Source organism: Saccharospirillum sp. MSK14-1 (assembly GCF_003054965.1).
Classification (GTDB): domain Bacteria; phylum Pseudomonadota; class Gammaproteobacteria; order Pseudomonadales; family Natronospirillaceae; genus Saccharospirillum.
In genome coordinates, this window is record NZ_MIES01000026.1 from 284,183 (window position 1) to 510,683 (window position 226,501).

The following is a 226,501-nucleotide window of genomic DNA, read 5'->3' on the forward strand; positions in this document are numbered from 1 at the left end:
GGAACCCTGATGATGGGCGTCGGCGTCTGGTTGGCGTTGGGTTAAACGCCGTTAAGAATTCAGCATCGCTCTGAGGTTGGCGATGGAGCGGCTGCCCTGTTCGCGGGTGGCCGCCGGGTCGGCGTCTTCACGGCCGTCCCACTGCAAATCATCGGGCGGCAGTTCATCGAGGAAACGGCTCGGTGTGCAGTCGACGACTTCCCCAAACTGTTTGCGCTTGGCCGCGTAAGTGAGCGTTAACGTCCGCTGAGCGCGGGTGATGCCCACGTACATCAGGCGGCGTTCTTCTTCGATGTCGCCGCTTTCAATCGAATTGCGGTGCGGCAGCAACTCTTCTTCCAGCCCCATGACAAAGACGTGTGGAAACTCCAGCCCTTTGGAGGCGTGCAGCGTCATCAGCTGCACGGCGTCGGTGTCATCCTCTTCTTCCTGACGGTCCATGATGTCGCGCAGCACCAGCTTGCCGATAGCGTCCTGCACCTGGATGTCGGAATCGTCGTCTTCGTCACCGCGCTCGAGCATGGCCTGCAGGCTGTCGATCAGGATGTGCACGTTGGCCAGACGTTTTTCCGCCTGTCGGTCGGTGTCGCTGTCTTGTCGCAGCCAGGCTTCGTAATTGATGTCGGTGATCAATTCGCGGATCACCATCACCGGGTCGTCTTCGGTGTGCAGTTTTTTAATGGTGCGATCGAGCCAGGTGCTGAACCGCTCCAGTCGTTCGCCCGCCTTGGCGGGCAGGTGTTCATGCAAGCCCATTTCCTGACAGGCTGCGCTTAAACTGACGCCACGCTGACCGGCGTATTCGTTGAGTTTTTCCAGCGTCGCCGGACCAATTTCGCGGCGCGGCGTGTTGATGATGCGCAGGAAGGCGGCGTCGTCATCCGGGTTCACCAGCAAGCGCAGATAACTCATGACGTCCTTAATTTCCGCCTTGGCGAAGAAAGAGGTGCCGCCGGTCATCTTGTAGGGAATGCGGTTCTGCTGCAGTTTGATTTCCAGTACCCGCGCCTGGAAGTTGCCGCGATAGAGCACGGCAAAATCTTTGTACTGGCCACGCCGCACCAGATGCTGATGCAGAATTTCGTTGGCGATGCGTTCGGCTTCGGCTTCATCGTTGGGCGTGCGGATGATACGGATGGGGTCGCCAAAACCCATTTCACTCCACAGCGTCTTGGTGAAGACGTGCGGGTTGTTGTCGATGACGGTGTTGGCGGCTTTCAAAATCAGGCCGGTGGAGCGGTAGTTCTGCTCCAGCTTGACGATCTTCAGGCCGGGAAAGTCGTCTTGCAGCTGCACCAGGTTTTCCGGCCGCGCGCCGCGCCAGGAATAGATCGACTGGTCGTCGTCGCCCACCACAGTAAAGCGCGGCTGATCGCCGACCAGCATTTTCACCAGCTGATACTGGGAGATGTTGGTGTCCTGATATTCGTCTACCAGCAGATAGCGAATGCGTCGGTTCCAACGCGCCAGCACTTCCGGGTGATCGCGGAACAGCACGGTGGGCAGACGGATTAAATCGTCGAAATCGGTGGCGTTGTAGGCGCTGAGCATGCGCAGGTATTGATCGTAGATTTCCACTGCCAGGGAGTGACGCGCGTCTTCCATCTTGCCGCGCAGATCGTCCGGTTCGGCCAGGTCGTTCTTCCACAGGCTGATCATGTGGCGGAAGAAATCGACGTCGTCGACCGCATTGGGCACTTCGCGCAGCACGATGTCTTTAATCAGCGCTTTGGTGTCGTGGTCGTCAAACAGCGTGAAGCCGGGTTTCAGACCCAGATGCGAACCGTCGCGGCGCAGAATGTTCAGGCCCAGGGTATGGAAGGTTGAAACGATTAAGCCATGACCGGCCTTGCCCTTGACCAGCTTGCTGACCCGCGATTTCATTTCCCGAGCCGCCTTATTGGTGAAAGTCACCGCGGCAATGTTGTGTGCTTTGTAGCCACACTCGTTGATCAGGTAGGCAATTTTCTGGGTGATCACCGACGTCTTGCCACTGCCGGCCCCGGCCAATACCAGCATCGGGCCACTGATGTAGTGCACCGATTCGCTTTGTCGGGGGTTCAATTGGGCCATGCGGCGGAGATCCTGTGGGGGCGGTATGAGAGTGCGCTAGTCTACCAGTGCACCGGAGTCGCCCCAAGCACAAAGCGGGGTTCGGTCCCGGCGAACGGTGGGCGAGTCTATTGTTTTTTAACCGCTAAGTCGTTTCAATCGGACGCACGTCTCGTTGCAGCCGTTTAGCCACGATAATAAAGGATCGAGCATGGATCGTTATGCGGTACTGGGTCACCCCATCAAGCACAGTTTGTCACCCGATATTCACGCCGCTTTTGCTCGACAAACCGGGCAGGACATTAACTACCAGGCCATTGAGCTGCCGGTCACCAGTTTTGAAACCCGCGTCTGGCAGTTGTTCAAAGACGGCTACAAAGGGTTCAACATTACGGTCCCGTTTAAAACCGACGCGCACGACTTTGCCGATGTTCTGACCGAACGCGCCAAACGCGCTGGTGCTGTCAATACTTTGACACTCACCGAGGACGGCCGTATTCTGGGCGACACCTCAGATGGCGCGGGCCTGGTGTTCGATCTGGTCGAGCAACTGGGCTGGTCACTGGCCGGTAAGAATCTGCTGATTCTTGGTGCCGGTGGGGCCGTTCGGGGTGTTCTGGAGCCGCTGTTAAGTTGTGGTCCGGCGCAGTTGGTTCTGGCGAACCGAACCCTGGCCAAAGCCGAAGCGCTGACCGACGACTTCCCGGAAATTTCGCCCACAACCTTTGAAGAGATCGGCGGTCAGTTCGATCTGGTGATTAATGGAACCTCGGCGAGTCTGTCGGGCCATCTGCCACCCATACCGGACGGCCTGCTGAATGCCGAAACCCGCTGCTACGACATGATGTACGGCAAGGATGAAACCGTCTTCAATCGTTGGGCGCGCTCGCAAGGCGTGACGCACTGTGCCGATGGACTGGGCATGCTGGTTGGGCAGGCAGCGGTAAGTTTTGAAATATGGCGTGGGATCCGTCCTGACCCGGCGCCGGTGCTGCAAGGATTGCGTGAGCAACTCTAATTACATGAAGCCATTTTTCGTTTTTGTCAGTCTCGCCATGGCGTCTTTGTCGGTTCAGGCCGAGGACACCTTTTTCTCCATTGCCGGCACCACGCCCATTCAGCAGTTTGAACGAGCGGGCGCGCGCGCCTATGTGCATCGCGATCTGGGTCGGCATCTGGCCATTGCCGGGGGGTATGCTCAGTCGGAGCCGCAGCGCGGTGTCAGCCAGGGCAGTGTGATTGCCCGCTTTTCCATGCCGTTTCAAACATCTTTAAACGAGCGCGTTTATCCCTTTGCCGGCATCGACCAGCAGATCGAAGCCGGTGCCATTGAACCCGCGGTGTTTTTGGGCGCGGGTATTGAGCAGCAGTGGATTGATCAGTGGGGCGGTTTTATCGAAACGCGTTACCAGCTTGATCGTGAGCAAGACTGGCATTTGCAGGTGGGCGTTCGTTTCTGGCCCGGCCGAGCCAAGCGTCTCGATGCGCGCGTGCGCAGCAGCGATCCCGATCAGGCTCGCCAGGACGATGACTTTAACGAGCGCATTGAGTTATCGGACGTTGAGCAGCGCCAGGCACAACCACAACCGGAGCCAGAGCCAGAGCCAGAGCCAGAGCCTCAGCCAGAACCGGAACCCGTCGTTCAGGCGGAACCCGAACCCGAGCCGGAACCCGTCCGAAGCGACTCGGAAACCGATCGCTTCCTGGCCAGCATCATGGAACAAGCCAAACGCGATTTACCCGACGGTGTTTATGTTCACCTCGGGTTTTTCCGTCAGGTTCAGTCCATACAGCGCTACCGCAATCTGGTCACCGATTACGTCTGGGGCGATGAATTACTGGTGCATTACGACGAGCCATTAAACGGCTTTCGGGTGTTGATCGGCCCGTACACCGAACCCGATGCGCGGGCTCGCCGGCAGGACATTCGCGAGCACGATATGGATGCGTTTATCTACTGGGTGCCGCAGCGCGACCGATAACAAACCAATAAACGACATGGCCGCGATACCGGAACAGTCCGGTATCGCGGCCATTTTTTTGCGGCTGTTTTTTAGGCGATCTGTTTAGGCCGCAATGCCCGAATGACGCAGCAAGGCATCGACACTCGGTTCGCGGCCACGAAACGCCTTGAACAAATCACCGGCAGGCTGAGTGCCACCGTTGGCCAGAATGGTGTCGCGGAAGGCGCGGCCGGTGTCGGTGTTGAACACGCCTTCTTCTTCAAAGCGGCTGAACGCATCGGCGCTCAACACTTCGGCCCATTTGTAGCTGTAGTAACCGGCGGAATAACCGCCTGCGAAAATGTGGCCAAAGCCGTTCTGGAAACGATTTTCGGCAACGACCGGCACCACGCTGACTTCGTTGCGCACCTGATCAATCACCGACTGAATGTCGGCGGCGCTGAAGCCATTGGTACGGCTGTGCAATTCCATATCGAATAAAGCGAACTCCAACTGACGCACCGTGCCCATGGCCGAATGGAAATTCTTCGCGGCGAGCATTTTATCGAGCAGCGCTTGTGGCAGCGGTTCACCACTGTCGACGTGGCCGGAAATAAACGCCAGCGCTTCCGGTTCCCAGCACCAGTTTTCTAAAAACTGGCTGGGCAATTCGACGGCATCCCAGGCGACCCCATTAATGCCGCTGACTTCGGCCACGTCGATCTTGGTCAGCATGTGATGGAGGCTGTGGCCGAATTCGTGGAACAGGGTGGTCACTTCATCGTGCGTCAGCAGGCTGGGCTTGTCGCCGACGGGCGGCGTGAAGTTGCAGGTCAGATAGGCGACCGGTTTTTGCAACAGGCCACCGAGCTCGGCGCGACGACGGCATTCGTCCATCCAGGCGCCACCGCGTTTGCCTTCGCGGGCGTAGATGTCCATATAAACGCGGGCGATGACGTCGCCGTTTTCCAGGACGTTATAGAGCTGCACATCCGGATGGTAGCTCTCAAACGATTCGACCGGCTCGAAGCTGACGCCGAACAAACGGTGAGCGGTTTCGAACAAACCGTTGATCACGCGCGGCACCGGGAAATAGGGTTTCAGTTCTTCCTGCGAGACCGAATATTGCTGCTCTTTCAGTTTTTCGCTGGCGTAACCGACGTCCCAGGGTTGCAGGTCATCCAGGCCTAACTCGTCGCGTGCGAAGGTTTTTAATGCATCGAATTCGCGCTTGGCTTGCGGCACGGCTTTGTCGGCCAGGTCGCGTAAAAAGGCGAGCACACCGTCCGGACTGTCGGCCATCTTGGTCGCCAGTGACACTTCGGCGTGGTTAGCAAAGCCGAGCAATTTGGCCGCCGCCTGACGTTTTTCCAAAATGGCAGACATCACCGGGCCATTATCGAACTGGCCGCCTTGCGGGCCAATCTCTGAGGCTTTGGTGACGTTGGCGAAATAGGTTTCGCGGCGCAGCTCGCGATCATCGGCGTAGGTCATCACCGGAATCACCGCGGGCATTTCCAGCGTGACCAGCCAGCCGTCTTTGCCTTTTTGCTCGGCGTACTGACGCAAGGTAGCGCGCGCCGATTCCGGCAAACCCGCCAGGCGGTTTTCGTCAGTGATGTGCAGGCTCCAGGCCTGGGTGGCGTCGAGCAATTGCTCGCTGTATTTCTGACTCAGCTGCGCCAGCTCCGCTTGCAGATCGGCGAAGGCTTTTTTGTCAGCGTCGTTTAAGTCGACACCGGCCAGACGGAAATCGCGCAGCGATTGTTCAATGGCGGCTTGCTGGGCGCGGCTGAGTTCGGCGAAATCGTCACGCTCGGCAATGGCCTGATAGGCCTCGAACAAACCGCGATGCTGGCCCAGCCAGCTTTGGTATTCGGTCAGCAGGTTCAGCGCCTGGCTGTAGGCATCGCGCAATTCCGGGGAATCTTTCACACCGGTCAGGTGGCCGAACAGCGCCCAGGCCTGATCGAAGTTTTCATGGCTGCGGTTAATCGGCTCAATCAAATTGTCCCAACGCGGTTCGCCCACCTGGGCGAGCAACATCTCGATGGTGTCGCGGTTGCGCTGGAGCAACGTTTCGACAGCAGGCACCACCTGGTCGGGCTGGAACTGTGCAAAGGGCGGCAGTTCGTGTTGTTCGAGTAAGGGATTGGCCATTGTGCCCTCCGTTTTCCTATGGCGATGCTAGGGTTCGTTAAAGCGTCATCGAACGGCAGTATAACGAGCCCATGCTGAGACCGCTGTACCGTTTTGCTCACCGTCGTCGCCATCCGTTGGCAGCCGCTTTATTGATTTGGCTGCTGTGGTCGGTATTGGCGCGCGAAGATGCGCCGTCATCCTGGGTGCTGAATTGGGGGCTCGAACAGGGCGAGACAAGTCCGGCGTTCATCGGTGTCGCCATCGATGCCGCCATGCTCACCGGCGGAGAATGGTGGGCTGGTGAAGGGCCGCCGCGACCGGTCGATCTGGCCGACGAAGAACTGCTGCACTGGGCGCAGCTGTTACAGCCAGCCTGGGTGCGATTGGGCGGTACCGAGGCCGACCGGTTGTGGTGGCGCCTGGACGATGAAGATGAGATCGACCCTAGCTTAAGCCGCGCCGATATCATCCGGTTTCTTGCCTTCGTGGAAGCCTTACAAGCCAAGCCGATGCTGACCGTCAGCACCGGGCCGCGGGTGCGCGACGACAACGACGACTGGCAGCCCGACCAACTGCAACGCCTGCTCGACTGGCTGCCGATGGACTACAACGGCATCCTCGAATTCGGCAACGAACCGGGCGCGCACTGGCTGATGTTTGGCCCCAGCCATCAAATTGGCTTCGAACAATACAGCCGTGAATTCGATCGGGCGCGGCGCTACACCGGCGACATTCCCCTGGCCGGCCCGGCGAACGCCTTCTGGCCGGAAGTGGGCGAACCTTTGAGCACACTGGTTGGCTCGTCGCGCGAATTTCTCGAAAGCGGTGTCGAACCGGCCATCTTCACCTGGCACTACTACCCGACTCAGTCGCGTCGCTGCACGGTGCGCACCGAAGGCGCCGAGTGGGAATCGCTGCTCGATGTCGAAGCGGTGACCGAATTTGCCCAGCAATCGCGCACAGTGAAAAGCTGGATCGAGCGCTATTCACCCGACACCCGATTGTGGCTGGGCGAAACCGGCCCGGCGCAATGCGGCGGTGTCGACCAACTGACCAACCGCTTCGGCGCCAGTCTGTGGTGGTTAACGCAGCTGGGGTTGGCCGCCAAAACCGGTCAGGAAACGGTGATTCGGCAAAGCCTGATGGGTGGCGACTACGCCTTGCTTGCCTACCGCAACCACTACAGCCCCAACCCGGATTACTGGGCGCAGCTGTTGTGGCAACGCTTGATGGGCCCGCGCTGGCTGTCAGTCACCGGCGCCGATGGCGTAGTGCAAGCCTTTGCGCATTGCGCGCCGGGTCACCGTGGCGGCATGACGTTATTAACGGTGAACCTCACAGACCAACCGATGAACATTCGCCTGCCCTTCGACTCAGAACCGGCGCAGGCATTAACGGTGACCAGCACCGCGCTCGACAGTCGCTTGGTGCAAATCAACGGCCACCTGCCGGAAACGCTCGACTGGCAAACCGACGCGCCGTTGCCCTGGCAGCCGCTTGAGGTGCAAAGCGTGCAACCCGGGCACAGTTATCGCTTCAGCCGCATTGCCGACCACCCCTATTGTTCCGGCGCGCCGACCGGGCTGCGGTAGGCATCGTCAGACGCAATCCCTATACTGAGCGCCTTCATTCTCTGCCAGAAGGCACTGCCGTATGCGTCCCAGTGGCCGCCAGCCCGACCAATTGCGCCCCGTCTCCATTCAACGCCGTTTCACCAAGCACGCCGAAGGCAGTGTGCTGGTCAGTTTCGGTGACACCCAGGTGATTGTGACCGCCAGCGTTGAAACCGGCGTACCGCGCTTCCTGAAAGGCCAGGGTCAGGGTTGGGTGACTGCCGAATACGGCATGTTGCCGCGTGCCACCGGATCGCGGAACCAGCGCGAAGCGGCCCGTGGTAAACAGGGCGGTCGCACCGTTGAAATCGGTCGACTGATCGGCCGCTCGCTGCGCGCCGCCATCGACTTAAAAGCCCTGGGCGAACATTCCATCACCATCGATTGCGATGTCATTCAGGCCGACGGTGGCACTCGCACCGCCTCCATCACCGGCGCCTATGTGGCGCTGTGCGATGCCATCAACGGCATGCTGGAAAAAGGTCAGATCAAGAAAAACCCGATCAAACATCCCATCGCCGCTGTCTCGGTTGGCGTCTGGAATGGCGAGGCCGTGCTCGATCTGGATTACGCCGAAGACAGCACCGCCGAAACCGACCTCAACGTTATCATGACCGCCAGCGGTGGCTTCGTGGAAATTCAGGGCACCGCCGAAGGCGAACCCTTTGCGCCCGACGAACTGACCGCCATGCTCGCCCTGGCGCAAAAAGGCGTCGCGGAACTGTGCGACATCCAAAACGCTGCACTGAACGAGGCCTGATGCCATGCCGCTGTCGATGACCGCCTTCGCCCGTCGCGAACACAGCCTCGCCAGCGGCCAGCTTTCGGTTGAGCTGCGCTCGGTGAATCACCGCTATCTGGAAGCCAGTTTCAAACTGCCCGACAGTTTAAAACCGGTGGAAATGCCGCTGCGCGAGCAACTGAAAAAACGCGTCGCGCGCGGCAAGGTGGAAGTGAACCTGCGCTTCTACCCAGCCCAGGGCGGCGATAGCCTGGCAGTAAACACCGAACGCCTCGAAGCGTTGGGCCAGGCACTCGATCAGGTGCGCGCCACTCTCCTCGACAGCGCCGCGCCCAACGCTATGGACCTGCTGCAATGGCCCGGCGTATTGGCCGAAGCCGACACCGATATGGACGCCGTTTTCGAGTCGATGAAAGCGCTGTTCGCGGATGCCCTGGATGACCTCATCGCCCACCGCGAACGCGAAGGCAAGGAACTGGCCGGCTTGCTGCGCCAGCGCCTGGATGCCATTGAAGTCATCGTCACCGACGTGCGTAAAAACGCCCCAGCCTTAGTCGAAGCCTTCCGCGACAATTTAAAAGCCAAAGCCGCCCAACTCTCAGTCGACCTAGACCCGGAACGTCTGGAACAGGAAGTGGTATTACTGGCCCAAAAAGCCGACGTCGCCGAAGAACTCGACCGCCTCGACACCCACTGCCAGGAAGCCCGCCACGTGCTGACGCAAAAAGGCGCCATCGGCCGCCGGCTGGATTTTCTGATGCAGGAATTCAATCGCGAAGCCAATACGCTGGGTTCAAAAGCGACCAACACCGATACCACCCAGGCCGCGGTGGATCTGAAAGTGTTGATCGAGCAGATGCGCGAGCAGGTGCAGAATTTGGAGTGAGGGTCACTCAAGAATTGATTGATCAGGCGATGCATTCATCAATGCATCGATTGCCGCCAGAAGAGACTCTGATGCATCAAACAGCCGAAGTTTGGAAAATTCTATAAGATATTGTGCTTTGTATGGATTCGCCGTGTCTTTCGGGTCGTACCAGCTTTGATGGGAAATCTGGATCAACCATCCAATGGTGCCAAAAATAACCGCTTGGGTGATTCGGGTAAGCCTTTCCAGCCTAAGGCAATAAAAACAGGCATCCCTCGCTCGGCCGAAAATGCCTGATAACGCTCGGCCGCATAGGCACTGGACCAGGAAACCTGATCGGTTTGCTGACCTTCGATAGTTCGAAAATGAGTGCCTCTGAATTTGCATTCAATGGCAAATTGCTGACCGTTCTTGTTTTGTACAACCAAGTCGGGATTGCCGTTTGATTTAACTCGTATCGAAGAATCAAAGCCTTTGTCTGGTGTCCATTCAAGAATTTCATGCGTTCGGTTTTCCACCAAATTTCTAGCCAGATATATCTCGAATTTTCGACCCTTGATGATGGACTCGTAGCTGCTTGAATCGAAATTAATGTCGAAGATTTTGCTGTCGTTTTTTAGCTTTTTATAACGCTCTGACACCTCAGCGTATTCTTTTTCCAAGGCGTCGTATTCATACTGCATGTCTGGAACAGTAACGCCAGCTCTGCTGTGAGTTTGATGGATAACGTCAAAGAGTCGTTGTTCTCGGCGAATAAAGTCTTCTTTTTCTTGATTGATTCGGGAGATTTTCTGTGTGAGCCGGTAGTTTTCCTGTCTCAACCAGCGGTTTTCATGATTGGGAGTGGGGCTGGGTTTTTGTTCCGAGACAGTTGGATAAATCCGTTTATTTCGTGAGTATCGACTTGGGTATTGTGTGTTGGATGATTTGGAATAGCACCTGTAGCTGAATATTAACAACAATAAGAACAGGGTTAAGGCGCTGAAGAATTTCCAGGTTTCAGAGATGGGGAAACGCCGCCCATAGAGTACAAAGGCGACGAGCCGATCCTGATTTTTCAGGAAAACTGAGCGGTTGTTTTTCAGGCCGTACAGCCATTGCCCGGTATCGCCAGCATAAAACAGACGAAAGCCATCGTTGGGTTGCAGCAACGATATTGCCGGGGCGCGGATATTATTGGCATCGTAAAGCAGTAATGGTTTTTTCTGAGTATTGATGACGTACACCGGTAATCGCTGCAGTAAAAAAGGCGAGTAATGAGCGTCAATGATCCAGGCAGTTAAGGCAGATGATAACGAAGCAGTGACGAGCGCCAACAGAAATTTTCTCATGATGTATGCGCCATCAATCGCTGGTTTGGTTCAACATGCCTTACTCCCTCAGGCGGGCGATTCAAATTTTGACAGACGGTTAAGTTATCGACTTTAGCGTCATGCTGAAAGGCTTATGTCCTTGCTCCGCCTAGGCATCTCTAACAGATCCCCGCACCACCGCCTCCATCTCCACCAACTGAGCCCCCGCATCGGCTTTGGCATCCAACAACATCCGCACCGCCTCGCGTCCCATGGTTTCGTGGGGCAACGCTATGGTGGTGAGGCCGGGACGTAAGTAGGAGGCGAGTTCGTCGTTGTCGAAGGAGACGATGGAGGTGTCGTCGGGGATGCTCAGGCCCGCTTCGGCCAATGCCTGATAAGCGCCGAAGGCGAGGCGGTCGTTTAAACACAACAATGCCTTGGGCCGCTCGTGTTTGAGGTATTTCTTCACCAGTTTGTAGCCGTTTTCTGGCTCCCAGTTCCAGCTACTTAACTCATCGTCAAAGCTCAGGCTGCGTTCGGCCATTTCGGTGCGAATGCCATCGAGTCGGCGGATCACCGTTTCGGAGCGGAATAAGCCTTCTTCCACATCGGCGTTGTGGCCGACCAGTACCAAGCCTTCGCTGAATCCTGCCTCGGCCAGCAGTCGTACCGCTGCGCGCCCGCCGTTGAATTCGTCTGGCAGGATGGCCGTCGGGCACTGCTTGCTGGTGCCGTTGAGCATCACCATCGGCATGTTGGCGGAGATTTCCGGCAAGAACACTTCGCGTGAGCGCATGGCGGCGAAGATGATGCCGTCCACCTGGCGGTCGATGGCTTCGTCGATCGCCCGGGTTTCCAGCGCCGGGTCGCCGTGCGTTTCCAGCACCAGCATCACCTGTTTAGCGGCTTCGGATTCGGCCAGAGCGCCGCGAATCAAACCGCTGGCGAAACGCGTCGTGGCGATGTGGTCGGAAATAAACGCCAGGGTTTGGGTTTTATCGGTACGCAGGGCGCGGGCGGCGGCGTTGGGTCGGTAGCCCAATGTGGCGGCTGCTTCGTGCACCCGGGCATGGGCTTCGGGCGACAGCCGGGTGTCCGGGCGGCCGGTCAGAATCATCGAGGCGGCCGAGGTCGAAAGGCCCGCCAGTCGGGCCACATCGGCGAGCGTTACGCGCTTTTTCTTGCTCAAAATACAATCCGTGCTGGGTGTCTGGTCGCAGAGCATACCCTGAAAGCTGAAAATCGCGCAGCCTTGACAATGTGCTAAATCGTTTTATCTTTGTGCCATCCGGTTCGGCGAGCCCTACAAAAACCAACGCTCGCCAACCCTTCAGCATCATCATTGAGGACACAGCATGGGCACAGAGGTAGTGGGCCACATTCAGCCGGGCTTTGAGGCCGTACGCGACGCCTTTCGCGCTGGTTTCGAGGAAACCGATGGCTGGGGCGCGGCGCTCAGTATTTGGCAGGACGGCGAGGAAGTGGTGCATCTGCACGGTGGTTCGGCCGACCCGCGTCAACACAAGCCCTGGACTGATGAAACCGCCGCCGTGGTGTTTAGCTGCACCAAAGGTTTGATGGCTATTATCGCCGCTCAACTGGTGCAGGAAGGCAAGCTCGACTATCAGCAAAAAGTCGCCCACTACTGGCCCGAATTTGACGCTCATGGCAAAGCCAACATTACCGTTGCCGAAGCGCTGTCACACCGCGCCGGCCTTAGCGCGCCGCGCCAGCCATGGTCATTTGAAGACCTGCTCGACTGGTCCAAACCGGTCAATGCCCTGGCTGAGCAAGAGCCGCTGTGGCCGCCGGGCAGTGGTCATGCCTACCACGCCATTACCCATGGCTGGCTGGTCGGTGAAATTCTGCACCGTGCCAGCGGCACCCGGGTGCGTGACCTGGTGCAGCAGCGGCTGGCGCAGCCGTTGAATGCCGATCTCTGGGTGGGTTTGCCGGAAGACAAACAAGACCGCGTTGCCCACATCGGCTGCAGCCAGGCGCTCTACGATCTGTGGGATGCCGAGGCCGCCAAAGACAGCCCGGAACAACCCTATTGGCCTTACCGTGCCATGACCTTAGGCAATGCCTTGCCCGCTGCCTTGGTTACCGATACCGAAGGTTTTAACGACCCGCGTTTGCAGGCCGTCGAAGCGCCGGGCGCCGGTGGCATCGCTACCGCCCAGGCATTGGCATCGATCTGGTCGGCTGTGGTGACGCCTACTCAGGGCGTGCGTTTACTGCAAGACGATACGTTGAGCGTTGCTACCGAGGTGATGAGCCAGGGACCGCAGATTTATCCAGCACCAGGTCCGTATCCGGCTTGGGGCAGGGGGTTTCAACTGGATTCAGAAGTACGTCGTTATCTGAGTTCAGACAGTTTTGGTCACGACGGTGCCGGCGGTCAGGTGACCTTTGCCGACCCCGAGCGTCGTCTCGGCTTTGCCTTCGTGACCAACTGGATGTATGGCGAGGGCGACCCGCGTGCCACCCGTATCATCCAGGCGCTCAAGGAGATGTTCTGAGCGCACCAAAGAGGGCGGTGTGATGCCGCTTACAGTGTAAGAAGTGCCGGGTTTGCTTTACAGAGTGTGCCCGGTCACCGATGATATGCTAAAACCTTTTAGCAAGATCCGTTCAGCAATACCGCTGAATGGACGCCCTTGAGGAGGTCGTCATGATAAAAACAACATCCAAGGCCTTGCGCTTGTCGCTGCTGGCCTGCGCCGCCACCCTGTCCGCTCCGAGTTTTGCTGCCTTAAGTTGTGGCGCCGAGCCGGTCACCATGAAAGCCTATTTTGAAACCGGCTTCCCGCTGCCTTCGCAATTGGCCGAGGAATTCAGCAACCAATTCCCGAACGTCAGCTTCGACATTCGTGAAGACCAGTTCGCCAACCTGATGGAAAACAGCCCGCGCCTGCTGTCGCAAGACAACGCGCCGGACCTGATCCGTCTGCCCAGCATCAGCGATCTGGTCGCCAACGATCTGCTGCAAAATCTCGATCCATATTTCGATGAGTTCGGTTGGGACAGCTTCCCGGCGTCGCAACTGGTGCAGCTGCGTCTGCACGAAAGCGGTCGTCCGCGTGGCATCGGCTCTTTATACGCCCTGGGTTTGAACTACAGCACCACCGGTGTGTTCTACAACAAAGATCTGGCGGCTGAGCTGGGCATGACCGAGGTGCCGAAAACGCTGGCCGAACTCGATGATCTGCTGGCGCGCGCCAAGGCCGCCGATTTGCAGCCAATCATGCAGTGGAACAAAGACACCGCCGGCATCAACTTCCCGCTGCAGAACCTCATGGGTTCCTATGGTGATCCAGAGCCGATCAACGAATGGATCTTCCAGCAGGAAGGCGCCAGCATTGTTACCCCGGAAAACCTGGCCGCTACTGAGCATTTACAGCAGTGGATCGAAGCCGGTTACTTCCCGCGCAACGCCAACTCCATCGACTATTTCAACATGATGAGCCGCTTCACTCAGGGTCAGGGTCTGTTGATGTTCAATGGCGATTGGGAATCGGCCAACCTGCAACAGCAGATGGGCGACAGCGTTGGTTTCTTCCTGATGCCGCCGCTGGAAGAAGGCGGTCGCTACGCCACCATGTCATCGCCACTGACGTTCGGTATTGGCGCGAATTCCAATAACCCGGATTGCGCCGCCTTCTTCCTGAACTGGGTCGCGACCAACGAAACCGCACGTCAGATCAACGTTGAAGTCGGCGGCTCCAACCCTGGCGGTCCGGCCTATCTGCCGTTGCCGGAAGTTGATCCGAACTCCTTGATTGCGTCGACGCTGGCGGCCAGCCAGGTCATTGCTGCGAACAACGGTGCGATGGACTTCACCGCCAACGCCACCGGTGCGATTTTCGCCGCGGCCTGGACGCCGGAACTGCAAAAAATGGTCGGTGGACGTCAGGATGCCGAAGGTCTGCTTGAAACCGTGCAAGAAGAATACGAGAAGCAGCTGTCGCGCTGAGCTTAGTCGTTAATTGGATGTGATTCATGACCGTCACTGAGACTGTCCAAAACCCCCAGGCGCCGGCGCGGAAACGTATCGCTGCCGCCTGGGGGTTTATTTTGCCGGCGTTCGCCATCTATGCCGCCTTTGTGCTGCTGCCAATGGCGATCTCGGTCTACTACTCGCTGCTGAACTGGGATGGTATTGGCCAAGCCAGTTTTGCCGGCCTGTCGAATTATTGGGAAGTGATGACCGACAGTGATCTGCTGCAGATCATCGGCAACGCCTTCCAACTGATCATCTACTTCACCGCCGTGCCGGTGGTGCTGGGTTTGCTGATTGCCTCGGTTATTCGCAACCAGATGTCCGGTCGTTTTGGCACTGTCACCCGCACCATCCTGTTTATTCCGCAGGTGATTCCGTTGGTGGCCGCTGGCATCGCCTGGAGTTGGATGTACGACTTCGACGGCGTGGTGAACCAGTTCCTCAACCTGATCGGTCTGGAAAGCTGGACCCGCGGTTGGCTTGGTGACTTCGATTACGCCCTGCCAGCGGTGGGCTTGATCGGCACCTGGGTGTTGTTGGGTTTGTGCTTGCTGTTGCTGGTGACTGGCATCGCCAAGATCGACCCGGCCTTGTACGAAGCCGCCAAGCTCGATGGCGCCACGCCCTGGCAGGAATTTCGCCACGTGACGCTGCCGAGTCTGCGCCCGGAAATTGGCGTCTGCATCACCGTTACCATCATCCAGGCGCTGTCGAGTTTCGATGTGGTTTACGTCTCCACTGGCGGTGGTCCGGGCATTGAAACCACTGTGCCGGGGCTGGAAATTTATCGCCTGGCGTTTGCGCATCGTGAAGTCGGTCTGGCGTCGGCGCTCGGCGTGGTACTGATGATTCTGGTACTGGTGTGCATCCTGCCGGTGCAGTGGCTGACGCGGGAGAAATCATGAATCACTGGTTACGTAATCCGTGGATCGGCCGTGGCCTGATCGTCTTGTTGATGGCGATCACGCTGCTGCCGTTTCTGAGCATGTTGTCGGCCGCTCTGGCACCGTCGGGCACTTATCCGGTTGGGCTGTCGTGGCCGTCCGATCCGCAGTGGGGCAATTTCGCGCGCGCTTTTGAAGTCGCCAATATGGGGCAGATGATGCTCTCCAGCCTGTTGATTGTTGCCGGTGTCGTTCCGCTGGCGGTGATTATGGCGTGTCTGGCGGGCTTTGGTTTGTCGAAGCTGGTGACCGGGCGGCGCAAATGGTTGTATTTGGTGTTTGTGCTGGGTTTGACGCTGCCGTTCGAGTCGATCATCACGCCGCTGTATTACGAAGTGCGGGCGCTGGGTCTGCTTAACACCCGCTTTGCGATCATCCTGCCGCTGCTCGGTTTGTATATGCCGTTCTCGGTCTACTGGATGCGCGCCCACTTTATCGGTGTGCCCAAAGATTTGAGCGAAGCAGCGCAACTGGACGGCGCCGACAGCTGGCGCGAATTCTGGAAAATTCAGATGCCGCTGGCGCGACCGTCGGTCATGTCGCTGTCGATCCTGCTGTTTCTGTGGACCTGGAATCAGTTCCTGCTGCCGGTGGTTTTGGTGCAAGACCCGACCAAACGCACCGTCGCCGGGGCTTTGGGAGCTTTCCAGGGCCAGTGGGGTACCGACGTGCCGCTGCTCTGCGCCGGCTCACTGATCATTTTGGCGCCCACCGTTATTTTGTTTTTGATCTTTCAACGCCAGTTTGTCTCGGCCTTGTTGCAGGGCGCGGTCAAAGGCTGACTGCACCGCATCGTTGTTTCGTCTGTCCTGCAAGTGCAATGGTTTTCCCGGCTGCGGCCGGGTTTTTTATGCTTGTCCAAAATGAGCGGCATATAACTCACTCACCCAATCGACAAAGACTCGTACCCGCGGCGCCAGATGCCGCTGCGACGGATACAGCACCGATACCGGAATGCCGGGGCTGGGGTAGTCGGCCAGTACTTCAACGAGTGCGCCGCTGTCGAGGTGTTTTTGGGTATCGAGTCGCGGTAGCTGAATGAGGCCACAGCCGGCGAGCGCGCTGGCGATGTAGGTTTGGGCGTCGTTGACGCTGATCCAATTGGGCAGATCGTACTCTTTGACCTCGCCGTTCAGGCGGCATTCGAACGGATAGCTGGAATCGTAACCGCGCGAGAAGAAGCCCACGGCGTGGTGGTGGCGCAGGTCGTCGGGGTGTTTGGGTGTGCCGTGCTGGTGCAGATAGGCGGGGCTGGCGCACATCACTTCGGGAATGACCGCCAGCCGCTTGATGACTAATGAAGAATCGCGCGGGTGGCCGGAGCGGATGACACAGTCGATGCCTTCGGCTACCAAGTCGACCAGCCGGTCACCACTGCTCAGCCGAATGTCGATGCGCGGGTAGCGGCGGTGAAAGTCGTCGATGTTGGGCAGCACGATGTTGGTGGCGTGCGAGCCGTGCAGGTCGAGTCGCAAGACGCCGCCGGGGTCGGTGGTGCTTTGGCGCAGTGAGGCTTCGGCGTCGTCCAGTTCGGCAAGAATGCTCAGGCAATGACGATAAAAGTGGTCGCCATCGGGCGTCGGTTTTACCTGGCGGGTGGTGCGTTCCAGCAGGCGTGCACCGAGCCGGGTTTCCAGGTCTTTGATGGCCTGGGTGGCGGTGGCGCGGGGCACGTTCAGCGCTTCAGCGGCTTGAGTGAAGCTGCCCAGTTCGACGATGCGGCAGAACAGAGCGAAGGCGTCGAGTCGATCCATTGTTTATTTTTTCTGAATAGTTAAGCCAGAATATCGGTCATTATCCGAAACCAATCAACAACGATACTGGCGGTGTCCATTCAAAAACCCGGAGGTTTTACATGACTGCATCCACTCAAGTGGCCATCGTGACCGGTGGCTCACGCGGTATTGGCAAAGCAACGGCGCTGCGTCTGGCGCGCGATGGTTTTACCGTGGTGGTGAATTACGCGGGCAATGCGCAGGCGGCGGCCGACACGGTGGCAGACATCAGCCAGGCCGGCGGCAAAGCGTTGGCCGTGCAGGCCGACGTGGCCGACGAAGCCGCGGTGCAAGCGCTCTATGCCAAAACCATCGAGTCCTTTGGCCGCGTCGATGTGGTGGTCAACATGGCGGGCATTCTGGGCATGCACGCCATTGAGCCCGCGAGCCTCGCTGACTACCGCCGCCACATTGCCACCAACCTGGACGGCACCTTTTTAATGATGGCCTACGGCAAGGAACACCTGCCCGACGGCGGCCGTTTTATTGCGGTGTCGTCCACGGTACTGGCGCTGAATTACCCGAACTATGGGCCTTATATTGCCTCGAAAGCGGGTGTTGAAGGCTTGGTAAAAGTGTTCGCCAATGAGTTGCGCGGTCGCAACATCACGGTGAATGCCGTCGCGCCGGGCGCGGTCGCAACCGAGCTGTTCTTTAACGGCAAAAGCGACGAACTGATTGAGCGGCTGTCCAAGTTGCCGCCGTTGGAACGGCTGGGCGAGCCGGATGATATTTCCGGCGTGGTGTCGTTTTTGGCGGGCCCGGATGGCCGCTGGATCAACGGTCAGGTGGTGCGCGCCAACGGCGGCGTGGCCTAAACCAATGCCCAACGTGCCCTAAACCAATGTCCAACGCGCCCTGGGTTCAGGCCCAGCGGCGCGTTTTATTTTTGGCTTCCTTGGCGCGAAAGGCGTCTTCCAGATTCACCGCGTAGCGGTTGGCGATGGAGTACAGGTAAATCAGCACGTCAGCCAGTTCGTCGGCGATCTCGCTGTTCACCGCGTTCACATCCATGGGCATGCCTTCGGCCTGCCGCACGGCTTTGAACAATTCACCCACTTCTTCACCCAGCAGCAGGCATTTATCGCGCGCGTTTTGTTGCGCAAAGCCGCGCTCGGTTTCCAGTGCTTCTACGTAACGTTGCAAGGCGGTGAGGTCGGCTTGAGGGGTTAGGTTGGGCATTGTTTGAATCCTGAATAGCGATGGCAGGTGTGGTTATTGTGCCGTACCAGCGGCGTTCTCGGCCGCTTCAATCAGCAATTCACAGACTTCGGCCACGCGCATGTGCGAATCCATGGCGCGTTTTTGAATGCGGTGGTAGGCGTCGTCTTCGCTCAGTTTTAAGTTTTTCATCAGCAGCGCTTTGGCGCGTTCGAGCAGTTTGCGTTCGTTCAGCGCTTCGCGGGTTTCGCACAGTTCATCGCTGACCTGGCGCAGGTGCTCGGCCTGTGCTTTGAGCAAATCGTAAAGCGTGCGGCCGATGGCCGGTTCCGAGCTGGGGTCGTGCTGGACCGCCAAACCGGCGGGCACCAAGGGCGCGTCGAGATCGAGCAACAGCGATGGCGGTTCGGCGTAGTTGTCCTGACTGTCGGAGAGCACCGACAGCAGTTGGTATTCATGGTCGCGCAACTGTTGCTTGGCGCGGCTTAACTGGGCTTGGCTGAGCGTGAGCAGGTGGTTGGCGAGGTCGCGTTCGAGTTCGTGCATCAGGTCGATGCGCTGGGTGGCGAGGTCGTACCAGACTTCGCCGAGATCGGCCGGAACGCAGTCGTCGTCACTGAGTGCGTCGATCACTTCGCGCAGTTTGTTGAAGTGAGCGACCACCTCGGCGTTTTCAATCGATTGCCATTGCCACTGTTGTTCGGCGGTGGCGAAGCTGTGGAATTGATCGAAACAGCGCTGCTGAGCAAAGCGCAAGCCGGCGAGGCGTTCGCGGCTGTCGTCGTTGACTTCGCTGGTGGTAAAACCAAACGCCGCCCAGGCGCGTTCCTGACCGGCGTACTCCTTGCCCTGCATAAAATTGAACAGCGCCAGCAAGGCGCGGGTGGTGCTGGGGTCGCCCGCGCCGTCGGCGGCTTCGAACACGATGCTCAACAAACCGGCCATCAACCGACTGAACGCCTGGGTGCTGAGCCGGGCGTCGATCTGTTGTTGGTCGATGCGCTGGCGCAGGGTGTCGACTTCATCGAGCGCCTGCATCACCAGGGCGGTGCGCGTTAATACCCGGGTGGACGGCGAGTGCCGGCGCGATTCCAAATAGCGTTGTTGCAGCAAGCGACGCAACTGAGTTTCCTGCTCTCGGCTGCGTTCAATTTGGGCCTCGCGTTGAGCGCTCAGCCGCTGGCCCTGACTGCCCAGATAGACGTTTGATAAACCGCGTTCGCGCTGCAATTGGTGAATCAATTCACTGACGCCGGTGACCACTTCACAGGTGTCGGCCAGCTCTGCCAGGCTGGTCGTTTCCGACTGTTTGGCAGCCAACAGGAATTGTTCGGTGGCGCGCGGTCTGGGGCTCATGCGGGTGCGATCTCACGATGGATGCGATTGTTAAGGCAAGGATTGCTCCATAACGCCAATTCGCGAATACCCGCTCAATCTGCGGCGATTTCGTGACTGTTTAAGAGGCACAACGAGACCGCAACGCACCAAGTCGGAACATCGGTGCGCGCGGTAATGTCGTCGACTGAGTGGCGAACAATCCGCTAACTGTTTGATTTGGCGTGCAATTAACCGCGGGTCTCAGAAATTGGCCCCGTCTTTGCTCTGGCGAACTCAGCAAGGGTGAAAACCCGCTGACAATGTGTGCACTCGGATAATGGCGTCCACCTCGACCGTCTCTTTGGAGTTCGGTTGGGTGGGCGCTTTTTTTGTGCCTGTCGTTTAGTGCGCAGGCGAATGCCCGAGCACGGTTGGCGGTTACCAACAAACGTCCAGACGTTCACTACGACTGCAAGAGGGGAATGCCATGTCTTACTTACTGCCGAACGAGTTCGTGACCAAGATGGTCGATGCGGGCGAATCGAAAATTTATATGTCCACGCGCGATACCTTAATTCGCGCTTTTATGGCCGGTGCCATTCTGGCGTTGGCCGCCGTATTTGCGGTGTCGGTGGCGGTTGCCACCGGCAGTCCGTTGCTGGGTGCTGTGCTGTTCCCGGTCGGGTTCTGCATGCTCTATTTGATGGGCTTCGATCTGCTCACCGGCGTTTTTATGCTCACCCCCCTGGCGCTGCTTGACCGCCGCGCGGGTGTGACCGTGCCGCAGGTATTGCGCAACTGGGGGCTGGTGTTTGTGGGTAACTTCGCCGGTGCGCTGACCGTGGCGTTTATGATGTCGTTCATCTTCACCTACGGCTATAACACCGACGGCGGTGCCATTGCCGCCAAGGTGGCGAGCATTGGCGAAAGCCGCACCGTCGGTTACGCCGAATTTGGCGCCGCCGGTTGGTTCACGATTTTTATTCGCGGCATGTTGTGCAACTGGATGGTGTCGCTCGGTGTGGTCGGTGCCATGGTCTCCACCAGCGTGTCCGGCAAGGTGATCGCCATGTGGATGCCGATCATGCTGTTCTTCTTTATGGGCTTTGAGCACTCAGTGGTGAACATGTTTTTGTTCCCCTTCTCGCTGATCATGGGCGGTAATTTCTCGGTCGGCGATTACTTCGTGTGGAACGAAATTCCGACCGCGCTGGGCAACCTGGTTGGCGGTTTGGCCTTCACCGGTTTGACCCTGTTCAGCACGCACTACAAAACCGCGCCCAAGCGTCAGTTGGCGAGTCGCGCGCCGTTGAACACTGCCGACGCGAAAACCGCCTGAACGCATGAACCTTTGCTGCACACCAACCCGGCTTTGGCCGGGTTGTCTGCGTTGAGGCAGATCGATGCTCAGTTTTACGGAAGCGGCGCTGAGCCAGGCGGGGCGTAAACGTGAGAATCAGGATTATTGCGCCAGTCACCGCACCCACACCGGCGCGGTGTTTGCGCTGGCCGATGGTATCAGCAGCAGTGCCGTCAGTGCGGCGGCGGCCGAACACGCGGTGAACGAGTTCATTGCCGACATGCGCCGCCTGGGTGATGCCATGACGGCACGCACTGCCGGCGTGCACTCGTTGCAGGCCATTAACGAACGGTTGCGCCAGGAAAGTCTGGCGCAGGGTTTGAGTGACGATCGCGATAAAGGCTACGTCTGTGCGTTCACGGCTTTGGTGCTGAAAGGTCGGCAAGCGCATCTGTTTCATGTCGGCGATACGCGCTTGTACCGCTGGCGCACACAGCGGCTGGAATGCCTCACCCAGGATCACCGCGCCTGGCGTGATGACGGTGGTTCCTGTTTGGCGCGTGCGCTGGGTGCGGACGAGCAGGTCACCGTGGATTACCGGGTGCTGGACATGGCGGTGGGCGATGTGTTCGTGCTCAGCAGCGATGGCGTGCACGATCATCTCGACGAACGCGACTGGGCCCGGGCGTTGGCCGAGCCGAACAGCCAGGTCACCGACGTGGTCGAGCAACTCCTGCAACTGGCGCTGGCACGCGGCAGTGACGACAACCTCAGCTTGCAGCTGGTACGACTGAATGCCTTGGACGACAGTGATGTCGATTGGGTAGATACCGAATTAAACCAGCGGCCGTTGGCGCCGGACGACCTCGATGTCGGCAACCGAATCGACGGCTTAACGCTGCTCAATCTTATCCACTCGAGCCCCCGCAGTCGGGTGTTTAAAGCCATCGATAATGCCAGCGGAACGACGCTGTTGCTGAAGCTGCCGTCACGCGAAGGCCGAGATGACCGCGACTATTTACGGCGGTTTTTGCTAGAAGAATGGGTCGGTCGCCAACTCGACAGCCCGCACATGGTGCGCGTGGCGTTGCCCGATCGGCCGCGTCGGTGGCTCTATACCTTGCTGGAATGGGTCGATGGACAGACGTTGGCCGATTGGCGCCGAGCTCACCCCAGCCCGTCGGTTGAAACCGTACGCGCTGTTATTGACCAAACCGCCACAGCCTTGCAGGCGATGCATCGCCGCGACTTGCTGCATCAAGACATCAAGCCCGACAACGTGATGATCGATGGGGATGGCCGGGTGACCTTGATCGACTTCGGTTCGGCGCGCAGTGCCGCGCTGGCGGAATTAACAAATGACGACGAGCCGGCCTTGTTGGGCACGGCGTTGTACGCCGCGCCGGAGTATTTTCTCGGCGAATTCGGCGATGAACGCGCCGATCAGTTTTCGCTGGCGGTGCTCGGTTATTGGTTGCTCAGCGGCGAACATCCCTATGGCACCTCGGTGGCAAAAGCACGCAGTGCGGGTGCGCAAAGCCGATTGCGCTATCGGCCGCTGCATCACTCACTCAGCGAGTTGCCGGCCTGGTTTGAAGCGGCGTTGGAAAAAGCGTTGTCGATTCAGCCCGACCAACGTTACCCCGAGCTGTCGGAATTTCTCTACGATCTGCACCACCCCAACCCGGCGTTAAAAACCCGCCACTGGCAGCCGTTGCTGGAGCGTCATCCGGTGCGTGTCTGGCAAGGTATTTCGGCCTTGTTGGCGCTGGCCTTGCTCGGGCAGTGGTGGCTTTTGCACTGATCAATTTTATTCAATATCTGCCCGGACGAAGCGCGCAGACTGCCGCCTGTTGAATCAGGAGGGCAGTGTGATGTTGGCTTTGTTATGGCCGATGGCGGCGTTTGCGTTGGCGGCGTCGATTTCGCCGGGGCCGGTGAATCTGGTGGGGTTAAGCAGCGGCAGTCGCTATCCGTTGCGCGTTGGCCTGGTGTTTGTGACCGGCGCGACGCTGGGGTTTATTGGGCTGTTTCTGGCGGTAGGTTTGGGGCTGCATTCGTTGCTGCGTGATTGGTCGCTGGTGCTCAGCGCCTTGCGCTGGGGCGGCATCGCCTTTTTGTTGTATCTCGCCTGGCAGTTGCTGCGCGATGACGGTCACCTGGGTGACGCCGATGCACAACGTGCGCCCAGCGTGGTTACCGGTGCCTTGATGCAATGGCTGAATCCCAAAGCCTGGCTGGCATCGTTGGCGGGCATCGCGGCTTACACCGATGGCAGTCTGGTGCAGCTTGGGTGGTTTGCCGGTCTGTATTTACCGATTTGCTGGGTGTCGTTATCGGTCTGGGTCTTAGCTGGGGCGTTCTTGCGGCGTTGGTTGCAGCGTCCGGCGTTGCTGGTGGCGGTGAATCGCACGCTGGCGGGGTTGTTGATCGCCAGTTGTCTGGTGTTAGTTCTCGACTGAGCGACGGTACTGATTGGGCGTGGCAGCAACCAGTTTTTTGAAGGTGCGCTGAAAATGAGCCTGGTCACTGAAGCCGGTATCGAGCGCCGCCTCGGCGATGGGTGTGCCCGCCTTTAACGCCTGCTGACCCAGCTGGATGCGACGGTTCACCACATAGGCGTGCGGCGTTAAGCCAAAGTGCTGTTTAAAGGCGCGAATCAGATAGCCCGCGCTGTAGCCGCTCAGAGCGCATAGCTCGTCGAGCGACAGATCGCTGGCGGCGTGCTCATCCAGATAATCGGCCAGTTGGCGTAACTGGTCAGGCACCAGCGTTGGCTGGAGCAGCGGTTGCTGGGCCAGGTGCTGCATCAGTTCGGTGAGGTAGAGCACCGCCTGACTTTGTTTTTCCAGCAGATCACGCTGCGGGTCGATCAGGCATTGCGCCAGCGCGCAATAGCCGTCGTACCAGCGCGGCTCGTTGAGCATGGGCGTGGCGATATCTTGCCAGACGGGCGTGGGCAGCAAACCGGCCTGATGGCGCAATTCAGTCAGCCAATCGGTATCGACGTAAAGCATCCAATACGCCCAGGGCTGGTTATCCACCGGGTTGCAGGCGTGCACCCAGCCGGGGTTCATCAGTACCAGCGTGCCGGCTTGAATCGGGTAGCGGTTGTCGCGGTAAAGAAAGGTGCTGTGACCGTCGGTGATGGCGCCGAGTGACCACTGTTGATGGCTGTGCGGTGCGTAACACACCGTGCGACCGTCTTCGACGCGGCGCAGTTCCAGCTGCGGCAGGCGGTCATCGCGCCAGAATTGTGGGGATTGAGCGGTCATCGGAAGCTCCGTCGCAGTCAGACGACTCAGCATAGTGAGCCAGGAGACGCTCGGCCAGCAAAGTTTGAATTCACACACTAAGGGTGACTTTCAGCCTACTAGACGACCGGTCTATTACGAGTATGATGCGCCACCAGTAACCGAGGTGGCGTGCCATGACTGTGACTGTTAAATCCGAACAAACCCGTCAGCGAATTTTGCAAACCGGCCGGGATCTGGTGCTGTCCGGTGGGTTTGTGGGGGTTGGCCTGAAACAGATTCTCACCGACAGCGGTGTGCCCAAGGGCTCCTTCTACTACTACTTCGACTCCAAAGAAGCCTTCGGCTGCGCCTTGCTGCAAGACTACGTGGACGAATACCTGGCCCGGCTCGATACCATTGTTGCGTTACCCTACAGCGCTGCCGACCGACTGATGCGCTATTTGCAACCCGCCCAAGACGCCAGTGCCTGCATTGCGGAGCGCTGCCTGATCGTCAAGCTGGCGGCGGAAATTTCCGATCTGTACGAATCGATGCGACTGATTCTGGATGCCGGTGTGGCGGGCATCGTGGCGCGGCTGACGCAGTTGCTGGAAGCCGGTCAGGCTGATGGCTCGCTGCAATCGGATCACCCGCACAACGACGCTGCCAGTCTGTACAGCCAATGGCTCGGCGCTGCTGTGCTGACCAAGTTGTCGCAACAGCCGTCGTTTCTGCAAAACGCCGTGGCGGATACCCAACGCCGTTTCGTGACCCATTAATCCAACATTCCCTGTTACCGGCCGCGCGCCGGACTGTCTTTGAGGTGATTCCATGAAAGCCATTACTTACACCACCTTCGGCACACCGGTTGATGTGCTGAGCGTGACCGACACCGCCACACCCGAACCTGCGGCGGGCGCTGTGCGCGTGCGCATGACCGCATCGCCGATTCACAACCACGATTTGTGGACCATTCGTGGCAGCTACGGCTACAAACCCGAACTGCCTGCTACCGCCGGCTCTGAAGCCGCGGGCGTGGTTGAAGCCGTGGGCGCGGGTGTCGATGACACACTGATCGGCCAGCGCGTGGCGGTGGCGGGCGTTGCCGGTGCCTGGGCGGAACAGTTTGTCGCGCCGGCGGTCGGTTTGGTGCCACTGCCCGACGCGGTGTCTGATGACGTCGGTTCGCAATTGCTGGCGATGCCGCTGTCGGCGTTGGCGCTGCTTGAACAGTTGCCATTACAGGCAGGCGATTGGCTGGTGCAGACCGCCGCCAATGGCACCGTCGGTAAACTGATGATCGGCATGGCGCGCGAGCGTGGCATTAAGGTGTTGAATCTGGTGCGCCGAGTTGAGGCCAAGACGGAGCTGGAGGCCTTTGGTGTCGATGCGGTGTTAAGCACCGAAGAGGACGATTGGAAAACCCAGGCCGAAGCCATTGTCGGCGAAGCCGGTGCGCGTGCTGCCATCGATTCTGTTGGCGGTCCGATTGTTGCCGATGTTGCCGATCTGTTGGGCCGCGATGGTGAACTGATTGTCTTTGGCACCGCCGCCGGTGTGCCGCTGGCGTTGAATGCGGGCAACATGATCAGCCGCCACTTAACGGTAAAAGGTTTCTGGGGCGCGCGGGTGATGGCCGAGATGTCGACCGAAGACAAAGTCCGTTTAATTGGCGAGCTGGTGCAACTGGCGGTGGCGGGCAAACTGCATTTGCCGTCCGGCGGTGATTTCAGACTGGATCAGTATCAGGCGGCCATTGATGCGTCGTTGACGGCCGGTCGTTCCGGCAAGATTTTGTTCAAGCCGTAAGCTTTCTTGTTGGCAGCGGGTGCAAGGCCCGCTGCCTTAGTCGTGGTCGTCACCAAAGACGGTTTGCAAATCGACACTGCGCGTTTCCCAGAAATCCAGATTCAGATGCTGCTCCAAATCGTTCAGGTGATGGCGCATGCATTGAATGGCCGGCAGTGGGTCGCGTCCTTCAATAGCGGCGATGATGTCGCCGTGCTCATCGCACCCGCATTGCGGATCGCTGTGTCGCTGGTACAGCGAAATGATCAGCGAACTGCGGGTGATTAAATCTTTGAGAACGTCTTCTAACACCGGGTTGCCCGCCAACCGCGCCAGCAATAAATGAAACTGACCCGACTCACGAATGATGGCTTCGCGCTGTCCACGTTCAATGGCGGCCTGTTCCTGGTCGCGTTGTTTGCGCAGCAGCGCGAGGTTTAACGCACCGCGCTGACTGACCAGAATTTCAATAATGCCGCGCTCAATAACAGAACGCGCAGCGAACACCGCACGCGCTTCTTCCACCGACGGCTGCGCAATGCTGGCGCCTTTATTGGGTTCAATGGTGACGATGCGTTTTAACGCCAAGCGTTGCAGCGCAACCCGGACGTGGTTGCGGTTGGCGTTGAGGCTTTCCACCAACTGCGCTTCCACCAAACGCGTGCCCGGCGGCAGACGTTGCTCGGCCACCGCCCGGTCGATGGTGGCAACAATGCGATCAATCTCACTGGCTTTGTTGGCTGGTTTCATACGCGAACCTGAACCGATTCCCCAAGAAGGTGCATGAATAATTGTTAACAATTTTTGAGGCGTTTTGGCACCGAAAGTGGGCAGTGCGCCCAATCTTGGCCCAAAAAGGCAGCATGGCTGTGCGCCTCAAACCACCGCATCCACGGCACGCTAGAGCGCTGTAGTGTCAGGGTTTCATCGAAAAACCCAGTGAACTCAGGCGCTTAGCTCAATGCGCGGTGGCTGGCATTGCAGTTGCAATAAATCTGCCATTGATTGCTAACAATTTATTCGAGGCGCATTGAAATGGCAGGATCGGTCGAGCTGGTAAAACTGACCAAGGCGTATGACGGCCAAACGGCTGTCGACGGCATTAATTTGCGCATTCCCGATGGCAGTTATTGCTGTTTGCTCGGTCCCAGCGGCTGCGGAAAAAGCACCACGTTGCGCATGATCGCCGGCCATGAAGGGGTGACTGACGGCGACATCTTGTTGAACAACCGCAACGTCACCGATCGTTCTCCGCGCCAGCGCGGTACGGCGATGATGTTTCAGAATTACGCGCTGTTTCCGCACCTGTCGTGCCGCGACAACGTGGCCTACGGATTAAAAATTGCCGGTCAGTCAAAAGCCGAACGCCATCGCGCCGCCGACGAAATGCTGGAACTGGTCAATATGAGTCAGCACGCCGATAAATTGCCGACGCAACTGTCCGGTGGCCAGCAACAGCGTATCGCGTTGGCGCGCGCGCTGATTTGTCGTCCGGAAGTAGTGTTACTCGATGAACCTTTGTCGGCGCTTGATCCGTTTTTGCGCATTCAAATGCGTAAGGAATTGAAGCAGCTGCAGCGCGATTTGGGGCTGACCTTTATTCACGTCACGCACTCCCAGGAAGAAGCCTTTGCTCTGGCCGATCTGGCGGTGGTAATGAACGACGGCGTGATCGAACAAAGCGGTCATCCGCGGCGCATTTTTGAAGCGCCGGCGTCGCCTTTCGTGGCGCATTTTATTGGCGGTCACAACGTGCTCACACCGAACGCCGACACGCTTGCCGGAGAAGCCAGCCGCTTCTCCATTCGTGCCGACCGACTCGGTATTGCCGCTGCGCAAACCGACCTTCCTGAATCCAGCGCCCGTGTGGAAGCCATCATCGTCGATGTGGAATTCCAGGCGCAATTTTACTTCGTCGAAGCCCGCCTGGACGACGGCCAGGCGGTGATGTGCTACTTGCCCGAAGCGCAGTTGGATGCGGCGGTGGTAGCACCAGAACAACGCGTGGCCCTGTATTGGGACCGCGCGGCCGTCAATCGTTTCGAAGCTCCCCAATAAGTGAACCTGATAAGAACCCTGACCCGAGGATCCAACCGATGAACGATCAAGACCCAACCAAGCTCGACAGCACGCCGGACGACAGCGGCGTTAACCCAACAGAAACCGACAGCGTTACCCCGAAAGCCAGCAGTGGCGTTTCGCGTCGTTCGGTGTTGAAAGGTGCCGCCGGTGCCGGTGTTGCTGCCATCTCCGGCTTTCCGATGATTTGGGCGCAAAATATCCAGAACGTCACCCTGCGTCAGTTCGGTACCGGTGTATCGAACCTCAACGCCATCGCCGAAAAATGTAAGGAAGATTTGGGCTTTAACCTGCAACTGACCTCGCTCGATTCCGACAGCGTGACTCAGCGTGCGGTCACTCAGCCGAACTCTTACGACATTGCCGACATCGAATACTGGATCTGCAAAAAGGTCTATCCGTCGGGCGTGATGCAGCCATTGGATGTCAGCCGTCTGAGCAATTACGACAAGATTTCCCAGCTGTTCATCACCGGTCGTCTGACCGACGATGCGGAAATCGCTCAGGGTACGGCGCCGCACACGGTTGGTTTTGTGCCGACCAAAGAGTCCACCGAATTCGCCAGCGCGCCGACCAACTGGATGACGTTGATTCCGACCATCTACAACGCCGATACGCTGGGCATTCGCCCGGACCTGATTGATCGCCCGATCACCTCCTGGGCCGACATCATGGACCCGGCGTTCCGCGGTCAGACGTCGCTGATCAACGTGCCGTCGATCGGCATCATGGATGCGGCGATGATCTGCGAAGCCATGGGTGAAATCACCTACGGCGACAAGGGCAACATGACCCGTGCGGAAATCGATCAGACCATCGACATTCTGAAAGCCGCCAAGCGCGACGGTCAGTTCCGTGCCTTCTGGAAGACCTTCGATGAGTCGGTCAACCTCATGGCCTCCGGTGAAGTGGTGATTCAGAGCATGTGGTCACCGGCCGTTGCTGCGGTGCGCAGCCAGGGCATTGCTTGCCGTTATCAGCCGCTGCAGGAAGGTTACCGTGCCTGGGGTGGTGGTTTGGGCATCGCTTCTCACCTGTCCGGTCTGGAACTGGATGCCGCCTACGAATACATCGACTGGTACCTGTCTGGCTGGGTCGGTGCTTACCTGAATCGTCAGGGTTACTACAGCGCCGCTCCGGAAACCTCCAAGCAGTTCATGAGCGACGACGAGTGGGGTTACTGGATGGAAGGCGAAGCCGCCCAAGGCGACATTCTGAGCCCGAGCGGCGATGTGATGGAAACCGCGGGTGCCGTGCGTGACGGTGGTTCCTATGAAGAGCGCATGGGCAGTGTGGCCTGCTGGAACTCAGTGATGGACGAGAACCAGTACATGGTGCGCAAGTGGAACGAATTTATCGTTTCCTAAGGCGATGACTTACGAGGGGCTGGCGCTTCACTGGTCGGCGTCGGCACCCTCTTTTTTGATACCCATTGATGACGTTTTTTGATTCAGGAAATTGCTATGTCAGCGAGTAAAAACCGGCACGCCTATTGGCAGGCTTCACCACTGACACTGGTGCTGCTGGCCTTTCTGGTGTTCCCCATCATCGTCATCGGTATTGTCAGTTTCTGGAACTACAATTCCTACTCGTTGATTCCCGATTTTATTTTTGATAACTACGCCTATCTGCTGACGTCGCCGGTCACCTTGAAGGCTTATATCAATACCTTTCAGTTTGCGTTTTTAGCCTGGTTTTTCACGCTGGCGATTGGCTTTACCGTGGCGTATTTCCTCGCCTTTCACATTCATTCGGTGAAGGCGCAGACGATCTGTTTTCTGATCTGCACGGTGCCGTTTTTCACCTCCAATATTATCCGTATGATTTCCTGGATTCCGTTGCTCGGGCGCAATGGTCTGGTGAATTCATCGCTGCTGTCGGCGGGCATTATCGATCAGCCGCTGACCTTTTTGTTGTACAGCGATTTCGCAGTGGTCTTGGCCTACGTGCATCTGTACAGCCTCTTTATGGTGGTGCCGATTTTTAATTCGATGATGCGCATTGATCGCTCTCTGGTCGAGGCGGCGGTCGATGCCGGTGCCAATGCCTTTCAGGTGTTGCGCGATGTGATCGTGCCGTTGTCGAAGTCCGGCATCATCGTCGGCAGTATTTTTGTGATGACGCTGGTGATGGGCGATTTCGTCACGGTAAAAATTATGGGCGGCGGCATTACCGCCAATGTCGGCATGATGATCTACAACGAGATTTCGCTGCTGCAATATCCGGCCGCAGCCGCCGGTGCCGTGGTGTTGCTGGCGACGGTACTGATGATGTTGGTGATCCTCTTCCGCCTGGTCGATATTCGTAAGGAGCTGTGACATGAAACGATCATTCAGCTTTTATGCGCTCGCGGCTTTTTTCGGACTCTTCGTGCTGTTTTTGTACGGCCCGACACTGACCATTGCGATTCTATCTTTCCAGGGCCCGGACGGCGGTCTGACCTTCCCGATGCGCGGTGTCTCCCTGCACTGGTTTGGGCAATTATTCCAGGCGCAGGCGGTGGGCAATTTTGGCGCGGCGTTAAGGCGCTCGCTGTTGCTCGGTTTGGCGGTGATGATTTGCACGGTGGTGTTTTCGTTGCTCGCCGGTCTGGCGTTTCGTAAGCGCTTTAAAGGCAGCTCGGTGCTGTTTTATTTAACCCTGGCGAGTCTGATCATTCCCTCCATTCTGATCAGCCTGGGCATCGGTTTGATGTTCGACCGGCTGGCATGGACACCGGCCTGGTTCAGTTCCGGTTTCGGTTCGCACCTGACTTGGACGCTGCCTTTTGGTCTGCTGATTATGTTTGCGGTGTTCAATCGGTTTGATGCCAGTTATGAAATGGCGTCGGCCGATCTGGGGGCGTCGCACTGGCAAACCTTCCGCTATATTTTGCTGCCGTTGCTGGCGCCCAGTTTGCTCGGGGTGGCGCTGTTTGGTTTCACCCTCAGCTACGACGAATTCGCGCGCACGCTGATGACCTCAGGCAGTTTTAATACGCTGCCGCTGGAACTCTTTGCCATGACCACCAACGTCACCAGCCCGGTGCTGTATGCGCTGGGTACGTTAACGACGGTGATTTCGCTGTCGGCGATTGGTCTTATTCTGCTGGTGATGCGATTGGCGCAGCGCCGGCCTAAAGCGACGTCCGAATCATGACCATCGCGGTTATTAATCCCAATGCCTCGGTTGCCATGACCGAACTGATTGAGCGTGAATGCCGTGGCTTGGAAGGCTTAAGCCAACCGCTGAGCATTCACCGGTGTGAACAATCGCCGCCGAGTATTGAAGGCTACAGCGATGGCGCGCAGGCGGCCTATTGGGTTGCTGAAACCGTGCGCCAGCTGGAGGCGCTGGCTGAACCGCCGTCGGCTTATGTGCTTGCCTGTTTCGATGACACCGGTCTGGATGCCGCCCGTGAACTGACGCGCGCGCCCGTGCTCGGTATTGGTGAGGCGGCTATGCAGGCGGCGAATCTGGTGGGTAATCGGTTCACCGTACTCACCAGCCTGGAGCGCTCCATTCCGATTCTCAGCCGAAACCTGCGCCATTATGGTTATGGCGAACGGTGCGCCGGTGTTTATGCCTCAAACGTCTCGGTGCTGGCGCTGGAAGCCGACCCGGCCAGTTACGACCAGGTGCTCGAACGCGCCTGGTTCGCGCTCGAACAAAGTCGCGGTGAAACGCTGGTGCTGGGCTGTGCGGGCATGAGCGGCTGGGTGGCGCGGTTGCAAAAAGACGTCGGCGTGCCGGTGATCGACGGTGTGCGCGTGGCGGTGGCGGTGGCCGATGCACTGACCCGTTTGGGATTGCAGACCAGTAAGGCGCTGGGTTATGCCTTTCCTGAAACCAAGTCGTAAAATGCATCGACCATCGGTTTCGGCCTGTTACTGAGTGGCAAAGCTTCTATAATGCCCGCCATTCTTGCCAAGCCGACCAGGGTACTTCGATGACACTCAGCATGCCGCCGCAACTCGTTCCTAAAACTGCCAGTGGCACGCTTTATATTGTGTCGGCGCCGTCCGGCGCGGGCAAAAGCAGCCTGGTTAATGCGCTGATCAAACGCCTGCCCTTTGTTTATCTGTCGATTTCGCACACCACGCGCGGAATGCGTCCGGGTGAAACCGATGGCGAGCACTATCATTTTGTGTCGACCGAGGAGTTTCTCGCCATGGTTGAGCGCGGTGAGTTTTTGGAACACGCCCAGGTGTTCGACAACTACTACGGCACCAGCCAGGTTTGGGTGCAGCAGCAGTTGGACGATGGCCACGATGTGATTCTGGAAATTGACTGGCAGGGCGCGCAACAGATTCGCAAACAGATGCCCAAGACAAAGGGCATTTTTATCATGCCGCCGTCGCGCGATGCGTTGCAGGAGCGCTTGGAAAAACGCGCACAAGACAGCGCGGAAGTGATCGCCCGGCGCATGCGCGATGCTACCAACGAAATGTCGCACTACCACGAATACGATTACGTGGCGGTGAACGACGACTTCTACAAAGCGCTGGATGAACTCTGCGCTATTTTTATCGCCAATCGCCAGACGCTGGAAAAACAGCAGGAATCACACGGCGACTTGTTCAAGCATTTGCTTAATGACTGAGGCGGCCGATCAGGCGTAGTACAGGCCGATTGGCCGTCCTTTAAAGCGCTCGATGGTCATGTCGATGTCGTACAGCGCTTTCATCTTGTCGGCGGTGATCAGCGCTTCCGGATGCCCCTGAAACGCCAGCTTGCCGTTCTGCAGCGCGACGATGTCGTCGGCGTAGCAGGCGGCAAAGTTGATGTCGTGCAGCACGATGATCACCTTTTTTCCCATCGCCTGACTCGCGCGTTGCATCAGTTGCATGATGTCGACGGCGTGTTTCATATCGAGATTATTCAGCGGTTCGTCGAGCAGCACGTAGTCGGTGTCCTGACACAGCACCATGGCGATGTAGGCGCGCTGACGCTGGCCGCCGGACAGCGTATCGAGAAACCGCTGCGCCAGATCGTCCAGGTTCAGAAATGCCAGTGCGCGTTGCACCTGCTCCAGGTCTTCCGGCCCCGGTCTGCCTTTGCAATACGGATAACGCCCGAAGGTGACCAGATCGATCACCCGCAGCCGGGTGCTGATCTGGTTTTCCTGACGCAGAATGGCCAGCTTGCGCGCCAAGGTCATTGAGGGGGTGGCGGTGATGTCGAGACCATCGATATGCACGGTGCCCGCATCGATCGATTGCAACCGGCTGATCATACCCAGCAAGGTCGATTTTCCCGCGCCATTAGGACCGATGATGGCGGTGATGCCGGCGTCGGCGAGATCGAGACTGACGTTATCGATGACGGTGCTGTCGCCGTAGCGTTTGCTCAGGTTGCGGATTTCGATCATGAACGTCGCCCCTGTCGGATGACCAGAAGAATGAAAAACAGCCCGCCGCCGAATTCGATCAGAATGCTCAGGCCGGTGCCAAAATGCAGCAGGTGTTCGAGTATCGCCTGGCCGCCGATCAAAATGGCGGTGGCCAGCAAGCCCGCCAACGGCAGCACGTAGCGATGTTGGTGTGTTCCGGCGAGCGCATAAGCCAGATTGGCCACCAGCAAACCGAAGAAGGTAACCGGACCGACCAGCGCGGTGGCAATCGATACCAGAATGGCGATGCCAACCAGAGTGCGCATCACCAGTGTGCGCTGATCCAGCCCCAGGGTGATGGCCGGGTCGTCGCCCAGATTCAGCACGTCGTAGGCGTAGCGCGCGCGCCATAACAGCGCACTGACAATGGCGGCGACCAGCAACGAAATGCCCAGCAGTGACCCATCGATCTGGTTAAAGCTGGCGAACATCACATCCTGCAACGCATCGAATTCGGCCGGGTCCATCATGCGCGTGATCAGGGAGGTAAAAGAACGGAACAGAACGCCGAAAATCAGCCCGACCAGCACCAGCAAATGCAGGTCGCGACGCTGGCGCACAAACAGCCAGTAATAGAGTGCACAGACGGCACCGGTCATCACCGCCACATCGAGCAGCCATTTCAGTTGCGCGTTGATCTGCACGTAAAACAGGTTGCCCAGGGAGAACACCAGCACCGACTGCAACAGCAGATAGAGCGCGTCGAAACCCATGATGCCGGGCGTGAGAATGCGGTTGTGGGTCAGTGTCTGAAACAGCACGGTGGAAATGGCGATGCAGTAACCGACCAACGCAATGGCGACCAGCTTCTCGCCGCGAAATGGCAACGTGAATGCCCAGCCCGCGCGAACGTTCCAGGTCATAAAGGCCACACCGGCCAACACCGTGAGCAGCCCAACCCAAGCCAGGCGTGCCGCTGGCGACAAACGTTTCAGCGCGCGCATCATGAGCGGCCCTCGCTGCGGCGCAGCAGCAGATAAATAAAGAAGGCGCTGCCGATCACGCCGAAGACGGTGCCGATGGGAATCTCATACGGATAACGCAACAAGCGGCCAAGGATGTCGCACGCCAATACCAGGGCGGCGCCCATGATGGCGACCCAAGGCAGTGAGCGGCGCAGATGATCGCCCATCATCAGGCTGACGACGTTGGGTACGACCAAACCGAGAAAGGGAATCACCCCGGTGGTGACCACGGTAACGGCTGAAATCATCGACACGATGGCCAGCCCGAACAGCAATACCCAGCGGTAATTCAGGCCGAGATTGGTGGCAAAATCGCGGCCCATGCCGGCGACCGTAAAACGGTCGGCGGTCAAGTAGGCGATCACCGCGAGCGCCGCGCCGATCCACAGTAATTCATAGCGGCCGCGCAAGATGGCGGAGAAATCGCCGTTGGTCCAGTTGGCGACCGACTGCATCAGGTTCAGCCGATAGGCGATAAAGGCGATCACCGCCCCGACCACGCCGCCAAACATGATGCCGATGAGCGGCACCATCACCGTCGAATGCAGTGGCACAGCCCGCAACAAGGCCATAAACACCAGGCTGCCAGCGAGTGCGAACACCGAAGCGATCAGCATTTTGCCCATGACCGGCATGGCCGGTGCCAGCAGGGTGACCAGCAACAGACCCAGCATGGCGCATTCAACCGTGCCGGTGGTCGAGGGTTCAACAAAGCGATTGCGCGCCAGCATCTGCATCAGCAACCCGGCCACGGCCAGTGACATTCCCGCCAGCACCAGCGCCAGCGTTCGTGGCAACCGACTGATCAGCAGGATTTGCAGATCGCGCTCGCCCAGTTGCGTCAGGTGCAGCTCGGCCACACCGATCAACAGGCTGAGCGCAAACAGCAACAGAAAAACCGGCAGCGCCAGCCACCATAACGGCAGCCGACGCTTGGGCAGGGAGAGAGTATTAACGCTCAAGCGCGGTTTTGACCTCGTTGACCATCTCGCTGGTCGCCGTCAGGCCGGACATAACGATGTACCAGTTCACCGAATCGAGATAGGTGACGCGGTCGTTCTTGACCGCATCCATTTGTTGGACCAGGTCGTTATCCAAGGTGGCGCGCGCGGCATCGCCCGCATTGATGGCGGAATCGCGGTCGATCACAAACAGGTAGTCCGGGTTGGTGTCGAGCAGGAACTCGAACGACACCGGATCGCCGTGCGTGGCGGCTTCGACGTCCTCAATGACCGGTTTCACACCCAGCTCATCGTGCAGCCAGCCGAAACGCGAGCCTGGCCCGTACGCGCTGATACGACCGCCGGAGGTGAGGATGATCAGGGCGGTGCCAGCGTCGGCGGCCAGTTCGCGCGTGGCTTCAACGTTGGCATCGAGTTCGCTCAGGTGTTCAGCGACGTCGTTCTGATGACTGAAAATCTCGCCCAAGGTGGTGACGCGATCGCGCAGCTGGTCGAGGTAACCGGCGCCCCAAACGGTCATGTCGATGGTCGGAGCGATCTTGCTCAGGTCGTCGTAAGCGGCCGAAGAGCGGTTGGCGACGATGATCAAATCCGGCTGCAGCGCGGCCAGGGTTTCAAAATCCGGTTCGAACAGGGAACCGACGTTGGTGTAGTCGTCGCCGCGATATTTCGACAAACGCTCTGGCACGAAATCCTGCGGCAAGCCGGCAACGTCGATGCCCAGAGTATCCAGCGTGTCGAGACTGGCAATGTCGAAAGTCACCACGGTTTCCGGTGTGGCGTCCAGGGTGGTCGTGCCCTGGGCGTGTTCGATGGTCATTTCTGCCAGGCTGGCGGTCGTTAAACCGGCGGCGAGCAGGCCGGTGGCGGCCAATGCAGACATCCTCATGGTGGGCTCCTTGTTTTATAAACGATTTTATAAACGGTTCTTTAAATGGCTTTTAACCGGAAGTCAGATCGCTCTTGGCAAGCGATCAGGCAGTGCAAATTTTGGCTGCCGATTGTAGCAGCAGAAATTGAAAACGAAATAAGAGTGATGTGCATTCGCTGATATGAATCCGTTGGGCTGGGTGGTTATTCATGCCCTTTAAAAGTGCGCGATTGCGCGAAGGCGGTGCGCTGCTGGCCAAATCGTTTTAGGCGAAACATCGCTAAAATCGTTATAACTTGTTGTTTTTTCTGAGTTCTTCGTCGATTGGCACGGAGCTTGAAAGATTCGCCCTGTCCGTACTCTTGGCAGGACCGGACACAACAATTTGGTAATAGAGCGCTAGGGTTCCGATTGTTGCCGTGAGCAGCGATGTCTGGTCCGAGAGCACTCGACCTTTCAGTGAAGGGTTACACGGCGGGACAAAAGCCCGGGAGACTTGTTTGGCACTGGCCAAGAGTACTCCTGAGCGACCGACCGATAACGTAAAACCAACTGAGAGGCACGCCATGAAACGTTTGATTCCCCTGCTGCTTTGCACGTCCCTGGCTGCGACCGCGGCCCAAGCCAAAGATTCCTTCTCGATTTGCTGGTCCATCTACGTGGGCTGGATGCCGTGGGCCTATGGTGCCGACGCCGGCATCGTCGATAAGTGGGCCGATAAATACGGCATTGAGATTGATGTGGTGCAGATCAACGATTACGTCGAATCCATCAATCAATACACCGCCGGCGAATTCGACGGCTGCACCATGACCAACATGGATGCGCTGACCATTCCCGCTGCCAGTGGTGTCGACAGCACCGGCCTGATTCTGGGTGACTACTCCAACGGTAACGACGGCATCATCTTAAAAGACGCCGACTCGCTGGCTGACATTGAAGGCCAGTCGGTCAACCTGGTGGAATTGAGCGTCTCTCATTACTTGCTGGCGCGCGGTCTCGACAGCGTTGGCTTAAGCGAAGCCGATGTTGACGTGGTCAATACCTCCGACGCCGACATGGTTGCCGCCTACACCACCAACGATGTGACCGCTGTGGTGACCTGGAACCCGCTGCTCAGCGAGATCAACGCCATGGACAACAGCACCGAAGTGTTCAACTCGTCGCAAATTCCTGGCGAGATCATCGACATGCTGGTGGTCAACACCGAAACGCTGGCAGAGAACCCGGACTTCGGCAAAGCCCTGGTCGGTGCCTGGTATGAAATCATGAGCACCATGCAGGGCGATTCCGCCGACGCTGTTGAAGCGCGCACCGCCATGGCCGTGGCTTCGGGAACCGATCTGGCGGGTTATGACGCTCAGCTGGCCAGCACGGAAATGTTCTACAGCCCCGAACAGGCATTGGAACTGGCCAACAGCGACACCCTGGTCGACACCATGAGCAACGTCGCCGAGTTCTCCTTCGATCACGGCTTGCTGGGCATGGGTGCGCCGGACGCCGGCTTTATCGGCATCGACATGCCGGCCGGTACCTTTGGTGATGCGGGCAACGTTCAGTTCCGGTTCGACCCGAGCTTTATGCAGATGGCGGCCGACGGCGCGCTCTAAACCAAGGTCCATAAACGACTGAGGGTCGAGGATGAAACGGCTGATCAACAAAACGCCCGGTTTGCGCGGTCGCTGGCTGCTTGGGCTGCTGCCTTTCGCGCTGCTGCTGGCACTCTATCTGGGCGCCTCCGACGTGCGACTGGAGGCCAACCCGAACGACAAGCTGCTGCCGAGTATCGAGCAGATGGGCGCGGCCATGCACAATCTGGCGTTTGAGCCGAGCAAACGCAACGGCGACTACCTGTTCTGGGTGGATACCGCCAGCAGTCTGCAACGGCTGTTGCTCGGGGTGGCTATCGCGGCATTGATCGGCCTGGTGCTGGGTTTGCTGACCGGTGCGTTGCCATTGGTTACCGCCGGGGTGTCGCCGTTATTAACGGTGGTTTCCCTGGTGCCGCCGCTGGCGCTGTTGCCCATCCTCTTTATTGTCGTCGGTCTGGGCGAGGTGTCGAAGGTGGCGCTGATCGCCATTGGCATTACGCCCTTTATCGCCCGCGACATTCTGCGCCGCACCCAGGAAATTCCAGCGCAGCAGTTGATTAAAGCGCAGACGCTGGGGGCCAACAGTGCTCAGACCATTGTCCGGGTGTTGTTGCCGCAGATTCTGCCGCGCCTGATCGATGCGGTGCGGCTGTCGCTCGGCAGTGGCTGGCTGTTTTTGATCGCCGCTGAAGCCATTGCCGCGACCGATGGGCTGGGTTACCGCATCTTTCTGGTTCGGCGTTATCTGTCGATGGACATCATCCTGCCCTACGTTGCCTGGATTACGTTGCTGGCGTTTGTGCTCGACCAGCTGCTGGCGCGCGCCAACGACTGGCTGTTTCCCTGGCACAAAGCGGGGCATGAATCATGATCGAAGCGCGTAATCTTTGGAAAAACTACGGCGACACTCAGGTGCTGGAGCGGCTCAATATGACCGTTGCCGAAGGCGAGTTTGTCACCCTGGTTGGCGCCTCCGGCTGCGGCAAGAGCACCTTTTTGAAATTGCTGCTTGGCGTCGAAGCGCCCAGTCGCGGTGAGTTGTTGTTGGATGGCCAGCCGATTCCGGACGAACCCGGTCCCGATCGCGGCATTGTCTTTCAGCAGTACTCGGTGTTTCCGCACATGACGGTGCTCGACAATGTGGTGGCTGCCCGGGCTTTTCAAAAACCCGGCGTCAGCGGTTTTTTGTTCGGCGCCGCCAAGCGCGATGCCATCGACGAAGCCAAATCCCTGCTGGAACAAGTCGGGCTGAGTCATGCGCTGGATCGGTATCCGCATCAGTTGTCCGGCGGCATGCGTCAGCGTCTGGCGATTGCTCAGGCGTTGCTCGGCAAGCCGCGCATTCTGTTGCTCGATGAGCCGTTCGGTGCGCTCGATCCGGGCATTCGCGCCGACATGCACGAGCTGGTGCTGAAGCTGTGGCGCGACTACAAACTGACCGTCTTTATGGTCACCCACGACATCAAAGAAGGCTTTCACCTCGGCACCCGGCTGTGGGTGTTCGACAAGCTGCGCCATGACCCTCACGCACCGAATGCCTATGGCGCGCGCATTACCTATGACATTCCCGTTGGTCAGCGCGATGACGTCACGCTCGAAGCGCTCGACAACGACGCTCTAACTCAGAGGAATCATCCATGAGTGATCTGATTCGATCCATTGAATACCAGACTGAGATTGCCCCGGGCGGCCACTGGTCGCTGCGGTTGCGTCGCGGCACCGTGATGCGGCTGACCGACCTCCAGGGCGACGCCAACCTGGGTTTGCTGATGTTCAACCCGGACAACCTGCTTGAGCGTTACAACGCGCCCGACACCTTAAAATGCCAGCACACCTTCCGGCTGACACGCGGCAATTGCCTGTATTCCGATATGGGCCGGGTGTTCGCCTCAATCATCGACGATGAATTGGGCTGGCACGAAAGCGTCTGCGGCAACAGCCACGCTGAACTGGTGAATGAACGCTGGGGTCAGCGCGATTTCCAGAACGATCGCAACGCCTGGCATCAGAACGGCCACGACGCCTTTCTGGTGGAAATGGCCAAATACGGACTCGACCTGGCGGACCTGCCTGCCAATGTGAATCTGTTTAACAAAGTGGTGGTCGATGACGATGGCCAACTGAGCCGGGTGTCGGGTCACAGCCAGGCCGGCAACAGCGTCACGCTGCGGTTTGAAATGGACACTTTGGTGCTGCTGCACACCTGCCCACACCCGCTCGATACCGCCAAGGATTACCCGGCGCGGCCGGTCAAGGTGGAACTGGGTATCGCCGAACCAGTGGCCGAGGACGACGAGTGCCGCAATTTCTGCGAGCAAAACCAACGCGGTTTCCGCAACAACGCCCTCTATCATCTGGGCCCGATGTCGGAGGCGATATGACGCACCCACTGAGCGAAAGCCCTCGCCAAGCCGAGGCGGCTGTATTTCAACAAGACATTCCCGCGGGCGATTACTTTATTCATCCGGTCATGGTGGGTCAGACCGTACGCATTGTCGACATCGACGGCAATGAAGCGGCCGATACCCTGTTCTTCAGCCTTGATGATCCGAGCGAGCGCTACAGCGCCACCGATACCGTGCGTGAACAGGGCAATGTGTATTTGAGCACCGGCAGCCAGCTGCGCACCAACCTGAACCGGCCGATGCTCGATATCGTTGCCGACACCTGCGGCCGCCACGACACCCTGGGCGGTGCGTGTGCGGGCGAGAGCAACACGGTGCGCTACGACCTGGAAAAACGCTGCATGCATTCGTGCCGCGACAGCTGGATGCTGGCCATTGCCGAGCACCCGGAGTTTGGCCTGCACAAGAGCGACATTGGCCACAACATCAACTTCTTTATGAACGTGCCCATCACCGCGGACGGTGGCCTGAGTTTTCAGGATGGCTTGTCCGGCCCGGGCAAATATGTCGAGCTGACGGCGTTGATGGATGTGGTGTTGCTGATCTCCAACTGTCCGCAGCTGAACAACCCCTGCAGTGGTTTTAACCCAACGCCACTGGGTGTGCTGATCTGGGACGCGTGATTTCCAATGAACCCTACCGGCGGCGGACGACCGCTGCCGTGCTCGCTTAAGACAACGGGACGGCCCGTCCAGAGGCACCTCTTTTGGTCACAACAGCCCTATTTCAAAAAGTCTTGATTGCCAATCGCGGCGCGATTGCCGTGCGCATTGCGCGGTCGCTTAGGCAACTGGGCATTCCCGCCGTGGCGGTCTATGCCGACAGCGACGCTGACAGCCTGCATGTGCGTCAGGCGTCCGAAGCCTGTTCACTCGGTGAAGGTGGTGCCAGCGATACCTATTTGAATGTCGATAAATTGCTCGATATCGCCCGCCAAAGTGGCGCCGATGCGATTCATCCCGGCTACGGTTTTCTCAGCGAAAACGCCGACTTTGTGCGTCAGGTGGAAGCCGCAGGCCTGGCCTTTATCGGCCCAACGCCGGAGCAGATTGAAACCTTTGGCCTCAAGCACAGCGCCCGCGAACTGGCGCAACGGGCGAATGTACCACTGGTTCCGGGGTCGGAGTTGCTGGCGGATTTGCCCGACGCTCAGCGCGAAGCCGAGCGCATTGGTTTCCCGGTCATGTTGAAAGCCACATCCGGCGGCGGTGGTATTGGCATGCAACGCTGCAACACGGCGGCCGATCTGGATGAGGCGTTCGAGCGAGTGAAGCGTCTGGGTCGCCAGAATTTTGCCGACGATGGCGTCTTTCTGGAGAAATTTATCGAGCGTGCGCGTCATATCGAGGTGCAGGTGTTCGGCGATGGCGCTGGCAAAACGTTGGCGATTGGCGAGCGTGACTGCTCCAGCCAGCGCCGCAACCAGAAGGTGGTCGAGGAATGCCCGGCGCCGAACTTGAGCGCGACGGTCGCCGGTGCGCTGCACAAAACCGCCGAACGGCTATTGGCCGCGGTGCATTACCGCAACGCGGGCACGGTCGAATTTATTGTCGATGCCGACAGCAATGACTTTTATTTTCTCGAAGTGAACACCCGCTTACAGGTGGAGCACGGTGTCACTGAGGCCGTGTTCGGCATCGATCTGGTTGAATGGATGCTGCGCCAGGCCGCAGGTGATTCGCCGCTGACACCGATGCCAACCCTGCAGGCGCGCGGCCATGCGTTGCAGGTGCGACTCTACGCGGAAGATCCGTATCGTGATTTTCAGCCGGCGGCGGGCTTGCTGACTGAGGTTGCGTTCGCGCAAGGCGATGGCATTCGCGTTGATACCTGGATCGAAGCTGGGCTGGAAGTACCGCCTTACTTCGACCCCATGCTTGCCAAGCTGATTGTGCATGGCGCCGATCGCGGCGCTGCGCTGACGGCGTTGCAGCAGGCGCTGGGTCGCACTCGACTGTATGGCATCGAAACCAATCTCGATTATTTGCGGGCGTTAGTGACGGATACCGCGCTGCAAAACGGCACCATGACGACGCGTTATCTGAACGACTTTCGCCCGCAACCGGCGCGTATTGACGTGCTCAGCGGTGGCACCCAAACGACGATCCAGGACGCCAGTGGCCGCCTGGGTTACTGGGATGTCGGCGTGCCACCCAGCGGTGCCTTTGACCGGCATTCGTTTGCGCTGGGCAATCGGTTGCTGGATAACCCCGGCGATGCCGCGGGTCTGGAAATTACCGTCGCCGGGCCGACACTGCGGTTCAGTGTCGCCACCCAAATAGTGCTCACCGGTGCTGAGATTGACGCGGAACTGGAGGGTGCGCCGGTGCCGTTGTGGCAAGTGGTTGAGGTGGCCGCAGGTCAAACGCTGACGCTGGGCAAGATCGGCGGTCGGGGTGCACGCGCCTATCTGTGCGTGCGCGGTGGTTTGGATTGCCCGCCGTATCTTGGTTCGCGCGCCACCTTTACCCTGGGTCAGTTTGGCGGCCACAATGGCCGGGCATTGCGCTCCGGCGATGTGCTGCACGTTCAACCATCCGAGCCGGTTGTTTCGGCTGCGCTGGATGAGGCGTTGCAGCCAACGATTGAACGCGAGTGGCAGCTGCGCGTGGTGTATGGCCCGCACGGCGCGCCGGATTTTTTTACCCCGCACGACATCGACACCTTCTTTGCCACCGATTGGGAAGTGCACTACAACTCCAGTCGCACCGGCATTCGCCTGATTGGCCCGAAACCGGACTGGGCACGCGCTGACGGTGGCGAAGCGGGTCTGCATCCGTCGAACATTCACGATAACGCTTACGCTTTTGGCAGCGTCGATTTTACCGGCGATATGCCGGTGATTCTCGGCCCGGATGGACCCTCGCTGGGCGGTTTTGTGTGCCCCGTAACGGTGATCAGCGCCGACTTGTGGCAACTCGGTCAGTTGCGCGCGGGCGACCGCATTCGCTTTGTACCGGTATCGATCGACACCGCTGTGGCGCTGGAAGCCGAGCAGTTGCGTGCCGAAACCGAGCTGGCGGCGCCATCGCTCGACTGGTCCGCGGTGCCGGTCGAATCGCCCATCGTGCACCGTTTGCCAGCCAGTGAAGCCGCCGATGCGGTGGTCTATCGCGCTGCCGGCGATCATTTCCTGCTGGTCGAATACGGTGACCCGGTGCTCGACATCCGGCTGCGGTTTCGCGCCCATGCCTTGATGCAGTGGCTGCAACAGTATCCGTTGCCAGGCATGCGCGAACTGACGCCGGGCATTCGCTCGCTGCAAGTGCATTACGACAGCCAGCGGTTGTCGTTGGCGTCATTGCTTCAGCACCTGGAAGCGGCCGAATTCGAATTGTCGCAGCGGCTGGATGAACTGAGTGTGCCGTCGCGCATCGTGCATTTACCGCTGTCGTGGGACGATGACGCCTGTCGGCTGGCGATTGAGAAATACCAACAGTCGGTGCGCCGCGATGCGCCCTGGTGTCCGAGCAATTTGGAGTTTATCCGGCGCATCAATGGACTCGATGACATCGACGCGGTGAAGACGATTCTCTTTGACGCTGCTTATCTGGTGATGGGTCTTGGAGATGTGTATCTGGGGGCGCCGGTCGCCACACCGATTGACCCGCGCCACCGATTGGTGACCACCAAATACAACCCGGCGCGGACCTGGACGGCGGAAAATTCGGTCGGCATCGGCGGCTCTTATCTGTGCGTTTACGGCATGGAAGGCCCGGGTGGTTATCAGTTTGTTGGCCGCACGCTGCAGATGTGGAACCGCTATCGCCAGACCGCCGAATTCGAGCAACCCTGGTTGCTGCGTTTCTTCGACCAGATTCGTTTCTACGAAGTCAGCCACGACGAACTGCAACAGATTCGCCGCGATTTCCCTCTGGGCCGTTATCCGCTGAAGATTGAACAGACAACCTTCAACTTGGCCGACTATCAGGCTTTTATCGACGCTAATCAAAGCGATATCGATGCTTATAGCGCCAGTCGCCAGGCCGCCTTCGAAGCCGAACTGGCCGATTGGCACGCCAAAGGCCAGTTCAATTACCAGCCACCGGAGCCGGAAAAAGCGCCCCAGGCAGACAGCTGGCCCGAGGGCAGCGCCGTGGTCGACAGCCCGGTGACCGGCAGCGTCTGGCAGTTTGAAGTAAGCGTCGATGCCGAGGTGAAAACAGGCGACACCCTGGTGATTCTGGAATCGATGAAGATGGAAATTCCGCTTTATGCGCCCTGCGATGGTCGGGTGATCCGGCTGCTGTCGAAGGCAGGCGCGCGCGTCGATGCCGGTCAGCCAATCGTCGTGGTGCAACCGAGTAATCCGTCAACCCGCGCCGAGGAGATCAAAGCATGACGTTGGATACCCGTATTGAATCGCTGAGCGCTGCCTATCGTTCAGGCGACTGGACGCCGGAAAGTGTATTGGCGCAGATTCGCCAGCAAGCCACGCATTACGCCGATCACAATATCTGGTTGTACCAGCTCAGCGACGCTGAATTGCAGCCGTATTTCGACGCGCTGGCCAAGAAAGACCCGGCCAGCACACCCTTGTGGGGCATCCCCTTTGCCATCAAAGACAACATCGATCTGGCGGGTGTGCCGACTACCGCTGGTTGTGAGGCGTTTGCCTATACACCGACCGAGTCCGCTGTGGTGGTGCAGCGGTTAATCGCCGCCGGTGCCATTCCCGTTGGCAAAACCAACCTCGACCAGTTTGCCACCGGTCTGAACGGCACGCGTTCGCCGCACGGCGCCTGTGCCAATGCCTTCGACGCCGACTATATCAGCGGCGGCTCGAGCTCAGGGTCGGCGGTCGCGGTGGCATTGGGCATGGCAAGCTTCAGTCTGGGCACCGATACAGCGGGGTCCGGCCGGGTCCCCGCCGCGTTCAATAATCTGGTGGGCTTGAAGCCAAGCATCGGCCTGTTGCCGACCACAGGTGTGGTATCGGCATGCCGCAGTCTCGATTGCGTCAGTATCTTTGCGCTCAACTGCAGCGACGCCAATGCGGTGCTGGCCTGTGCTGAAGGCTTGGATGAGGCCGATCCCTACAGCCGCAGCAATCGTTATGACAACAGCGCCCGCCACTATGGTGTACGCCAAGGGCGATTGCGGCTGGGTCGTTTGCGCGCAGCGGATTTGAAATTCTTTGGTGACGATGACTTTGCGGCGGCCTATCAGCAGAGTCTGGTGGCCTTGGATAATCTGGATATCGATTGGGTCGAGATTGACTACGCCCCCTTTGATGAAGCCGCACGGCTGCTTTATGAAGGGCCCTGGGTCAGCGAACGCTACCTGGCGATTCAGCCGATGATGGAGCAGCAACCGGATCAGGTGTTTTCCGTGGTGCGTGACATCATTGCCGGAGGGCGCGACCCCAAGGCGACCGATTTGTTTCGTGCGCAATATCGTCTGAACGCGTTGAAGCGCACCTGCTGGGCGCAGCTTGAAGGGCTGGATGCGCTGCTCACGCCGACCGCGGGTCGCCATTTCACCATCGCCGAGTTGCTCGAAGAGCCGGTGCGTTACAACAGCGAATTGGGTTATTACACCAACTTTATGAATCTGATTGATTGGGCGGCCGTAGCAGTGCCAACCGCGTTTACCGAAGCCGGCCGGCCATTTGGAATCACGCTCAGTGCACCGGCGTTTCGCGACCGGTCTCTGTTGTCGATCGCCCATCGACTGCAACAGTCGTTGGCGTTGCCTCAAGGCGCACTGCAATGGCCGCCGCTGCCAGCTTCCCAGACCGCAGTGGCCGCGCGCGACCATATCCGGGTTGCCGTCTGTGGCGCTCATCTGGAGGGTTTGCCGCTGAATTTTCAGTTGGCTGAACGCGGTGCAAAATTGCAGGAAAAGACGCAAACCTCGGCGAATTATCGCTTTTATGCTTTGGCCGGAGGCCCGCCGTTCCGGCCGGGACTGGTACGTGACGAGTTAGCGGGCGTGGCCATTGAGGTGGAAGTCTGGTCGGTGCCGTCGGACGCCTTTGGCAGTTTTGTCGCCGATATTCCGGCGCCGCTGGGCATCGGCAAATTAGAGCTGGCCGATGGCCGCTGGGTGAGCGGTTTTATCTGCGAAGCGGCCGGTCTGAGCGGCGCCACCGACATCAGTCAGTATGGCAGCTGGAAAGCCTATCTGGCGGCCGTTTGAGGGCTTGTTGTTTTGCTCAAAGTCCGTACAATTCGCCGGCTCGAAAGCTTATTCGAACCCTATCCCGCTCGCTGAGGAGACTCTGATGGCTCGTGTCACTGTTGAAGATTGCCTGGAAAACGTGGCCAACCGCTTTGAATTGATCATGGTGGCCAGCAAGCGTGCTCGTCAGCTTGCTAACGACGGCGCCGATGCACTGGTGCCGGAAGAAAACGACAAGCCGACGGTTATCGCGTTGCGTGAAATCGCTGAACAAAAGATCAACCCGGAAGCCATTCTGGCCGAAGGTAAAGAAGACGATCTCGACGTCGATTTTGGCTGATCATATCGCCAGACTATGCGCTTGATCGTTAAAAAAACCGGGCTTGTCCCGGTTTTTTTATTGCTGCGCCAACCGCATTGATTACACTTGAAGCAGTTGTCACTAGGAAAGACGCGCCTTGCTCACTGTTGATGCCTTAGCCAAGCGGCTTGAGAGCTATCTGGAACCGGATAACATTCGTCGTATCCGGCGGGCATATTTTTATGCCGAGCAAGCCCACGAAGGCCAGATGCGCCGCAGTGGCGAACGCTACATCACCCATCCGCTGGCCGTCGCCAATATCCTCTGTGAAATGCACATGGACCATCAAAGCCTGATGGCCGCCATGCTGCACGACGTCATCGAAGACACCGCCGTTTCCAAAGAAGCGCTGGCCGAACAGTTCGGGCCTGGCGTGGCTGAGCTGGTTGATGGCGTCTCCAAACTGACGCATCTGGAATTCGAAACCAAAAAAGAAGAACAGGCCGAGAATTTTCAGAAGATGGTGTTGGCGATGTCCAAAGACATCCGCGTCATTCTGGTCAAGCTCGCTGACCGCTTGCATAACATGCGCACTCTCGGTGCCATGCCGCCGGAGAAGAAACGCCGTAAGGCGCGTGAGACGCTCGATATTTATGCGCCCATCGCGTTGCGTCTGGGTATCAACGATCTGCGTATCGAGCTGGAAAACCTGGCGTTCGAATCGCTCTATCCGCTGCGTGCTCAGCGCATCGCTACGGCCATCAAAAAGAGTCGAGGCAACCGCAAAGAACTGGTCGGGCAGATTCGTCAGGCGCTGGCCGAGCGATTGTCGGCCGAAGGCGTGGACGTGCAGGTGATTGGTCGCGAGAAACATCTGTTTTCCATCTACAACAAAATGAAGGACCAGAAGAAGACGTTGCAGGAAATTCTCGACGTCTATGGGTTTCGCATCATCACTCAGTCGGTCGATGCCTGTTACCGCACGCTGGGCGTGGTCCACAATTTTTATAAGCCGGTGCCGAATCGTTTCAAAGATTACATCGCCATTCCCAAGGCGAACGGTTACCAGAGTCTGCACACCACCCTGATTGGTATGAATGGCGTGCCCATTGAAATCCAGATCCGCACTCAGGAAATGGAAGACATGGCCAACCACGGTATCGCTGCGCACTGGCTTTATAAAAACGAAGACAGTTCCGATAGCAGCCCGACTCACGCTCGCGCCCGGCGCTGGGTGAAAGGTCTGCTGGAGATGCAGGAGCGCGCCGGTAACCCGGTGGAATTTATTGAGAACGTGAAGATCGATCTGTTCCCGGACGAGATTTACGTGTTCACGCCCAAAGGCAAAATTCTCGAAGTGCCCAAAGGCGCAACGGCGGTCGATTTTGCGTACGCGGTGCACACCGACATTGGCAACGCCTGCGTCGGCTGTTTGGTCAATCGGCAGATTGCGCCACTGAGCCAGCCATTGAACAGTGGCGATACCATCAAGATCATTACCGCCCCGGGCGCGCGACCGAATCCGGCCTGGCTGAATTTTGTCATCACCGCCAAGGCGCGCTCCAACATTCGTCATTTCCTGAAGAACCTGAAGAAGCAGGATTCCATCGAGCTGGGTCGCAAACTGCTCAACAATTCTTTGCGCAATTTCGACACTGAGCTGGAGGCGTTGTCGGACGCCAGCATTCAGTCTTTGTTGCAGGAGTATCAGCAATCAAAGCTGGATGAATTGCTCGAAGACATTGGTCTTGGGAATCGTGTGGCCTACGTGGTAGCGCGCCGTCTGCTCAACGATTGTGCTGACACGTCTGAGGCCAGCACCGATAAAGCCATGACGGTCAGTGGCACCGAAGGCATGTTGGTCACCTACGCCAAATGCTGCCGACCGATTCCGGGTGATCCGATTGTCGGTTTGATCAGCAAAGGCAAAGGCATGGTGATTCACACCGAACAGTGCCGCAACATTGTCGATATCCGCAAAGACCCGGATCGCTGCATGCATCTGCGTTGGGATAAGTCGATGGAAGGCGAGTTTGTTGTCGACTTGCGCGTGGAAATGCGCAACAGCCGTGGCGTATTGGCTGGTGTTGCCAATGCGGTGTCGCAGGCGGACGCCAATATCGAAAGCATCGAAATGCAGGACCGCGATGCCACCACCAGCCGTCTGAACCTGACTGTTTCGGTTACCAGTCGTCAGCATCTGGCGCGGGTGATTCGCCGATTGCACGGTTTACCCGCGGTCGGTTCCATCGAACGCGTGCAGGGTTAATGCACTCGTACCACGACCTGCGCTAAGCTCTGCGCATCTTACTCAAGGGATGCGCTCATGCCCGAATTTCCCACCTCTGCAAGCTGGTTTACCGAAGTCTGGTCTGCCGAAGGCTCGGCCTTTTCGCTGGAAGTGACCGAAAAACTGCACGAAGAAACCAGCGAGTTTCAGCACATCGAAATTTATCAGACTCGCCATTGGGGCAAGCTGATGGTGCTCGATGGCTGCTATATGGTCACCGACCGCGATAATTTCCTGTACCACGAAATGCTCACTCATCCAGCGCTTTATACGCACCCGAATCCCAAGAAGGTGCTGATCATCGGGGGTGGTGATTGCGGTACTTTGCGCGAAGTGTTGCGGCACCCAGAGGTCGAACAGGTGTGGCAGGTGGAAATTGATGAACGCGTAACGCGGTTGTCGGAGCAGTATTTCCCGTCCCTGTGCGAAGCCAATAATGACCCGCGCGCCAGCTTGTTATTTGAAGACGGCATTGCCTGGATTCGCAATTGTGAACCGGGTGATCTGGATCTGATCATTGTCGATTCCACCGATCCGGTCGGCCCGGCGGCCGGCCTGTTCAACCGCGAATTTTTCGGCCATTGCCTGCGTGCTTTGGGTAACGATGGGTTGTTGGTGCAGCAAAGCGAAAGTCCGTTGTTTCACACCGACTCACTGATTCGTGAAATGCGTTCTGAGTTGGCCGCAGCCGGTTTGGTGAACCAACTGACGCTGCCGTTTCCGCAACCCATTTACCCGTCAGGCTGGTGGAGTTGCACTCTGGCGAGTGCCCGTCTCGATGTTCGCCAATTCCGGATTGAGGCGGCACAGAACAAGCCGTTTGCTACCCAGTATTACAACGCCGGTGTACACAGCGGTGCGTTAAATCCGCCGGAGTTTATGAAGGCGCTGAATTCGGATTAGTCATTTTCTGGTAAACCCGGATGCCGGTGTGACCGCTGTCACGGATGAGCCGCTAGAATGGCGCCTTAGCTGCGTTCTGGAGTTGATATGATCGATCGTCTTGCTCGTTTTATGGCCTCACGGTGGTATTGGTTAGGTTTGATGGCCGGTGCGCTGTTACTCGAAATCGTTGCCTTGTTTTACCAGCATGTGTTGAACGAACCGCCGTGCGTGTTGTGCATTCATGCACGCCTGTGGGTGCTCGGTATTTTGTTCGCTGGCGGATTGGGAATGGCGTTGCGTCGGCATGGGTGGGGCCAGGTTCTGGCGCAATCGGTGTTGATCGTCAGTCTGGTCGGTTTGTTGGAGCGCTCCTGGGTGGGCGTGCAGATTGAACGCGGTACCTACGACGGCGCTTGCGGTATGGACCCGGGGTTCCCTGTTTGGCTGCCGCTGGACGCCTGGTTCCCTAATGCACTGCAAGTCTGGACCATGTGCGGTTATTCGCCGGTGATGCCCTTTGGTCTGACCATGGTGGAAACCTTAGTCTATGGCTCGGTGCTTGGCGTGTTGCTGGCGAGCCTGGGATTGGTTGTCATGGTGATCCGTCGTCGCTGATTGAGACGTCGGGCTGTGTGTTTCGAGCGCTGATCGTCTAGGCTGATTAGGCATGGAAGCCTGAGATAATTCGATGTCTGCTCGACAACCAACATTTGAATCGCTGCAGTTGATTCCAGGGCAGCCACTGCAACTGGAAATTGACGGGCATAAGCGCGATCGCGACCGCAGCGTGCTGGTGGGTTATCGACCCGGAAGTGCCATTTTGGTGACGACGCCCACGATCAAAGGTCGGCCGGTGCCTGTTCGTCTCGAAACCGGTGTCAATGTCCGTTTGTTTGCCAATCGGTTGAATGGCGTCTGCGCGTTTCGCTCCAAAGTGATCTACATCGCCACCATGCCATTCGCGCATTTGCATCTGTCGATGCCGGGCGAATTGTTTATTGGTGAAATCCGCAAATCAGTACGCGCCCGGGTTAAATTGACCACGGCCTTGATCCATCAGGAAGAACGAGTCACGGCAGAGCTCACGGATTTGTCGGTGGACGGCGCGCGGGCACGCACCAGTTTCCGAAGCTTCGACGCCGGTCATGAAATCCAGGTGATTGTCCGACTGAATCTGGGGCGGGTAGAAAAAGTCATGCGACTGAACGCACTGATTCGCTCCATCATCCTCAATAAAGAAGACGGCCAATGTACACTCGGTCTGCAGTGGCTGGACGTTCCGGCAAACGACAGCATAGCGTTGCAAGCTTATGTTCTGGAGAGGCTGAATGAGCACCCCTACTAACGCATCCCCGGTTGAAACAACCATAGCGCCGCGCGAGCAATCGCTGATGGGGTTACCCATTCGTCGTTTGTTGCCGTGGCGCGGGCAGCGTCATTGCGGTCCGTTTGTATTTCTCGATCATATGGGCCCGCACACTTTGGCACCGGGTGACGGTTTGGATGTACCGCCGCACCCGCACATTGGGTTATCCACCTTGACCTGGTTGTTCAGTGGCGAACTGGAACATCGTGATTCACTGGGTAGTGTGCAAACCATTCGTCCCGGTGAAGTGAATTGGATGACCGCCGGGCGTGGCATTGTACATTCCGAACGCAGCCCGGATGGCGAGCGAGCGTCCGAAGCGTCGATTGAAGGGCTGCAATTTTGGGTGGCGCAACCGCAACACACCGAAACCGGCGAGCCGCGTTTTGAGCATTATTCGAGTGACGAACTGCCCGCCTGGCAAAGTGACAGTGCCGCCTGGGTGCTGGTTGCCGGTCAATGGCGTGAGCATCAATCTCCGGTACAGACCGATTCTGAATTAACCCTGCTGGATGTGCGGACGACCGATGCCGGTTCGCTGGAGCTGACCGATCTGGATGCGGACTGGGAGTGGGGTATCTATCCTTTGGCTGGCTCACTGCATTGGCAGGAGGTTGAGCTGGCGCTACGTCATTTGGGGGTGACCAACCAGCCCGCCCGTCTGCGTTGGGAAGCCGGCAGTCACTTCGTGTTATTTGGCGGAAAGACGCTGGGTGAGCGCCGTATCGACTGGAATTTTGTTGCCTCGGATGACGCCCTGATTCGTCAGGCGCGTGAAGATTGGCAGGCACATAACTTTCCGGCGGTGCCGGGCGATAAGGGTTATGTGCCGTACCCAGGCAGCAACTGAATCAGCCAGAACGTACGCAGTTGCGGCCCGCCTGTTTGGCTTTGTAGAGCGCTTTATCGGCGCGCTGAATGGCGTCCTCTGGTGAGTGTGCGTGGCGATCATCGCTGACACCGAAAGAGGCCGAGATACTGACTTTTTTAGCGCTGCCCGTATTACCTCGATGACGTTTGCCGTCTTTCGATGAACTCGGTCGGTCGGACTTGCGCACCATCAGTGGGTAGTCGGCAATACGCTCGCGCAGCTCATCCAGAATCGGCGTCGCCTCTTCTCGCGTCATACCACGAAACACCAGTGTGAATTCCTCTCCACCGTAGCGAAAGGCTTTCACCGGCATGCGGTGCTTGGTGAGAATGCTGGCCACCACGCGCAGTACCTGATCGCCGGTTTCGTGTCCCCAGGTATCGTTAAACGATTTGAAATGATCGACGTCGGCCATGGCAATGGCATAGCGTCGACCGAGGGTTCGCAGTGACTGGCTGAGCGCGCGGCGATTGGGAATGTTGGTCAGCGCATCGCGGTACGCCACCGAATAGGCGTCGGTCAGAATGGTAGCGCCAATGACCACCGCCAGTGCAATCCAGACAAGCGACGCGGCCTGCTCACCCTGCCAACTGAGTATCGCCGTCAGCAAAACGCCCAGACCATGCCAAGGCCAACTGGCCGACGGTTTGAGTACAAAGCGGAACAAGGCCGACAAACCCGACAGAAAAATCAGCGTTAAAATGACCGGTGAAATCTGCACAATCGGCAGCGCCTGTGGCCATCGAGTTTGTGGCCACTGCTGCCAAGTGGTCGGTAAAAAAGGCCACCAGGGCCAGAGTGCGATGATCATCAGGACGGCTAAGGACAGCCAACTGCCGGTGAGCCGCAGCGGTTTGTCCGGTCGCCAGAATGCCCACAACCAAGCCAGCCAAACAGCCAACGCAGGACCCGGCTCAATGATGGCTTCCTGGCTCAGGCAAACGGTCATCAGCACCAGCAACAGCGTTAGCCAGGCAGTGCGATGAAAGACCATGGCTAGGACAGCGGTGGCGAGTAAGACCCAAACGGCGGGCGACAGCGTCATGCCATCAAAGTAAGACAGCACAGCCGAAGACATCCGATACAGCGGGCTTTCAGACAAAGGAGACCTCGAAATCCAACGGTGATTCTGGCGGTTTAAAACGTCTGTGGCGCAGCGCTTTATCAATCAGACCTGAGCGAGTGCCGGTGAACCAGAAGTTGGGCATAGCAAAGCATAGATTGATCGTCATGTCAGCGACTGTCATCCAGGCCGTTTGGTTGTTATTCAGCCACGAACTTTAAGCTGCGAGACAGTGCCAGTGAGCGACGCTAGACTGGCGCCACTTAATTTAAAGACCGCAGGAGTCATGAGAATGACCGCAAGATACATCACCTGGGCAACGATGGCCCTCGCCTTGGCCGCGCAACCTGCGCTGGCCGACAGTGACACCTTGGAAGCCGATTGGCTTTATCTGACTACGCAAGGTAGCTGGATTGAACGCTCGGTCGAATTGACCAAAGCCAGTGAAACCTTGCCGTTGCCGGTAACTGATTTATCGGCGTCGGCTTTTTGGTGGCAGGCTGACGACAGCAACCTGCTGCTGAGCTGGCAAGCACCTGAGTCCAGTGATTGGTTAATGGAAGGTCAGTTGGTTCAGGTGGATGACTGGCCCGGATCCTGGGCGGTCGAAGCCGTGTCTGTATCCAATCTGGTGTTATCACAAGACGGCGTACAACGGGCTTTACCGGAAGAACAATGGTATCGACTCAGCTGGCTGGCGGGTCCGCAAACTGAGGATGCCTTCGAATTAACCGTGCAACAGCAAGCGGCGATCAGCAATGCCTTCCGCTATGCCTGGTTCGATGGCAGTTTGGGTGCCGAAGTTCGTTACAGCCTTGAATTGGAAGCCGCGCGACCAACGCTGCGTCAGCAGTTGGTGCTGCACAACAACAGTGATTACAGCATCATGGCGCCGGGTTACAGCTTTGCTCAGAGCCGTTCGCAGGGGCGGATGATGTTGGCGCGCAGTGAAAGCATGGCCATGTCAGATATGTCGGTGGCTGAACCCAAAGCCGGTGACAGCGCTGGCCAGGCGACATTGCAGTCGGATCAGCCGATGCAGCTGCCAGCCGGCAGTCATGCCTGGCTGACGGTGCAGGAGACGGAACTGAGCGCCATTCGTCACCATTATCGGTTTGACTGGAATACCCGCCAGAGTGGCACCCTGCCGGGGCGGTGGTCGTTGACGTTGATTTCCGACGATGACTTGCCATCGATCGGAGGTCCGGTACAGGTGGCGGTTTGGGATCAGCAAGTGGCCCTGTTGGAAACGCACTATCAGCCGCAGCAGTCGACTCGCTCTGAGCTGTCTTTGGGGGCATCGGACATGATGACGCTGGCGACCGAAACACTCGGCTCCAGTGAATGGGAGTTGGTGCTGACCAACCGCAACAGCCGCAGTGCCGAAGCCATTTTGGATTTATCCCACTGGAACAATGACCGTAACGCCGAAGCCGGCTTCAGCCTGTCGGTGCCAGCGCAGAGTACGCAGCGTCTGCAGGTGCGTTTGAATGATGGCCAGCTGTCGGTACGGCCGCTGTAGTTGAATGGATTGGGTGGTCAAATGGGGCGGCGGGTGCCTCCAGGTTAAACCTGGCGGCATCCTGCCCTGCCGCCCACTATGGGGGTTTGCCCCCAGCACAGGTGAAGCCGGGTGATAGGCCCCAACTTCGAGTTCCACCTTAGTTCAAGAAGCCGTTCTTGACAGCGCTTCTTACAAAAAGGCACAGCCGGTTACCCACTGCAAAATGTGGCAACGAACTGCAATGAAGGTGGATGTCGAGTGAGCAATTATCATCTGTGGGGCAGCATCAGTTCGGTGCTGTTTGCGCTGACGGTTTATGGGCTTTGGATCCAACTGAACAAGATTCGTCAGCGACGTCGCGCGCGACATTTCCCGGCCACTGATCAATTGTCGGTGAATCAGTTCTTCTCCAGTTACGTCGCGTTTTACGGCAACTTTTTATTTGGCCTGGCCGTACCGGTGCTGAATCATTATCTGGTGTGGACGCGATTGGCGGCGCTGCTGTTGATCCTGAACATTTTGTTTTGGATTTGGTGGGAGCGTCGAACGCGCTGGTCATTTGCCGCCTTGATGGTGGGCGAACTTTTGTTGTTGGCTGGGTTGTCGGTGTTGTTTATTCGGCCGTTGCCGGCGCTGCTCGGGATCGCCAATGCGGTGATCGTGGTCATGACACTGGTGCTGGTGCAGGGCACGGTGCAGCAAATGGTGGTGGTATTTCGGGCGCGCTCCGCCGGTGTTTTGTCGCGCCGGATGCTGTTGTTCACCCTGACCAAAGATGCCTCTACTTTGGCGTTTGCGATGACCATGCCACTGACGCAAAGCTGGCCATTGTTGCTGCTCAATGGTGCCAGCATCATCACGCGCGGAACCTTGTTGTTCCTGGTGCTGCGCGCCTATCGTTTAAAAGGATAATGTCATGCAGACCGAACGTTGCGTGATTACGCCCTATACCGCCGACGACCTTGAAGGCCATCGGTCCATCTATCATTCGGCGGCCGTGCGCTGGTATTTGCCATGGACGGAAGCGCCAGCACTGGATGAATTGCGTGAACTCTATATTGAGCGTGGCAAACGTTGGCAGGCACATACACCGGGCTCCGGTGCGTTCAGTGTGCGTTTGCACGGCTCCGACGACTACGTCGGTTTGTTGTTGCTGAAAGCCATGCCCTATGGCGATGGCGAATTTTCCGACCGTATGGAAATCGGCTGGCATTTGGCGGAACCCTATTGGGGCAAAGGATTGGCGACAGAGGTCGCGCGAGCATTATTGGATTATGGCTTCGAGGTGCTCAAGCTGGAGACAATCTGGGCGGTGGCCGACCCGGACAACAAAGCCTCACTGGCGGTGATGAAGCGGCTGGGTATGCAGTATGCGGAGACGACGGATCGGTACTACGGTGAGGAAGGTGTGCTGTATTCGATAACGCGGGCGGCCGACTAGCGGCAGGCCGCCGTGCTCAGTTTTGGCTGGTATTGCTGTAATGGTGGGTCACATCGCCAACATGCAATACCGGTGCAGCATCAATATCGGATGCCTGCATCAGTTCGGCTAGCTTTTGCAGCGATGACAGAATCATCGTCTGTTCCCACTCCGGCAAGGTATCAAAGCTTTCGACGAAGCTTTCCTGAAGCGGGCTCGGCGCATCTTCAACGATTTTTAAGCCCTCATCGGTCAGCTTGGCGTGTACCCGGCGGCGATCCACATCGCTGCGCACGCGTTGCACCAGACCGCGCTTTTCCAGTCGATCCAGAATTGTGGTGACGGTTGCCTGAGACAGGTTCACGTCTTTCGCCACGGTGCCAATGGTGACATCACCGAGCTTGTCGATGGCCATCAGGATCAGCAACTGCGGCGATGTCAGGCCGCTGTGCTTGCTTAACTTCTTAGAATGAATATCGGTGGCGCGAATAATTCGACGCAGCGACACCAGAACCTCATCCACCCGTTTCATTGTCTGATCCTTTACCACTGGGGTGCTGTCCCCCATGAGGGCGAGATTGTATCGCATATGAAAAGGTTCGTCCTCTAATGAAACATTTTAGAAACCTAAGTTAGGTTAGCCTCTAGTTGCGGGAGAATTCAAGGAATATTTTAGTGCGCTAAAGAACTAAACGGCGTAATGATCGCCTGGGCTTGCAACAATCCTCTGATTTTGTGTTAAAATGCTTCGCATACTAAAGATTAGACAAAGAATTAAAGTAAATGAGAGGGCCGCAATCGGCTCTAAAGCGAGGTCTGAAGCAAGGTCATGAACATCACGTTGCGACCAGCAGTATCGGAAGATGGCTTGGCCGTTCATCAATTGGTAGCCAGCAGTCCACCACTGGATACCAACTCGTTGTACTGCAATCTGTTGCAGGCCAGTCACTTCGGTGAAACCGCGGTGGCGGCAGAGATGGATGGCGAGTTGGTCGGCTTTGTTTCCGGCTATATCAAGCCGGGCACCACAGATACCTACTTCCTGTGGCAGGTCGTGGTGGGTGAAGCGGCACGAGGTCAGGGTTTGGCCAAGCGCATGATCCAGTCATTGCTGGAACGCCCGGCATTAGCAGGCGTTAGTTTTCTGGAAACAACGATCACGCCGGACAACGAGCCGTCGCAGCGCCTGTTTAAAGCCATGGCGCGCGATTGGGATGCTGGCCTGGAAGTCGGTGTGCTGTTTGATAAAGAACGGCACTTTGGCGGTCAGCACGAGAGTGAAGAACTTTACCGGATTGGCCCAATACGCCGCTGAGGCCCGGGTCGTCTTTAACTGTTTATTACCCCAAGGGGAGAAACCACCATGGAAATTTTCGAACAGCTCGAATCTCAGGTCCGTTCATACAGTCGCAGCTTTCCGACCGTTTTCACGACGGCTAAGAATGCGCGTCTTAAAAACCGCGAAGGCACGTCCTATATCGATTTTCTGGCCGGTGCCGGCACGCTGAACTACGGCCATAACAACGATCTGCTGAAGCAGCCGCTGATCGACTACATTCAGGCCGATGGCGTTACCCACGGCCTGGACATGTTTACCGATGCCAAAGAGCGTTTTCTGCAGGCATTTAACGACATCATCCTGAAGCCGCGTGACCTGGACTACAAAGTGCAGTTCACCGGCCCGACCGGCACCAACGCGGTTGAGGTTGCACTGAAGATTGCCCGTAAGGCCAAGGGTCGCAGCGGTATTGTTTCGTTCACCAATGGTTATCACGGCTGCACCTTGGGTGCCCAGGCCGCGACCGGTAACAAAGGCCAGCGCGGCGGTGCCGGTGTGGCATTGACCGACGTTACCCGCATTCCCTACGACGGTTACGGTGAAGACGGCGACGACTTTATGGGTCTGAAACTGCTCGACCAGCTGCTGACCGATCCGGGCAGTGGTGTGGAAACACCGGCCGGTGTCATCGTCGAAACCGTTCAGGGCGAGGGTGGTTTGAACGCCGCTCGTATGGAATGGCTGAAAGAGCTGGAAAGCATCTGCCGCAAACACGACATGCTGCTGATTGTCGATGACATCCAGGCGGGTTGTGGTCGTACCGGCACTTTCTTCAGTTTCGAGCCAGCGGGTATCAAACCGGACGTCGTTACGCTGTCTAAATCGCTGAGTGGTTATGGCCTGCCGTTTGCCGTCACTCTGATGCGTCCTGAGCTGGACCAGTGGAAGCCGGGTGAGCACAACGGGACTTTCCGGGGCAACAACCTGGCGTTTGTCACCGCTCGCGTCGCGTTGGAAGAATACTGGCAGGACAATCAATTCGAGCAGCAGATTGCTGAACGCGCTCAACTGATTGAGCAACGTTTTAACAGTCTGGCCAAGCGTTTTGGTGAGGGTGTTATTACTGTTAAAGGTCGCGGCATGATGCGTGGTATGGCGGTGCCCGATGGTGAAACCGCTGAGCAAATTTGTCGTGAAGCCTTCACGAAAGGCCTGATTGTGGAAACCAGTGGCGCTTATGACGAAGTCGTCAAATGCTTGTGCCCGCTGACCATTCCGCTTGAAGACCTTAAGCAGGGCCTCGATATTCTGGAAGACGCCTTTGCTAAGGTGTTGCCGGAGCTGAAGGCCAAGGTTAGCTGATTCGAATTCATCACAGTGTGTGTGCCTGTCCCGCCCAATATGGGCGGGCTTTTTTGCCACGTCGATTCGTCGACTCTTTAACAGAGGAATTCCAATGATCGTTCGTACTCTTGATCAATGCACCAACTCCGAACGCAAAGTCAGTGCTGAAACCTGGAACAGCGTACGTATGTCACTGAAAGATGATGGTATGGGCTTTTCGTTCCACATCACCACCATCTATGCGGGCACCGAAACGCCGATCCATTACAAGAACCACCTGGAGACGGTTTACTGCATCTCCGGTGAAGGGTCGATCTTGGATAAAGCCACCGGCACTGAACACGACATCAAGCCGGGAACCATCTATATTCTGGATCAAAACGACGACCATATTTTGAAAGCCAAGAGCGAACTGCAACTGGCCTGTGCGTTCAATCCGCCGTTGAACGGTAAGGAAACGCACGGTCCGGATGGCGCCTATCCGCTGGAAGCAGAAACGGTCGCCGACTGATACCGTCAGGCGAAGGCTCATTATGAGCCTTCGCACTACCCGAGAGCGGTTTCGAGCGGTGGGTGAACTCAGCCAGCGCCCGAAGCCGGTTTCGGCACAGCGTTCTTTGCAGTAACAGCAAATCACAATCAACGCAGGCCCAAAGCCTCACCGGTTTGCCGCCGGTTAACGAGTTTTGGAGCCGAAGGAGGTAACACCCCCATGGCGAACCATACGGTCGAAAAAATCGGCGGTACGTCGATGAGTGACTACAAAGCGGTCCGCGACAACATTGTCCAGGTTGACCGCGATCCGGCCGATTTGTATCAGCGTATTTTTGTGGTGTCGGCATACGGCGGCATCACCAACCATTTGTTGGAACATAAAAAATCGAAAGAGCCGGGCGTTTATGCCCTCTTTGCCAACAACGATTCCGATTGGCAGTGGAGCGAACGCCTGACTGACGCTGCCAAAGCGATGCGTGAAGTGAATGCTGAACTGTTTGAGTTGCCGCATTCGCGCAAGCAAGCCGACCAGTTTATTACTGAGCGCATGGAAGGTATTCGTTCGTGCTTGCTCGACTTGCAGCGCGTCTGTTCCTACGGTCACTTTCAGATTGAAGAACACCTGGCGACGGTGCGCGAAATGCTCGCCGGTGTCGGTGAAGCGCATTCGGCTTTTAATACCGCCTTGTTGCTTCAAGCCGAAGGCATTAACGCGCGTTTTGTCGATCTGACCGGTTGGCGCGAGCCGGATAACCAGATGATGGATGAGAAAATTCATCGCATCTTCAGCAAGTTCGATCTGAGCCAGGAAATGCCGATCGTTACCGGTTACACCCAGTGCAAAGAAGGGTTGATGAAAACCTTCGATCGCGGTTACAGCGAAATCACTTTCTCAAAAATTGCTGAACTGACCGAAGCGCGCGAAGCGGTGATCCACAAAGAATATCACTTGTCCACGGCGGACCCGAAAGTGGTCGGTGCCGACAAGGTGATGCCGATTGGTCGTACCAACTATGACGTGGCTGATCAGCTGTCGTTGATTGGTATGGAAGCGATTCATCCCAAAGCCGCCAAAGGTTTGCGTCAGAAAGGCATTGCGCTGCGAGTGAAAAATACCTTCGAGCCGCATCACGATGGTACCTTGATTACCAACGACTACCGCAGCGAGCAGCCGGCGGTCGAGATCGTGGCCGGTAAGCCGCATATCTTTGCCATTGATGTGTTCGATCAGGACATTGTGGGTGAGCCGAATCACATTCTGGAAATTCAGAAACTGGTTCAGGACTTTGACGTACCGCTGCTGGCGAAAGAGCACAATGCCAACACCGTGACGCTGTATCTCGATACTGGCTTGAAAGTGGTTAAGCGCATTAAGTCACGCCTGGAGCGTTACTATCCCGGTGCCGATATTTCCAGCCGCAAAGTGGCCATGGTCTCTGTCATCGGCAGCGACATGAACGTGCCGGGCATTCTGGCCAAGCTGAGTAACGCCTTGGCTGACAACAAAATCAGTGTTCTCGCCATTCACCAGGGCATGCGTCAGGTTGACATCCGCGTGGTCGTGGAAGACGATCAATACGAAGCCGCACTGCAGACTCTGCACGGCTCTTTGATCGAACCCGCGAAACAGGATAAAGCCGAATGCGTAGCCTGATTGGGCTGATGCTGGTAATGCTGCTCACCCCGGCCTGGGGTGAGCAGTCTGACAACGCTCCCACTGCCTCCGACCTTTACAGCGACAACGATGTCGCTCAAACCATCGAGAATCTCGACGAACCGATGTATAACCCCTTTATCGAACGTTATTTGCTCGATGAAGTGCGGTCGTTGCGCCAGGAGATGATGAATTTCCGCGTCGAGTATTCTGATAAGCTCAACGCCAAACAACTGGAGCTGGCGACCCAATCGGTCACCTATTCCATCGACACCATTACCTACTTCTTCTATTTGATCGCCGGTGTGTCATCGCTGCTGGTGGTGGTGGGTTACGCCAACATTCGCGACATCAAAGAAAAAGCGCATACCTATGCTGACCGCGAAGTCACCAAGTTGGTGTCGTCTTATGAAAAACGACTGAAAGCGCTGGAGAAAAACCTCAAAGAAAAAACTCAGGTTATCGAAGAAAACCGTGAGGAAATTGAGAAGACCAACGAGATTCACTCCTTGTGGTTACGCGCCAGTCAGGAAACCAGCGCGCAGAGCAAAATTCAGATTTATGACCAAATTCTGACCATGCGCCCGTTTGATACCGAGGCATTGACCTATAAAGCCGATGCGGCGTTGGAGCTGGATGAAACCAAATGGGCGATCAGCCTGAGTGAGCAGGCACTGGATATTGATCCAGAACACGCCCATGCCTACTACCAAATGGCGTGTGCCTATGCCCAGCAAAGCGATGTCAAAGTGGCGTTGGAATATCTGGAAAAAGCCATCGCTCTGGCACCGTCTTATCGCGACGAAGCGCGCACCGATGCTTCGTTTAAAGGCCTGCGTCGACTGAAGGATTTTAAAGCGTTAACCGATGTCGACGACGACGCCTCACCGAACGGTTAAATTTCTCCACACACTTGATTACGACCAGCGTACTTGGCCATTGCCAGGCGCTGGTCGGTTTTAAAAATCAATTGCTCCAGCGATAAACCCGGTTCCCAGCTCATGACCCCTGCGCTTAACGTCAGTGAGCGTTTGATGCCGTCGACGCGACTTTCGGTGAAGCGTTGGCGTAGACGATTAATGGTATTCACCGCCGCTTCCATATCCGTTTCTGGCAGCAACACCATAAATTCTTCCTCGCCATAACGAGCGCTGATATCGGCATCACGCAGATTATCCCGAATCAGATTCGCCAACGAACATAAAACCCGATCAGCGGCCTCATGACCGTAGGTGTCGTTAACACTTTTGAAATGATCGAGATCGATCAGAGCCAACGAAAAGGTGTTGCCGTAACGTTTGGCCTGGGCGTTGAGTCGGTCGAGCTGCTCAAGCATAAAGCGGCGGTTGTGCAAACCGGTCAGCGGGTCGCGAACCCGGGCGTCATCGAGTGCCGCTTGCTGCGCTTGCAGATCGGCTTCTAGGCGTTTTTCCGCACTGATGTCTTTGACAATCACCAATGCCTGGCGGCAGTTGGCCAGCATCACCGGCAAGACGGTTAATCGTAGCCAATGTGCCTCGCCTTCACGCCGCAATTGCCAGATCTGCTGTTGAGTTTGCTGGCTATTTAAGACGTTGAGAATGACCTTGCTGGCGTCAGTGGCTTTGTCTTCGAGCTCAAACAAATCGCCTGGCTTGGGCATGGGTTCACCGACAACCGGCTGGTGACTGAGCAGAACCTCGGTGGTGTCGTTCCAGGCGAGAACACGCTGATCGGCATCGAGCAGCAGATAACCACTGCCGGTGGCGTCAAACAGTTCGGCGTAGTGATGCACTAAACCTTTAAAGAAGGCATCGCGTTCGCCGTCAGTGGGCAGCGTTTGGTAGTGGCTGATCCAGGCGTCCATGAAGTGCAAATTTTGTTGGATGTGCCGGGAGTATAGCTGAAGCGTAAATCAGTCCCAATCTCTGTTCGGATTTACGCTTTGCGAAAGACGGCTTCGACGGCTACTCGCCATTGTGGCGTCCAATCGTCGGTGGGTTTGCGACGGAACTCGCTGCGCACAAATTGATTGATGCGACCTTCGGCCAGCGCCAACATCAGGTTGGCCGCTTGCGATGCGCTTAATGTCGACTTTAACCCTTCACGAATTTCCGCTTCGCGGATGATTTGTTTTAACTGGGTTTCCAAACGGTCGAACACCTGAGCGACGCGCGAACGCAGACGTTCAACTTCGCCAGCCAACGCATCGCCAATCAGAATGCGGCACATGCCCGGGTTGCGCTCAGCAAAAGCGAGCAACAAGGTCAGCAAGGCTTCGCACTGAGGGATGGCATTGCGTTCTTCTTCGAGGATGCGGCTGACGCGTGAGAAGAGGGTGTCTTCAATGAATTCGATCAGCCCTTCGAACATCTTTGCCTTACTGGGAAAATGTCGATACAGCGCGGCTTCTGAAACACCGACCACTTTTGCCAGACGCGCCGTCGTGATCGGTTGCCCCGGACTGGTTTCCAGCATATGGGCCAGGGCTTGCAGGATCTGGTCGCGGCGTGACAGTGATTCGGTTGGTAAGGTAGCGGTCATTAGGCGTCCGTTTGGTTACTGATCAAAGTACCCACACCGCGGTGCGAGAAAATTTCCAGCAAGGTGGCATGGGCAACACGGCCATCAATGATATGGGCGCTGGTGACCCCGGCGGCAATGGCGTCTAAAGCGCAACGAATTTTCGGTAACATGCCGCCATGAATGGTGCCATCGGCAATCAAGGCATCGACTTGATCGGTATCGAGTCCGGTTAAAACGTTACCTTCTTTGTCTTGCAGGCCGGCGATGTTGGTCAACAAAATGAGTTTTTCGGCGCCCATCACTTCAGCCAGCTTGCCTGCGACCAGGTCGGCGTTGATGTTGTAAGAGGCACCGTCGGAACCCACGCCGATGGGGGCAACAACAGGAATATAACCGCCTTCGGTCATCAACTGAATTAGGCGGGTGTCGACTTTTTCCACTTCGCCGACGTGGCCGATATCAATGATTTCAGACTTTTGCAGATCGGGTGTGCGGCGCGTGACCTTAAGTTGCCGCGCCTGAATGGTGTGACCGTCTTTGCCGGTGATCCCAAACGCCTGCCCCCCGGCCTGGTTGATCAGATTCACGATTTCTTTATTAACCAAACCACCAAGCACCATCTCGACCACGTCCATGGTCTCGCTGGTGGTGACTCTCATGCCGGATTCAAAACGACTTTCAATGTTCAGTCGCTCAAGCAGATCGCCAATTTGCGGACCGCCGCCGTGGACCACCACCGGATTAATGCCAACGGTTTTCAGCAATACGATGTCGCGCGCAAAACTGGCTTTGAGGGCCTCATCGACCATGGCATTGCCGCCGTACTTAATGACCACCGTCGCACCTTGGAAACGCTGTAGATAAGGCAGCGCTTCGTGCAGAACATTAACGAAATTTAGGGAGGTGGCGCGATCTACAGACATGGATGGGTCCTGGTTGCAGCGTTCAGGGCAATGTACGGCGGTGCCAACTCAGGTTGGCGAGCGTCAAATGATACGCAATTTAGGCGTCGGGGTCGTGCTCTGTTAACCGACTTTTAAGGTCGATTGCTGTTTAGACAGAGCGCGTTTTTGTCGCCGTCTTCCCAGCCAGCCACGGCCCACCCGATAGCTGGCGTAAACCGCCAGGCCGTAAGGTCCAGTTGCCCAGCGCGCGGCCGATTTAACGCCCCAGTCCAAGGCCAGCTGCCCGAGAATGGGTGACAGTCTTTGCGGTGTGCCGGGCTGGAAATCTCGTCCCAGTGTCTTGCGGGTTGCCTCAAGGCCGGGATGCAACAAGCCCAGGCCCAGGTCGACCCAGTCCATTTGCTGGCTGTGATGATCGCCATTGATGGCCCAGTAGCAAAAATGTTCGCAGTTATTGGCGTGGACGTTGTAGCGGTTTTCGCCCAGTCGGCTGCGTGCCCGGGCGACACTTTGTTGGCGACTGAACTGACGCTCAACATGGGTCCGGCGATAGAGTGTGCGGCCACCGCAGAATTCGCTCAGGCTGGTTTCGGCCAAGGGTCCGGCCCGAAGACCTTCGACCCAGCCTGCGTAATGGACCACCTGGCCGTTGCCGATATAAAGACCATGATGGCTGTAGCCTGCCCGGCGAACCCAGAGGTGGTCGCCGGGCAGCAAGCTGTCCCGCTGTGGGTCGATGCGGCGGTTGTAGCGTTGGAATAGGCGTGCAATGACCATTCGGATGCCTGTCTTTAACACTCTGTGTCTATCTTCCACATTCAGGCTGGAAACGCACCTGCGATTTGGTTGTTTTCGGCATTTTGATCCGACCTTGGCCTCGTTAAAACGCGCGCTCTGTTCTTTAGGGGTAAAACAAACGCACAGGGCGTTGAAGGGCTGGGCATTGCCCGGCACTCATAATGATTAGTGTTATAACTTATTGAATTGAGCGCAAAAATGCGATTTAACCCGTGAACAGTGTGCGGGGTTCTGGGCGTTATCGACCCAACAAGAACTTTAGGGACCTTACTAATTTGTCGCTATAAGACGACAAAACCTAATTATAATCCGATTAAATGCTAACTTTTGTAACGTCGTTGTTGAAAAGAAGGTTTCTGATGTGCGGCGTTTCTATAACTGTTCAGAACCGTCATTAAGCCGTCATCTTCATCTTGCCTTTGATAAATCCTTTTGCCATTCTCATACAGCTCTAAGGATTTTGAGGCGCTGTGCTGTTAGCAGCTTGAGTCGGCGTGACTCAAATCGGTGACCAACAAAAACGGTCGTGCCTTACCGGATAAGGTCGACAGCCCACGGAGGTTAACGAGATGAAAAACACCCCTGCTCTGATCAAACTGACTGGCATTGCGGTGGCGACGATGACAACCGCCAGCCTGGCGATGGCCGATACTTGGCGCTATGCCCACGAAGAATACGAAGGCGATGTTCAGGATGTGTTTGCGTACGATTTTAAAGAGTACATCGAAGACAATTCTGACCATACCGTTCAGGTGTATCGCTTCGGTGAGTTGGGCGAATCCGACGACATCATGGAGCAAACCCAAAACGGCATTCTGCAATTCGTTAACCAGTCGCCCGGCTTTACCGGCTCGCTGATTCCGGAAGCGCAGATCTTCTTCATTCCGTATCTGTTGCCGACCGATTTCGACACCGTCGTACAGTTCTTCCGCGACAGTGAGGCGATCAACGACGACTTCCCCGAGCTGTACGCCGAACAAGGTCTGGAATTGCTGAAGATGTACCCGGAAGGCGAAATGGTGGTGACCGTTGATGAACCGGTAACCAGCCCTGCCGATTTTGATGGTAAGAAAATCCGCACCATGACCAATCCGCTGTTGTCGGAAACCTATGAAGCCTTTGGTGCCACACCGACCCCACTGCCTTGGGGCGAAGTGTACGGTGCGCTGCAAACCAACATGATTCAGGGCCAGGAAAACCCGATTTTCTGGATTGAATCCGGTGGTCTGTATGAAGTGTCGCCAAACCTGATTTTCACCAAGCACGGCTGGTTTACCACCGCCATGATGGCCAATCAGGATTTCTACGATGACCTGTCCGATGAAGACAAACAGCTGGTTCAGGACGCGTCCAATTACGCCTTTAACCAGATCATCGAACACATCGATGGCTTGGCCGAGCAATCGCTGCAAAACATTCAGGCCGACAGCGATGAGGTGAATGTGGTGCGTTTGAGCGATGCGCAAATTGCCGCGTTCAAAGAGCGCGCGCCTCAGGTTGAAGAAGCCTTTATCGAAATGACCGGAGCCGGTGGTCGCGATCTGTTGGAGCAATTCCAGCAAGACCTCGAAGAAGCTCAGATGTAATCAGGCATGGCCGGCGTCTTTGCGCCGGCCATCTGCTTTTCAGGGTGATCATTAGCAGGCATTTGCACTTGGACGTGCCGACTTGGCCGGACAAAAGCGGTGCCAACGAACGGAGTGCAAGCGATGACAGAGAACGCCCCTGAGTCCTACCAATCGGCCTTGCCCGGCTTTCTGGGCACCATCGATCTGGCCATCAGCAAAGTCGAAGCCGTGATTCTGGCACTGGGTGTGATCCTGATGGCGGTGAATACCTGTGTGAATGTCATTGCCCGCTTTGTGTTTTCCGAAGGGTTGTTTTTTTCCGGCGAAATTAATCGCATCCTGATCATTATGATCACCTTTGCCGGCATCGGTTATGCGGCGCGCCATGGTCGCCATATTCGGATGTCAGCGATCTACGATTTGCTCCCCCACAAAGGCCGCAAAGTGGTGATGATCATCATCTCTTTGTTTACCGCGGCCGTGATGTTTTTCCTGTGTTACTTCGCCATGGTCTACATCCTCGATACGTTCGAGCGCGGCCGGGTTTTACCGGCGCTGCAATTTCCTATCTGGATCATTTATGTCTGGGTGCCGATCGGCTTGGCGGTCACCGGCATTCAATATTTCCTCACAGCCATTACCAATCTGCGTGCCAAGGATGTCTATTTATCCACCGGTGTACTCGATGGTTACGCCGATACTGAATCCGAAGTTTGAGCCAACCGCCACTGCGAGAAGGATGACACCATGGCAACCACCTTGATGCTCATAATGGTCGTGCTGCTGTTGCTCGGCTTTCCAATGATGATTCCGCTGACCACGGCGGCTCTGGTCGGCTTCTTTATGATGTTCGACGGCTTCGGTCAGATGGATACTTTTATTCAGCAAATGATGGGCGGTATCCGCCCGGCATCGCTGATTGCCGTCCCCATGTTTATTCTCGCTGCCGATATCATGACGCGCGGCCAGTCGGCCGACCGGTTGATCAATATGGTGATGGCCTTTATCGGTCACATTAAAGGCGGGTTGGCGGTCAGTACCGCGGCCTCCTGTACGCTCTTTGGCGCGGTCTCCGGTTCCACTCAGGCGACGGTGGTGGCGGTGGGTTCACCGTTGCGGCCGAAGATGCTCAAAGCCGGTTATTCCGATCCTTTTACGCTGGCGTTGATCATCAACTCCAGTGACATTGCGTTTTTAATTCCGCCCAGCATCGGCATGATCATTTATGGTGTGATATCCGAGACCTCCATTGCCGAACTCTTTATCGCGGGTATTGGTCCGGGTCTGCTGATTCTGTTGATGTTCTCGCTCTACTGCCTCACCTACGCCTACATCAATAAGGTACCAACGGAGCCGAAGGCGAGTTGGTCTGAGCGCGGCAACGCGGTGGTGAAAGCCATCTGGCCGCTGTTCTTCCCAGTCATCATTGTGGGCGGTATTTACGGGGGTATTTTCAGTCCAACGGAAGCCGCCGCTGTCTGTGTGCTCTATGCGTTTTTCTTAGAATTTGTGGTGTTCCGTTCACTGCAAATTCCCGATATTTATCGCATTGCCAAATCGACTGGCTTGATCACCGCCGTCGTTTTTATTCTGGTTGGCGTCGGTAATGGGTTTTCGTGGATCATTTCCTTTGCGCAGATTCCGCAAACCATTATGGAAGCGGTTGGCATTAGTGAAATGGGTCCGACCGGTGTGCTGATTTCCATCTGCGTTGCCTTCTTTATTGCCTGTATGTTTGTCGACCCGATTGTCGTCATCCTGGTGCTGACACCCATCTTTGCGCCCTCCATTGCTGCGACCGGTCTCGACCCGGTGCACGTCGGTATCCTGATTACCTTGCAAGTCGCCATTGGTTCGGCCACACCGCCTTTTGGCTGCGACATCTTTACCGCCATTGCCATCTTTAAACGGCCTTATTGGGAGGTCATCCGCGGCACGCCGCCCTTTATCTTTATGCTTGTTGTGGCCGCCGGTTTGCTGATCGTCTATCCACAGATTGCGCTGTTTCTCAGAGACCTCGCTTTCGCTGATTGATCGTTGATTCTCAGGCACAGGATGTCGCCATGTTTAAAAAAATACTGGTCGCCGTGGATGGTTCCCGCGCGGCCCTGAATGCGCTCGATACCGCCATTGAAATGCAGAGCCTGACTCAGGCTGAGATCTTGTTGCTGTGTGTGTTTAAGCATCACAGCTTGTTTGAGGCGTCGCTGTCGATGGTGCGACCGCAGGAGATTCAGATTCCCGATCAGGCGTTGAACGAATACGCTCGTGAAGTGGTTGAGCAAGCCAAGCATCACGCCAAAGAGCAGGGCGCTTCACAAGTGCGTGGTTTTGTTAAAGGCGGGCGACCGTCGAAAACCATCGTCAATTTTGCCCGTGATAAAGACATCGATCTGATCGTGCTGGGTACCCACGGTACCCACAGTGATAAAGATGGCATGTTGCTCGGCAGTGTGTCGCATCGTGTGGCGAGCTTGGCGCACTGTCCGACCTTGGTGGTTTAGAAACCGTATTTAGCGAGTAATCTTGTTGCCGCCGTTGAGTGCGTTGGCGATGTCTTTCAGGTGATTAGGGTGAGGCGCCGTTGATGGTCACGGCGCCTCTTTTGGTGCCACGATATTAACGAGGATGCCCGTCCATGACGCAGATACCCTCGCACATGAAGGCAGTGCAACTGATTGGCCATGGTGGCCTGGATCAATTGCACTATCGTGACGACGTTGTCACCCCCAAACCAGCCGACGGTGAGGTGCTGATTGAAGTCACCGCCTGCGGCATGAACAACACCGATGTCTGGGTTCGCGAAGGCGCTTACGGCAGCGAAACGGATCCCAATTCGGTATCGACCTGGCGGCGCGGGCGTTCAACGCTTTCCTTTCCGCGCATTCAGGGAACCGACAGCGTGGGTCGCATTGTTGCTGTCGGTGACGGCGTGCCGACCGAGCGTATTGGCCAGCGGGTGATGGTCGATTTCAGTATCTACAACCGGCCTGAAGGCGATGACAGTCTCGCCGACATTGATTACATCGGCCATGGTCGCGACGGGGGGTATGCCGAGTATCAAACCGTGCCCTCGGCCAACGCTTATGAAATCAACGCCCCGTTAAGCGATGCCGAACTGGCCACCTTTTGTTGCGCCTATTTAACCGCCGAACAGATGCTGGAGCGGGCCCAGTTAAGTCAGGGCGAGCGGGTTCTGGTAACTGGGGCATCGGGTGGCGTCGGCTCTGCCATTGTGCAGCTGGCGCGAGTGCGTGGCGCCATTCCGTATGCCGTTTCCAGCGCCGGCAAAGAAGCCGCACTGAAAGACATTGGCGCGGAAGCGGTGATTCTGCGTGATACAGCGGATCTCGTCGCTGATGTCGAGTCGGTGGTCGGTGCGCCCATTGATGTGGTTGCTGATCTGGTGGCCGGGCCGATGTTTAACGACTTGTTGCGTATTTTGCGCCCGGAAGGGCGCTACACCACGGCGGGTGCCATCGGCGGGCCGGTGGTTGAACTCGATCTGCGCACCCTGTACCTCAAACAATTGCAGTTGCACGGGTCGTCTCAGGGTACGCGCACGGACTTCCGGCGTTTGGTGCGATATATCGAAAACGGACAGATTAAACCCTTGCTCGACCGCACCTTTAAGTTGTCGGATTTTCACGAGGCGCAACGCACGTTCATCAGCAAAACCTACATCGGCAAGCTGGTGGTGGTGCCGGATCAGCATTGGCAAGCCGAGGGCGCGCGTTATGGGCAGTCATGAACGAAATAAGGAAAGTCGTGAACGCTCGATCGAATTGATCGATACCCAGGCGGGCGGTGACGTCAGTCGCATTGTGTTTACCGGGGTCGAACCCTTACCGGGCGCCTCAGTGCTGGAAAAGGCGCGCTATCTGCAACGCGAAGGCGATGGTTTGCGACGTTTGCTGTTATCCGAACCCTATGGCGATCCGGCCATGTCGGTCGATCTGATCGTTGAACCCAGCCACCGCGAGGCTCAGGCCGGTTACATAATTATGGAAGCCATGGGTTATCCCATGTATTCCGGTTCGAACACTCTCTGCACGGCGACCGCCTTGTTGCAAAGCGGCGTTATAGAAATGCGCGAAGGCGATCAGGAAGTGGTGCTGGAATCCCCGGCTGGATTGGCACGGGTGCAGGCGCACGTGGTGAACGGTCGGGTGGAAACGGTCACCACTCAGGGCGAACCGGCGTACGTGGCGCAGCAGGGTTTGAGTATTAACGTGCCGCATTACGGCTCAATTGACTTCGATCTGGTATGGAGTGGCGCCTATTTTGCGCTGATTGATGCGACCCAATACGGCTTTACTCTCAGCGGCGAAGAAGAGATTGCGCTCACCGCCTTCGGCGATGCCTTCGTGCGTGCTGCGCGTCCCGGCTTGTTGCAGGAACATCCGGATCTGGGCGATGTCGGGCCGCTGCCCTTTGCGCATTTTATGGGGCCGGTAACGCCTCTGGATGAAGGCCGGTGGGAATCGCCCTCGGCGACTTACGTGCATCCGGGCGTTATTTGTCGCAGTCCGACCGGCACGGGCACCTCAGCGCGGTTGGCATTGATGGCCAGTCGCAGCGAGATTGCCGAAGGTCAGTCGTTGGAAACCATTTCACCGCGCGGCAATCGTTTTATTGGAAAGGTCATGGGCGCCGATCGCGTAGGGCCTTATGCGGCGCTGCATTCGAACATCACCGGCCGGGCCTGGGTGCTGGCGCATTCACGGATTGTGGTTGATTTGGATGACCCCTTGGTCGACAGCTCTGACCTGGAGCACCTGTTATCGCGCCAGGGGATCCACGATTAGGCGCTCAGCCAGTCGCGCGGTGGCAAAAAGTCGCGGAGCAAGCGCGCTTCGTCGCTGCCAGCGTCGGGTTCGTGACCATAGCGCCACTGAACTCGAGGCGGCAGTGACATCAAAATGGATTCGGTGCGGCCGTTGGATTGCAAGCCGAAGTGAGTACCCCGGTCGATCACCAGATTAAATTCAGCGTAACGACCGCGGCGGATTTCCTGCCAATCGCGCTGTGCGTCGGTGTAGGGCGTGTCTTTGCGGCGCGCCAGTATGGGCAAGTAAGCGTCCAGATAAGAATCGCCGACCGCGCGCATTAAACCAAAGCACTGATCAAATCCGCCGGTGTTCAGGTCATCAAAAAACAATCCGCCAATACCGCGTGCTTCCTGACGATGCGGAATATAAAAATAGTCGTCGCACCACTTTTTAAAATGCGGATAGACGTCATCGCCAAAGGGTGCGCAGGCGGTCTGTGCAACGTTGTGCCAATGGCGGCAATCGTCCTCGAAACCGTAGTAAGGCGTCAGGTCGTAACCGCCGCCAAACCACCAGACCGGTTCCACACCCTCTTTCTCGGCCACAAAAAAACGCACATTGGCGTGCGACGTCGGTGCGAACGGATTGCGCGGATGAATGACCAACGAAACGCCCATCGCCTGCCAATGGCATCCGGCCAGTTCCGGTCGGTTGGCGGTGGCACTTGGCGGCATTTGATCGCCCATCACATGGCTGAACCCGACGCCAGCTTTCTCCAGTACCGGACCATCTTGCAACACCCGTGAACGTCCGCCACCACCGGCGGGCCGTTGCCAGCTTTCTTCAACAAAAACCGTTGAGCCATCTTCTGCCTCCAGTGCCTGGCAGATGCGATCTTGCAAATCGAGCAAGTAATGGCGAACGGGTTCGATGTCGAAAGGTTGGGGCATGGCGGGTAAGCCTCGTGGGTCAATTAAGGTCGTAACGTAGAGCCGCTGTTCAGATCGAGAATGCGGCTGCTCTGGCCAGGCGTCTGGACGCGGCCGGGCAGGATAGCATCCAGCTCGGCGCCCAGTTGCCAGTGGATCTGGCGTTGTTTGGTGATGGCCGGTTTTCCGGAGCGGTTAGCGCTGGTCGACACCAGCGGTTTACCGAGGCGCTGACACAGTTGCCGGGCCAGTGGGTGGCCGGAAACCCGAACCGCCAGGGTATCGCGACCGCCCGTCAGCCAGTCGGGCAGATGGCCGTTATGTGGCACTACCCAGGTGACCGGCCCCGGCCAGCTGGCTTGCAGTCGCTGTTCATCCTCGGCACTCAAGGGGGCCAGCCAGGGTCGCAACTGCTGCCAGTCGGCACCGATCAGGATCAAGCCTTTGTCCATGGGCCGATCTTTAATGGCGAGAATGCGATAGACCGCCTGAGCGTTATCCGGATCACAGCCCAGCCCCCAAACCCCTTCGGTGGGATAGGCAATAACACCGCCAGCGCGAATGGCATGGCTGGCCTGGCGCAGATGAAAGGCGTGATGATCGGGCACGGCATCGGTCTCGCTGTGGTCGAGGCCGCAAGGGTACTCAGATGTGGGCGCAGTGACAATTGATGCGCTATGGGGCCGAGGCGCATTACAGTCGGCAGTAGCCGCCCGGTTGCTGCTGAATCCACCCCCCCAGTTCGAGCTCCAATAAAGGCTCTAATAACGACTGAGGGCTGCACGCCAATTGTTGGCTGAGGGTTTCCAGAGCCTGGGGTTCGCTCGACAGCAAGGCCAACAGACTCATTTGAATGGCGGGCAGATCGGCGTCGGGTATCGAGTTGGACGATGGCTTTGCCATTGAGGTGCGATGACCGGGTGCGAGCACCGCCAGTAAATCATCGGCACTGGCCAGCAAGCCCGCGCCATCTTGAATCAACCGATGACACCCGGCCGCATTTGGATTGCCGATATCACCGGGCAACGCAAATACCTCGCGGCCTTGTTCGAGGGCATGTTCGGCGGTAATCAATGAACCACTGCGCTGTGCCGCTTCTACGACTACGAGCGCGTCACTTAAACCGCTGATGATGCGATTACGGCGGGGAAAATGCCCAGGCTTGGGCTGGGTTCCCAGCGGATGCTCGGACACTAATGCACCGGCGGCGCTTATCTGTTCAAACAAGGACCGATGGCTTTTGGGGTAAACCACATCCACGCCGCACCCCAATACCGCAATGGTCTGGCCTGAACCGTCCAGAGCGCCCTGGTGGGCACAGCCATCAATGCCGGCGGCACCACCGGAGGTGATCACCAAACCACCCAGACTGAGTTCGCGGCCGAGCTGTCGGGCATGACGCTGAGCCGCTAGGGTGGCATTGCGACTGCCGACCATGCCGACTTGCTGCTGGCGTAACAACTCAGCATCGCCTTTGACCCACAGCAGCAGAGGCGGATCGGGGATTTCCAGCAATAAAGACGGGTAACGAGCGTCCTGCAAGCTGATCAGATGATGCTGGCCCGCTTCCGCCCAGCGCAGTTGAGCCTGCGCCTGCCGATGCACCGGGTGTTGTTCACCCAGGCGTTTCATTTCCAGCAGCGTGGCGGTCAGGTCGGTAGGTAATGACCAGCGCTCGGGCCGATCAAACAACTGCTGTGGATGACTGAGCCGGTTTAGCAGCGAGTGGCTGCGCCGCACACCCAGGCCGGGCGTCAGCACCCAGCGCAACCACAGCAGACGATCATCGTTCATTCCCTGAACTCCTTGTCGAGATTCCGGCACATTCAGGCCGGTAACTGACGCGGTGTAACCAGAAGCACACACAAAAGCGGCGTTGCTGAATTTCCCCAGGGCCGCTTTCCCGTTACAATCCGCGCCGCGCGCTGCTCGCTGTCCCTCCTGGACAGGCAAAGCTCAGGCAGTCTAACAGTGAACGAAGGTTCGCCAAGATGAGGCGGACGCCTTTGACTGGAACTGAGTGATAAATCACAGCAGTGGCGTCAGGCAGAAACACGCGATAGTGCTAGGCTATCAGCGGTTGGAATGTCGGCTAATTGAAACGACGAAATCTGTCTACATACTGTACAATATTCATTCATATCCGGTTGTCAGGAAGCGATTAAGACCATGGCCAAATTAGAGATTCTCGAATACCCCGATCCGCGGCTGCGTACCAAAGCCAAGCCGGTGGCCGAGGTGGAAGAGCGGCATCGCACGCTGGCGGCGGACATGCTCGAAACCATGTATGACGCCCCGGGCATCGGTCTGGCGGCAAGTCAGGTGAATGTGCATGAGCGCATCATTGTGGTCGACGTCTCCGAAGATCAGTCCGATCCGCACATTCTGATCAACCCTGAATACGACAAGCTCGGTGAGCCGGTGGAAACACAGGAAGGGTGTTTGTCGGTCCCGGGTTATTACGAGCGCGTCACCCGCTCCGACAAAATCCGCTGTCGCGCCTTGAACGAAATGGGCGAAGCCATCGAGTTCGAAGCTGAAGACTTGTTTGCCATCTGCATTCAGCACGAAATCGATCACTTGGATGGCAAGTTGTTCGTCGACTATTTGTCGAACCTGAAGCGTACCCGCATCCGCAAGAAGCTGGAGAAGCAGCATAAGCTGACGGTCTCCTGATCGATGAGCCTGAACATTGTTTTTGCCGGCACGCCGGAGTTTGCGGCCGAGCACCTGAAAGTGCTGTTGAGCTCCAATCACAACGTTGTCGCCGTATACACCCAGCCGGATCGTCCGGCTGGGCGCGGTCGCAAACTGACGCCATCGCCGGTTAAGACGGTGGCCGTCGATGCCAACCTTCCGGTCTACCAGCCTACCTCCTTAAAATCCGCCGATGCCCAAACCGAACTCGCCGCCATTGGCGCCGATATTCTGGTGGTGGTCGCCTATGGTTTATTGTTGCCGCAGGCGGTGCTCGATACGCCGCGTCTGGGTTGCATCAACGTCCATGCGTCTTTGTTGCCGCGTTGGCGCGGTGCGGCGCCGATTCACCGCGCCTTGCTTGCGGGCGATGCGCGCACGGGGGTGACCATCATGCAGATGGACATCGGCCTCGATACCGGCGCCATGTTGCTCAAAGCCGACTGCGCCATTGAACCGACCGACACCAGCGCGGTCTTGCACGACCGATTGATTGAACTGGGTCGACCAGCGCTGATTGAGGCGTTGGATGGCCTGGAAGCCGGCACCCTGAGCGGCGAACAGCAGGACGATGCGCTGGCCACTTACGCCACCAAGCTCAGCAAAGCCGAAGGCGAACTGGACTGGCATCGTTCAGCCGCTGATCTCGATCGCCAGATCCGCGGCCTGACACCCTGGCCGGGCAGCTACACCCGTTGGAACGGCGATACCTTAAAAGTGCAGCAGGCGTGCTTGCTGGATGACACCCATACGTCCGAGCCCGGTGACATTCTCGCCATCAGCGATGCCGGTCTGGATGTCGCCTGTGGCGACGGCGTATTACGACTGGAGCGCATTCAATTGCCCGGTAAAAAAGCCATGACCGTCGCTGACGTGCTGCGCGCCCGTCGCGCTGATTTTGAAGCGCAACCCAAACTGGGCGAGGCGAACGCATGACCAACAGCCGGGTGCTGGCCGCCCAAACCTTGCTGCAGTTGGTCGATCAGGGACGTTCACTCAACGATTTATTGCCGTCGCGTCGCGAACAACTGCCTGAAGAAGAGCGCGGTTTTTATCAGCAATTGGTGTATGGCTGCGCGCGTCATTATCTGAGCCTCGATGAACTGACTCGCAAGCTGCTCGACAAACCGATCCAGCGCAAAGAACGGGTTGTACACATGCTGCTGGTGGTGGGTTTATACCAGTTGTGGCAACTCGATCTGCCCGAACACGCGGCGCTCTATGAAACCGTCGACGGCACCAAAACGCTGAAAAAACCCTGGGCCGCCAAGCTGCTCAATGCGGCCTTGCGTCGCTTCCAGCGTGAAGGCGACGAACTGATTGCCGGTCTGCAAAATAGTGCGGGTTACCCCGGCTGGCTGACGCGTCAATTGCGTCAGGCCTATCCCGATCAATGGCAGGCGGTGATGGACGCCGGTAACGTCCAAGGGCCGATGACGCTGCGCGTGAATCAGTCACGCATTCAGCGTGATGACTGGTTAGCGTTGGCCGACAACGAAGGGCTGGAAGCGACCGCCTGTGAACAAACGCCCAGCGCTGTCACCCTGGCGCAGCCGGTTCCAGTGCTGGCGATTCCCGGTTTTAGCGACGGCGATGTCAGCGTTCAGGACGAAGCCGCTCAGCAATGCGCTTTGTTACTGGCGCCGGAAGACGGCGAACGCCTGCTCGATGCCTGCGCCGCTCCGGGTGGTAAAACCGGTCATCTGCTGGAGTCGGCACAGATCGAGGTAACCGCTCTGGATATCGACGACAGCCGTTTGCAGCGCGTTACCGAAAACCTCGATCGTCTCGGTTTAAGCGCCCATTTGCAGGCCGCCGATGCCGCTGACCTCAACGCCTGGTGGGATGGTGAACCCTTCGACCGCATTCTGCTCGACGCGCCGTGCAGCGGCACCGGCGTGATTCGACGTCACCCCGATATCAAACTGCTGCGTCGTCCCAAAGACATCGATTTTCTGACTCAGGTGCAGGATCGTTTGCTGGCGCAACTGTGGCGCACGCTCAAACCCGGTGGCCGTTTGCTGTACGCGACCTGCTCCATTTTGCCGCGCGAGAACAGCGCGCGCATCGCCGCATTCTTGCAGCGCCAAAGCGATGCTCAGCGGGTGTCATTGACGCTGGCGGGTGACGCGCCCGCGGAGTTCGGGGTACAGTGGCTGCCACAGCCCGGTGGGCACGATGGCTTCTATTTCGCGTTGCTGGAAAAGGCCGAAGCGACGGCGTAAGGAACACACGTGAAAATCATTTTACTCGGCGCCGGTCAGGTCGGCGCCACTCTGGCCGAAAATCTGGCCAGCGAAGATAACGACATTACCGTGGTGGATCTCGACGGTGGCCGGCTGCGTGAATTGCAGGACCGACTCGATATCCGCACCGTTCAGGGCCTGGCCTCGTTGCCCAACATATTGCGTCAGGCGGGCGCCGAAGACGCCGACTTGCTGATTGCCGTCACGCCCAGTGACGAAACCAATATGGTCGCCTGTCAGGTGGCTTACACCCTGTTCCGCACGCCCACCAAAATTGCCCGCATTCGCAGTCCGCAATACACCAAACACAGCGAAAAACTGTTCGCGCCCGAAGCGATTCCGGTCGATGTGTTGATCAGTCCGGAACAGTTGGTAACCAACTATATTCAGCGTTTGATCGAAACACCGGGTGCATTGCAGGTGCTCGACTTTGCCGACGGGAAGCTGCAATTGGTGGCGGTGAAGGCGTATCACGGCGGTCCGCTAGTTGGTCAGGAATTGCGTTTTCTGAAGCAGCATATGCCGTCGGTGCAGACACGGGTGGCGGCGATTTTCCGTAAAGACCGGCCAATTATTCCTGAAGGCTCGACGGTGATTGAAGCCGAAGACGAAGTCTTTTTCATCGCTGGTAAATCCGATATCCGTGCGGTGATGAGTGAGTTGCGCCGTAAAGAACGCAACTACAAACGCATCATCATCGCCGGTGGCGGCAACATCGGTTTTCGCTTGGCAACGGTACTGGAAGGTCGGTATTCGGTGAAAATTCTGGAGCACAACGACGAGCGTTGTCGGTTGCTCAGCGAACATCTGAACCAGACCGTGGTGCTGCGCGGCGATGCTTCCGATCAGGAATTACTGCTCGATGAAAACATCGAAGACACCGATATCTTCCTGGCCCTGACCAACGACGACGAAGCCAACATCATGGCCTCGATGCTGGCCAAACGGCTCGGCGCGCGCAAAGTGATGACGCTGATTAATAACTCGGCTTACGTCGATCTGGTGCAGGGCGGTGAAATCGATGTGGCGATTTCACCCTCGCAAACCACCATTGGCAGCTTGCTGACGCACGTTCGCCGTGGCGACATCGTCAACGTGCATTCTCTGCGTCGCGGTGCCGCCGAGGCGATTGAAGCCATTGCCCACGGTGATGCGCGCTCTTCAAAAGTGGTCGGTCGCGCCATTGAAGATATCGACTTGCCCGAAGGCTGTACCATCGGTGCCATCGTGCGTAACGACGAAGTACTGATTGCCCAGAGTGAACAGGTGATTGAACCGGATGACCACGTCATTCTGTTTTTGATCGACAAGCGACGCATCAGCGATGTTGAGCGCTTGTTCCAGGTTGGTCTTACCTTCTTTTAATTCAGGACGCACCGGCGGATTCCATGCATTTTCGACTGACCCTAAAAGTACTCGGCCTGTTGCTGATGGTGTTCAGTCTGTCGATGTTGCCGCCGGTGCTGGTGTCGTTTATCTACAGCGATGGCATTCATAACGCCTTCGTCCTGGGTTTTCTGCTGACGCTGACCGTCGGCTTTGTCTTTTGGTTACCGGTGCGCCGCCACGAAGCCGAATTGCGCACCCGAGATGGCTTTATCATCACGGTGCTGTTTTGGATCGTGCTCGGGTTCGCCGGTTCCATTCCTATTACCCTCGCGCCTGCGGCTACCACCACCTTCACCGATTCGTTCTTTGAAAGTTTTTCCGGTCTGACCACCACCGGGGCGACGGTCATTACCGGCCTCGATGATCAACCCAAGAGTTTGCTGTTCTATCGTCAGCAACTCCAGTGGATGGGCGGTTTGGGCATCATCGTTTTGGCGGTTGCGGTATTGCCGATGCTCGGCATTGGTGGCATGCAGCTGTACCGCGCCGAAACGCCCGGGCCGATGAAAGACAACAAACTCACACCGCGCATTACCGAAACCGCCAAGGCGTTGTGGTATGTCTATCTGGCGTTGACGATTATTTGCGCGCTGGCGTACTGGGCGGCGGGAATGTCGTTGTTCGATGCCATCGGTCATGCTTTTGCCACGGTCGCCATCGGCGGGTTTTCCACCCACGATGCCAGCATCGGATATTTCGACAGTCCGTTGATCGAGATGATTGCCGTTGCTTTTATGCTGTTGTCGGTCGCGAATTTTGGTTTGCACTTTGTCGCCTGGCGGATGCGCAGCTTGCGGCAGTATTTCTTCGACCCCGAATACCGGTTTTTCCTGGTGATTGCGGTGGCGTTGATTGCTTTGACGGTCCTGGTGTTGTGGCTGGGTGGCACCTATGGCGCTGCCGACTCCCTGCGTTACGGGTTGTTCGAAGCGGTGTCGGTGCTCACGACCACCGGTTTTGGTGTCGCCGACTTTTCCACCTGGCCGCTGTTTTTGCCCTTTATGCTGCTGATGGCGTCCTTTATCGGCGGTTGTGCCGGTTCAACCGCCGGTGGCATTAAGGTGATTCGTGCCTTGCTGTTGATCAAACAGGGCCTGCGCGAAATTCGTCGGCTGGTGCATCCGGCCGGTGTGTTTCCCATCAAGATTGGTAACCGTCGCATTGAAGACCGAGTGGTGGAATCGGTCTGGGGATTCTTCAGTTTTTATGTGATCACCTACGCCGCCTTGCTGTTCGCTTTGCTCGGCACCGGTTTGGATTTCGATACCGCTTGGTCGGCCGTCGGCGCCTCGATCAATAACCTCGGCCCGGGCCTGGGCGATGTCGCTGCCCATTACGCCGACTTACCGGCGCTGGCCAAATGGCTGCTGTGTTTTGCCATGCTGCTGGGGCGTCTGGAAATCTTCACCTTGTTGGTGTTGTTCTCGCCGCAATTCTGGCGCAGTTGAATCAATTCGGATCGAGCGTACCCCGAACGTAATCAAGGCGTGGCGTGCGCAAGCCCATGGCCAGCCAGGCACCGAGCAAGCGAATGAAAAAACGCGCTGAATGCGTTTTTAAATTAGCGACATCTTTAGGTAAAGCGGCACCCTGATCCGGCAAGTCACCGACCATGGTGCGTAATTCCAAGGCGGGTAATTGGTCACTGGGCCAGAGTGCGCCATAGAGACTGAGCCAATGTCCCTGAGTGAATTCCAGAAACATGGGTGTGTTGCAGCACTGGGCAACAACCCGTCGGGTTTTGCTGTCGTCTTTTATTCGATGTTCGCGCAGCTGGTCGGCGCCTTGAAGGCACTGCACGCGATCTTTGCGATACAGCACAAAGCGCGTCGCACCCTTGTTATCAACAATCCTTGGTGCGCCGGGTCGTTGTTGCAGCACTGCACCGGCCTGGCGGCAGCTGTTGCACAGGCATTCGACGTTGAGCATGGGACGACCGCGAACCGCCAGGGTGGTTTTACCGCAGTGGCAGTTCAGTTCCAGTCGATCGGTCATGATGGCACTTCCTGGCTGTTATTAACGGCTGACCAGCCTAGCCGTTTGCACTGAGCGAGCAAAGTCAGGCGTTCGGTCTGGGTAGGTGCGGTGACCCACCACGCCCGCCTATGTATAATGCGGCGCTCTGTTTTTGACCAATCATCCATATTCGAACAAGCACCGGGGCTGACCGCTGTGACTGATACGACTGCCAATAATCGCCTGACCTTCCAAGGTCTGATCCTGACGCTGCAGCAATACTGGGCAGACCAGGGTTGCGTCATTCTGCAACCGCTGGATATGGAAGTCGGCGCCGGCACCAGCCACCCGGCGACCTTTTTGCGCGCGCTCGGTCCGGAAACCTGGAACGTGGCCTATGTGCAGCCTTCGCGACGCCCGACCGACGGTCGCTATGGCGAAAACCCCAACCGCCTGCAGCACTATTATCAGTATCAGGTGATCCTCAAGCCAAACCCGAGCAATATTCAGGAACTCTATCTGGGTTCGCTGAAAGCCATCGGCATCGACCCACTGGTGCACGACATTCGCTTTGTTGAAGACAACTGGGAAAACCCGACGCTGGGTGCCTGGGGTCTGGGCTGGGAAATCTGGCTGAACGGCATGGAGGTGACTCAGTTCACCTACTTCCAGCAGGTCGGCGGCATTGAGTGCTATCCGGTGTCCGGCGAATTGACGTACGGCCTGGAGCGATTGGCGATGTACATTCAGGACGTCGATAACGTTTACGACCTGATCTGGACCATCGGCCCGGATGGCACCGAAGTGACGTACGGCGATGTTTACCTGCAAAACGAAGTGGAGCAATCGACCTACAACTTCGAGCACGCCGATGTCGACAATCTGTTCCGCCAATTCGAATACCACGAAGGCGAAGCCAAAAAGCTGATCGACGCCAACCTGCCGCTGCCCGCTTACGAGCAGATTCTTAAGGCCGGTCACACCTTTAACCTGCTCGACGCCCGCCATGCCATTTCAGTCACCGAACGCCAGCGTTACATCCTGCGTGTGCGGACCTTGTCGCGGGCGGTGGCGCAATCCTATTACGACGCCCGCAAAGCGCTGGGCTTCCCGATGGCGCCGCAGGCGCTGCGTGATGAAATTCTCGGTGCCGACGACGCCGACAGTAAGGATCAAAACGCATGACACAGGCCGATTTTCTGATCGAACTGGGCACCGAAGAGCTGCCCCCCAAAGCTTTGAAATCGCTGCAGGACGCTTTTGCTGATGGCTTGCTGCAACGCCTGGAAAGTGCCGGCTTGAGCCATGGCAACAGTCATCGCTATGGCGCGCCGCGTCGTCTGGCGCTGTGGGTAGAAGGTCTGCAACTGTCGCAGCCAGACGAAGCCTTTGAACGTCGTGGCCCGGCCGTGAAAGCCGCCTTCGATGCCGACGGTAACCCGACCAAGGCCGCCGAAGGTTTTGCCCGCTCCAACGGTGTGAGCGTCGATCAACTGGAGCGTATGGACACCGACAAAGGCGAGTGGTTGGTTTATCGCGGTGTTGAACCGGGCAAACCGGCGCTGGAACTGTTGCCAGAACTGGTGCAGCAAACGCTCGATACCTTGCCGATTCCCAAGCGCATGCGCTGGGGCAGCAGCCGCGTTGAATTCGTGCGTCCGGTGCAGTGGCTGGTGATGCTGCTTGGCGATCAAGTGGTACCGGCGGAAGTCTATGGCGTTGAATCCGGCAATGAGAGCCGGGGTCATCGCTTCCACGCGCCGGAATCCTTTGCGTTGAGCAAACCGGCGGATTACGCCGAAGCGCTGAAAAAAGCCTTTGTTCTGGCCGACTTTGATGAACGCCGCGACAGCATTCAGCGTGATGCCGAACGCGTTGCCCGCGAAGCCGGTGTGCAGGTGGTCATCGATGACGACCTCCTGAACGAAGTGACCGCTCTGAACGAGTGGCCGGTGGCGTTGCTGGGTCGGTTCGAGGAGCGTTTCCTTGACGTACCTGCCGAAGCACTGATTTCCTCCATGCAGGAACACCAGAAATATTTCCCCACCGTGACCGATGATGGCGAGCTGGCGCCGAGCTTTGTGTTTATCGCCAACCTGGAAAGCCGCGACCCGTCGCAGGTGATTGCCGGTAACGAAAAAGTGATTCGCCCACGTCTGGCCGATGCTGCTTTCTTCTGGGATACCGACCGCAAAACACCGCTGGTCGATCGGGTGGAAAAACTCAAAGCGGTGACCTTCCAGCAGCAGCTGGGCACGCTCTATAGTAAGGCCGAACGCCTGAAAGCCATCGCCGCCGAGATCGCCCGCCGCCTGGGTGACGATGTCGACAATGCCGAACGCGCGGCTTGGTTGGCCAAGGCCGATCTGGTCACCGATATGGTGTTCGAGTTCGACGATATGCAGGGCATCGCCGGTTATTACTACGCCTTAAACGACGGTGAAGACCCGCAAGTGGCGCAGGCCATTGCCGAGCAATATCGTCCGGCCGGTGCCGGTGACGAGTTGCCCAAAACGCGTGCGGGCATGGCCGTGGCCTTGGCCGATCGACTGGATAATCTGGCGGGTCTGTTTGGCATTGGCCAGCCACCGACTGGGACCAAAGACCCCTTCGCGCTGCGTCGCGCGTCTCTGGGTGTGCTGCGTATTTTGGTGGAGCGTGAACTGGACCTGGACTTGCGCGAATTGGTCGCTTACGCCGCCGATCAACACGCCGACTTGCCGCAGCGTGATACCGTGGTGGAGCAGGTGGTCAGCTACGCACTGGATCGCTTCAGTGCGCTGTACAGCGATGCCGGCATTCGCCCGGATGTGTTCCAGGCGGTGCGTGCGCTGGAACTGAGTCGTCCGCTGGACATCGATCGTCGCGTTAAAGCCGTCGCCAATTTCTCGGTGCTGGATCAGGCCGAAGCCTTGGCGGCAGCGAACAAGCGCGTGTCCAATCTGCTCAGCAAAGCCGGCGACGACGTTGCTGCCGACGTCGACGCCGGTCTGTTCAGTGAAGCGTCGGAAGGTCAGCTGTGGAATGCCCTTCAATCGGCCGAGGCTGAAGTGGCGCCTTTGCTGGCTAAGAGCGATTACCAAGGCACCTTGCAGCGCTTGGCGGTGTTGCGCGACAGCGTTGATGCCTATTTCGATGGCGTCATGGTGATGGCCGACGATGCCGCCGTGCGGGCGAATCGTCTGGCGATGCTCGCCCGGTTGCGACAGCTGTTTTTGCAAGTAGCGGATATTTCGCTGTTACAGCAATAAAATGAGCATCATGCACCCGCGCCGCTGAACGGCGGCGCTCTTCTTTCCACCCGGGAAAGGATCAATTCACTTTTTCGACACCGCAGTTTGGCAGATTGCCGTTAAACTGAATGTTCGTGTTGAATTTGGGCGAGAACCGGCGCTATGTGGCTGGCTTATCTGCGAACGTTTATTTTCTATGCCTGTTTTTATGGCCCCTTTACCATTGCATGGGCCAGCTTCTGTGGCGTTTTTGCCTTCTTATTGCCCTATCGGCTGCGTTATCACTTTGTGATTGGCACCTGGGCCAAGGTAGCCGTCTGGGGCACACGCTGGATTCTGGGCATTAAGTACAGGGTGACCGGCCTGGAACATCTGGATGGCACTGCCGGCGTGGTCGTCTCCAATCATCAAAGCGCCTGGGAAACCTTTTTCCTGCAGCGCCTGTTCCGGCCGCAAACTCAGGTGGTGAAAAAGAGCCTGCTGCGCATCCCGTTTTTTGGCTGGACGTTCTCGCTGTTGCGACCCATTGCCATCGACCGCGCTGACCGCAAAGCGTCGATGACGCAGATTATGGAGCAGGGCGTTCCCAAGCTGCGCGATGGTGTGTTTGTTTTGATCTTCCCCGAAGGCACCCGCGCCAAACCCCATGCTTTGTTGCCCTTCCGTCGCGGTGGCGCGGTGTTGGCCAAAGCCGCCAATGCACCGATCATTCCGGTGACGCACAATTCCGGCGATTTCTGGCTGAACAAACGCTTCGTCAAACTGCCAGGCACCATTGATGTGATCATCCACCCGCCGATTCAGATGGATGAGCTGCGTGCCGATGAAGCGATGAAAGCAGCGGAGCGGGTCATTGGTGAAGGCCTGGCTCGTATTCACGGTGAGCGCGCGGCGGTAGAGCCGGACCGTTCGGCCGCTGCGGTCGGTTAACATTGAGCCTCTGAACGCATAAAAAAACCCGGTAATGGCCGGGTTTTTTTATGCCTGTTATAACGGCTCAACTGGCGTCGTCGATGGCCGCCTGAATGGTGGCTTGCGGGTAGGCGCCTTTGAGAAGCTGACCACCAACCACGAAGGTGGGTGTACCGCTGATGCCCAGTGCGCGCGCCAATTGGCGGTTTTCGGCGAGGGTTTGCTGAATCCAGTCGGCCTGGCTTTCTTCGCGAACGGCGTCGACGTCGACCCCGTCCATATCGTCAATCGCATCCCAGACGGCGTCGTGAGATGGCAGTGAGCGACGGCCAAGCAGGTTGCGATGGAAGTCTTCAAATTGTGCCGGGTAGAGACTGTGCAGAGCCAGTGAGGCCTGAGCCGCGGTCAGTGACGTTTCCGCCAGAATGGGAAACTCTTTGTAGACCACGCGCAGATCGGGGTTGGCGTCGATCAGCGCCTGGACGGTTGAGTCGGCGCGTTTGCAATAACCGCAGTTATAATCGTAGAACTCAACCAGCGTCACGCTGCCGTTGGGGTTACCAATCACCGGGTCGTTGTCGCTGGCTTCCAGTTGATCGGTCAACGCCATCAGCCGTTCCTGTTCGGCGGCCTGGCGAGCAGCGGCTTGCTGTTGCTCGTAGCGATCCAGCGACTGCTGAATCACTTCCGGGTGTGCCATCAGGTAATCGTGCAGCATCTGCTCAATTTCGGCCTGGGTCGGGCTTTCTGCCGCAGCAAAGCCGCTCAGCAGTATGGCGGGTACAAATGACAGCAGAGTTAAGCGCAGCCGTTTCATCGTGAAGTCTCCATTAACCGGGTTGTCCGGAGTATTCAGACCCGGATCGGTGCCGGGAGTTCCAGTGTTATTGCCCAAAACGGGCCGCATCGCCAGCCAGGTAGGCCACTTCTTCATCGGTATTGGTGCGACCGACAGCCGCGTTGCGATGTGGGTAGCGCCCAAAACGAACAATGATGTCGCGGTGTTCGATCGCCGATGTGCGCAGGCCGTCGAGAAAATCCTGCTGTTCCGGGAAGTCGGTGCACAGCTGCTCAATGGCGTCGGCCAAGCGGTCGTGTAAGGCCAGGTCTTCCGCGTGCATCAGTGGCATTAGGCAGAACATCCGGCCGCTGGCAGCGAGCGCCGGGTAATGCTCGCCGTCCAACGCCTCCAGCGTCCATTGCTGAGCACGATGATCCCAGGCAAAGGCTTCTGCCTGGCCGCGGTACAGATTGCGGCTGAACTGATCGATTAACAGGATCAACGCCAACCGGCCGTGCGGGTGCGACAGCCAGGCGTCGAGCTCACCGTCCACCGCACGCTGATGCAATTCACCAAAGCGTTCGGAGATCTGCTGATCGACCTCCGCACCGCCGCGGAACCAGCGTTTACGAAACGCCGGCTCTGGGGGTTCCTGATCGCCAAACCAGAAATCGAGAATGGATTGCCAGGGTGTCATGGAACGTCCTCGGTTGGCCTGCCTGCTGGCAGCACAAGCGCCAGAGTTTAACAGACGGTCCCCGAACCCGGTCCAGCGGATTTGCAGACTGCTGACGGGCTAACACGGTGTTTGACCGGCGGTCATCAATTTGCCATATATTGTCCCTAGCGTGGTCGGGTCAAATTCAAACGTCTTTTAATCTGCACTGGAAGCTGAGGGAAGCACTATGAATACACTGCACCGCTTAGGCCTGGGTTTGCTGGCTACGACCTGGGTTATTTCGTCCGTTCAGGCCGATGAACTGCGCCTGCTCACCTGGGGTGGTTACGCTCCGGATGCCGTTGTCGCCCAATTTGAAGAAGAAACCGGCATCGACGTTCAGGTCACGCTGTCGAACAACGAAGACATGATTTCCAAGCTGCGCGCCACCGGTGGTGCCGGTTTCGATCTGGCGCAGCCAAGCCAGGACCGCATCATCGGCGTGCAGCGCCAGTTCAACATTTACCAGCCGCTGGATATGAGCCGCATTGAAAGCGATTTGTTCCAGGCGTCCATGCTCAGCGCGACTCGTGAGTCGACCTCGTTGAACGGCAACCAATACGGTGTGCCGGCGGTCTGGGGCACCAGTGGCCTGATCGTTGCTGATGCAGCGGCCAACACCGTGACCGATTACACCGACCTGTGCGCCGATGCGGTTGCCGGTCGTGTGTCCTATCGACTCAAGCGTCCGACGTTGATTGGTTTTGCCTACGCGATGGGCGAAGACCCCTTCGCGGCCTATAACGACGAAGGCGAATACCGCGCCATTCTGGAAAAGGTCGAAGCGGAGCTGATCGACTGCAAGCCGAACGTGAAAACCTACTGGAGCGGTGGTGACCAGTTGCTGGCATTGCTGCGCACCGGTGAAGTCACCGCGGCCATGGCCTGGGATGCCGGTGGCTGGACGTTGAATGCCGAAGACGCGTCGATCAATTTTGTTGCACCGGAATCCGGCGCCCTGGGTTGGATCGATACCTTTGCGCTGCCACGCCGTGCCGAAAACCTGGATGCCGCCTACCAATGGATCAACTTTGTGATGCGTCCGGAAATTGCCGCTCAGATCACCAACCAGTCCGGTAACTTCACCGCCTCGGTGGGTGCCGATGCCTTTGTCCGTGCCGAGCTGCGTGATGCCTACCGCGCCAGCTTTGATCAGGACGCGCTGGACAACATCAACTGGTATCCGCCGGTGCCGCCGGGTCTGGAAGCCATTGAAGGTCAGGTGTTAGATCGCATTCAAGCGGCGAACTGATTGCCGATGAGCTCTGATCTGTATTGCACGGATCTGGTCCGCCGCTTTGGAGAACACCGGGCGGTGGATCAGGTATCGCTGGACGTACCTGCCGGGTCGTTCTTCTCGATTCTGGGGCCGTCCGGCTGTGGCAAAACCACCTTGCTGCGGTTGCTGGCGGGTTTTGACCGGCCGGACTCGGGTGACATCTTCATTCGCGATCAACGCATGAACACCGTGCCGCCGAACAAGCGGCCGGTGAATATGGTGTTTCAGCATCTGGCTTTGTTTCCGACCATGAGTGTGGCCGACAACATCGGCTATGGCTTGAAGCGTCGTAAGGTCGCAGCGGCTGAGCGTCGCAAAAAAACCGAGCGGGTGCTGGAGCAGGTTGGCTTGCCGGGATTGGGCGATCGCATGCCGCAGCAGTTGAGTGGCGGTCAGCGGCAGCGCGTGGCCTTGGCGCGTTGTCTGGTGCTGGAGCCGACCTTGCTGCTGCTCGATGAGCCGCTCGGTGCGCTCGATCTGAAACTGCGTGAGCAAATGAAAGTCGAGCTTAAGCATTTGCAAAAAGCCTTTGGTACCACCTTCGTTTACATCACTCACGATCAGTCTGAAGCGCTGGTGATGTCAGACCGGGTGGCGGTGATGCGCAACGGTCGTTTCGATCAGGTGGCCGCGCCGGATGTGCTCTATCGTGAACCGGCCACGCCCTTTGTGGCGAGTTTTGTCGGTGACAACAATCGCCTCGATGGCGAAGTGCTCGGTGTTGATAACGAACGCGTCCGTTTGCGGCTCGATACGGGCGGTGAAGTCAGTGGTCGTCCGTCCTCGGCATTAGCGGTGGGCCAGCGCGCGTCGCTGTTTATCCGGCCTGAATCGATGCTGATTGGGGCGGACTTACCGGCCTCGTTCAGCCGCATCGAAACTCAGCTCAGCACCACCTTGTTCGATGGCGCCAACAGCCGCATTGAAACCCGGCTTGGTGAGCGTGAGCTGTTTGCGCGCTTGCCACAGGATGGTTCGGTCGGTGATCTGCAACCGGGGACCACGGTTTCGCTCGGTTGGGAGCCGCAACGGGCCACTGTGTTTGCTGAGGCGCAAGTGTGAACCGAACCGCGGGCAAATTATCGTTGCTGTTGTTGCTGACGCCGTTCGTGCTGTGGATCGTGCTCCTGGTGCTGCTGCCCCACGTGCAGATGCTGCGCGTGTCTTTTCAGGTTCGCGAAAGCTGGGACAGCCTCAGTTGGGGTGTCACCCAGTACAGCAACTTCTTTGCGGAATCCTATTACTGGCGCACCTTTATCCGCACCGGCGTGATGTCGATGCTGACCACAGCGCTGACCTTGCTGATCGGTTTTCCCATCGCCTGGTACATCGCCAAGCTGGCGCGGGGTCGCGCGCGTGGCGTTTTATTTCTGGCCTGTCTGATTCCATTCTGGGCGAGCGAGTTGGTGCGCACCTATGGCTGGATGATTTTGCTGCGCGAGAGCGGTCTGTTCAGCGGCTGGTTGCAGGCGCTGGGCTGGGTCGATGGGCCGGTGGAACTGCTCTATAACGACGCAGCGGTGATTGTCGGTCTGGTCTACAACGCGTTGCTGTTTATGGTGGTGCCGCTGGTGACCACGCTCGATGGTCTCGACGACAATCTGGTGGAAGCCGGTTACGACCTGGGCGGCAATCATTGGAACGTTCTGCGCGAGGTGGTGATTCCCTGGGCCATGCCCGGCATTGTTTCCGGTTGCATCGTTGTCTTTATGTTAACGCTGGGCTCTTACCTCACGCCCACTTTGATGGGCGGCAAAGACAGCGCCTGGTTTACCCAGCAAATTTTCACGCAGTTTATTACCCGCTTTAACTGGGAACAGGGTGCGGCGCTGGGTGTTTTGTTGCTGGTGTTGTCGTCGTTGCTGGTGTGGCTGGGACTGCGTTTAACCGGCCAGAATTTGCGCAAGGTGTTGGGATGATTCGCTCGGTTCCGCGTTCACGCTGGTTTATCAGCCTCTATGGGCTGTATCTGCTGGCGTTCTTTATTTATCTGGCGTTGCCGCTGGTGGTGACAGCGGTGTTCGCGTTCAACGATTCCAATTTCCCGTCGCTGCCCTGGCAGGGTTTTACCCTCGACTGGTATTTCGCCGATGCCGCCGAAAGTGGCAATCGCACCGGTTTGTTTCACGATCAGGGCTTATTGAGCGCACTTTGGGTCAGTGTCTTGGTGGCGTTCTGGGTGACGGTTATTTCGGTCGCGCTCGGTTGCGTTAATGCGGTCTTGTTCGAGCGGATTCAGTTTCGTGGTAAGGAATTGCTGTATCTGGTGATGCTGCTGCCGCTGGTCATTCCCGGCGTGATTTTAGGCGTGTCGATTCTGGTGTTCTACAGCGGCATGGCGAATCAGGTGTCGTTGAACTGGGGCATTGAACTCGATCTGTTCCGGCCCGGTTTGCCGCTGGTGATTGCCGGTCAGGTGGCGTTTATTACCACCTTGTCGACGCTGATCATCGCGGCGCGTTTGCGTAAGTTCGATCCGCAGTTAGAAGAAGCGGCGTTGAATCTGGGCGCCACACCCATCGTCGCCTGGTTTACCGTCACCTTGCCCTGGTTATTGCCCGCCATTTTCGGTGCGGCGGCCATGGCGTTTCTGATGTCGTTCGAGAACTTCAACACCACCGTGATGCTGACCGGCAGCGATACGCCATTAACCGTGGCGCTCTTTAACCGGCTGCGTGAAGGTTCCACGCCGGTGCTGAATGCCGTGGCGTTGTTGCTGATGGCAGTCTCGGCCTTGCTGGCAATGGCGACCCTGCGTCGGTCTTAGTGACCCAGCATCTGCAGAATCCGTGCTTTGATCATCTCAATGGCGACGCGGTTTTTACCGCCGCGCGGCACGATGATGTCGGCGAATTGTTTGGTCGGTTCAATAAACTCCAGGAACATCGGTCGCACCGTGCGCTTGTATTGCTCGATGATCGACTCGACCGTCCGGCCGCGTTCAGCGATGTCGCGTTGCAGTCGGCGTACCAGACAGATATCCAGTGGCGTTTCCATATAGACCTTGGCATCGAGGCGTTTGCGAATGGCCTTATCGTGCAGAATTAAAATGCCTTCGATGATGATGATGCGCACCGGTTTGAGCGGAAAGGTTTCCGGTGAGCGGTTGTGAATGGTGAAGTCGTAGATAGGAATATCGACGTTTTGACCGTTGGACAGCTGGTCCAGATGTTCGATTAACAAGTCATGGTCGAAGGCGTTTGGGTGGTCGTAGTTGATGGCTTCGCGTTCTTCGAACGTCAGCTCGCTGCGGTCGCGGTAGTAGCTGTCTTCTTTGATGATGGCGAGGGCGTCATCGCCCAATTCACGGCGCAGCTCGTCATAGACGGTGCCGGCTAACAGGCTTTTACCGGACGCGGACGCGCCAGCGATGCCGATAAAAATAGGGGCGGTATTCATCGAAAATCCAGCTCAAGAGGTGGGTGGGCAAGCTGGGTGTGCAGTGTAACAAAGGTCCGGGATTCTGTCTGCGCAGCGGCCAAAATGTAGGAAAATTACAAAGCGGGTGATTCGAGCCGCCTCAAGGTCTACAATGGCGGCCCTTACATTTTTCGCCGAAAGGAACCGCCATGTCTGTGATCAAGATGTCCGACCTCGATCTTGCTGGAAAACGCGTACTGATTCGTCAGGATCTGAACGTCCCGCTGGACGATAACGGCCAAGTGACCTCGGACAAGCGCATCCGCGCCTCCTTGCCCACCATTGAACTGGCACTGAAGCAAGGTGCTCAGGTGATGATCATGTCGCACCTCGGTCGCCCGACCGAAGGCGAGTACGACGCCAAAGCCTCACTGGCGCCGGTGGCTGAGTACATGGGCAAGCTGCTTGACCGTGACATTCCCCTGATCAAAGACTGGATTGATGGCGTGGAGAACGACGCGCCGGTGGTCATGCTGGAGAACGTTCGCTTTAACGTCGGCGAAAAGAAAAATGAAGACGCCCTGTCCCAGAAAATGGCCGCCCTGTGCGACGTCTATGTGATGGACGCCTTCGGCACCGCACACCGCGCTCAGGCGTCGACGCACGGTGTCGCCAAGTTTGCGCCCGTCGCTTGCGCGGGTCCGCTGTTGGCCGCTGAACTGGAAGCGCTGGGTGCGGCGCTGGAAAATCCGCAACGGCCGATGGTCGCCGTGGTCGGTGGTGCCAAGGTGTCCACCAAGCTGACCGTATTGGAAAGCCTGTCGAAGATTTGCGATCGCCTGATTGTGGGCGGCGGTATCTCCAATACCTTTGTCGCTGCGCGCGGCCATAACGTGGGCCAGTCACTGCACGAAAAAGACCTGATTCCCGATGCCCAGGCGCTGATGGAAAAACTCGACATTCCCGAGCCGGTCGACGTGCGCGTCGGTACCGAATTCAGCGCCACCGCCAAGGCGACCATCAAGCCTGTCGACCAGGTTGAAGACAACGAAGAAATCATGGATCTGGGTCCGGAGACCGCGGCCAAGTACGCGGAGATTCTCAAAGGCGCCAAGACCATTTTGTGGAACGGGCCGTGCGGCGTCTTCGAGTTCGATAACTTCGCCGAAGGCACCAAGGCCGTTGCCGAAGCCATTGCCGACAGCGGTGCTTTCTCGGTATTGGGTGGTGGCGATGTCATCGCAGCGGTGCAGAAGTTCGATATGGAAGAGCGCTTCTCTTACATCTCCACCGGTGGCGGCGCTTTCCTGGAATTCGTAGAAGGTAAGAAGTTGCCCGCCGTTGAAATTCTCGAGCAGCGCGCCCAAGACTAAAATAACACCGATGGGCGGCTTGGCCGCCCCAGCAAGAGGGTTACAGCTATGACCAAAGTATTTGATGTCGTCAAACCCGGTGTCGCCACAGGCGACGATGTCCAGAAAATTTTTGAAGTGGCCAAAGCCGAAGGCTTTGCATTGCCCGCGGTAAACTGCGTTAACACCGATACCATTAACGCCACCCTGGAAGCCGCCGCTCGTGTCGGCTCGCCGGTCATTATTCAGTTCTCGAATGGCGGTGCCGGTTTCTTTGCCGGTAAAGGTCTGAAGCTGGAAGGCCAAGGCAATGCCATTCTTGGCGCGCTGGCCGGTGCACGCCATGTGCACACCGTGGCTGAAACCTATGGCGTACCGGTTATTCTGCACACCGACCACGCTGCCCGTAAGTTGCTGCCGTGGATCGACGGCTTGCTCGACGCCGGTGAAAAACATTTCGCCGAAACCGGTAAGCCGCTGTTCTCCTCGCACATGATCGATCTGTCGGAAGACAGCCTGGAAGACAACGTCGAAACCTGCGCCAAGTATCTGGAACGCATGAGCAAGATGGGCATGACGCTGGAGATTGAACTGGGTGTTACCGGCGGTGAGGAAGATGGCGTCGACAACAGCGACGTTGATGAATCGAACCTCTACACCAAACCCGAAGACGTCGCCTACGCCTACAAAGTACTGAATGCCATCAGCCCGAGGTTCACCATCGCCGCGTCATTCGGCAATGTGCACGGTGTTTATAAGCCGGGTAACGTGAAACTGAAACCGACCATTCTGCGCGATTCGCAAGCGCACTGTAGCGAAGTGTTCGGTCTGGAAAACAACGCCTTGAACTTTGTCTTCCACGGCGGCTCGGGTTCTTCTGAGGCGGAAATCAAAGAAGCGATCAGCTACGGCGTCATCAAGATGAACATCGACACCGATACACAGTGGGCGAACTGGGATGGCATTCGCGCTTACTACCAGGAAAACGAAGCTTATCTGCAAAGCCAGATCGGTAACCCGGAAGGCGACGACAAGCCGAACAAGAAGTTCTACGACCCGCGCGTCTGGTTGCGCAAAGGCGAAGAAAGCATGGTCAAGCGACTGGAAAAAACCTTCGCGGACCTGAACGCCGTCGGTCGCAACTGAGACAGACGTTAACGCCAGATCCACGCCATCGGCGCGCATTGCGTCGGTGGCGTTTTTAGCTGAGCCAGGCTACAACCAGTTGGCTTCCAACCTCAGCATCTGCCCGGGCAGATTCGCCTCCATCCATTCTTCCAGTGCTCTCACCTCGGTTTCGATCTGACCTTTATCGGTGCCGATGATGACCAGAGCGGCCTCACCTCGGTCGGTATCTGAAAAAGGCGCCAGCGTTAACGCGCGGTTGGCTTGTTCACGGCAGTAGCGTTTCAGCGGACCAAAGGCACGCTGTAAATCGGCATCGTTGGAGACGTCAGGCAGATAGCGTTCGAGTTCAATCAGGCGAATGTGCAACGTCATGGTGCAAAAATTTCCGTTTTAAGCTGGGTTTTATGGAACTGCGACAGGCACGCCGCTTGCTAGTTGATTGCGGTAACTGTTGGCGTAATCTAGGCTCAGTACAAAATTTGTACGGCTCAACACTCACTCTCACATACGCTCAAGGATGCTCGATGTTTGAACACCTGAATGCTGTCGGCGTTACCGACACCGACAAGATCGAAAAGTATACCCTTCGTACCGAAGGCTACGACGATATTCTGAAGATCTATTACAAGCGCGAAAAGGGCGATCTGTTTGCCCGCAGCGAGAAGTTTAAGTACCCGCGTCAGCAGAAGCGCGTCAAGGTCGACAGCGGTACCGGCAGCTACCTCGATACCACGGAAATTTCTCCGGCGCTGCGTCAGTTGGTCGACGAACTGGATTCCATTGCCCGTCGCGTGCACGTGGAAACCGATCTGAAGAAGAAAATTCTCGACGATCTGCACCACCTGGAAAAGGTTGTTCAGAACAAAATCGAAGAGATCGAGGCTGACATCAAGCGCCTCAAGTAAGACCCCAAAAGCCCCGGTCGTGGCCGCAGCGTTGCTGGCCCCGGCCGGATTGGCTCTCTATACTGGGCGCCCCTTTTCCGATGGACGCCTCCCACTGTGTTAGCCCTGTTGTTGTTCTCACTCGAAGTGACCGGCCCTATTGCGCTGGTGGTGGTGCTCGGTATGGCGTTTCGCCGCTGGGAATGGGTGAATGATGCCTTTGTTCAGGGCGGCTCCAAGCTTGTTTTTAACGTTGCCCTGCCGAGTCTGTTGTTTATCAACATCGTCAGCGCGCGACCGACCGGCATGCCCGGCGGCGGTATTATCCTGTTGGCGTTGGGCTTTAATCTTATCTGGTTCGTCGTGTTGTCGTTGCTGGCGCGGCCGTTAGTTCCTCACCACGATGAACGTGGTGTGTTCGTTCAAGGCAGTTTTCGCGGCAACATGGGCATCATTGGCCTGGCCTTTTGCCTGAACGCCTTCGGTCAGGAAGCGGCGCTGCTGGCGTCGGTGTATCTCGCCTTTGTGACCTTGCTGTACAACATCCTGGCGGTGGTGACCTTGAGTCGTTGGTCACCGCGCGTCAGTGAGCGTCATCCGGTGGTCGATGCGCTGCGCGATATGGTGAAGAACCCGTTGATCATTGCCATCGTGCTGGCGTCTTCCATCGTTTTATTGGGCATTCCAGTGCCGCAATGGGTGCTCGATACCGGCGATTATTTTGCGCGTATGACCTTACCGCTGGCGTTGATCTGCGTCGGTGCCAGTTTGTCGTGGCGCGGCTTTTTGGAAGCCGGCCGGGTCAGTGCCTGGGCGTCCGGTTTTAAGCTGGTGCTGCTGCCGGCTTCGGCGGTGTTGGTGGCGTTCTGGCTGGGTTATCGCGGTCTGGAACTCGGCGTTTTCTATTTGATGTCGGCGTCACCCACGGCCGCCGCCAGCTATGTGATGGTGCGCGCCATGGGCGGCAATGCCAATCTGGCGGCGTCGATCATTGCGACGTCAACGGTGCTCAGTCTGGTCACCACCAGCGTTGGGCTGGTGGCGTTACGGGCCTTTGGTTGGGTGTGACCGCCGGGTTCGTTCACACCGGCGGATTACACGTGATAGTAATCGCGGTACCAGGCAACGAACCGATCGACGCCCGCCTGAATCGGGGTTGAGGGTTTAAAGCCGACGGCGGCTTCCAGCGACGACACATCGGCGTACGTCGAGGGCACATCGCCATCCTGCATTGGCATCAGATTGCGCTGTGCCTTTTTGCCCGCGGCTGTTTCGATGGCGTCAACAAAATCGAGCAGCTTCACCGGCGTGTTATTACCAATGTTGTACAACCGATAAGGCGCGTAGCTGGTGTCTGGTCGAGGCGCTTTGGTGCTCCAGTCCGGGTCGGGCTGAGCAATGTGATCGGTGGTGCGCACCACACCTTCGATGATGTCATCGATGTAGGTGAAATCGCGCACCATATCGCCGCCGTTGTACAGGTCGATTGGCGTGCCGTCGAGAATGCCGCGGGTGAATTTGAACAGCGCCATATCCGGCCGGCCCCACGGCCCGTAGACGGTAAAGAACCGCAGCCCGGTGCACGGCAGTCCATACAAGCTGGCGTAGGTGTGCGCCATCATCTCGTTGGATTTTTTCGACGCCGCGTACAGCGACACCGGGTGATCCACCGCGTGCTGTTCGCTGAACGGCTGCAACTCGTTAGCGCCATAAACCGAACTGGACGACGCATAAACCAGATGCGCCACTTGCTGGTGGCGACACCCTTCGAGAATGTTCATAAAGCCGACGAGGTTGGCCTGCACATAAGCGTGCGGGTTCTCAATCGAATAACGCACTCCGGCCTGAGCCGCCAAATGCACGACGCGATCAAAGCGGTGTTTGGCGAACAGCGCTTCCATGCCGTCACGGTCGGCGACATCCAGACGCTCAAACTCGAAACCCTGTTGTCCATCCAATTGCGCCAAACGCGCTTCTTTCAGGGTAACGTCGTAGTAGTCGTTCAGGTTGTCGATGCCAACCACGCTGTCGCCGCGCGACAGCAGTGCCTGGCTCAGGTGATAGCCGATAAAGCCGGCGGCGCCGGTGACCAGAATGTGCATGCTTAGGTCCTTCATTATTTCGTGGCGGCATTATCGCCGATGCGTCGGGTCAGGTACACCGGGACAACTTTTCATTTCGTCAAAAAAATCCTGACTAAAGCTGGGTTGTGTCATCCCGCTTTGGCTCTACAATGCAGGCCATTCACCGATTTATCTATGGAGTCGACGCATGGACGTCAATGTAGTTGTTTTAGCGGCAGGCCAGGGATCGCGCATGAAATCGAGCCTGCCCAAGGTGTTGCATCCACTGGCGGGTCGGCCACTGGTGCAGCATGTGGTTGATACTGCTCGTCAATTTGCGTCTGACATTACGCTGGTGGTCGGTCATGGCAGCGAGGCGGTAAAAGCTCATTTTGCCGACCAGCCGGTGCGCTTCGCGTTGCAAAGCGAACAACTGGGCACCGGCCATGCCGTCGCGCAGGCGCTGCCTAATTTGCCCGAAAGTGGCACCGTTTTAGTGTTGTACGGCGATGTGCCGTTAACCCGCGTTGAAACGTTGAACCAGTTGATCGGTCAGGTGGATGACAACGCCATTTCCTTACTGACTGTGACGCTGAATAACCCGACCGGCTACGGCCGCATTGTGCGCAACGCCGAGGGCGATGTGCAGGCGATTGTCGAAGAAAAAGACGCCAATGCAGAACAGAAAACCATTACCGAAGTGAACTCCGGCATTCTCGCCATGCCTGCCTGGGTGTTGCATCAGTGGTTGCCACGTCTGGGTAACGACAACGCCCAGGGCGAATATTATCTGACCGACCTGATCGCCATGGCCGTCAGCGAAAAGGTAGCGGTTCGCACCGCGCAACCGGCCGACGAAGAAGAGACGCTGGGCGTCAATAATCGTGTGCAATTGGCCGACCTGGAACGACGTTTCCAATACCGCCAGGCCGAACAATTGATGCTCGCCGGATGCTCGCTGGCGGATCCGGCGCGGATTGATGTGCGTGGTTCGATCACCGTCGGCGCCGATTGTTATATCGACGTGAACGCCGTCTTTGAAGGCGAAGTGGTGTTGGGCAGCGGCGTACAGATCGGCCCCAACTGTGTGATCCGCAATGCGCGTCTGGGCGATGGCGCGGTGATCGAAGCCAACACCGTGATCGATCAGGCTGATCTGGGTGCCAAGGTGAACGTCGGTCCTTTTGCGCGCATTCGTCCGGGGACCACTTTGGGCGACGGTGCCAAGGTGGGCAACTTTGTTGAAACCAAAAACGCTCAGGTTGAAGCCGGCGCCAAGATCAATCACCTCAGTTATGTGGGTGACGCACGGGTGGGCGCCAACGCCAACATCGGTGCCGGTACCATTACCTGCAATTACGATGGCGCCAATAAATTCCGCACGGATATCGGCGCGGGTGTGTTCGTCGGTTCGAATTCCACCCTGGTTGCGCCGGTAACCTTGGAAGACGGCGCCTTTATTGGTGCCGGGTCAGTGATCACCAAAACCGCGCCGGCCGATCAGTTAAGCATTGGCCGCGCGCGTCAGGTCAGCATCAGTAAATGGCAGCGACCCACTAAAAATTAAGCGTCGTTTTTTTAGAATTGAAAAACTCGCCGCTTGCGCGGGTAGAGCGAATAAAAGGAGCCTCCTATGTGTGGCATTGTTGGAGCCGTCGCCCAGCGCGATGTGGCAGAAATTCTGATTGAAGGCCTGCGCCGTTTGGAATATCGCGGCTACGATTCCGCCGGTGTGGCGATCATTAATGACGACGCCCTAAGCCGGGTTCGCCGTGTGGGTAAAGTGGCCGAATTGGCGCAAGCGGTGGAACAAAACCCGCTGAACGGTGGCACGGGCATTGCGCACACTCGTTGGGCAACGCACGGTGAACCGAACGAAATGAATGCCCACCCGCACGTCTCGGGCAACAGCCTGGCAGTGGTGCACAACGGCATTATCGAAAACTACGAAGTGTTGCGCGAAGAACTGAAAGAACAGGGCTATCAGTTTGTTTCGCAGACCGATACCGAAGTGATTGCGCATCTGGTAGAGCGTGAATTACGCGCCACCGGCAGCCTGCTCGAAGCGGTCAAAAAAGCCCGGACGTTAATGGTCGGTGCTTATGGCATGGCGGTGGTGGATCGTCGCGACTCAGAGCGTCTGGTCGTCGCCCGTTCCGGTTCACCTCTGGTGATTGGTCTGGGTATTGGCGAGAATTTTGTCGCTTCCGACCAGCTCGCTTTGTTGCCGGTTACGCGCGATTTTATCTATCTCGAAGAAGGCGATGTGGCCGAGATTAGCCGACGCAACGTCACCATCATCGATGTAAACGACCGGCCGGTTGAACGTCAAATGCAGCAAAGCGATGTTCAGCACGATGCCGGTGATAAAGGCGCCTACAAGCACTTTATGCTCAAAGAAATTTTTGAGCAGCCACACGCCATTGAACAAACGCTGGATGGTCGTCTGGGTGCGAGGGATGTCGTCACCGAAGCCTTCGGTGTCAGCGCCAATGAGCTGCTGGCGGGCATCGACTTTGTGCAGATTATCGCCTGCGGGACGTCCTATCACGCGGGCATGGTGGCGCGTTATTGGTTCGAGCAGATTGCCGGTGTTCCCTGTCAGGTGGAGATCGCTTCGGAGTTTCGTTATCGCCAGTCGGTGGTGCCGAAGAATGCTTTGTTCGTCACCATTTCCCAGTCGGGTGAAACCGCCGATACCTTGGCTGCCTTGCGCGTCGCCAAAGAGCGCGGCTACAAAGCCACGCTGACCTTGTGCAACGTGCCGGGTTCATCGTTGGTCCGCGAGAGCGATCTGTCGTACATGATGCGCGCCGGTGCCGAAATCGGTGTGGCCTCTACCAAGGCGTTCACCGTGCAACTGGTTGGTTTGATGTTGCTGGTCTTGAGCCTGGCGCGTCACCAAGGTGTCGCGGCTGCCGAGATCGAACGGCTGGTTAAAGGGCTGCGCGCGTTGCCGAAACTGATCAACCAAACGCTGACGCTGAACGACACCATTGCCGATCTGGCAGAAGATTTTGCCGATAAACATCATGCGCTGTTCCTTGGCCGTGGCAGTCAGTATCCGATTGCCATGGAGGGCGCCTTGAAGCTGAAAGAGATCAGCTACATCCACGCCGAAGCTTATGCGGCGGGTGAACTTAAACACGGACCGCTGGCGTTAATCGATGGTGATATGCCGGTGATTGTCGTCGCGCCGAACAACGAATTGCTGGAAAAACTGCGCTCCAACATGGAAGAAGTGCGCGCTCGTGGCGGTCAGTTGTATGTTTTCGCCGACCGCGCTGCCGGTCTCGGCAAAGCCGGAGCGACGGGCTTGATTGAACTGGAACACATCGAAGACGAACTGGCGCCGATTCTCTACACCGTGCCGCTGCAATTGCTCAGCTATCACGTGGCCATCATCAAAGGCACCGACGTCGATCAGCCGCGTAACCTGGCGAAGTCGGTAACCGTGGAATAATGGTCCGACGCACTTCCCTGTTGCCTATCTTTTGATGCCGGCCTTTGAGCCGGCATTTTTATGGGTTTTTAGTGAGCGTTACATAAACACACTTGTCTTCGAGTATTTCATGTAATAACCTAAGTTACATGAAAAGAGACAGCCGTTTATCGGGCGTTCTGCACGTCCTGTTACACATGGCCGAAGCCGGCACACCGCAAACCTCGGATGCGCTGGCCGCCATGATGCAGACCAACCCGGTGGTCATCCGTCGAATTCTCGCTGGCTTGCGCGACCAGGGTTTGGTGCGTTCAGAAAAAGGCCATGGCGGCGGTTGGCGACTGGTCTGTGATCTGGAAAAAACCACCTTTTACGACATCTATATGGCGCTGGGCGAACCGGTATTGCTGGCCATGGGCCACCGCACCGACATGCCGGGTTGTCTGGTCGAACAGGCGGTTAACGCGGCGCTGGGCGATGCCTTTGCCAGCGCGGAACAGCAACTGTTGGAACGCTTTAAAGGCGTGACGCTGGCGCAACTCAGTCGCGACTTTCATCACGGCATGCGCGATCGAAACGCCGCTGCTGATCAGGAGAATCTGAAATGACTCAGACTTACGACGCCGTCATTGTTGGCGGCAGTTATGCGGGCATGGCCGCGGCCATGATGCTGGCGCGGGGCTACCGACAGGTGTTGGTGATTGATGGTGGTCAGCGCCGCAATCGCTTTGCCAGCCACGCTCATGGTGTGATCGGTCAGGACGGCAAACCGCCGGGCCAGATCGCCGACGAAGCCCGGGCCCAGTTGCTTAACTATCCGAACGTAACCTGGGTAAACGGCAAGGCCGATTCCGTGGCGGCACGCGATGGCGTGTTCAAGCTGACGCTGGAAAGTGGCGAACACTATCAAGGGTTGTACTTGATTCTGGCAACCGGTGTGCGCGATGTATTGCCACCCATTCCGGGTCTGAATGAGCGCTGGGGCCAGAGCGTGTTTCATTGCCCTTATTGCCATGGTTATGAACTGAACCGAGGGGCTTTAGGGGTGTTGGCGAGCAGTGAAGAATCGGCGCATCAGGCGTTTATGATGCCAGACTGGGGCCCGACGACCTTCTTCCTCAACGGCGTTTTTGAACCCTCGGCCGACCAGTTGCGCGAACTCGAGGCCCGGGGCGTAACCATTGAGCGTGAAAAGGTCACCGAAGTCACCGGTGACGATAAAGCGGTGGTGCATCTGGCAGACGGTCGCCACATTGAACTGGCCGGTTTGTTTGTCGCACCTAAGATGGAAATGACCAATACCCTGGCCAGCCAATTGGGGTGTGCCATGGCCGACGGACCGATGGGCGCTTATATCGAAACCGATATGATGCAGGCCACCTCGGTTCCCGGCGTGTTTGCCTGCGGTGATGCCGCGCGGCCCTTCGGTAACGTTACCTTTGCCATGGCCGGCGGCACCATGGCCGGTACCGCCGTGCATCGTTCTGTGATGCACCACGGCATCATGCAGCACGCGGTGTAACACATGCAGCCAGACGACATTGCCGCCATCTTTGACCAGCAAGCCGCCGGTTATGACCGTCAGGCGCAACGCCGTGAACCCATCGAAAACGCGTTGCGGTTTTTACTGGAAGCGGTGTTTGCTGGCCTGCCAAGCAATGCGCATGTGCTGTGCGTGGGTTCCGGCACGGGCAGTGAAGCCATTGCGTTGGCGCAACGTTTTCCGCATTGGCGCTTTACCCTGGTGGAGCCTTCGGCGGGCATGGTTGAGGTCTGTCGACAGAAACTGATCGATGCGGGCTTGGTGGAACGTTGTCATGTTCAGCTCGGTTATTTGGAAAGTCTCTCACCTGCTCAGCAGTTCGATGGAGCGACCTGCTTTTTGGTGTCTCAATTTATAACCGATCGGCTGGCGCGCCAGAAATTTTTCCGGCAGATCGCTCAGCGGTTAAAACCCAGTGGTATCCTGGCCAGCTCCGATCTGGTGTTCGATACCGGCGCGCTGGGTTATGACGCCAGCCTGGCGTTGTGGCATCGCATCACCACTCAAACAGAACCCACCCCCGAACACCTGGATCGTCTTAAGAAAACCTACGCCACGGACGTAGCCGTGATGTCGATGGTGGAGCTGGCGCAGATTGTTCAGGCCGGTGGGTTTGATGAACCGCTGCCGTTTTTTCAGGCGGGTCTGGTGCAGGCCTGGTGCGCAACCAAAGCCCGTTAGAACGCGAAAAACACTTCGGCTTTTTGGTGGGGACCGTCGTTGCCATCGAGGTCGATTTTTGCCAACCCTGACTTGCCCGCTAATGCGCCGACCAGCTGACGATTGAACAAGCTCTGCTGTTCGTCGGCAACAAATGCGTCGATTGAAAGCCATCGTGCTTCGGCAATTTCGTCCGTGTCCTGAATGGCAAGCTGTGAACTCAGCGGTGTTAGTTTGCAAACGAAATAAGCGTTACTTTTGCCAAAACGGTACGGGTGTTTGGTGGCAAAGCCGAGCACCGATTCAAAGCGGGTTTCGATGCCGGTTTCTTCCCAGACTTCGCGCTGCACGGCCGCTTCTAACGTCTCCCCAACTTCAACGTGGCCGCCGGGTAATTTAAAGCCTGTCATGCCCTGCTCGCGGATGGCCAGGAATCTGCCTTCACCGTCTTCGACCAGGCCGCCAGCACCGAGCGTATGGGAAGGCACAAAGGGCGCAAACGCATCGTCGCGTAAGCGTTTAATCAGCGTCAGTTCTGCTTCCAGACAGTTGTGAAATACAAAACCCAGTTCGGTGGCGATGCCCGTAAAATGCGCGCGATTGAGTGGCAACGTCAGCCAGATTAACTGTTTGCCGTCTCGCTCACTTTGCGCCAACAACGCCGCCAGTTTTTCGGCGAAAACCGCGACGTCTTCGGGCAGGTTTTGCGCCGAAATAATCACGCCATTAAACGCATCGGCCTGGTGTTGCATCATTCGCCTGCGGTCAGTTGGTCGATCAAACCGGGCGGAATAGACGGACGACCGCGTGCATTCATGGCCGTAGCAATAATGACGGCCTGCAAACAGAGCACGCCATCGCTGCGCACGATGCGTTGATCGAACGCAAAGCGCACCCGGTCGACCAGGCGAAAGCTGGTTTCGGTGTGAAATGCATCGCCACTGGTCAGCGGTTTTTTGTAATCGAGCTCAGCGCGAACCACGACTAAATCGACGCCTTGTCTGGATAATTCGGCAAAGTCGACGCCCTTGGAATGCAGGTATTCGTGACGCGCGTGTTCCAGATAATTCTGATACACCGCGTTGTTCACAATGCCCTGCAAATCACACTCGTAATCGCGGACTTTAAATTCCAGCTTCAGACTCATGCGCGGCCCTCAAAGCCTTCCAACACATTGACCGCGTTAACGCCAATGGCTTCAACATCGTAACCGCCTTCCATGGTGAACAAGGTCGGTTTGCCGAGCGCGGCGATGCGTTCGCCCATGCGCAAATAATCGTCGCTGGTCAGTTTGAAAAACGAAATCGGGTCGCCTTCAAAGGTATCGACGCCGAGCGCCACAATCAGGTAATCCGGGTTGTAGGCGTCGATTTGATGGCAGGCGTCTTCCAGACCGCCTTTCCAGATATCAAAAGGCGTGCCCGGCGGATAACGACGGTTCCAGTTGTAACCTTCGCCCTTACCGGCACCGGTTTCGTCTTCAAAACCGAGGAAGTGCGGGAACACCAGATCCGGGTCGCCATGAATGCTCAGCGTGAACACGTCGGAACGTTCGTAGAAGATCGACTGAGTACCGTTACCGTGGTGGAAGTCGACATCGAGTATCGCGACGCGCTGCGCACCGCCGTCACGAAACGCCTGGGCGGCAATCGCGGCGTTGTTAAAGAAGCAATAACCGCCGTACAGATCGGCCGCGGCGTGATGGCCCGGTGGCCGACACAGCGCAAAGGCGGCGCTGTCACCGTTTAGGATTTGCTGCTGCGCCGTCAGTGCTACATCGACCGAGGCGCGCGCGGCTTCCCAGGTGCCGTCGGTAATGGAGGTTTCGGCGGCGAAGCTGTAATAACCCAGGCGGCCGTCGATGTCTTTCGGCGCCCGATGGCGCATACCGCGCCCGGCCCAGACGGCAGGAATCGCCTCGCCCGGTTTACCGGCGGCTTTCCAGTCGTCCCAGCAGTGCTCCAAGAAATCGATGTAGTCATCGGTATGAATCGCGCGAATCGGTTCCAGGCCATGCTCGACCGGCGCCAGCACCTCGCCGAGTTGGCGGTCTTTGACCCGCGCCAGAATCGTTTCGGCGCGGTTGGGGTTCTCATAAGGCGGCACCAGAATGCCACCATCGAGTTCGGAAGTGGCAGTGCGACGGTGATGCAAAGGGGAATAGACGGTTTTCATCGAGAGGTATCAGCGGCCGTTGAACAGGCCGCTAATGTCGCACAGTTAAGCGGAACTTTCATCGCCGCCGATGTGGAAGTTCACAGCGATTGCAGTTGGTACTCCAGCGACAAGCCGATGTATTGAACGTCTTCGGCAATGTGCGTCCAGTCGGTCACCAGGCTGAGGCTGGGCGACAGATGAACAGCCGCGCCGGCGCCATAACTCAGGTCGGTATCGGACCCTTCGAAACTAGTGCAGTTACCACTGATACAACGCTCTACCTCCGACTGCGCACTCAGCATACCCACCCGGCCATGCACGGAAAAGCGCGAACCTAACGGTTGTTCAAAGCGGCCGTACACCGCAAAGGTTGTCAGCCAGGCCGAGGCAAAGCCCACCGAATTGCCAACGCTGTTGACGACCTCGCCTTCGACTTCACTCACCGTCGCGCTGACTTCCGATTGCAGCGATAACTGCGGCGTAAAGCCATAAGCATAACGAGCGGCGACACCGACACCCGGGTCGTCGTAATCGGTAATGGTCTGGTATTGCAGTCCCACACCGAAGGATTGATCGGCATTGGCCAGGGTGGTGCCGAACAGCACCAGGAGCGAGATCAATAAACGAATGTGCACGCGGTTCTCCTTCTTATCGTGACTCACACAAGGCGGTCACAGCATAAGAAGGCGCTTACCCGCAGGCGCGGCGGATTGCCGCAAAAAAGTGGCCGATTGACGCAATCGAAGGTCAGGCGGCGCGTTACATCGCCGCACTGAATTGCGGACCACCCGTTGAATCGTTGTTGCTACGCATCCGTTCAATCCGCTTCCAGACTTTCTCGTGGAAGTAAAAGGCCACGGTATTCACCGCCGGCTCAACCAACGCCACCAGACCTCCGACGACAAAGCTGCCAGTCAGAGCCCAGGCGACACTGAACGCAATGGAAAAGTGCATCACGGCAAAAGTGGCTGTTTTAATCATCTCGGTTTCCGCTGTAGGTTTTGGCTATGACGAGAATGATAGTGGTTCTTGTTTGATTGTCTAGGAATATTGAAATTATAAGGTTGATAGTTACTGGCTAATTATTCGCTCAGTCTTTGCTTCAACCCCGAATGCCGCTCCACCCGCATCCTGACCCCTTCGAGCCAAACGCCTTCCCCACCAAACACCACTAACTCCTGCTTGGCCCGCGTCAAACCCGTATAGATCAACTCACGCGTGAGCATGGCGCTGGGGGTTTCCGGCAGTACCAAGGCAACCCGTTCGAACTCGCTGCCCTGGGTTTTGTGGATGGTCATGGCGTAGACGGTTTCATGCCTCGGCAGCCGGCCGGGGGCGACTGGTCTGTGGTTATCGCCTTCTGGGAACCAGGCTAGGAGCTGGCCGTTGTCGTCGGGCCAGAGCAGGCCAATGTCGCCGTTGTAGAGGCCGACGCCGTAGTGGTTTTCGGTGACCATGATCGGCTGGCCGCGGTAGGCGGGTTCGCGGTTGGGGTTGAGTTGGCGTTCGATGCGTTCGTTCAGCGCTTCGACGCCGCGTGGGCCGACTCGGGTCGGGCACAGCAGGCGGAATTGGAACAGGCGGTCGAAGGCTTCGCTCAAGTTCTCGGCCTGGGCGATGGGTTGGTACCAGGTGCGCGTCCAGGCGTCGATTTGGGCATAGAGGTCGTCGTCGCCGAGCCATTGGACGTCGTTGTGTTCGCCTTTCAGTGTGGCGAGGCTGGCGTCGCTTTGGCCGTCGATGACCTGGCGGGCGAGTTGGCCGATGCCGGAATTGGGACCGAAACGGCGGCTGTCGTAAAGGTAGCTGAGGTAGTCGGCGCTGCCTTTTGCATCATTTTCAAGGCCAATTCCCAACTGTTTAAGTTGATTTTTTCGGGTCTTGGAATAGCCTGGATGCGGTCTTTCAGCTAGGTCGGCGAGCACGCTTCCGGCCGCAACAGACGGTAACTGGTCGGCATCACCCAGGAAGATGACGCGAACGTGCTCTGGCAGTGCGCGGAACAGGCGCGTCATCAGCGGTAAGTCGACCATGGAGACTTCATCGACCACCAGAATGTCGAGTTCCAGCGGGTTGCGGTCGTGGTGGCGGAAGTCGAGCTGGTTGGGAATGACGCCCAGTAAGCGGTGCAGCGTGGACGCGGTTTCCGGGATGGCGTCGAGCGTCAGCATATCGACGGGGCCGAGCAGGTCGGCTTTGGCGGCGCGGATGGATTCGCCCAAACGCTGTGCAGCCTTGCCGGTCGGGGCGGCGAGTTTGATGACCGGCAGGTCGGTTGCGGTGGCCGCTAACAAAGCCAGCAGCCGGGTGACGGTGAAGGTTTTACCGGTGCCGGGGCCGCCGGCGATGACGGTGAAGCGGTTCAGCAAGGCATTGGCCGCCGCGACTTGCTGCCAGTTGGTGGTGTCGCTGGTGCCGAACAGGTCAGTCAGCACCTGTTTGGCGGTTTTCAGGTTGGCGTCGACCGGAGCCTTTAGGCGTGAACTCAGCGCAGTGGCCAGTTCGGTTTCGAAGCGCCAGTAGCGGCGCAGATAGAGCCGGTCCAGGTCGAAAACCACCGGGGCGTTGTCGTCCGGGCGGATGGGTAAGGACGCCAGTTTTTCTCGCCAGTCTTCAAGCGCCGGGAAGCGATAGCCGCTGTCCGGGTCGTCTTCCGCACGCCATTCAAAACGACCAGCCCAGTGGCTCAGTTGCAAACAGGCGTGGCCCTGTTGCAGCGCCTGACTGACGCCGACCAGTGAGTGGAACAGCCAGTCGTCGTGGCAATTCAGAAAGTCGCACAGCCGTTCGGCGAGCAATAAGTCGAGTTCGGCGACGCCTTCCAGATGGCGGTTCAGGTCGAGTAAGTCGGTCATGCGTTTACCTCTTCGCCCTGGAACAAGGCATCCAGTTCGGCGATGGCGGTGAGGTCGGCTTCGCGATGGTAGATGCCGCTGGCGTTGCCCGGCGCCATGCCGCGCAGGTAGAGGTAATGCACGCCGCCAAGATGTTGCGCCGGGTCGTAATCGGCCAGTCGCGTTTTCAGGTAGCGGTGCAGTGCCAGGCTGTAGATCAGGTATTGCAGGTCGTAGTAGCTGTTCTGCACGCTCTCGGTCAGCCAGGGGTCCTGATAGCGCGCCAGCTGGTTGCCGAGGTAACTGGATTTGTAATCGACCACGTAATAGCGGCCGCCCCACTGATACACCAGATCGATGTAGCCGTGCATCATGCCTTTTAGTCGACGCGGATCGGGCAGCGCCACGGCCTGTTGGCCGCGATGGCGGGCCAGAATATCGGCGAGCAGGCGACCGGCGTTGGCGGTCGCATTCAGCGGGAAATAAAACTCGGACTCGCGCAGCGTCTGGTTCAGCGGCAAGTCTGCCAACCGTGCGCCGCTGGGCAATTCGGTGTGCAGAATTTCGGTCAGCCAGTCGATTAACTGCGGCTCGGCGTTTTCGATGCCGCTGATCAAACCCTGATAGCGCTGGCGTGGCGCTTGTAAGGCGGCTTCGAAGTCGGGCTGGTGGAAGTCGAGCCGTTCCAGAATATCGTGCAGCAGGTTACCGGCTTCGGCGCCGCGGGCGAGCGAGAAACGCAGAGGCAGTTCGCTGGCTGGGGTATTGGTGGCCTCGGGTTCGTCCTGGTCGCGGTCCGGGTTCGACAGGCCGCCGTGGCGGGCGTTTCGGGTCAGCGCTGAGAAGGAACTGAGCCACCAGTCGCGTTCAATGCTGCCGTGGAAGTCGGCGGGTTTGAGGTCGCCGCGGGGTGTGGCCGATAGCGATGACGGTTGTTCGGTGGTTAAGGCGATATCACGCAGCAGGTTTGGGATGAGCGGGTTCGTACCGAGTTTCTCAGTGAGGGTGCCGAACTGCTCAATGCCCATGCAGCGGGCCAACGGGCTGCGCGCGAACTCTTTGAACTCGGCAGCGAGAATATACAACCGGCTTTCGGCGCGGGTGGCGGCTACATAAAGCAGGCGGATGTCTTCGGCGATCTGCTCCTGCTGCCAGAGTTCGATTTCCTCATCGCTCGGGTTCAGCGCCAGGCGCGCGCTGTGATCGTGGCGGTCGTGGTAGCGGACCAGCGCGGGCGCTTGGCGGGCGCTGCGGCCGTAACTGACAAACGGCAGGAAGACGATCGGATATTCCAGACCTTTGGCGCCGTGCTGCGTAATCACCTGAATCAGGTCGGCATCGCTTTCCATCCGCAGTTGCGCTTCGGCGGCCAGGCGGTCGTCGTCGCGCGCCTGATCGAACCAGTGCAACAGCGCCCAGGGTTGGCGATGGTGCTGGCTGGCCTGTTGCAGCAATTCGAGCAGATGCAGGCTGTTGGTCAGAGCGCGTTCGTGTTGCTCCGGGCGCGGCTGAACGTGGCGTTGGAACAGTGCCAGCGCCATGCTCATCAGGCCCTGATTAAGCCAGCGTTCGCGCAGTTCGGTGACTTCGGCCTGCAGCTCGGCCCAGCGGTGTTCGTTTTGATGCAGCTCGAACAGCGCCTCGGTATCGAGGCCAAACCAGGGCGTAGCCAGCGCCGCGACTAAGGCGCGATCGTTTTCCAGATCGAGAATGCCGTGCAGCGCCAGACGCAGGCTGTCAGCCTCTTCGCTTTTCAATACGTTGTCGCGGCTGCTTAAGTAGACCGAATTTAAGCCGTATTCGTGCAGCGCCAGTTGGATGGTGGCGGCTTCGTTGCGGTCGCGCACCAGTATCGCGATGTCGCCTGGCTGTACGGGTTTATTCGACCAGCTTGCTTGTGTGAGTAGCCGATGAATTTCCGCCGCCGACCACAGCGCCAGCGCGCCCTGAGCGTCTTTGGTGTAAGGCTTGTCGTCGGCGGGCAGCAGTCCCCATTGCACGGCAGCGCGGCCGGCCGGGTCGATGAGTTCAGCCGGCTCTTTGGCGCCGGCGTTCACCGGCTGGTAGTCGATGCCGAAGCCGAACACGGCGCGGCCGCCGTCGTAAAACAGTTGGTTGTAGCCGTCGACCACCGCCGGGTGCGAGCGAAAGTTGGTGTCCATCTGCCATTGCTGATCGGCGTGGTCGCGGGCGCTTAAATAGGCGAACACATCGCCGCCGCGGAAACCGTAAATCGCCTGCTTGGGGTCGCCGATCATGCACAGCAACGGTTCCGTGTCACTGCGTTTTCTATAAATCGTATCCAGAATGGCGTACTGGTCCGGGTCGGTGTCCTGAAATTCGTCGACCAGCGCGGCCGGGAATTGCTCGGCCAGCGCCGCGGCCAAAGGTTCGCCGCCGTCTTCGGTCAGGCGCTTCCGCAGCAGCACGATGAGGTCGTTAAAGTCGAGTTGGTTGAGGCGGTCCTTGGCGTCGGCGAGATGGGCGCGCGCGTAGTCGATGCCCGCCCACGCCAGTTGGGCGCGTTGTTCCAGGCTGATCTGATTCAGCGCTTTGGTGAGGCGATGCAGCGTCGGGAGCTGGTCGATTTTTTTGGCGGTGCTGAAGGCGTCTTTGTTGAAGCCTTTATCGAACAGTTCGGGTGCGGAACCCGGCCAGGTTTGGCGCGCCAGATGGTTTAACTCATCCAGCGTTGCCTGCCAGATGGCTTGGTTATCGCCGCGCCGGGTTTTGACGTTGAGCGCAAAAAACGCCTCGGCTTCGTTGTCCCACTGCTCACGAAACGCCTGCCAGGCGGGTTCCGGGTCCGTCACGCCCGGTTCCGGTAATGGCTCGCTGCTGGCGATGGTGTTGGCCCAGCTGTCAAAAAACGCATCCGGTGTGGGCCAGTGTTGGTAGAGCAAACCGAAGTCGTCATCGCCAGCGCGACGGCGATACCAGTCGCGCAGCGCTTCCATGATCAGCTCGCGGCTGTCGGTTTCCATTTCGGCGTTAAAACCGATGCCGCTGGCGAACGCTTGCTGGGTTAATGCGCGTTTGCAGAAACCGTGAATGGTGTAGACGGCGGCTTCGTCCAGATGCAGCAGCGCCTGATACAGCCGGGCTTTGGCTTTCACCGGGTCGATACGCTGGCGCAGTTCGGCGAAAAAGGGTTCGTCGAGAGTATCCCAGTGGTCGTGTGCTTCGCGCAGCAGCGTTGCCAGACGTCCGCGCAGCTCTTCGGTGGCGGCTTTGGTAAAGGTCATCACCAGAATGCGATCGACGCCGAGGTTTGATTCCAGCAACAGCCGAATATAGAGCCGGGTGATGTTGTAGGTTTTACCGGTACCGGCGCTGGCTTCAATGAGCTGGCGACCGGTGAGCGGTAGGGTGGCGGCGTCGAGTGTGGGCATTGAGGATTGCCGGTCAGGGTCTTTTTCCGGTATCCAGCCGATGATGGAATACCGAGTGAATGATCAGGCCTTCCACCTCAATGCTGTAAAACAGCGTGAAGGGAAAGCGGCGAGTTAAGCAACCGCGAATGGCGTCGTGATAGAGCGGCTGCGCTTTGGGATTGGCGATGATTTGCTGTAGGGCGGCTTCAATATTGTTGAGAAAATCCTGCCCTAAGCCGCGCTGTTGCCGTTCGTACCAGAGAAAGGCGGTTTCCAGGTCATCCTTGGCCCGGTCGGTGTAGAGCAGCTTCATTGGTTGCCTTTACGCAGCGCCTCATGAACGTTTTGCCAGCTGTGCAGGCCTTGTTCACCAGCCTGGTAGCTCTGGTAGCGCTTTTTCAGTTCCTCACGTTGCCAGTCCGGCAGCGGCAACTCGGCATTGCTGGCGGCAATGGTGTCCCAGATGTCTTCGACCAGTTTGAGTTTTTCGCTCAGTGCCAGGTTGTCGATTTCACTGCGCAATTGTTGGCTGTTCATGGTCGTCACCTCGGTTTCTGCTGGTTCAGTTTAGCGCTACATCCAATGGTTGAGAAAGTCTGCTTAGGTTTCAGTGAGCTGCGCAAACAACGGCTCATAGAGCGCCAGCAGATCATCGCGCAACGCCGTCTCATCGGGCGGCTCCGGCCAGAACCAGTGCATATAGGCGTCGCTGCCCAGGCCGCTGCGGAATTGATCGCCGGTCCAGAGGCGGTCGAAGTGGTAGGGCTGGTATTCGCCGCGCGTTCTGGGCTTGGCGATTTCAACGCCGATGGCGGCGTTCAGCGGCAGCGGCCGGCACAGCGCCAGCTTCCAGATGCGCAGCCAGTTGGTCAGTTCGGCTTTGGCGTCGTCAGCGTTTAAGGGTGCTAGCTGCAACTGATAGACGGCGTCGGTTTTGTTGGTGCGGTACAGGCCCAGTGTTTCGGTGCTGCCGCTGAGGTTGGCGACCAGATGATGCAGCCAGAGCGTCAGGTAATCCCTGCCTTTGGCGTCAGCCAAACGCCAGAACAGCAGACGGCCATCGGCGAGGCGAGGTAAGTGTGCGCTGAGGGTCTGGCCGTCGATGATTGTTTCGACGCGGTCGAGTGTCAGTTCGCCGCTGCCCAGTTCCATCAGGTTGCCGGCGAATTGTTCGGCCTGGTGTTGCCAGCTTTGCAGATCGTCTTCGGCTTCTCGGTGATCGGGCAGCAGGCCCGACAGCCGAGCGCGTTCGAGCCAGTTTTCGACCGGCCTGTCGTCGAGCCCCAGTTCGCTGTCGATCAACTGCGCCTGGAGTTGATAGCGGGTCAGGTGATCGGGTGCGAAAGGTTCGCTGTCGTCCAGTTGCGGGCCGCTGTCGTAACCCAAAAACAAACCCAGCCGCGTGCGGGCAAAGGCGCGTGACGGATGGTCGAGCGCATCGATGAGTTGTTTCAGCGGCAGTTCGTCTGGCCACTCTGGCTCGGGCAATTCGGCGATGTTGCTGGCGCCGGGCAAGGCATGGGTCAGGCGCAGCCAGTGGCGGTCGAAGCTGGGTTGTTCGCCCTGATAATTGGCGGCGGCGAAAGGTTGCAGCGGCAGGTCGCGAATGTACTCGCGCCGCCAGCCGCTGGCGGATTCGAGGTAGCCGAACAGTTCGGTCAGCACCAGAGAGGGTTGGCGCTCGGTGTTGTTGCTGACATCGCGGCCCTGGTAGCTGAGATAAATCGAATCGCGTGCTGATAGCAGCGCTTCAAGGAACAGATAGCGGTCGTCGCCGCGCCGCGAACGATCGCCGAGGCGATGATCGTTGGCCATTAAATCGAAACCCAAAGGCGGCCGGTGGCGCGGGAATTCGCCGTCGTTTAATCCGAGTACGGCCAGCACTTTGAAGGGAATGGAACGCATCGGTACCAGCGAGCAAACGGTAATCTGGCCGGTCAAAAACTGGCGACCACCGCTCTGGCTGCCAGAGAATGCCTGCATCAGTACGTCGCGGATGACGCCGAGTGGAATGTCGCCAGCGTAACCCGCTTCGAAGCAGTGTTGACCGAGGTCGGCGATGGCTGCGCGCAGGTCGTCGTGCGCTGGGTCGAAGGTCTCGCCGGTGGCGAACAGCGCCAGTCGCAACCGGTCTTTGAGGAAGGCTTGCCAGTGTTCAATATCGCGCGGCTGGTTCAGCTCCGCAGCCAGTTGTTTCAGGCGACGCACGAACGCCATTAAGCGGCCCAGTTGCAGCGCATCGCTGCCTTCGACCTGCGGCAGTAGTAAGCGCTCACCCAGAATCGTTTCTTCATCGCCCCAGGCGAAGCCGAGCAGCAGTCGGTCGAGGCCTTGTTGCCAGGTGAAGTGATCGCTCACCTCACGTTCGACGAAGTCGGCTTTGTGCTGCGCATCCAGCCCCCAATGCACCGCCGCGTCACTGAGCCAGTGGGCCAGCTGATCGACGTCGTCCGGCGTTAATCGGAACTGCGTCTGAATCGCCGGCACGCGCAGCCAGCCAATCACCTGACTGACTTGGAAGCGGGCGTCGGGCAGCGTTAATAAGTCGAGAAAGGCAGCGACGGTCGGGTCGGCATCTTTTAAATGACGGTCGGCGATGGAGCACGGCAGTGGCGGTACTTTTTCTGAAAGATCTTCAAAGCGGCGCGCGAACACGGCTTCGACAAAGGGTGCGTAGTCTTCGACGTTGGGGCACATCACGACCACATCTTTGGGCGTGAGCGTGGGGTCGTCGTTAAAGCGATGCAGCAGCCAGTCGTGTAAACCCTGAACTTCGCGCAATGCCGAGTGGGCGCGGGTGACGCTGATGGAGGTGTCGTTCAGGTCGCTCGGTGATTCGCGGCCATCGTGCAGATGCAGAATATCGCGCTGCAATTGCGCCAGCAGCGTTGGTGTTTGGTTTTCAACAAAGACCGGCGTTTCCAGATCGGCGCGTTCACTGAGCAGACGCACAAAGGCCTGGCCTTGTTGGCCGAGGTTGGCGAGCAGTGGATTGCCGACGTCCAACGGCGTATCCGGGTCGGCCTCGGCTTCAATCCAGCGCGCCCGTTGTTTAGCGGCCTGGCGTTCGCTGACGACTTCGCCCCAGTAATCGTCGCTGGGGTTGAGGTACAGTAGGTGAATGTCGATGCCGCCACGCTCGGACAACGCTTTCAGAAAATCGAGCCAGAACGGCGACAGCGCATTGATGCCGAACAGAAAGAGGCGTTCAGGCAACGCATCGGCCGGTTGCGCCAGTTGGTCGATGGCCTGACGCGCCAGCTTGATGGGGTGTGGCACCGAGGTTTCGGCGGTCAGCAGACGCCACAGTTGTGCCTGCCAGTGCTCGCCGTTGCCGGCGTCCCAGTCGGCAATCCAATCCGGGCGGTAGAGCAGATATTGTTCGTACAAATCGGCCAGTTGTTCGGCCAGTTGATGACGGCGCACCGCCTGCTGACGATCGCTTTGCCGACGCCAATAGCGGGTGGGTTCGGCAAAAACCGGGTGGTCAGCAATGTCGTCGCGTGCCAGCAACGCATCGAGCCGCCAGCTTAAAACCTCGCGCCGATAGGGCGACGCTTCGGGCACTGCCTTCGGGCCGAGCACGCGACGAATCAAACTCCAGAATTCGGTGACCGGCAGCGGAAAGCGCAGGTTCATGCTGATGCGACGGTCGCGATGCTGCGCCAGTTCCATACTCAGCCAATGCTGCATGCCGGGGTTTTGCACCAGAATCACATCGGGCTCGAGCGGGTTGTCGACTGGCACGGCGAGCAGCCGCGCCAGCGGTTCGACCAGCACTTCGAGTTGATTACCGGGCAGGGTGTGCAGCATCAGTGGGCACCGTCAAAATCTGCGCCCAGTGTATCACGCAGCATTAACGGTGCAGGTAGGCGGTGAGCGCTTGCAGTTTGGGTGCGCCGAGCAGAATCAGCATAAAGGCAATCGGCCAGGCGACCATAAACGCCTGACCCCAGGCGAGCAGATAGCTGGGACCGAAACCGATGTTCACCCAGGTGATCAGAGCGGTCATCAAGGTGACCATATAAACCGACATCAGCAGCGGAAACGTAAAAGGCCGCAAGGTTTTATGAACGCGCATTCGGTCATTCTCCCAAGGTTAAGACCGCCCCTATGATGGGGCCAACGAATTGCACCGCAAGGTGCGGATGGCGATGTAGCGGCTAAAGCGTAGAGTGCCCATGAAAGCACCGACGATGAAAACGCCATGATCCAACGATTGAACCACTGCAACTGGCCAGCGCTGGAAAGCGAACTCGACCACTTTGGCAACGCGCCGATGCCTGCGCTGTTGCAACCGGAGCAATGCCAGGCATTGATCGATTCCTACGCTGACCGCACGCGCTTTCGCAGTCGGGTGATTATGCAACGCCACGGCTTTGGTCAGGGCGAGTATCAGTATTTTGATGATCCCTTGCCTGAGTTGATTGCGGAGCTGCGTGCGCAACTCTATGAACGCTTAGTGCCGCTGGCGAACCGCTGGTCGCAGCGTTTGGGCTTTGAGCATCGTTACCCGGCGACGCATGCTGAATTTATTCGCCACTGTCATGCTGCAGGTCAGACTCAACCCACGCCGCTGTTATTGCGCTACGGCGCCGGTGACTATAACTGTCTGCATCAGGATCTCTACGGACCACTGGCGTTTCCGCTGCAATTAACCGTCATGCTGTCGCAGCTGGGTGAGGACTTCAGGGGCGGCGAGTTCACGCTGGTTGAACAACGACCGCGTCGCCAATCGCGTCCCGACGTGGTTTCATTGCAGCGTGGCGATGCCGTGGTTTTTGCCGGTCAGTATCGACCGGTGACTGGCGCGCGCGGCGATTATCGCGTCACCCTGCGTCACGGTGTCAGTCGGGTGCGCAGCGGCGAACGTTTTACTCTGGGACTGATTTTTCATGACGCTCAATAGCAAGACACTTGAACTGACCTTGCCCGACAATTTCCGGCGCGACGATTTTATCGCCTTCCACAGCCGCGATTCACACAGCGTTGCCGAGCGCTGTGATGAACAGTCCGTGACCAAAGCGGTGATGCATCAACACCAGCCAATGACGCTCGGTTTTCACTTCGATCAATCCTCATTAAGGGTTCAGTGCGAAGGCGAAAACGCCGCGGACTTTGCGCTGCAAAGCGTCGCTGAAACTTTGCTCGGTCTGGATCAGGGCACGGCAGAATTTGAAGCCCAGTTTTCCCAACATCCTGAGGTAGGGGCCTTGCTGCAACAGCGTCCGGGTTTGCGCGTACCGCAATCGGCCACACCGTTTGAAGCCTTGCTTTGGGCCATTATCGGGCAACAGATCAGCGTGATTGTGGCCATCAACATTCGCCGCCGTTTGATTCAGGCAGCAAATCAGGCAGCACCCAATAATCTGCTCGCATTTCCGGATGTTGAGACGGTGATGGCACTCAGTGATGAACGGTTGCGCGAAACGGGGTTATCGCGTGCCAAACTCATGGCGGTTCGCGCCTTATGCGATGGCATTGCATCCGGTGAATTACCGCTCGATGATTGGCTGCACAAACCCGAGGCTGAACTCATTTACCAACGCTTGCTGGCGCTGAAAGGCATTGGTCCGTGGACGGTGAATTATGCGTTGCTGCGGGGTTTTAATTCACTCGATGGATCTTTGCATGGCGATGTAGCCGTGCGTAAAAATCTCGGTGAATTATTGGCCTTGAACAGCACGCCGGACGCCAAATTCACCGAGCACTGGTTAGCGCAATTTTCACCCTGGCGCGCCTTAATGGCGGCGCACCTTTGGGCGCGTGCCAACGCAGCGGGCTATTAATTAAAGCAGCCGATGGTGCGTTAATAGGGAGCGAATATCGTTCGGACCAAACACCTGCTCAGCGTTCATGCCTAACGCCCGGGCCGCCTCAACGTTGTGAATGCCATCATCAAAAAACCAGCATTCTTCCGGGCGGGCATTGAGCGCGTCCAGCACAGCCTGATAAATCGCCGGGTCGGGTTTCATTAAACCGAAGTCAAGACTGGTAAAAGGCCGTTCGATGAGTGGCCAGATGGTGTTGCGCTCTTTGACCATCGCCAGATGGCAGGGGTTGGTATTGCTGAGCAAGCTCAGGGTATAGCGGCCATCGGCGTTCAGGTCGGTGAGTAACGGGACGCTGTCGTCAAAATCGTTATCGAGCATGGCGCGAAAGCGATGCTGCACCTCGTCGCGGCTGAGGGCTAAACCGAATTCCTCGATCAGTGCATCGGTGAACGCCTCGAAATCCAACCGGCCGGTCTCAAAGGCATGAGTGGAACGGGCATTGCCCCACAGCGCGTGAATCTGCTCGAACGGGACATCCCGGCCCAGTAACACGGTCACCTGCTGATGCCACTGTAAACGCACCAGCACGCCGCCCATGTCGAAAATCAGGTGTTTGATCGTTGCCGGCATGGCATCTCCACTCGTTGATCACTAAACTGGGCCGCCCACGTTCCAAGGGTCAGTCTCATGAGCCGTAAGAAACGCGATATTCCCGTCTTTTCCCATCCCATCGTCGAAACGCACTGCCACCTCGACTATCTGAAGGATGCCGAGCTGAGCCAGATTCTGGATGACGCGCGGGCGGTTGGTATTGAGCGTATCGTAACCATCGCGGTGGAGCCGGACAATCTGGGCCGGGTGCGCGATTTGACCGAAGAACACGCCATGATCTACGGCACCCAGGGTATTCACCCGCACGATGCTGACCACTACACCGAGGCGACTGACGCCGAACTGCGCCAGCATGGCAACGACGACAAGATCGTCGCCATTGGTGAGATTGGTCTGGATTACCACTACGACCATTCCGACCGGGCCAAGCAGCGTCAGGTATTTGCCGATCAGCTGAAAATTGCCTGTGAGCTCGATAAGCCGGTGGTCATTCATACCCGCGACGCCGACGAAGACACCCAGGCGATTCTGGCGGACTACGTTCCGCACTTAAAACGCAAAGGCGTGATTCACAGCTTTACCTCGGGCATCGATTTGGCGCAGTACTGCCTGGAGCAGGGTTTTATGCTCGGCTTTAACGGCATCATCACCTTTAACAAAGCCGAGAACGTACGCGAAGTGCTGGCCGCTACGCCGATCGAGCAGCTGGTGGTGGAAACCGACTCGCCGTTCTTAACGCCGGTGCCGTATCGTGGTCAGGAAAATGCGCCGAAGTTTCTGCCCTTTGTGATTGAGAAAATCGCCGACGTAAAACAACTGCCGGTCGATCAGGTGTTAAAACAGAGTTATCAAAACGCCCAGCGTTTGTTTGGTTGGGCGTGATTTGTTTATCTCGTTGTAGGCACGATAAGGAAAACGGATATGAGCGATGCGGCGGCGGAACAATTATCGTCGGTGTTGTTGGAGCGAAAGCTGAGTTTTGTCGCGGATAGCTTTGATGCGGTGCTTAAACGCAAGGTAGGCAAAGATACCTATCAACTGTTTCAGTATCAGGATGATGAGAAATTTATTCGCTTTGCTCTGGTGGGACCGGAAGTGATCACGCTGAGCGAGTATTCCATGCAGTATATTCAAGGCAGCTTGACGCAGAACGGACATTCAACGGCCGCCCGTAAACAGCTCCACAAAGACATCTTTAATTTTGCTGTGGGTCGCTTGATGTTGCAGAGTCTGACGGCCGAGCAATTTCCGGATGTTAGCAATCTGGATTTTGAAAAACTGAAGACCTATTTCTGTTTCACCAAAAATGCTCGCGGTGAATCGGCGTATGAATTCTTCACCAAAAACTGCAGCCTCGGCCGCAATGAATTGAATTATTATTCGAAGCTGGGTCTGACCAACGCCGAGCACAAAGTGCATATTGAAAACGTTGACCGCATTGATTCGGTGAAATTGAGCGATGGCCGCTATGCCATCTGTGCGGCGGTGACCATGGCGGGCATTCATACCGACGATCTCTACCCCACCTTTCCGTTGCAGCAGACGTTGATTCACGGCTTCACCATGAATCGGGTTGAACCGGGCTGGGTGGTTGACGACATCCGCCAGTTCAGCGATTTACCGTTGCAATGGAGCGCCGGTGAACCGCTGGTGACTTATCTGGGTTTACTATTTGGCCCCTTTTTCAACCCGGACTGATAGCGACTTTTGAACCTCTCCTCTGTGTTATCCACGACACCCTGGCGCGCCTGGTTGGGCTTGCTGGTGGTGTCGGTTCTGTTCTCAGCAGTGCTCGAATTGCTGGGTTTACCCGCTGCCTTGCTGCTCGGGCCGATGATCGTTGGCATTGTGTTCAGCTTGCGCGGCAGTGCGCTGCGCATTGGTAAACCGGGTTTTTATGCCGCCCAAACCATGATTGGTTGTCTGGTCGCGCGCAGCCTGGAAGCCGATGTTGTCGTCGACTTTTTCAATCGCTGGTGGCTGTTCTTGTCGGTCACTTTGCTGGTGCTCGGTATCGCGGCCACCCAAGGCTGGATACTGGCGCGCAAACAGGTGCTGCCCGGCACGACCGCTATTTGGGGCACGCCGCCCGGCGCGGCTTCGGTGATGGTGATTCTGTCTGAAAGCGGCGGCGGCGACCCACGGCTGGTCGCTTTTATGCAGTATCTGCGCGTGCTGATGGTGGCCGGAACGGCGTCCATTGTGGCGGCCATGACCGCCTCGCATTCGGGTATGTCGGTCACCAGCGCCGCTTATTGGTTCCCGCCCTTTAATCTGATTGCGCTGCTGGAAACGCTGATGATCGCCGCCTTTGGTGGCTGGCTGGGCATCAAACTGAAAATCCCCGGTGGCGCTTTGCTCACACCATTGGCGATTGGCGCTGCCTTAACGCTGAGCGGAGTGGTCGAATTGGTGCAGCCACCCTGGTTGCTGGCGATAAGCTATATGCTGCTGGGTTGGCGCATTGGGCTGGGCTTTACGCTGGCGGTGGTGCGTTACGCCATGCGCGCCTTCTGGCGCATTCTGTTTTCGATTGTGCTGTTAATGGTGTTGTGCGGTGGGCTGGCGATTGGCCTGGTGGTGGTGTTCGACATCGATCCGTTAACGGCGTACCTCGCCACCAGCCCGGGCGGGCTCGACAGCGTGGCCATCATCGCTGCATCGACCGACGTCGACGTGGGTTTGATCATGACATTCCAGACACTGCGCTTTTTGTTGGTGTTGTTGATCAGTCCGATGTTGGCGCGGGCGTTGGCAAAAAGGCTGCAGGCCGGAGCCGCTTCGCTCCGGCCTGAGTAATCCGATGGGTTTATAAGCCCGGTTCGAACATGGGGCGGCCACTTCGGGTTGCAGAATGTCCCAGTGCTCAACAATTTTACCGTCTTCGACGCGGTACATGTCAGCACCAATCATCGGTTGCGGTCCAAAGCCGGTGTAACGACCCCGCACCATCACCAAATCCTCCTCGGCCAGTACAACGCCCATTTCATACTTGAAATTCGGGGGTAGATTTCCGGGCATGTTCAGCACGACATCAACACCGTCGGGGAAGTTCGGGTTGTGCTGGTGGTAGGTGTCTCCCCAATACTGTTGAACCGCCTGCGCATCTTGGTCGATAAACAAAGCTGTTACGGCGTCGATGACCAGTGCTTTGTTGGCGGCTTCCGTATCGGCATCGGCAGTGTCAGTGCTGTCAGCACAACCACTCAGTGCCAGTAGGGTTAACGCGGTTATAAATGCTGTCGCTGACTATTTAAAATGAACCATTAAAAATACCCGCTGTATTGCCTATTAGGAGTGATGCTGGTTAGCGGCGAATTAACCGCAGAAGTAGCGACGGGTTCACTAGAAATCACCCCAACGCTGCTGCAATAACGCAAGCATGACCACCGGTGCGGTTTCGGTGCGCAGTACGCGCGGACCGAGTTGCCAGCTTTGGAAGCCAGCGTTGCCGGCCGCTGCTACTTCCGGTTCGGTGAGGCCGCCTTCGGGACCGATGAGGAAGCTGACCGATTCGGGAGACGCTTCGGGAAAGGTTGGTTTTTCAGCACTGGTGTGCAGCACCAGTTTCAGCGCGCTGTGTTGCGCTAAGACCCAGGCTTCCAGGCTTTGAATGTCGCCCAGGTCGGGCACGGAATCTTGTCCGCATTGTTCACAGGCGGAGGCCAGCACGCCTTGCCAGTGCTGCATTTTCTTCTCTTGCCGGTCGGCTTTGAGTTTTAAATCGCAGCGCTCGCTGGTCAGTGGCGTGATGGCGCTGACGCCCAGTTCGGTGGCTTTTTGCAGGGCGTAATCGAAGCGGTCGCCTTTGGACATCACCAAACCGAGGTGCGTGCGCAAGGGTGATTGCGTATGCGAAGGCAGCGCTTCGAGCAGTGCGACTTCAGCGCTGCGTTTGCCGACGTCTTTGAGTTGCGCGCGAAAACGCTGGCCGCGACCGTTAAAAGCTTCCAGTTCGGCGCCATCGTTCATGCGCAATACGCGCACCAGATGACCGAAGGCGCCGTCGGGCAGCGCCAGTTGAGTGCCGCTTTGATCGGCACTTGGCAGGTAGATTCGCGGGATGCGCATCGAGGCTTACCGATTCAGTACCGTTGCAGTTATAACAGGCCGGTGCTTTCGTCCAGCCCCAGGCGCAGGTTCATGTTCTGAACCGCCGCACCGGAGGCGCCTTTGCCGAGATTATCGAGCCGCGCCATCAACATGATGCGGCCATCTTTGGCGAAGACGAACAGTTCAATGCGGTTGCTATTGTTGCAGGCGGTTGGGTTTAAAAAACCGCCTTCGTCGAGTTGGGACTCGTCGTTCAGCGGCATGAGTTGTACGAAGGCTTCGCCGCTGTAGGCCGAAGCCAGACATTGATGAACCTGGGCTGCGCTGCCACCCAGCAGACGTTCGTGCAGCGGCACTTCGACGATCATGCCTTGCTCGACATTGGCTACGGTGGGCACAAACACCGGCGCAAATTCAAAGCCCGGAATCTGCTGCATTTCCGGCAGATGCTTGTGGCTGAGGTCGAGGTTTTTGGGGCGCGCTGCGGCATTGGCGGCGTCGGTTCCGGTCTTGGCCTGATAGTCGGCGATCATCGCCTTGCCGCCACCGCTGTAACCGGTGATGGCGTGCACGCTGATGGGGTAATCCTTGGGCAATAAACCGGCGTTGACCAGCGGAGTGGTCAGCAAGGTCATGCCGGTGGGGTAGCAGCCGGGGTTGGCGATGCGGGTGGCCGTGCGCAGTTGCTCACGCTGGCCGGGCAGTTCCGGCACGCCGTAGACCCAACCCGGCACCACGCGATGCGCGCTGGAGGCGTCAATGATGACGGTACCGGGGTTGGTGATCAGCGACACCGCTTCGCGCGAGGCATCATCGGGCAGGCACAGGAAAACGACCTCGGCGTCGTTCAGGTATTGCTGGCGCAGGGTTTGATCGCGGCGCTGGTCTTCAGGAATGCTGAGCAGTTCGACCTCGGGATGAGCCTCGAGCCGTTGCTGAATTTGCAGTCCAGTGGTGCCGTACTGACCGTCGATGAATACCTTGTGTGCCATAGTCTGCTCGCGTGCTGGTGGTTGGGCCGTGCTAGGGTAATACTCATCGGCCTTCTACGGTAGAGTCGTACGGTGCATTTCTCTGCTTTCACCTCCGACAGTGAACTGTAACTTCGCGCAGTGGGACTGGTGTTTGCAATGCCTTGGGTTCGGCTGCTTGGTTCCGGTGGCTATACGTCTCCAAGCATGACAATCCAGCGGCATACTCTATGACTTTCGGCGGTGCGGCAGTGACGTTAAAAGTTTATCGCCATTTTCATGATCATCAGTAAGTACAACTGAGATAAGAGGTGGTGTGTGAAGTTTAGAAGATCAAAATGCACTTTCATGTTTTTTGCGATGCTGGTTGTCGCGGGATATTCCACTGCTAGTGAGATTAAGGATTTAGATGCGTTGGTTAAAGAGACTGTGCTTGCTGAGAGGGAGAATAGAAATTTAGTGTGTGAAGAAGGCATGGTTCGCGCAGATTTTAATCTCCGAGGTATAGGTCGCAGTGACGAGGTGAATGAAAAGTATGAGTGGCAATATGAATATTGCTACGGCAATAGTGAGAATTACCTGAATATTAGGATTTCGACTGATCAATTCTATATAAAAGTGCCAAGTGATTTGTTTAGGGAACCGGTTTGTACTGGTGGACCTGCTACTAGTGCTTTTGAAGTTTATCCTTTCTTAGGTTCGGATATCGAGGAAGAAGATAATGTGTATATCAAGGTTCAGAGGTCTTGTGGGTCGGCAGGATGTTCACACGATATTACTATTAGAGAAGGTGAATTAGACAGTATTTGCTTCGACCCTTATGCTGAATAGGTTTAAATTTTAAACGATAATTGGCCTCCATATTATTTTGGTAGAAATTATGATTTTCAGATCAGGCAATATTTAAAAGTAGAGCGAAAATAATGGTTTTGTCTATGTCGCTGACTAAAAAATGGGAGCGCCGAGCATGCGTATAGTTTTTTTAGTAGGGATATTGTTTTGGCCGATGGCTGTTTATTCTGTAGATAATGAAGACGAATATGATTGTAATATTGGCGTGTTCGAGCCGTTGGAAGAAGTCACAAACAGTGCTGTGTTGACAAGATCATACGGTAGCTCAGTAGACGTATCGCAAGTTGATACAGTGTTGCAGTTAATGGTTAGGTCAAAGGTTTATTTATCGGTTGAAGACATCGGTGTAGAAGTAGAGTTGTTTGAGCTGTGTACATTGGGTTCCAATTCAGCATGCAGCTTTTGAGCCTGAAGAAATTTCAGATGCTTCTGAGTTTGAATTTGAGGGTATTGAAAGTGTAGAGCTGTATGTGTCCGAAGGTGGTGATCTACGTAGGACTGAACTTTCAACTCAGCCAAATTACATTTTATTTGATGATGTGCTGTCAGTAATTTTAAAGAACCGAATTATCGCTAATGAATCTGATCAATATGAAGACTATTCGGGATTGCCGATAAGGAATTTAATCAGTTGGACGTTTAGAAGTTGTGGCGCTATGGAGCAATCGCAAAGTTGATAGTGTATATGCTGCCAGCTGCAGACAGGTAATGACCCCGTATCTACAAGCTGAGCCCCAATTTAAGTAGGACTATGGGAGCGAGGCCACTCCCATAAGAAACCATTACCCCAGACGATCCAGAATAGCCAGTGACGGTTCGGCGCGGTTCAGGGTGTAGAAATGCAGCCCCGGTGCGCCGCTGTCGAGCAGTTCGCGACATAGGTTGGTCACGACCGTCTGGCCAATGGCCTGGATGCGTTTGCTGTCGTCGCCGCAGGCTTCAAGTTGCTTGCGCAACCAGCGCGGAATGTCGGCACCGCAGGCATCGGAAAAGCGGATCAGGCTCGATACGTTAGTGATCGGCATGATACCCGGCACGATGTCGATGTCACAGCCCCGCGCCCGCACTTCGCGTACGAAATGGCGATAGGCGTCGGCGTTGTAGAAGTATTGCGTGATGGCGCGATCGGCACCGGCTTTGGCCTTGGTGATGAAGTTTTGAATGTCGGCATCGAAATTCGGCGCTTGCGGATGCATTTCCGGGTAGGCGGCCACTTCCAGCGTGAAGGTGTCGTTGTAATGCGTGCGGATAAATTGCACCAGATCGCTGGCGTGACGGAAATCGCCACCAGTGCCACCCATGCCCGAGGGTAAATCCCCGCGCAGGGCGACGATGCGGCGAATGCCCGCTTCGCGATAACGATCGAGCAATTCTACAACGGTGGCCTCGGTGGTGCCGATGCACGACAGGTGGGGCGCACTGGGCACACCACGTTGATTCAGGTCAATCACCGTCTGAATGGTGCGTTCCTGAGTGGAGCCGCCAGCACCGTAAGTGACGGAAAAAAATTCGGGATTGGCGGCTTTTAAAGCGTTGTGCTCACTGAACAGTTTTTCGTAACCGGCTTCGGTGCGCGGTGGAAAAAACTCGAAACTGACAGGTACAGAGGAAGGCATGGTTTTGACTCTTTTGGGCGAGGCAAAACGGAAGACTCGATAACGCCATTAAGCGTTAAGCGTCTCCCGTCCAGCGTCGAGCAGTTTTTAATATTTATAATCGTTCGGTTTAAACGGACCTTCGACCGGTACGCGAATGTACTTGGCTTGTTCGTCGGTCAAGCGAGTAATAACGCCACCAAAACCGCGCACCATTTCGGCAGCCACTTCTTCGTCGAGTTTTTTCGGCAGTACTTTGACGTACAGGTTCTCGGCTTTTTTGGCTTCCGGCAGGTCGGCAAATTTCTGTTCGTACAGATACATTTGCGCCAGCACCTGGTTAGCAAAAGAACCGTCCATCACGCGGCTCGGGTGACCGGTGGCGTTGCCCAGGTTCACCAAGCGACCCTCGGCCAGCAGGATCAGATAATCGTTGTTATCGTCGCTGCGGAAGATCTGGTGCACTTGAGGCTTCACTTCATCCCAACGCCAATTTTTGCGCATGTAAGCGGTGTCGATTTCGTTATCGAAGTGACCGATGTTGCACACCACTGCGCCTTTTTTCAGCGCGGTCAGCATGTGCTGATCGCAAACGTTGGTGTTGCCGGTGGTGGTGACGATGAGGTCGGTGTTGCCCAGCAGTTCTTTGTCGATGCTGGCGGCGGTGCCGTCGTTCTGGCCGTTGAGATACGGCGAGACCACTTCGAAGCCATCCATGCAGGCCTGCATGGCGCAGATCGGATCGATCTCGGTAACGCGTACGATCATACCTTCCTGACGCAAGGATGCAGCCGAGCCTTTGCCGACGTCACCGTAGCCAACGACCAGCGCTTTTTTGCCGGCCAGCAGGTGATCGGTGGCGCGTTTGATGGCGTCGTTCAACGAATGACGGCAGCCGTATTTGTTGTCGTTTTTCGATTTGGTGACGGCATCGTTCACGTTGATTGCCGGGACTTTCAAGGTGCCTTCGTCGAGCATTTCCAGCAAGCGATGCACACCGGTGGTGGTCTCTTCGCTGATGCCGTGAATGTCGTTCAGCAGTTGCGGGTATTTGGTGTGCACCATTTCCGTCAGATCACCACCGTCATCGAGAATGATGTTGGCGTTCCAGGTCTCTTTGCCGTCTTTTTCCGAGAGGATGGTTTGCTCAATGCACCACAGGAATTCCTCTTCGGTTTCACCTTTCCAGGCAAAGACCGGAATGCCCGCGGCAGCGATGGCAGCGGCAGCGTGATCCTGAGTGGAGAAAATGTTGCACGATGACCAGCGCACTTCCGCGCCCAGCTCGACCAGCGTTTCGATCAGCACGGCGGTCTGAATGGTCATGTGAATGCAGCCCATGATGCGTGCGCCGGCCAGTGGCTGATCGGCTTTGTATTTGCTGCGCAATGCCATCAGCGCCGGCATTTCACTTTCGGCAATGGTGATTTCTTTGCGGCCATAACCGGCCAGGTTAATGTCGGCGACTTTGTAATCGCTGAAGTTGGAAAGGTCAGTTGCTGTCGTCATGGGGTTCTCCTGTTGGAGCGAGCGCGAGGGTCGGGGTTCGCGCTGGCTGCCAAAACTGTGATTGCGATTAGAGGTTAGCGCCTTTCTTCAAGGCGTCGACTTTATCCAGATTTTCCCAGCTGAAGCCCTCTCGGCCGAAGTGGCCGTAGGAGGCCGTTGGGCGGTAAATCGGGTTGAGTAGGTCGAGCATTTCGACGATGCCGCGTGGGCGCAGGTCGAAGTGTTCGCGCACCAGTTCGGCGATCAGGTTTTCGTCGACCTTGTTGGTGCCGAAGGTGTTGATGGAAATCGAGGTCGGTTCAGCGACGCCGATGGCGTAGGAAACCTGGATTTCGCACTTGTCGGCGAGGCCAGCAGCGACGATGTTTTTGGCCACATAGCGACCGGCGTAAGCGGCCGAGCGGTCCACTTTTGACGGGTCTTTGCCCGAGAAAGCACCGCCGCCGTGACGCGCCATGCCGCCGTAGGTGTCGACGATGATCTTACGACCGGTCAGGCCGCAGTCGCCCACCGGGCCACCGATGACAAAGTTGCCGGTCGGGTTGATGTGAAACAGGGTTTTGTCGTGCAGCCATTCTTGCGGCAACGTTGGCTTGATGATGTGTTCGAGCACGGCATCGCGCAGATCGCCCAGACTGATGTTTGGATCGTGTTGAGTCGACAGTACCACCGCATCGACGGCGACCGGCTGGCCGTTTTCATAGCGCAGCGTGACCTGGGATTTGGCGTCCGGACGCAGCCACGGCAGGGTGCCGTTTTTGCGCAGTTGCGATTGACGCTCAACCAGACGGTGCGAGAAATAAATGGGGGCCGGCATAAAGGCGTCGGTTTCGTTGGTGGCGTAGCCGAACATCAGGCCCTGGTCGCCAGCGCCCTGGTCTTTGTTGTCGGCTTCATCAACGCCCATGGCGATGTCGGCGGACTGTTTGCCGATGGCGTTGAGTACCGCGCAGGAATCGGCGTCGAAACCAACGTCGGAGCTGGTGTAACCGATGTCACGAATCACGTCGCGGACGATGTCTTCCAGGTCGACATAGGTGTTGGTGCGCACTTCGCCGGCGATGATCGCCATGCCGGTTTTCACCAGTGTTTCGACGGCGACGCGGGCGTTTTTGTCTTCGGTCAGAATGGCGTCCAGTACCGCGTCGGAAATCTGGTCGGCCATTTTATCCGGGTGACCTTCGGAGACGGACTCGGACGTAAACAGGCTGTATTCGCTCATAGTGGTTCCCTCGAGCTGATGATGATTGGGTCAGGCTGCCACGGTGGCGTGACGGTCTGGTTGTTCGTGTTGCATGAATGGCTTGCGGTACAACTGCGTCTGCACCTGGAAGCCATTGCGTAACGCCAAAAATCGGCCGGTTTCGTGGGCCAGGCCGGCTGCATCGGCCCACTGGTGTAATTCATCGGGCTCGAAACCGAGCCACTGATCGCCGCATTCGCTGTAGGCCCATTCCTGTTCGTGACGACACAGGTCGGTGACGACCAACAAACCACCGGCGTCCAGCAATTGGGCGCACTGCTGTAATTCCTGACCGGGCGCCGGTACGTGGTGCAAGACCATGTTATAGACCACCAAATCGTAAACGTGGCCTTCGGCAACTAAGGCTGCGGTATCGCACTGGCGCAGTTCGACGCCGGTCAGGTCTTCAGTCAGCCCACGCGCCTGGTCGAGCATGGCGCTGGATATATCAACACCGGTGACCGAATCGAAGCGTTCGTGCAATGCGCGCAGAAACTCGCCTTTGCCGGGGCCGACCTCCAATACCGTCTGGTGGCTGGTTTTTCGAACGTTGTCGAGCAGTGCCAGCGTTTCCGGTCCGTACTGGCCAAACAGCGCTATACGTTCCTGATAGAGTTCCAGTTCATCGGCGTGACTGGCAAAGAACGCCTGAGCGGCTTCCAGACGGGCGGCGCGGATGTCGTTGAGCTTCCTCGCCAGCGGCTTTGGCAGGGCGTAGCTGTCGAGCGTGCGAAACAAATTTTGTTGCAGGCCGAGCTGATCGGTCAGGGCGCGACGGTAATAGATGGAGTTGCCTTCGCGCCGACTTTCGACCCAACCTTCTTTGGCAAGAATCTTCAGGTGGTGGCTCATGCCGGACTGTTTAACGTCGAGCAGATCGCTGAGTTCAAGCACGCCAAAAGCACCCTGCCCCAGGACCTGCAATACGGTCAGTCGGGTTGGGTCACCGAGGGCTTTAAAGAAGGCGGGCAGCTGGTCTAGGTTCATGGCGGGAAGACTAGCAGTGGATTCGGGCTTTCTCAATGTCTATATCAAAAAATATTGATATAGATTTGGTAGCTTGGCGCCGTGGCCCCAGACGCGGCCTTTCTGATATTATTTCGCGTCTCGAAAGTGAGGGGTGGACCGGTGAACGGTGTTAACGGGTTCATTGGCCCCTCGGTTCACTTTTGGGACCATTAATTATCGCCTTTCGGGAGCCATTCCCGGACACGTCGCTCGTACAACAAATGAATCAATCGAGGATGTTTTGATGCCGTCACGCAGTGATCTCGCCAACGCGATCCGCGCTCTGAGTATGGATGCGGTCCAGAAAGCCAATTCCGGTCACCCCGGCATGCCGATGGGCATGGCCGATATCGCCCAGGTTCTGTGGTGTGATTATCTCAAGCACAATCCGACCAACCCGAGCTGGTTCGATCGCGACCGCTTTATCCTGTCTAACGGCCATGGCTCCATGCTGCATTATTCGCTGCTGCATCTGAGCGGTTATGACCTTGGCATTGAAGACCTCAAACAATTCCGTCAGCTGCACTCGCGTACGCCGGGCCACCCGGAATATGGCTACACCCCGGGCATTGAAACCACCACCGGACCGTTGGGTCAGGGCCTGGCCAACGCCGTCGGTTTTGCACTGGCGGAAAAAACCCTGGGCGCGCAGTTCAACCGCAAGGGTCACGACATTGTCGATCACAACACCTATGTGTTCCTCGGTGATGGCTGCTTAATGGAAGGCGTTTCTCATGAAGCCGCCTCACTGGCCGGTACCCAAGGTCTGGGAAAACTGATCGCGTTTTATGATGACAACGGCATTTCCATCGACGGTGAAGTAGAAGGTTGGTTCACCGACGATACCGTTAAGCGTTTCGAAGCCTATGGCTGGCAAGTGATTCCGCGTGTTAACGGTCACGATCCGGAAGAGATTAAGCAAGCCATCGAAACCGCGCGTGACAATAAAGATCAACCGACGCTGATCTGCTGCAAAACCATCATCGGCTTTGGTTCGCCCAACAAAGAAGGCAAAGAAGCCAGCCACGGCGCGGCGCTGGGTGACGATGAAATTACCCTGACGCGTGAAAAACTGGGCTGGAAACACGGTCCGTTTGAGATTCCTCAAGACATCTACGATGCCTGGGACGCCCGTGGTAAAGGCCGCAAAGCTGAATCCAGCTGGCAGGATGCGTTCAACGCCTATCAAAGTGCCCATCCGGAACTGGCGGCGGAATTTGAGCGTCGCATGAAAGGCGAATTGCCGGCCGACTTTGAACAGTTTGCCGAAGGTCTGATCAAAGACATTGACGCCAAAGGCGAATCCATCGCCAGCCGTAAGGCGTCGCAGCAATCGATTGAAGCCTTTGCGCCGAAACTGCCGGAGTTGTTCGGTGGTTCTGCTGATCTGGCGGCGTCTAACCTGACGCTGTGGAGCGGTGCTAAGGGCGTCAGCCAGGCCGAGCCCGATGGCAACTACTGCTTCTACGGTGTGCGCGAGTTTGGTATGACCGCCATCATGAACGGTTTAGCGCTGCACGGTGGTTTCCGCCCCTATGGCGCGACCTTCCTGATCTTTATGGAATACGCGCGCAACGCCGTACGCATGTCGGCGCTGATGAAGCAGCCGGTGATTCACGTCTACACCCATGACTCCATCGGCCTGGGCGAAGACGGCCCGACGCACCAGCCGGTTGAGCAACTGGCGTCACTGCGTCAGACCCCGAACCTGGAAACCTGGCGTCCGGCCGATACCGTGGAAACGGCCGTGGCCTGGAAAAATGCCATCGGTTCGAAGGACCAACCCAGTGCACTGGTGTTCTCACGTCAGGGGCTGGCGCACCAAAAACGGACAAGCCAGCAGATCGCCGATATCGACAAAGGCGGCTATGTGTTGCGTGACAGCGATGGCGCACCGGCGGTGGTATTGATTGCCACGGGCTCAGAAGTGGGTCTGGCCATTGACGCGGCCGATCAACTGGCTGCGAAAGGCGTTGCAGCACGGGTGGTTTCCATGCCCTGTACCGAACGGTTTGATGCCCAAGATGCGGCCTACCGCGAAGCCGTACTGCCGACCGGCGTTAAGCGCATTGCGGTCGAAGCCGGTATTGCTGATTTCTGGTACAAGTACGTCGGTCTCGACGGCGCCGTGCTGGGCATGACCAGCTTTGGTGAATCGGCGCCAGCCGGTGAGCTGTATCAGCATTTCGGCATTACCGCCGATGCGCTGGTCGAGCGCGCTCAAGCGATTTTGTAACCGATTATTTCCCGCTTGTTCGGGACCGCCTGTTATCACCACCGGCCCAGTGCCGGTGGTGTTGTTTTGAAGCTGCGTAAAACGGCGCTATTGCCCGTTATAGGGTGGCGGTAAGGCTTTTGCATAACAAAGTGTTTGCATTGGATCGCATTGCGGGATTCAACGGCTGTCACACCCGGTTAGCCGTGTATAATGCAGGCGTTTGTTGCACTGGGGCTTCAGGGGTTGACCGATCGGTCAGCTATGCCTAGAGTGCTCCCAACGGTCCGGGTCGGGCCAGTTGGGCGTATGCAAAAACAACCATAACTTTAATCGCTGATAGGGGATTCTCCATGAAAGGTATGTTCAAGGTCGCTGCTGCGACGGCCGTCGCGGGCGCTGTTTTGGTGGCGGGTTGCTCATCCGATAGCGAAGAAGAGCAGTCCGCAAGTTTTAGCCCGGCTGTGATCTACGACACGGCAGGTAAGTTTGACAAATCATTCAACGAAGCGGTTTTCCGTAACGGTGTTGAAGAGTTCAACGCGGATAACGAAGACATCACCGTTTCTGAATTTGAACCGCAGAACGAAGAGCAGCGTGAACAGGGTCTGCGTCGTCTGGCCAGCAATGGCAACAGCCCGATCGTATCGGTTGGTTTTAACTTCAGCTCTTCTGTAGAGAAGGTTGCGGCTGAATTCCCGGACACTCAGTTCGCCATCATCGACTCTGTGGTTGATCTGCCTAACGTTCAGTCCATCGTCTTTGCTGAGCACCAGGGTTCTTTCCTGGTCGGCGCGCTGGCAGCTATGGCCAGTGAAAACGGCGCTGTTGGTTTCGTCGGTGGTATGGACATTCCGCTGATTCGTAAGTTCGCCTGTGGTTTCGAGCAAGGCGCCAAATACGTAAACGGCGACATCGAGTACTTCGAGAACATGACCGGTTCTACCCCGGCTGCGTTTGCCGATCCGGCGCGCGGTTCTGAGCTGGCCAAGTCGCAAATCTCTCAAGGCGCTGACGTAATCTTCGCGGCGGCCGGTGGTACTGGTATCGGTGTGTATCAGGCTGCGGCTGACGAAGGCATCTACGCCATCGGCGTTGACTCCAACCAGAACTACCTGCAGCCAGGCACCATGCTGACCTCTATGGTTAAGCGCGTTGGTGTTGCTGCTTACCAGACTTGGGAAGAAGGCCAGTCCGGTGAGTGGGAAGGTGGCATCAAGGTTCTCGACCTGTCTGCCGGTGGTGTTGACTGGGCTCTGGACGAATTCAACCAGGACCTGATTCAACCGGCTTGGGAAGAGCGTATGGCGCAAATCCGTCAGGCCATCATCGATGGTGAGATCGAAGTATACGATTACACCACGACTGGTAGCTGCGACATCTGATCGTTCAGACCTGTCGCTGAAAAGCACTCGCCGATGCGCGAGTGCTTTTTTGTTCGGCCCAGATCCGTCTTCCACCCCCGACGGATTCGGGCCTATCCTTCCGTTAGCTAACGATTACCGGGTGACCCATGACTCCCCCCGATTCAGCTTCTGATTCTGCCATGGATATGGCTCTGGAACTGCGCGGCATCGACAAGCGCTTTGGCGACGTGCATGCCAACAAGGACATTAACCTTCAGGTTCGACAAGGCACCATCCACGGCATTGTGGGTGAAAACGGTGCTGGTAAATCGACTCTGATGAGCATCATTTACGGCTTTTATGCGGCCGATAAAGGCGATGTCCTGGTCGATGGTCAGGTACTCGATATCAAAGATTCCAAAACGGCGATTAACGCCGGCATTGGCATGGTGCATCAGCACTTTATGCTGATTCAGAATTTTACCGCCCTGGAAAACGTCATCCTGGGTGCCGAGGATGGTATCGCTATTGAAACCAGCCTCGACAAAGCCCGTCGTGAAATGGAACGGCTGGCTTCCGAATATCAATTGAATGTGCCGTTGGATGTGCCGGTCGAAGAGTTGTCGGTCGGTTACCAGCAGCGCATTGAGATTCTTAAAGCGCTCTACCGTGGCGCCCGTATTCTGATTCTCGACGAACCCACCGGTGTGTTAACACCGCAGGAAACCGATCACCTCTTTAAGGTGTTGGCGTCGCTGAAAGAGCAGGGCACGACGGTCATTCTGATTACCCACAAGCTGCGCGAAATCATGGCAGCGACCGACGAAGTATCGGTGATGCGTCGTGGTGAAATGGTGGCGCATGTGAAAACCGCCGACACCAATCAGGAAGATCTGGCTGAATTGATGGTCGGTCGTAAAGTATTGCTACGGGTTGAGAAAGGCGAAGCCGAACCTGGCGACGTTAAATTGGCCGCTCGCCATATCAGTCTGACGGATGCTCAGGGTGTGAAACGTCTGAGCGACGTATCCTTAGATGTGCGTGCCGGTGAAATCGTGGGTATTGCCGGCGTCTCCGGTAATGGTCAGTCAGAATTGCTTGAAGCCTTGGCAGGCATACGCAACATCGATTCAGGCGAGATGTATCTGAACGGCGAAACGGTGACAGCGGGGACCGCTATCGACCCGGAAAAAGTTCGTCAGCTGGGTGTGGGGCATATTCCTGAAGACCGCCATCGCATGGGTCTGATCAACACCTTCTCGGCCTATGAAGCCTTTGTGCTCGGTTATCACCGTGACGCCAGTTACAACAGCGGCGTGCTGATGAGCCAGAAGGCGATGATTGATGATTGCCGCGCCAAAATGGAAAGCTGGGACGTGCGTCCGCCAGACCCCTTCCTGAAAACCGCCAACTTCTCCGGTGGTAACCAGCAAAAGCTGGTAATCGCCCGTGAAGTGGAGCAGGGCCACGATGTGATGTTGATTGGCCAGCCAACGCGCGGTGTCGACATTGGCGCCATTGAATCCATCCATAAACGCATTCTGGAAATGCGCGATGCCGGCAAAGCCATTTTGCTGGTGTCGGTGGAGCTCGATGAAATCCGTTCGCTCGCCGATCGCATTCTGGTGATGTTCGACGGCATCATCGTTGGCGAAGTGCCGGCCGATAAAGCCGATGAGCGGACCTTGGGCCTGATGATGGCCAACATTGTTCCCGATGAAATCAAAGCGCTTCAGGCGGAGGTATCAGCATGAGTCAGCAGCGCATCCCCGCCTGGATCACCGTGGGTGTGATCCCACTGGCCAATATTCTGATCGCCGCCATTGCCGCCGGTTTGGTGTTTTTGTATCTGAACATCAACCCGATCGATGCGTTGCAATCGATGGTCTCCGGTGCCTTCGGTAGCGGCTATGGTTTGGGTTATACCCTCTATTACATGACCAGCTACATCTTCACGGCGCTGGCCGTGGCGGTCGCGTTTAAATGCGGCATGTTCAACATCGGCGGTGAAGGCCAGGCTTATATCGGCGCGCTCGGCGTTGGACTGGTGTGTCTGGGTTTGGGCGGTCATGTTCCGTTTATTGTGCTGTTGCCGATCAGCATCATCGCCGCGGCGGTGTTCGGCGCACTCTGGGCGCTGATTCCGGCCGCATTGCAGGCGTATCGTGGTTCGCACATCGTGATCACCACCATCATGTTTAACTTCATCGCGGCGTCATTGATGAATTACCTGCTGGTGTATTTCCTCAAGCCGGTCGGCACCATGTCGGTGGAAAGTGCGGTCTTTGATCGTGCCAGCTGGATTCCGCAGATGCATGAAGTCTTTGCCTTCTTCGGCATTCGCATTGCGGCCTCGCCCTTGAACCTGTCGATTTTCTGGGCGCTGTTTGTGGCGTTCGCCGTCTGGGTTTTCCTGTGGCGTACCCGCTGGGGTTATGAAATCCGTTCGGTGGGCAGCAACACCAGTGCAGCTCGCTATGGCGGCATCAGCATTTCGCGCGTCACCATTCTCACCATGCTGGTGGCGGGTGCTTTGGCCGGCTTTATGGCGCTGAATGTGGTTCAGGGCCAGGCGCATCAGATCAAGCTGAACCTGGTTAACCAGATGGGCTTTACCGGCATTGCCGTGGCATTGATGGGACGTAACCATCCGTTTGGTATTGTGCTGGCTTCCTTGATGTTTGGCTTCCTGACTCAAGGGGGCAGTGAGTTGCAGTTCGAGTATTCGGTCGATGCCCGCATCGTGGTGGTGTTGCAAGGTCTGGTGATTCTGTTCTCCGGTGCCTTGCAGCACATGATGAAGCACCCGATTGAGCGGTTGTATCTGAACTATGCGCGGCGGCGAGATGCCAACGCCGATGACCAACACCCAGCGGAGGCCTGATCATGGAATTGTTTAACAGCATTATCGTGATCCTCGACGCCACCTTGCGTAACGCCACACCGCTGATTTTTGCAGCCCTGGCGGGGATGTTTTCCGAGCGTTCCGGCATCGTCAACATCGCCCTGGAAGGTAAAATTCTGATCAGTGCCTTCTTTGGTGCCTCTGCGGCTTATTACTTTGGTTCGCCCTGGATGGGGTTGCTGGCAGGTGTGTTGTCGTCTGTGGTGTTCGCGCAATTGCATGCCTTTGCCACGGTGACGCATAACGGTGACCACGTGGTGTCTGGTCTGGCGATCAATATCCTGGCGGCGGGTTTAACCGCGGCCGTCGGTAACTACTGGTTCAGTCAGGGCGGCAATACACCGAACCTGGCCTTTGGTGACACCCAGGCGCGCTTTACGCCGATTACTCTGCCGTTTGCGGATCAATTGGCGGATGTGCCAATCATCGGTGGCATTTATTCCGAGCTGATCAGTGGCCACTACCTGTTGGTTTACCTGGCGTTCGCGGCCGTTCCGCTGTGCTGGTATATCCTGTTCCGCACTCGCTTTGGTCTGCGTGTGCGTGCGGTCGGTGAAAACCCTCATGCGGTAGATACGGCGGGTATTTCGGTGGCCAAGACGCGTTATCTGGCGTTGCTGATGACCGGTATTCTCGTCGGTTTTGCCGGTGTGTATTTGTCGGTTGCGGTGACGGCTCAGTTCTCGCCTAACATGAGTGCCGGTAAAGGTTATATGGCGCTGGCGGCGTTGATCTTCGGTAAGTGGCGTCCGCGTACCGCGATGCAGGCTTGTTTGCTGTTTGGTTTGCTCGAAGCCATTGCCATTCGCAGCCAGGGTGCCGTCTTCCTGGGTGTGGAAGTGCCGGTGCAGCTGGTCGAAGCCACGCCGTATATCCTGACCGTGGTCTTGCTCGGCGGCTTTATTGGACGCTCGGTGGCGCCCAAGGTCATCGGCGAGCCCTACGTTAAAGAACGCAGTTAAGACGATAATAAGTGCCCGCCGAAAGGCGGGCCGATCCGATAATAAAATGGGCGGCTGGACCGTCCTTGCGAGATGCTCATGAACACCATTCCCAGCCTCGACCTGACCCGCTTTGATACCCACCCTGATGACTTCGTCCGTGAAATGGGCGAGGCCTATCAGGCTTGGGGTTTTGCCGGCATTACCGGTCACGGCATTGATCGTTCGGTCGTCATTGATGCCTTGCGTGCGTCGGAAAAGCTGTTCGCTCAGCCTGACGACGTCAAGATGCAATACTTTAAGGACAACGGCGGCACACGTGGTTATACGCCCTTTGGCACTGAAATCGCTAAAGACGCCGAGCACGTCGATCTGAAAGAGTTCTGGCACGTGGGCCGCGAAATCGACGGTGAAGCGCCCCATCAGGACCTGACGCCTAATATCTGGCCTGCCGAAGTACCGGAATTTAAAACCGCCATGTTGCGGCTGTATTCAGAGCTGGATGCACTGTCGGTCACGCTGTTGCGTGCGTTCGCCTTGTTTATTGGCGAAGATCAGCATTACTTCGACAACAAGGTGAATCATGGCAACTCCATTTTGCGGCCGCTGCATTATCCACCGATCACCGATCCCAACCTGCCCAATGTTCGCGCCGGAGCGCACGAAGACATTAACCTGATCACCCTGCTGGTCGGTTCTGAACAGGAAGGGTTGGAAGTGCTGAACAAGCGCGGAGAATGGGTCGGAATCTCGATGATTGAAGGCACCATCATCTGCAACGTCGGCGATATGCTGCAACGGTTGACCAACCACGTATTGCCTTCGACCACCCACCGGGTAGTCAACCCCAAGGGAGACGCGGGCAAGGTGTCGCGTTATTCCATTCCCTTCTTTGTGCACCCCAATCCAGGCACTTCTTTGGATGCCTTGCCGCAGTGCGTGACCGAGGATAATCCCAAGCGTTATCCCCCGATCACCAGTGATGCTTACCTGTTGGAACGCTTGCGTCAGATTGGCCTGATTAAGTAGCGCTCAGTCGGCGGCGCCAAACACCAGACTGACGTTGGTGCCGCCAAAGCCAAAGCTATTGCTCATGACTTGATTCAACCTTTGATCAAGACGGTGTCGCACCAGTGGTAAATTGCCGACACCCGGATCGAGTTCATCAATATTGGCCGAAGCAGCGATAAAGCTGTCGCGCAGCATCAGCACCGAATAGATGGCCTCATGAATGCCAGCAGCGCCCAACGCATGACCGGTTAAGGATTTGGTCGAACTGAAGGGTGGAACATTTTTGCCAAAGGCTTGCTGCATGGCCTGGAGTTCGACCAAATCGCCCGCCTGGGTACTGGTTCCGTGTGTGTTGATGTAATCGATGGGTTGCTCCAAACCGTCCAGAGCCATAGTCATGGCGCGCTTCGCGCCATCGCCGGAAGGCGCCACCATGTCGTAGCCATCAGAAGCGGTGCCGTAACCGGTGACTTCTGCCAGGATGGTCGCACCGCGTTGCAGCGCGTGTTCGCGTTCTTCCAGAACCATCACACCGCCGCCGCCAGCGATCACAAAGCCTTCGCGGTGAGCGTCGTAAGGGCGGCTGGCGAGCGTCGGGTGCTCGTTGTAGTGCGTTGGAAATGCGCCCATGGCATCGAAAAGTACGCTCTGGCTCCAATGTTCGGCTTCGCCGCCACCGACAAAGACAATGTCCTGTTTGCCCCACTGAATCAGTTCGCTGCCATAGCCGATGCAATGGGCGCTGGTGGCGCAGGCGGAGGAGACGGTCGCGTTCATGCCTTTGATGCCATAGGCCGTTGATAAGCACGCGGAAACGGTGCTGCCCATGGTAGAAGTAACGCGATAAGGGCCGACTCGACGAACCCCTCGTTCGCGCAAAATGTCCGCTGCCTCAACAATGTCTTTGGTTGAAGCGCCGCCAGAACCCATAAGCAGACCTGTACGGGGATGACTGATCAACTCAGGGCTCAGACCCGCCTGGTTAATGGCCTCTTCCATGGCGATGTAACTGTAAGCTGCGGCATCGCCCATAAAGCGATACAGTTTGCGCGGGATGCGTTCTTCCAGGGCCAGGTTTTCGACGGAACCGGCGATCTGACAACGCAATCCCTTGGCCTGATAGTCAGGCTGAAAGCGGATGCCGGAGCGCCCTTCTCGCAATGAGCTCAAAACCTCCGATTGCTCGTTGCCAAGGCATGAAGTGATGCCCATTCCGGTGATAACGACTCTACGCATGATGAAATCCTTTATTGTGGTTACTGATGTGATGTGATCAGTAAAACTTAAAGGTTTCTTTAAGAGACCAATAGTTTAATCACAGAAAAACAGCTATTCCATGGATCATTAGATGCAACGAACTGACTTCTCCCAAATGTATTGCTCGCTGGCGCGCTCGCTGAATATCGTCGGCGAAGGATGGACGCAGCTCATCATGCGCGACCTGTTTTTAGGGAATCGGCGCTTTGGTGGACTGCAGGAAAGCCTGGGGATTTCAAAAAAAGTACTGACCGAACGCCTGGAAACCTTGCTCGCAGAAGACCTGGTTGAGCTGCAACCTTATGGCGAATCTGGCCGTCGCTTTGAGTACCACCTGACAGAGAAAGGCAATGAGCTCGGGCCGGTCATGCTTGCGCTGATGGCCTGGGGTGACAAATGGGTGTCCAACGAACAACCCCCTGTTAAGCTGGTGCACGATCTGTGTGGTCAGCCAGCTAAGGCGCAGGTCGTTTGCAGTCACTGTGCTGAGCCGATCAACTTCAGTAACGTCACTGGCCAGGCTGGCCCCGGGATGCCAGAGGCAGAGCGTCAACGCATTCAGGCACTGCGACTTAATTGGGTTGGTTCTGAATCGGATTGACCCAAGCTTGTTACCATCGACTGCAAAGGGAAAAGCCCATGCCATCCATCAAACACGTTGCCATTACCGGCGGAACGCACGGCAACGAACTGACCGGTGTTTATCTGCTCAAGCAGTGGCGCAACAACCCGCAACAGGTGTGTCGCGACAGCTTTGTCACCGAGTTGCATCTGGCCAATCCAAAAGCGAACGGGCACAACCGGCGGTATCTCGATCAGGACTTAAATCGTCAGTTTGGCTGGGATGACCTGAACGACCATGCGCTGTGTGGCTATGAACAGAACCGCGCCAAATCGCTGAACTCACTGCTCGGCCCCAAAGACGAGCCGCGCGTCGATTTTGTGCTCGATTTGCACACCACCACCGCCAATATGGGCGTGACGTTGGTGATTAAATCGGACGATCCGCTGGTGACCGGTATGGCGTTTTACGCCAAGCAATGCATGCCGGAAGTGACGCTGTTTTATGAACCGGCAACGAGGCTGGACGATAATTTTCTGATTTCCCTGGGCCGCCGCTATGGCTTGTTGATTGAAGTCGGGCCGGTGCCGCAGGGTTTGTTGCGTTGGGATGTGTACCATCAGACCGAGCAGGTAACCGGGCATTGCCTGGATTATCTGGACGCGGTGAATCGTGGTGAACCACCCGAAGTGGCGACGTCGATGCCGGGCTTTCAGTTTGTGCGCAAAGTGCAGTTGCCGGAGAACGAGCGCGGAGAAATCACGGCGATGGTGCACCCGAATTTGCAGGACGCCGATTATCAGCCGATCGCGCCGGGCGACCCGCTGTTTATCTCGCTGGATGGGGAAACCTTGCCCTATGAAGGCGAGGAGACACTCTACGGTGCCTTTATCAATGAGGCGGCCTATTACGACCGTCACGTGGGTTTGAGTCTGATGCGTCCTTGCACCATTGAGCGATCAGAACAGCCCGCTTAAATCTGGCCGAACTGGAAGCTCAGAACGACGGAGGCGCCGGACAGGTCGTCATCGGACACACCGGCCAGGTCCGGATCGGTGGTCAGGCGATAAGCGCCACCAATGCCCACTTCGAGGAAGTCCGTCAGGTTGACTTCGGCACCAATCGTGACTTCGCTGACCAGAAAACTGCCGTTGTCTTCATTGGTACCGTCATCCAGCGAGACGGAACCCGCACCCAGCAGCAGCTTTGTTTCTACATGCACCACCGCATCCGGGCGATGGGTGTAGCCAATCAGCAAACCGCCATAACCCATATCCAGAGTGGTACTGGTGTCCCATTCCGGCTCGTTGATCAGGCCGTAACCCGCGCCGCCAATGAGCAGCGAATGAACGCCGGTGGTAAAGGTGCCCGCGCCTTCGCCGCCGAGCATGATGGCGGTTTCATCGCCGATTTCACCGTATTTGACCAAGGGGCCGCCGTAACCGCCGGAGCGGGCGTTCTGCATATCGATCAGAGCATCTTTGGCAAACGTCGGCAGGCTGAGCATTGCCACCAGAGGTAAAAGGATCAGGGCGCGCATGGGTCATTCTCCATAACAGGGCACAGGGCCGGATTGGGCTCATCTTGCCGTTTGTTGGCCGTCAGCCCAGTGGTAAAAGTCACGATGACGACGAATCGCTCAGTTTGGCTTCCAGTTCGTTCAGCTGGGATTCAAGTTCAGCCAATTGAACCCGGGTGCGTTCAAGCACCGCTTGCTGCGCATCGAACTCTTCACGGCTGACCACATCGAGCTTGCTCAGTTGCGATTGCACCAGACTGCGTAAATTAGTGCGCAGATCGTCGCGTGCTTGCTGTCCCTGACTGAACAGAGCACTGGCCTGGCGGCTGATTTGATCAAGCATGTCTTCGGGTAATTTCATGGGACCTCCGTGCTCCAAAACAGGGCTGTAAGCCGCAGCGGGCTCCGCTTCCAGCCTCTACAGATGGAGACTCAGTTCAAATTTCTGTGGCAACGATGCCAACACCTTGAGCGCTAACATCGTGATTTCTCGGGCCAAACAGCGGCGCTGGGCAAATAGTGTGCACTGACGGCGCACAGCTTTTGTGCGCTGCACCTATTTTGTGCACCCTAGCCGCCAACCTTGACCCGTCCTTTACGTAAATCCTTGATTCATCGCATTGACCGGAGTTGGCACGGGCTTCGCTTTACCCCCTCGCACACGATTCCAATCGCAGCCAACCGTTGCGTTGGACATTGTAACTCGGGTGATTTCCGGTAGCACTGGCTGCGACGGGCGATCCCCTCGAGCCGGCGCTGTCAATTCAGTGCAACGGTGGAACGGAAAGGAGTGAACAAAAATGAAACTCGTATCAGCCATTATCAAGCCCTTCAAGTTGGACGACGTCCGCGAAGCGCTGTCTGAGATCGGCGTACAGGGCATTACCGTAACCGAAGTAAAAGGTTTCGGTCGCCAGAAAGGCCACACCGAACTTTATCGGGGTGCGGAGTATGTCGTCGATTTCTTGCCGAAAGTGAAAGTGGAAGTCGGTGTTTCCGACGAACTGCTGGACCGGGCAATTGAAGCCATTTCTAAGGCCGCCAACACCGGCAAGATCGGTGACGGCAAGATCTTTGTAACCCCGCTCGAACAGGCCATTCGCATTCGTACCGGCGAGACCGGCAACGACGCGATTTAAGCCGAACGGATTAACGGGAGAGACTGACCAATGAACGAACTAACGCAAGTACAATACGCGCTCGATACTTTTTACTTTTTGATCTGTGGTGCTCTGGTCATGTGGATGGCCGCTGGTTTTGCCATGCTGGAATCCGGCCTGGTACGTGCCAAGAACACCACTGAAATTCTGACTAAAAACGTCGCGCTGTTCGCGATTGCCAGCATCATGTACTTGGTGTGCGGTTACGCCATCATGTACGAAGGTGGCTACTTCCTGAAAGGAATCATGGGCGTCGGTGACGGCTACTACGCACCGTCTTCTGACTTCTTCTTCCAGGTGGTCTTCGTGGCAACCGCCATGTCCATCGTCTCTGGTGCGGTTGCTGAGCGCATGAAGCTGTGGGCCTTCCTGGCTTTCGCAGTGGTCATGACTGGCGTCATCTATCCGGTGGAAGGTTCCTGGACGTGGGGCAGCGCCTCAGTCTTCGGTATGTACACCCTGGGTGATCTGGGCTGGAGTGACTTCGCGGGTTCCGGCATCGTTCACATGGCCGGTGCGTCTGCTGCCTTGGCCGGTGTTCTGCTGCTGGGTCCACGTAAAGGCAAGTACGGCAAGAATGGCGAAATCAATGCCATTCCGGGTGCAAACCTGCCGATGGCGACTCTGGGTACCTTCATCCTGTGGATGGGCTGGTTCGGCTTCAACGGTGGTTCTGTGCTGCAGACCTCGACTGCCGACACTGCCAACTCCGTTGCAATTGTCTTCCTGAACACCAACACCGCTGCTGCTGGTGGTTTGGTTGCCGCTCTGATCGTGGCGCGCATCTGGTTCAAGAAAGCTGACCTGACCATGGCTCTGAACGGCGCATTGGCTGGTCTGGTTGCCATCACCGCTGAGCCGTCAACGCCGACTCCTCTGATTGCTACTATCTGGGGTGCTCTGGGTGGTGTTCTGGTCGTCTTCAGCATCGTGGCTCTGGATAAACTGAAAATTGACGATCCGGTCGGTGCCATCTCTGTGCACGGTGTCGTGGGTCTGTTGGGTCTGTTGCTGGTGCCGATCACCAACGACGGCGCTACTTTCTCTGGCCAGATCATCGGTGCCATCACCATCTTCGTCTGGGTGTTCGGTGCTTCTCTGATCGTCTGGGGCATCATCAAAGCCGTTATCGGCCTGCGTGTCTCTGAAGAAGAAGAGTACGAAGGCGTCGATCTGACCGAATGCGGTATGGACGCTTATCCGGAATTCACTGCCTCCAGCAAGTAAGGTGCAGTGACTGAGCCGCAAGGCTCATCGGAACAAAGGCCCCAATTGGGGCCTTTCTTTTTTTTGGGCCGTTGTTGTTGATGGGGCATTCTATTTTGTCGCGCTATCTGCATGGTTTATGCTTGAGGTGGGTCGTGACTACCTCTCAGGGAGAGTGCTATGAAACTCGTAACCGCAATTATTAAGCCTTTTAAACTGGACGACGTGCGTGAAGCGCTGTCTGAAGTGGGTGTACAAGGCATTACCGTGACGGAAGTGAAAGGCTTCGGTCGCCAGAAAGGCCACACCGAGCTGTATCGTGGCGCTGAATACGTCGTCGACTTTCTGCCCAAGATCAAGGTGGAAGTGGCTACCGATGACAACAAACTGGAAGCTGTGATCGACGCGATCTCCAAATCGGCCAACACCGGCAAAATCGGCGATGGCAAGATTTTCGTGGCAGCGCTGGAGCAGGTGATTCGCATCCGTACCGGCGAAACCGGTGAAGATGCTGTGTAACTGAGCTGTTTTCAGTCCATAAAAAAACCCGTCCACTGGACGGGTTTTTTGCATCTGGCATTGCTTAACTGGTGCGTGAACGCCGAGCGGCCCAATAAGCTGGCAGCTGGAAGCACACAAAGCGAGCCGTCAGGCCCGCGGCGGAAGCAAATAAGTAGCCCGCCACATACACCGGCCCGGTGAGCTTCACTAAGGCGCCGCCGATGATGAAGTCCATAAACATCATGGCCACCAAGCCGATGGCGTAACCGCTGATCAAATAACGGTGGCCGCTGCGAAACAGAAAACCGAGCACGGCACCGACCGCGCCAAAGCCGATGAGCAGCTGTAACGGCGATTCCGCAAATTGGGCACCCAGTTGCGCCATCATAAAGAGGCAGACGCCAGCTAAAGCCATGCGTTGGACGTTGGGATTCATTGGGTGACCTTCTCGTTGTTATTGTCGTCTGGCCGAGCTTAGCGGTGGCGGGGGGCGTCTCAATGCGACTTTGGTCGTGCCCCGCCAATCAAACCGTGTTTGCGCAGTTGGCTGCGGAACTGATGATACGTCAGTCCCAGCGATTCGGCGGCTTTTCCCTGGTGACGCTCATGGCGCTCCAGGGCCGCTTCAAGCAGGCCGATTTCAAACCGCGCCACCTGATCATTAAAGCGGCCATCGGCCAGCGACACCTCGGCAGATGCCCGGCCCGGTCGCCAGGGTGAATCGAAGGGGTCGAGTATCAGTTCATCCACGGGTGCATGCTCATTGCCCCAGCGATAGAGACTGCGCTCCACCACATTCTTCAGTTCGCGCACGTTGCCGTGAAACGGGTGCTCATTCAGCGCCGCCAAGGCTGTTTCGCTGAAACCGGGAAACATTGACCACCCTAATTCGCTGCTCATCGCAATGGCAAATTGTTCGGCCAGCAAGGGCACATCGCCCTGGCGCGCGCGCAGCGGCGGCAAGGTGAGGACGTCGAAGGCCAGACGGTCGAGTAAATCGCTGCGAAACCGGCCTTGAGCGGCCAGAGCGGGCAAATCTTCGTTGGTGGCTGCGACGATGCGCACATCGACGGTCAGTGTTTTCTGGCCGCCCAGCCGTTCAAACTCGCCGTACTCGATCAGCCGCAACAGCTTCTCTTGCAAGGGTGCAGACATGGTGCCGACTTCATCGAGAAACAGCGTGCCTTCGTGGGCGCGCTCAAAGCGACCGATGTGCGTGCGGTTAGCGCCCGTAAAGGCACCCGGCTCGTAGCCGAACAAATCCGCGTCGAGCAGGCTCTCGCTGATGGCGGCGCAGTTCACTTTGAGCAGAGGCTGTTGCCAGCGCGAGGACAAAAAGTGCAGCCGTTCTGCCACCAGTTCCTTGCCCGTTCCGCGTTCACCGATGACCAGTACCGGTCGATTCAGCGGCGCCAGATCGGAGGCACGGTCGAGCAGATCGGCCAGAACCGGGCTTTCACCAATCATGCGTTGTGGGCTGCGTTCGCTCATTGCCGGCTCGTGAGGTGGAGTGGATGGGCTGAGTTTAGGGTGTTTGGTTGATCAGACCAATGTCATTGGTCATTTTCGCTAAATATAGTTTGGCAAAACGGCCCAATTTCTCAGAAAACATTTTAAAAACAATGAGTTAACAACTTGGCACGAATGCTGATATAGCCAAGCTGTGTGTCGACAAAGGACATCCTGATGATCCCCCTAAAAGAACGGACACCGCTGTATATGGTCATGATCACCCTGGGCAGCGCCTTGGCGGCGGTGACGCAATGGTGGATCGGACTGGTCAGCCTGGCATTGGCATTCGGCTTAATGGAAGCCGTCGGCCACGGATTGAACCGCTTGCTGCGTATCAGCCAGCGGCACCATTAACGAGGAGATTGCTATGGGTATTTTTTCCCGCTTCACCGACATCATTAATTCCAACCTCAATGCGTTGCTGGATCGTGCGGAAGATCCGCAAAAGATGATTCGTCTGATCATCCAGGAAATGGAAGAGACGCTGGTTGAGGTACGCTCCAGCTCCGCGCGCGTGATTGCCGATCGCAAAGACGCCGAACGACGCCTGGCACGCGTGCGCAAAGAAGTGGACGACTGGGAAGCCAAAGCCAAGCTGGCTTTAGCCAAGGATCGTGAAGACCTGGCGCGGGCCGCCTTGGCGGAAAAACAAACGCTGGTGGAAGAAGCCGACATTCTGCAACGCGAATGCGAGGCGCTGGATGACCATTTGCAGCAACTGTCCGAAGAAGTGGGTCAGCTGCAATCCAAGCTCAATGACGCCAAAGCCAAGCAGAAAGCATTGGTCATGCGCCAGCAAACGGTGACCACCCGGATGAAAACGCGGCGCCAATTGCACCGGGAAAACTTGCAAGATGCCTTCGAGAAGTTCGAACATTACGAGCGACGCATGGACAGTATGGAAAGTGAGCTCGAAGCGCAGGACTTGGGACGCGGACGCGATCTGGCCCAAGAAATCGACAGCCTGGCTGAGAACGATGCCGTCAATGCCGAACTGGAACGCCTCAAGGCGGACCTGGAGAAGACCGACAAAAAAGGCTAAGGCGACAAGGAGCCCAGCATGCAAGTTTTCGAATTCCTGTTCGTATTCGTGCCCACTATTTTATTTATCGCGATAGTGATGCCGATGTGGCTGTTTATGCATTACCGCTATAAAAATCGGGTGCATGCCAGTCTGAATGCGGACGATCAGTCGTCGCTCGATGAATTGCTGCGCACGCTGGACCAATTGAACGATCGGGTGGCGGCGTTGGAATCGATCCTCGATGAACGCAGCCCGAACTGGCGACGACAAACCGACTAACAGGAGCAGCCACCATGGCCTATCAACATCGCAACAAGGACAACTTCGGTTTCTGGAAACGTCGTCGCCAGGGCTTCGGCATGAACCTTTACCGCAACAAGCGCGACGGCTGGATCGGCGGTGTCTGCGCGGGCTTGGCGGACCATTTTAACATCGAGCCCTGGGTGGTTCGGCTGGTGGTGGTCGGCAGCAGTTTCTTCTTTATGACGCTGACCTTCTGGGCCTACATCGGCGCCTGCATCGTGATGGCACCGCGCCCAAAGGGTCCGGTCGATCAGGAATATCAGTACGATGAAGAGCTGCATGCTGATCGGCCGCGCAATCTGTTTCGTTACCGCAATGCGTCACCGGGTGAACGTCTTAAGCGTGCCCGTCGTCGGCTCGACGAAACCCTCGGTCGGGTGGAAAACATGGAACGCTATGTGACGTCTCGGCGTTATGAACTGGACAAGGAATTCTCCAAAATCCAGGACTGAGCAGCATGCAGAATGCTCTCTGATATACTCTCGGCCGGGCCCAAGCCCGGTCGTTTTGTTTGTGTTACCTGGAGTTCATTGTGTCCGATTCCACCGCTCGTTTCGCCGTTGTTAAAAATCCCACCTTCTGGGTTGTTGTTGTTCTGTTGATCGGTTTTGTTTATCTGCAATGGCCGACGCATCTGCGCACGCCTTACGCACCGGATTACCGCACCGTTACTCTGGCCGATGGCGTGCAAATGCAGTGGGAGGGCGAGCCGCAAGTGGTTGAAGGCGAGGCCGGAACCGCCTGGACGTTTAAGAACAAAGGGTTGGATTTTCTGGTCCAGCAGGGCGACTTGAATGCGTCGTTGACGCAACTGGCACAGCGCCAGCGTGATATTGATCGTGCTCAGGTGGGCGGCATCGAATACGCGCCTCTGGAGGTGCGTGGGTCCTTGGCACAATACGCCTTGATCGATGCGGAGAATCGCATTCAGCGACACCGCCTCTATCAGCGCGGTGAGCGGTGGCTTAAGGTGTCGGTTCTGTACAAGGCCAATAACGAAGAACGCGAAGCACGCGCTCAGGTGTTTCTGAATTCGGTGGTTCTGCCGTAAAGCCGCCAAGCCCAGTCAAACAACAATAAGGAGAGCACGCCATGTTGCGTTGGGGTGTGATGGGAACGGGCAATATAGCCCACCAATTTGTCAGCGATGCGCGTCATGGCAGCGGCGGTGAATTTGTCGGTGTCTATTCGCGCAGCCAGCAAAAAGCCGATGCGTTTGCTCAGGAATTTGGACTGCAGCACGCCTTCAGTGATTTGGATGCGTTTCTGGCCAGCCCGGATATCGATGTGGTCTACATCGCCAGTCCGCACACCAGCCATGTTGAACAAGCCCAGGCGTTGCTGGAAGCGGGCAAAGCCGCGCTGGTGGAGAAGCCGGTGGCGGTCAACCGGACCGATGCGGAGCGTCTCTATCAGCGGTCCCAGGAATTAGGCGTGTTTTGTCAGGAAGCCTTCTGGACGCGTTTTAACCCGGCCTATCAGCAGATTCTGGAGCAAGCGCGTGATGGTCGCTTGGGCGCGCTGCGCCACGGCCAGGCGAACTTTGGTTTTGTATCGCCGGCCGACCCCGAGCATCGCTTGAACAACCCGGATTTGGCCGGTGGTGCTTTGCTGGACATCGGTTTATACCCGCTGATTCTGACGCTGGACTTATTCGGTGAACCGACCGAGATTGACGGCCGCGTTACCTTAGGCGAAACCGGCGTCGATCGCAGCGCCGATCTGGTCTTGAGTTACGCCGGTGGTGAACGCTGCGCGGTGCATTTCAGCCTCGATTACGAGCTGCCGCAAACCGCCTGGATCAGTGGTGAAAACGGCTGGGCAGAGATTCAGTCATTGTGGTTTGCTCCGAACCGGGCGCATTGGCAGGTGGGCAGCGCGCCGGTGGCGGTCGAGCACTATCCGCTGCTGGGTAAGGGCTATCACTACGAATTCACCGCCACCAACGAAGCCATCGCCGCCGGTCGACTGGATTGCGCCGAGCACACTCAGGCAGACAGCCTGACGCTGATCCGCTTGCTCGATCGCATTCGTGATCGGTGGGGACCGCGCTATTCGTTTGAGTGATGCAGCCGGGTATCGGCGTAGCCGCGAGCGGCGATGTCGGTACACAGCGAATGCCATTCACAGTCGAAGCAACCGCTGCGCAGCTGGCCTTGCGTAAAGGCCTGGCGCAGGGTTGTCAGTGACGACGGCGTTAAGCGCAGCGTTTGACCCACCGTGACTTCTATCCCCAAGGCCTCACTGACCGCCTGCATCGCCAGGGCGTCGCGCCGGTGAATGCGGCGGTGGTGACAATGCGCGCAGTCACCGTCTTCATCGCGCACTAACGGTTGGCAAATCTGATCGGGTCCGCGAATCAGTGCAATCGCCTCGCCTTGATTCAGGCGCGCAATAATGGCGTCGTAATTACGGCAGAAGGCATCGCTGTACCCCAAGCCTTTGTAGGTCAGCATGCACAGAAGATGATGGCCGCGCAGTTCGATGCTCATCGCTGACCGCTACAGCCGGTACAGCCGCGCTTCCCAAGGACGCAATTCGATGGCCGGCTGAGCGGCTGCATCGGCGTAGTTGCCGAGGCAAAAACCATTTTCCGCGGGCGTCGCCGCACCCAGTTCGCCTTGCCAGGCGTCGTCGCTGAGATTGCACAGCACCAGAAATTGCTCGCCCTCCAGGCTGCGGGTGTAGGCGTAAACCTGAGGGTCATCGTCCAGCACCAGATCGTACTGGCCATAGACTAAGGTGGGCTCGGCGCGGCGCAGCCGAATCATGGCTTTATAAAAATTCAGCACCGACGCCGGGTCGTCCGCCTGATCAGCGGCGTTCAACCATTGATGATTCGGGTTCACCGCCAGCCAGGGCCGGCCGATGGTGAAACCGGCGTTGGTGTGGCGGGTCCATTGCATGGGCGTGCGGGCGTTGTCGCGTGAGCTACTTTGCAGGTCGGCCAGCATATCGGCATCGCTGCGACCGTCGGCGCGCCATTCTTTGATCAGGTTGCGGGCTGCCACGTCATCGAACTGGTCGAGTGACGTGAAAGGGTGATTGGTCATGCCCAGCTCCTGACCCTGATAAATAAAGGGCGTGCCCTGCATCATAAAATACATCAGCGCGATGGCTGTGGCGCTTTCGCGCCAGTAGTGCTCGGTATTGCCCCAGGTTGAGGTGATGCGTGGAATATCGTGGTTTTCCACAAAGAGCGCATTCCAGCCCTGGCCTTCCAGGCCCTTTTGCCAGCGTGTCAGGGTGCTTTTCAGCTTGGCTAAATCGAGGCCGTCATTGCCTTCGGTGCCCCAGAGTTTCAACTGTTCAAACTGGAACAGCATATTGAAGCGACCCTGGTCTTCGCCAACCCAGTCCGGTGCCTGTTCGATGGTCACGCCGTTGGCTTCGCCCACCGTCATCACATCGTAGTGCGCGAAGGTTTCCGCGCACAGTTCGCTGATGTAGTTGAGAATGCCGTCTTTGTTGCGGTGCATCTCATGCGACGGCACGGCCGAAAGATTTTTCGGGTTGGGCAGATCCGGAAAGCCGGGCTCTTTGCGAATGTGGGTAATGGCATCGATGCGGAAACCGTCGACGCCTTTGTCGAGCCACCAGCGCACCATGCGGTAAACCGCTTCGCGCATCTCGGCGTTTTCCCAGTTTAAATCCGGCTGTTTGCGCGAGAACAAATGCAGATAATACTGACCGCTCAGGTCGTCGTATTCCCAAGCCGGGCCGCTGAAGATGCTGGCCCAGTTGTTGGGGGGTTCGCCGTTCGGTTTGCCGTCGCGCCAGATGTACCAATCGCGTTTGTCGCTGCCCGGCTGGCGGGCTTCCTGAAACCAGGCGTGTTCATCGCTGGAATGGTTGACCACCAGATCGAGCAACACGCGCAGGCCACGGTCGTGCGCTTGCTCCAGCAAGTTGTCAAAATCGGCCATGGTGCCGAAGTCGGACAGGATGCCTTGATAGTCCGCAATGTCGTAGCCGTTGTCGTCGTTCGGCGAGGGGAAAATCGGGCACAGCCAGAGCACATCAACGCCCAGATCTTTCAAGTAATCCAGTTGTTCAATGATGCCCGGTAAGTCGCCGGTGCCATCACCGTTGCCGTCCATAAACGAACGCGGATAAATCTGGTAGACGACGGCTTCTTTCCACCAGCGTTGAGTGTGAGCGACAGCGTTCATTCAGCGTTTCCTTCGGCGCGCAGCATAAAGGCTTCATAGGGTGCCAGATCGAGTGTCTGACCCAAAGCGCCACGTGCACTGGTGTTGTGAATCAGGCACTGGCACAGGGTGTTTTGCCAGTGTGCGGGCAGATGAACCTGAGTGCGCTCAGCGCTGAACGAGCCCAGCACCAGCCAGCGTTCGCCGTTTAATTCGCGCTCGTAAGCGAAGACGGTCGGGTGGTCTTCCAGCAGCAGTGTGAAGCGGCCATACACCAGTACATCGTGGTCTTTGCGCAGCTGAATCAGCTTTTGGTAGTGCTGGAAAATGCCATCCGGGTCGGCGCGATCGGCGGCCACGTTAATGTCGCGGTAATTCGGGTTCACCGTCAGCCAGGGCGTCCCGGTGCTGAAACCGCCGTTGTCGGTGGCCGACCACTGCATCGGGGTGCGGGCGTTGTCACGGCCGTTGCGATAGATGGCGGCCATGCGCTGGGCATGCGTCCAACCCAGGTCGCCGTATTCGTTGTAGAAATTCAGGGTTTCGATGTCGCGGTAGTCCTCGATGGCATCGAAGCGCACATTGGTCATGCCGATTTCTTCACCCTGATAAATGTAGGGCGTGCCTTGCTGACCATGCAGTATGGTGGCGAGCATCTTGGCGGAGCGGATGCGGTGTTCACTGTCGTCACCGAATTCAGAAACCGCGCGGGGCAGGTCGTGGTTGTTCCAGAACAGCGAATTCCAGCCACGGCCACCGGCCAGTGCGTGCTGCCATTTGGCCAATACCTGCTTGAGTTTCAACGGATCGACCGGCTTGGCGTTCCATTTGCCGCCGTTGGGAGCGCCATCTTCCGGTTCGCCGAAGGTCAGGCTGATGTGTTCAAACTGGAACACCATGGAAATTTCATCGCGCTCGGGTGCGCAATACAACGGCGCGGTCTCAGGCGTGACGCTCCAGGTTTCACCCACGGTCAGCGCATCGCGCGGTCCGTAAGTGGCTCGGTTCATGGTGTGAATGCGATCGTGCAGTTTCGGGCCTGCGGTCAGTTGCTGGTTGTCGACGTCTTTGCCGAGCAGGTCGAGAACGTCCATGCGGAAACCGGCAACGCCCCGGTCGAGCCACCAGTTCATCATGGTGTGGACGGCTTCGGGTACGGCCGGGTTATCCCAGTTCAGGTCGGGCTGCTTTTTGCTGAACTGATGGAAGTAGTACTCGCCGCTGGCCTCGTCGAACTCCCACATGGAGCCACTGAAATAGGAGGTCAGCTCGCTCGGCGGGCCGCCGTCGGCCGCCGGTTCACGCCAGATGTAGAAATCGCGGTAGTCACTGTCTTTCGACGATTTGGCATCGACAAACCAGGGATGTTCATCGCTGGAGTGGTTAACCACCAGATCGAGAATGATCTTGATGCCGCGCCGGTCGGCTTCGGCGATCAGTCGGTCCAGATCGTCCAGGGTGCCGAACTGGGGCGCGATGGCTTGGTAGTCGGAGATGTCGTAGCCGTTGTCGTCCATCGGCGAGGCAAAGATGGGCGACAGCCAGATCACGGTGATGCCCAAATCGGCCAGATGGTCGAGCCGTTCAATGATGCCCGGCAGGTCGCCCATGCCGTCGCCATTGGCGTCCATAAAGGAAGACGGATAAATCTGATAAACGACGGCACGGTGCCACCAGCGTTGTTCGGTCATGCGCTACCTCGGTGATCGATGCGATTTTCGGCGCAGCCTAGTGGAGTGTTAAACAAAAATAAAATGCTTTATTTTGTGTTCATTATAGATTTTATCGATATTGAGGTGGGCATGGATAAAGCGTGGCGACAGTTTCTCGCGGTGGCCGAATTGCGCTCGGTCAGCCTGGCCGCGCAACGGCTTTTTGTCAGCCAGCCGACGCTGACGCACAACCTGAAGAAGCTGGAAAGCCAACTGGGCGTGACTCTGTTTAATCGCTCCCCGCGCGGTATGACGCTGACCTCCTATGGCGAAACCTTGCTCGAACAGGCGCGCATCATGCAGCGGGTTTACGACAATGCCTTGGGCAAGCTTCAGCAATTGAAGGTCGAACAGGAAAGCGGCCTGCGCATCGGTGTCGGCATGGCCTGGTGGCACCTGTTTTTCCGCGACCTGTTTCAGCGCTACCGCGAGCAGCACCCGACCGCACCGGCGCATATAGAGATTGGCAACCACCTGCGCTCGATGGATCAATTGCTGGCTGGCGAGCTGGATTTGTTTATTGGGCACCGCATTGCTGGCCTTAATCCGAACAGCGGTGCGGTGTTCACGCCTCTGTTCAAGGTGCGTGATGCGTGTTTTGTCCGCACGGGGCATCCGCTGTTGGGCCGGGCGGTGAGTTTCGACGACTTGCTCGATTATCCCCATCTGGCAGTAACGCCAGACGAGACCCGCTACAGTCGTGCGGTGGTCACCAACCCACAATTCAAGGAAGCCGAACATCATCAGTATCATCTGGCCGACCGTGTGGTCTGGTCGACCAGTTCCATGAGTGCGGCGCTGGATATTCTGCGCGACAGCGATGCGGTGATGATTTATCCCGAGTCGATGACTGAGACGTTGGCGGATAGTGGTGTGGTGCCGTTAGCGTTGACCGAGCCGCAGGAAGCGATGGAGGTTGGGGTTTATCGGTTGGAAGATCGAATCAGTGATGACGGATTGGATGCACTGGTAGAGGAAGTAAAACTGGCGTTAGTCGAAACAAATAAAGTCGAACTAACCACCTAAAGAGTGCCCGACTGCGGTTGAGTTTTGGCTGACCGTCGGTCCACATGGATGCGGACCGCCGAGCATACAGGGATGTACTTGCAGCGTGTCAGCCAAAACTCAGCCGTGGTCGGGTACGGAATCGCAAGCCACAGAAACTCAATTAAACAACCGGCATCGCCCGCTCAATGATCTTCGAACAATCCACACCCGGTTCCAGCGTCCCGTAATTAAAAGCGCCGTTCGGATTTAACCGAGATTCAACAAAGGCTTCTGCCACGCGCGGATCACCATCGCGTAATAAAATACTGGCCTGAAACGTCATCGCGAGTTTGTCTACCAGCGTGCGCGCACGGTATTCCAGTTGCTCGGTGTTGCTGAATTGTTGTTTCAGTTCCAGCAACGCCCGATCAAAACTTTTCGAGTGACTCTGGGCTTTTTCGATATCCGCCAGCAGCGCATCGAGTGTTTTGGGGTCACGGCCAATGGCCCGCAACACATCCAGACATTGAATATTGCCCGAGCCTTCCCAGATGGCATTGACTGGTGCTTCGCGATACAGCCGGGGCAGAATATTTTCTTCCACATAACCCACTCCGCCAATGCACTCCATGGCCTCATAGGTTAAATGCGGCGTGCGTTTGCAGACCCAGTATTTGCCAACGGCGGTTGCCAAACGCGCCAGCAATTGTTCCGATTCATCACTGGCGCTGTGGTCCAGCGCGCGACCGACGCGCAGGCTCATCGCCAATGCCGCTTCTGATTCAATCGATAAATCGGCCAACACATTTTGCATTAAAGGCATGTCGTGCAAGGGCTGACCAAAGGCCGAGCGACCGCTGGTGTGGTGCAATGCCTGAGCGGTCGCTGCACGCATTAACGCAGCCGAGCCAACCAGACAATCGAAACGCGTCATGGCGACCATTTCGATGATGGTGCGCACGCCTTTGCCTTCCTCACCTAACAACCAGGCGTGCGCGCCGCGAAATTCGATTTCCGATGACGCGTTGGAGCGATTGCCCAGTTTGTCTTTCAGTCGCTGAATAAAGAACGCATTTTTCTGACCGTCGTCGCGCCAGCGCGGCATTAAAAAACAACTCAAACCGTTTTCGGTTTGCGCTAACACCAAAAACGCATCGCACATGGGCGCAGAGCAAAACCATTTGTGACCGATCAGTTCATAGCGCTCGCCGGGCTGACGTTTACCCAGCGGATAAGCGCGCGTTGTATTGGCGCGCACGTCGGAGCCGCCTTGTTTCTCGGTCATCGCCATGCCGATGGTTAGGCCGTCTTTTTCATAAAAAGGCACGTTGCGCGGGTCGTAAACCGGGGCGGTTATTTTCGGCAGCCAAAGATCGGCGACCTCGGGTGTCGTAGCAATGGCCGGGACGGCGGCAAAGGTCATCGTCAGTGGGCAGGCTGAGCCGGCTTCGGCGTGCATGTGCAGATATTCCAGTCCGGCGCGGGCCACGTGGGCGCCTGGTTTTGGCGTGCGCCAGGGCAACGCAGGAATGCTCGCTTCAACGGCGGTACGCATTAATTCGTGATAAGCCGGGTGGAAACGCACTTCGTCGATGCGGTGGCCGAATCGATCATGCGAATGGAAGGTGGGTGGCACTTCATTGGCCTGAAAACCCGCCTCGATTAAATCGCCGCCGGCGCGCTGGCCGTAATCGTTGAGCCGGTCTTCAGCCCAGCCCGCACCGAAGTGATGGCTCCAGTGTTGCAGGGCGTTGTCGCTGCGGTAAAGGTTGTAGTTTGCCAAGGGTGTTGGCTGATTGATGACATCGTGGGTGTCGGCATTGGCCAGATGTTGGTCGCGTTTAAAGGGGGCATCGCTCATGGTGGCTGCCTCTGATTATTGTTGCGTCAGCCTAGCGCAGCGCAGTGGTTGCGACTAGTGATCGTCGTCTTGCTCGCGTTCTTCGAGTTCCAGTTTGATGCGCTTCAGCGTTGCTTGAATGGCGGTGGAATCGGGTTCTTTTTCCAGCGCTTTTTCGAGCAGCCGAATGGCATCCTGTTCGCGGCCGAAGGCAACCAGCGTGTCGGCTTGCTCGATCACCAGCCGGCCTTTGCTGCTGCGCCGTTCGCGCACCGCGGCGCGGCCATTGATCATGCGTAAATAGGTGAACAGCACCAGCACCAGCATGAGTGCGCCGACGCCTGCGAATCCCAACCCCATGAGTGTGCTCCTCGCGAATAGGATGCCCTATAGTTTAGCCAGATCGCTCACTTTGCAATTGTTCGCGCGCGTAGTCGTAACCGCTTTTGAAAATATCGTCTATCCTGCCCCAGTCCAGTAAGCCGATGGTTTGCAGCGGCGGATTAAAGTACAGGTCGGTCAGCGATTTATCCGTATCGCGCTGTGAAAAGCTGTACATAAAACTGACGCTGATCAGATAGGTCGCCAGCGACGGCAGCGGATAACGCCGTTTCTTTTTGCCGCGCAAACGATCGAGCAACAACCCCCAGGTTCCAGGCACTTCGTCAAATGACAGAGGCTGGGGCGAGCGAATGCCTAGGTCGACGCCAATGACGGTGCCGACTCCGCGTACCGAACGCATGATATTGACTGGAAAGTTGTTCAGCGTTGCGCCGTCGCACAATAAATCGCCGTCTTTAAGAATGGGCGGCAGGGCACCGGGAATGGCGCAGGTCGCTCGCAAGGCACGGGTTAAATCGCCGCGCTTGAGCACGTCTTCGCGGGCGTGCGAGTAATTAGTGGCGATGCAGTAAAACGGCAGCCACAAATCTTCCAGTTGGCCGGGGTGACCCATGAGTTCGCGGAAGGACTCGTCAATCAACGTGCGCAAGCGCTGGCCGCGAATCAGCGACATGAGTGGCAGCCAGTTGTAATCCCTGGTGGGGCTTTTACGGAAGGCTTTACGGCAGGCGTCCTGCAATTGATCGACGGGCCGGTCCATGGCGATAACCGCCGCCATAATGGCGCCGATGCTGGTACCGCCCACCACGTCAATTTCAATGCCCGCTTCATCCAGCGCCTGCATCACACCCATGTGCGCCAGACCGCGAGCGCCTCCGCCAGCGAGCACCAAGCCAACAGCGGTGCGGTTTTCAATGCGTGCCAGTCGTGCCAGATCTTTCGCGCGTTGAGGCCGCACGTGCAGGTGGTCGGTAACTGGACGGCGATTGAGCCAGTCGGCGGTACCGCGCGGCGATGCGGCTTCTTTCGGGTGCAGCAAGATCAGACGCTGCGCCACGTCCAGTTCCGGTGGGATTGTGTCCAGGATGTCCGTTTCGGTCGGATGGCATTCAACGGGGTCGTTGGCATCGGCCAGCAACAGGTGTTCGTCGCTGTGGTTGCAACAGAACCGAGTCCAGGCATTGGGTTTGGGGTCGGCGACCAGCAAGACGTAATCGTATTGTGCTTCCAGCGCATCAAGATGCAGCGCCAGCCGATGTTGGCTCGGGTGGTCATTGGACTCGTCGCGAGCCAGTCCGGCGGTATTGGTATCGCTGTCCATTTGTTGTGCGGTCAGCACGTAAACGCTGCCCAGTGAACACAATGCCTGACGAAAGCGTTCGGCGAAATCGATGGCATCGGCGCTGTCACTGATGGGAATTAACGTCAGCGTTACCGGCCGAGTTTCAGTGTGCTGACGCTGAGGTTGTTGCAGTCGTTCGATGATTTTGCGCGGCAACGTTAATGACAGATGCAAGCTGCTGCCCAGCAGCTCTTCAAAGTGCGCTTGATCCAGACGGACCAATACGGAATCGCGCAGCGCCACGACAGTAGCCGAACGAGGCTGGCCGGTGTACAGGCTCATTTCACCGATGACTTCGCCGCGGCCTAGTTCTTGAACGGGGCGGGTTATTCCTTGTTCGTTGTTAACATAAACACGCAATCGGCCGCTGATGGTCAGGTAGAGCGCATCTCCCAGATCGCCCTGTGTCATCAGTCGCTCACCGGATTTGATTTGTACCCAGGTGAGGCGGTCGCGAACCTGTTGTAACGCAGCCGGTTGTAAATCACTGAGAAAGGCATTGAGGTGGTAAGTCAGCAGCTCGTTCTGGTGAGCTTTTGGATCCGTTATTCGTGCAACCAAAATCTGTCCTCCTTGGCTAACGGGTGTTCATCGATACGCCATCCATGCGCCGGTAGATAGTACGCGCTGGCTCGTTGAATGACAGCGAGAGAGCCGGGTATGACTTCAATTTTCAGCCGTCGTTGTCGATAACGTTGATCATTTAACAACTCTATGGCGCTGGCGTATCGGTGCTCCGGCCAGGTCGATATACTGCGGTCATGACTGCAACTGCCCACTCCGTACTGCAACACGTCTTTGGCTACGACGCTTTTCGCGGCGACCAAGAGGCCATCATCAACACCCTTATCGACGGTGGTGACTGTCTGGTGCTCATGCCCACCGGTGGCGGTAAGTCGCTGTGCTATCAGGTGCCAGCGCTGGTCCGGCCGGGCACGGGCGTGGTGATTTCGCCGTTGATCGCCTTGATGCAGGATCAGGTTAACGCCTTGCGTGAGTTGGGCGTGAAGGCCGGTTTTCTCAATTCCACCTTGTCGTTTGATGCCGTGCGCGAGACCGAAAATGCGCTGCTCGCCGGTGAGCTGGATATGCTCTACATCGCCCCGGAGCGGTTGCTGCAAGAGCGCACTCTCGACTTACTCAACCGTGCGCCCCTGGCGTTGTTTGCCATCGATGAAGCACATTGTGTGTCGCAGTGGGGACACGATTTCCGCGCCGATTATCTGAAACTCGGTTTGCTGGCCGAGCGCTTCCCAACCATTCCACGCATTGCCCTGACCGCGACCGCTGACGCCCGCACGCGCCTCGATATTCAACAACGCTTAGGCCTCACCGACGCCCCGGCCTTCGTTGGCGGTTTCGATCGACCCAACATTCAATATCGCATTCAGGCCAAACAACAGCCGCGTCAGCAATTGCTGCGGTTTTTAAAAGACGAAGGCGGCGATCAGGCGGGCATTGTTTATTGTCTGTCGCGTAAAAAAGTGGAACAGACGGCGGACTGGCTGGTGCAGCAGGGGTTTAAGGCGTTGCCGTATCACGCCGGTCTGGATGCGAATGTGCGCCAGGATCACCAGCAGCGCTTTTTGCGGGAAGACGGCATCATCATGGTGGCGACCATCGCCTTTGGCATGGGCATCGATAAACCCGACGTGCGCTTTGTGGTGCACCTGGATCTGCCCAAAAGCATCGAAGCCTATTATCAGGAAACCGGCCGCGCCGGCCGCGATGGCGAACCGTCCACGGCGGTGTTGTTTTACGGTTTTGAAGACGTCGTCAAACTGCGCCAGATGATGGCGCAATCGCAAGGCAGTGAAGAACATCAGCGCTACGAACAACAACGTCTGAACGCCATGCTCGGTTTGTGTGAAGTTACCCGTTGTCGGCGTCAGGTGTTATTGCGTTATTTCGACGATGAACTGCCCGGGCCTTGTGGTAATTGCGACACCTGTTTGCACCCGGTTGAAACCTGGGACGCGACCGAAGCGGTGCGCAAAGCGCTGTCGTGTGTGTATCGCACCGGTCAGCGTTTTGGAGCCAATCATTTAATCGATGTATTGCGCGGCAGCGACAGCGAAAAATTGCGTCGCCTGGGTCATCACCAGTTATCGACTTACGGTATTGGCACCGAATTATCGGCCAACGAATGGCGTTCGGTTTTGCGTCAATTGGTGGCGACGGGTTTGCTGGCGGTCGATCCGGATGGCTACGGCGGATTGCGCTTAACCGATGCCTGTCGGCCGGTGCTTAAAGGCGAGCAGATCGTCAGTCTGCGCAAAGACAGCCTTCCGGAGAAGACCTCGTCCCGCCGCTCGGGTGCACGGACTGCACCGGCCCAGGTTGATGAAGCCGATGAGCCGCTGTGGCAAGCCTTGCGGGCCTGCCGTAAACAGTTGGCGGACGAACAGGGCATTCCGCCCTTTATGGTGTTTCACGACAAAACGCTTGCCGAGATGTTGTCGCGACGACCGCAATCGCTCAGCGAATTGGCCGAAGTGTCCGGTGTCGGCGATGCCAAGCTGGAACGCTATGGCGATGCATTCCTTGCGGTGTTTGCCGAAGCGATCACTCAGCCTCCAGCCTGAACCGGCCCACTGCCGTTTCCGTGCCTTGCGCCGTCTCCAACAGATGCTCACCCAACTGCGCCAGTTTCACGGTGGTGCTGTGGCTGGTCTGTGCCATTTCTGTGATGTCCCTGACCCGCTGGGAAATCGATTGGCTGGCATCGGCCTGATGCGTCGCCAGTTCCGACAGATGCTCCAGGCTGTCGAGTGATGCCTGGGCGTCGGCATCGAGCGCGGTCAGGGGTTCAACGATACGACCGATTAAGGTTACACCCTCATCCATCCCCGCTTTGCCCGCACGAATCCGCTGTGCCGCCTGATCGGTCTGATCGTTGATGCGACCGAGGATGCGATTGATGTCGTCAGTCACTTCGCCGGTGCGCGTGGCCAACTGACGAACCTCGTCGGCCACTACGGCAAAACCGCGACCTTCTGACCCCGCCCGAGCGGCTTCGATGGAGGCATTAAGGGCGAGCAAATTGGTCTGGTCGGCAATTTCGCGAATCTGGCTGACCGCGCCGATGACTTCGCTGGCGCTTTCGCTGAGCTGCTCAATGCTGGCCGCGGACTGGTCGATCAAAGCGGCCGTATGACGAATGCCATCGGCCGCTTCGGTGACCCCGGCGACGCCATCGCGGGCCAGCGCTCGGGCGCGCGATGCTTGATCTCGCGCCACCTGGACGTTGCTCGCCATGGCCTGGCTGTCGGCCGAGAGTTGACCGACCGAGTGATCAATCGCTTGCGCCAGATCGTGTTGCCCAGCGCTGTCGGTTTGCACCTCCGTAGTGAACTGACGCATCTGTACCGCCGCCTGACTGACCGCCGTGGCATTGGCGCGAATGGTGCCTATGACGCGGTGCAGCTGCTCGCGCATGGTGGAAAAACTGCGCAACAGCTGGCCGATTTCATCGCGGCCACCCGGCGCAACGTCATGCTGTAAATTACCCGAGGCAATCGCATCGGCGGCGTCGACGGCTGAGCGTAACGGCCGCACGATGCTTGGCGTAATCAGCGTCGCCATCAGCACACCGGCGAGCAACGCCGCCAACCCCAAAACGGTAACCAGCCAAGCCGACCCCTGTGTCGCGCTCAGCGTTTGCTGCTGGCGGCTGGCCATCATTTGGCGTTGCTGTTGTTCTAGTTCCGCAGTGTGCTGCAACAGTTGGTTGAGCGCATCGCGCGTGTCGCCAGCCATCAGGCGGCGCGCTTCGGTGCGGTCACCGAATTCCAGCGTCTCGACCGTGAGCTGTAACTGATCCTGATACAGTCGGCGTAATTCGCTGAGTTCGTCCAGACGGCTGGCTTGCGCGGTGTCAGCCAATAAATTTTGCAGACGTTCAACGGCCGCATCGATGGTTCGGTTACGCGCGTCGATGTCCTTATACAGTTCAACGCGGGCGTCGCGATCTTCGACAATAAACAGCAGCAGCAGGCGACCGGCGATGCTCTCCGCATCCAGATTCACCGAACTGGTCAATTCAACCAGAGCGGCATCGCGCTCAACCACCGCCTGCAACTGATTCGACAGCCGGTCAAAACGCTGTACGGCGACCAGCACCACGGCAAAAATAAACAGCAATAAAATGGCGTAGCTGACCGCCAGACGTCCCCGAATGCGCATTGCCTTTCCTCTTGGCATGACCGGCGTATTCGCCGGTAGTCCATCGCCCGGACGAGCAATGTCATCTGCAGACCCGCGCCTGCATGGAAAGTTCCTGTTCAGTAGAGACAAAAAAATAATGACCCATCGGGAACTTCCAGCGCGGTTGCTGTATCCAAATCTCCGAAGCGCTCAAGGTGCTTTGCCAATAGCGCCACCGACGCATCGGGCGCTGTGATTGAAAACCAACAGGAGAAAGGACGTTATGAAACAGAAAATGGCTCAAACATCACTGGCTTTGGCCTTGGGAACGGTTTTAGCAACAGCGGTTATTCCGAGTCTGGCTCAGGCAGAAGACGCCAAAGAAAAATGCTATGGCGTTGCGCTGCAAGGTCAGAACGACTGCGCTGCTGGCCCGGGTACCAGTTGTGCCGGTACGTCGACTCGCGATTATCAGGGCAACGCTTGGAAACTGGTTCCGGCCGGCACCTGCGAAGAAATGATGTCGCCGACGTCACCGACCGGTTACGGCCAGCTGCAAGCCTTCAACGAGCAATAAGCCAGTGAGGCCCGCCCATGACGGTTGATCACAACACCTTGCCAGCGCGTGCTGGCATCAGCTTAAAACCCATGCATTTTCAGGCCATGCTGACGCATCAACCCGACCTGGGTTTCGTCGAAATTCATGCCGAGAATTACATGGTGGATGGCGGGCCTTATCATTTCTATTTGCAACAAATCTACGAGCAATATCCGTTGTCGATTCACGGCGTTGGTTTGTCGATTGGTGGACTGGAACCACTGGATAAAAACCATCTGAATCGACTCAAGGTGTTGCTTGATCGCTACCCGCCTGCCCGATTTTCGGAACATCTGGCCTGGTCGTCTCATCAGGGCGTTTATTTTAACGATCTGTTGCCGCTGGCATACACCGATGCCAGTTTGCAACGAGTGTGTGAACACATCGATCAGGTGCAGCAAGCATTGGGTCGGCAGATGCTGTTGGAAAACCCGTCGACCTATGTGGAAAGCCAGGAATCAACCTGGCGTGAGACCGACTTCATGCAGGCGGCTATTGAACGCACCGGCTGTGGCTTATTACTCGATGTGAACAATATCTACGTCAGTTCGGTGAATCACCACCAGGACCCTGTGAGCTATTTGCAGGCGTTGCCGTATTCGGCCGCGGGTGAAATTCATCTCGCCGGTTTTGCGGTCGATCAGGATGTCGATGGCAGTCCATTATTGATTGACAGTCATGACCGCGACATCAGTGACGAAGTCTGGTCACTGTACGATCAGGCGCTCTCATTGTGCGGCCCGGTGGCGACTCTGATTGAACGCGATGGCAATGTCCCCGCTTTGGATGTTCTGTGTGCCGAGGCGCAGATGGCCGAGCAGCGGTTGCTCAGCATTGCAGACATCTCACGTCCCAAGGTGGCCTCCTATGCAGGCTGAGTTTGCTGACGCTCTATTACGCCGACAGGCGAACGAACCGGATCATTTAAAGCGTTGGGACGATGGCGCAACGGCGCATCGGTTTGGGGTGTATCGCAATAATTTCAGTGTGTCGTTAATCGATGCGTTGCAGGATATTTTTCCCGTTGTTTGCGCCTTAACCGGCGTTGATTTTTTTCGCGCTTTGGCACGCGAGTATGTGTATCAGCATCCACCGAATTCTCCCGTTCTGGTGTTTTATGGCGAACAGTTCGCCGACTTTATCGACGCCTTTGAACCGGCCCGGGCCTTGCCGTATCTCGCCGATGTTGCACGGTTGGAACGACGCTGGCTGAACACTTATCACAGTGCCGATTGCCAGGCCGTGTCCATTGAACAACTGAGTGCATTACTGCATCAGCCGCAGCAGTTAGAGCAGGCGAAACTGACCATCGCGCCGGCGTGTCAGTGGCTGGCTTCTGATTATGCGGTGGGTTCCATCTGGCGCGCGCACCAACCAAACAGCGATGTCACTTTGCAAGATGTGGTGTTGAACCGTGCTGAAACCGTGTTGTTAACGCGGCCGGCATTGGAGGTTCAGCTGCATACGATTGAATCGGACGCGGGTATTTTTCTGGATCGATTGCGCCAAGGTTGTGTGTTTTCTGAAGCCATAGAAGGGCTGGAATTTAATCTGGTGTCTTTGTTGCAGATCCTGGTGCAACAAAGCGCGTTGACAGGTCTGTCTGTTGCCAAATAAATGTGGCTAAAACAAAAAAATTAATGGAATAAAAAGGCGAAAAAAATGAACTCAAAACTGCAACAGTGGCATGCACTATTTTGTCGTATCCCCAATGATCTCATTGCGGTCGTCGGTCGGTTTTCCATCGCGGGTGTATTCTGGTTATCCGGGCAAACTAAAATTGATGGGTTTGCCATGAATGTGATCAGTGGTGATTTTCAGTGGGGCTGGCCGCGGCTGTCCGATACCGCCGTCTTTTTGTTTCAGGAAGAATACGCACTGCCGTTACTGGCACCGACCACAGCCGCCGTACTCGCTGCCTTTGCCGAGCACCTGCTGCCGGTTTTAGTGTTCATTGGCCTTGGGACGCGATACGCCGCCACCGGCTTATTGGCGATGACCTTGGTGATTCAGATTTTTGTCTACCCCGGGGCTTACGTCACTCATGGTGTTTGGGCCTGTGTCTTGCTGTATCTTATGGCGCATGGAGCGGGTCGGTTATCGGTGGATTATTGGCTGGCTCGTCGTCTTAACGGCTGACGCTTTTGGCAGTCTGTTAAGGCGTTTTTAATCACGCCTGACAGGATGCTGCCATGGCCGCTTACCAACAATTAAGCACACCCTTGGGTGAGATGATGGCGGTGGCTACCGACCGGGGCCTGTTTTTGCTCGAATTCACCGACCCACAGCGGCTGGAGCGTCAGTTGCCGGCTCTGGAACGCTATCTGGGTGAACCCTTGCAGGCTGATTCTGAGCGAGCGTTATTCGCCACGGTGCAGCAACAGCTGGACGCCTATTTCGCGAAAGAATTGCGTCGATTTGAAATACCGTTGGATTTGCAGGGCAGTGAATTTCAGCGTCAAGCCTGGTCGGCGTTGCTCGCCATTCCCTACGGACAAACGCGCAGCTACCAGCAACAGGCACAGGCCATTGATCGGCCTCAGTCGGTGCGTGCCGTGGCCCGAGCCAATGGCGATAACCGCATTGCCATAGTCGTGCCGTGCCACAGAGTGATCGGTAAGGATGGCACTCTGACCGGCTACGGCGGCGGACTGTGGCGCAAGCAAAAATTGCTGGCGCTGGAAGGTGCCGTAGCACAGCCGGGTTTGTTTGATGATTAATGGCGTATAGATTACGAGTGTGATGCTGGCTCGTGAAACGCAGTCAGCGCTAACACCACCCCAACGGCTGCATAACCGGCCATCGATAACAAAAAGGTTCGCGCATCAATGCCCGCATCGATCAGCAAGCCGAGCAGTGCCGGTGACGCTGAGGTCGCCAACACCGACAGTGACGTAAACAGCGAACGAATGCTGCCTAGGTGAGTGGTGCCATACACCTCGGCCCAGAGGGCGTTGGCAATGGTGCCCATCATGGCGATGCCGATGCCCAAGGTTGCCATCATGGCGTAGACCACCCAGATGCCCTCGCGAAACGCACCCAGTGACAGGCCGAGCACAAAGGGAATTCCCATAAATTTAAACAGGCGCGTCGCGGAATACCGATCCACCAGTGAACCGACCACAATGGACGCTGCCCAATGAACCGCTCCGTACAACACAAAGGCGCTGGCAAACAGCGCCGGCGACCAGCCTTTCTGTTCGAGCACGAAACCCTGATGAATAAACAAACCGGTAACGATAAAGGGTGGTGCCAGTAACAGTGGCAGGGCGCGCCAGAATCGACCATCGCTGAGCAGAGTGCGGCGCGAGCCGTCAACCCAGTCCGTAGCGTCGGTACGCACCTTGGGTGCCACGGTTTCCGCCTCGCTGGCACCGGCTTTGGAGAGTAACCAGAACACCAGTGGCAGGAACACCAACGGCACAAAGAAGGCGATGATCAGCCAGCTCAATTGCCAGCCTGCCAGGGCGATCAGGGCAACCGCAATGGACGGCAAAATCATTTCACCCAAAGGGACGCCGTTGCCCGCAATACTGGTGGCTTTACCGCGATTGAGTGAGAAGTACCGGCCGATGGCGGTCATGGCGGTATGTGGCATCAAACCCTGGCCACAAAAGCGCAGCAGGAACAACGCGAGCACCAACGACAACAAGGAATCGACGCGCCACATCAGAAGCGCGGCGATGGTTAAACCGACGGCGACCAGCGTGACAAAGCGTCGTAACGGAAATTTATCGACCGCACCACCGATCACCATGATGGTCAGACCACTGACCAGCGTGGCGCCGGAATAGGCCGAACCGTAAGCGGCGGCAGAAAGCCCCAGCTGTTGTTGTATGGCAGCGCCATACCAGGAAATAAAAAACGACTGACCAAAATTACCGATAAAGACGGTGAACAGACCAAACAACAGCATCGGCCAGTAGGACCGAAACATCGACAGGTAACCGCGAATCATGGAAGACCTCTGGACAGACACCACAGCGCGATCGCCTTAGCGAGCTGGAAAGGTGCCGGTGAACGGTAAAAAGCGCGCCCAGTGTACTGCGATTGAACGCGCGATTCACGGCAATGAACTTAGACGCTTCGTCCGCGCAGGGCGCGTTTGCGAATCACCGGCAGCCACAGGTAACCGAGCACAAAGCCACTGGCCAGACCCCCTAAGTGCGCGGCGTTATCGATGGGGCCGATGACAAAACCGATGGCCACGTTGATGACGACAAAGCCCAGGGTGTTGCGCAAAAAGGCTTTGCGGAATTCCGGTTTGAGCAGGGAAGTGGTCAGTAACGCCAAAAAGAAACCGTAGAGCCCGAAGATGGCGCCGGACGCTCCGACACTGACCGCCGCGTCATTGAAATACAAGCTGGTCAGGCTGGCCAGCAAACCGGTCAGCACATACACCACGGCCAACGACAGTCGGCCCAGCAGGGGTTCCAGGAAGATGCCGATGTTGGCCAGCACGATCATGTTGAACACCAGATGCAGCAAGCCCGCGTGCAGGAAGGTACTGCTGAACAACCGCCACCATTGGCCATCGACCGTCCAGGGCCCGTAATTCGCGCCCAGCATGACCAAATCACGCGGATCAAAGGACATCAGGCTACCGGTGTAGAGCACGGTGAGCACAAAGATGGCGGCGTTGAGGTAGATGATCACCGGCGTCAGCCAGTAACCCCGGTGTGGTAGAAACAGATTCATGGTGATGTCTCGATCCAAAAAACAGTGAACAGGCTACCAGAGGTTAGGGGCGCCGTGATGGACACCAAGCGTTATCGGGGTTGTTGACGGTGTTTTTACGTGGCGAAAATTTGCTCAGTCGGTTATGCACAGTATGGCTGAATAAAGGTGTGGATAAACTGGTGGTGGACCGCCAGGTCGACCGGCTGATGGTGAATGCGCCAAAGCGATAGATTTTTCACCAGTGCGCTCCGGTTCACTGCATCTTGTTGAAATGATGAGCAGGAATCCAATAGCGTTGGGGAATGTTCGGCAGCTGGCCGTCCATGAGTGGGTTGACCAGCCAGATCAGTTGATAGCCATTGTGGTCGAGCCATTCACGCGCTTCCGTGATGGCCGGATGGGTTCGGTACAGTTCGTCCAAAGCGCCGTTCGCCTGAGCGGTGATTAACCCAGCTTCCAATTGAAGGGCCAGTTCTTCGTCGTCCCGGTTGAGATAAACAAAGTAATCCGCCGGATAGGCCAGTAGCCAATCCGGCGAGATATGAAATGAGCGGCCCTGTTTGGCTTGCTGTTCGATTTCTGCAAAGGCTTCAGCCACGCCGCGGGGAAAAGCCGTGAAGCGGCGGCGCGCCAGCATGGGCCACAGATTGGCGTACTCACTTTCAAACACCCGAAAGCCATTGCTTTGCAGAATGTCGGTATCCAGCCAGTTCAGGCCAGAGCCCATGATCCATTGCTGTTTCAGTTGATCTAATGTCTCGACGGCCGGCGTGTCCTCGGGCACGACCAACACTCTCAGGCCGAGTAAGCCTTGCGTCAGCGGGAAAGGAATTTGCCGAAGTTGCTGGGCGCGCTCCTCGGTGTGGCCGGAAAAATACAGGTCAAAATCGGCGCTGCCGTTTTCCAGCATGGACAGTATGCGCAGCTGATTCACCTGTGGCAGATGGGCGATCTCCAGCGCTCGCGGCTGCGGTGCGTTGGCCAGACCCAGACGTATGACACTGATCGGTAATTCCGACAGGGGATGGCTGCCAAACCGCGTCGCAACGCGCACGACCGACGGGTCATCGTCAGCCCACATGGGAACGCTGAACGGCACCAGCATCAGCGTCATCACCACCACGAACTTGCCACAGCGCATTACCATAAGTACGTCCTGTACTTGCGTGTGAAGCAGTATAGTCAGCCTGAGTGACTTTGCTCTAAACCGCCTGAGGTAAGGGTTGGGGTGAAGCCGAAGGTCCGTTGGGGTCGCGCGGTACGTCGTGCTCGTGCAGGTACTGCAAAATACGGTCTTTCAATGCCTGACTGCTCGCCAGCCCCTGATTGCCAAACAGCCGATTAAACTCCAGCAGATAGGGATGACCGCCGACCCAGGCGATGTCAAAGCCCGCGTGATTAATGTTCAGATCGCTTGCGACCTGTAACGCCAAGTCGATGGCAGCGGTTGGTACCGCGTCATGACTGACCCAGCCGCCACGGGCGACGTTGTTGTAGAAACCCTGGTCAGCCTGGCGTCGCCAGTACGCCGATAGGACCTGATCACCCACAATTACGATGCGAATATCCCGATCGATGGGCAGGTATTCCTGCACGTAAAGCACGTCGGCGCTGGCGTAATACCGTTGCCAGTCAGCGCGGTCGCGAATTAAAAACACGCCTTCGCCCATGCTCGCCTTGGGATGTTTGGCGACAAACGGCAGGGTCATGGTGTCCCACAGCAAGGCCTGTTGCAGCGGGCCGTTGGGTTCTATCAACGTGAGCGGAATATGCGCCGGAGCGACCACTTCAAAGGCGCGCGTCATCTCCACCTTGTCGTGGCCGATTCGGTAGCTGGCTTCGCTGGGGAAAACGCGGCACTTCAGTCCGTAGAGCAGGGCATTGAGTTGCCAGTAACCGGGGAACAACACCCAGTTTGCCTGGCGCAATGCGTCTTGATGGCGGAAGAAATGTTCCGGCTTCAGCACCTGAGTGTTGGGGAAGCCAAGGGTACGGAAAGGATCGAAGGAGATCAGCTGCATAAAAGTTGCGCAGGCCAGGGTGCGCAGATTTTAGGCAGCTTTGCGTTTTTGACAAGCGTTATTCGTGGGTGTTCGGGGCCTCGTCCAGATGGCAGCGAAAACGCCCGCTGAGGCGGTCCAGTTCCTCGGACTGGCCGCGCAAGGTCTGGCTGATGGTGGTGGTGGCGGCCACCGTTTCGGTCAGCCCTTCGGCGCTTTCGGTGAGTCGCTGCGAGCGTCGTGCGACCCGGCCGATTTCGTCGCGCTGGGCCACCAAAGCGGCATCGATATCGGTGCTGCGGTGTTCCAGATCCGTAAAGCGATTGTTCAACTCGGTCAGGTGTGATTTCAACGTGGCCATGGTCTGGCGGTTATTTTCACCGGCATCGGTGGTGGCATCGAGCAGGCCTTCGAGATTGCCCACCTGCTGACCCAGATCGCCAATCCAGTCGCGAATCTGAGCGGTCGATTCGGTGGTGCGCTTCGACAACTGACGCACTTCATCAGCGACCACCGCAAAGCCACGGCCTTGCTCACCGGCGCGCGCTGCTTCGATGGCGGCATTCAGTGCCAACAGGTTGGTCTGGTCGGCGATGTCGACGATCACATCAATCACCTGGTCAATACGACCACTGGCGTCGCGCAATGCAGTGATGCCATCGGCGACTTGATCCATCACTTCGGCGGCCTGGTGGGCGGCGGCTTCGTTGGCGACCAACTGATGTTGCAATTCAGCATTGCTGGTCACTGCCGTTTCGATGGTCTGGCGTGACGCCTGCGCTGAGGTTTCGATATCCGCGGCGCGATCGGCGATGGTTGCCATGGCTTTGCTGACGTCGTGAATTTGCTGGTGCGTCTGGCCGGTGGCGGTGCGCACCGATTCGGACTGGGTGTCGAGCCCGCTGGCGCTGTCTTGCAGGGCGGAAGCGGCGAGGCGGACATCGCCGACAAAGGTGTTCAGTCGTGCCACCAGACCGTTGATGGCGACCGCCACACGCGTGACTTCATCGCGGCCATCATCGGGTAGGACGGGAGTCAGATCGGCGTCGGCGTCCATGGCATCCAGTTCGCTGGCAATGCGTGCCAGGCGAACCGTGACGGAGCGTCGTAGCCATTCGGTTAAGGCCAAAATTAATACCAGCGCCAATGCGCCACCGATCCAGGCGACACTGCGTTGTTGAGCGAGAAATTGAAACAGCGTTTGCACCCCGGCTTCGGTATTGTCACGTCCGGCCTGACGGTTTTCATCGACAGCAGCAATCATCGGGTCGATGGCGCGATACAGTTCCAGGTCGACCACGCGACCCACGTCATAATAGCTGCGCGCTTCAATCCCGTTGGCCATCTCGTTAAGCAGTTCGTCGACGGCAGCGCGCTCTTCGGCGTGTTCGGCAACCCAGGTACTCAAGCGAGGATTATCCGCCGCGGTTTGCCATTGGTTCGCCAGATCGGTGCGAATGGTGGCAAAGCGGCTGTCGACTTCGTCCCAGAAAATCAGCTGGGCTTTGATGCGGTACGCCAGATCCTGCAGTGAGCGGTGGCTTTGAGCGAGGTCAGACAGCAGCCAGACATCGGCCAATTGCTGATGCACAAGACGGTCGGTATCGCGCTCGGCCTGGCTCATGGTGGTGGTGGCCAGGCCGGTCAGTCCGGCCAGTGCCAGGATGCTTAACGCGGAAAACAACAGCAACCGCAGGCGAACGGTAAGCGCCATGGTTGGAATTTCCTCAGTCAGGCTGGACCAAGCACTTTATGGCAGAAAGATGACACTTTGATGATGCCGGGCGGCTCTTGCGCTATATCAAAATAAATTGATATAGTTCGCTCCATTGAATGAACCCGCTGATTTAATGGTCACTTGCGAGCGGTATATAAATGCAGCTAAAGCGCCGGTCTGGCTTTCCCTGCACCCCTCCCATTGAATCAGCACCGCTTAGTTGAGGTGCGTGATGACAACCTTGTTTGCCCATTTTCTGGCCCAGGTATTGGGCTGCGCCCATCTGGGTAATCTGCATAATCGCGTGCGTACGCGGCTGATGTTTCAACCCGATCACGGCTTGAGCGCGGCTGAAGTCGACGACTTTCTGCTTAATGGCAGCGAGGATGACGATGCGCTGGCGTTCTGGGCACAACTGCTGGCCATAGACCTCGACCTGTTGCGCGACGCCGCCCAGTTAGCGCAGCGCAGTGCCGATGCTCAGTCACAACGGTTGCCGAGTCTGGAAGTGACGGCCGTTGGTACACCAGAACTGTTAGCACCCCATCGGCGCGTTCGGGTGAGCATTCGGGTAGAACCGACGGACCTGCCACAGCCAGAACGATTGGCTCGGCTGGGCGAGCGCTGGCTGCAACGCGACACGGGCTACACCGTGGGCGATCTCAACCAGTCGGGCGCGTTCGATCAGATTTTAGCGGTCGCTAATCAGCATTGGCAGAGTGTCGAGCAACTGACCGGTGCACCAGCTGCCGCTATTGATATTGAACTGCTGCCGGAAGCGGGGTGAGAGGTTGTTATCAACCAATGAGCAACGCGCGCTTGAGCATTATTCGTTGGTCACAGGGTGTGTTGTTGCGTCAGCAAATCGCCCCGTTTATGCACCTATGGCTTGGCGTATCCAAGAACGCAATGGTCGGGTGCGAATGCGCAGGTAATCAATGAGCGACTTAGCGACCCAGCGGATCGTTTGTCCATTCTTTTTCAGCCAAAGCAGCTCGATGCACAACTGGCTGTAGTGGCATAACCCCAGCCTGTCTTTAAACAACGCCAGCAACGTCCGTAATTGGTTTTCGCGCAATGGTTTGAAATCGAACCCATGCATTATGCAGAGTTTTTTCTCCAAGGCATATCGAATTCGATAGCCCTCAAGTTTGTTCGCTGTTCCTGAAATACGCGTGCCCGGGGTCTGGTGATGGGTGAATAACGGCTTGCGTAATACGCCAATATTCTGGGATACATGCAGCGCATTTAGCATCATGATGTGGTCTTGAAACAGCGGTGTTTTCACAAAGCCATCGGAGGCGAGATAGACCGATTTTTTCATCATGATCATGGGCGTAAAAGCGACGCCGTGGAATAAAAATTCGTGCAAGGAAGAGGCAACAGCCTTGGTATGCCAGTCCTGAAAATAGTGCTCAGCGCCGGCTTCGTTAACCATGTCCATATCACAAACACAGATGTCCAGATTATGGTTGACCATGTAAGACAGTTGCTGACTTACTTTATCGGGTCGATAAACATCGTCGTCATCCAGAAAGGTGATGTAGCGGCCTGTGCAATGCTGAATGCCGTAATCCCGGGCCAGGCTGCCGCCGAGGTTTTCAACGACAGGCAGGTAGCGAACCCTGGGTAGGTTGTCGCACATGCTCGCAATGAGAATCTGCGTGTCAGTGCCCAGGCCATTGTCATCCACAACAACGATCTCAAGGTTGTCATAAGTCTGCGCCAGCAGGCTGTTCAATGCGCGCTGGAATTCACGGACTCGGTTGTAGGTCGGTAAAATGATCGATACGTTCATCGGATGCGAGAGGTGACTAACGCTAAGGTTGACCACTTGATGGTTCTGGCAACTAAGTAGAGTGGTAGGTTGGAAATCATCAGTCTGGAACTCAATTTGAAATGTTTTATTTCCTTGTTTTTGGAGAGCAGCTTTCTCAGTGTTTGGTAACCGATTCCGATGATGCTTTTATGCATATTGATGTAGATATGCATGTAAATAATCAACGCATTGCACAGCAAAAAGAAATTCAGGTCGCTGGGCATTTTTCGGTACTGCTGCAGGCACTTTGATATCACTTGGTGAAGACTGACCAAGTCTTTTTCAGTGTTGGTGTTGGTAATGGACGTTGGCCGATAGCGATAACCGACACAGGGTGTGTCAATCGTCAGAATGTTTTGAGCGCGCAGATAGCATTGCGATGTAAACAGCACATCTTCATAAGTAATGCCTTCAACAAAATACAAATCAGTGAGAATGTCTCGCTGGTAAAAACGTGCCCATACCATCCAGTCAGATTGCACGAAGGCGCTTTTTTTAATGGCATCAATGCTTTGTGCCGAATCGATCAGCTTGAATACTGTGTGGGTATCCATTTCGGTATCGGTAAAACGCTTGGCGTTAAATTCGATGACGTCGGCCTGAAATGTCTGAATAGTGCTAATGAGCGGTTGCATGTCTTCCAGCCAAATATCATCGCTGTCGAGAAATCCAATGTAGCGGCCCGAGGCAATGGCTAAGCCGGCGTTTCTGGCAGCAGACAGTCCGCGGTTGGTTTGCTCAATCAGTTGGTAAGGCAGCTGTGTTCTGGGCAGCAGTTCAGCCAGCCGTTCGGCCGTGTTATCCGTTGAACCGTCGTTGATGACGATCAGCTCCACCGACGCTCGGCTTTCGCTTGGGACGTTTCTGGCGACAGAAAGCAGGCAGTCTTCCAAGTATTCTGCGGTATTGAAGCAAGGAATGATGATGCTCAGTTGAAAGGCGGGCATAAAATCAGACTCAACGGCGAGAATGGCACCCAGAGGGCCAGGGTGCTTTTTATCCAATGCGATGGGTTCGCGAGTAAGAGTGTTTGGTATCTATTTATGATGCCAAAAGTGTTTTAATAACGTGATAAGTAGCATGATAGCGTCTTTTGGGCGGCAGACCAAGCGCAACACCCTGAAAAGGGCGCCTCGTCCGGGAGTTTTAGTGGCGGTCCAGCAGCTGTGCCCGGGCGGCGTTGATGCGGGCCGCCAGATAGGCACTGCCGCCGTGATCGGGGTGGAGTTTCTGCATCAATCGGCGGTGGGCCTGGATAATGGCGTCTCGGTCGGCACCGTCTTCCAGGCCGAGAATTTCGTAGGCTTCGGCGTCGCTCAGGGCTCCGTTGTGATGGGCGGCCGCCTGCTCCGATTCGGTGTGGCCGACAGTATCGTCAGCGCGCCAGGCATCCCCAAAGCGCTTGTCCAGATAGCTTTCTAACAGGCGGGCGGAATCGTTGTCGGTCTGGCGACAGTAGCTCAGCAAGTCGAGAAATTCTTGTTGATCAAGGTCGGCCAGATCACGTCCGGCCATTGGACCGGTTAGAACCTGTCCGGTCATGGCGCCGCTGTCGTGGTCAAGTTCCATTTCCACAACCTCTCCTGCGACCCGTGAACGCTGCCCGCCTGTCGAACTTTGCCGCTGTTGGCGACGCCGATACCAGCCGGCCAGAAACGGCAGCGAACGCAGCAGCCAGGGTAAAAAATGGCGCAGTAACGGCAGCATGAGTGCAAAGAGAGCGCCGATCAGATACAGCCGATGGGTCAGTGCCAGGAAGATGACACCGAATAGTGCCAGCGCCACCAGCGCCTTTATTCGGAACGGGCCGCGTTGAGCGGCGGGCAGGCGTCGGTAATACAGCAGCACGCCTGACACGAGCACCAACAAAAACATCAAGGTGATGGGATTCACGATCGGCCTCTTATTTCAATTGCTGGGTCAGGCGCTTCACTTCGGCTGGCGCTGCTTTGGAAAATGTTTCTAAAGCGGTGCGACCGCCGCTGGCATAGACGGCCACGGCACCCAGTAAGGCTTTGAGCACGTCCGGGCTGCGGTGATCGAAGGCGCTAAGCGCACCGCCGGACAGTTGCGCCAACTGTGAGAAAACCCGTTGGGCGTTGGCATCCTGGCCTTCTTGAAAGATGAATAGCGGCGTATTGAGTAGGCCCAGTTCGCCGGCCAGCTGGCACAGGTCGTCTGCCGATTCTTCGCAGCAATCGACCACCAGGATCACCGCTTTAACCGATTGCTGCCGGGTTTCACGGATGGCCTGTTTCAGCACTTTGCGAATCTGGGTGTGGCCACCGAGGCAACGGACGCCGTTCATGGCGCGCAGCAGGCCATCGGCGTTGCTGACCCAGGGCAAGGCATAAAACTCATTGAAGCCGCGGTAATAGCACAGCTGGATCGCCAATCCGCCCAGGTCGCGCGTCGCGAAAAAGAGTTCACTGTGCAGTTGGCAAGCGGTGTCCCAGCTCGGTTGTCGGCTGGCGGTGGCATCAAGCGCGAACATCAGGCGACCGGGTTGCTGCGCCGCCACGGGTGTTTTCGCGGCGCTTTGCAGGAACTGGTCGATGTCCTGTCGGCTGGATTTACTGGGGAGTCGGTCGTTGCTCATGGATAAAGCATACAAAGGCGATATCGCCTTGACCATGATTCAGAGGCGAGCAGGCCAACGCCCGTCAGAATGACGGGCGTTGGTTTGAGCCGTTCATCAGCGCACGGTGACGCAGCTGCAGTGGGCCAGTTGCATGACTTTGTGGGACACACTGCCCAGCATCAGGCTTTTCCATTCGCCCAGACCGCGAGTGCCGAGCACGATCATATCGGCGTTCAGTTCATCGGCTTTGGCGACGATTTTGTGTGCCGGATCGCCAATCACCAGTGAGGTTTCGACATGCTCCTGACCGGTGCTTTTAGCGACGTCCACCGCCGCCGCGAGAATGGCATTGCCCGCTTCTTCGAGTTCTTCGCGAGTGGCGTGCAAGGTCAGGCTGGCGCCGCCCATTACCAGCACTTCATCGCCAGTCATGGGTTCAGGTACGTGCAGCAGGTGCAGTTTGCCGTCGTGAGTTTTGGCCCAGTCAGCAGCAAACTCGATGGCTTTTTGTGAGTGTTCGGAACCGTCCACCGGTACCAGTATTAATTTGCTCATGATGTCCCCTCCTCTGGATGGGTACGAATTAGATCGGAGCACCGAACGACAGATTCAACCGGTCCGACCACGCTTTAATCATGGCTGACATTCGACCGATGTGGCTTGATACAGGTCAAACTCACGGCGGTTGTCGCTCCTTGGTGAACGTTGCGTTTACCGGCCTGTCCGGGTGAAATGCCGTGCCATGCCCCCACTGTTAGGGCCACAATACGCTCACTTACAGCGCGATGGAGTTCGATCATGAGCCAAGCTGTTCAGCAGGTGATTCAGCTGGGATTCCCCTGGCAGACCGCCGACCCGTTTTTGTTTTGCGTGCATCACCTCGACGATTTCCCCAAAGGCAATGCCGGCATGGGGCCGCAGGCGTCGCTGGCTGGCCGTCAGATTGGCCAGGATTTCGACTGGAATCGTCCCTGGCGGATGTACCACGGTGACACCGTGCCCGGCTTTCCGGCGCACCCGCATCGCGGTTTTGAAACCATTACGGTCGTGACCAAAGGCTTTGTCGATCACGCCGATTCTCTGGGCGCGGCAGGACGCTATGGTCAAGGCGATACCCAATGGATGACGGCCGGTCGCGGCGTACAGCATTCGGAGATGTTCCCGCTGCTGAGCGAGCAGGAAGAGAACCACATGGAGCTGTTCCAGATCTGGTTGAACCTGCCGGCCAAAAGCAAAAAGGTTGAACCGCATTTCGGCATGATCTGGGGTGACGAGACGCCCATCGTTGAGGAAGCCGACAGCGAAGGCCGCAAAACCAAAGTGCGCGTGGTTGCCGGTCATCTGCACGGTCACGATGCACCGCCACCGCCGCCGGATTCCTGGGCGGCCGATGCCGACAATGAAGTTGCGGTGTGGACCATTCATCTGGAGCCCGGTGCGCGCTGGACGTTGCCCGCTGCGTCAGCGGATCTGAACCGCATGCTGTATTTCTACCGCGGCGATGCGGCTCGGGTGGAAGAGACCGACTTACAGGTGCGGCAAGGTGTACAGCTGGTTTCCAACGCCTCAGTGGAACTGGTGGCCGGTGAGTCCGGTGCCGACTTTCTGATGCTGCAAGGCAAGCCTATTGCCGAGCCCATCGCTCAGTACGGCCCCTTTGTGATGAACACCGAAGCGGAGATTCACGAAGCCTTTGCCGATTTCCGTCGCGACGAGTTTGGCGGCTGGCCCTGGCCGCGAATGGATCAGGTGCACGACCGGCCACGCGGGCGTTTCGCCAAGCACGCTGACGGTCGGGTGGAAGAGCGCGACTGAGGCAATTTGCGCCGATTAAAAGGGACCTAAAATCGGCGCTTGCTATCTGATTGGTTGGGCTACACTCTGGTGCTCCTCACCGTGGCAACAGGAAGACAAGATGACTTCAACTGCCCAGACGGCCGTTCGCCAGGCACACGATTTTGAGCTGCACCTCAACGACGACGAATACCGCCTGATCGAGCGCGCTGCCGAAACCTGGCAATTATCGGTGACCGATTTTCTGGTGGAAGCCGCGCTGGAAAAAGCCATCGCCATCACCGAAGAAGATGTGTCATCCCATCTGGCCACCGTTACCTCCGACGAACTGCCTTCTCATTCCTGATCTGCCGGGACATGGGCGTCGCTCATGCGATGCCAATGTCCGGGTGCGTGCGCAATGCTTCTGCCAGATGATCCATCAGTGCTCGTACCCGAGCGCTGTGTCTTAAATCCGGGTGGGTGAGTAGCCACAGCTGCGTACTCATGGCGGTGATCGGCTCGCCCAGTTGGGTCAGCCCTGCGTCGGCTTGCGCCAGATAGCACGGTAACACCGCGGCGCCCAAGCCATGGCGGGCCGCTGATTGCATGGCGAGGGTGGTATCGGTCCAGTAGCGGCAGCGCTGTTCCAAGCCCTGTTGATGCAGCCATTTCTGCAAGCTGTGATAACCCATGTTTGCGTCAGGACCGATCCAATCCAGTTGCTGCCACAGCGCGGTACCATCCAGAGCCTGAGCCAGGGCCTTGTCTGCTTTTTCGCTCGCCAGATAGATGGCTTGACGAATGTGGCCGACGCGTCGCCCGACCAGATTTTCCGGGGGTTGGTTGGCTGGGCGCAGCGCCAGGTCCGCCTCACGTTTGCTGAGATTGAACGTCTGGCTTGGTGCGACGACTTCCAGTTTTATCGCCGGGTGCTGGTGCCGGAAATCAGCCAGGATGGGCGTCAGTACACCGCTCAGCAGACTGTCGGTCGTGGTCAGCCGGACCGTACCCGCCAGTTGCAGATCACGGCCGATCAAGCGGCGCTCCGCTGCCTGCACTTCGCTGTCCATTTTGGCGGCAACGGCGGCCATTTCCTCGCCAGCGGCCGTTGCCTGATAACCACCGGGATGGCGCTCAAACAATGCAACGCCGAGGCGTTTTTCAATGATGTTGAGGCGACGAAAGACAGTGGCATGGCTGACCTCCAGCCGACGGGCAGCACCGGACAATGAGCCGGTCAGGACAATGGCGTGAATGGTTTTGAAATCGTCCCAGTTGAACAGGTTGTTCGTTTTTGCAATTGATGTTGGCATTTTTTGAGAATTTTTGTGCAATTTTGATCAGGCTAGCATGGGGCCTGTCTTTTTCCACAGGAGTTCCCCGTGATGTCCGCGCTGATTTTGCACAGTCACCCCGAACCCACCGCCTTCAACGCTCAGCTCACCCAGCAGGCGACTCAGACTCTGACGCAGATGGGTTATTCAGCCGATGTTGCCGATCTTTATCAGGAAGGGTTTGACCCGGTTGAACGCGGCGAGCATTACCCAGATCGCACCGATGCAGAGGTATTTTCCCCATTGACGGAGCAGCGTCACGCTTGGCAGCAACGGTCACTGCCCACCGATGTTCAACGGCATGTATCGCGGCTGGAGCAGGCCGAGCTGTTGATCCTGCAATTTCCGCTCTGGTGGCATGGGCCACCCGCTATCTTAAAAGGCTGGTTTGACCGGGTGCTGATCAGTGGCGGTCTCTATACCAGCCGGATGCGTTACGACAATGGCTATTTCAAAGGTCGCCGTGCGCTGATCTCGGTGACCACGGGGGCACCTGCAGAGGCGCTGGGGCCGGGCGGTCGAGGCGGTGATATCGATGCGCTGCTGTGGCCGCTGCATTATTCACTGCATTATCTGGGTTACAGCGTGCTGCCCCCTTTTGTGGCGGCCGGGGTGCAGGGGCAGGGATATCGCTATCGTGATGAGGCTGCGTTCGCTCAGCATTTGACCGGGCTGAAACAGCGTTGGAGCGAGCATTTGCGGCGTCTGGATGCCCATTCGCCGCTGGTCTTTCCCGGCTGGCAGGATTGGGACAGCGCAGGTCGGGCGCTGCCTCTGGCGCGTTAAGGCACTTCTTCACCGGCCGCGGCGGTCCAGATTTCAAACCAGCGTTGCCGGTCGATTTCAATCTCCAGTGCACCGGCCAAGCCTTGAATGCGGTCGATGGAATTGGTGCCCACCACCGGCAAAATGCCCGCGGGATGGCGCAGCAGCCAGGCGATTGCCGCCAGATCGGCGCGGCCGTTATGGTCGGCCGCCACGGCTTCCAGTAACGGTCGAACGCGCTGAGCGATCTCGGTATCTGCAAACAGCTGCCCTCCGGCTAAGGGCGACCAGGCCATCGGCTGCAAGCCATCGAGTTGCAGGTTATCAAGCGTGCCATCCACAAAAGCGCTGCGCTCCAGCACACTCATTTCAATTTGATTCGCCACCAAAGGGTGCGACATCGCCGACTGCAACAGTCGCCATTGTGAGGGCGTGAAGTTGGAAACGCCGACGGCACGAACCATCCCGGTATCGACCAGTTCATCCAGTGCCGCGCCGGTTTCCGCCGCATTCATCAGTGGGTCCGGTCGGTGCAGTAACAGTAAGTCGAGGTGATCGGTGTGCAGATGACGCAGGCTGGTCTCGACACTGCTGCGGATGTAAGCAGCGCTGGTGTCGTAGTACTTAACCCGGCGCTCCGGGAAACGATCGGAGGTGAGGGCGATGTCGCATTTGCTGATCAGTTCGATGCGTTGACGCAGCGCGGGGTCGGCGGCCAGCGCCTGTCCAAAGAGCGCTTCGCATTGGTAGTTGCCGTAAATGTCGGCGTGATCGAAACTGCTGATGCCTTCGGCCAAAGCCGCATCGATTTTACGGCGCACCTGAGCGGTGCTGGTATCGGCGTCGTCGGCCAGACGCCAGGCGCCGTAAACCAGGCGGCTTAAGCGGATGTTGTGGTTTGCCAAGTCTATTTTATTCACAAGCGTTAACGACCGTTCTGCGGATCAAGGCGCGCCAGCTTAACCGAACGCGGGGTGCTTGTCGGCTTTTATGACCGCTGGCACTAGTGCTATTTGGGTCGTTCGATACGCTGGTTGATCGCTGTTCTCTGCGTCATTCTGTTTGAGGTTGTTTACATGTCCACTGCGTCATCGTCCACTGAAGTCAATCGCACCCTGATCGTTGCCCTGCTGATTGCCGGGGCTTTCGTAACCATTTTGAACCAGACGCTGATGCTGGTTGCCATTCCCGCCATCAGTGCCGATTTTGGCGCCGAGCCGAGTCTGGTGCAGTGGGTGACCACGGCGTTTATGTTGGCGAACGGGATTTTTATCCCGGTGTCGGCGGTGTTGATTGACCGCTATTCCAACCGGGCGCTGTACCTGACGGCCATGGGTATTTTCGTCGCCGGCACGCTGATTGGCGCCTTGTCGACGTCCTTTGCCATGTTGCTGGTGGCGCGCATCATTCAGGGCGCGGCTGCGGGCTTGATCATTCCGATGATTCAGACCTTGGTGATGTCGCTGTTTCCGCCGCATCGTCGCGGTGCAGCCATGGGCCTGGTCGGTCTGGCAATCGCCTTTGCGCCGGCGATTGGCCCGACCTTGTCCGGCTGGATTGTCGAGCATCTGTCGTGGCGGGCGTTGTTCGTATTGATGCTGCCGATCAGTGCGTTGGTCTGGGCAGCCACGGCGATCTTTATGACCAATGTGACGCCGCGCCGCGACCGGCCCATCGATGCGTTATCGGTGGTGTTGTCGACGTTCGGCTGGGGTGGTCTGCTCTATGGCTTCAGCGTCGCGGGCAGTCACGGCTGGACCAGCCCGGAAGTGTTGATTGCCTTGATCGGTGGGGCGCTGAGCCTGGCCTGGTTTGTTCATCGCCAGCAGCGTCTGCCGATGCCATTGCTCGATATGGCGGTGTTCCGCAATCCGATTTTTACCCTGACGACGGCGCTGTGCACGCTGATCTTTTTGCTGATGATCGGCGTCATGACGTTGATTCCGATTTACGTTCAAAACGCCTTGCAACTCGGGGCCCTGGTCTCGGGCCTGGTGCTGCTGCCCGGCGCCATTATTAACGGGGTGATGTCGCCCGTTGCCGGTCGTTTGTTTGACCGTTTCGGCATTGGTCAGATGGCGCCGTTGAGTTACGCGCTGATAGCCGTCGCTCTGTTTTTGCTGATGCGCATGGACCTGGAGACGTCGCCTTGGATGATCGCGGCATACGTGGCCTTACTGATGTTCGCAATTGCGCTGCTGTTCTTGCCCTTGGTGACGGCCGGCATTAATGCCTTGCCGCACGAACTCATCGCTCATGCCACGGCCATGAACAACACCCTGCGCATGGTCGGCGCGTCGGTGGGCACCGCCTTGCTGGTGACCATTATGAGTTGGCCAATGTCCCAAGCAGGCGCCGAGGCAGCGCCGGCTGCGACCGTGGCTGAAGGCGTGCACCTGGCCTTTGGCGCTGCTTTGGGATTGGCTTTGTTGGGATTGGCTGGGTCGTTGTGGTTATGGCAGATGGTGAGTCGCCCGGCTCAGCAGACGGTTGAGGAATAAGCATGGACATTCGCGCGGTGGAAACCACCGACCTGGACGCCTGGGTGACGTTACGCCAGGCACTGTGGACCGATCTTGAGCGAGACACCGGGCTGGACGAATGCCGCGCGATATTGGTGAACACCAACGAAGTGGCCTTTATTGCCTGGCAGGATGACCGACCGGTGGGTTTGATTGAAGGCCAGATTTATCGCGGTGACGATGAACTTTATGGTCACGTTGAAGGCTGGTACGTGGCTGACGAGGTTCGCGGCCGTGGCGTTGGCAAAGCTTTGATGAGTGCACTGTCGAGCTGGTTTCTGCATCGTCATATCCGCACCGTGTTTTCTGATACCAACCCCAGTTATCCACTGTCCCCGGCCGCCCATGAGGCCGCGGGGTTTGAAGAAGTGGATCGCATCATTATTTATCGGCAACGCCTGAACGCCGATCGTAACCGTTGACGCCCGGCGGGGAGCGTGCTCGAATCGAAGCTCCCCCGGCTACGGAAGCGTTACGATGTCCTCCGAATCAACCGCCGCCTACACCCTCCCTTTTCAGCGGCCCTGGATACTGGCAGCAACCATTCTGGCGTCCGCCATGGCGTTTATTGATGGCTCAGTGGTGACATTGGCGTTGCCGATCATCCGTACCGATCTCGACGCCTCTTTGGCGCAACTGCTCTGGATACTCAATGCCTACACCCTGTTTTTGGGCGCCTTATTAATGGTCGGTGGCGGCGCGGGGGATCGTCTGGGGCGGCGTCGTATTTTCAGCATCGGCATCTGGCTGTTTGCATTGGCTTCGTTCGCCTGTGCGCTGGCAACGAACCCGACCTGGCTGATCATTGCCCGCGCGGTTCAGGGCCTGGGCGCGGCGCTTCTGGTACCACAAAGCCTGGCCATTATTTCGGCCACCTATCCCAGTGGGGAACGCGGCAAAGCCATCGGTCTGTGGGCCGGTGCGTCGGCGTTAACCACGGCTCTGGGCCCGGCCTTTGGCGGCGTGTTGATGGATTGGTTCAGTTGGCGTGCGGCGTTTTGGATCAATCTGCCGCTGGCGGTGATGGTGGTGTGGCTGACGCGCCGTTATATGCCTGAAAGCCGCGATCCGGATGCGCGTGGCCGGCTCGATTGGGGCGGTGTGTTGATCGCAGCGGCGGCCTGCGGGTTGCTGACGTTGGGTTTAACGGTCGTCACCGAAGGCATCACCGGCAGCGGTTTGTATGCCAGTGCGATGATCGTGCCGGGCCTGTTGGGTTTGGTGGCGTTCTTTTTCTATGAAGGGCGGGTTAACAATGCGCTGGCACCGCCGGCGTTATTTCGCAATCGCGCCTTTACCGGCACCAACCTGATGACGTTGTTGCTTTATGGCGCCTTGGCCGGGGTGATGTTTTTGATCCCTATCGATCTGATGGAGCGCCGTGGTTTGTCACCCTCCCAGGTCGGGCTGGCGTTGTTGCCCTTTGGGTTGATCATCGGCGTGTTGTCGAGCCGCGCGGGTAAGTTGGGTGATCGTTTTGGACCGCGGCCAATGCTGGTGCTGGGTGCGCTGCTGGTGACGCTGGGAATTGTCGGCTTGATTCCGCAATGGTCGTCGTTCTGGCTGGGCGTTGAACTGCCGTTGTGCCTGATGTCGTTGGGTATGGCGACGCTGGTGTCGCCGCTCACCACGGCGGTGATGAATTCGGTGCCCGATCAACGTGCCGGTGCTGCCTCAGGCATCAATAATACCGCCAGTCGCCTCGCCGGGCTTTTCGCCATTGCCGGTGTAGGCGCCTGTGCGGCTGGGTTATTTCGCAGCTTTCACGGTGGCGGCGGGCAGTTTGGCTTGTTTCCGGCGCCTGGCGATGCCGAATACCAGGCAACCCTGGACGCTTATCAATGGGCGCTTGGCGGCAGTCTGGCGCTGATGGCGCTCTGTGCCTTGGGTGCGGCAGTACTGGCCGCCTGGCTCATCCCCGGGAAAAACACGTCGACGGTGGCGGCATGAAAAGACGCTGGCTGATGGCGTTAGTCGCGGTGCTGGTCAGCGTCGTGGCCCGAGCCGATCGTGAGTTTGAAGCGATTGCCGCTCAGCCCTGGCCGGTGGCGTCGGCGTTGCAGTTACACCAGCAGCCACAGCAGCGCTTTGCCGCTGACGGCGTGCCGATGCTGGTGAACGTCTGGGCCATCTGGTGCATTCCGTGCCGAGAGGAACTACCCGCCTTAAACGGTTTGCGTCAGCGCATCTCCGATGACGAGCTGCGGATGGTGGCGCTGAATTACGGCGATACACCGGCCAATATCACCACCTTTGTCGAGCGATTACCCATCGATTTTGCGGTCTGGCTCGATATCGATACCAGCGTCAGCCGGCAGTTGCCGATGCGCGGTTTGCCGACCACCTTTCTGGTCGATCATCGCGGTCAGTTGCGTTACCGACTGGAGGGCGTTGCCGACTGGGATGCCGATGCCATGGTCGAACATCTCGCCGATTTGCTGCCTCAACTGACGTCGTCGCCTTAGATCCATTTCCTGTAAACAATCTTTGTTTATCGCCTCTGGTTATTGAAGCGCTGCGAGTTGTCCGAGCCGGGCGGCTGAGCGACGGGTGCCTGTGTGGCTGAACTGCGGTCGACGGTTCCGGGAAAGAACGTGGCCACCGATGCCACCTTGGTTGAAAAAGCCGATATCTGTCATAGGGTTTTAACAGCGGTGGTCTCAGTCGCCTGCCGCAATGTCCTGCCTAATAACCGCACAAAAAGCACAAGAGGGACCGACCATGAAATGCGTCTACTACTTGTCTCCGACCTTAAAAGAATGCGAGCGCATCGCCGATGACCTGCACAGTGTGGGTTTGTCGAATTGGCTGATACACCTGATCAGTCACAACGACACCGGCATCAGTCGGCACCGGCTGCAATCGGCCAACTATGTGGAAACGCTGGATCTGTATCACAGCGGTGTTGTGGGTGGTTTTCTGGGGTTTTGTGCCGGTCTGTTATTGCTGGCCATTTTCCACGTCACCGGCTTGTTCAGCGACAGTCTGCCGTTCTTCGTGAACCTGGTGTTTGTTGCCGTCTTGACGCTGTTTGGACTGTGGGAAGGCGGGCTTTGGGGTGTTGAGACGCAAAACAATAAGCTCGAACCGTTCAGCGCCGAGCTGGATGCCGGCCATTATCTGATTTTGATTTATACGCCGCGTGAATACGAAGCCCAGGTGCGGCAGATGATGCAGGAGCGTCATCCGGATGCGCAGCTGGCCGCGGTCGATCCACACTTTATACTGCCGTTTTCGCGACCCAAACGCGTCTGATCAACGCCGTTCGCGCACTGGACAATAGTCACTGTTGAAAGCCCGGGTATTGCCACCATCTCGGGCTTTCCATTTGTTGTTGCGCGTTCGGCCACCTCCGTGACGGGCCGGTTCGTAACCCTCAGTCAGGAGTGTTCATGGCGTCGATCATCTCCATCGAAAACCTCACCAAAACCTACGATTCCGGTTTCCAGGCACTGAAAGGCATCAACCTCGATATTGAGCAGGGCGAGATTTTTGCGCTGCTCGGCCCGAATGGCGCCGGTAAGACGACGCTGATCAGCATCATCTGCGGGCTGGTGAATCCCAGTGGCGGCCAGGTCACCGCCGACGGCCACGACATCATCAAGCACTACCGTCAGGCGCGATCCAAAATTGGTCTGGTGCCGCAGGAACTGACCTCCAATGCCTTTGAATCGGTTTGGGACACGGTGAATTTCACCCGCGGTCTGTTTGGCAAAGCGCCGAATCCGAAACACATCGAGAAAGTGCTGCGCGATCTGTCGTTGTGGGACAAACGCAACGAACGACTGATGGCGCTGTCGGGCGGGATGAAACGCCGCGTGATGATCGCCAAAGCCTTGTCGCACGAACCGCGCATTTTATTTCTGGACGAACCGACCGCCGGTGTGGATGTCGAGTTACGCCGCGAGATGTGGACCATGGTGCGTGAACTGCGCGAAAGCGGCGTCACCATCATTCTGACCACGCATTACATCGAAGAAGCGGAAGAGATGGCTGACCGTGTCGGGGTCATCAATCAAGGCGAAATCGTCCTGGTCGAACAGAAGCAGGATCTGATGCGTAAGCTCGGACGGCGTGAATTGCGATTGGCTTTGCGTGAACCCTTGAGCAACATTCCGGCGGGTTTAAAAGACCGCGATTTGAGCCTGAGTGAAGACGGTTACCAGCTGACGTATCGCTTCGACAGCCAACAGGATGACACCGGTATTCCGGAAATGCTGGCGACCTTGAATGATGCAGGTATCGATTACAAAGACCTGCAAACCCGTGAAAGTTCGCTCGAAGATATTTTCGTGAATCTGGTTCACCGTAACGATTAATCGATCAGGAGAGTCCATGAATTTTTACTCCATTCGCGCCATCTACCTGTTCGAGATGTCGCGCACCTGGCGGACTTTATTGCAAAGTGTCGCCACTCCGGTGATTTCTACCTCGCTGTATTTTGTGGTGTTCGGGTCGGCCATTGGTTCGCGCATGGTGGAAATTGACGGCGTCAGTTACGGGGCTTTTATTGTGCCCGGTCTGATCATGTTGACGCTGTTGATGCAGAGCATCAGTAACGCCTCCTTTGGCATCTATATGCCGAAGTTTTCCGGCACCATTTATGAAGTGTTGTCGGCGCCGGTTTCCTATCTGGAAATTCTGATCGGTTACGTCGGTGCAGCCGCGAGTAAGTCGGTGATTCTCGGTCTGATCATTCTGATAACCGCCACCTTCTTTGTGGATTATTCCATCGATCATCCGTTCTGGATGTTCAGCTTCTTGGTGCTGACGTCGATCACCTTCAGCTTCCTCGGTTTTATCATCGGCATCTGGGCCGACGGCTTTGAAAAACTGCAGATCGTGCCGATGATGATCGTGACGCCGCTGGTCTTTCTGGGTGGAACCTTCTACTCCATCGATATGCTGCCCTCCTTCTGGCAAGGCGTTACGCTGTTGAACCCGGTGGTGTATCTGGTCAGTGGATTTCGCTGGAGTTTTTACGGTCTGTCAGACGTGCATATCGGTGTCAGCATCGGCATGACGCTGGGTTTCCTGGCGCTGTTTGTTGCCATCGTCTGGTGGATTTTCCGCACCGGTTACAAGCTGAAAAGCTGACACCCATCGCGGTGAGCGGCGCATGATTTGTTAGACTGCATTCTGTGTTTGAATCGAGTCCGTTATGCGTCGCTGCCTGTTACTGCTGTGTCTGTTTTGTCTCTCACCACTGCGTGCGGAAACCTCAACCGCTCCCTGGTTGCAGGTGGTGCGCGATACGCCCTACGTTTTTAGTTCCGGTTTCTACGACAACCTGTCCACCCTTCGTCGCTGGGTGTTACTCGGCGAAAGTTATTGCACGCAGCCGCAGCGTCATTTGTTGTTCGATCAGCGTGGCCGCTTCCTGGCCTGGTTCGATAACCCCGGCGATTCAGCCGCCAACCAAATTGAATTGAACGCGGTGCGTGAACAACTGTACCGCGACGGTGACGTGCATCGGCTGATTGAGGGCAGTGCCGGCGAAACCGGTTATCCCTTTGCACTGCGCTGCGATCAACCACACGTCGATCTGCCTGCAGCGCTCGACCGGTTATTGGGCGCGAAGGCTGACGATCGGGTCTGGGGGACCTGGGATGGCATTACCGCCGGGTCACCGGAAGCGCCCTGGTCGCTCGCGGCGGTGGTGATCGAGGTGTTGCACACTCAGGCGCAGCGTCGTGGTTATCCGGTAACGCCGGCCATGCAGCGCGCTTTTCTGGGGCAGATTTTGATTGAAAGCGGAGCGCGCAAACGGTCGTTTTCCGCAGCGCAAGCCATCGGGTTGTTGCAACTGCGTCCGGAAGTGTTGGCCGATTGCGAATTGGCCGAACGTTTTTATTTGCACCGGATGGCGCAGGTTGATTGCGCGGTGCGTTTGTATCAACAGAACGACCGCAATTTGCGTCCGGCGTTTGAACGTCGCTTTGGTGATTTACCGGACGACAAAGCCGAACGGCTTTATTCACTGTTGTTGGTGCAGGCCTATCACGGCGGCATCGGCCGGATGCTCGACTTGCTTGGTGACGGCGAGGTTGGGCGCGCCGGACGTGAACTGGCGGCTGAGGCGCAACGTTACAGCGCCGAAGATCTGGCTCTGGGTTTGGTGTTTCACAACATGGGACGCATCGGGCTGGGGTTGGAATCGTTGTACTACAACGTCGATGTGGTGATCGCTGCCGACGCGGTTTGCGACGCCGAGCCGGAGGTGTGTTTGTGAAAGGCATGAGCGTTGTTTTACTGGCCTTCATGTCGACGGCTGTTTGGGCACAGGTGCACACCGAATTGGATTGGCAGCCTTACCCGGTTCGCCTGGCCGAGGGTGAAACGCTGGCTGAAGCGCTTGATCGCAGCTCGCCGATTCGTCAGCGCGCTCTGGTGTACCACGCCACGACCGATTGGCAGGTGCAGTGGCGGTTCTGGTGGCAAAATTCCGATCATGGATGCGTGATTGAACGTGTGCGTACCGACGTTACTGTGCAGATTCAGTTGCCGGAATTAGTCGATGGAACGGCAGCACAGCAGGCGGAATTTTCCGACTATCGCGAGGCGCTCAGAGTGCACGAAGAAGGGCACCAGCAATTTGCGCTCGAGGCGGGCGAGGCTATTGATCGGGCGTTGCAGCAATTACCGCCGGCCAGCAATTGTCGGGCGCTGGAAGTCGACGCTAATGCACTGGGTCATCACATCTTAGAGCGCGTTCGTGAGCGAGAATTTGATTACGACCGACGCACCAATCACGGCGAAACACAGGGCGCCTGGATGGAATAATAAGTTGGTGTGGTATTACAACGGCCGGTGCTGATCCTGCCAGTACACCACCCAGCTTTGATCGCGCACGAAGTGATTCACCGCCTGCATCGACGGAAACCATTCGCTTAATAACACGTCCGATTGCGGATCGGCCTGGCGGTATACCATGACAAAAAAACCGTCTTCTTCGGTATCGCGACTGATGTGGCAAAAACCGCGATAGTGATTGCCTTCAATGATTTCGCCAAAGCGATCGAGCACCACGTTCAGTGACATGTCAGACTCGATCACCGGCCAGTCGATCCAGCTGATGCGCCAGGTCAAAATCACGTTGTGACAGACCGTCGACATCGTGACTGGTGAGTTGCACCTTGACGGTTTTGTAGACGTTGAACCACTCCGGATGGTGGTCGCTTTTTTCAATCACCAAGGCCGCCCGGGTCATAAAACCAAAGGCCTCGACAAAGTCTTTGAACTGGTAGGTTTTGCTCAGCTTGTCGTCTTCGATGGCCCAGGCATGAGTCGACTTGGAATTCAGTGCCTGCAGTTCGGTCTGGATTTTTTGGGCGTCGTAACGGTCGGAAGGCATGGTGTGTCTCCATCGTTGGAGTGGGCCTGTACCTTAGCAGCCGGGAGATGGGAGAGGCAAAAGGGTGTACGGGAGACGGGAGACGCTAGTTAGCTGAAACCCACGCCCCTGTAAATTGGTGTCTCCCGTCAAGCGTTCAGTTTGGCAAGCTCCGCGATGCCAGCCCGAATCTCAGCTTCACTCGAATTGGCAAAACCAATCACCAATCCCGTTCGCTTCGGCTCGGCCAATGCATAGTCGCTCAGCGCCAACGGGCCATAGCCCGCTTTATCGAGTTGATAGGCCCAGGCTTGGTCGTCGCCGTCGCGCTCCAGCACCAGATGCATTCCAGCGCTTTCGGCGACGGTGCGGAATTGACCGCCCAGCTGTTGCTCGATCTGCTCACTCAGCAACTGCCATTTGCCGTGATAGTGCTGACGCATTCGTCGCAGATGGCGCGCAAACTGACCCTGGTCGATAAAGGCGGCGGTGACGGCTTGCAGCAGTAAGGGGGTCTCGCCGGTGTGAATGCGTTTGAGTTGATTGAAGGCGTCGACCAGATCCGCTGGAACCACCAGATAACCCAGTCGCAACGCCGGAAACAACGTCTTGCTGAAGCTGCCGACGTAGAGCACCGGTGCGTCGTCGATTAAACCCTGCATGGCCGGCAGCGGTTTGTTGCTGAAGTGAAATTCGCTGTCGTAATCGTCTTCGATGATCCACACCCCGGCGCGCGCCGCCCAGTCGAGTAAGCGCAATCGCTGACTGATGTCGAGTATGCCGCCGAGCGGATACTGGTGAGTCGGAGTGCAATACAGCAGCTTGGCGTCGGTCTGGGTGGGCAGCCGATCCAGATCGAGCACGGTGTCAGCCAATGGTATCGGCTGTAATTTAACGCCGGGTCGCGCCAGCGCAAAGCGGGCACCGCGATAACCCGGGTCTTCGATCAATACCTGATCACCGGCGTGCAGAAACAGCTCGGCAATCATCGACAGCGCCTGCTGCGCTCCGGCCGTGATGATCACCTGATCGGGGTGGCAGCGTACGCCGCGCGATTGGCGCAGATAGTCGGCAATGGCACGGCGCAACGGTGGGTAACCCTGATGACTGTCGTAACCGAGCAGGGCCGTGCGGCTTTCCTGCTGATGCATTAAGCGGTTCCAGCTGGCCAACGGGAAGGCATGGTGATCGGGCAAGCCGGGTGTAAACGGACGGTTCTGATCTTCCCGGCCGGCCGCTCCTGGACGGTGCAGCCACGGCAAGGCCGGGCGCGGTCTCGGTGGTCTGGGATGGGCCGCCGGCTTTGGGGCGTCGGTGACCGACTGGGCGGGCAAGCGTGGGTCGACATAGGTGCCTGAACGCGGCTGATGGCGGATAAAGCCTTCGGCCTGCAATTGCTCGAACACCGCCAAAACCGTATTGCGCGCCACGCCCAAATCCTTGGCCAGCAAGCGGCTCGATGGCAAGCGATCGCCCGGCTGCAGTCGGCCATCCAGAATGCGCTGACTGAGTGCCTGGTAAAGCTGAGTCTGCAACGACTGCCCGCTGCGGATTGGGTCGAGCAGGTGCAGATCATTGAGCGGCAGGCTGGTGGTCATTCTGGTTCCATTAAAAATTAAATTCTGGTTCTTTTTAGAATACCAGATGTCGTTAGTCTAGACCTCGTTACCACGAGGAGACTGTCATGCCCCGCCAGACCAACCAAGACGCCAGTACCACCGAACTGGGCTTTTGCCCGCGTAGTCAGGTCCGCCGTGCTGCCAAGCGGGCGAGTTACGATCGTGAGCCGGTGTATCAACTGATCGATGCGTTAAAAACCGCCCACCTGGGGTTTGTGGAGGACGGCGAGCCGCGCGTCATTCCCATCACCTGCTGGCGCGATGGCGACAACCTTTACGTGCACAGTGGCAATAAAGGTCGTCTGGCGAAGTACCTGCAAAGCGGTCAGCTGGTGGTGCTGTCGTTCGCCGAATGCAGCGAATGGGTGATGACGAAGTCGGCTTACCACCACAGCGCCAATTATCGCTCAGCGGTGCTCTATTGCCGCGGGGAAGCGGTGACCGATGAAGCGGAGTTCGACCACGCCTTTCGCGTGCTGATCAATCAACTCGAACCCGGACGCTGGGAGCAGGTTCGACCGCCCAACCGGATTGAGCGCAAGGCCACGGTGCTGGTGCGGCTGCCGATGCATGAAGGCTCGTTCAAAGCCCGTACGGGCGGCCCGGTTGAAGAACCGGAAGACATGGACTTGCCCATTTGGCATGGCACCTTGCCGGCGCGGTAACTCGGCGGCGCTCGATGTGAGCCACTTAACACTTGCGCTGTGAACGTTGTTCAAAGACACTGACAGGCGTCGCTCAGGCGAGCGCGCCTTTTCTTCACCGCGAGGTGAACCTGAAAGGCCCGCTTAGCGTACTCATGGATGAATGGAAACGCTGAGATGAGCATGTTAGATACACTCAAAGATTTTTCGATCGTCTATTCCTTTGACCGCAGTGGCTATCAGCGCCATGCGCGTCAGTTTGCTCCCCTTGAAGACAGCCACCTGATTGGCAAACGCTTTCTGGTCACCGGCGGTACCAGCGGTATCGGTGCGGCGCTGGCGCAGCGTTTGGCGGAGGCGGGCAGTGAGGTCATCGTGACCGGCCGCAGCGCCGAGCGCTTTGAGCAGTCCGGGCTGGAATCGCTGGGAGTCGCCTTTGTGCCGCTGGATATGGCCGACTTCAAAGCGGTGATGCAACTGAACCTGCCCGAACTCGATGGGCTGGTGTGCAATGCTGGTGGCATGACGGAGCAACTGCAGTTGGTGAACAACGAATACGACGTCATTTTTGCATCGCAAGTGATTGGTCACTATCTGTTGATGCGGCGCTGCATGGAGTCGGGTGTGCTGGCGTCCGGTGGCAGTGTGCACCTGACCTCCAGTGGCGGCATGTACCTGAAAAAGCTGAACCTCGATGACCTGTGCTGGCAGGAAAACCGCTACGACAAGGTGCAGTCTTACGCCAACGCCAAGCGCGCTCAGGTGATTCTGAATGAAGAGCTGTCACGGCGTTATCCGGACTATGTGTTTTCATCCTCGCACCCGGGCTGGGTGGGCACTCAGGCTTTGCGCGACGCATTGCCGGGCTTTACCAAGCGGTTGTCGAAACGCTTGCGCAGCGATGACGAAGGCGCCGATACCATTTATTGGTGTCTGGCTCAGGGCGAGCAACTGCCCAGCGGTCAATTCTGGTTCGATCGGCAAAGCCGTCCGCTGTACCCGCTGCCCTGGACCCGCGAAACCCAGACCACGCGCCAGCGGTTAATGACGCTGTGCGCCACCGTCTGGGCCGAACAGCTCAACTGACCCTGGTCGCGACAATGCAACATTGTCGCTGGCGGGCGCGGCGCGTATATTGGGCGATCCTGATTGCCGACCGATAGCCACCCTTTCGCGCCATGCCCGCCTTTACTCCGTTACCTGAAAACAGCCGACGTCATTACCTTGAGGCCATGGGCATCGAGTCGTGGTATCCGCGGATGCGCTTGCCAATGGCCCCCGAGCCGCTGCTGTTCGATCTTGATGACAGCGGGTATTCCGCGCCTGCGGCCGAGCAGGCTTCGGCCACGCAGCAGCCCCAGCCAACACCCGGCCAGTCAGCGCAATCGCCAGCACCAGCGCAACCGGCAGAGTCCACGGCGGTGCCGCGCATTCAGGCCGTCCCCCCCAAAGCCGAAGCTGAACCCCAAGCCGCGCCCAAAGCGCAGTCGGCTCCGGCGGTGCCACGCTTTGTGCTCTCACTCAGTGTGGTCGGCCCTTATTTGATTGCCGATACGCTGGCGCGCGGTTTGGAACAACCCACGGCGGCGGGTCAGCAATTGTTGCTGAATATTCTGGCGACCTTGGGTGTCAGCGCCAAGGATGTGCACACCCATCATGTGATTCAGTGGCCGCTGTTTACCAACCCGCGTGTCGATCAGGGCATTCAGCAAGCGCAGCTCTATGTCGATGAAAAGCTCGAACAGTTTGTGCGCCAGCACGAACCCAAGCAGTTGTTGTCGTTCGGCGCGGTCTTGCCCCGCCTGCACGACTGGCAACAACCCCATGGCGAACACCTCGGTTTGCCCTGGGTTGGTCTGCCGTCGCTCTATCGCATGCTCGACGACCCGCGCCAGAAGGCGGTCGCCTGGCAGCGTCTGAAACCCTTGGTCACTGCAGCAACCCCCGACAACGCATGAAGCTGTTGCCCGCCCGCGTCGATGATTTCAATGCGTTGGTGATACTGGACGCCGAAGCCGGCCCCCACCCGTGGTCGGTGATGGCGTTGCAACAGGCGCTGAAAGAGAGCCGTGTCTGGCAGATTGAGCACGATGGCGAACTTGCTGGCTTTCTGGTGGGGGAATCGGTGCTCGATGAAAGCAGCCTGCTGCATCTGGCGGTCGCGCGTGCGTATCAGGGCCGCGGGCTGGCGCGTCAGGCGCTTAAGCACTGGCTGGTGCAGTTGCATCGCCTGGGCCAGCAACGGTGCATTCTGGAAGTGCGACCAAGCAATGTTCCGGCGCTGGCGGTGTATCAGGGCTTGGGGTTCACTCAGATCGGTCAGCGCCGCCGTTATTACGCCGACGGTGAAGATGCGTGGGTGATGGCGCTGACGCTGTGAGCGAAACAGGGCGGCAAGAAGCCGCCCGTGGGTGGATGTTATTTAAACCAGGTGGACCAGGTATGGAGCGTGCTTGACTGGGTTGCGGCCTCCCAAACAACGATGACCGTGCCGGCTTGGTTACTATCTAATTGCGGGTTTTTTGAGCCTCGAGATGACTGATTGGATTGGCTCTTATCGATGTAATGCAGCTCCTTTGGTGTTGCATTGCGCCAGTCGCCGACACCGAGGGCGTGCACACTGGCCCAGATCGCAACGATGTTATCGCCGTCGCTCTGGTTGACCTGCTCCCAAACGGCGATGGCGTCTCCGCCTGGGGTGAGGGCAATCTGGGGTTGGCTGACGTCCTGGTTTTCAACGCCTTCGGTGGTGTCTAACCGAACGACGCCTTTCCAGTTGAGACTGTCTGGATCGTATTGGTTTACCCAAATATGGCGACGGTTGGTGTCATCCTCGTTTTGCTGCCAGACAGCGACCGCGCGACCGCGCTCATCGATGGCAATATCGGGTAGGTCGGCGTGCCCTTCGGTTGTTTCCAGCAATACGGCTTCACTGTCCCATTCACCGTCGGCAAAGGTTATGGCGCGAATATCGGTCTTGCTGTCGCCAGCGGCAGAGGACGATGGCGTTTCCCACACCGCTACGGCTTGCCCGGCCTCGTTCAGCGCAATCTGCGGATGGCCGGTGTTTTTGTGATCGTTAAAGTCGTCAATGCGCTGTTCGTCGAGCAGGGTTGGTTCACTCCAGTTCCCTTCCTGTGTGAACGTACTGGCCCAGATGCGCGCAGCCGCGGATGTTTCGCCTTGCCCCTGCTCCAGTTCACGCCAAACGGCAATGGCCAGGTTATTGTCGTTTAAGGCCAGTTGAGGCGCACTGCGGTAGCCACCGTAGCTATCCATGGCGTGGCTGATGGGTGTGCCCGCACTCCAGCTTTTGGAGCCCCAGTCATAGTGGCTGTAGCTCACTCGAGCCCTGCTACCGTAGTATTCAAACACGGCTAACGCGAGGCGATTATTATTCAGAGCGATCTGTGGACGGTTGTGTGAGTTCTCGAGGGGGTGCGCTGCGGTATCATTCCAGGCTGCCTGGCTGGGCCGGACATGGGCCCAGCTTGTGGCGTTTTTGAACCAAACAACAATGGCATCGCCAACGTCGTTTAAGGCCACCTGGGCGTCAGCCGCATTTCGGTTTAATGATTCCTGAAGGCGGCTGGCCGCAGCATCCTGCCAACCGCCCTTTTCCGCGTAGTAGTCTTTTGCCCAGATATTGGGCTTGCCATCGCCATCCACGTATCGATTTGGCAACCAGACCAACGCCGCGTCCCCATCATTATTCAAAGCGATCCCAGGTGATGTGTCTTGGGCAGCCCTGTGATTATCGGTGATCTGTTCCGGCTCCGTTTGCCAGGCCCGGCAGTGAATCTGAAGGGTATCGATATCGGTCCCCTCGACGGTGCCGTTGCCATTGGCCGCAACGGTGCACAGTTGCTGCTCGGGGTTTTGGGTAATGGCGACCTGATAGGCGGTGCCGTTGTGCAACGGTGTTTCATTGAAATTGAACGCTGTCGCTCCGCCCGCAATATCGACTGGCGGTTTGGCGTTCAGGCTTAATTGCAGGCCGTTGGTGTTCAGTCCGGTGATGGTTCCGCTGATGACATGCGCTTCGTCTCTGGGAAAGCAGGTCACCTGAACGTCGGTGATGTTATTGCCATCAATAATGCCGGTGCCGTTACTGATATCGCAGAGTTGATCGTCCGGTACACCAAAATGCGTGACGTGGTATTCGCTGTTATCGGTCAGTTCGGTCGTGAATTCGAACGTACCATTGCCTCGATTGTTCAGGGTTTCGGTGTCGTTTAACGTCAGACTCAGCGTCCCGTTAAGGCCGGAGACGGTGCCTTTAATACGGTAGGTGTTTGGGCTTTCAGGGACGCCCTGTCCCGTTGAGCCGGTGTCATTGCATCCGGCCAGTAGTGTGAGCAGTAAGCTGATCACCATCAGTTTGAACGGGGTGCGGTAATCGGGTTTCATAAGTCGCCTCAGCGCAGATGGGTTGGCGGGGGAGCGCTTAGCAATGTTGTTACGTGGCCACCCCAAGGTTGCGCTAGGGTAGAAAACGGTAGTTTGAGAAATCGTTTAATAAATCGTTTGAATTACATCTGTTCGTTTGAGAAAACCGACTTTCATTGACGCCTTTACACGATTGAATCAGGAAAACGAATTCGAGTTGCACCGTCAGTGACTTTCGGCGGCTGTTTCGGCGTGACTCTGCGCTTAGGGTAGGGCGAGTGTTATAACAATGACTGACGGTCTGTTACTGCTAGGAGAGCCGCGATATGCGCGAAGTGCGATATGAGATTGTGAAACAAGGGGTGTCGTTCGGTACGGTGCTGGCCATTGTGCTGTCGTGGAGTGCCAATAAGTCGATCCTTTGGGCGATTATCCACGGCTTGTTCAGCTGGTTTTATGTGCTTTATTTTGCGCTGTTTAAATCGGTTTAAGAGCGCGGCTTAAGCCGTTTCGCGCACCTGCAATTGGGTGGGCAGAATCTGGCTTTTAAAACGTTCCGGGTCGAGCGCCATCATCGCGGCCAGCCGGCCTTTTTCGATGCTGGGTTGGTAGACGGTGGTGATGGCCGGGTGCGAACGTCGCGCTTCGGATATGTCGTCGAAGCCGATAATTTTTAAATCGTCCGGTACGCGAATATCCAGATCGCGTGCCACACTCAAGGCCGCCAGTGCCAGCTGGTCGGACATACAGAACAGCGCTTTGGGGCGCGGCTCACACAGCAAGGCTTCGCGCGCGGCTTTAACGCCGTCGGACCAGTTGCTTTCGTGCGTATTCCACACCTGATCTGCCAGAATTTTACCGCCGACTTCGGCAGCTGCATCGCGGTAGGCATCGAGACGCTGGCGCGAAATGGACGTGGCCGAATCGATCAGTTCAATCTCGCTGATGCGACCGACGGCGTCAGAACGAATCAAGCGCAGGCCGATGACCGCGACCGGGGCGTCGCCACCGATCTGACGATAAATGTGCTGCGCTGCCTGTTTGGCACCGCCGTAGTTGTCGATGTTCAGTGAGAGGTGATTGCCCAGCGTAAAATCGACGGTGACCACCGGTTTATGCTGTCGCTCCAGACGCTGAATAATGCCCAGGTCGCGCGGCGGCCCGTAGATGATAAAACGGTCGGGAATCGATTCCATCGATTGCTGGTGGTAGAAATCGTCGCGGCCGGGCATGAGCAACAAATTCACGCGCGCGTCATCGAGCACTTCAGCAACGCCTTGCAGAAATTCGGTCGCACAGCTGTCGCGAAAGTTATACGCCAGACGTTCGGCGAGCATGACGCCGACCACGCCGGTCGCGCCGGTGCGTAACGAGCGCGCAGCCGGGTTCGGACCATGGTAACCAAGCCGCTCGCACTCTTTGAGAATGCGATCGCGCAGCACGGCCGAGAGCTGATCCGGTCGATTGAACGCATTGGAAATTGACGCCGTCGATACCCCCAAGGCATCGGCGACGGCTTTTAAGGTCATGCGTTTGGTTGGTGCTTTGTTGTTGTCTTTGTTGATCACACGCATATTGTCCGCCAGGAAAACGCCGGCACCAGGGCCGGCGTCCGCTTACTCGGTCCAGGCTGCCAGAGTGTAAGCCGGAATTCGGTCTCCGGTTGCGGCTTGGAAACCAGGGACGGTCTGAGCGCTGCCTGAGACCTCAACCGGCAATTCCCGGCTGGTCATGTTCAGGGCAATCACCAGACTTTCCTGATCGTTCACCCGCCGGAACAGCAGCAGGTCTTTGTCGCTGTCGAGCCACTCAAAGCGGCCGTCTTTCAGTGCCGGATGTTCACGGCGCCAAGCCAATAACTGACGGCTGAAGTTGAGCGTGGATTCGGTATCGACGCCCTGCTCACCCACGGCCAGCTGACGATGGATCGGCTCGATGGGCAACCAGGGATGACCGCCGGAGGTGAAACCGCCCATGGCTTCATTGAGCCAGGGAATCGGTGTCCGGCAGCCGTCGCGGCCTTTGAATTCGGGCCAGAATTCGATACCGAACGGGTCTTGCAGCAGTTCGAACGGCACCTCAGCTTCGGGCAGGCCCAGCTCTTCACCCTGATAAATGCACGGGCTGCCGCGCAAGGTGGCGAGCAAACCTAAGGTGGTGCGTACATAGGCTTTGGGGTCGTCGGCGTCTTTGCCCCAACGACTGGCCGAACGCTCAACATCGTGGTTACTCAGCGCAAAACAAGGCCAACCATCGCCGAGGTTTTGTTCCACCCGTTCAATGGTACCGCGGATGTAATCGACGCTGTGTTCTTTTTCCAACAATTCGAAGGTGTAAGCCATGTGCAGCTTGTCACCGTTCGAGGTGTACTGCGCCATGTATTTCATGCCGCCCGGTGCGCCGATTTCACCCACGGTGGTGGTGCCCGGGAACTCATCCATGACCGCACGCAAGCGCTTGAGGAAATCGAGGTTTTCGTCGCGGCACATTTGGTTCACGTGATACTGACGGGTGAACGGATTCACCTTGTCGGCCCCGACAAACTGTTTCTCCGGCGAGTCGGCCAGACCGTTATCGGTCAGCGCCGCATCGTGGAAATACATGTTAACCACGTCCAGACGGAAACCGTCGACACCCAACTCCAGCCAGAAGCGGGCGGTGTCGAGAATGGCGTTTTGGACATCCGGATTATGGAAGTTCAGATCCGGCTGGCTGGCCAGGAAGTTGTGCATAAAGTACTGGCCACGGCGAGTATCGAACTGCCAGGCCGGGCCACCGAACAGGGACAGCCAATTGTTCGGTGCGGTGCCATCGGGTTTGGGGTCCGCCCAGACGTACCAGTCGGCTTTGGGATTGTCGCGACTTTCGCGGCTTTCCTTAAACCACAGGTGCTGGTCTGAGGTGTGGCTGTAAACCTGGTCGATGATGACCTTCAATCCCTTCTGGTGCGCTTCTTCAATTAAGTGTTTGAAGTCGTGCAGCGAACCGAACATCGGATCGACATCTTTGTAATCGGAGATGTCGTAACCGAAGTCCTTCATCGGTGAGGTGAAAAACGGCGACAGCCAGATGGCGTCGACGCCCAGCTCGGCGATGTAATCCAGATGCGCAATGACACCGGGAATATCACCGATACCGTCACCGTTGCTGTCGAAGAACGAGCGCGGGTAGATCTGATAGATCACGCCACCGCGCCACCAGTTGAGATCGGATGACACTTAAATCAGCCTCCTTTGACTGAACCGGCCAGCAGGCCGCGAACGAAATAACGTTGCATGGAAATGAAGACGATCAACGGCACGATCATGGTCACGAACGCACCAGCAGTGAGGATTTCCCAGTTGTCGCCGCGTGAACCCAGCAGCTCAACCAACTGAGCGGTCATCACCGTTTTACCTTCGCCCTGGCCGAGGAACACCAACGCCACCAGCAGGTCGTTCCAGACCCAGAGGAACTGGAAGATGGAGAACGACGCCAGCGCCGGCAGTGACAACGGCAGCACGATGGTACGGAACACATCGAAGTGACTGGCGCCGTCCATCCGGGCGGATTCCATCACTTCTTTGGGCAGACCGGCCATATAGTTACGCAGCAGATACACCGCCAGCGACAAACCAAAGGCGGTGTGCGCCAGCCAGATACCGGGGTAAGACTTCGGCTCAGTACCGAAAATGCCACCCAGGGTGGTGTACATGCGCAGCACCGGAATCAGTGAGATTTGCAGCGGTACCACCAGCAGACCCACGATCATCGCCAGTACCAGCATCCGGCCTTTGAAACGCATCCAGGCCAGCGCGTAGGCGGCAAAGGCGGCGATCAGAATGGGGATAAAGGTGGACGGCAAGGTCACGGTCATGGTGTTGATAAAGGCACGGCCGACGCCTTCGGACGCCATCACTTCCTTGTAGTTCTGCAAGGTGAAGATGGGCGGTACTTCGGCGATGTAGAACACCCGTTGGCCCCGGTTGTGGCTGAACGGTTCGTCAGACACCCAGCTGAAGTCGCCATCGGCGGTGAGCGTCATTTGCGAGCCGTCGTCCAGGGTGGTGGTGTCGCCGGCGGCAAAGGCCGTCAGGTCGGTCGGACGCAGGCTCCAGCTTTGCACTTCTTTGCCCTGATCGACATCGAAGATGTTGCCTTCAATGACGAACTGACCGTTCTGTTCGCTTTGCGCCTCGGCCGTTGGCGTGCGGTAGAACTCGTTGCTTTCACTGGCCGACAACGACGTCCACCAACCGGTCTGTGCCAGCTGGTCTTTGTCACGCACTGAGCTGATCAACAGGCCCAGTGTTGGAATGGTCCAGAGGGCGACCAGGATAAATACCGTCAGGTGTTTGCCACCGACAGTCAGAATCGAAGAGTTATGGCTGCTCATGGTCGGCTCCTTATTGTTCGTCCTGGCGCGCGCGCCGGATGTTATAGAGCATGACAGGCGTCACGGCGAACATGATGACCAGAGCGATGGCGCTCCCTTTACCAATGTCACCGGCCCGGAACAGCTGGTCATACATGAAGTTGGCCAGCACGTTGGTGTCCCACTGACCGTTGGTCATGGCAAAGACGATGTCGAAGATCTTCAGCACCAGAATGGTGATGGTGGTCCACACCACGACGATGGTGCCGAAAATCTGCGGGATCACGATCTTGAAGAAGATGGAGAACTGGTTGGCGCCTTCGATGATCGCCGCTTCCAGGGTGTCTTCGGGCACACCGCGAATGGCGGCGCCGAGGATGACCATGGCAAAACCGGTCTGAATCCACACCAGGATGATCATCAGCAGGAAGTTGTTCCAGAACGGCACCGTAATCCAGGGGGTCGGATCGGCACCGAACGCGACAACGATGGCGTTGAGCAAACCGATCTGCTCTTCACCGACACCGCGGTAATCGTAAATAAATTTCCAGATCACCGAGGCACCGACAAAAGAAATCGCCATCGGCAAAAACACCAGCGTACGCGCCAGCTTGCCCCACCACAGACGGTCGGTCATATAGGCGATCAGCAAACCAAAGCCGGTCGCCAGGGTCGGCACAAAGATCAGCCATAAAATATTGTTGCGAACCGCCACCCAGAAATTGGGGTTCTGAACGGCCCAGGCGTAGTTGGCCAGGCCGACGAATTCGTTGGCGTTTCGATCGAGCACGGAGTACCACAAAGAGGCAAATACGGGGTACACCAGATAAACAAGCAGAATAAGCACCGCTGGACCGATAAAGATCCAGGGACGGATGGATTCGCGCAGGTTATCGCGCTTCATCCGGGCGGCATCGCCGCTGAGCGAATCACTGGACAGGAAACGGTCCAGCAGATAGTTCGATCCAAGAAAAAATAGGGCACTGAGGCCTATTGCCAGGGCAATAGCAATCACTGCCGTGATAATTTGCTGAGCCACAGTTGTCTCCTGACCAAGAAGGGGTTAAAAGCAGCCCGCCCCGAAGAACGGGGCGGGCGGGGTACGACGACCGCAGTCGTCGTGGCTCGGGTAAGGGGCCTCGACTTAGAGGTTATCCCAGGCCGATTGGATGTCGTCAGCTACGTCTTCGGCAGAATCGCCACTGACGTAATCGACCATACCGGTCCAGAAGGCACCTGCGCCGATGCCGCCAGGCATCAGGTCAGAACCATCGAAACGGAAGGTGTCGGCGCTTTGCAGGATCTCAGCTTGACGACGCAGGGTGTCGTTAGCGAACAGATCGTTGTTCACACCGGTGTGCGGTGTCAGGAAGCCACCGTTGATCATCCAGATTTCATGCGCCAGCGGAGTGGTCAGGTATTCCATCAGAGCCACAGCCGCTTCGTTTTCTTTCGGCATGGTGACAACGGTGCCTGCGCCCAGTACCGGGTTACCCAGGTTTTTGGACTCGAAAGCCGGCAAGTAGAAGAAGTCGATGTCTTCACCCACAACAGTACCTTCCGGGAAGAAGGCCGGGATGAAGCTCGCCTGACGGTGCATGAAGCAGCCCGGCGGGATGTCGAACAGGCCGTTCGGGCTTTCGCGGAAGTCGGTAGAGCCAACTGCCTGAGCGCCGCCTTGAACGTAGTCGTCGTTCTTAGCGAAGTCGCCGAACAGTTCGATGGCTTCAACCACGCGCGGATCGTTGAACGGGATTTCGTTGCTGACCCACTGGTCGTAAACCGCTGGCTCATGCAGACGCAACATCATGTCTTCAACCCAGTCGGTGGCCGGCCAGCCGGTGGCAGCACCGCTACCCAGACCGATACACCAAGGTGTTTGACCATCGGCAACCATCTGGTCAGACAGTTCGATCAGCTCTTCCATGGATTCTGGAACGTCATAGCCGTAGTCGGCGAAGTTGTCCGGGGAGTACCAAACCAGACTCTTCAGGTCGACGCGGAAGAAGACACCGTAGAAGTTGTCGTTACCGCTGGCGTCGGCGTAAGTACCCAGATCAACCCAGGATTGACCGGCCGCGTAGTTGTCCAGAACGTCTTCACGCAGTTGTGAAGACAGCGGTGCCAACAGGTCCTGGCTGGCCATATCGGAGGCCAGACCTGGCTGCGGGAAGATCGCCAGGTTGGGCGGAGAGCCGGCCTGGAGATCGATGCGAATTTGTTGTTCGAAGCTGTCTGAACCGGAGTACTGCACATCCGCACCGGTGGCTTCTTCGAAGTGGCTGACGATGGCGTTAAAGATGGCGTTTTCCGGCGCCAACCAAGGACCGGCGACGGTAACCGTCTGACCGGACAGATCCATGTCATCGAATTTATTCAGTGAATCCCAGTGGAAATCACCGGAACCACGGCTTGGGTTTTCCTCAGCAGCAGCGCCTGCAGCAAAAGCCGCTGACATAGCGACGACGAGCGTCTTTTTCATCAAGGATTTTGTCATTTTTGTAGCCCTTTTCGTGCAATGGGATGGTTCGCGTTTTCAAAATCAGCGCCACACACCGGGGGTGATAACAGACGCTGGGCTTGGAAAGCACGGTCGATAGCTTAATCGTTTAAGAACGTTTGTCACCCGCTTTTTAGTCTGATTGTTCATCATCAGCGTTAAACAGCAGAGAACAAACGTACACAACGGCAACAACCTTGCTGTGTTTTGAGCCTAGTTGCCGCTAATGAACGCGGACTGAACTCAAACATGCCCCGACTCGCTGGCGGACCAACTCATCAAGGGGGTTTCCGAACTGCCTTCAATAATGCGAGCGGCGGGTTGTTCGAAGTCGACCTCCAACACCAAACGCTGCTCGCCCTGTGACCACGCTAACCGCAGTCTAGACGATGATGGCTGATCCAGGTCAAAAGACCCGTCGAACGCTGAATGAGTGTTGCGCAATCGGATCAATTCGAGCAGTTGCTGTACCACGGGACGCTTCAGTTCGGTGCTCAGTTCATCCGGTTGATAATAGTGGCGGTTGATGTCGCGGCCGACGCTGGTGCGCTGGAGCAGGTCCAGATCGTTGCTGCCGGCGAGCAGGCCGGTGTAGTACACCTGAGGCACGCCGGGTGCGAAAAACTGCAACGCCCGGGCAATTAAATAATCGACATCGCGTTCGCCCAGAGCGGCGTAATAGGTGCAGTTCACCTGATACAGGTCGAGGTTGGACGCCGCCGCACCGGTCGCCAGCCGGCTTTCGCCCTGGCTGCGCTCGTGAATGGTTTCCACCAGTTGATCGATGGCTTGCGGTGCCAGCAGGCCGGGTTTGTCGCCATCGGCGCCGACGTCCATGACACCGATGCCGTCGTGTGTATCGAGCACGGTAATGCAGTTGCGCGGTGATATGGCCAGCCAGTTGGCCAGCGGTTTGGCGTCGCCGGTGAACAGCGCGTGCAGGATCAGCGGCGGCAGCGCAAAGTCGTAAACGCGACCCACGCGTTCGGCGATGTCGATCTGGGTTTGATAGTGGCTGTGAATCTCAACCAGGGTTTCCATGCCGCGCTCGGAGGCTGCGTCGCTCAGACGATGAATAAAGTCGAACGTCTCAGGCAACATAAAGCAGCGGGTGCCGGCGCGTTTGATGGCGTAGCCAGCGGCATCGAGACGGATCATCGACACCCCGCCGTCACGGAAGCGGTCAAGAATGGCGGTTAAGTAGCTCCAGCCCGCGTCGGATTCGACATCAATATCGAGTTGCTGCGGGGTAAAGGTGGTCCACAGCAGGCGCTTTTCGCCGCCGAGGTTGTATGGCGTCCACGGCAGGCTCGGGCGGGGTCGGTAGATCGCTGTCAGTTCGGCTTCTGTTGCGCCATCGGGAAACACCCGGTCGTAAGTCAGAAATAAGTCGTGCCACTGGCTGTTGCGACCGTTCGCCTGAACATCCAGGAACTGCGGTGAACGACTGGACAGATGGTTGACGATTAAATCGGCCATGACGGCCGTGTTCTGGCTCAGTTCGCGAACCTTGCTCCAGTCGCCCAGTCGAGGGTCGACACTGAGATGGTCGTCCGGATCAAAGCCCGCGTCACTGCCGTCGATGGGGGTATAAAATGGCAGCAAATGGATGCCGCCGAACAGGTTCGCTAGCGGGCCTTGCAAGAGTTTGTGCAGGGCGTTGAGGTCACTGCCGCTGAGGCGGTCTACGTAGGTAATCAGCTGAACTTGGTTGAGCATGGGCGGGCTTCTGTGGTGAGTCGCCACGAACCTTAGAAATCTTAAACGTTTAAGTAAAGCCTAAGCTGTGGTTAAAGAAGCACAAGCAGTGGTCGAAGAGGGAGATCTTTGACTTAACCGACACAGTGGCCGCTTAACGCTAAGTTTCGGCGCTGAGCTGCCGGTACAATGCCGATCCCTTATTGATGGAGGCCGACATGGTGCGTTGGTTTCTGCCACGGCGCGACGGCGATTTGGTTCGCGAAAAGGCGGTGGTGGCGTTCTGTTTTCTGGCGGTGCTGGTTGGGCTTTATTCGTTGCTCAAATGGCGCGCGTTCGATGTCACCGGCTTGCAGGTGACGGCGGTCATTTTGATGGCATTGGTGTTGCCGGTGCCTTGGTTGGTTCGCGCTGGTTTCTCGGTGGTGCTGGGGTCGAACCTGGCCATTGCCGGTATGGCCACTCACGCTTTGTTCTCGGCCTACCTGTTTGGCGGCATCGATTCGCAGTATCTGCTGTGGCTGGTCACGCTGATCGTGCTGGCTTATATGATGACCAACCCGGTGTGGGGATCGGTCTGGTCGTTACTGATGCTGGGCTTTGCCGGCTTCTTTGTATGGCTGAAGCTGAGCGGGCATGAATTTCCCGAACCGCCGCTGTCCGGCAGCGATTTGAACCGCGACATCGTCGTGGGGTATCTGTTGCCGGTGATGATGATCTGGGTGGGTCAGGCTTATATGCAGCGCATCACGCTTCAGGCCGTGGACGATGCCCGCGCCGCTGAACTGGCGGCCAGTGAGCAAAGCGATCGGCTGGAAACGGCCAGCAGTCGTATGAGCCAAGTAGTGGATCGCACTCGTGACGTCAGTACGCGGTTGGTGGATGCCACCTCGGAGCTGGCGTCGGTGCGCACTCAGGTGAATCTGGAATCGACCGAGCTGAACGACGTCAGCAGTCGTCAGGCCAGCCTCAGCCAGCAGCTGGCAGACAGCCTGGCGCGGGTGGATGAGATTATGACCGTCAGCGGTCAGACCTTGGCGCAGGTGGGAACGTCTTTGGATGCCACGCGTGAACAGTCCGATCAGACCCGGCAACTGGTAGCAGAACTGGTGGCAGAAATGTCGGCCATTAAATCCAGTAACGATCGCATTGAAGAAGCGTCTCAGGCGATCAGTGACATCGCTGCCCGCACCAACCTCTTGGCATTGAATGCGTCGATTGAAGCGGCGCGCGCGGGTGAGCATGGCCGTGGTTTTGCGGTCGTGGCTGACGAAGTGCGTGCGCTGTCGCTCAGCTCCGATACGTCGGCGAATGAAATTCGCGACCTGCTGACCGAAAGCGGTGAACGCATTACCCGTGGCATCAGCCAAAGTGAAGACAGCCAGCAGCGCGTGCAAGCCGTGGCCGATCAGGTGGCGTTGATGCGTGAGCGTTTTGCTGAATTGGAAGAGCAGCTCGGCCGCGTCGCCCGTGAAATGCAGTCGCTGGCCGCCGGTGGCCATGAGCTGAACGACAGCAGTGCGACGTCTTTAGCGACGGTTGAATCCATGACCGGTCGATTGGCGACTCTGGGTGAAGTGGCGGATGCCCTGCAGGAGGCCGCCGAAGAATTGCGTCAGACCACCACCGACTGAGATGGGCTGCTGCGTTCGCCTGCGTTGCTTGCGTGCCTGACCGCAAACCCGGACACTGCTGCACCTCGATTCGTACAACAATCCGTTCGAACCATCGCGTTTGAACCACAATAAAAACGAGGTCACCGTGTCCTATCGCGCCATTTTGGTGGCGGTCGGCTTTGCCGTCCTGGCCAATTTTTTCTGGGCGACCAATGCCATTGTCGGCAAATTGGCCGTTGCCTCTGTCCCTGCGTTTACCTTGTCGCAATTTCGCTGGTGGCTGGCGCTGTTGTTCATTGCGCCCTTTGGTGTGCCGTTCTTACGACGCCAGTGGTCGTGGTACCGCCTGCATTGGCGCAAGCTGGTGACGCTGTCGATCCTCAGTGTGACCCTGTACAACAGTTTTCAGTATTGGGCGCTGGAATACACCCAGCCGGTGAACATCGGTGCGCTGACCGCTTTGATGCCGGTGATGATCTTTATTCTTTCCGGCTGGTTTGGCCAGGGCCGGCTCAGCGCCGGTCAATGGTTGACGGCACTGATTGCCGTGCTGGGTGCGTACCTGGTGCTTACGCGGGGCCAGGGATTGAGTTTGGATGAACAAAGCTGGCGGGGTGACCTCTTGTTCATTCTCGGCCTGCTTGGCTGGTCCTGCTATTCGGTGTTGTTGAAATCGGTGCCGACGCACGAGGTGAATGGTCTGGGGTTGCTGACGTTTCTGATCGGCAGTGGCAGCCTGTTTATTGTGCCGTTTTGGCTCAGCGGATGGTTCACCGGCACCGCCTTAATACCGAGCGGTTCGGCTTGGTGGGCGGTGCTTTATGTGGCGATCTTCCCATCACTGGTGGCGTATTTTTCCTGGATCAAAGCCGTCAGTCATGGCAACCCCAGTATGGCCGGTTTGATGATGACCACCGCGCCACTGTTTAACGCCTTATTAACCTTGGTCGTTTTGCGGCAGCCGGTTCTGACGGTGCAATGGTTGGGCATTGGCTGCGTGGTTATCGGTGTGGCCCTGACACTGCTGCAAGCGGGCCATCGCGCCACAATGCCAAAGGAGTCATTGGAATGAAGCCGTTTCAATCATCGGCCTATGCAAGCCTGGCGCTGCTCTATTGTTTAGCGATGCTGTGGGTGCCTTTCACCGGTGACGCCGTCATTAAAGCCTTGCCCATCGTTTATCTTGCCGTGCTGGCCTGGCAAAACGGCGTACTGGGTTTGACGGGGGCGCTGGCCATCAGTGCGGTGGGTGATGTGTTGCTGGCGTTTGATCTGTTTGAACTGGGTCTGGCGGCTTTTTTGGTGGCTCAGCTTTGCTACGCCGCGCTCTTTGCCCGTCAATTCGAGTGGCGCGCTGATCGGCTGGCGCCGGCTTTAATGCTGCTGCTTTGGTGCGCTGCTTTACTGCTGTTGATCGTGCCGGTACTGGGGAATTTGAAGCTGCCGGTCTTCGCGTATTTGCTGGCCATTGTGTGTATGGGATTGTCGGCGCTGTTTAACCGTCAGTCTTTGTGGCCGGGAGTTGCCGGTGCGGCCTGTTTTATTGTGTCCGATTCGCTGATTGCGTTGGAGATGTTCACCGTTGCCCTGCCAGCTCATGGCTGGGCCATTATGGTGACTTATTATCTGGCTCAATGGTTACTGACGCAGGCATTGATTCAGTCTGGCAGGGCGACGCAATCTTCCAGAATGGCTTTTAACTGAGAGACACCCATGGCTTCCATGCGCTCAATGTTGCGCTGTGGAATGTCGGCCGTATCCGGGTAGCGTTCGATGGCATTCTCAAGTGACGCTTCGCGTAATACATGCAAGACAGGATAAGGCGAACGGTTGGTGTAATTTTCAGCATCGTCCAGTTCGGTGCCGGCAAATTGATAGTCCGGGTGGAACGTTGCGATCTGGAATACTCCTTCCAGATTTTTATATCGCAACAACGCATCGACCTGGTCGAGAAAGTTATTGAAGTCGAAAAAATCCAGCAGCGCTTGTGGGTGAATCAATAAGGTTGTTTCTATCTCTGGATTATCCTGCAGTCGGTTCAGTTCCGCATCCAGATCGACTAATAAATCGGCCTCGTCTTTGGCGCTGCAATGCACAAAACGGACGCTGTTTTTAACCAATTCCCGCTTGGCAAATGGGCACAGGTTTTCGCCGACGACGAGACGTTCCACCCAGTGGTGAACCGAACGGATGACAGGATCTTGGGTGTTCATCAGACGGTGGTTTTCTCCGGGCGAGACAGCAGCGTTTCCAGTCGTTGTGGGCGATAAAAGTGAAAGCCTTGTAATTCATCACAGCCCAAGCCGGTGAGAATTTTGACTTCCTGTTCGGTTTCCACGCCTTCGGCTACCACGCTTAATCCTAAGGTGTGACCCAAATTAATGATGGCCCGCACCAGCTCCAGATGTTTGCCACCGGCGGTCAGGCTTTGCACAAAGCGCTTATCGATTTTCAACACCGACAGTGGCAACGATTGCAGCATGCCAAGATTGGAATAACCGGTGCCAAAATCGTCCATCGCAAAGCGGATTCCCATGGCGGACAGATCGGTCAGAGTGGTCAGGGTGGTTTCCGATTCTTCCGTCACCGAGTGTTCAGTAATTTCAAACTCTACCCGCTCGGCCGGTACACCGGACATCTGGACTTCGGAGGCCACGTAGCGAACCAGGTCGGAATGCTCCAACTGTCGCGGTGATAAATTAATGGAGATCACCACGTCCGGTTCCAGCCGATCCAGGTTGGCGGCAAACTGCGACAGGGCTTCACGTATCACCCAGTTACCAATATCGACGATCAGGTGGCTGCCTTCGGCCAAAGGAATAAACTCGGCGGGGGAAACAAACCCCAGCACTTCACTTTCCCAGCGCAACAAGACTTCGATGCTTGACCAGCGATTGTCGACACTGGAAACCCGGGGTTGTAGCACCAGATGGAACTCGTTGTTGTTGAGGGCATTGGGCAACAAACGCATGACTTCCTGTCGCCGGTCGTTTTCCTGGTTCAATTGATCGGAGTAAAACTGATAAAAACCGCGCTCCACTTCTTTGGCTTTTTGCAGCGCCATTTCCGCTTTTTTGACCAGGCCTTCGTAATCTTGATCGTCTTCGGGGCAGGTGGCGATGCCCAGCGTAGCGGTCAAGCTGATGCGCCGATCATCCATTTCCAACACCTCCGACACCGACTTCAAAATGGTATCGGCCACAAAGATGGCGTGGCTGGGGTCTTTCAAGTTTTGCAAACAGGCGGCAAAGCGATCGCCTGACAACCGAGCAATGCTGTCGCTACGACGGGTGCAGCGCGCCAGTCGATCGGTCATCACCTTAAGCACTTCATCGCCAATGAAATGACCGTGGCTGGAATTGACGGCTTTGAAGTCGTCAAGGTCGATAATAATCAGCGCCAGATGGTTGCCATGACGGCGCGACAAACTGATCGCTTGCTGGACCTGTTTGCTGAAGAAATTACGATTGGACGCGCCCGTCAGCGAGTCGTAGTACGCCAGTTTTTTCAGCTCGGCTTCGGTCGATTTAATTTCGGTGATGTCACGCACCATGCCAGACATTTCACCATCGGCATTGATGGCCAGGCTGTGCTCTACCCAGATTAATGCCTCTTCGGTCATCACCCGATGTTCCAGACGTGTAAAGCCTGCTTCACCGGAGCGGATAAAGCGCATGTGCGATAAAACGTATTCACGGTCGGGTTCATAAATGTACCCGAGAATCTGTTTTTCGCTCAGGCACTCGCGCTCAGTGCCGAGCATTTCCGCCAGCGGCGAGGACAGCGAAAACTGCCGGTAATCATCCGTGGTCCAGGAACCCAAGCGACCCAGGCGTTGAGCTTCCAGCAATTCTTTTTCCTGAGCCTTCAGACGCAAGCGTTCGCGATCGCGGACGCGCATCAGGCGGTGCTGCCAACCGATGATGCCGAATAAGAACCCCCACAACACCAGGCCAACAGCGCGAGCGCCCCAGGGTGCCCAGGGAGAAGGTTGGAACCCTTGTTCGGGTTCGGCCTGAAATTGCCAATCGAACCCGGAGTGGAAGAAGTGCGCTTGAACCGCCCGTGGGCCCAATTCATTGCCGGTGAGTAATTCGTGGCTCTGGTCGCCGCGCTTGAGGTTCAGTTGCAAATTAATGCGTGAACCGGCCAGGGCCGCTCTCGACAGCAACCGATCGAGCGACAGTACGCCCGACACAATCATCTCTGATCGACCCGGAACGGGCAGGCGATAAATCAACGCCTCATCGCCTTGCAGGGTTTCAATGGGGCCGACGACCAGCGGCCGTTGTTGTTGCATCACCCACTCAATGGCGGTGCGTTGTTCGGGCACCGTGCGCATGTCCAGACCTTGTATGGCCAGGTTGTGTTCCGACAGCGGATAGACGTGGGTGATCACCAGGTCGTTTGTGATGGCGATGTTCAGGTAGGTGTAGTTCTGGGTTGGAATCAGATAGGTCAGCCAGCGCAGGTAAGCGGCTTGGCTGATGTCGTCGGCATTGGCGACCAGCAATGTGACGGCATCCAAGTGGCTGCGATTGACCACCAATTGGCTTTCTACCCGCTTAGCGATGACATTGAGATCGTCGGCCAGCTCTGCTTGACGGGAACTGATCTGCAGCTCCAGCACCAGGCCTTCCAGCCAGGTGGTCATGGGCACCGCAGGAACCGCGGCCAGTAATGCCAGCTTCAACAGCATCTGGCCCCGCCGGCCGCGCCAGATCGATACAGCCACGCAAAGCAAAGCCGTCAACGACAGAGCGACGTCGACCCACAAGTCCGAGCTGTAAAACGTGCTGCCCAGTAAAACAATGGCGAGGACCAGACTCAGGGCGGGCATGGTCGGCATCCGATCATGAACATAGTTCCCTGAGTATAGACAACTGACAACTAGTGACCACTAGGTAACAACTTCAATCCAACGGTTTCGATGCGGTCGCCAGTCATTTGACGGATAGTGAGCCGAACCGCGCCAAGACGCGTGCGATCGCCCACCACCGGGTGACGCCCTAAGCGCTGATGCAGCAGGCCGGACACGGTCAGTGAGCGTTCGGTGTCGTCGATGTTGAGGCCATAGGCGCTGGCCAGGTCAATCAACTGGGCGTCGGGGTGCAACACAAACTCCCCGTAGAAGTTATTGCTGGCGAGCAGACCGCCCTGGGTTTCACTGGAGAATTGACTGGCAACGTCGTCGACGTCTTCGCTGCGTAACAGCATCCAGACGCGGTCACCGGCCGTCAGTTCAACTTTGCCATCGAGTGGCAATGGCCGACCTTCGCGCACCAACGCCATCATGGCTGGGTTGATGGGATTGTCTTCGCCGACCCGAAACAGCGGTGACAGCACCGGTGAATCGGGTTCAACGCGGAATTCATCGACCTCCAGGGTGATCTGATCACTCGAGACCAGGCGATGCCGCTTAGCCGGCGCCGGCGCCGGCGGAATCAGCACTTTTAACCAGCGCGCCATCAACGGCACGGTTGAACCCTGCACCAGCAGCGACACCAACACCACGGCAAAGGTCACATTGAAAATGTATTGGGCATTCGACAAGCCGGCCATTACCGGATAAACCGCCAGCACAATGGGCACCGCCCCGCGCAGCCCGACCCAGCTGATGTAAAAGCGCTCGCGCCACTGAAAACGAAACGGCAGTAAGCAAAGCATGACCGCCAGCGGCCGGGCGATCAAAATCAAAAAGGCGGCGATGGCGCCCGCGGTCGGCGCGAAGTAAAACACTTCATTCGGCGCCACCAGCAAACCAAGAATCAAAAACATACCGGCCTGAGCCAGCCAGGCCAGACCGTCCATAATCTGCGACACCGGCTCAGATGGCCCGGTACGCGCATTGCCCAGCATCAATCCGACCAGATAGACCGCCAGATAACCACTGCCACCCAGGCGGTTCACACCGGCAAAGACCACCAGTCCGAACGAGACCACCAACAACGCCTGCAGACCATCGGCCAGGCGCAGATGCTGCACCAGTCGCACCAGCAGCCAGCCACCGCCGACACCGATCAGCGCGCCCAGCGCAAATTGCTGCGTCAATAATGTCACCAAGGGCAGCCAGGACAGTTCCGCCTCGCCTTGAATCAGATCGACGATAACAATGACCAGCAGAATCGCCATCGGATCGTTGGCGCCGGACTCCAATTCCAGGGTACCGCCGACCCGCTCATTCAGGCGTATGCCGGAATTGCGCAACAGATTGAACACCGCCGCGGCATCGGTGGAGCCGACAATGGCACCCAATAACAGGCCAAAGAGGGGGCTGACGCCCAGCAGCCAGGTGGCGAAAACGCCCAAGGCACTGGCGGTCAGCACCACGCCGACGGTGGCCAATGACAGGGATGGCCAAAAGGCCGCTCGGAAGGTCGATGTTTTGGTGCGCATGCCGCCGTCGAGCAGAATGATGGCCAGCGCCAGATTGCCGACCAGGAACGCCTGGTCAAAATTATCGAACGGGATTCGGCCCAAACCGTCTTCGCCGGCCAGCATGCCAATGGCCAGAAACAGCAACAGAAAGGGCAAGCCAAGACGCACGGTCAGTGTGCTGGCCAGAATGCCGATCAACACCAGCAGGCCAGCGATCAGTAAAAAGAGGTTGGCATCTAACGGCACGCGCTAATCCTTAATCATGTCAGCGTTCAGCATACCGCAAAGGCGGGCGGTGACGCAGTGATGCGACGCTCAAGCGACGGTTGGATCGTCCAGTGGGCACAGCCCAACACCGAGGCCGGTGCCCAACGTCACCATGATGGCAGGCACCGGACTGGGAAACGCCAAAGCCGCGGCGCTGCTGTCGTGCATCAGGCTGACGAGTCGGCCCAGTCCCGCCTTCGGTAACCATTGTTGATCCAGGCTGTGCGCCAGGTGCGGGCTGTCATCAATCAGGCGGTGGTAAACACCGGAGCGGTAATCGTATGGCTGACCGTCCTTCATATAACACGCCAGACTGATGGCCGTGGGTAAGGCGGTGCCAACGGCCATGCGGCTGTCGTGTAACACCGCCTGAAAGGCATCGGCGCGAAACAGACCGTCGTCGTTCAGCCAGTGATCCACATTCAATTCGGGCAAGGACTGTAACTTGCCGCGTTCATCAACCAGACCGCGCTTAATGCCGGTAGCGCCGAAATCCATCACCAGCAAGGGGGACGGTTGCGACCACAGCGTGGCCAAACCGACCAGACCGGTTTGACCGCCATAAGGCGACAACGCCAATTCCCGGCCGTCCAGCCCGCCGGTGAGTGCGGCCATCAGCGCACGACCAAAGGCATCGCTGCTCAAACCGCCACCCAGGACCAGCCGCTGGCATTGGCGCCAACAGTGCGCATACCCTTGCTGGAAGGGGCTGCCCTGGGCCCAGTAATCGGCGCGCAAAGCGGTTTTTAAAACTGTCATTAACCGGTTGGCATAGCGCGTTAGTATGCATTCGTCCTGGGGGTTTCGGGCATCGAAGGTGCGCAAAAACTGCCGCACTGAGCGCTCATCGCCCGGGTCCTCATCGAGCATCAAACCATGCAACGCCTGGGTCGAAACCCAATGGCGCGCGGGCCGGGTTGGTTCGCCCGGCAGTGTCACTGGCAGTCGGTTAAGTGACGCTTCCGGCGTCAGTGTCAGCATGGCATTGGCGATCACGGGTGGCCTGACGGTAACTGAAAATATCGGGCCACCTTAGTTCCGGCTGGGCGACTTGAACAGCCAAAACGTGTCAGAATATGGCCGACAAAAAGCGTGAGCCAACGCGCTCGCAACAACATTGAGGACGCTCATGGTCACATTGTTTCATCAGGTCGATATCGACGCGCCCGCTGCCCGCATCTGGGAGCAACTGACGACCCGAACCGGATTGCAATCCTGGTGGTCGGGTACTGTCAGCATTGCCGGTGGCGATAGCTGGCGCTTCACCAGCAGCGACCTGGAAGCGCCGATTACGGTGCGAGTGGTAGAAGAAGAGCCCGACCTGCGACTGGAATGGCTGTGTGTGCAAGGTGCGCCGGACTGGGAAAACACGCTGATCCTGTGGACGCTAAAGCGTGCCAAACAAGGGTTCAGTGTTTGCCTGGAACACCGCGATTGGCGTCTCGATGAAGCCAGCCTGGCAGCCGAAAACACCCGCTGGGGAGAGCGACTGATCAAACTGCGCGCCAACTGCCACCACAACGACGAACTGCCTCACAACGACGATGATCTGAGCGTCTGGACTTAAGCGTCCCGCTCAGCTTCGCAGGAGAACCCGGAATATGACTGGCTCGGTGTTAACCGAACTGTGGACCTCGCTGTTACTGTCGGCGTTGGTCGGTGCTGCCCTGGCGGGCGGCGGTATGGCGATCGTGCGTCAACGTCTGCTGAAAGCGTTACAGCAACAGCAAAGCGACTTGCAACAGGCGCGTTTCGAAACCCAGATGGCGGAGCGTCAGCGTGGCGATACCCAGGCCGAGCTGGACGCCAGCCGGGCGCGATTGCAGCAGCTGGAATCGTCGCTAAACGACAGCAACAACCAGATGGCGCGACTGGAAACTCAGCATCGAGCCGATGCGCGTCACTATGAAGAACAGATTCAATTGCTCAAAGAAAACAAAGAGCAGTTGAAGCAGGAATTTTCCAATTTGGCGAATGAGATTTTCGACCACAAAGGCAAACGTTTTGCCGAACAAAGTCAGGAAAATCTCAATGCGTTGCTAAAGCCATTTCGTGAGCAGGTGGAGCAATTCCGAAAGCGCGTTGATGACATTCATACCCAGGACACTCAGGGTCGCGCCGAGCTGAAAACCCAGCTCGATTCGCTGAAAGAAATGAACAATCAGTTGAATCAGCAGGCCGGCGATTTAACCCGGGCGTTACGCGGTGATAAAAAATTGCAGGGTAACTGGGGTGAGTTGCAAGTCGAACGTATTTTGGAAAGTGCCGGTTTGCAGCGCGGTCGAGAGTTTGAACGCGAAGCTAATTTTAAAGACGAAGACGGCCAGAACCGACGTCCGGATTTCATTGTTTATTTACCCGATGGCAAACACCTGATCATCGATTCAAAAGTGTCGCTGAACGATTATCAGCAGTACATTAGCGCCGAAGACGATCTGGAACGTGACGCGGCTTTGAAGCGCCACATCGGATCGGTTCGTCAGCACATTCGCTCGTTAAGCGATAAAGATTATCCGCATTTGGAAGGCATGAAGGCGCCGGATTTTGTATTGATGTTTATGCCGGTGGAGCCTGCTTTTATCGCGGCATTCCAGGCAGACCCGCAGCTGTTTAACGATGGCTTTGAACGCAACATTGTGGTGGTAACGCCAACCACCTTGCTGGCAACGCTGCGCACCGTCGCCAACCTCTGGACGCTGGAGCGGCAAAACGATAACGCCAAAAAACTCTTCGATCAGGCGGGCAAGGTGTACGACAAACTGCGCATCTTTGCCGAGAAGATGGAGAAATTGGGCAATCAGTTAGGCACCGCACAACGCACTTACGATGACGCCTGGAGTTCGTTGCGCGATGGTCGAGGTTCACTGGTGCGGCAGGTGGAAGTGTTGGAAGAGTTGGGCGCATCGGTGCGGCGTAAATTGCCGGAATCGGTTGCCACCGGTTTGGGCTCAGATGACGCAGACAGTGCTTCTGTGGATACCGACTGATACAGGAATGGCTCGGCGGTTTTAGCGCTCGTCCGGGCTTCTGCTTTCCACAAATTTTTTAAAGCGTCGCATTGTTTTCAGCGATTCTTTGCGGAAAGCACCGGGTAAAAACCACGTCATCAGTTTCATCCAGCCAGTGCCGATGAATTCATTGTCGGCATGCCAGCGTGTTGAGCCGCCTAAGTCTTCGAAACGATTAACCATCTGATTGCTCATGCCGGAGGTCTCAAAACGCATGGCGATGCGTTCTGGCAAGTGACGCTCGAGCACGGTTTCGATCATTTCCATCTCCCGTTTGCCCATGCGGTATACCAGTCGCACCTGGCTGTCGGGTTGACCGGGAATACCGGCAATGGGCTCCAGTTCAATCAGATCGGGCTGCCAGGTGGGCAGATGGTCGGGGTTATCAAACAGCTCGACGACTTCGTCCCGAGGCCGTTTGATGTCCACGTGTACGCTGTATTTCATGACGCAACTCCTGCCTGTTCACCCGACAGTCGCCAGCTTAGGCGGCCAATCGAATGTTGTCGATGCGGCTGACAAATAGCTACCAATGGATACACTAGCCACTCACTCCCATTAAGTCGTCTTATGTCTGATCTCAGTCTGGTGCAGCTTGGTCTGATCGCTTTGGTGTTTGTCTGGAGCGGTTTTGTCCGTTCTGGTCTGGGTTTTGGCGGGGCGGCATTGTCGTTGCCGTTCCTGTTATTAATCGCCGACAGGCCGGTCGTGTTTCTGCCGATCATCGGCATTCATTTGCTGGTGTTTTCGTCGTTGACGGTCTGGCAAAGTCATCGTCAATCGCGAGCATCTGACCAGACTGACGGCGGCACAGTCGATTGGCACTATTTGGGTAAGTTACTGGCGCTGCTGCTGATCCCTAAACTGATCGGGGTTTTTGGCTTGCTGACGCTGCCCGATGCTGTGATGAGTGGCATTATTTTTGTCATCGTTGGCAGCTATTCGATCAGCTACATCCTGAATAAACCCTTCCAAAGCAATTCCAAAGCGCTGGAAATTGTGTTCATTATTCTCGGTGGCTATATCAGTGGCGCATCGCTGGTCGGCGCGCCGTTATTGATTGCCGTAGCGGCACAGCATGTCGCGCGCCATCAGTTGCGCGATACGCTTTTTGCGCTTTGGTTTGTGCTGGTGTGTATCAAGCTGGGTGCGTTTGTAGCCTTTGATGTCGACCTGCAATTACTGGCGGCATTGTATTTGTTGCCCGCTGCAGCCTTAGGGCATGTTCTAGGGTTGCGTTTCCACTCCTTGCTCCAACGCGCTGACTCACGTCAGTTCTACCGCGGGCTGGGCTGGGTGTTGCTGATCACCAGCTCTGTCGGGGTGGTGCAGGTTCTGCTTTGATTGGGTTGTAAAATCCGTGGCCGGTCATAAAACCCTGACAGAGTGACGTTAAGTCACTCTGTCTATCCGTCTTCGACGGATACCGGGTTTTACCCCCAGTCCTCAATCGGGAAACCGCCGTATTGTTCGCCCAGCCAGGCGAGGCCGGCTTCGGACTCGGCGATGCTGTCGAGTTCGGCTTCCTGGGCGCGGGTTTCGAACGGCAGTTGATCCGGGAAGACGTGCAGCAGGCCTGTCAGCCACCAGCTGAAGCGTTCGGTTTTCCACACCCGCGCCAGCGCCACTTCGGAATACCGATCCAGCAGGCTGTCGTTGTTTTCCTTGAAGTGCGTGGTTAGCGCGCGCCACAGGTAATAGACGTCACTGGCGGCCAGGTTCAGACCTTTGGCGCCAGTTGGTGGCACGATGTGAGCGGCGTCACCGGCCAGAAACAGATTGCCGAAGCGCATCGGCTCGGAGACGAATGAACGCAGGGGTGCGATGGACTTTTCAATCGACGGTCCGGTGACGATCTGCTTGGCAATGTCGGGCGGAAAGCGCTGGGTCAGTTCGTCCCAGAAACGGTCGTCCGACCAGTTTTCTACTTTGTCGTCCATAGAGCACTGAACGTAGTAACGGCTCAGCATTGGGCTGCGTTGCGACGCCAGTGCAAAGCCGCGCTCGTGCTGTACGTACCAAAGGTCTTCGAGCGGCGGGGTTTCTGACATCACGCCCAGCCAGCCGAACGGATACACCTTCTCGAAGGTTTTCTGAACCGACTCAGGAATGGAGCGACGCGATACACCATGGAAACCATCACAGCCAGCGATGAAATCGCAGTCGATGCGGTGTTGTTCGCCGTCTTTGCTGAAGGTGACGTAAGACGATTGATCGGTCAGCTCGTGCAGTACCACGTCTTCGGCTTCATGCCAGACCTGACCACCGATGTTGTCCATTTCGGCGTAGAGGTCTTCGGTGATGTACGTCTGGCCGTAGGCCATCAGCTTGCGCTTGGAGTACTTGAAGGAATCGATCATCAGGTGGCGCTCGCCCTTCCAGGCGACGCGGGTGCCGTCGTGGGCGTGACCTTGCTTATCCATGCGTTCGCTGACGCCGGCTCGGCGCAGCAGTTCCACCGCGCTCCATTCGAGAATGCCAGCGCGGATACGCTCTAACACGTGCGCCCGGGTGGCGCGTTCGATAACGATGGAATCGATGCCTTCGCGGTACAACAGGATGGACAGCAGCATGCCGGCTGGCCCGCCGCCGATGATGGCGACCTGAGTCTTTTGAGTCTGGCTCATGCATTACCTCCGCTGGTGATTGTTGTTGTCAGTCTGGTACAAGCCGTTATCGAAGCAAAGTACCACCACCCACCCTATTGCTGTAGATGATAAATTGGTTAGCATGATAACTAATGGTTATAGAGTAATGGAGCACCCATGAAGCTCGATCTGATTGAAGCCTTTATGGCGACGCTGCACAGCGGCAGCATTCGTGCCGCCGCCAAGGCGTTGCATCAGTCACAGCCGGGGGTGTCGAAAAAGCTGCGTCAACTGGAAGCCGAGCTGGGCGTGCCGCTGATTACCCGGTCGCAAAAGGGCATTGATCTGACGCGGTATGGCGAGGCGTTTGCCGTGCGTGCCCGGGCGATTCTCAATGAAACCGATCGCGCTCTGGATGAAATGAAACAATTGCGCGGTGAGTTGGAAGGGGCGGTGCGCATCGTGTTGGCGCCATCGTCGTGTGTCGATCTGGTGCCGCAGGCGGTGCGCCTGTTCCAGCGCGATTGCCCGCAGGTGCGCCTGGATATCTACGAAGGCTTGCAAGCCTTGGCGATTGATCAACTGCGCGCCGGTCATATCGATTTTGCCGTCTGCCCGCTGTGGGAGCCGTTGTCGGAATCGGAGTTTATAGTCGAGGAAATCGAGCGGATGCGGATGGCGGTGGTGACCAGTGTGACCAGCCGCTATCGCGAGTCCACCCGTTTGGCGCAGCTTGATCCGGCGGACTGGGTGCATGTGGGTGCCGGTGCCAACATCAGCCCTCTGGTGGTGAAGATTTTCGAACGAGCCGGACTCGCCGCACCGCAGCCACGCATGGAGTGTTACTCAATGACCTCGACGCTGGCGCTGCTGGTGCATTCCGAAGCGGTAGCGTTGCTGCCAGCCAAACTGGCGCAGCAGCCGCAGTACCGCGATTTACTGGTGGAGGTGCCGGTGCGCGACACCATCCCCGACTATCCGCTGTACATCATTCACCGTCGCGAAAGCCCGCTAACACCCGCCAGCCGGGTATTAGCGTCGACCTTCGCTCGGGTTGCTGGCGCCAAGCACTGAGCGCTCAGTCGGTCTCGCTGAACATTTCCGTGTCGATTTCCGCCAGCGTCGCTTTGCCGTAGCGCGGACCACTGACGGTGTCTTTGTTGATCAACCGATCCAGCTCATCGACCACACTCTGGCTCAGCTTGACGTCCGCCGCTGCCAGGTTGTCTTTCATGTGCTGGATATGCGTGGTGCCGGGTATGGCCACAATGGACGGCGAACGGTGCAGCACCCAGGCCAGGGCCAGTTGCGCCACCGTCACTTGGTGTTCCGCCGCGAGCGTTTTCATCGGTTCCAGCAAAGCCAGGTTTTTGGCGTAGTGCTCGGTGGTAAAGCGTGGCATCTGACGGCGGATATCGCCTTCGGGCAGGCGCGAAGGATCAATCAATTTGGCGCCAAGATAGCCGCGCGCCAGTGGGCTGAAGGCGACAAAGGTGACGCCCATTTCTTCGCACGCTTTGATCACGGCAATTTCCGCATTGCGCGTCCACAGCGAGTATTCGGTTTGTACTGCGGCAATGGGGTGAACGGCGTGCGCCTTGCGCAGAGTGTCAGCCGAGACTTCCGACAAACCCAGTTCGCGCACCTTACCTTCTTTAACCAGATCGGCCATGGCGCCGACGCTGTCTTCGATGGGCACGTTTTTATCCCAGCGATGCAGGTAATACAGGTCGATCACCTCGGTGTTCAGACGCTGCAGCGCGGCTTCGCAGGTTTCTTTAATCACGTCCGGGCGACCATCGATGGCGCGTTTGCCGTCTGGGCCTTTGAACATGCCGCATTTGCTGGCCAGATAGAACTCGTCACGACGATGCATGATACCGCGACCGAGCAGAGATTCGTTTTTACCAAAGCCATAGAGGGCGGCGGTATCGAGGTGGTCGTAGCCAGCATCCAGTGCTGCGTTGAGCAGTTTGATGCCGTCTTCCTCCGATGGACGCGGCCCATAGGCGTGCGAGAGGTTCATGCAACCCAGGCCAATGGCGCGAGTGTCTTTCAATGTGTTCATGCGTTCCTCCGCGAACGTTTTGCCGTCGATAAGTAAAGCTGATAAAGACCCTCCAGTGTAGCGCCCACAGGCGTTGCATGTTTAGTACGCTGTGTTGCATGGGTGACGATGGTTGGGGAGACGCCACCCACCCTTGATGGCCGAAAACCGGTATGGTTAAACGCTCTATCAGTGTGAGGAGTTGGTTATGAAATGGGTGTCTTTTATGCATCGAGGTGAGGTCGGTTTTGGTGTGTTGGATACCTATGGCGTGCGCGATGCCCGTGCCTTGGCCCCGACGCTTAAAGCGCTGCTGCGCGGTGCTGGATTAGCGGGCGTGCAGCAATGGGATGATCTGCCGTTGATTCGCTTCGATGACATAACCTATTTGCCGGTGATTCCTGATGCCGAAAAAATTTACTGCATTGGCATCAACTACGCGCGCCATATCGTCGAAACAGGCATGCCCAAACCGGAACATCCGATGATCTTTACTCGTTATGCTGACACCCAGGTTGGTCATGGTCAGCCGCTGATTATTCCTAAGGTATCGCATCGTTTTGATTACGAAGGTGAGCTGGCAGTAATCATTGGCAAAACAGCGCGCCATGTAACGGCCGACGAGGCTCTGGATTATATTGCCGGTTACAGTTGCTACAACGATGCATCGGTTCGTGACTGGCAGGTTCATACCTCGCAATTTACGCCAGGGAAGAACTTTCCCGGCAGCGGCGGATTCGGTCCGGCTTTGGTGACGACTGATGAGATTCCCGATCCATCGCAACTGCATTTAACGACCGAGCTCAATGGCGAGGTCATGCAAGAGACCGACGTCAGTGATCTGGTGTTTGATGTGCCGCATCTGATCGAATACATCAGTACGTTCTCGCAACTCAACCCTGGCGATGTAATCGTCACCGGTACCCCAGGTGGTGCGGGCGCCTTTCGAAAGCCAAGAGTTTGGTTGAAGGCGGGCGATGACGTTCGGGTAAGAATCAGTAAGGTCGGTGAGTTAACGAATTCAGTGATGCAGGAAAGTTGATGGTTTTCAGCGAGCAAAGAACCGTCATCTAATTGGCATATTTTCGGCAGGGCTCAATTATCTGGCGAGAAACCGTCAATAATTTTACAAGTTTTCCTATCAATAAAATTGAGTTCAATTAATGAGGTTTCTAGTGACCTGAATTTTATTTTTGGTGTCGCATCTGTCCGTAATTCCGGCAATGTTTTCTTTGTTTTGTGCACTCTTTTTGCGAATCTGTTTTGGAACGTTCTATAAAAGTCGATGGGATTATCCGACTTTATAGGCTTTAAAACGAATATGAATAGCCAAGAAGGATATCGATATGAAGAAAATATTTCTGCTGTCTGGCTGTGTTTTATTAGCTGCTAATGCTTATGCACAATCTCCCATTCAGGAAGGAGATTTGGATTTTATCATTAAACCAATCGGTGAAAATGCTGTAGGTCTGCGTTATGCGACATCGGACCAACTGGCTGTATATGGCGTATTAGATACCCTGTTTTTGCAGAACGACGATATGAAAGATTACGACACTTCTACGGATCGTTATGAAGCTCATAGTAAGTCGAGGGACCCGAATTTGGCATTAAGAGCCGGTCTGCAATATTTTTTCATGGAAGGAGCTTATGTCAGTGGTAGCGCCGGTTTTTATAGCCGAACAGACGCGACTGATTTTGAAACTGGAGCGTCAGAAGAAACAACGACATTCACTCTGTACGGTATTATTGATTTAGGGTTTGAACATGAGCTCAGTGAGCGCGTGGCAATACATGCTGAGTATGGTCTTGAAATCGGCAATCCTAAATTCGAATCGGTAGAAAAAGACGCTACTGGAGACCAGACGGACGGCTATCAAACCGATCGGCTCTATATGGACAGTAATTTCACCTTTGGTTTGTCTTATACGCTTAATTGAGTCGCCTTTTTCTGAAAATAAAAACCGATTCGACACCGAGTCATGTAAAAAAACCCGCCTCTAAGGCGGGTAAAGCACAACACAAGATGGGATAGCTGGTGGGTAAACCGCGCCAGTTTGGCGCGGTAATCATGACGACTAAACTTTCAGTCGCGGAAATACTGCGCGGGCGTTGTCTTCAAAAATCATCTGTTTTTCAGCAACGCTTAACTTGGTATTGCCATCGATATAACGCTTGGTGTCGTCGTAATAATTTCCGGTCCGCGGGTCGATGCCGCGAACAGCGCCGATCATTTCTGAGGCGAAGAGGATGTTCTTGGTCGGAATCACATCCAGCAACAGGTCGATGCCTTCCTGGTGGTAAACGCAGGTGTCGAAGTAGATGTTGTTGAGCACGCGCTCTTCCAGATCGCCCCAGCCTTTGTCTTCACTGATGCCACGGAAACGACCCCAGTGATAAGGCACCGCGCCGCCGCCGTGTGGGATGATGAATTTCAAATCCGGGAAGTCTTTAAACAGATCGGATTTCATCATATGCACAAAGGCGGTGGTGTCGGCGCTCAGGTAATAAGACGAGGTGGTGTCGAAGCTTTCGTGGCAGGAACCACTGACGTGAATCATCGCCGGGATATTCAGTTCGACCATTTTCTCGTAGATCGGGTACCAGAACTTGTCGTACAACGGCTTGTCTTTCCAGAACCCACCGGACGGATCGGGGTTCAGGTTACAGCCGATAAAGCCCATTTGTTCAACGGTGCGCTCCAGCTCGGCGACACAGGCTTCCGGGGAAACCTGAGGGCTTTGCGGTAGCTGGGCGACCGGTGCGAAGTTTTGTGGGAACAGGTCGCAGACGCGCTTGATCAAATCGTTGCAGTGTTCGGTCCAGGCAATGCTGGTGCTCTCGTTGCCGAGGTCGTGCCCCATCCAGCTGGCGCGCGGTGAGAAGATGGTGAGGTCTGTGCCGCGTTCGCGCTGAAGTTTCAGCTGGTTGTTTTCGATGCTTTCACGGATTTGGTCGTCGCTGATGTTCAGCGCGCCTTTGGAGGTGCGAAAGTTGGGGTCGTCTTTCAGTTCCGCGCGTTGACGGTCGCGGTATTCGCCCAGTTCGCCCGGGGCCGTGGTGTAGTGACCGTGGCAATCGATGATCATGGTCCGCTCCAAATAAGTCGGTGATGTTGTGTTGTTATTAATTGTGTTTTTAGCCGGGGCCAAAGGGCCCCGTTTGTTGGGTTGTCCGCCAGACGGTTATTCGTCTTCCAGCAGAATAATACCAGCGCCGGTGTTGGAAGCCGGTACGTGATAGAAGCTGTAGGTTTCCTTGGCCGCATCGCCAAGGGCACCACGCATGATCAGCCACATCACCAGTTCAATGCCTTCAGAGCCCGCTTCGCGCATGTACTCGACGTGCTGCTTTTTCACCAGGCCGGGTACGTCGGCGGTCAGGTCGCGCAGGAAGGCGCGGTCGAATTCTTCGTTTACCAGACCGGCGCGCTCGCCCTGCAATTGGTGCGACATACCGCCGGTGCCAAAGATGGCGACGTTGAGGTCTTCGCCGTAGGCTTCGACGGCTTTGCGAATCGCCACACCCAGATCGAAGCAGCGCTTGCCGGTCGGTGGCGGATATTGAATGACGTTGACGCACAGCGGGATGATTTTGCACGGCCATTCTGCTGGCTCACCAAAGGCAATCGACAGCGGTACGGTGCAGCCGTGGTCGATGTCCATTTCGTTGGCGATGGTCATGTCGAATTCATCGAGAATCAGCGATTCCGCCAGATGCCAGGCCAGATCTGGTTCGCCTTCGGCGACCGGCACTTTGCGCGGGCCATAGCCTTCATCCGCCGGGTTGAAGGATTCCGCCACACCCAGGGTGAACGTCGGGATCAGGTTCAGGCCGAAGGCTGAGGCGTGATCGTTGTAGACCACAATAGCGACGTCGGGTTTGTTCTCTTTCAGCCAATCGCGCACGGGCTGGTAGCCATCGAATAACGGTTTCCAGTAATCGTTTTGGGTTTTGCCATTATCGATCGCGGCGCCAATTGCCGGGACGTGGGATGAGCCGATGCCGGTCGTAATTCTAGCCATGGTTTAGCGCTCCTGTGCTTTCTTGCTGCGATTGCCTTCGACGGAACGCCCGCCGCCTAACATCATTTTTGCAAACTCTTCTTCCGTCACACCGCTCATTTCGCCGCCGACGTACTGCATGGAATGGCCGTCGAAAATGGCGAGTTTAAAGGTGTAGTAGATGTTGCCGCCCAGACGCAGGAGTTCGAGCCAGTCACGTTCGAGTACGGCTTTGCGTTGCTCGGGGGTCAGTTTGTAGTTGTCCAGGTAGGCCGCTTCGTCCTTGCGAAAGGCGTCGCGGTTTTCAGCTTGGTTCAGTGACATACAGAACATGTTCAGGTGATAGCCCTGACGGCAGTGCCGACCATCCATGACGTAGGTGCCAGGAATGTCCATGTATTCACGGTCTTCGCGGTTCATTGGTTTCACCTCTTGAGCGTGGTCACTTCTAAGTGAGTGATCCGACGAGTATTCGTTCCGGTGCATTTTGCATTGGCGTTATTTTAGGGCGTACTCAGGTGCCCTGCGCCGGAATAGGGTGACAATGAGACTAGTTAAGGGCACAATCTGGAACAACCTATAACAATAGGACGTTTCGTTCGTGAAGTGGAACATTGCCGATCTGCCCGTCTTTGTCGCTGTGGTTGAGCGTGAAGGCATTTCAGCGGCTGCTCGAGCCCTGCGTATGCCCAAATCGAGTGTCAGCCGCTTTATCCAACGACTCGAAGACGATCTCCAGGTCCGTCTGCTGGAACGCAACTCTCGACAGATGCGTATGACCAGTGAAGGTGAGATTTTCTATAAGCATTGCCAGCTGATCATGGAGCAGATTGAAGTGGCCGATGCGCAGATGAACGGTCTGACGCATACGCCCAGTGGTGAGTTGACTGTGTCGTTGCCGATGGCCTTCAGTCGCCACATTCTCGGCGGCCATTTAAACAGCTTCCATGAGCAATACCCGGAAATTCAGCTGAACATTCAAGTGACGCCAACCACGGTTGACCTGATTGGTGATCACATCGATCTGGCGGTTCAGGTGGGTGATTTGCCCGATTCGGAGTTGATCGCGGTTCCTTTATTTGAAACACCGCTGGTTTGGGTAGCGAATCCGGCGACCTTTTCGGCCAATCACCGTTTCGACAGCCTGGAAGACTTGCTGGCGGAAGTGAAAGTCTGCGAACGTCGCTATAACCGGACGCCGTTGTTGATTCGCCATCATGGTGAAAAACAAAAAGCCGAAATCGAAGCACCGATCGAAACCATCGATCCGATCATGGTGCGCGACACCGTCGCCGCCGGTACCGGTATTGGTCTGCTACCACGCATCTATTGCGCCGAATTGATTGAAGCCGGTCAGCTGGTGGAAGTGGGTCGTGAATACGCGTTGGATGCGCCCGCCAAGGCGTCGGCGGTCTATACCAGTCGACGTATGCTCAGCGCCAAAACGCGGTTGTTCATCGAATTCCTCAAAGAGTTGACCGAAGGCTGGGGCTGACCGAAGCTGGGCGCCTGGCGATAGCGAGGCGAGGACAGACTCATGACAGCAACGCTGGCGTTCGACATCTATGGAACGCTGATTGATACCCAGGGCGTGGTAGAGGAGCTGTCGACGATGGTCGGTGAGGCCGCTGCCCAGGTCAGCCGAAGCTGGCGCGATAAACAACTCGAATACGCCTTCCGCCGCGGCCTGATGGGCCGCTATCAACCTTTCTCTGACTGTACTTCCCAAGCGCTGGATTATGCGCTGGCACTGCATCAATGCTCAGTGACGGCGCGGCAACGTCAACAGCTGCTGGACCGTTATCGACGCTTACCGGCGTTTTCGGATGCCGCCTCAGCCTTACAGCAATTGGGTCACGCCGGTCATCGGTTGTGGGCGTTCTCTAACGGTCAGGCTGCGGCCGTAGAAACGCTCCTGGCCAGCGCCGGGGTGCTGGACACCTTCGACGGTATTGTCAGTGTCGACGAGATTGGCCGCTTCAAACCCGACCCGGCGGTCTATGCCCATTTCCTGAAGCGCACTGCTGCCACAGCCGAATCGACTTGGTTGGTGTCGTCCAACCCCTTTGATGTACTCGGTGCCCGTTCTGTGGGTTGGCAAGCGGCCTGGGTTCAGCGGTCAGCGGCCGTGCCGTTTGATGACTGGGAATGGTCGCCGACGGTGACGGTAGAGCGGCTGGATCAATTGGTTACCGCCTTGCCCGGCTAACGTCTTTGCAATAGCGGAACGCACTGTCCAAGGCGCCGCTGGATCGGCGAACTGAGTATGCTTGGCGCACGACAAGAGGGGAGGCCCAATGAGCCAAGAATTGACCGAATTGGATCGCTGCCTGATCCACCGTGCGGTGGAAGACCTGATCATCCGCACCGGCAAAACCATCGACAGCAAGGACTTCGCGTCCCTCGACCAATGTTTCCATACCAATGCCCAGCTATTTCGACCCACCACGCCCGATCCATTGGTGGGCCCGCAGGCAATATCGGCGTCTTATGAACAGAACCCGCCGCAGCGGTTGAACCGCCATCTGGTGTCCAACCTGAGTGTGAGCATCGATGCCGCCGATCGGGCGCGGGCGCACTGTTATGTCACGCTGTACTCCAGCGATGAAGGCGATCAGGCCGACGCGGTTTTTGGAGCGCCGTTGCACCGCTGCCTGGTCGGAGAATTTCACGATACCTGCGTCAAAACCGACGCCGGCTGGCGCATTGCCGAACGTCGCGCCAGTTTTACGCTGAAGATGCCGGTAGGAGAAACGCTGTGAAACCAACCCTGATGTTATTGCCCGGTCTGATGTGCGATGCGCATGTCTGGCAGCCACAAATCGATGCGCTCAGCGATGCCTGGGATTGCCGCGTGCCGGACTACGATTTCGCCGATGATCTCGGTGCCATGGCCGACCATGTACTGAGCGAAGCGCCGGAAAGCTTTGCGCTGGCCGGGCATTCCATGGGCGGCCGGGTGGCGCTGGAAGTCATGCGTCGTGCTCCGGAGCGGGTCGTGCGTCTGGCACTGCTCGATACCGGTTATAAAGCGCTGGCCGAGGGCGAAGCCGGTGAGCGCGAAGTGGCTGGACGCATGCGTTTGGTTGAATTGGCGCAGCGTGATGGCACGCGTGCCATGGGCGAAGACTGGGTTCAGGGCATGGTTCATCCGGACCGGCTCAGCGATTCAGCGCTGATCAATACCATTGTTGAGATGATCGGTAGTAAAACCGTGGCGACCTTTGAGCGCCAGATTCACGCCTTAATTCACCGCCCAGACGCGACTGAGGTGCTCGAATCCATTCGCTGCCCGACGACCTTCATTTGCGGCAGCCACGACAGTTGGAGCCCGCTGCAGCAACATCAGGAAATGGCGGATCAGGTACGTCACAGTCGAGTGGTCGCTATCGAAGCGGCGGGCCATATGAGTACGATGGAACGTCCCAAGGCGATGAACGAGGCGTTCTGGCAATGGCTGAGCTGACATCCATTGATCTGCAGCCCATAGGTTGGGTTCGCGGTGGTCGCGCCGAGGCCACCAAAGATGGCTGGGGCGGCAATCGCTGTCGGCTGGAATTGCGGGCCGATCGGTTCGGCCCTGAGGCGCTGGCAGGCACGGCTGAGCTGTCGCATCTGGAAGTGTTGTTCTGGTTTCATGTCGATGCCGATGAAGCCACCGAGACCGGCGCGCGTCACCCGCGAGGCAATCCCGACTGGCCGTCCGTCGGTATCTTCGCTCAGCGCGCTCGCATGCGCCCGAACCGCATTGGCGTATCCTATTGCAAGGTGGTCAGTGTGGATGGCTTAACCATCGAGGTGGAAGACCTGGACGCAGTGGACGGTACGCCTCTGCTCGATCTGAAACCGGTCTGGCGGGAAACCTTGCCACGCGGTGAGATACGTCAGCCCGGCTGGGCCAGTGAATTAATGCGGAAGTATTATTAAGGGAGAGGTTGAACGGAAGCCGCAACGCACACCGGATTGGCGTCTTACGTTTCCTATCCAGCGGATAGCAATCTTTCAGCGATTGTGGACGATCGGATCGTCGCCGTGATTGCGTACCAGGTCATCCTCAGCGTCGCCGGCAGCTTCGTCGGATTCTTCTTTGAAGCGCGACATCAGTTCTTGCAGCTTCTGGCGTGACGGCGCCGGCATCTCTTCCAGCGACACGCCTAAGGC

The 226,501-nt window shown here is 57.2% G+C and carries 225 protein-coding genes, 1 pseudogene and 1 riboswitch (2 of these 227 cut by a window edge); of the genes and pseudogenes, 134 read left to right on the top strand and 92 right to left on the bottom strand.

Going from position 1 to position 226,501, the window contains the following annotated elements:
- Positions 1-45, top strand: partial view of a LysE family translocator gene (locus BGP77_RS05260; protein ID WP_199224198.1) — the end only. 582 nt of this gene lie to the left of the window's left edge; the window shows 45 of its 627 coding nt (coding positions 583-627); its start codon lies beyond the left edge, outside the window; its stop codon occupies positions 43-45.
- A gap of 6 nt (positions 46-51) precedes the next feature.
- Here the strand turns inward: BGP77_RS05260 and rep are convergent, their stop codons facing one another.
- Positions 52-2,073: a DNA helicase Rep gene (gene rep, locus BGP77_RS05265; RefSeq protein WP_108163668.1), complete on the bottom strand. Its 2,022-nt coding sequence runs from the start codon at positions 2,071-2,073 to the stop codon at positions 52-54.
- A gap of 190 nt (positions 2,074-2,263) precedes the next feature.
- Between rep and aroE the strand changes: the two genes are divergently transcribed.
- Both aroE and BGP77_RS05275 read left to right on the top strand, forming a co-directional pair.
- Complete coding sequence (aroE, locus tag BGP77_RS05270; protein ID WP_108163669.1) at positions 2,264-3,070, top strand: shikimate dehydrogenase; 807 nt, start codon at positions 2,264-2,266, stop codon at positions 3,068-3,070.
- A gap of 4 nt (positions 3,071-3,074) precedes the next feature.
- Positions 3,075-4,034 (top strand): hypothetical protein, encoded by a 960-nt coding sequence (locus BGP77_RS05275; protein WP_108163670.1) that lies wholly within the window; start codon positions 3,075-3,077, stop codon positions 4,032-4,034.
- 84 nt (positions 4,035-4,118) lie between these two features.
- Here BGP77_RS05275 and BGP77_RS05280 read toward each other — a convergent pair whose 3' ends face one another.
- Complete coding sequence (locus BGP77_RS05280; protein ID WP_108163671.1) at positions 4,119-6,155, bottom strand: M3 family metallopeptidase; 2,037 nt, start codon at positions 6,153-6,155, stop codon at positions 4,119-4,121.
- 71 nt (positions 6,156-6,226) lie between these two features.
- Here BGP77_RS05280 and BGP77_RS05285 point away from each other — a divergent pair, with 71 nt between their 5' ends.
- The 3 genes from BGP77_RS05285 to BGP77_RS05295 all read left to right on the top strand — a co-directional run bounded on the left by BGP77_RS05285 (position 6,227) and on the right by BGP77_RS05295 (position 9,378).
- Complete coding sequence (locus BGP77_RS05285; protein WP_108163672.1) at positions 6,227-7,729, top strand: hypothetical protein; 1,503 nt, start codon at positions 6,227-6,229, stop codon at positions 7,727-7,729.
- A gap of 61 nt (positions 7,730-7,790) precedes the next feature.
- Entirely contained in the window at positions 7,791-8,510 is a 720-nt protein-coding gene (gene rph / locus BGP77_RS05290; protein WP_108163673.1) for a ribonuclease PH, read from the top strand.
- 4 nt (positions 8,511-8,514) lie between these two features.
- A complete protein-coding gene (locus tag BGP77_RS05295; protein WP_108163674.1) occupies positions 8,515-9,378 on the top strand; it encodes a YicC/YloC family endoribonuclease in 864 nt (287 codons plus the stop codon).
- A gap of 173 nt (positions 9,379-9,551) precedes the next feature.
- Here BGP77_RS05295 and BGP77_RS05300 read toward each other — a convergent pair whose 3' ends face one another.
- Both BGP77_RS05300 and BGP77_RS05305 read right to left on the bottom strand, forming a co-directional pair.
- On the bottom strand, positions 9,552-10,691 hold the full coding sequence (locus BGP77_RS05300; protein WP_108163675.1) for a hypothetical protein: 1,140 nt from the start codon (positions 10,689-10,691) through the stop codon (positions 9,552-9,554).
- Between the two features lie 130 nt (positions 10,692-10,821).
- On the bottom strand, positions 10,822-11,844 hold the full coding sequence (locus BGP77_RS05305; RefSeq protein ID WP_199224199.1) for a LacI family DNA-binding transcriptional regulator: 1,023 nt from the start codon (positions 11,842-11,844) through the stop codon (positions 10,822-10,824).
- Between the two features lie 166 nt (positions 11,845-12,010).
- Between BGP77_RS05305 and BGP77_RS05310 the strand changes: the two genes are divergently transcribed.
- The 4 genes from BGP77_RS05310 to BGP77_RS05325 all read left to right on the top strand — a co-directional run bounded on the left by BGP77_RS05310 (position 12,011) and on the right by BGP77_RS05325 (position 16,384).
- Positions 12,011-13,177 (top strand): serine hydrolase domain-containing protein, encoded by a 1,167-nt coding sequence (locus BGP77_RS05310; RefSeq protein ID WP_108163677.1) that lies wholly within the window; start codon positions 12,011-12,013, stop codon positions 13,175-13,177.
- Between the two features lie 152 nt (positions 13,178-13,329).
- Positions 13,330-14,631 (top strand): ABC transporter substrate-binding protein, encoded by a 1,302-nt coding sequence (locus BGP77_RS05315; RefSeq protein ID WP_199224200.1) that lies wholly within the window; start codon positions 13,330-13,332, stop codon positions 14,629-14,631.
- A 26-nt stretch (positions 14,632-14,657) separates the two neighbouring features.
- Entirely contained in the window at positions 14,658-15,563 is a 906-nt protein-coding gene (locus tag BGP77_RS05320; protein WP_108163679.1) for a carbohydrate ABC transporter permease, read from the top strand.
- Positions 15,560-16,384 (top strand): carbohydrate ABC transporter permease, encoded by an 825-nt coding sequence (locus BGP77_RS05325; RefSeq protein WP_108163680.1) that lies wholly within the window; start codon positions 15,560-15,562, stop codon positions 16,382-16,384. The genes BGP77_RS05320 and BGP77_RS05325 overlap by 4 nt, the downstream gene beginning before the upstream one ends.
- Before the next feature lie 66 nt (positions 16,385-16,450).
- Here BGP77_RS05325 and BGP77_RS05330 read toward each other — a convergent pair whose 3' ends face one another.
- Positions 16,451-17,356, bottom strand: a complete 906-nt coding sequence (locus tag BGP77_RS05330) for a LysR family transcriptional regulator (protein ID WP_108163681.1) — start codon at positions 17,354-17,356, stop codon at positions 16,451-16,453.
- A 101-nt stretch (positions 17,357-17,457) separates the two neighbouring features.
- On the opposite strand from BGP77_RS05330, the gene BGP77_RS05335 reads away from it, so the two are divergent.
- Entirely contained in the window at positions 17,458-18,195 is a 738-nt protein-coding gene (locus tag BGP77_RS05335; RefSeq protein WP_108163682.1) for an SDR family oxidoreductase, read from the top strand.
- Between the two features lie 46 nt (positions 18,196-18,241).
- On the opposite strand, the gene BGP77_RS05340 is transcribed toward BGP77_RS05335, so the two are convergent.
- Positions 18,242-18,559, bottom strand: coding sequence for a MazG nucleotide pyrophosphohydrolase domain-containing protein (locus tag BGP77_RS05340; protein WP_108163683.1), 318 nt, complete (start codon positions 18,557-18,559; stop codon positions 18,242-18,244).
- A 33-nt stretch (positions 18,560-18,592) separates the two neighbouring features.
- Complete coding sequence (locus tag BGP77_RS05345; RefSeq protein ID WP_108163684.1) at positions 18,593-19,894, bottom strand: nitrate- and nitrite sensing domain-containing protein; 1,302 nt, start codon at positions 19,892-19,894, stop codon at positions 18,593-18,595.
- A gap of 448 nt (positions 19,895-20,342) precedes the next feature.
- Between BGP77_RS05345 and BGP77_RS05350 the strand changes: the two genes are divergently transcribed.
- The 3 genes from BGP77_RS05350 to BGP77_RS05360 all read left to right on the top strand — a co-directional run bounded on the left by BGP77_RS05350 (position 20,343) and on the right by BGP77_RS05360 (position 23,617).
- Positions 20,343-21,194 (top strand): formate/nitrite transporter family protein, encoded by an 852-nt coding sequence (locus tag BGP77_RS05350; RefSeq protein WP_108163685.1) that lies wholly within the window; start codon positions 20,343-20,345, stop codon positions 21,192-21,194.
- Between the two features lie 64 nt (positions 21,195-21,258).
- Complete coding sequence (locus BGP77_RS05355; RefSeq protein ID WP_108163686.1) at positions 21,259-22,959, top strand: bifunctional protein-serine/threonine kinase/phosphatase; 1,701 nt, start codon at positions 21,259-21,261, stop codon at positions 22,957-22,959.
- A 70-nt stretch (positions 22,960-23,029) separates the two neighbouring features.
- Positions 23,030-23,617, top strand: coding sequence for a LysE family translocator (locus tag BGP77_RS05360; protein WP_370446827.1), 588 nt, complete (start codon positions 23,030-23,032; stop codon positions 23,615-23,617).
- Here the strand turns inward: BGP77_RS05360 and BGP77_RS05365 are convergent.
- Complete coding sequence (locus BGP77_RS05365) at positions 23,603-24,430, bottom strand: AraC family transcriptional regulator (protein ID WP_108163687.1); 828 nt, start codon at positions 24,428-24,430, stop codon at positions 23,603-23,605. The two genes, BGP77_RS05360 and BGP77_RS05365, sit on opposite strands and share 15 nt — an antisense overlap.
- 155 nt (positions 24,431-24,585) lie before the next feature.
- On the opposite strand from BGP77_RS05365, the gene BGP77_RS05370 reads away from it, so the two are divergent.
- Both BGP77_RS05370 and BGP77_RS05375 read left to right on the top strand, forming a co-directional pair.
- Positions 24,586-25,170 carry a TetR/AcrR family transcriptional regulator gene (locus BGP77_RS05370; RefSeq protein ID WP_108163688.1) on the top strand — a complete coding sequence of 195 codons (585 nt, stop codon included), beginning with the start codon at positions 24,586-24,588 and terminating at the stop codon, positions 25,168-25,170.
- 52 nt (positions 25,171-25,222) lie between these two features.
- On the top strand, positions 25,223-26,200 hold the full coding sequence (locus tag BGP77_RS05375; RefSeq protein WP_108163689.1) for a zinc-binding dehydrogenase: 978 nt from the start codon (positions 25,223-25,225) through the stop codon (positions 26,198-26,200).
- A gap of 36 nt (positions 26,201-26,236) precedes the next feature.
- On the opposite strand, the gene BGP77_RS05380 is transcribed toward BGP77_RS05375, so the two are convergent.
- Positions 26,237-26,929, bottom strand: coding sequence for a GntR family transcriptional regulator (locus tag BGP77_RS05380; RefSeq protein ID WP_108163690.1), 693 nt, complete (start codon positions 26,927-26,929; stop codon positions 26,237-26,239).
- Positions 26,930-27,214: 285 nt separating this feature from the next.
- Between BGP77_RS05380 and BGP77_RS05385 the strand changes: the two genes are divergently transcribed.
- From BGP77_RS05385 to gmk, 6 genes are all read left to right on the top strand, one after another.
- Entirely contained in the window at positions 27,215-28,237 is a 1,023-nt protein-coding gene (locus tag BGP77_RS05385; RefSeq protein WP_108163691.1) for an ABC transporter ATP-binding protein, read from the top strand.
- Positions 28,238-28,275: 38 nt separating this feature from the next.
- On the top strand, positions 28,276-29,625 hold the full coding sequence (locus BGP77_RS05390; protein WP_108163692.1) for a PotD/PotF family extracellular solute-binding protein: 1,350 nt from the start codon (positions 28,276-28,278) through the stop codon (positions 29,623-29,625).
- Positions 29,626-29,721: 96 nt separating this feature from the next.
- Positions 29,722-30,576, top strand: coding sequence for an ABC transporter permease (locus BGP77_RS05395; RefSeq protein WP_108163693.1), 855 nt, complete (start codon positions 29,722-29,724; stop codon positions 30,574-30,576).
- Position 30,577: 1 nt separating this feature from the next.
- Positions 30,578-31,396 carry an ABC transporter permease gene (locus BGP77_RS05400; RefSeq protein ID WP_108163694.1) on the top strand — a complete coding sequence of 273 codons (819 nt, stop codon included), beginning with the start codon at positions 30,578-30,580 and terminating at the stop codon, positions 31,394-31,396.
- Positions 31,393-32,097 carry an aspartate/glutamate racemase family protein gene (locus BGP77_RS05405; protein ID WP_108163695.1) on the top strand — a complete coding sequence of 235 codons (705 nt, stop codon included), beginning with the start codon at positions 31,393-31,395 and terminating at the stop codon, positions 32,095-32,097. The genes BGP77_RS05400 and BGP77_RS05405 overlap by 4 nt, the downstream gene beginning before the upstream one ends.
- An 89-nt stretch (positions 32,098-32,186) precedes the next feature.
- A complete protein-coding gene (gene gmk / locus BGP77_RS05410; RefSeq protein ID WP_233252308.1) occupies positions 32,187-32,840 on the top strand; it encodes a guanylate kinase in 654 nt (217 codons plus the stop codon).
- A 9-nt stretch (positions 32,841-32,849) separates the two neighbouring features.
- On the opposite strand, the gene BGP77_RS05415 is transcribed toward gmk, so the two are convergent.
- Genes BGP77_RS05415 through BGP77_RS05430 form a run of 4 tightly spaced genes read right to left on the bottom strand, consistent with a single transcriptional unit; the run spans position 32,850 to position 36,445 of the window.
- The gene (locus tag BGP77_RS05415; protein ID WP_108163697.1) at positions 32,850-33,608 is read right to left on the bottom strand and encodes an ABC transporter ATP-binding protein; all 759 of its coding nucleotides are present in this window, start codon (positions 33,606-33,608) and stop codon (positions 32,850-32,852) included.
- Positions 33,605-34,576 carry an iron chelate uptake ABC transporter family permease subunit gene (locus BGP77_RS05420; RefSeq protein WP_108163698.1) on the bottom strand — a complete coding sequence of 324 codons (972 nt, stop codon included), beginning with the start codon at positions 34,574-34,576 and terminating at the stop codon, positions 33,605-33,607. Before BGP77_RS05420 ends, BGP77_RS05415 begins: the two co-directional genes overlap by 4 nt.
- Positions 34,573-35,556 (bottom strand): ABC transporter permease, encoded by a 984-nt coding sequence (locus BGP77_RS05425; RefSeq protein WP_233252309.1) that lies wholly within the window; start codon positions 35,554-35,556, stop codon positions 34,573-34,575. The genes BGP77_RS05420 and BGP77_RS05425 overlap by 4 nt, the downstream gene beginning before the upstream one ends.
- Positions 35,546-36,445: a siderophore ABC transporter substrate-binding protein gene (locus tag BGP77_RS05430; RefSeq protein WP_233252310.1), complete on the bottom strand. Its 900-nt coding sequence runs from the start codon at positions 36,443-36,445 to the stop codon at positions 35,546-35,548. The genes BGP77_RS05425 and BGP77_RS05430 overlap by 11 nt, the downstream gene beginning before the upstream one ends.
- Positions 36,446-36,815: 370 nt before the next feature.
- A riboswitch (guanidine-I (ykkC/yxkD leader) is annotated at positions 36,816-36,923 on the top strand.
- A 70-nt stretch (positions 36,924-36,993) separates the two neighbouring features.
- Here BGP77_RS05430 and BGP77_RS05435 point away from each other — a divergent pair.
- The 13 genes from BGP77_RS05435 to BGP77_RS05495 all read left to right on the top strand — a co-directional run bounded on the left by BGP77_RS05435 (position 36,994) and on the right by BGP77_RS05495 (position 52,239).
- Entirely contained in the window at positions 36,994-38,037 is a 1,044-nt protein-coding gene (locus tag BGP77_RS05435; protein ID WP_108163699.1) for a putative urea ABC transporter substrate-binding protein, read from the top strand.
- Positions 38,038-38,068: 31 nt separating this feature from the next.
- Positions 38,069-38,890 carry an ABC transporter permease gene (locus BGP77_RS05440; RefSeq protein ID WP_108163700.1) on the top strand — a complete coding sequence of 274 codons (822 nt, stop codon included), beginning with the start codon at positions 38,069-38,071 and terminating at the stop codon, positions 38,888-38,890.
- Positions 38,887-39,660: an ABC transporter ATP-binding protein gene (locus BGP77_RS05445; RefSeq protein ID WP_108163701.1), complete on the top strand. Its 774-nt coding sequence runs from the start codon at positions 38,887-38,889 to the stop codon at positions 39,658-39,660. Before BGP77_RS05440 ends, BGP77_RS05445 begins: the two co-directional genes overlap by 4 nt.
- A complete protein-coding gene (locus BGP77_RS05450; RefSeq protein ID WP_108163702.1) occupies positions 39,657-40,400 on the top strand; it encodes an urea amidolyase associated protein UAAP1 in 744 nt (247 codons plus the stop codon). Before BGP77_RS05445 ends, BGP77_RS05450 begins: the two co-directional genes overlap by 4 nt.
- Positions 40,397-41,047 carry an urea amidolyase associated protein UAAP2 gene (locus BGP77_RS05455; RefSeq protein WP_108163703.1) on the top strand — a complete coding sequence of 217 codons (651 nt, stop codon included), beginning with the start codon at positions 40,397-40,399 and terminating at the stop codon, positions 41,045-41,047. Before BGP77_RS05450 ends, BGP77_RS05455 begins: the two co-directional genes overlap by 4 nt.
- A gap of 83 nt (positions 41,048-41,130) precedes the next feature.
- Positions 41,131-44,766 carry an urea carboxylase gene (uca, locus tag BGP77_RS05460; protein WP_108163704.1) on the top strand — a complete coding sequence of 1,212 codons (3,636 nt, stop codon included), beginning with the start codon at positions 41,131-41,133 and terminating at the stop codon, positions 44,764-44,766.
- Complete coding sequence (gene atzF, locus BGP77_RS05465; protein ID WP_108163705.1) at positions 44,763-46,565, top strand: allophanate hydrolase; 1,803 nt, start codon at positions 44,763-44,765, stop codon at positions 46,563-46,565. The genes uca and atzF overlap by 4 nt, the downstream gene beginning before the upstream one ends.
- An 85-nt stretch (positions 46,566-46,650) precedes the next feature.
- A complete protein-coding gene (rpoZ, locus tag BGP77_RS05470; RefSeq protein WP_108163706.1) occupies positions 46,651-46,887 on the top strand; it encodes a DNA-directed RNA polymerase subunit omega in 237 nt (78 codons plus the stop codon).
- Positions 46,888-47,005: 118 nt separating this feature from the next.
- Positions 47,006-49,117 carry a bifunctional GTP diphosphokinase/guanosine-3',5'-bis pyrophosphate 3'-pyrophosphohydrolase gene (gene spoT / locus BGP77_RS05475; RefSeq protein WP_108163707.1) on the top strand — a complete coding sequence of 704 codons (2,112 nt, stop codon included), beginning with the start codon at positions 47,006-47,008 and terminating at the stop codon, positions 49,115-49,117.
- 57 nt (positions 49,118-49,174) lie between these two features.
- Complete coding sequence (gene speE, locus BGP77_RS05480) at positions 49,175-50,041, top strand: polyamine aminopropyltransferase (RefSeq protein WP_108163708.1); 867 nt, start codon at positions 49,175-49,177, stop codon at positions 50,039-50,041.
- 87 nt (positions 50,042-50,128) lie between these two features.
- Complete coding sequence (locus tag BGP77_RS05485) at positions 50,129-50,638, top strand: disulfide bond formation protein B (RefSeq protein WP_108163709.1); 510 nt, start codon at positions 50,129-50,131, stop codon at positions 50,636-50,638.
- 73 nt (positions 50,639-50,711) lie between these two features.
- On the top strand, positions 50,712-51,368 hold the full coding sequence (locus BGP77_RS05490) for a flagellar brake protein (RefSeq protein ID WP_108163710.1): 657 nt from the start codon (positions 50,712-50,714) through the stop codon (positions 51,366-51,368).
- Complete coding sequence (locus BGP77_RS05495) at positions 51,352-52,239, top strand: pirin family protein (RefSeq protein ID WP_108163711.1); 888 nt, start codon at positions 51,352-51,354, stop codon at positions 52,237-52,239. Before BGP77_RS05490 ends, BGP77_RS05495 begins: the two co-directional genes overlap by 17 nt.
- Position 52,240: 1 nt before the next feature.
- Here BGP77_RS05495 and BGP77_RS05500 read toward each other — a convergent pair whose 3' ends face one another.
- Positions 52,241-53,362, bottom strand: a complete 1,122-nt coding sequence (locus tag BGP77_RS05500; protein WP_146171198.1) for a diguanylate cyclase — start codon at positions 53,360-53,362, stop codon at positions 52,241-52,243.
- A gap of 253 nt (positions 53,363-53,615) precedes the next feature.
- On the opposite strand from BGP77_RS05500, the gene BGP77_RS05505 reads away from it, so the two are divergent.
- The 3 genes from BGP77_RS05505 (at position 53,616) to BGP77_RS05515 (ending at position 56,268) form a co-directional block, all read left to right on the top strand.
- A complete protein-coding gene (locus BGP77_RS05505) occupies positions 53,616-54,845 on the top strand; it encodes a hypothetical protein (protein WP_108163713.1) in 1,230 nt (409 codons plus the stop codon).
- A 240-nt stretch (positions 54,846-55,085) separates the two neighbouring features.
- On the top strand, positions 55,086-55,739 hold the full coding sequence (locus BGP77_RS05510) for a hypothetical protein (protein ID WP_108163714.1): 654 nt from the start codon (positions 55,086-55,088) through the stop codon (positions 55,737-55,739).
- Between the two features lie 4 nt (positions 55,740-55,743).
- On the top strand, positions 55,744-56,268 hold the full coding sequence (locus tag BGP77_RS05515) for a GNAT family N-acetyltransferase (protein ID WP_108163715.1): 525 nt from the start codon (positions 55,744-55,746) through the stop codon (positions 56,266-56,268).
- Between the two features lie 16 nt (positions 56,269-56,284).
- Here the strand turns inward: BGP77_RS05515 and BGP77_RS05520 are convergent, their stop codons facing one another.
- The gene (locus tag BGP77_RS05520) at positions 56,285-56,779 is read right to left on the bottom strand and encodes a MarR family winged helix-turn-helix transcriptional regulator (RefSeq protein ID WP_108163716.1); all 495 of its coding nucleotides are present in this window, start codon (positions 56,777-56,779) and stop codon (positions 56,285-56,287) included.
- 297 nt (positions 56,780-57,076) lie between these two features.
- Here BGP77_RS05520 and ectA point away from each other — a divergent pair, with 297 nt between their 5' ends.
- From ectA to BGP77_RS05545, 5 genes are all read left to right on the top strand, one after another.
- On the top strand, positions 57,077-57,562 hold the full coding sequence (gene ectA / locus BGP77_RS05525) for a diaminobutyrate acetyltransferase (RefSeq protein WP_108163717.1): 486 nt from the start codon (positions 57,077-57,079) through the stop codon (positions 57,560-57,562).
- 48 nt (positions 57,563-57,610) lie between these two features.
- On the top strand, positions 57,611-58,888 hold the full coding sequence (ectB, locus tag BGP77_RS05530) for a diaminobutyrate--2-oxoglutarate transaminase (protein WP_108163718.1): 1,278 nt from the start codon (positions 57,611-57,613) through the stop codon (positions 58,886-58,888).
- 94 nt (positions 58,889-58,982) lie between these two features.
- Positions 58,983-59,381: an ectoine synthase gene (locus tag BGP77_RS05535; RefSeq protein WP_108163719.1), complete on the top strand. Its 399-nt coding sequence runs from the start codon at positions 58,983-58,985 to the stop codon at positions 59,379-59,381.
- 201 nt (positions 59,382-59,582) lie between these two features.
- Positions 59,583-61,019: an aspartate kinase gene (locus BGP77_RS05540; RefSeq protein WP_108163720.1), complete on the top strand. Its 1,437-nt coding sequence runs from the start codon at positions 59,583-59,585 to the stop codon at positions 61,017-61,019.
- Positions 61,007-61,918, top strand: a complete 912-nt coding sequence (locus BGP77_RS05545) for a tetratricopeptide repeat protein (RefSeq protein WP_108163721.1) — start codon at positions 61,007-61,009, stop codon at positions 61,916-61,918. The genes BGP77_RS05540 and BGP77_RS05545 overlap by 13 nt, the downstream gene beginning before the upstream one ends.
- Here BGP77_RS05545 and BGP77_RS05550 read toward each other — a convergent pair.
- From BGP77_RS05550 to BGP77_RS05565, 4 genes are all read right to left on the bottom strand, one after another.
- The gene (locus BGP77_RS05550) at positions 61,915-62,865 is read right to left on the bottom strand and encodes a sensor domain-containing diguanylate cyclase (protein ID WP_108163722.1); all 951 of its coding nucleotides are present in this window, start codon (positions 62,863-62,865) and stop codon (positions 61,915-61,917) included. The two genes, BGP77_RS05545 and BGP77_RS05550, sit on opposite strands and share 4 nt — an antisense overlap.
- Positions 62,866-62,936: 71 nt before the next feature.
- Positions 62,937-63,542 carry a nucleoid occlusion factor SlmA gene (slmA, locus tag BGP77_RS05555; protein ID WP_108163723.1) on the bottom strand — a complete coding sequence of 202 codons (606 nt, stop codon included), beginning with the start codon at positions 63,540-63,542 and terminating at the stop codon, positions 62,937-62,939.
- Positions 63,542-64,447: an acetylglutamate kinase gene (gene argB / locus BGP77_RS05560; RefSeq protein ID WP_108163724.1), complete on the bottom strand. Its 906-nt coding sequence runs from the start codon at positions 64,445-64,447 to the stop codon at positions 63,542-63,544. Before argB ends, slmA begins: the two co-directional genes overlap by 1 nt.
- Positions 64,448-64,549: 102 nt before the next feature.
- Entirely contained in the window at positions 64,550-65,206 is a 657-nt protein-coding gene (locus tag BGP77_RS05565) for a lecithin retinol acyltransferase family protein (RefSeq protein WP_108163725.1), read from the bottom strand.
- Between the two features lie 641 nt (positions 65,207-65,847).
- Here BGP77_RS05565 and dctP point away from each other — a divergent pair.
- The 6 genes from dctP to BGP77_RS05595 all read left to right on the top strand — a co-directional run bounded on the left by dctP (position 65,848) and on the right by BGP77_RS05595 (position 71,603).
- Positions 65,848-66,813, top strand: coding sequence for a TRAP transporter substrate-binding protein DctP (dctP, locus tag BGP77_RS05570; protein ID WP_233252328.1), 966 nt, complete (start codon positions 65,848-65,850; stop codon positions 66,811-66,813).
- A 123-nt stretch (positions 66,814-66,936) separates the two neighbouring features.
- Entirely contained in the window at positions 66,937-67,512 is a 576-nt protein-coding gene (locus BGP77_RS05575; protein ID WP_108163727.1) for a TRAP transporter small permease, read from the top strand.
- 30 nt (positions 67,513-67,542) lie between these two features.
- Positions 67,543-68,829: a TRAP transporter large permease gene (locus tag BGP77_RS05580; RefSeq protein WP_108163728.1), complete on the top strand. Its 1,287-nt coding sequence runs from the start codon at positions 67,543-67,545 to the stop codon at positions 68,827-68,829.
- Positions 68,830-68,858: 29 nt separating this feature from the next.
- Positions 68,859-69,299 carry a universal stress protein gene (locus BGP77_RS05585; protein WP_108163729.1) on the top strand — a complete coding sequence of 147 codons (441 nt, stop codon included), beginning with the start codon at positions 68,859-68,861 and terminating at the stop codon, positions 69,297-69,299.
- Positions 69,300-69,433: 134 nt separating this feature from the next.
- Entirely contained in the window at positions 69,434-70,546 is a 1,113-nt protein-coding gene (locus tag BGP77_RS05590; RefSeq protein ID WP_158269279.1) for an alcohol dehydrogenase family protein, read from the top strand.
- Positions 70,533-71,603: a proline racemase family protein gene (locus BGP77_RS05595; protein ID WP_108163731.1), complete on the top strand. Its 1,071-nt coding sequence runs from the start codon at positions 70,533-70,535 to the stop codon at positions 71,601-71,603. The genes BGP77_RS05590 and BGP77_RS05595 overlap by 14 nt, the downstream gene beginning before the upstream one ends.
- Here the strand turns inward: BGP77_RS05595 and hemF are convergent.
- From hemF to dprA, 3 genes are all read right to left on the bottom strand, one after another.
- Entirely contained in the window at positions 71,600-72,517 is a 918-nt protein-coding gene (gene hemF / locus BGP77_RS05600) for an oxygen-dependent coproporphyrinogen oxidase (RefSeq protein ID WP_108163732.1), read from the bottom strand. The two genes, BGP77_RS05595 and hemF, sit on opposite strands and share 4 nt — an antisense overlap.
- Before the next feature lie 23 nt (positions 72,518-72,540).
- The gene (locus BGP77_RS05605; RefSeq protein ID WP_199224201.1) at positions 72,541-73,104 is read right to left on the bottom strand and encodes an L-threonylcarbamoyladenylate synthase; all 564 of its coding nucleotides are present in this window, start codon (positions 73,102-73,104) and stop codon (positions 72,541-72,543) included.
- An 85-nt stretch (positions 73,105-73,189) separates the two neighbouring features.
- A complete protein-coding gene (gene dprA / locus BGP77_RS05610; protein WP_108163733.1) occupies positions 73,190-74,290 on the bottom strand; it encodes a DNA-processing protein DprA in 1,101 nt (366 codons plus the stop codon).
- 375 nt (positions 74,291-74,665) lie between these two features.
- Here dprA and def point away from each other — a divergent pair, with 375 nt between their 5' ends.
- From def to BGP77_RS05635, 5 genes are read left to right on the top strand one after another with little or no spacing between them, the layout of a single operon-like run.
- Positions 74,666-75,172 (top strand): peptide deformylase, encoded by a 507-nt coding sequence (gene def / locus BGP77_RS05615; RefSeq protein ID WP_108163734.1) that lies wholly within the window; start codon positions 74,666-74,668, stop codon positions 75,170-75,172.
- 3 nt (positions 75,173-75,175) lie between these two features.
- Positions 75,176-76,129: a methionyl-tRNA formyltransferase gene (gene fmt / locus BGP77_RS05620; protein ID WP_108163735.1), complete on the top strand. Its 954-nt coding sequence runs from the start codon at positions 75,176-75,178 to the stop codon at positions 76,127-76,129.
- The gene (gene rsmB, locus BGP77_RS05625; protein WP_108163736.1) at positions 76,126-77,418 is read left to right on the top strand and encodes a 16S rRNA (cytosine(967)-C(5))-methyltransferase RsmB; all 1,293 of its coding nucleotides are present in this window, start codon (positions 76,126-76,128) and stop codon (positions 77,416-77,418) included. The genes fmt and rsmB overlap by 4 nt, the downstream gene beginning before the upstream one ends.
- Positions 77,419-77,427: 9 nt before the next feature.
- Positions 77,428-78,804, top strand: a complete 1,377-nt coding sequence (trkA, locus tag BGP77_RS05630) for a Trk system potassium transporter TrkA (protein WP_108163737.1) — start codon at positions 77,428-77,430, stop codon at positions 78,802-78,804.
- A gap of 23 nt (positions 78,805-78,827) precedes the next feature.
- On the top strand, positions 78,828-80,276 hold the full coding sequence (locus BGP77_RS05635; RefSeq protein ID WP_108163738.1) for a TrkH family potassium uptake protein: 1,449 nt from the start codon (positions 78,828-78,830) through the stop codon (positions 80,274-80,276).
- 1 nt (position 80,277) lies between these two features.
- On the opposite strand, the gene BGP77_RS05640 is transcribed toward BGP77_RS05635, so the two are convergent.
- Positions 80,278-80,823 carry a GFA family protein gene (locus tag BGP77_RS05640; protein ID WP_108163739.1) on the bottom strand — a complete coding sequence of 182 codons (546 nt, stop codon included), beginning with the start codon at positions 80,821-80,823 and terminating at the stop codon, positions 80,278-80,280.
- 177 nt (positions 80,824-81,000) lie between these two features.
- On the opposite strand from BGP77_RS05640, the gene glyQ reads away from it, so the two are divergent.
- From glyQ to BGP77_RS05655, 3 genes are all read left to right on the top strand, one after another.
- Positions 81,001-81,969, top strand: a complete 969-nt coding sequence (gene glyQ, locus BGP77_RS05645; protein WP_233252311.1) for a glycine--tRNA ligase subunit alpha — start codon at positions 81,001-81,003, stop codon at positions 81,967-81,969.
- Complete coding sequence (glyS, locus tag BGP77_RS05650) at positions 81,966-84,035, top strand: glycine--tRNA ligase subunit beta (protein WP_108163741.1); 2,070 nt, start codon at positions 81,966-81,968, stop codon at positions 84,033-84,035. The genes glyQ and glyS overlap by 4 nt, the downstream gene beginning before the upstream one ends.
- Positions 84,036-84,179: 144 nt before the next feature.
- Entirely contained in the window at positions 84,180-84,947 is a 768-nt protein-coding gene (locus BGP77_RS05655) for a 1-acyl-sn-glycerol-3-phosphate acyltransferase (protein WP_108163742.1), read from the top strand.
- Between the two features lie 67 nt (positions 84,948-85,014).
- Here BGP77_RS05655 and BGP77_RS05660 read toward each other — a convergent pair whose 3' ends face one another.
- Both BGP77_RS05660 and BGP77_RS05665 read right to left on the bottom strand, forming a co-directional pair.
- Positions 85,015-85,746, bottom strand: coding sequence for a DsbA family protein (locus BGP77_RS05660; protein WP_158269280.1), 732 nt, complete (start codon positions 85,744-85,746; stop codon positions 85,015-85,017).
- Between the two features lie 67 nt (positions 85,747-85,813).
- Complete coding sequence (locus BGP77_RS05665) at positions 85,814-86,407, bottom strand: DUF924 family protein (RefSeq protein ID WP_108163744.1); 594 nt, start codon at positions 86,405-86,407, stop codon at positions 85,814-85,816.
- Positions 86,408-86,615: 208 nt separating this feature from the next.
- Here BGP77_RS05665 and BGP77_RS05670 point away from each other — a divergent pair, with 208 nt between their 5' ends.
- The 4 genes from BGP77_RS05670 to BGP77_RS05685 are packed head-to-tail and all read left to right on the top strand — an operon-like array spanning position 86,616 to position 90,474.
- Positions 86,616-87,680, top strand: a complete 1,065-nt coding sequence (locus BGP77_RS05670; RefSeq protein ID WP_108163745.1) for an extracellular solute-binding protein — start codon at positions 86,616-86,618, stop codon at positions 87,678-87,680.
- Between the two features lie 6 nt (positions 87,681-87,686).
- Complete coding sequence (locus BGP77_RS05675) at positions 87,687-88,769, top strand: ABC transporter ATP-binding protein (protein ID WP_199224202.1); 1,083 nt, start codon at positions 87,687-87,689, stop codon at positions 88,767-88,769.
- On the top strand, positions 88,766-89,626 hold the full coding sequence (locus BGP77_RS05680; RefSeq protein ID WP_108163747.1) for an ABC transporter permease: 861 nt from the start codon (positions 88,766-88,768) through the stop codon (positions 89,624-89,626). The genes BGP77_RS05675 and BGP77_RS05680 overlap by 4 nt, the downstream gene beginning before the upstream one ends.
- Positions 89,623-90,474 carry an ABC transporter permease gene (locus BGP77_RS05685; protein WP_108163748.1) on the top strand — a complete coding sequence of 284 codons (852 nt, stop codon included), beginning with the start codon at positions 89,623-89,625 and terminating at the stop codon, positions 90,472-90,474. The genes BGP77_RS05680 and BGP77_RS05685 overlap by 4 nt, the downstream gene beginning before the upstream one ends.
- Here the strand turns inward: BGP77_RS05685 and udk are convergent.
- The gene (udk, locus tag BGP77_RS05690; RefSeq protein WP_108163749.1) at positions 90,471-91,106 is read right to left on the bottom strand and encodes a uridine kinase; all 636 of its coding nucleotides are present in this window, start codon (positions 91,104-91,106) and stop codon (positions 90,471-90,473) included. The two genes, BGP77_RS05685 and udk, sit on opposite strands and share 4 nt — an antisense overlap.
- Positions 91,107-91,276: 170 nt before the next feature.
- On the opposite strand from udk, the gene BGP77_RS05695 reads away from it, so the two are divergent.
- Together BGP77_RS05695 and fbaA are read left to right on the top strand one after the other, a co-directional pair.
- A complete protein-coding gene (locus BGP77_RS05695; protein WP_108163750.1) occupies positions 91,277-92,440 on the top strand; it encodes a phosphoglycerate kinase in 1,164 nt (387 codons plus the stop codon).
- A gap of 48 nt (positions 92,441-92,488) precedes the next feature.
- On the top strand, positions 92,489-93,565 hold the full coding sequence (gene fbaA, locus BGP77_RS05700; protein WP_108163751.1) for a class II fructose-bisphosphate aldolase: 1,077 nt from the start codon (positions 92,489-92,491) through the stop codon (positions 93,563-93,565).
- Between the two features lie 69 nt (positions 93,566-93,634).
- Here the strand turns inward: fbaA and BGP77_RS05705 are convergent, their stop codons facing one another.
- Entirely contained in the window at positions 93,635-93,919 is a 285-nt protein-coding gene (locus BGP77_RS05705) for a hypothetical protein (RefSeq protein WP_108163752.1), read from the bottom strand.
- Between the two features lie 152 nt (positions 93,920-94,071).
- Between BGP77_RS05705 and BGP77_RS05710 the strand changes: the two genes are divergently transcribed.
- Positions 94,072-94,452, top strand: a complete 381-nt coding sequence (locus tag BGP77_RS05710; protein ID WP_108163753.1) for a DUF3461 family protein — start codon at positions 94,072-94,074, stop codon at positions 94,450-94,452.
- Positions 94,453-94,548: 96 nt separating this feature from the next.
- Positions 94,549-95,499: an AEC family transporter gene (locus BGP77_RS05715; protein ID WP_199224203.1), complete on the top strand. Its 951-nt coding sequence runs from the start codon at positions 94,549-94,551 to the stop codon at positions 95,497-95,499.
- 26 nt (positions 95,500-95,525) lie between these two features.
- On the opposite strand, the gene BGP77_RS05720 is transcribed toward BGP77_RS05715, so the two are convergent.
- A complete protein-coding gene (locus tag BGP77_RS05720) occupies positions 95,526-96,533 on the bottom strand; it encodes an NAD-dependent epimerase (RefSeq protein ID WP_108163754.1) in 1,008 nt (335 codons plus the stop codon).
- 169 nt (positions 96,534-96,702) lie between these two features.
- On the opposite strand from BGP77_RS05720, the gene glmU reads away from it, so the two are divergent.
- The 5 genes from glmU to BGP77_RS05745 all read left to right on the top strand — a co-directional run bounded on the left by glmU (position 96,703) and on the right by BGP77_RS05745 (position 102,160).
- The gene (gene glmU, locus BGP77_RS05725; RefSeq protein WP_108163755.1) at positions 96,703-98,061 is read left to right on the top strand and encodes a bifunctional UDP-N-acetylglucosamine diphosphorylase/glucosamine-1-phosphate N-acetyltransferase GlmU; all 1,359 of its coding nucleotides are present in this window, start codon (positions 96,703-96,705) and stop codon (positions 98,059-98,061) included.
- A 66-nt stretch (positions 98,062-98,127) separates the two neighbouring features.
- Positions 98,128-99,957: a glutamine--fructose-6-phosphate transaminase (isomerizing) gene (gene glmS, locus BGP77_RS05730; protein ID WP_108163756.1), complete on the top strand. Its 1,830-nt coding sequence runs from the start codon at positions 98,128-98,130 to the stop codon at positions 99,955-99,957.
- Positions 99,958-100,085: 128 nt separating this feature from the next.
- Positions 100,086-100,544, top strand: a complete 459-nt coding sequence (locus tag BGP77_RS05735) for an Rrf2 family transcriptional regulator (RefSeq protein ID WP_108163757.1) — start codon at positions 100,086-100,088, stop codon at positions 100,542-100,544.
- Positions 100,541-101,458, top strand: a complete 918-nt coding sequence (locus BGP77_RS05740) for an NAD(P)/FAD-dependent oxidoreductase (protein WP_108163758.1) — start codon at positions 100,541-100,543, stop codon at positions 101,456-101,458. The genes BGP77_RS05735 and BGP77_RS05740 overlap by 4 nt, the downstream gene beginning before the upstream one ends.
- A 3-nt stretch (positions 101,459-101,461) precedes the next feature.
- Positions 101,462-102,160: a class I SAM-dependent methyltransferase gene (locus tag BGP77_RS05745; RefSeq protein WP_108163759.1), complete on the top strand. Its 699-nt coding sequence runs from the start codon at positions 101,462-101,464 to the stop codon at positions 102,158-102,160.
- Here BGP77_RS05745 and BGP77_RS18320 read toward each other — a convergent pair.
- From BGP77_RS18320 to BGP77_RS05800, 11 genes are all read right to left on the bottom strand, one after another.
- Entirely contained in the window at positions 102,157-102,894 is a 738-nt protein-coding gene (locus tag BGP77_RS18320) for an NUDIX domain-containing protein (RefSeq protein WP_304572198.1), read from the bottom strand. The two genes, BGP77_RS05745 and BGP77_RS18320, sit on opposite strands and share 4 nt — an antisense overlap.
- A complete protein-coding gene (locus BGP77_RS05755) occupies positions 102,891-103,286 on the bottom strand; it encodes a thioesterase family protein (protein ID WP_108163761.1) in 396 nt (131 codons plus the stop codon). Before BGP77_RS05755 ends, BGP77_RS18320 begins: the two co-directional genes overlap by 4 nt.
- Positions 103,283-104,314: a histone deacetylase family protein gene (locus BGP77_RS05760; RefSeq protein WP_108163762.1), complete on the bottom strand. Its 1,032-nt coding sequence runs from the start codon at positions 104,312-104,314 to the stop codon at positions 103,283-103,285. The genes BGP77_RS05755 and BGP77_RS05760 overlap by 4 nt, the downstream gene beginning before the upstream one ends.
- A gap of 80 nt (positions 104,315-104,394) precedes the next feature.
- Positions 104,395-104,931: a porin family protein gene (locus BGP77_RS05765; protein WP_158269281.1), complete on the bottom strand. Its 537-nt coding sequence runs from the start codon at positions 104,929-104,931 to the stop codon at positions 104,395-104,397.
- Between the two features lie 124 nt (positions 104,932-105,055).
- Positions 105,056-105,277 carry a DUF2061 domain-containing protein gene (locus tag BGP77_RS05770; RefSeq protein ID WP_108163764.1) on the bottom strand — a complete coding sequence of 74 codons (222 nt, stop codon included), beginning with the start codon at positions 105,275-105,277 and terminating at the stop codon, positions 105,056-105,058.
- Positions 105,278-105,378: 101 nt separating this feature from the next.
- Positions 105,379-107,151 carry an exodeoxyribonuclease V subunit alpha gene (recD, locus tag BGP77_RS05775; RefSeq protein WP_108163765.1) on the bottom strand — a complete coding sequence of 591 codons (1,773 nt, stop codon included), beginning with the start codon at positions 107,149-107,151 and terminating at the stop codon, positions 105,379-105,381.
- Positions 107,148-110,522, bottom strand: coding sequence for an exodeoxyribonuclease V subunit beta (gene recB, locus BGP77_RS05780; RefSeq protein WP_108163766.1), 3,375 nt, complete (start codon positions 110,520-110,522; stop codon positions 107,148-107,150). Before recB ends, recD begins: the two co-directional genes overlap by 4 nt.
- Before the next feature lie 13 nt (positions 110,523-110,535).
- Positions 110,536-110,817 carry a type II toxin-antitoxin system RelE/ParE family toxin gene (locus tag BGP77_RS05785; RefSeq protein WP_108163767.1) on the bottom strand — a complete coding sequence of 94 codons (282 nt, stop codon included), beginning with the start codon at positions 110,815-110,817 and terminating at the stop codon, positions 110,536-110,538.
- Entirely contained in the window at positions 110,814-111,041 is a 228-nt protein-coding gene (locus tag BGP77_RS05790) for an addiction module protein (protein ID WP_108163768.1), read from the bottom strand. Before BGP77_RS05790 ends, BGP77_RS05785 begins: the two co-directional genes overlap by 4 nt.
- A gap of 63 nt (positions 111,042-111,104) precedes the next feature.
- Entirely contained in the window at positions 111,105-114,317 is a 3,213-nt protein-coding gene (gene recC, locus BGP77_RS05795) for an exodeoxyribonuclease V subunit gamma (protein ID WP_108163769.1), read from the bottom strand.
- Between the two features lie 43 nt (positions 114,318-114,360).
- Positions 114,361-114,585 (bottom strand): DUF2798 domain-containing protein, encoded by a 225-nt coding sequence (locus tag BGP77_RS05800; RefSeq protein WP_108163770.1) that lies wholly within the window; start codon positions 114,583-114,585, stop codon positions 114,361-114,363.
- Positions 114,586-114,711: 126 nt separating this feature from the next.
- Here BGP77_RS05800 and BGP77_RS05805 point away from each other — a divergent pair, with 126 nt between their 5' ends.
- Together BGP77_RS05805 and BGP77_RS05810 are read left to right on the top strand one after the other, a co-directional pair.
- The gene (locus BGP77_RS05805) at positions 114,712-115,413 is read left to right on the top strand and encodes a 2OG-Fe(II) oxygenase (RefSeq protein ID WP_108163771.1); all 702 of its coding nucleotides are present in this window, start codon (positions 114,712-114,714) and stop codon (positions 115,411-115,413) included.
- Positions 115,400-116,293: a DNA-3-methyladenine glycosylase 2 gene (locus tag BGP77_RS05810; RefSeq protein WP_108163772.1), complete on the top strand. Its 894-nt coding sequence runs from the start codon at positions 115,400-115,402 to the stop codon at positions 116,291-116,293. Before BGP77_RS05805 ends, BGP77_RS05810 begins: the two co-directional genes overlap by 14 nt.
- Here the strand turns inward: BGP77_RS05810 and BGP77_RS05815 are convergent, their stop codons facing one another.
- The gene (locus BGP77_RS05815; RefSeq protein ID WP_108163773.1) at positions 116,294-116,908 is read right to left on the bottom strand and encodes an HAD family phosphatase; all 615 of its coding nucleotides are present in this window, start codon (positions 116,906-116,908) and stop codon (positions 116,294-116,296) included. It abuts the gene before it with no gap.
- Between the two features lie 57 nt (positions 116,909-116,965).
- Between BGP77_RS05815 and BGP77_RS05820 the strand changes: the two genes are divergently transcribed.
- Genes BGP77_RS05820 through BGP77_RS05830 form a run of 3 tightly spaced genes read left to right on the top strand, consistent with a single transcriptional unit; the run spans position 116,966 to position 119,689 of the window.
- Positions 116,966-117,772 (top strand): TatD family hydrolase, encoded by an 807-nt coding sequence (locus tag BGP77_RS05820; protein ID WP_108163774.1) that lies wholly within the window; start codon positions 116,966-116,968, stop codon positions 117,770-117,772.
- A gap of 39 nt (positions 117,773-117,811) precedes the next feature.
- A complete protein-coding gene (locus BGP77_RS05825; RefSeq protein ID WP_108163775.1) occupies positions 117,812-118,588 on the top strand; it encodes a hypothetical protein in 777 nt (258 codons plus the stop codon).
- A 9-nt stretch (positions 118,589-118,597) separates the two neighbouring features.
- Positions 118,598-119,689 (top strand): AbrB family transcriptional regulator, encoded by a 1,092-nt coding sequence (locus BGP77_RS05830; protein ID WP_108163776.1) that lies wholly within the window; start codon positions 118,598-118,600, stop codon positions 119,687-119,689.
- A gap of 123 nt (positions 119,690-119,812) precedes the next feature.
- On the opposite strand, the pseudogene BGP77_RS18385 reads toward BGP77_RS05830, so the two are convergent.
- Positions 119,813-120,013 (bottom strand): annotated as a pseudogene (locus BGP77_RS18385) (hypothetical protein); the annotation flags it as partial.
- Between BGP77_RS18385 and BGP77_RS18110 the strand changes: the two are divergent.
- Positions 119,951-120,109: a hypothetical protein gene (locus tag BGP77_RS18110; protein ID WP_199224241.1), complete on the top strand. Its 159-nt coding sequence runs from the start codon at positions 119,951-119,953 to the stop codon at positions 120,107-120,109. The pseudogene BGP77_RS18385 and the gene BGP77_RS18110 sit on opposite strands and share 63 nt — an antisense overlap.
- 126 nt (positions 120,110-120,235) lie before the next feature.
- Here BGP77_RS18110 and BGP77_RS05840 read toward each other — a convergent pair whose 3' ends face one another.
- A complete protein-coding gene (locus BGP77_RS05840; RefSeq protein ID WP_108163778.1) occupies positions 120,236-120,961 on the bottom strand; it encodes a 16S rRNA (uracil(1498)-N(3))-methyltransferase in 726 nt (241 codons plus the stop codon).
- Between the two features lie 29 nt (positions 120,962-120,990).
- The gene (gene argC / locus BGP77_RS05845; protein WP_108163779.1) at positions 120,991-121,935 is read right to left on the bottom strand and encodes an N-acetyl-gamma-glutamyl-phosphate reductase; all 945 of its coding nucleotides are present in this window, start codon (positions 121,933-121,935) and stop codon (positions 120,991-120,993) included.
- Positions 121,936-122,262: 327 nt separating this feature from the next.
- Between argC and BGP77_RS05850 the strand changes: the two genes are divergently transcribed.
- The gene (locus BGP77_RS05850; protein WP_108163780.1) at positions 122,263-122,745 is read left to right on the top strand and encodes a hypothetical protein; all 483 of its coding nucleotides are present in this window, start codon (positions 122,263-122,265) and stop codon (positions 122,743-122,745) included.
- Positions 122,746-123,128: 383 nt separating this feature from the next.
- The gene (locus BGP77_RS17920) at positions 123,129-123,443 is read left to right on the top strand and encodes a hypothetical protein (RefSeq protein ID WP_146171200.1); all 315 of its coding nucleotides are present in this window, start codon (positions 123,129-123,131) and stop codon (positions 123,441-123,443) included.
- Between the two features lie 105 nt (positions 123,444-123,548).
- Here BGP77_RS17920 and metF read toward each other — a convergent pair whose 3' ends face one another.
- The 4 genes from metF to BGP77_RS05870 form a co-directional block, all read right to left on the bottom strand.
- The gene (metF, locus tag BGP77_RS05855) at positions 123,549-124,382 is read right to left on the bottom strand and encodes a methylenetetrahydrofolate reductase [NAD(P)H] (RefSeq protein ID WP_108163781.1); all 834 of its coding nucleotides are present in this window, start codon (positions 124,380-124,382) and stop codon (positions 123,549-123,551) included.
- An 87-nt stretch (positions 124,383-124,469) separates the two neighbouring features.
- A complete protein-coding gene (gene ahcY / locus BGP77_RS05860) occupies positions 124,470-125,870 on the bottom strand; it encodes an adenosylhomocysteinase (RefSeq protein ID WP_108163782.1) in 1,401 nt (466 codons plus the stop codon).
- 67 nt (positions 125,871-125,937) lie between these two features.
- Positions 125,938-127,092: a methionine adenosyltransferase gene (gene metK, locus BGP77_RS05865; RefSeq protein WP_108163783.1), complete on the bottom strand. Its 1,155-nt coding sequence runs from the start codon at positions 127,090-127,092 to the stop codon at positions 125,938-125,940.
- A 30-nt stretch (positions 127,093-127,122) separates the two neighbouring features.
- Entirely contained in the window at positions 127,123-128,100 is a 978-nt protein-coding gene (locus BGP77_RS05870) for a metalloregulator ArsR/SmtB family transcription factor (protein WP_108163784.1), read from the bottom strand.
- A 265-nt stretch (positions 128,101-128,365) separates the two neighbouring features.
- Here BGP77_RS05870 and tkt point away from each other — a divergent pair, with 265 nt between their 5' ends.
- The 6 genes from tkt to BGP77_RS05900 all read left to right on the top strand — a co-directional run bounded on the left by tkt (position 128,366) and on the right by BGP77_RS05900 (position 136,557).
- A complete protein-coding gene (gene tkt / locus BGP77_RS05875) occupies positions 128,366-130,357 on the top strand; it encodes a transketolase (RefSeq protein ID WP_108163785.1) in 1,992 nt (663 codons plus the stop codon).
- 332 nt (positions 130,358-130,689) lie between these two features.
- Positions 130,690-131,721 (top strand): BMP family protein, encoded by a 1,032-nt coding sequence (locus BGP77_RS05880; RefSeq protein WP_108163786.1) that lies wholly within the window; start codon positions 130,690-130,692, stop codon positions 131,719-131,721.
- A gap of 161 nt (positions 131,722-131,882) precedes the next feature.
- Positions 131,883-133,436, top strand: a complete 1,554-nt coding sequence (locus tag BGP77_RS05885; RefSeq protein WP_108163787.1) for an ABC transporter ATP-binding protein — start codon at positions 131,883-131,885, stop codon at positions 133,434-133,436.
- Positions 133,433-134,566, top strand: coding sequence for an ABC transporter permease (locus BGP77_RS05890; RefSeq protein WP_108163788.1), 1,134 nt, complete (start codon positions 133,433-133,435; stop codon positions 134,564-134,566). Before BGP77_RS05885 ends, BGP77_RS05890 begins: the two co-directional genes overlap by 4 nt.
- An 8-nt stretch (positions 134,567-134,574) precedes the next feature.
- The gene (locus BGP77_RS05895; RefSeq protein WP_108164376.1) at positions 134,575-135,549 is read left to right on the top strand and encodes an ABC transporter permease; all 975 of its coding nucleotides are present in this window, start codon (positions 134,575-134,577) and stop codon (positions 135,547-135,549) included.
- A gap of 78 nt (positions 135,550-135,627) precedes the next feature.
- Positions 135,628-136,557: an isopenicillin N synthase family oxygenase gene (locus BGP77_RS05900; protein ID WP_108164377.1), complete on the top strand. Its 930-nt coding sequence runs from the start codon at positions 135,628-135,630 to the stop codon at positions 136,555-136,557.
- Positions 136,558-136,560: 3 nt separating this feature from the next.
- Here BGP77_RS05900 and BGP77_RS05905 read toward each other — a convergent pair whose 3' ends face one another.
- Positions 136,561-137,775, bottom strand: a complete 1,215-nt coding sequence (locus BGP77_RS05905; RefSeq protein ID WP_108163789.1) for a beta-ketoacyl synthase N-terminal-like domain-containing protein — start codon at positions 137,773-137,775, stop codon at positions 136,561-136,563.
- 112 nt (positions 137,776-137,887) lie between these two features.
- Between BGP77_RS05905 and BGP77_RS05910 the strand changes: the two genes are divergently transcribed.
- Together BGP77_RS05910 and BGP77_RS05915 are read left to right on the top strand one after the other, a co-directional pair.
- Positions 137,888-138,397, top strand: coding sequence for a helix-turn-helix domain-containing protein (locus BGP77_RS05910; protein ID WP_108163790.1), 510 nt, complete (start codon positions 137,888-137,890; stop codon positions 138,395-138,397).
- A gap of 38 nt (positions 138,398-138,435) precedes the next feature.
- On the top strand, positions 138,436-139,335 hold the full coding sequence (locus tag BGP77_RS05915) for an aspartoacylase (RefSeq protein ID WP_108163791.1): 900 nt from the start codon (positions 138,436-138,438) through the stop codon (positions 139,333-139,335).
- On the opposite strand, the gene BGP77_RS05920 is transcribed toward BGP77_RS05915, so the two are convergent.
- On the bottom strand, positions 139,332-139,898 hold the full coding sequence (locus BGP77_RS05920) for a hypothetical protein (protein WP_108163792.1): 567 nt from the start codon (positions 139,896-139,898) through the stop codon (positions 139,332-139,334). The two genes, BGP77_RS05915 and BGP77_RS05920, sit on opposite strands and share 4 nt — an antisense overlap.
- A 79-nt stretch (positions 139,899-139,977) precedes the next feature.
- Positions 139,978-140,238, bottom strand: coding sequence for an accessory factor UbiK family protein (locus BGP77_RS05925; RefSeq protein ID WP_108163793.1), 261 nt, complete (start codon positions 140,236-140,238; stop codon positions 139,978-139,980).
- A 439-nt stretch (positions 140,239-140,677) separates the two neighbouring features.
- Between BGP77_RS05925 and glnK (BGP77_RS05930) the strand changes: the two genes are divergently transcribed.
- The 3 genes from glnK (BGP77_RS05930) to glnK (BGP77_RS05940) all read left to right on the top strand — a co-directional run bounded on the left by glnK (BGP77_RS05930) (position 140,678) and on the right by glnK (BGP77_RS05940) (position 142,762).
- A complete protein-coding gene (gene glnK, locus BGP77_RS05930) occupies positions 140,678-141,016 on the top strand; it encodes a P-II family nitrogen regulator (RefSeq protein WP_108124296.1) in 339 nt (112 codons plus the stop codon).
- A gap of 30 nt (positions 141,017-141,046) precedes the next feature.
- Positions 141,047-142,264 (top strand): ammonium transporter, encoded by a 1,218-nt coding sequence (locus BGP77_RS05935; protein WP_108163794.1) that lies wholly within the window; start codon positions 141,047-141,049, stop codon positions 142,262-142,264.
- A 159-nt stretch (positions 142,265-142,423) separates the two neighbouring features.
- Positions 142,424-142,762, top strand: coding sequence for a P-II family nitrogen regulator (gene glnK, locus BGP77_RS05940; RefSeq protein WP_108163795.1), 339 nt, complete (start codon positions 142,424-142,426; stop codon positions 142,760-142,762).
- 64 nt (positions 142,763-142,826) lie between these two features.
- On the opposite strand, the gene BGP77_RS05945 is transcribed toward glnK (BGP77_RS05940), so the two are convergent.
- Complete coding sequence (locus BGP77_RS05945; RefSeq protein WP_108163796.1) at positions 142,827-143,180, bottom strand: hypothetical protein; 354 nt, start codon at positions 143,178-143,180, stop codon at positions 142,827-142,829.
- 59 nt (positions 143,181-143,239) lie between these two features.
- Entirely contained in the window at positions 143,240-144,235 is a 996-nt protein-coding gene (locus BGP77_RS05950) for a sigma 54-interacting transcriptional regulator (protein ID WP_108163797.1), read from the bottom strand.
- Positions 144,236-144,430: 195 nt separating this feature from the next.
- On the opposite strand from BGP77_RS05950, the gene BGP77_RS05955 reads away from it, so the two are divergent.
- The 6 genes from BGP77_RS05955 to BGP77_RS05980 all read left to right on the top strand — a co-directional run bounded on the left by BGP77_RS05955 (position 144,431) and on the right by BGP77_RS05980 (position 147,650).
- Positions 144,431-144,610 (top strand): hypothetical protein, encoded by a 180-nt coding sequence (locus BGP77_RS05955; protein ID WP_108163798.1) that lies wholly within the window; start codon positions 144,431-144,433, stop codon positions 144,608-144,610.
- 13 nt (positions 144,611-144,623) lie between these two features.
- On the top strand, positions 144,624-145,298 hold the full coding sequence (pspA, locus tag BGP77_RS05960) for a phage shock protein PspA (protein WP_108163799.1): 675 nt from the start codon (positions 144,624-144,626) through the stop codon (positions 145,296-145,298).
- A gap of 18 nt (positions 145,299-145,316) precedes the next feature.
- Positions 145,317-145,559, top strand: a complete 243-nt coding sequence (gene pspB / locus BGP77_RS05965; RefSeq protein WP_108163800.1) for an envelope stress response membrane protein PspB — start codon at positions 145,317-145,319, stop codon at positions 145,557-145,559.
- 14 nt (positions 145,560-145,573) lie between these two features.
- Positions 145,574-146,035, top strand: coding sequence for a PspC domain-containing protein (locus tag BGP77_RS05970; RefSeq protein ID WP_108163801.1), 462 nt, complete (start codon positions 145,574-145,576; stop codon positions 146,033-146,035).
- 80 nt (positions 146,036-146,115) lie between these two features.
- Positions 146,116-146,634: a hypothetical protein gene (locus BGP77_RS05975; RefSeq protein WP_108163802.1), complete on the top strand. Its 519-nt coding sequence runs from the start codon at positions 146,116-146,118 to the stop codon at positions 146,632-146,634.
- Between the two features lie 41 nt (positions 146,635-146,675).
- Entirely contained in the window at positions 146,676-147,650 is a 975-nt protein-coding gene (locus BGP77_RS05980; RefSeq protein ID WP_108163803.1) for a Gfo/Idh/MocA family protein, read from the top strand.
- Here BGP77_RS05980 and BGP77_RS05985 read toward each other — a convergent pair.
- From BGP77_RS05985 to BGP77_RS05995, 3 genes are read right to left on the bottom strand one after another with little or no spacing between them, the layout of a single operon-like run.
- On the bottom strand, positions 147,635-148,075 hold the full coding sequence (locus BGP77_RS05985; RefSeq protein WP_108163804.1) for a DUF1284 domain-containing protein: 441 nt from the start codon (positions 148,073-148,075) through the stop codon (positions 147,635-147,637). The two genes, BGP77_RS05980 and BGP77_RS05985, sit on opposite strands and share 16 nt — an antisense overlap.
- Before the next feature lie 9 nt (positions 148,076-148,084).
- The gene (locus BGP77_RS05990; protein ID WP_108163805.1) at positions 148,085-149,755 is read right to left on the bottom strand and encodes an alpha-glucosidase; all 1,671 of its coding nucleotides are present in this window, start codon (positions 149,753-149,755) and stop codon (positions 148,085-148,087) included.
- Positions 149,752-151,425 carry an alpha-glucosidase gene (locus tag BGP77_RS05995; RefSeq protein ID WP_108163806.1) on the bottom strand — a complete coding sequence of 558 codons (1,674 nt, stop codon included), beginning with the start codon at positions 151,423-151,425 and terminating at the stop codon, positions 149,752-149,754. Before BGP77_RS05995 ends, BGP77_RS05990 begins: the two co-directional genes overlap by 4 nt.
- A gap of 111 nt (positions 151,426-151,536) precedes the next feature.
- On the opposite strand from BGP77_RS05995, the gene BGP77_RS06000 reads away from it, so the two are divergent.
- Positions 151,537-152,472, top strand: coding sequence for a LysR family transcriptional regulator (locus BGP77_RS06000; RefSeq protein WP_158269282.1), 936 nt, complete (start codon positions 151,537-151,539; stop codon positions 152,470-152,472).
- Between the two features lie 142 nt (positions 152,473-152,614).
- On the opposite strand, the gene BGP77_RS06005 is transcribed toward BGP77_RS06000, so the two are convergent.
- From BGP77_RS06005 to BGP77_RS06015, 3 genes are read right to left on the bottom strand one after another with little or no spacing between them, the layout of a single operon-like run.
- A complete protein-coding gene (locus tag BGP77_RS06005; RefSeq protein ID WP_108163808.1) occupies positions 152,615-154,294 on the bottom strand; it encodes an isovaleryl-CoA dehydrogenase in 1,680 nt (559 codons plus the stop codon).
- A gap of 54 nt (positions 154,295-154,348) precedes the next feature.
- Positions 154,349-154,633 (bottom strand): FimV family protein, encoded by a 285-nt coding sequence (locus BGP77_RS06010; RefSeq protein ID WP_108163809.1) that lies wholly within the window; start codon positions 154,631-154,633, stop codon positions 154,349-154,351.
- 34 nt (positions 154,634-154,667) lie between these two features.
- The gene (locus tag BGP77_RS06015) at positions 154,668-156,518 is read right to left on the bottom strand and encodes a patatin-like phospholipase family protein (RefSeq protein ID WP_108163810.1); all 1,851 of its coding nucleotides are present in this window, start codon (positions 156,516-156,518) and stop codon (positions 154,668-154,670) included.
- 200 nt (positions 156,519-156,718) lie between these two features.
- Here BGP77_RS06015 and recQ point away from each other — a divergent pair, with 200 nt between their 5' ends.
- Entirely contained in the window at positions 156,719-158,542 is a 1,824-nt protein-coding gene (gene recQ / locus BGP77_RS06020; RefSeq protein ID WP_108163811.1) for a DNA helicase RecQ, read from the top strand.
- Here the strand turns inward: recQ and BGP77_RS06025 are convergent.
- Positions 158,523-160,142: a methyl-accepting chemotaxis protein gene (locus BGP77_RS06025; protein ID WP_158269283.1), complete on the bottom strand. Its 1,620-nt coding sequence runs from the start codon at positions 160,140-160,142 to the stop codon at positions 158,523-158,525. The genes recQ and BGP77_RS06025 overlap by 20 nt on opposite strands.
- A gap of 244 nt (positions 160,143-160,386) precedes the next feature.
- Between BGP77_RS06025 and BGP77_RS06030 the strand changes: the two genes are divergently transcribed.
- Genes BGP77_RS06030 through BGP77_RS18280 form a run of 5 tightly spaced genes read left to right on the top strand, consistent with a single transcriptional unit; the run spans position 160,387 to position 163,421 of the window.
- Entirely contained in the window at positions 160,387-160,680 is a 294-nt protein-coding gene (locus tag BGP77_RS06030) for a DUF2282 domain-containing protein (protein ID WP_108163813.1), read from the top strand.
- A gap of 17 nt (positions 160,681-160,697) precedes the next feature.
- On the top strand, positions 160,698-161,579 hold the full coding sequence (locus tag BGP77_RS06035) for a DUF692 family multinuclear iron-containing protein (protein ID WP_108163814.1): 882 nt from the start codon (positions 160,698-160,700) through the stop codon (positions 161,577-161,579).
- A complete protein-coding gene (locus tag BGP77_RS06040; RefSeq protein WP_158269284.1) occupies positions 161,569-162,318 on the top strand; it encodes a DNA-binding domain-containing protein in 750 nt (249 codons plus the stop codon). Before BGP77_RS06035 ends, BGP77_RS06040 begins: the two co-directional genes overlap by 11 nt.
- A gap of 45 nt (positions 162,319-162,363) precedes the next feature.
- Entirely contained in the window at positions 162,364-162,840 is a 477-nt protein-coding gene (locus tag BGP77_RS06045; RefSeq protein ID WP_108163816.1) for a DoxX family protein, read from the top strand.
- Between the two features lie 53 nt (positions 162,841-162,893).
- A complete protein-coding gene (locus BGP77_RS18280; protein ID WP_108163817.1) occupies positions 162,894-163,421 on the top strand; it encodes a methylated-DNA--[protein]-cysteine S-methyltransferase in 528 nt (175 codons plus the stop codon).
- Positions 163,422-163,432: 11 nt separating this feature from the next.
- Here BGP77_RS18280 and BGP77_RS06055 read toward each other — a convergent pair whose 3' ends face one another.
- The 5 genes from BGP77_RS06055 to BGP77_RS06075 form a co-directional block, all read right to left on the bottom strand.
- A complete protein-coding gene (locus BGP77_RS06055) occupies positions 163,433-164,659 on the bottom strand; it encodes an MFS transporter (RefSeq protein WP_108163818.1) in 1,227 nt (408 codons plus the stop codon).
- Between the two features lie 119 nt (positions 164,660-164,778).
- The gene (locus BGP77_RS06060; protein ID WP_108163819.1) at positions 164,779-165,399 is read right to left on the bottom strand and encodes a rhomboid family intramembrane serine protease; all 621 of its coding nucleotides are present in this window, start codon (positions 165,397-165,399) and stop codon (positions 164,779-164,781) included.
- Positions 165,400-165,634: 235 nt separating this feature from the next.
- Positions 165,635-166,528, bottom strand: a complete 894-nt coding sequence (locus BGP77_RS06065) for a hypothetical protein (RefSeq protein ID WP_108163820.1) — start codon at positions 166,526-166,528, stop codon at positions 165,635-165,637.
- A gap of 55 nt (positions 166,529-166,583) precedes the next feature.
- Positions 166,584-167,402 (bottom strand): RimK family alpha-L-glutamate ligase, encoded by an 819-nt coding sequence (locus tag BGP77_RS06070; RefSeq protein WP_108163821.1) that lies wholly within the window; start codon positions 167,400-167,402, stop codon positions 166,584-166,586.
- A gap of 58 nt (positions 167,403-167,460) precedes the next feature.
- A complete protein-coding gene (locus BGP77_RS06075) occupies positions 167,461-169,095 on the bottom strand; it encodes a methyl-accepting chemotaxis protein (RefSeq protein ID WP_108163822.1) in 1,635 nt (544 codons plus the stop codon).
- 235 nt (positions 169,096-169,330) lie between these two features.
- Here BGP77_RS06075 and BGP77_RS06080 point away from each other — a divergent pair, with 235 nt between their 5' ends.
- Positions 169,331-169,885, top strand: a complete 555-nt coding sequence (locus BGP77_RS06080; protein WP_108163823.1) for a hypothetical protein — start codon at positions 169,331-169,333, stop codon at positions 169,883-169,885.
- Between the two features lie 87 nt (positions 169,886-169,972).
- Here BGP77_RS06080 and BGP77_RS06085 read toward each other — a convergent pair whose 3' ends face one another.
- The 5 genes from BGP77_RS06085 to BGP77_RS06105 all read right to left on the bottom strand — a co-directional run bounded on the left by BGP77_RS06085 (position 169,973) and on the right by BGP77_RS06105 (position 174,053).
- On the bottom strand, positions 169,973-170,896 hold the full coding sequence (locus BGP77_RS06085; protein ID WP_108163824.1) for a glycosyltransferase family 2 protein: 924 nt from the start codon (positions 170,894-170,896) through the stop codon (positions 169,973-169,975).
- Positions 170,893-171,921 (bottom strand): glycosyltransferase, encoded by a 1,029-nt coding sequence (locus BGP77_RS06090; RefSeq protein ID WP_158269285.1) that lies wholly within the window; start codon positions 171,919-171,921, stop codon positions 170,893-170,895. The genes BGP77_RS06085 and BGP77_RS06090 overlap by 4 nt, the downstream gene beginning before the upstream one ends.
- A 142-nt stretch (positions 171,922-172,063) precedes the next feature.
- Positions 172,064-172,810 carry a DnaJ domain-containing protein gene (locus BGP77_RS06095; protein WP_199224205.1) on the bottom strand — a complete coding sequence of 249 codons (747 nt, stop codon included), beginning with the start codon at positions 172,808-172,810 and terminating at the stop codon, positions 172,064-172,066.
- A 10-nt stretch (positions 172,811-172,820) separates the two neighbouring features.
- Positions 172,821-173,516 carry a hypothetical protein gene (locus BGP77_RS06100; RefSeq protein WP_108163826.1) on the bottom strand — a complete coding sequence of 232 codons (696 nt, stop codon included), beginning with the start codon at positions 173,514-173,516 and terminating at the stop codon, positions 172,821-172,823.
- A gap of 96 nt (positions 173,517-173,612) precedes the next feature.
- On the bottom strand, positions 173,613-174,053 hold the full coding sequence (locus BGP77_RS06105; protein WP_108163827.1) for a universal stress protein: 441 nt from the start codon (positions 174,051-174,053) through the stop codon (positions 173,613-173,615).
- Between the two features lie 243 nt (positions 174,054-174,296).
- On the opposite strand from BGP77_RS06105, the gene BGP77_RS06110 reads away from it, so the two are divergent.
- Positions 174,297-175,313, top strand: coding sequence for a pirin family protein (locus BGP77_RS06110; protein WP_108163828.1), 1,017 nt, complete (start codon positions 174,297-174,299; stop codon positions 175,311-175,313).
- 100 nt (positions 175,314-175,413) lie between these two features.
- Positions 175,414-175,638, top strand: a complete 225-nt coding sequence (locus BGP77_RS06115) for a DUF1778 domain-containing protein (RefSeq protein ID WP_108163829.1) — start codon at positions 175,414-175,416, stop codon at positions 175,636-175,638.
- Between the two features lie 22 nt (positions 175,639-175,660).
- Here BGP77_RS06115 and BGP77_RS06120 read toward each other — a convergent pair whose 3' ends face one another.
- On the bottom strand, positions 175,661-176,587 hold the full coding sequence (locus BGP77_RS06120; protein WP_108163830.1) for a LysR family transcriptional regulator: 927 nt from the start codon (positions 176,585-176,587) through the stop codon (positions 175,661-175,663).
- A gap of 72 nt (positions 176,588-176,659) precedes the next feature.
- Between BGP77_RS06120 and BGP77_RS06125 the strand changes: the two genes are divergently transcribed.
- Positions 176,660-177,394, top strand: coding sequence for an NAD(P)H-dependent oxidoreductase (locus tag BGP77_RS06125; protein ID WP_108163831.1), 735 nt, complete (start codon positions 176,660-176,662; stop codon positions 177,392-177,394).
- On the opposite strand, the gene BGP77_RS06130 is transcribed toward BGP77_RS06125, so the two are convergent.
- On the bottom strand, positions 177,391-178,293 hold the full coding sequence (locus BGP77_RS06130) for an aldo/keto reductase family oxidoreductase (protein ID WP_108163832.1): 903 nt from the start codon (positions 178,291-178,293) through the stop codon (positions 177,391-177,393). The genes BGP77_RS06125 and BGP77_RS06130 overlap by 4 nt on opposite strands.
- Positions 178,294-178,449: 156 nt before the next feature.
- On the opposite strand from BGP77_RS06130, the gene BGP77_RS06135 reads away from it, so the two are divergent.
- The 9 genes from BGP77_RS06135 to BGP77_RS06175 all read left to right on the top strand — a co-directional run bounded on the left by BGP77_RS06135 (position 178,450) and on the right by BGP77_RS06175 (position 186,678).
- Complete coding sequence (locus tag BGP77_RS06135; RefSeq protein WP_108163833.1) at positions 178,450-179,874, top strand: DHA2 family efflux MFS transporter permease subunit; 1,425 nt, start codon at positions 178,450-178,452, stop codon at positions 179,872-179,874.
- 2 nt (positions 179,875-179,876) lie between these two features.
- Positions 179,877-180,317, top strand: coding sequence for a GNAT family N-acetyltransferase (locus BGP77_RS06140; protein WP_108163834.1), 441 nt, complete (start codon positions 179,877-179,879; stop codon positions 180,315-180,317).
- Positions 180,318-180,372: 55 nt separating this feature from the next.
- Complete coding sequence (locus tag BGP77_RS06145; RefSeq protein ID WP_108163835.1) at positions 180,373-181,845, top strand: MFS transporter; 1,473 nt, start codon at positions 180,373-180,375, stop codon at positions 181,843-181,845.
- On the top strand, positions 181,842-182,360 hold the full coding sequence (locus BGP77_RS06150) for a TlpA disulfide reductase family protein (protein WP_158269286.1): 519 nt from the start codon (positions 181,842-181,844) through the stop codon (positions 182,358-182,360). Before BGP77_RS06145 ends, BGP77_RS06150 begins: the two co-directional genes overlap by 4 nt.
- Positions 182,361-182,616: 256 nt before the next feature.
- Positions 182,617-183,150 (top strand): hypothetical protein, encoded by a 534-nt coding sequence (locus tag BGP77_RS06155; protein WP_108163836.1) that lies wholly within the window; start codon positions 182,617-182,619, stop codon positions 183,148-183,150.
- 137 nt (positions 183,151-183,287) lie between these two features.
- On the top strand, positions 183,288-184,214 hold the full coding sequence (locus BGP77_RS06160) for an ABC transporter ATP-binding protein (RefSeq protein ID WP_108163837.1): 927 nt from the start codon (positions 183,288-183,290) through the stop codon (positions 184,212-184,214).
- A 16-nt stretch (positions 184,215-184,230) separates the two neighbouring features.
- Positions 184,231-184,992 (top strand): ABC transporter permease, encoded by a 762-nt coding sequence (locus BGP77_RS06165; protein WP_108163838.1) that lies wholly within the window; start codon positions 184,231-184,233, stop codon positions 184,990-184,992.
- Between the two features lie 64 nt (positions 184,993-185,056).
- Positions 185,057-186,127 (top strand): hypothetical protein, encoded by a 1,071-nt coding sequence (locus tag BGP77_RS06170; RefSeq protein ID WP_108163839.1) that lies wholly within the window; start codon positions 185,057-185,059, stop codon positions 186,125-186,127.
- A gap of 5 nt (positions 186,128-186,132) precedes the next feature.
- Positions 186,133-186,678, top strand: coding sequence for a DUF922 domain-containing Zn-dependent protease (locus tag BGP77_RS06175; RefSeq protein WP_146171201.1), 546 nt, complete (start codon positions 186,133-186,135; stop codon positions 186,676-186,678).
- 15 nt (positions 186,679-186,693) lie between these two features.
- Here the strand turns inward: BGP77_RS06175 and BGP77_RS06180 are convergent, their stop codons facing one another.
- The 3 genes from BGP77_RS06180 to BGP77_RS06190 form a co-directional block, all read right to left on the bottom strand.
- On the bottom strand, positions 186,694-186,936 hold the full coding sequence (locus BGP77_RS06180) for a hypothetical protein (protein ID WP_108163841.1): 243 nt from the start codon (positions 186,934-186,936) through the stop codon (positions 186,694-186,696).
- A gap of 1 nt (position 186,937) precedes the next feature.
- Positions 186,938-187,249, bottom strand: a complete 312-nt coding sequence (locus BGP77_RS06185; RefSeq protein ID WP_108163842.1) for a 4a-hydroxytetrahydrobiopterin dehydratase — start codon at positions 187,247-187,249, stop codon at positions 186,938-186,940.
- Positions 187,250-187,377: 128 nt separating this feature from the next.
- On the bottom strand, positions 187,378-188,826 hold the full coding sequence (locus tag BGP77_RS06190) for a PLP-dependent aminotransferase family protein (protein ID WP_108163843.1): 1,449 nt from the start codon (positions 188,824-188,826) through the stop codon (positions 187,378-187,380).
- 86 nt (positions 188,827-188,912) lie between these two features.
- Between BGP77_RS06190 and BGP77_RS06195 the strand changes: the two genes are divergently transcribed.
- The 4 genes from BGP77_RS06195 (at position 188,913) to rimI (ending at position 191,871) form a co-directional block, all read left to right on the top strand.
- Positions 188,913-189,512 (top strand): pyridoxamine 5'-phosphate oxidase family protein, encoded by a 600-nt coding sequence (locus tag BGP77_RS06195; RefSeq protein ID WP_108163844.1) that lies wholly within the window; start codon positions 188,913-188,915, stop codon positions 189,510-189,512.
- A gap of 156 nt (positions 189,513-189,668) precedes the next feature.
- Positions 189,669-190,577 carry an SDR family NAD(P)-dependent oxidoreductase gene (locus tag BGP77_RS06200; RefSeq protein ID WP_158269287.1) on the top strand — a complete coding sequence of 303 codons (909 nt, stop codon included), beginning with the start codon at positions 189,669-189,671 and terminating at the stop codon, positions 190,575-190,577.
- A gap of 92 nt (positions 190,578-190,669) precedes the next feature.
- Positions 190,670-191,449, top strand: a complete 780-nt coding sequence (locus tag BGP77_RS06205) for a hypothetical protein (protein ID WP_146171202.1) — start codon at positions 190,670-190,672, stop codon at positions 191,447-191,449.
- On the top strand, positions 191,446-191,871 hold the full coding sequence (gene rimI / locus BGP77_RS06210) for a ribosomal protein S18-alanine N-acetyltransferase (RefSeq protein WP_108163847.1): 426 nt from the start codon (positions 191,446-191,448) through the stop codon (positions 191,869-191,871). Before BGP77_RS06205 ends, rimI begins: the two co-directional genes overlap by 4 nt.
- A 38-nt stretch (positions 191,872-191,909) precedes the next feature.
- Here the strand turns inward: rimI and BGP77_RS06215 are convergent, their stop codons facing one another.
- A complete protein-coding gene (locus tag BGP77_RS06215; RefSeq protein WP_108163848.1) occupies positions 191,910-193,901 on the bottom strand; it encodes a hypothetical protein in 1,992 nt (663 codons plus the stop codon).
- A 305-nt stretch (positions 193,902-194,206) separates the two neighbouring features.
- On the opposite strand from BGP77_RS06215, the gene BGP77_RS18115 reads away from it, so the two are divergent.
- Complete coding sequence (locus BGP77_RS18115) at positions 194,207-194,371, top strand: hypothetical protein (RefSeq protein WP_199224206.1); 165 nt, start codon at positions 194,207-194,209, stop codon at positions 194,369-194,371.
- A 9-nt stretch (positions 194,372-194,380) separates the two neighbouring features.
- On the opposite strand, the gene BGP77_RS06220 is transcribed toward BGP77_RS18115, so the two are convergent.
- The 6 genes from BGP77_RS06220 to gtfA form a co-directional block, all read right to left on the bottom strand.
- Entirely contained in the window at positions 194,381-195,454 is a 1,074-nt protein-coding gene (locus tag BGP77_RS06220) for a LacI family DNA-binding transcriptional regulator (protein ID WP_108163849.1), read from the bottom strand.
- A 42-nt stretch (positions 195,455-195,496) separates the two neighbouring features.
- Positions 195,497-197,098: an alpha-amylase family glycosyl hydrolase gene (locus tag BGP77_RS06225; protein WP_108163850.1), complete on the bottom strand. Its 1,602-nt coding sequence runs from the start codon at positions 197,096-197,098 to the stop codon at positions 195,497-195,499.
- A gap of 5 nt (positions 197,099-197,103) precedes the next feature.
- Positions 197,104-198,255 carry a carbohydrate ABC transporter permease gene (locus tag BGP77_RS06230; protein ID WP_108163851.1) on the bottom strand — a complete coding sequence of 384 codons (1,152 nt, stop codon included), beginning with the start codon at positions 198,253-198,255 and terminating at the stop codon, positions 197,104-197,106.
- Positions 198,256-198,265: 10 nt separating this feature from the next.
- Positions 198,266-199,273: a carbohydrate ABC transporter permease gene (locus BGP77_RS06235; protein WP_108163852.1), complete on the bottom strand. Its 1,008-nt coding sequence runs from the start codon at positions 199,271-199,273 to the stop codon at positions 198,266-198,268.
- Positions 199,274-199,378: 105 nt separating this feature from the next.
- Positions 199,379-200,716 (bottom strand): ABC transporter substrate-binding protein, encoded by a 1,338-nt coding sequence (locus tag BGP77_RS06240; protein ID WP_233252313.1) that lies wholly within the window; start codon positions 200,714-200,716, stop codon positions 199,379-199,381.
- 261 nt (positions 200,717-200,977) lie between these two features.
- Positions 200,978-202,453, bottom strand: a complete 1,476-nt coding sequence (gtfA, locus tag BGP77_RS06245; protein ID WP_108163854.1) for a sucrose phosphorylase — start codon at positions 202,451-202,453, stop codon at positions 200,978-200,980.
- A 197-nt stretch (positions 202,454-202,650) separates the two neighbouring features.
- On the opposite strand from gtfA, the gene BGP77_RS06250 reads away from it, so the two are divergent.
- From BGP77_RS06250 to BGP77_RS06260, 3 genes are all read left to right on the top strand, one after another.
- On the top strand, positions 202,651-204,066 hold the full coding sequence (locus BGP77_RS06250) for a methyl-accepting chemotaxis protein (protein WP_158269288.1): 1,416 nt from the start codon (positions 202,651-202,653) through the stop codon (positions 204,064-204,066).
- 127 nt (positions 204,067-204,193) lie between these two features.
- A complete protein-coding gene (locus BGP77_RS06255) occupies positions 204,194-205,120 on the top strand; it encodes a DMT family transporter (protein ID WP_146171203.1) in 927 nt (308 codons plus the stop codon).
- The gene (locus tag BGP77_RS06260; protein ID WP_158269289.1) at positions 205,117-205,752 is read left to right on the top strand and encodes a lysoplasmalogenase; all 636 of its coding nucleotides are present in this window, start codon (positions 205,117-205,119) and stop codon (positions 205,750-205,752) included. The genes BGP77_RS06255 and BGP77_RS06260 overlap by 4 nt, the downstream gene beginning before the upstream one ends.
- On the opposite strand, the gene BGP77_RS06265 is transcribed toward BGP77_RS06260, so the two are convergent.
- The 4 genes from BGP77_RS06265 to BGP77_RS06280 form a co-directional block, all read right to left on the bottom strand.
- The gene (locus tag BGP77_RS06265; protein ID WP_108163858.1) at positions 205,707-206,261 is read right to left on the bottom strand and encodes a DUF1415 domain-containing protein; all 555 of its coding nucleotides are present in this window, start codon (positions 206,259-206,261) and stop codon (positions 205,707-205,709) included. The two genes, BGP77_RS06260 and BGP77_RS06265, sit on opposite strands and share 46 nt — an antisense overlap.
- Positions 206,261-208,888, bottom strand: a complete 2,628-nt coding sequence (locus BGP77_RS06270) for an EAL domain-containing protein (RefSeq protein WP_158269290.1) — start codon at positions 208,886-208,888, stop codon at positions 206,261-206,263. The genes BGP77_RS06265 and BGP77_RS06270 overlap by 1 nt, the downstream gene beginning before the upstream one ends.
- A gap of 50 nt (positions 208,889-208,938) precedes the next feature.
- On the bottom strand, positions 208,939-210,672 hold the full coding sequence (locus tag BGP77_RS06275; RefSeq protein ID WP_199224207.1) for a potassium/proton antiporter: 1,734 nt from the start codon (positions 210,670-210,672) through the stop codon (positions 208,939-208,941).
- A gap of 69 nt (positions 210,673-210,741) precedes the next feature.
- On the bottom strand, positions 210,742-211,689 hold the full coding sequence (locus tag BGP77_RS06280) for a hypothetical protein (protein WP_108163860.1): 948 nt from the start codon (positions 211,687-211,689) through the stop codon (positions 210,742-210,744).
- Positions 211,690-211,822: 133 nt separating this feature from the next.
- Between BGP77_RS06280 and BGP77_RS06285 the strand changes: the two genes are divergently transcribed.
- A complete protein-coding gene (locus BGP77_RS06285) occupies positions 211,823-212,260 on the top strand; it encodes an SRPBCC domain-containing protein (RefSeq protein ID WP_108163861.1) in 438 nt (145 codons plus the stop codon).
- A 34-nt stretch (positions 212,261-212,294) separates the two neighbouring features.
- Positions 212,295-213,680: a DNA recombination protein RmuC gene (gene rmuC / locus BGP77_RS06290; RefSeq protein ID WP_108163862.1), complete on the top strand. Its 1,386-nt coding sequence runs from the start codon at positions 212,295-212,297 to the stop codon at positions 213,678-213,680.
- Between the two features lie 21 nt (positions 213,681-213,701).
- On the opposite strand, the gene BGP77_RS06295 is transcribed toward rmuC, so the two are convergent.
- Positions 213,702-214,148 (bottom strand): SRPBCC family protein, encoded by a 447-nt coding sequence (locus BGP77_RS06295; protein WP_108163863.1) that lies wholly within the window; start codon positions 214,146-214,148, stop codon positions 213,702-213,704.
- 123 nt (positions 214,149-214,271) lie between these two features.
- Here BGP77_RS06295 and BGP77_RS06300 point away from each other — a divergent pair, with 123 nt between their 5' ends.
- Positions 214,272-215,045, top strand: coding sequence for a TSUP family transporter (locus tag BGP77_RS06300; protein ID WP_108163864.1), 774 nt, complete (start codon positions 214,272-214,274; stop codon positions 215,043-215,045).
- Between the two features lie 89 nt (positions 215,046-215,134).
- Here BGP77_RS06300 and pobA read toward each other — a convergent pair whose 3' ends face one another.
- Positions 215,135-216,328 (bottom strand): 4-hydroxybenzoate 3-monooxygenase, encoded by a 1,194-nt coding sequence (gene pobA, locus BGP77_RS06305; protein WP_108163865.1) that lies wholly within the window; start codon positions 216,326-216,328, stop codon positions 215,135-215,137.
- A 138-nt stretch (positions 216,329-216,466) separates the two neighbouring features.
- Here pobA and BGP77_RS06310 point away from each other — a divergent pair, with 138 nt between their 5' ends.
- The gene (locus BGP77_RS06310) at positions 216,467-217,363 is read left to right on the top strand and encodes a LysR family transcriptional regulator (RefSeq protein ID WP_108163866.1); all 897 of its coding nucleotides are present in this window, start codon (positions 216,467-216,469) and stop codon (positions 217,361-217,363) included.
- Positions 217,364-217,367: 4 nt separating this feature from the next.
- On the opposite strand, the gene BGP77_RS06315 is transcribed toward BGP77_RS06310, so the two are convergent.
- Positions 217,368-218,357 carry an aldo/keto reductase gene (locus tag BGP77_RS06315; protein WP_233252314.1) on the bottom strand — a complete coding sequence of 330 codons (990 nt, stop codon included), beginning with the start codon at positions 218,355-218,357 and terminating at the stop codon, positions 217,368-217,370.
- 187 nt (positions 218,358-218,544) lie between these two features.
- On the opposite strand from BGP77_RS06315, the gene BGP77_RS06320 reads away from it, so the two are divergent.
- Together BGP77_RS06320 and BGP77_RS06325 are read left to right on the top strand one after the other, a co-directional pair.
- Positions 218,545-219,378 (top strand): fumarylacetoacetate hydrolase family protein, encoded by an 834-nt coding sequence (locus tag BGP77_RS06320; RefSeq protein WP_108163867.1) that lies wholly within the window; start codon positions 218,545-218,547, stop codon positions 219,376-219,378.
- A 304-nt stretch (positions 219,379-219,682) separates the two neighbouring features.
- Positions 219,683-220,276 carry an outer membrane protein gene (locus tag BGP77_RS06325; RefSeq protein WP_108163868.1) on the top strand — a complete coding sequence of 198 codons (594 nt, stop codon included), beginning with the start codon at positions 219,683-219,685 and terminating at the stop codon, positions 220,274-220,276.
- 138 nt (positions 220,277-220,414) lie between these two features.
- On the opposite strand, the gene BGP77_RS06330 is transcribed toward BGP77_RS06325, so the two are convergent.
- From BGP77_RS06330 to ligA, 3 genes are all read right to left on the bottom strand, one after another.
- Positions 220,415-221,425, bottom strand: a complete 1,011-nt coding sequence (locus tag BGP77_RS06330) for an amidohydrolase family protein (RefSeq protein WP_108163869.1) — start codon at positions 221,423-221,425, stop codon at positions 220,415-220,417.
- Between the two features lie 96 nt (positions 221,426-221,521).
- On the bottom strand, positions 221,522-222,361 hold the full coding sequence (locus BGP77_RS06335; RefSeq protein WP_108163870.1) for a class III extradiol dioxygenase subunit beta: 840 nt from the start codon (positions 222,359-222,361) through the stop codon (positions 221,522-221,524).
- A gap of 3 nt (positions 222,362-222,364) precedes the next feature.
- Positions 222,365-222,760: a protocatechuate 4,5-dioxygenase subunit alpha gene (gene ligA / locus BGP77_RS06340; RefSeq protein ID WP_108163871.1), complete on the bottom strand. Its 396-nt coding sequence runs from the start codon at positions 222,758-222,760 to the stop codon at positions 222,365-222,367.
- A gap of 181 nt (positions 222,761-222,941) precedes the next feature.
- On the opposite strand from ligA, the gene BGP77_RS06345 reads away from it, so the two are divergent.
- From BGP77_RS06345 to BGP77_RS06365, 5 genes are all read left to right on the top strand, one after another.
- Positions 222,942-223,835, top strand: coding sequence for a LysR family transcriptional regulator (locus tag BGP77_RS06345; protein WP_108163872.1), 894 nt, complete (start codon positions 222,942-222,944; stop codon positions 223,833-223,835).
- 42 nt (positions 223,836-223,877) lie between these two features.
- Positions 223,878-224,549: a haloacid dehalogenase type II gene (locus BGP77_RS06350; protein ID WP_108163873.1), complete on the top strand. Its 672-nt coding sequence runs from the start codon at positions 223,878-223,880 to the stop codon at positions 224,547-224,549.
- 88 nt (positions 224,550-224,637) lie between these two features.
- Complete coding sequence (locus tag BGP77_RS06355) at positions 224,638-225,102, top strand: nuclear transport factor 2 family protein (protein ID WP_108163874.1); 465 nt, start codon at positions 224,638-224,640, stop codon at positions 225,100-225,102.
- Positions 225,099-225,806, top strand: coding sequence for an alpha/beta fold hydrolase (locus BGP77_RS06360; RefSeq protein ID WP_233252315.1), 708 nt, complete (start codon positions 225,099-225,101; stop codon positions 225,804-225,806). Before BGP77_RS06355 ends, BGP77_RS06360 begins: the two co-directional genes overlap by 4 nt.
- Positions 225,794-226,267: an SAM-dependent methyltransferase gene (locus BGP77_RS06365; protein ID WP_108163875.1), complete on the top strand. Its 474-nt coding sequence runs from the start codon at positions 225,794-225,796 to the stop codon at positions 226,265-226,267. The genes BGP77_RS06360 and BGP77_RS06365 overlap by 13 nt, the downstream gene beginning before the upstream one ends.
- Before the next feature lie 75 nt (positions 226,268-226,342).
- On the opposite strand, the gene BGP77_RS06370 is transcribed toward BGP77_RS06365, so the two are convergent.
- Positions 226,343-226,501, bottom strand: the final stretch of a protein-coding gene (locus BGP77_RS06370; RefSeq protein WP_158269291.1) for a PilZ domain-containing protein. It continues 261 nt past the right edge of the window; the window shows 159 of its 420 coding nt (coding positions 262-420); its start codon lies beyond the right edge, outside the window; it ends in the stop codon at positions 226,343-226,345.

Coding starts and splice junctions, on each gene's coding strand:
- BGP77_RS05540 (WP_108163720.1), top strand. CDS start 59,583: ATGGCGAACCATACGGTCGAAAAAATCGGCGGTACGTCGATGAGTGAC.
- BGP77_RS05455 (WP_108163703.1), top strand. CDS start 40,397: ATGACGCACCCACTGAGCGAAAGCCCTCGCCAAGCCGAGGCGGCTGTA.
- BGP77_RS06105 (WP_108163827.1), bottom strand. CDS start 174,053: ATGAGCAAATTAATACTGGTACCGGTGGACGGTTCCGAACACTCACAA.
- BGP77_RS05950 (WP_108163797.1), bottom strand. CDS start 144,235: ATGAGCGAACGCAGCCCACAACGCATGATTGGTGAAAGCCCGGTTCTG.
- BGP77_RS05440 (WP_108163700.1), top strand. CDS start 38,069: ATGAAACGGCTGATCAACAAAACGCCCGGTTTGCGCGGTCGCTGGCTG.
- BGP77_RS05805 (WP_108163771.1), top strand. CDS start 114,712: ATGATCCAACGATTGAACCACTGCAACTGGCCAGCGCTGGAAAGCGAA.
- aroE (WP_108163669.1), top strand. CDS start 2,264: ATGGATCGTTATGCGGTACTGGGTCACCCCATCAAGCACAGTTTGTCA.
- BGP77_RS06135 (WP_108163833.1), top strand. CDS start 178,450: ATGTCCACTGCGTCATCGTCCACTGAAGTCAATCGCACCCTGATCGTT.
- BGP77_RS05580 (WP_108163728.1), top strand. CDS start 67,543: ATGGCAACCACCTTGATGCTCATAATGGTCGTGCTGCTGTTGCTCGGC.
- slmA (WP_108163723.1), bottom strand. CDS start 63,542: ATGACCGCTACCTTACCAACCGAATCACTGTCACGCCGCGACCAGATC.
- BGP77_RS05585 (WP_108163729.1), top strand. CDS start 68,859: ATGTTTAAAAAAATACTGGTCGCCGTGGATGGTTCCCGCGCGGCCCTG.
- BGP77_RS06125 (WP_108163831.1), top strand. CDS start 176,660: ATGTCCGCGCTGATTTTGCACAGTCACCCCGAACCCACCGCCTTCAAC.
- fbaA (WP_108163751.1), top strand. CDS start 92,489: ATGACCAAAGTATTTGATGTCGTCAAACCCGGTGTCGCCACAGGCGAC.
- BGP77_RS06295 (WP_108163863.1), bottom strand. CDS start 214,148: ATGAAATACAGCGTACACGTGGACATCAAACGGCCTCGGGACGAAGTC.
- BGP77_RS05695 (WP_108163750.1), top strand. CDS start 91,277: ATGTCTGTGATCAAGATGTCCGACCTCGATCTTGCTGGAAAACGCGTA.
- BGP77_RS06160 (WP_108163837.1), top strand. CDS start 183,288: ATGGCGTCGATCATCTCCATCGAAAACCTCACCAAAACCTACGATTCC.
- BGP77_RS05640 (WP_108163739.1), bottom strand. CDS start 80,823: ATGACCGATCGACTGGAACTGAACTGCCACTGCGGTAAAACCACCCTG.
- BGP77_RS05335 (WP_108163682.1), top strand. CDS start 17,458: ATGACTGCATCCACTCAAGTGGCCATCGTGACCGGTGGCTCACGCGGT.
- BGP77_RS18280 (WP_108163817.1), top strand. CDS start 162,894: ATGGCCGCTTACCAACAATTAAGCACACCCTTGGGTGAGATGATGGCG.
- BGP77_RS06330 (WP_108163869.1), bottom strand. CDS start 221,425: ATGATCATCGATTGCCACGGTCACTACACCACGGCCCCGGGCGAACTG.
- BGP77_RS05505 (WP_108163713.1), top strand. CDS start 53,616: ATGACCGCAAGATACATCACCTGGGCAACGATGGCCCTCGCCTTGGCC.
- BGP77_RS05815 (WP_108163773.1), bottom strand. CDS start 116,908: ATGCCGGCAACGATCAAACACCTGATTTTCGACATGGGCGGCGTGCTG.
- BGP77_RS06115 (WP_108163829.1), top strand. CDS start 175,414: ATGACTTCAACTGCCCAGACGGCCGTTCGCCAGGCACACGATTTTGAG.
- BGP77_RS05550 (WP_108163722.1), bottom strand. CDS start 62,865: ATGGACGCCTGGATCAGCCACTACCAAACGCTGCCCACTGACGGCGAA.
- BGP77_RS05980 (WP_108163803.1), top strand. CDS start 146,676: ATGTTGCGTTGGGGTGTGATGGGAACGGGCAATATAGCCCACCAATTT.
- BGP77_RS06325 (WP_108163868.1), top strand. CDS start 219,683: ATGAAGAAAATATTTCTGCTGTCTGGCTGTGTTTTATTAGCTGCTAAT.
- BGP77_RS05330 (WP_108163681.1), bottom strand. CDS start 17,356: ATGGATCGACTCGACGCCTTCGCTCTGTTCTGCCGCATCGTCGAACTG.
- BGP77_RS05925 (WP_108163793.1), bottom strand. CDS start 140,238: ATGAAATTACCCGAAGACATGCTTGATCAAATCAGCCGCCAGGCCAGT.
- BGP77_RS06335 (WP_108163870.1), bottom strand. CDS start 222,361: ATGGCTAGAATTACGACCGGCATCGGCTCATCCCACGTCCCGGCAATT.
- BGP77_RS05825 (WP_108163775.1), top strand. CDS start 117,812: ATGAGCGATGCGGCGGCGGAACAATTATCGTCGGTGTTGTTGGAGCGA.
- BGP77_RS05900 (WP_108164377.1), top strand. CDS start 135,628: ATGAACACCATTCCCAGCCTCGACCTGACCCGCTTTGATACCCACCCT.
- BGP77_RS05445 (WP_108163701.1), top strand. CDS start 38,887: ATGATCGAAGCGCGTAATCTTTGGAAAAACTACGGCGACACTCAGGTG.
- BGP77_RS05275 (WP_108163670.1), top strand. CDS start 3,075: ATGAAGCCATTTTTCGTTTTTGTCAGTCTCGCCATGGCGTCTTTGTCG.
- ligA (WP_108163871.1), bottom strand. CDS start 222,760: ATGAACCGCGAAGACCGTGAATACATGGACATTCCTGGCACCTACGTC.
- BGP77_RS06100 (WP_108163826.1), bottom strand. CDS start 173,516: ATGAGCAACGACCGACTCCCCAGTAAATCCAGCCGACAGGACATCGAC.
- BGP77_RS06285 (WP_108163861.1), top strand. CDS start 211,823: ATGGTCACATTGTTTCATCAGGTCGATATCGACGCGCCCGCTGCCCGC.
- def (WP_108163734.1), top strand. CDS start 74,666: ATGGCCAAATTAGAGATTCTCGAATACCCCGATCCGCGGCTGCGTACC.
- BGP77_RS06030 (WP_108163813.1), top strand. CDS start 160,387: ATGAAACAGAAAATGGCTCAAACATCACTGGCTTTGGCCTTGGGAACG.
- BGP77_RS05415 (WP_108163697.1), bottom strand. CDS start 33,608: ATGATCGAAATCCGCAACCTGAGCAAACGCTACGGCGACAGCACCGTC.
- dctP (WP_233252328.1), top strand. CDS start 65,848: ATGACAACCGCCAGCCTGGCGATGGCCGATACTTGGCGCTATGCCCAC.
- BGP77_RS05350 (WP_108163685.1), top strand. CDS start 20,343: ATGTCTTACTTACTGCCGAACGAGTTCGTGACCAAGATGGTCGATGCG.
- BGP77_RS06355 (WP_108163874.1), top strand. CDS start 224,638: ATGAGCCAAGAATTGACCGAATTGGATCGCTGCCTGATCCACCGTGCG.
- BGP77_RS06205 (WP_146171202.1), top strand. CDS start 190,670: ATGCCCGCCTTTACTCCGTTACCTGAAAACAGCCGACGTCATTACCTT.
- BGP77_RS05840 (WP_108163778.1), bottom strand. CDS start 120,961: ATGCGCATCCCGCGAATCTACCTGCCAAGTGCCGATCAAAGCGGCACT.
- BGP77_RS05310 (WP_108163677.1), top strand. CDS start 12,011: ATGGGCACAGAGGTAGTGGGCCACATTCAGCCGGGCTTTGAGGCCGTA.
- BGP77_RS06320 (WP_108163867.1), top strand. CDS start 218,545: ATGAAATGGGTGTCTTTTATGCATCGAGGTGAGGTCGGTTTTGGTGTG.
- BGP77_RS05705 (WP_108163752.1), bottom strand. CDS start 93,919: ATGACGTTGCACATTCGCCTGATTGAACTCGAACGCTATCTGCCTGAC.
- BGP77_RS05400 (WP_108163694.1), top strand. CDS start 30,578: ATGAAACGATCATTCAGCTTTTATGCGCTCGCGGCTTTTTTCGGACTC.
- metK (WP_108163783.1), bottom strand. CDS start 127,092: ATGAGCGAATACAGCCTGTTTACGTCCGAGTCCGTCTCCGAAGGTCAC.
- BGP77_RS06145 (WP_108163835.1), top strand. CDS start 180,373: ATGTCCTCCGAATCAACCGCCGCCTACACCCTCCCTTTTCAGCGGCCC.
- BGP77_RS05365 (WP_108163687.1), bottom strand. CDS start 24,430: ATGACCGCTCAATCCCCACAATTCTGGCGCGATGACCGCCTGCCGCAG.
- BGP77_RS05850 (WP_108163780.1), top strand. CDS start 122,263: ATGTTTTTTGCGATGCTGGTTGTCGCGGGATATTCCACTGCTAGTGAG.
- BGP77_RS06080 (WP_108163823.1), top strand. CDS start 169,331: ATGACAACCTTGTTTGCCCATTTTCTGGCCCAGGTATTGGGCTGCGCC.
- BGP77_RS06140 (WP_108163834.1), top strand. CDS start 179,877: ATGGACATTCGCGCGGTGGAAACCACCGACCTGGACGCCTGGGTGACG.
- BGP77_RS05395 (WP_108163693.1), top strand. CDS start 29,722: ATGTCAGCGAGTAAAAACCGGCACGCCTATTGGCAGGCTTCACCACTG.
- BGP77_RS05995 (WP_108163806.1), bottom strand. CDS start 151,425: ATGACCGAACAACGCTGGTGGCACCGTGCCGTCGTTTATCAGATTTAT.
- BGP77_RS06200 (WP_158269287.1), top strand. CDS start 189,669: ATGAGCATGTTAGATACACTCAAAGATTTTTCGATCGTCTATTCCTTT.
- BGP77_RS05450 (WP_108163702.1), top strand. CDS start 39,657: ATGAGTGATCTGATTCGATCCATTGAATACCAGACTGAGATTGCCCCG.
- BGP77_RS06170 (WP_108163839.1), top strand. CDS start 185,057: ATGCGTCGCTGCCTGTTACTGCTGTGTCTGTTTTGTCTCTCACCACTG.
- BGP77_RS05590 (WP_158269279.1), top strand. CDS start 69,434: ATGACGCAGATACCCTCGCACATGAAGGCAGTGCAACTGATTGGCCAT.
- gtfA (WP_108163854.1), bottom strand. CDS start 202,453: ATGCTCAACCAAGTTCAGCTGATTACCTACGTAGACCGCCTCAGCGGC.
- BGP77_RS05670 (WP_108163745.1), top strand. CDS start 86,616: ATGAATACACTGCACCGCTTAGGCCTGGGTTTGCTGGCTACGACCTGG.
- BGP77_RS05635 (WP_108163738.1), top strand. CDS start 78,828: ATGCATTTTCGACTGACCCTAAAAGTACTCGGCCTGTTGCTGATGGTG.
- BGP77_RS05810 (WP_108163772.1), top strand. CDS start 115,400: ATGACGCTCAATAGCAAGACACTTGAACTGACCTTGCCCGACAATTTC.
- BGP77_RS05770 (WP_108163764.1), bottom strand. CDS start 105,277: ATGATTAAAACAGCCACTTTTGCCGTGATGCACTTTTCCATTGCGTTC.
- metF (WP_108163781.1), bottom strand. CDS start 124,382: ATGCCTTCCTCTGTACCTGTCAGTTTCGAGTTTTTTCCACCGCGCACC.
- BGP77_RS05785 (WP_108163767.1), bottom strand. CDS start 110,817: ATGAAGCTGCTCTACACCGACCGGGCCAAGGATGACCTGGAAACCGCC.
- dprA (WP_108163733.1), bottom strand. CDS start 74,290: ATGAACGATGATCGTCTGCTGTGGTTGCGCTGGGTGCTGACGCCCGGC.
- BGP77_RS06065 (WP_108163820.1), bottom strand. CDS start 166,528: ATGGTAATGCGCTGTGGCAAGTTCGTGGTGGTGATGACGCTGATGCTG.
- BGP77_RS05360 (WP_370446827.1), top strand. CDS start 23,030: ATGTTGGCTTTGTTATGGCCGATGGCGGCGTTTGCGTTGGCGGCGTCG.
- BGP77_RS05885 (WP_108163787.1), top strand. CDS start 131,883: ATGGATATGGCTCTGGAACTGCGCGGCATCGACAAGCGCTTTGGCGAC.
- fmt (WP_108163735.1), top strand. CDS start 75,176: ATGAGCCTGAACATTGTTTTTGCCGGCACGCCGGAGTTTGCGGCCGAG.
- BGP77_RS05910 (WP_108163790.1), top strand. CDS start 137,888: ATGCAACGAACTGACTTCTCCCAAATGTATTGCTCGCTGGCGCGCTCG.
- glnK (WP_108163795.1), top strand. CDS start 142,424: ATGAAACTCGTAACCGCAATTATTAAGCCTTTTAAACTGGACGACGTG.
- BGP77_RS06075 (WP_108163822.1), bottom strand. CDS start 169,095: ATGGCGCTTACCGTTCGCCTGCGGTTGCTGTTGTTTTCCGCGTTAAGC.
- BGP77_RS05575 (WP_108163727.1), top strand. CDS start 66,937: ATGACAGAGAACGCCCCTGAGTCCTACCAATCGGCCTTGCCCGGCTTT.
- BGP77_RS05890 (WP_108163788.1), top strand. CDS start 133,433: ATGAGTCAGCAGCGCATCCCCGCCTGGATCACCGTGGGTGTGATCCCA.
- BGP77_RS05790 (WP_108163768.1), bottom strand. CDS start 111,041: ATGAACAGCCAACAATTGCGCAGTGAAATCGACAACCTGGCACTGAGC.
- BGP77_RS05880 (WP_108163786.1), top strand. CDS start 130,690: ATGAAAGGTATGTTCAAGGTCGCTGCTGCGACGGCCGTCGCGGGCGCT.
- BGP77_RS05720 (WP_108163754.1), bottom strand. CDS start 96,533: ATGCACATTCTGGTCACCGGCGCCGCCGGCTTTATCGGCTATCACCTG.
- glmS (WP_108163756.1), top strand. CDS start 98,128: ATGTGTGGCATTGTTGGAGCCGTCGCCCAGCGCGATGTGGCAGAAATT.
- BGP77_RS05915 (WP_108163791.1), top strand. CDS start 138,436: ATGCCATCCATCAAACACGTTGCCATTACCGGCGGAACGCACGGCAAC.
- BGP77_RS05990 (WP_108163805.1), bottom strand. CDS start 149,755: ATGAACGCTGTCGCTCACACTCAACGCTGGTGGAAAGAAGCCGTCGTC.
- BGP77_RS05800 (WP_108163770.1), bottom strand. CDS start 114,585: ATGCGCGTTCATAAAACCTTGCGGCCTTTTACGTTTCCGCTGCTGATG.
- BGP77_RS06055 (WP_108163818.1), bottom strand. CDS start 164,659: ATGATTCGCGGTTACCTGTCGATGTTTCGGTCCTACTGGCCGATGCTG.
- BGP77_RS06190 (WP_108163843.1), bottom strand. CDS start 188,826: ATGACCACCAGCCTGCCGCTCAATGATCTGCACCTGCTCGACCCAATC.
- BGP77_RS05870 (WP_108163784.1), bottom strand. CDS start 128,100: ATGAACCTAGACCAGCTGCCCGCCTTCTTTAAAGCCCTCGGTGACCCA.
- BGP77_RS05485 (WP_108163709.1), top strand. CDS start 50,129: ATGATCGATCGTCTTGCTCGTTTTATGGCCTCACGGTGGTATTGGTTA.
- BGP77_RS06260 (WP_158269289.1), top strand. CDS start 205,117: ATGAAGCCGTTTCAATCATCGGCCTATGCAAGCCTGGCGCTGCTCTAT.
- speE (WP_108163708.1), top strand. CDS start 49,175: ATGCCCGAATTTCCCACCTCTGCAAGCTGGTTTACCGAAGTCTGGTCT.
- BGP77_RS05300 (WP_108163675.1), bottom strand. CDS start 10,691: ATGAGAAAATTTCTGTTGGCGCTCGTCACTGCTTCGTTATCATCTGCC.
- BGP77_RS06110 (WP_108163828.1), top strand. CDS start 174,297: ATGAGCCAAGCTGTTCAGCAGGTGATTCAGCTGGGATTCCCCTGGCAG.
- BGP77_RS05490 (WP_108163710.1), top strand. CDS start 50,712: ATGTCTGCTCGACAACCAACATTTGAATCGCTGCAGTTGATTCCAGGG.
- BGP77_RS06230 (WP_108163851.1), bottom strand. CDS start 198,255: ATGAGCAGCCATAACTCTTCGATTCTGACTGTCGGTGGCAAACACCTG.
- BGP77_RS05375 (WP_108163689.1), top strand. CDS start 25,223: ATGAAAGCCATTACTTACACCACCTTCGGCACACCGGTTGATGTGCTG.
- BGP77_RS05955 (WP_108163798.1), top strand. CDS start 144,431: ATGATCCCCCTAAAAGAACGGACACCGCTGTATATGGTCATGATCACC.
- BGP77_RS05985 (WP_108163804.1), bottom strand. CDS start 148,075: ATGAGCATCGAACTGCGCGGCCATCATCTTCTGTGCATGCTGACCTAC.
- BGP77_RS06025 (WP_158269283.1), bottom strand. CDS start 160,142: ATGCGCATTCGGGGACGTCTGGCGGTCAGCTACGCCATTTTATTGCTG.
- BGP77_RS05280 (WP_108163671.1), bottom strand. CDS start 6,155: ATGGCCAATCCCTTACTCGAACAACACGAACTGCCGCCCTTTGCACAG.
- BGP77_RS05390 (WP_108163692.1), top strand. CDS start 28,276: ATGAACGATCAAGACCCAACCAAGCTCGACAGCACGCCGGACGACAGC.
- BGP77_RS06175 (WP_146171201.1), top strand. CDS start 186,133: ATGAGCGTTGTTTTACTGGCCTTCATGTCGACGGCTGTTTGGGCACAG.
- BGP77_RS06040 (WP_158269284.1), top strand. CDS start 161,569: ATGCAGGCTGAGTTTGCTGACGCTCTATTACGCCGACAGGCGAACGAA.
- rpoZ (WP_108163706.1), top strand. CDS start 46,651: ATGGCTCGTGTCACTGTTGAAGATTGCCTGGAAAACGTGGCCAACCGC.
- BGP77_RS05710 (WP_108163753.1), top strand. CDS start 94,072: ATGTTTGAACACCTGAATGCTGTCGGCGTTACCGACACCGACAAGATC.
- BGP77_RS05520 (WP_108163716.1), bottom strand. CDS start 56,779: ATGAAACGGGTGGATGAGGTTCTGGTGTCGCTGCGTCGAATTATTCGC.
- BGP77_RS06045 (WP_108163816.1), top strand. CDS start 162,364: ATGAACTCAAAACTGCAACAGTGGCATGCACTATTTTGTCGTATCCCC.
- BGP77_RS05545 (WP_108163721.1), top strand. CDS start 61,007: ATGCGTAGCCTGATTGGGCTGATGCTGGTAATGCTGCTCACCCCGGCC.
- udk (WP_108163749.1), bottom strand. CDS start 91,106: ATGAATACCGCCCCTATTTTTATCGGCATCGCTGGCGCGTCCGCGTCC.
- BGP77_RS06215 (WP_108163848.1), bottom strand. CDS start 193,901: ATGAAACCCGATTACCGCACCCCGTTCAAACTGATGGTGATCAGCTTA.
- BGP77_RS05325 (WP_108163680.1), top strand. CDS start 15,560: ATGAATCACTGGTTACGTAATCCGTGGATCGGCCGTGGCCTGATCGTC.
- rimI (WP_108163847.1), top strand. CDS start 191,446: ATGAAGCTGTTGCCCGCCCGCGTCGATGATTTCAATGCGTTGGTGATA.
- BGP77_RS05665 (WP_108163744.1), bottom strand. CDS start 86,407: ATGACACCCTGGCAATCCATTCTCGATTTCTGGTTTGGCGATCAGGAA.
- argC (WP_108163779.1), bottom strand. CDS start 121,935: ATGGCACACAAGGTATTCATCGACGGTCAGTACGGCACCACTGGACTG.
- ectA (WP_108163717.1), top strand. CDS start 57,077: ATGAACATCACGTTGCGACCAGCAGTATCGGAAGATGGCTTGGCCGTT.
- BGP77_RS06150 (WP_158269286.1), top strand. CDS start 181,842: ATGAAAAGACGCTGGCTGATGGCGTTAGTCGCGGTGCTGGTCAGCGTC.
- BGP77_RS05345 (WP_108163684.1), bottom strand. CDS start 19,894: ATGAGCCCCAGACCGCGCGCCACCGAACAATTCCTGTTGGCTGCCAAA.
- rph (WP_108163673.1), top strand. CDS start 7,791: ATGCGTCCCAGTGGCCGCCAGCCCGACCAATTGCGCCCCGTCTCCATT.
- BGP77_RS05660 (WP_158269280.1), bottom strand. CDS start 85,746: ATGAAACGGCTGCGCTTAACTCTGCTGTCATTTGTACCCGCCATACTG.
- BGP77_RS06300 (WP_108163864.1), top strand. CDS start 214,272: ATGTCTGATCTCAGTCTGGTGCAGCTTGGTCTGATCGCTTTGGTGTTT.
- BGP77_RS05405 (WP_108163695.1), top strand. CDS start 31,393: ATGACCATCGCGGTTATTAATCCCAATGCCTCGGTTGCCATGACCGAA.
- BGP77_RS05920 (WP_108163792.1), bottom strand. CDS start 139,898: ATGCGCGCCCTGATCCTTTTACCTCTGGTGGCAATGCTCAGCCTGCCG.
- pspA (WP_108163799.1), top strand. CDS start 144,624: ATGGGTATTTTTTCCCGCTTCACCGACATCATTAATTCCAACCTCAAT.
- recB (WP_108163766.1), bottom strand. CDS start 110,522: ATGCCCACACTCGACGCCGCCACCCTACCGCTCACCGGTCGCCAGCTC.
- BGP77_RS05430 (WP_233252310.1), bottom strand. CDS start 36,445: ATGAGGATGTCTGCATTGGCCGCCACCGGCCTGCTCGCCGCCGGTTTA.
- BGP77_RS05535 (WP_108163719.1), top strand. CDS start 58,983: ATGATCGTTCGTACTCTTGATCAATGCACCAACTCCGAACGCAAAGTC.
- BGP77_RS06185 (WP_108163842.1), bottom strand. CDS start 187,249: ATGCCTTCCGACCGTTACGACGCCCAAAAAATCCAGACCGAACTGCAG.
- atzF (WP_108163705.1), top strand. CDS start 44,763: ATGACGTTGGATACCCGTATTGAATCGCTGAGCGCTGCCTATCGTTCA.
- BGP77_RS18115 (WP_199224206.1), top strand. CDS start 194,207: ATGCGCGAAGTGCGATATGAGATTGTGAAACAAGGGGTGTCGTTCGGT.
- BGP77_RS05420 (WP_108163698.1), bottom strand. CDS start 34,576: ATGATGCGCGCGCTGAAACGTTTGTCGCCAGCGGCACGCCTGGCTTGG.
- BGP77_RS05565 (WP_108163725.1), bottom strand. CDS start 65,206: ATGGTCATTGCACGCCTATTCCAACGCTACAACCGCCGCATCGACCCA.
- BGP77_RS05685 (WP_108163748.1), top strand. CDS start 89,623: ATGATTCGCTCGGTTCCGCGTTCACGCTGGTTTATCAGCCTCTATGGG.
- tkt (WP_108163785.1), top strand. CDS start 128,366: ATGCCGTCACGCAGTGATCTCGCCAACGCGATCCGCGCTCTGAGTATG.
- BGP77_RS05595 (WP_108163731.1), top strand. CDS start 70,533: ATGGGCAGTCATGAACGAAATAAGGAAAGTCGTGAACGCTCGATCGAA.
- BGP77_RS06180 (WP_108163841.1), bottom strand. CDS start 186,936: ATGTCACTGAACGTGGTGCTCGATCGCTTTGGCGAAATCATTGAAGGC.
- BGP77_RS06350 (WP_108163873.1), top strand. CDS start 223,878: ATGACAGCAACGCTGGCGTTCGACATCTATGGAACGCTGATTGATACC.
- glmU (WP_108163755.1), top strand. CDS start 96,703: ATGGACGTCAATGTAGTTGTTTTAGCGGCAGGCCAGGGATCGCGCATG.
- BGP77_RS05745 (WP_108163759.1), top strand. CDS start 101,462: ATGCAGCCAGACGACATTGCCGCCATCTTTGACCAGCAAGCCGCCGGT.
- rep (WP_108163668.1), bottom strand. CDS start 2,073: ATGGCCCAATTGAACCCCCGACAAAGCGAATCGGTGCACTACATCAGT.
- BGP77_RS05945 (WP_108163796.1), bottom strand. CDS start 143,180: ATGAATCCCAACGTCCAACGCATGGCTTTAGCTGGCGTCTGCCTCTTT.
- BGP77_RS06005 (WP_108163808.1), bottom strand. CDS start 154,294: ATGAGCGATGCCCCCTTTAAACGCGACCAACATCTGGCCAATGCCGAC.
- BGP77_RS06250 (WP_158269288.1), top strand. CDS start 202,651: ATGGTGCGTTGGTTTCTGCCACGGCGCGACGGCGATTTGGTTCGCGAA.
- BGP77_RS06270 (WP_158269290.1), bottom strand. CDS start 208,888: ATGCCCGCCCTGAGTCTGGTCCTCGCCATTGTTTTACTGGGCAGCACG.
- BGP77_RS06155 (WP_108163836.1), top strand. CDS start 182,617: ATGAAATGCGTCTACTACTTGTCTCCGACCTTAAAAGAATGCGAGCGC.
- BGP77_RS06315 (WP_233252314.1), bottom strand. CDS start 218,357: ATGAACACATTGAAAGACACTCGCGCCATTGGCCTGGGTTGCATGAAC.
- BGP77_RS05760 (WP_108163762.1), bottom strand. CDS start 104,314: ATGAAAACCGTCTATTCCCCTTTGCATCACCGTCGCACTGCCACTTCC.
- BGP77_RS05435 (WP_108163699.1), top strand. CDS start 36,994: ATGAAACGTTTGATTCCCCTGCTGCTTTGCACGTCCCTGGCTGCGACC.
- BGP77_RS05285 (WP_108163672.1), top strand. CDS start 6,227: ATGCTGAGACCGCTGTACCGTTTTGCTCACCGTCGTCGCCATCCGTTG.
- BGP77_RS05740 (WP_108163758.1), top strand. CDS start 100,541: ATGACTCAGACTTACGACGCCGTCATTGTTGGCGGCAGTTATGCGGGC.
- recQ (WP_108163811.1), top strand. CDS start 156,719: ATGACTGCAACTGCCCACTCCGTACTGCAACACGTCTTTGGCTACGAC.
- pobA (WP_108163865.1), bottom strand. CDS start 216,328: ATGAGCCAGACTCAAAAGACTCAGGTCGCCATCATCGGCGGCGGGCCA.
- BGP77_RS05320 (WP_108163679.1), top strand. CDS start 14,658: ATGACCGTCACTGAGACTGTCCAAAACCCCCAGGCGCCGGCGCGGAAA.
- BGP77_RS05495 (WP_108163711.1), top strand. CDS start 51,352: ATGAGCACCCCTACTAACGCATCCCCGGTTGAAACAACCATAGCGCCG.
- BGP77_RS05355 (WP_108163686.1), top strand. CDS start 21,259: ATGCTCAGTTTTACGGAAGCGGCGCTGAGCCAGGCGGGGCGTAAACGT.
- recC (WP_108163769.1), bottom strand. CDS start 114,317: ATGCTGCACACCCTGCCCGGTAATCAACTCGAAGTGCTGGTCGAACCG.
- BGP77_RS05905 (WP_108163789.1), bottom strand. CDS start 137,775: ATGCGTAGAGTCGTTATCACCGGAATGGGCATCACTTCATGCCTTGGC.
- BGP77_RS06035 (WP_108163814.1), top strand. CDS start 160,698: ATGACGGTTGATCACAACACCTTGCCAGCGCGTGCTGGCATCAGCTTA.
- argB (WP_108163724.1), bottom strand. CDS start 64,447: ATGTCTGTAGATCGCGCCACCTCCCTAAATTTCGTTAATGTTCTGCAC.
- BGP77_RS05340 (WP_108163683.1), bottom strand. CDS start 18,559: ATGCCCAACCTAACCCCTCAAGCCGACCTCACCGCCTTGCAACGTTAC.
- BGP77_RS05935 (WP_108163794.1), top strand. CDS start 141,047: ATGAACGAACTAACGCAAGTACAATACGCGCTCGATACTTTTTACTTT.
- ectB (WP_108163718.1), top strand. CDS start 57,611: ATGGAAATTTTCGAACAGCTCGAATCTCAGGTCCGTTCATACAGTCGC.
- BGP77_RS05675 (WP_199224202.1), top strand. CDS start 87,687: ATGAGCTCTGATCTGTATTGCACGGATCTGGTCCGCCGCTTTGGAGAA.
- BGP77_RS06265 (WP_108163858.1), bottom strand. CDS start 206,261: ATGAACACCCAAGATCCTGTCATCCGTTCGGTTCACCACTGGGTGGAA.
- BGP77_RS05735 (WP_108163757.1), top strand. CDS start 100,086: ATGAAAAGAGACAGCCGTTTATCGGGCGTTCTGCACGTCCTGTTACAC.
- BGP77_RS06240 (WP_233252313.1), bottom strand. CDS start 200,716: ATGAAAAAGACGCTCGTCGTCGCTATGTCAGCGGCTTTTGCTGCAGGC.
- BGP77_RS05820 (WP_108163774.1), top strand. CDS start 116,966: ATGAGCCGTAAGAAACGCGATATTCCCGTCTTTTCCCATCCCATCGTC.
- BGP77_RS05515 (WP_108163715.1), top strand. CDS start 55,744: ATGCAGACCGAACGTTGCGTGATTACGCCCTATACCGCCGACGACCTT.
- BGP77_RS05755 (WP_108163761.1), bottom strand. CDS start 103,286: ATGAGTCTGAAGCTGGAATTTAAAGTCCGCGATTACGAGTGTGATTTG.
- gmk (WP_233252308.1), top strand. CDS start 32,187: ATGACACTCAGCATGCCGCCGCAACTCGTTCCTAAAACTGCCAGTGGC.
- BGP77_RS06310 (WP_108163866.1), top strand. CDS start 216,467: ATGAAGCTCGATCTGATTGAAGCCTTTATGGCGACGCTGCACAGCGGC.
- BGP77_RS05655 (WP_108163742.1), top strand. CDS start 84,180: ATGTGGCTGGCTTATCTGCGAACGTTTATTTTCTATGCCTGTTTTTAT.
- BGP77_RS06070 (WP_108163821.1), bottom strand. CDS start 167,402: ATGCAGCTGATCTCCTTCGATCCTTTCCGTACCCTTGGCTTCCCCAAC.
- BGP77_RS05970 (WP_108163801.1), top strand. CDS start 145,574: ATGGCCTATCAACATCGCAACAAGGACAACTTCGGTTTCTGGAAACGT.
- BGP77_RS06000 (WP_158269282.1), top strand. CDS start 151,537: ATGGATAAAGCGTGGCGACAGTTTCTCGCGGTGGCCGAATTGCGCTCG.
- BGP77_RS05380 (WP_108163690.1), bottom strand. CDS start 26,929: ATGAAACCAGCCAACAAAGCCAGTGAGATTGATCGCATTGTTGCCACC.
- glyS (WP_108163741.1), top strand. CDS start 81,966: ATGACACAGGCCGATTTTCTGATCGAACTGGGCACCGAAGAGCTGCCC.
- BGP77_RS05370 (WP_108163688.1), top strand. CDS start 24,586: ATGACTGTGACTGTTAAATCCGAACAAACCCGTCAGCGAATTTTGCAA.
- pspB (WP_108163800.1), top strand. CDS start 145,317: ATGCAAGTTTTCGAATTCCTGTTCGTATTCGTGCCCACTATTTTATTT.
- BGP77_RS06120 (WP_108163830.1), bottom strand. CDS start 176,587: ATGCCAACATCAATTGCAAAAACGAACAACCTGTTCAACTGGGACGAT.
- BGP77_RS06010 (WP_108163809.1), bottom strand. CDS start 154,633: ATGGGGTTGGGATTCGCAGGCGTCGGCGCACTCATGCTGGTGCTGGTG.
- BGP77_RS05295 (WP_108163674.1), top strand. CDS start 8,515: ATGCCGCTGTCGATGACCGCCTTCGCCCGTCGCGAACACAGCCTCGCC.
- hemF (WP_108163732.1), bottom strand. CDS start 72,517: ATGCCCCAACCTTTCGACATCGAACCCGTTCGCCATTACTTGCTCGAT.
- ahcY (WP_108163782.1), bottom strand. CDS start 125,870: ATGACGACAGCAACTGACCTTTCCAACTTCAGCGATTACAAAGTCGCC.
- BGP77_RS05315 (WP_199224200.1), top strand. CDS start 13,330: ATGATAAAAACAACATCCAAGGCCTTGCGCTTGTCGCTGCTGGCCTGC.
- glnK (WP_108124296.1), top strand. CDS start 140,678: ATGAAACTCGTATCAGCCATTATCAAGCCCTTCAAGTTGGACGACGTC.
- BGP77_RS06365 (WP_108163875.1), top strand. CDS start 225,794: ATGGCTGAGCTGACATCCATTGATCTGCAGCCCATAGGTTGGGTTCGC.
- BGP77_RS06220 (WP_108163849.1), bottom strand. CDS start 195,454: ATGCGTGTGATCAACAAAGACAACAACAAAGCACCAACCAAACGCATG.
- BGP77_RS06085 (WP_108163824.1), bottom strand. CDS start 170,896: ATGAACGTATCGATCATTTTACCGACCTACAACCGAGTCCGTGAATTC.
- BGP77_RS06060 (WP_108163819.1), bottom strand. CDS start 165,399: ATGAATCTGTTTCTACCACACCGGGGTTACTGGCTGACGCCGGTGATC.
- BGP77_RS05385 (WP_108163691.1), top strand. CDS start 27,215: ATGGCAGGATCGGTCGAGCTGGTAAAACTGACCAAGGCGTATGACGGC.
- BGP77_RS06195 (WP_108163844.1), top strand. CDS start 188,913: ATGCCCCGCCAGACCAACCAAGACGCCAGTACCACCGAACTGGGCTTT.
- rmuC (WP_108163862.1), top strand. CDS start 212,295: ATGACTGGCTCGGTGTTAACCGAACTGTGGACCTCGCTGTTACTGTCG.
- BGP77_RS06165 (WP_108163838.1), top strand. CDS start 184,231: ATGAATTTTTACTCCATTCGCGCCATCTACCTGTTCGAGATGTCGCGC.
- BGP77_RS18320 (WP_304572198.1), bottom strand. CDS start 102,894: ATGATGCAACACCAGGCCGATGCGTTTAATGGCGTGATTATTTCGGCG.
- rsmB (WP_108163736.1), top strand. CDS start 76,126: ATGACCAACAGCCGGGTGCTGGCCGCCCAAACCTTGCTGCAGTTGGTC.
- recD (WP_108163765.1), bottom strand. CDS start 107,151: ATGACCGACTTACTCGACCTGAACCGCCATCTGGAAGGCGTCGCCGAA.